General features: G+C 33.8%; 203 protein-coding genes, 8 tRNA genes, 1 other RNA gene and 2 pseudogenes (1 of these 214 running past the window's edge). 109 read left to right on the top strand and 105 right to left on the bottom strand.

Going from position 1 to position 230,686, the window contains the following annotated elements; all coding sequences use genetic code 11:
- Positions 1-897 precede the first annotated feature (897 nt).
- Together AACL20_RS03015 and AACL20_RS03010 are read left to right on the top strand one after the other, a co-directional pair.
- Entirely contained in the window at positions 898-3,093 is a 2,196-nt protein-coding gene (locus AACL20_RS03015; RefSeq protein ID WP_339052584.1) for a type IV secretion system protein, read from the top strand.
- A gap of 646 nt (positions 3,094-3,739) precedes the next feature.
- A complete protein-coding gene (locus AACL20_RS03010) occupies positions 3,740-4,645 on the top strand; it encodes an Rpn family recombination-promoting nuclease/putative transposase (RefSeq protein WP_339052583.1) in 906 nt (301 codons plus the stop codon).
- Between the two features lie 371 nt (positions 4,646-5,016).
- On the opposite strand, the gene AACL20_RS06905 is transcribed toward AACL20_RS03010, so the two are convergent.
- The 5 genes from AACL20_RS06905 to AACL20_RS02990 all read right to left on the bottom strand — a co-directional run bounded on the left by AACL20_RS06905 (position 5,017) and on the right by AACL20_RS02990 (position 7,390).
- Positions 5,017-5,136 carry a transposase gene (locus AACL20_RS06905; protein WP_410519932.1) on the bottom strand — a complete coding sequence of 40 codons (120 nt, stop codon included), beginning with the start codon at positions 5,134-5,136 and terminating at the stop codon, positions 5,017-5,019.
- 96 nt (positions 5,137-5,232) lie between these two features.
- A complete protein-coding gene (locus AACL20_RS03005; RefSeq protein ID WP_339052582.1) occupies positions 5,233-5,379 on the bottom strand; it encodes a hypothetical protein in 147 nt (48 codons plus the stop codon).
- 184 nt (positions 5,380-5,563) lie between these two features.
- Positions 5,564-6,445 carry a UDP-3-O-acyl-N-acetylglucosamine deacetylase gene (gene lpxC / locus AACL20_RS03000; RefSeq protein WP_339052581.1) on the bottom strand — a complete coding sequence of 294 codons (882 nt, stop codon included), beginning with the start codon at positions 6,443-6,445 and terminating at the stop codon, positions 5,564-5,566.
- Positions 6,429-6,989, bottom strand: coding sequence for a 16S rRNA (guanine(966)-N(2))-methyltransferase RsmD (gene rsmD / locus AACL20_RS02995; protein WP_339052580.1), 561 nt, complete (start codon positions 6,987-6,989; stop codon positions 6,429-6,431). Before rsmD ends, lpxC begins: the two co-directional genes overlap by 17 nt.
- A 35-nt stretch (positions 6,990-7,024) precedes the next feature.
- Positions 7,025-7,390, bottom strand: a complete 366-nt coding sequence (locus tag AACL20_RS02990) for an HIT domain-containing protein (protein ID WP_339052579.1) — start codon at positions 7,388-7,390, stop codon at positions 7,025-7,027.
- A 584-nt stretch (positions 7,391-7,974) separates the two neighbouring features.
- Between AACL20_RS02990 and AACL20_RS02985 the strand changes: the two genes are divergently transcribed.
- Positions 7,975-8,958 carry an RluA family pseudouridine synthase gene (locus AACL20_RS02985; protein WP_339052578.1) on the top strand — a complete coding sequence of 328 codons (984 nt, stop codon included), beginning with the start codon at positions 7,975-7,977 and terminating at the stop codon, positions 8,956-8,958.
- Positions 8,959-9,235: 277 nt separating this feature from the next.
- Here AACL20_RS02985 and AACL20_RS02980 read toward each other — a convergent pair whose 3' ends face one another.
- Positions 9,236-11,719 (bottom strand): ankyrin repeat domain-containing protein, encoded by a 2,484-nt coding sequence (locus AACL20_RS02980; protein ID WP_339052577.1) that lies wholly within the window; start codon positions 11,717-11,719, stop codon positions 9,236-9,238.
- 943 nt (positions 11,720-12,662) lie between these two features.
- On the opposite strand from AACL20_RS02980, the gene AACL20_RS02975 reads away from it, so the two are divergent.
- Entirely contained in the window at positions 12,663-13,475 is an 813-nt protein-coding gene (locus AACL20_RS02975) for an ankyrin repeat domain-containing protein (protein WP_339052576.1), read from the top strand.
- A gap of 22 nt (positions 13,476-13,497) precedes the next feature.
- Here AACL20_RS02975 and AACL20_RS02970 read toward each other — a convergent pair whose 3' ends face one another.
- Together AACL20_RS02970 and AACL20_RS02965 are read right to left on the bottom strand one after the other, a co-directional pair.
- Positions 13,498-14,712, bottom strand: coding sequence for an IS256 family transposase (locus AACL20_RS02970; RefSeq protein WP_339051785.1), 1,215 nt, complete (start codon positions 14,710-14,712; stop codon positions 13,498-13,500).
- A gap of 50 nt (positions 14,713-14,762) precedes the next feature.
- Entirely contained in the window at positions 14,763-16,307 is a 1,545-nt protein-coding gene (locus tag AACL20_RS02965; protein WP_339052575.1) for an ankyrin repeat domain-containing protein, read from the bottom strand.
- Positions 16,308-16,374: 67 nt separating this feature from the next.
- Between AACL20_RS02965 and AACL20_RS02960 the strand changes: the two genes are divergently transcribed.
- From AACL20_RS02960 to AACL20_RS02920, 9 genes are all read left to right on the top strand, one after another.
- A complete protein-coding gene (locus tag AACL20_RS02960; protein ID WP_339052233.1) occupies positions 16,375-16,818 on the top strand; it encodes a hypothetical protein in 444 nt (147 codons plus the stop codon).
- Positions 16,722-17,093 carry an IS1 family transposase gene (locus AACL20_RS02955; protein ID WP_339052667.1) on the top strand — a complete coding sequence of 124 codons (372 nt, stop codon included), beginning with the start codon at positions 16,722-16,724 and terminating at the stop codon, positions 17,091-17,093. The genes AACL20_RS02960 and AACL20_RS02955 overlap by 97 nt, the downstream gene beginning before the upstream one ends.
- A 118-nt stretch (positions 17,094-17,211) precedes the next feature.
- A tRNA-Arg gene (locus tag AACL20_RS02950) sits at positions 17,212-17,288 on the top strand.
- 271 nt (positions 17,289-17,559) lie between these two features.
- Positions 17,560-18,768, top strand: coding sequence for a hypothetical protein (locus AACL20_RS02945; RefSeq protein WP_339052574.1), 1,209 nt, complete (start codon positions 17,560-17,562; stop codon positions 18,766-18,768).
- A gap of 95 nt (positions 18,769-18,863) precedes the next feature.
- On the top strand, positions 18,864-19,367 hold the full coding sequence (gene def, locus AACL20_RS02940; protein WP_339052573.1) for a peptide deformylase: 504 nt from the start codon (positions 18,864-18,866) through the stop codon (positions 19,365-19,367).
- Between the two features lie 29 nt (positions 19,368-19,396).
- Positions 19,397-20,217, top strand: a protein-coding gene (locus tag AACL20_RS02935; protein WP_339051669.1) for an IS5 family transposase whose coding sequence is annotated in 2 segments (ribosomal slippage) — positions 19,397-19,784 and positions 19,784-20,217 — 822 coding nt in all. Because the reading frame shifts where the segments join, the coding sequence is not laid out codon by codon here.
- 24 nt (positions 20,218-20,241) lie between these two features.
- Positions 20,242-20,559 carry an ankyrin repeat domain-containing protein gene (locus tag AACL20_RS02930; RefSeq protein ID WP_339052572.1) on the top strand — a complete coding sequence of 106 codons (318 nt, stop codon included), beginning with the start codon at positions 20,242-20,244 and terminating at the stop codon, positions 20,557-20,559.
- A gap of 47 nt (positions 20,560-20,606) precedes the next feature.
- Entirely contained in the window at positions 20,607-21,050 is a 444-nt protein-coding gene (locus AACL20_RS02925; RefSeq protein ID WP_339052233.1) for a hypothetical protein, read from the top strand.
- Positions 20,954-21,325 (top strand): IS1 family transposase, encoded by a 372-nt coding sequence (locus AACL20_RS02920; protein WP_339052667.1) that lies wholly within the window; start codon positions 20,954-20,956, stop codon positions 21,323-21,325. The genes AACL20_RS02925 and AACL20_RS02920 overlap by 97 nt, the downstream gene beginning before the upstream one ends.
- A 73-nt stretch (positions 21,326-21,398) precedes the next feature.
- Here the strand turns inward: AACL20_RS02920 and AACL20_RS02915 are convergent, their stop codons facing one another.
- Positions 21,399-22,613 carry an IS256 family transposase gene (locus tag AACL20_RS02915; RefSeq protein WP_339051785.1) on the bottom strand — a complete coding sequence of 405 codons (1,215 nt, stop codon included), beginning with the start codon at positions 22,611-22,613 and terminating at the stop codon, positions 21,399-21,401.
- Here AACL20_RS02915 and AACL20_RS02910 point away from each other — a divergent pair.
- A complete protein-coding gene (locus AACL20_RS02910) occupies positions 22,572-23,573 on the top strand; it encodes an IS256 family transposase (RefSeq protein WP_339052666.1) in 1,002 nt (333 codons plus the stop codon). The two genes, AACL20_RS02915 and AACL20_RS02910, sit on opposite strands and share 42 nt — an antisense overlap.
- A gap of 69 nt (positions 23,574-23,642) precedes the next feature.
- On the opposite strand, the gene AACL20_RS02905 is transcribed toward AACL20_RS02910, so the two are convergent.
- Together AACL20_RS02905 and AACL20_RS06900 are read right to left on the bottom strand one after the other, a co-directional pair.
- Positions 23,643-26,537: a type IV secretion system protein gene (locus tag AACL20_RS02905; RefSeq protein WP_339052571.1), complete on the bottom strand. Its 2,895-nt coding sequence runs from the start codon at positions 26,535-26,537 to the stop codon at positions 23,643-23,645.
- 848 nt (positions 26,538-27,385) lie between these two features.
- Complete coding sequence (locus AACL20_RS06900; protein ID WP_410519920.1) at positions 27,386-27,589, bottom strand: transposase; 204 nt, start codon at positions 27,587-27,589, stop codon at positions 27,386-27,388.
- A gap of 500 nt (positions 27,590-28,089) precedes the next feature.
- Between AACL20_RS06900 and AACL20_RS02900 the strand changes: the two genes are divergently transcribed.
- A complete protein-coding gene (locus tag AACL20_RS02900; RefSeq protein ID WP_339052570.1) occupies positions 28,090-28,278 on the top strand; it encodes a hypothetical protein in 189 nt (62 codons plus the stop codon).
- Positions 28,279-28,283: 5 nt separating this feature from the next.
- Here AACL20_RS02900 and AACL20_RS02895 read toward each other — a convergent pair.
- Positions 28,284-29,103 (bottom strand): IS5 family transposase gene (locus AACL20_RS02895; RefSeq protein WP_339051669.1). Its coding sequence is split into 2 segments (ribosomal slippage): positions 28,284-28,716 and positions 28,715-29,103, totalling 822 coding nucleotides; the frame shifts between segments, so codons are not numbered across the junction.
- 153 nt (positions 29,104-29,256) lie between these two features.
- Between AACL20_RS02895 and AACL20_RS02890 the strand changes: the two genes are divergently transcribed.
- From AACL20_RS02890 to AACL20_RS02880, 3 genes are all read left to right on the top strand, one after another.
- Positions 29,257-30,465 carry a GTPase gene (locus AACL20_RS02890; RefSeq protein WP_339052569.1) on the top strand — a complete coding sequence of 403 codons (1,209 nt, stop codon included), beginning with the start codon at positions 29,257-29,259 and terminating at the stop codon, positions 30,463-30,465.
- Between the two features lie 29 nt (positions 30,466-30,494).
- Positions 30,495-31,315 (top strand): IS5 family transposase gene (locus tag AACL20_RS02885; RefSeq protein ID WP_339051669.1). Its coding sequence is split into 2 segments (ribosomal slippage): positions 30,495-30,882 and positions 30,882-31,315, totalling 822 coding nucleotides; the frame shifts between segments, so codons are not numbered across the junction.
- A 7-nt stretch (positions 31,316-31,322) separates the two neighbouring features.
- Positions 31,323-31,883: a hypothetical protein gene (locus AACL20_RS02880; protein ID WP_339052568.1), complete on the top strand. Its 561-nt coding sequence runs from the start codon at positions 31,323-31,325 to the stop codon at positions 31,881-31,883.
- Between the two features lie 744 nt (positions 31,884-32,627).
- On the opposite strand, the gene AACL20_RS02875 is transcribed toward AACL20_RS02880, so the two are convergent.
- From AACL20_RS02875 to AACL20_RS02860, 4 genes are all read right to left on the bottom strand, one after another.
- Entirely contained in the window at positions 32,628-34,073 is a 1,446-nt protein-coding gene (locus AACL20_RS02875) for an AarF/UbiB family protein (RefSeq protein ID WP_339052567.1), read from the bottom strand.
- 410 nt (positions 34,074-34,483) lie between these two features.
- The gene (gene gap, locus AACL20_RS02870) at positions 34,484-35,509 is read right to left on the bottom strand and encodes a type I glyceraldehyde-3-phosphate dehydrogenase (protein ID WP_339052566.1); all 1,026 of its coding nucleotides are present in this window, start codon (positions 35,507-35,509) and stop codon (positions 34,484-34,486) included.
- Between the two features lie 12 nt (positions 35,510-35,521).
- Entirely contained in the window at positions 35,522-35,995 is a 474-nt protein-coding gene (locus tag AACL20_RS02865; protein WP_339052565.1) for a hypothetical protein, read from the bottom strand.
- Between the two features lie 241 nt (positions 35,996-36,236).
- Positions 36,237-36,911 carry a hypothetical protein gene (locus AACL20_RS02860; protein WP_339052564.1) on the bottom strand — a complete coding sequence of 225 codons (675 nt, stop codon included), beginning with the start codon at positions 36,909-36,911 and terminating at the stop codon, positions 36,237-36,239.
- A 368-nt stretch (positions 36,912-37,279) separates the two neighbouring features.
- On the opposite strand from AACL20_RS02860, the gene AACL20_RS02855 reads away from it, so the two are divergent.
- From AACL20_RS02855 to AACL20_RS02845, 3 genes are all read left to right on the top strand, one after another.
- A tRNA-Thr gene (locus tag AACL20_RS02855) sits at positions 37,280-37,354 on the top strand.
- Positions 37,355-37,400: 46 nt separating this feature from the next.
- On the top strand, positions 37,401-37,658 hold the full coding sequence (locus AACL20_RS02850) for a carbon storage regulator (RefSeq protein WP_339040423.1): 258 nt from the start codon (positions 37,401-37,403) through the stop codon (positions 37,656-37,658).
- Between the two features lie 499 nt (positions 37,659-38,157).
- On the top strand, positions 38,158-39,423 hold the full coding sequence (locus tag AACL20_RS02845; RefSeq protein ID WP_339052563.1) for an AmpG family muropeptide MFS transporter: 1,266 nt from the start codon (positions 38,158-38,160) through the stop codon (positions 39,421-39,423).
- A 106-nt stretch (positions 39,424-39,529) separates the two neighbouring features.
- Here the strand turns inward: AACL20_RS02845 and AACL20_RS02840 are convergent, their stop codons facing one another.
- Positions 39,530-40,432, bottom strand: coding sequence for an NAD-dependent epimerase/dehydratase family protein (locus AACL20_RS02840; protein WP_339052562.1), 903 nt, complete (start codon positions 40,430-40,432; stop codon positions 39,530-39,532).
- A 233-nt stretch (positions 40,433-40,665) separates the two neighbouring features.
- Between AACL20_RS02840 and AACL20_RS02835 the strand changes: the two genes are divergently transcribed.
- Positions 40,666-41,486 (top strand): IS5 family transposase gene (locus tag AACL20_RS02835; protein ID WP_339051669.1). Its coding sequence is split into 2 segments (ribosomal slippage): positions 40,666-41,053 and positions 41,053-41,486, totalling 822 coding nucleotides; the frame shifts between segments, so codons are not numbered across the junction.
- Positions 41,487-41,710: 224 nt separating this feature from the next.
- Here AACL20_RS02835 and AACL20_RS02830 read toward each other — a convergent pair.
- The 3 genes from AACL20_RS02830 to folK all read right to left on the bottom strand — a co-directional run bounded on the left by AACL20_RS02830 (position 41,711) and on the right by folK (position 43,708).
- Positions 41,711-42,531 (bottom strand): IS5 family transposase gene (locus AACL20_RS02830; protein ID WP_339051669.1). Its coding sequence is split into 2 segments (ribosomal slippage): positions 41,711-42,144 and positions 42,144-42,531, totalling 822 coding nucleotides; the frame shifts between segments, so codons are not numbered across the junction.
- Positions 42,532-42,884: 353 nt separating this feature from the next.
- Positions 42,885-42,961: transfer RNA gene (locus tag AACL20_RS02825), tRNA-Arg, on the bottom strand.
- 231 nt (positions 42,962-43,192) lie between these two features.
- Complete coding sequence (folK, locus tag AACL20_RS02820) at positions 43,193-43,708, bottom strand: 2-amino-4-hydroxy-6-hydroxymethyldihydropteridine diphosphokinase (protein WP_339052561.1); 516 nt, start codon at positions 43,706-43,708, stop codon at positions 43,193-43,195.
- Positions 43,709-44,284: 576 nt separating this feature from the next.
- On the opposite strand from folK, the gene AACL20_RS02815 reads away from it, so the two are divergent.
- The 7 genes from AACL20_RS02815 (at position 44,285) to AACL20_RS02785 (ending at position 52,742) form a co-directional block, all read left to right on the top strand.
- Positions 44,285-45,105, top strand: a protein-coding gene (locus tag AACL20_RS02815) for an IS5 family transposase (RefSeq protein ID WP_339051669.1) whose coding sequence is annotated in 2 segments (ribosomal slippage) — positions 44,285-44,672 and positions 44,672-45,105 — 822 coding nt in all. Because the reading frame shifts where the segments join, the coding sequence is not laid out codon by codon here.
- Positions 45,106-45,393: 288 nt separating this feature from the next.
- Positions 45,394-47,139: a flagellar basal-body MS-ring/collar protein FliF gene (gene fliF / locus AACL20_RS02810; RefSeq protein WP_339052560.1), complete on the top strand. Its 1,746-nt coding sequence runs from the start codon at positions 45,394-45,396 to the stop codon at positions 47,137-47,139.
- Positions 47,140-47,148: 9 nt separating this feature from the next.
- A complete protein-coding gene (gene fliG, locus AACL20_RS02805) occupies positions 47,149-48,150 on the top strand; it encodes a flagellar motor switch protein FliG (protein ID WP_339052559.1) in 1,002 nt (333 codons plus the stop codon).
- Between the two features lie 2 nt (positions 48,151-48,152).
- Positions 48,153-48,887: a hypothetical protein gene (locus AACL20_RS02800; protein WP_339052558.1), complete on the top strand. Its 735-nt coding sequence runs from the start codon at positions 48,153-48,155 to the stop codon at positions 48,885-48,887.
- A 35-nt stretch (positions 48,888-48,922) separates the two neighbouring features.
- Positions 48,923-49,222: a flagellar motor switch protein FliN gene (gene fliN, locus AACL20_RS02795; protein ID WP_339040441.1), complete on the top strand. Its 300-nt coding sequence runs from the start codon at positions 48,923-48,925 to the stop codon at positions 49,220-49,222.
- Positions 49,223-49,633: 411 nt separating this feature from the next.
- Positions 49,634-52,399: a hypothetical protein gene (locus tag AACL20_RS02790; protein WP_339052557.1), complete on the top strand. Its 2,766-nt coding sequence runs from the start codon at positions 49,634-49,636 to the stop codon at positions 52,397-52,399.
- Positions 52,400-52,493: 94 nt separating this feature from the next.
- Positions 52,494-52,742 (top strand): DUF167 domain-containing protein, encoded by a 249-nt coding sequence (locus tag AACL20_RS02785; protein WP_339052556.1) that lies wholly within the window; start codon positions 52,494-52,496, stop codon positions 52,740-52,742.
- A gap of 50 nt (positions 52,743-52,792) precedes the next feature.
- On the opposite strand, the gene lpdA is transcribed toward AACL20_RS02785, so the two are convergent.
- The 7 genes and pseudogenes from lpdA to AACL20_RS06890 form a co-directional block, all read right to left on the bottom strand.
- Positions 52,793-54,187 (bottom strand): dihydrolipoyl dehydrogenase, encoded by a 1,395-nt coding sequence (gene lpdA / locus AACL20_RS02780; RefSeq protein WP_339052555.1) that lies wholly within the window; start codon positions 54,185-54,187, stop codon positions 52,793-52,795.
- Between the two features lie 430 nt (positions 54,188-54,617).
- Positions 54,618-55,616 (bottom strand): Holliday junction branch migration DNA helicase RuvB, encoded by a 999-nt coding sequence (gene ruvB, locus AACL20_RS02775; RefSeq protein ID WP_339052554.1) that lies wholly within the window; start codon positions 55,614-55,616, stop codon positions 54,618-54,620.
- 307 nt (positions 55,617-55,923) lie between these two features.
- Positions 55,924-56,322 (bottom strand): hypothetical protein, encoded by a 399-nt coding sequence (locus AACL20_RS02770; protein ID WP_339052553.1) that lies wholly within the window; start codon positions 56,320-56,322, stop codon positions 55,924-55,926.
- A gap of 784 nt (positions 56,323-57,106) precedes the next feature.
- Entirely contained in the window at positions 57,107-58,021 is a 915-nt protein-coding gene (locus AACL20_RS02765; protein ID WP_339052665.1) for a divergent polysaccharide deacetylase family protein, read from the bottom strand.
- A 975-nt stretch (positions 58,022-58,996) separates the two neighbouring features.
- Entirely contained in the window at positions 58,997-59,923 is a 927-nt protein-coding gene (locus AACL20_RS02760; RefSeq protein ID WP_339052551.1) for a LysM peptidoglycan-binding domain-containing M23 family metallopeptidase, read from the bottom strand.
- A gap of 209 nt (positions 59,924-60,132) precedes the next feature.
- Positions 60,133-61,029, bottom strand: a complete 897-nt coding sequence (gene rimK / locus AACL20_RS06895) for a 30S ribosomal protein S6--L-glutamate ligase (RefSeq protein WP_410519931.1) — start codon at positions 61,027-61,029, stop codon at positions 60,133-60,135.
- Between the two features lie 72 nt (positions 61,030-61,101).
- Positions 61,102-61,539: pseudogene (locus AACL20_RS06890) on the bottom strand (ATP-dependent zinc protease); the annotation flags it as partial.
- Positions 61,540-62,829: 1,290 nt separating this feature from the next.
- Here AACL20_RS06890 and AACL20_RS02750 point away from each other — a divergent pair.
- Together AACL20_RS02750 and AACL20_RS02745 are read left to right on the top strand one after the other, a co-directional pair.
- Positions 62,830-63,650, top strand: a protein-coding gene (locus AACL20_RS02750; RefSeq protein WP_339051669.1) for an IS5 family transposase whose coding sequence is annotated in 2 segments (ribosomal slippage) — positions 62,830-63,217 and positions 63,217-63,650 — 822 coding nt in all. Because the reading frame shifts where the segments join, the coding sequence is not laid out codon by codon here.
- 756 nt (positions 63,651-64,406) lie between these two features.
- Positions 64,407-68,096 (top strand): ankyrin repeat domain-containing protein, encoded by a 3,690-nt coding sequence (locus AACL20_RS02745; RefSeq protein WP_339052549.1) that lies wholly within the window; start codon positions 64,407-64,409, stop codon positions 68,094-68,096.
- 14 nt (positions 68,097-68,110) lie between these two features.
- Here AACL20_RS02745 and AACL20_RS02740 read toward each other — a convergent pair whose 3' ends face one another.
- From AACL20_RS02740 to AACL20_RS02725, 4 genes are all read right to left on the bottom strand, one after another.
- Positions 68,111-69,325 carry an IS256 family transposase gene (locus AACL20_RS02740; RefSeq protein WP_339052548.1) on the bottom strand — a complete coding sequence of 405 codons (1,215 nt, stop codon included), beginning with the start codon at positions 69,323-69,325 and terminating at the stop codon, positions 68,111-68,113.
- A 485-nt stretch (positions 69,326-69,810) separates the two neighbouring features.
- Positions 69,811-71,022: a 2-oxoglutarate dehydrogenase complex dihydrolipoyllysine-residue succinyltransferase gene (gene odhB / locus AACL20_RS02735; RefSeq protein WP_339052547.1), complete on the bottom strand. Its 1,212-nt coding sequence runs from the start codon at positions 71,020-71,022 to the stop codon at positions 69,811-69,813.
- Between the two features lie 275 nt (positions 71,023-71,297).
- Positions 71,298-74,108 carry a 2-oxoglutarate dehydrogenase E1 component gene (locus AACL20_RS02730; RefSeq protein WP_339052546.1) on the bottom strand — a complete coding sequence of 937 codons (2,811 nt, stop codon included), beginning with the start codon at positions 74,106-74,108 and terminating at the stop codon, positions 71,298-71,300.
- Between the two features lie 3 nt (positions 74,109-74,111).
- Positions 74,112-74,663 carry a hypothetical protein gene (locus tag AACL20_RS02725; protein ID WP_339052545.1) on the bottom strand — a complete coding sequence of 184 codons (552 nt, stop codon included), beginning with the start codon at positions 74,661-74,663 and terminating at the stop codon, positions 74,112-74,114.
- Between the two features lie 675 nt (positions 74,664-75,338).
- Between AACL20_RS02725 and AACL20_RS02720 the strand changes: the two genes are divergently transcribed.
- From AACL20_RS02720 to AACL20_RS02705, 4 genes are all read left to right on the top strand, one after another.
- Complete coding sequence (locus tag AACL20_RS02720; protein WP_339052544.1) at positions 75,339-75,740, top strand: phasin family protein; 402 nt, start codon at positions 75,339-75,341, stop codon at positions 75,738-75,740.
- Between the two features lie 141 nt (positions 75,741-75,881).
- On the top strand, positions 75,882-76,220 hold the full coding sequence (locus AACL20_RS02715; RefSeq protein WP_339052543.1) for an isochorismatase family protein: 339 nt from the start codon (positions 75,882-75,884) through the stop codon (positions 76,218-76,220).
- Between the two features lie 55 nt (positions 76,221-76,275).
- Positions 76,276-77,096 (top strand): IS5 family transposase gene (locus AACL20_RS02710; protein WP_339051669.1). Its coding sequence is split into 2 segments (ribosomal slippage): positions 76,276-76,663 and positions 76,663-77,096, totalling 822 coding nucleotides; the frame shifts between segments, so codons are not numbered across the junction.
- Between the two features lie 7 nt (positions 77,097-77,103).
- Complete coding sequence (locus tag AACL20_RS02705) at positions 77,104-77,373, top strand: isochorismatase family protein (RefSeq protein ID WP_339052542.1); 270 nt, start codon at positions 77,104-77,106, stop codon at positions 77,371-77,373.
- A 247-nt stretch (positions 77,374-77,620) separates the two neighbouring features.
- On the opposite strand, the gene AACL20_RS02700 is transcribed toward AACL20_RS02705, so the two are convergent.
- From AACL20_RS02700 to AACL20_RS02685, 5 genes are all read right to left on the bottom strand, one after another.
- Positions 77,621-78,421 carry a transposase gene (locus AACL20_RS02700; RefSeq protein WP_339051716.1) on the bottom strand — a complete coding sequence of 267 codons (801 nt, stop codon included), beginning with the start codon at positions 78,419-78,421 and terminating at the stop codon, positions 77,621-77,623.
- 56 nt (positions 78,422-78,477) lie between these two features.
- A complete protein-coding gene (locus tag AACL20_RS02695) occupies positions 78,478-78,924 on the bottom strand; it encodes a transposase (protein ID WP_339051717.1) in 447 nt (148 codons plus the stop codon).
- A gap of 332 nt (positions 78,925-79,256) precedes the next feature.
- Positions 79,257-80,285, bottom strand: coding sequence for a DNA polymerase III subunit delta (holA, locus tag AACL20_RS02690; RefSeq protein ID WP_339052541.1), 1,029 nt, complete (start codon positions 80,283-80,285; stop codon positions 79,257-79,259).
- A 3-nt stretch (positions 80,286-80,288) separates the two neighbouring features.
- A complete protein-coding gene (ccoS, locus tag AACL20_RS06885; RefSeq protein WP_410519919.1) occupies positions 80,289-80,423 on the bottom strand; it encodes a cbb3-type cytochrome oxidase assembly protein CcoS in 135 nt (44 codons plus the stop codon).
- A 553-nt stretch (positions 80,424-80,976) separates the two neighbouring features.
- Entirely contained in the window at positions 80,977-81,513 is a 537-nt protein-coding gene (locus AACL20_RS02685; protein WP_339052540.1) for an inner membrane-spanning protein YciB, read from the bottom strand.
- Positions 81,514-81,686: 173 nt separating this feature from the next.
- On the opposite strand from AACL20_RS02685, the gene AACL20_RS02680 reads away from it, so the two are divergent.
- The 5 genes from AACL20_RS02680 (at position 81,687) to AACL20_RS02660 (ending at position 86,484) form a co-directional block, all read left to right on the top strand.
- Complete coding sequence (locus tag AACL20_RS02680) at positions 81,687-82,532, top strand: hypothetical protein (RefSeq protein ID WP_339052539.1); 846 nt, start codon at positions 81,687-81,689, stop codon at positions 82,530-82,532.
- Between the two features lie 132 nt (positions 82,533-82,664).
- A complete protein-coding gene (locus tag AACL20_RS02675) occupies positions 82,665-83,312 on the top strand; it encodes a Tim44/TimA family putative adaptor protein (RefSeq protein WP_339052538.1) in 648 nt (215 codons plus the stop codon).
- 34 nt (positions 83,313-83,346) lie between these two features.
- On the top strand, positions 83,347-83,700 hold the full coding sequence (locus tag AACL20_RS02670; RefSeq protein WP_339042442.1) for a DUF2497 domain-containing protein: 354 nt from the start codon (positions 83,347-83,349) through the stop codon (positions 83,698-83,700).
- A gap of 113 nt (positions 83,701-83,813) precedes the next feature.
- Positions 83,814-85,556, top strand: a complete 1,743-nt coding sequence (locus AACL20_RS02665; RefSeq protein ID WP_339052537.1) for an ankyrin repeat domain-containing protein — start codon at positions 83,814-83,816, stop codon at positions 85,554-85,556.
- A gap of 148 nt (positions 85,557-85,704) precedes the next feature.
- Positions 85,705-86,484: an outer membrane protein assembly factor BamD gene (locus tag AACL20_RS02660; RefSeq protein ID WP_339052536.1), complete on the top strand. Its 780-nt coding sequence runs from the start codon at positions 85,705-85,707 to the stop codon at positions 86,482-86,484.
- A 257-nt stretch (positions 86,485-86,741) separates the two neighbouring features.
- On the opposite strand, the gene AACL20_RS02655 is transcribed toward AACL20_RS02660, so the two are convergent.
- Together AACL20_RS02655 and rnpB are read right to left on the bottom strand one after the other, a co-directional pair.
- A complete protein-coding gene (locus AACL20_RS02655) occupies positions 86,742-87,110 on the bottom strand; it encodes an NADH-ubiquinone oxidoreductase subunit NDUFA12 family protein (protein ID WP_339052535.1) in 369 nt (122 codons plus the stop codon).
- Between the two features lie 30 nt (positions 87,111-87,140).
- Positions 87,141-87,535, bottom strand: an RNA gene (rnpB, locus tag AACL20_RS02650) — RNase P RNA component class A.
- A 126-nt stretch (positions 87,536-87,661) separates the two neighbouring features.
- Between rnpB and AACL20_RS02645 the strand changes: the two genes are divergently transcribed.
- Together AACL20_RS02645 and zapE are read left to right on the top strand one after the other, a co-directional pair.
- A protein-coding gene (locus AACL20_RS02645) for an IS5 family transposase (RefSeq protein ID WP_339051669.1) occupies positions 87,662-88,482 on the top strand; the annotation gives its coding sequence in 2 pieces (ribosomal slippage) (positions 87,662-88,049 and positions 88,049-88,482; 822 coding nt in all).
- A 59-nt stretch (positions 88,483-88,541) separates the two neighbouring features.
- A complete protein-coding gene (gene zapE / locus AACL20_RS02640) occupies positions 88,542-89,582 on the top strand; it encodes a cell division protein ZapE (protein ID WP_339052534.1) in 1,041 nt (346 codons plus the stop codon).
- A gap of 178 nt (positions 89,583-89,760) precedes the next feature.
- Here the strand turns inward: zapE and clpX are convergent, their stop codons facing one another.
- The 8 genes from clpX to AACL20_RS02600 all read right to left on the bottom strand — a co-directional run bounded on the left by clpX (position 89,761) and on the right by AACL20_RS02600 (position 98,558).
- Positions 89,761-91,065 carry an ATP-dependent Clp protease ATP-binding subunit ClpX gene (gene clpX, locus AACL20_RS02635; RefSeq protein WP_339042430.1) on the bottom strand — a complete coding sequence of 435 codons (1,305 nt, stop codon included), beginning with the start codon at positions 91,063-91,065 and terminating at the stop codon, positions 89,761-89,763.
- Positions 91,052-91,669, bottom strand: coding sequence for an ATP-dependent Clp endopeptidase proteolytic subunit ClpP (gene clpP / locus AACL20_RS02630; RefSeq protein ID WP_339052664.1), 618 nt, complete (start codon positions 91,667-91,669; stop codon positions 91,052-91,054). The genes clpX and clpP overlap by 14 nt, the downstream gene beginning before the upstream one ends.
- Positions 91,670-92,240: 571 nt before the next feature.
- Positions 92,241-93,563 (bottom strand): trigger factor, encoded by a 1,323-nt coding sequence (tig, locus tag AACL20_RS02625; RefSeq protein ID WP_339052533.1) that lies wholly within the window; start codon positions 93,561-93,563, stop codon positions 92,241-92,243.
- A 296-nt stretch (positions 93,564-93,859) separates the two neighbouring features.
- Positions 93,860-94,840 carry a quinone oxidoreductase gene (locus AACL20_RS02620; protein ID WP_339052532.1) on the bottom strand — a complete coding sequence of 327 codons (981 nt, stop codon included), beginning with the start codon at positions 94,838-94,840 and terminating at the stop codon, positions 93,860-93,862.
- Positions 94,841-95,111: 271 nt separating this feature from the next.
- The gene (locus AACL20_RS02615) at positions 95,112-95,696 is read right to left on the bottom strand and encodes a YqgE/AlgH family protein (RefSeq protein ID WP_339052531.1); all 585 of its coding nucleotides are present in this window, start codon (positions 95,694-95,696) and stop codon (positions 95,112-95,114) included.
- Between the two features lie 5 nt (positions 95,697-95,701).
- Positions 95,702-96,523 carry an oxygen-dependent coproporphyrinogen oxidase gene (hemF, locus tag AACL20_RS02610; RefSeq protein ID WP_339052663.1) on the bottom strand — a complete coding sequence of 274 codons (822 nt, stop codon included), beginning with the start codon at positions 96,521-96,523 and terminating at the stop codon, positions 95,702-95,704.
- A gap of 96 nt (positions 96,524-96,619) precedes the next feature.
- Positions 96,620-97,558 carry a thioredoxin-disulfide reductase gene (trxB, locus tag AACL20_RS02605; RefSeq protein ID WP_339052530.1) on the bottom strand — a complete coding sequence of 313 codons (939 nt, stop codon included), beginning with the start codon at positions 97,556-97,558 and terminating at the stop codon, positions 96,620-96,622.
- Between the two features lie 397 nt (positions 97,559-97,955).
- A complete protein-coding gene (locus AACL20_RS02600) occupies positions 97,956-98,558 on the bottom strand; it encodes a peroxiredoxin (RefSeq protein WP_339042422.1) in 603 nt (200 codons plus the stop codon).
- Positions 98,559-98,768: 210 nt separating this feature from the next.
- On the opposite strand from AACL20_RS02600, the gene AACL20_RS02595 reads away from it, so the two are divergent.
- The 3 genes and pseudogenes from AACL20_RS02595 (at position 98,769) to AACL20_RS02585 (ending at position 102,078) form a co-directional block, all read left to right on the top strand.
- A protein-coding gene (locus AACL20_RS02595; RefSeq protein ID WP_339051669.1) for an IS5 family transposase occupies positions 98,769-99,589 on the top strand; the annotation gives its coding sequence in 2 pieces (ribosomal slippage) (positions 98,769-99,156 and positions 99,156-99,589; 822 coding nt in all).
- A gap of 20 nt (positions 99,590-99,609) precedes the next feature.
- Positions 99,610-99,981: pseudogene (locus AACL20_RS02590) on the top strand (phage portal protein); the annotation flags it as partial.
- Between the two features lie 918 nt (positions 99,982-100,899).
- Positions 100,900-102,078 (top strand): cation:dicarboxylate symporter family transporter, encoded by a 1,179-nt coding sequence (locus AACL20_RS02585; protein WP_339052529.1) that lies wholly within the window; start codon positions 100,900-100,902, stop codon positions 102,076-102,078.
- Between the two features lie 90 nt (positions 102,079-102,168).
- Here the strand turns inward: AACL20_RS02585 and AACL20_RS02580 are convergent, their stop codons facing one another.
- The 13 genes from AACL20_RS02580 to atpD form a co-directional block, all read right to left on the bottom strand.
- Positions 102,169-103,785, bottom strand: coding sequence for a CTP synthase (locus AACL20_RS02580; protein ID WP_410519918.1), 1,617 nt, complete (start codon positions 103,783-103,785; stop codon positions 102,169-102,171).
- Positions 103,786-104,144: 359 nt separating this feature from the next.
- A complete protein-coding gene (locus AACL20_RS02575; protein ID WP_339052527.1) occupies positions 104,145-104,684 on the bottom strand; it encodes a rhodanese-like domain-containing protein in 540 nt (179 codons plus the stop codon).
- Between the two features lie 80 nt (positions 104,685-104,764).
- The gene (locus AACL20_RS02570) at positions 104,765-106,729 is read right to left on the bottom strand and encodes a sensor histidine kinase (protein WP_339052526.1); all 1,965 of its coding nucleotides are present in this window, start codon (positions 106,727-106,729) and stop codon (positions 104,765-104,767) included.
- 120 nt (positions 106,730-106,849) lie between these two features.
- Positions 106,850-106,926: transfer RNA gene (locus AACL20_RS02565), tRNA-His, on the bottom strand.
- A 149-nt stretch (positions 106,927-107,075) separates the two neighbouring features.
- The gene (locus AACL20_RS02560; protein ID WP_339052525.1) at positions 107,076-108,275 is read right to left on the bottom strand and encodes an FAD-dependent monooxygenase; all 1,200 of its coding nucleotides are present in this window, start codon (positions 108,273-108,275) and stop codon (positions 107,076-107,078) included.
- Complete coding sequence (locus tag AACL20_RS02555; RefSeq protein ID WP_339052524.1) at positions 108,272-108,952, bottom strand: 7-carboxy-7-deazaguanine synthase QueE; 681 nt, start codon at positions 108,950-108,952, stop codon at positions 108,272-108,274. Before AACL20_RS02555 ends, AACL20_RS02560 begins: the two co-directional genes overlap by 4 nt.
- A 478-nt stretch (positions 108,953-109,430) precedes the next feature.
- The gene (dut, locus tag AACL20_RS02550; RefSeq protein ID WP_339052523.1) at positions 109,431-109,877 is read right to left on the bottom strand and encodes a dUTP diphosphatase; all 447 of its coding nucleotides are present in this window, start codon (positions 109,875-109,877) and stop codon (positions 109,431-109,433) included.
- Positions 109,878-109,995: 118 nt separating this feature from the next.
- Entirely contained in the window at positions 109,996-110,880 is an 885-nt protein-coding gene (locus AACL20_RS02545) for a cation diffusion facilitator family transporter (protein ID WP_339052522.1), read from the bottom strand.
- Between the two features lie 711 nt (positions 110,881-111,591).
- On the bottom strand, positions 111,592-112,068 hold the full coding sequence (locus AACL20_RS02540) for a hypothetical protein (protein ID WP_339052521.1): 477 nt from the start codon (positions 112,066-112,068) through the stop codon (positions 111,592-111,594).
- Positions 112,069-112,224: 156 nt separating this feature from the next.
- Complete coding sequence (gene gshA, locus AACL20_RS02535) at positions 112,225-113,424, bottom strand: glutamate--cysteine ligase (protein ID WP_339052520.1); 1,200 nt, start codon at positions 113,422-113,424, stop codon at positions 112,225-112,227.
- Positions 113,421-114,176 (bottom strand): RsmE family RNA methyltransferase, encoded by a 756-nt coding sequence (locus AACL20_RS02530; protein ID WP_339052519.1) that lies wholly within the window; start codon positions 114,174-114,176, stop codon positions 113,421-113,423. Before AACL20_RS02530 ends, gshA begins: the two co-directional genes overlap by 4 nt.
- Positions 114,177-114,805: 629 nt before the next feature.
- Positions 114,806-115,240 carry an ATP synthase F1 subunit epsilon gene (gene atpC, locus AACL20_RS02525; protein WP_339042393.1) on the bottom strand — a complete coding sequence of 145 codons (435 nt, stop codon included), beginning with the start codon at positions 115,238-115,240 and terminating at the stop codon, positions 114,806-114,808.
- Complete coding sequence (gene atpD / locus AACL20_RS02520) at positions 115,233-116,660, bottom strand: F0F1 ATP synthase subunit beta (protein ID WP_339052518.1); 1,428 nt, start codon at positions 116,658-116,660, stop codon at positions 115,233-115,235. The genes atpC and atpD overlap by 8 nt, the downstream gene beginning before the upstream one ends.
- A gap of 1,099 nt (positions 116,661-117,759) precedes the next feature.
- On the opposite strand from atpD, the gene AACL20_RS02515 reads away from it, so the two are divergent.
- Positions 117,760-118,419, top strand: a complete 660-nt coding sequence (locus AACL20_RS02515) for an alpha/beta fold hydrolase (RefSeq protein ID WP_339052517.1) — start codon at positions 117,760-117,762, stop codon at positions 118,417-118,419.
- Between the two features lie 30 nt (positions 118,420-118,449).
- Here the strand turns inward: AACL20_RS02515 and rlmB are convergent, their stop codons facing one another.
- The 3 genes from rlmB to AACL20_RS02500 all read right to left on the bottom strand — a co-directional run bounded on the left by rlmB (position 118,450) and on the right by AACL20_RS02500 (position 121,291).
- Positions 118,450-119,208: a 23S rRNA (guanosine(2251)-2'-O)-methyltransferase RlmB gene (gene rlmB / locus AACL20_RS02510; RefSeq protein ID WP_339052516.1), complete on the bottom strand. Its 759-nt coding sequence runs from the start codon at positions 119,206-119,208 to the stop codon at positions 118,450-118,452.
- A 16-nt stretch (positions 119,209-119,224) separates the two neighbouring features.
- Complete coding sequence (gene trxA / locus AACL20_RS02505; protein WP_339042571.1) at positions 119,225-119,545, bottom strand: thioredoxin; 321 nt, start codon at positions 119,543-119,545, stop codon at positions 119,225-119,227.
- Between the two features lie 255 nt (positions 119,546-119,800).
- The gene (locus tag AACL20_RS02500) at positions 119,801-121,291 is read right to left on the bottom strand and encodes a UbiD family decarboxylase (RefSeq protein WP_339052515.1); all 1,491 of its coding nucleotides are present in this window, start codon (positions 121,289-121,291) and stop codon (positions 119,801-119,803) included.
- A gap of 563 nt (positions 121,292-121,854) precedes the next feature.
- Here AACL20_RS02500 and AACL20_RS02495 point away from each other — a divergent pair.
- Both AACL20_RS02495 and AACL20_RS02490 read left to right on the top strand, forming a co-directional pair.
- A complete protein-coding gene (locus tag AACL20_RS02495; protein ID WP_339052514.1) occupies positions 121,855-122,616 on the top strand; it encodes an outer membrane protein in 762 nt (253 codons plus the stop codon).
- Positions 122,617-122,667: 51 nt separating this feature from the next.
- Positions 122,668-124,485, top strand: coding sequence for a hypothetical protein (locus AACL20_RS02490; protein ID WP_339052513.1), 1,818 nt, complete (start codon positions 122,668-122,670; stop codon positions 124,483-124,485).
- 569 nt (positions 124,486-125,054) lie between these two features.
- On the opposite strand, the gene AACL20_RS02485 is transcribed toward AACL20_RS02490, so the two are convergent.
- Positions 125,055-126,482 (bottom strand): DASS family sodium-coupled anion symporter, encoded by a 1,428-nt coding sequence (locus tag AACL20_RS02485; protein WP_339052512.1) that lies wholly within the window; start codon positions 126,480-126,482, stop codon positions 125,055-125,057.
- Between the two features lie 133 nt (positions 126,483-126,615).
- Here AACL20_RS02485 and AACL20_RS02480 point away from each other — a divergent pair, with 133 nt between their 5' ends.
- Both AACL20_RS02480 and AACL20_RS02475 read left to right on the top strand, forming a co-directional pair.
- Positions 126,616-127,452 (top strand): DUF2163 domain-containing protein, encoded by an 837-nt coding sequence (locus AACL20_RS02480; protein ID WP_339052511.1) that lies wholly within the window; start codon positions 126,616-126,618, stop codon positions 127,450-127,452.
- A gap of 237 nt (positions 127,453-127,689) precedes the next feature.
- The gene (locus AACL20_RS02475) at positions 127,690-128,799 is read left to right on the top strand and encodes a mechanosensitive ion channel family protein (RefSeq protein WP_339052510.1); all 1,110 of its coding nucleotides are present in this window, start codon (positions 127,690-127,692) and stop codon (positions 128,797-128,799) included.
- Positions 128,800-128,841: 42 nt separating this feature from the next.
- On the opposite strand, the gene AACL20_RS02470 is transcribed toward AACL20_RS02475, so the two are convergent.
- Entirely contained in the window at positions 128,842-129,855 is a 1,014-nt protein-coding gene (locus tag AACL20_RS02470) for a DMT family transporter (RefSeq protein WP_339052509.1), read from the bottom strand.
- 218 nt (positions 129,856-130,073) lie between these two features.
- On the opposite strand from AACL20_RS02470, the gene AACL20_RS06880 reads away from it, so the two are divergent.
- Positions 130,074-130,211, top strand: coding sequence for a transposase (locus tag AACL20_RS06880; protein ID WP_410519917.1), 138 nt, complete (start codon positions 130,074-130,076; stop codon positions 130,209-130,211).
- Positions 130,212-130,338: 127 nt separating this feature from the next.
- Here the strand turns inward: AACL20_RS06880 and AACL20_RS02465 are convergent, their stop codons facing one another.
- From AACL20_RS02465 to AACL20_RS02455, 3 genes are all read right to left on the bottom strand, one after another.
- Positions 130,339-131,139 carry a DNA alkylation repair protein gene (locus AACL20_RS02465; RefSeq protein WP_339052508.1) on the bottom strand — a complete coding sequence of 267 codons (801 nt, stop codon included), beginning with the start codon at positions 131,137-131,139 and terminating at the stop codon, positions 130,339-130,341.
- Positions 131,039-131,647, bottom strand: a complete 609-nt coding sequence (locus AACL20_RS02460) for a methylated-DNA--[protein]-cysteine S-methyltransferase (RefSeq protein ID WP_410519916.1) — start codon at positions 131,645-131,647, stop codon at positions 131,039-131,041. Before AACL20_RS02460 ends, AACL20_RS02465 begins: the two co-directional genes overlap by 101 nt.
- Positions 131,648-132,338: 691 nt before the next feature.
- Positions 132,339-132,429, bottom strand: a tRNA-Ser gene (locus tag AACL20_RS02455).
- Between the two features lie 166 nt (positions 132,430-132,595).
- On the opposite strand from AACL20_RS02455, the gene AACL20_RS02450 reads away from it, so the two are divergent.
- Together AACL20_RS02450 and ykgO are read left to right on the top strand one after the other, a co-directional pair.
- Positions 132,596-132,814, top strand: coding sequence for a cold shock domain-containing protein (locus AACL20_RS02450; RefSeq protein WP_339042360.1), 219 nt, complete (start codon positions 132,596-132,598; stop codon positions 132,812-132,814).
- A 90-nt stretch (positions 132,815-132,904) separates the two neighbouring features.
- Entirely contained in the window at positions 132,905-133,030 is a 126-nt protein-coding gene (gene ykgO, locus AACL20_RS02445) for a type B 50S ribosomal protein L36 (protein ID WP_339052507.1), read from the top strand.
- Between the two features lie 815 nt (positions 133,031-133,845).
- Here the strand turns inward: ykgO and argH are convergent.
- Positions 133,846-135,297 (bottom strand): argininosuccinate lyase, encoded by a 1,452-nt coding sequence (argH, locus tag AACL20_RS02440; RefSeq protein WP_339042356.1) that lies wholly within the window; start codon positions 135,295-135,297, stop codon positions 133,846-133,848.
- Positions 135,298-135,590: 293 nt separating this feature from the next.
- On the opposite strand from argH, the gene AACL20_RS02435 reads away from it, so the two are divergent.
- From AACL20_RS02435 to AACL20_RS02375, 13 genes are all read left to right on the top strand, one after another.
- A complete protein-coding gene (locus AACL20_RS02435; RefSeq protein WP_339052506.1) occupies positions 135,591-136,322 on the top strand; it encodes a TlpA disulfide reductase family protein in 732 nt (243 codons plus the stop codon).
- 1,192 nt (positions 136,323-137,514) lie between these two features.
- Positions 137,515-137,856, top strand: a complete 342-nt coding sequence (locus AACL20_RS02430) for a hypothetical protein (protein ID WP_339052505.1) — start codon at positions 137,515-137,517, stop codon at positions 137,854-137,856.
- 42 nt (positions 137,857-137,898) lie between these two features.
- On the top strand, positions 137,899-138,297 hold the full coding sequence (locus tag AACL20_RS02425; RefSeq protein WP_339052504.1) for a hypothetical protein: 399 nt from the start codon (positions 137,899-137,901) through the stop codon (positions 138,295-138,297).
- A gap of 10 nt (positions 138,298-138,307) precedes the next feature.
- Entirely contained in the window at positions 138,308-138,607 is a 300-nt protein-coding gene (locus tag AACL20_RS02420; RefSeq protein ID WP_339052503.1) for a hypothetical protein, read from the top strand.
- A gap of 28 nt (positions 138,608-138,635) precedes the next feature.
- Positions 138,636-139,163: a hypothetical protein gene (locus AACL20_RS02415; protein WP_339052502.1), complete on the top strand. Its 528-nt coding sequence runs from the start codon at positions 138,636-138,638 to the stop codon at positions 139,161-139,163.
- Between the two features lie 29 nt (positions 139,164-139,192).
- Positions 139,193-140,013 (top strand): IS5 family transposase gene (locus AACL20_RS02410; protein ID WP_339051669.1). Its coding sequence is split into 2 segments (ribosomal slippage): positions 139,193-139,580 and positions 139,580-140,013, totalling 822 coding nucleotides; the frame shifts between segments, so codons are not numbered across the junction.
- 69 nt (positions 140,014-140,082) lie between these two features.
- Complete coding sequence (locus tag AACL20_RS02405) at positions 140,083-140,829, top strand: hypothetical protein (protein WP_339052501.1); 747 nt, start codon at positions 140,083-140,085, stop codon at positions 140,827-140,829.
- A 99-nt stretch (positions 140,830-140,928) separates the two neighbouring features.
- Positions 140,929-141,192, top strand: a complete 264-nt coding sequence (locus tag AACL20_RS02400; RefSeq protein ID WP_339052500.1) for a hypothetical protein — start codon at positions 140,929-140,931, stop codon at positions 141,190-141,192.
- Between the two features lie 327 nt (positions 141,193-141,519).
- Positions 141,520-141,702, top strand: a complete 183-nt coding sequence (locus tag AACL20_RS02395; RefSeq protein WP_339052499.1) for a hypothetical protein — start codon at positions 141,520-141,522, stop codon at positions 141,700-141,702.
- Positions 141,703-141,860: 158 nt separating this feature from the next.
- Positions 141,861-143,765: a hypothetical protein gene (locus AACL20_RS02390; protein ID WP_339052498.1), complete on the top strand. Its 1,905-nt coding sequence runs from the start codon at positions 141,861-141,863 to the stop codon at positions 143,763-143,765.
- Positions 143,766-144,397: 632 nt separating this feature from the next.
- Positions 144,398-144,745 carry a serine protease gene (locus AACL20_RS02385; RefSeq protein WP_339052497.1) on the top strand — a complete coding sequence of 116 codons (348 nt, stop codon included), beginning with the start codon at positions 144,398-144,400 and terminating at the stop codon, positions 144,743-144,745.
- Positions 144,718-145,794 (top strand): S1C family serine protease, encoded by a 1,077-nt coding sequence (locus tag AACL20_RS02380; RefSeq protein ID WP_339052496.1) that lies wholly within the window; start codon positions 144,718-144,720, stop codon positions 145,792-145,794. Before AACL20_RS02385 ends, AACL20_RS02380 begins: the two co-directional genes overlap by 28 nt.
- Before the next feature lie 97 nt (positions 145,795-145,891).
- Positions 145,892-146,653: an OmpW family outer membrane protein gene (locus AACL20_RS02375; protein WP_339052494.1), complete on the top strand. Its 762-nt coding sequence runs from the start codon at positions 145,892-145,894 to the stop codon at positions 146,651-146,653.
- 640 nt (positions 146,654-147,293) lie between these two features.
- Here AACL20_RS02375 and cutA read toward each other — a convergent pair.
- Entirely contained in the window at positions 147,294-147,614 is a 321-nt protein-coding gene (cutA, locus tag AACL20_RS02370; RefSeq protein WP_339052493.1) for a divalent-cation tolerance protein CutA, read from the bottom strand.
- A 601-nt stretch (positions 147,615-148,215) separates the two neighbouring features.
- Here cutA and rpmH point away from each other — a divergent pair.
- The 4 genes from rpmH to AACL20_RS02350 all read left to right on the top strand — a co-directional run bounded on the left by rpmH (position 148,216) and on the right by AACL20_RS02350 (position 150,488).
- On the top strand, positions 148,216-148,356 hold the full coding sequence (rpmH, locus tag AACL20_RS02365; RefSeq protein WP_339042333.1) for a 50S ribosomal protein L34: 141 nt from the start codon (positions 148,216-148,218) through the stop codon (positions 148,354-148,356).
- Entirely contained in the window at positions 148,349-148,732 is a 384-nt protein-coding gene (locus AACL20_RS02360) for a ribonuclease P protein component (RefSeq protein ID WP_339052492.1), read from the top strand. Before rpmH ends, AACL20_RS02360 begins: the two co-directional genes overlap by 8 nt.
- Before the next feature lie 226 nt (positions 148,733-148,958).
- The gene (locus AACL20_RS02355; protein WP_339052491.1) at positions 148,959-149,342 is read left to right on the top strand and encodes a YraN family protein; all 384 of its coding nucleotides are present in this window, start codon (positions 148,959-148,961) and stop codon (positions 149,340-149,342) included.
- A 501-nt stretch (positions 149,343-149,843) separates the two neighbouring features.
- Entirely contained in the window at positions 149,844-150,488 is a 645-nt protein-coding gene (locus AACL20_RS02350; protein WP_339052490.1) for a hypothetical protein, read from the top strand.
- 245 nt (positions 150,489-150,733) lie between these two features.
- On the opposite strand, the gene AACL20_RS02345 is transcribed toward AACL20_RS02350, so the two are convergent.
- On the bottom strand, positions 150,734-151,234 hold the full coding sequence (locus AACL20_RS02345) for a DNA-3-methyladenine glycosylase (RefSeq protein ID WP_410519915.1): 501 nt from the start codon (positions 151,232-151,234) through the stop codon (positions 150,734-150,736).
- A gap of 253 nt (positions 151,235-151,487) precedes the next feature.
- Positions 151,488-151,640, bottom strand: a complete 153-nt coding sequence (locus tag AACL20_RS02340; RefSeq protein ID WP_339052488.1) for a hypothetical protein — start codon at positions 151,638-151,640, stop codon at positions 151,488-151,490.
- Between AACL20_RS02340 and AACL20_RS02335 the strand changes: the two genes are divergently transcribed.
- The 3 genes from AACL20_RS02335 (at position 151,639) to ralF (ending at position 155,440) form a co-directional block, all read left to right on the top strand.
- Positions 151,639-152,459, top strand: a protein-coding gene (locus tag AACL20_RS02335) for an IS5 family transposase (RefSeq protein ID WP_339051669.1) whose coding sequence is annotated in 2 segments (ribosomal slippage) — positions 151,639-152,026 and positions 152,026-152,459 — 822 coding nt in all. Because the reading frame shifts where the segments join, the coding sequence is not laid out codon by codon here. The two genes, AACL20_RS02340 and AACL20_RS02335, sit on opposite strands and share 2 nt — an antisense overlap.
- Before the next feature lie 65 nt (positions 152,460-152,524).
- Positions 152,525-153,610, top strand: a complete 1,086-nt coding sequence (locus AACL20_RS02330) for an IS481 family transposase (RefSeq protein WP_339051889.1) — start codon at positions 152,525-152,527, stop codon at positions 153,608-153,610.
- Positions 153,611-154,315: 705 nt separating this feature from the next.
- A complete protein-coding gene (ralF, locus tag AACL20_RS02325) occupies positions 154,316-155,440 on the top strand; it encodes a T4SS guanine nucleotide exchange effector RalF (protein ID WP_339052487.1) in 1,125 nt (374 codons plus the stop codon).
- Positions 155,441-155,798: 358 nt separating this feature from the next.
- On the opposite strand, the gene AACL20_RS02320 is transcribed toward ralF, so the two are convergent.
- The 5 genes from AACL20_RS02320 to argS all read right to left on the bottom strand — a co-directional run bounded on the left by AACL20_RS02320 (position 155,799) and on the right by argS (position 160,707).
- A tRNA-Met gene (locus tag AACL20_RS02320) sits at positions 155,799-155,875 on the bottom strand.
- Between the two features lie 352 nt (positions 155,876-156,227).
- Positions 156,228-157,097: a GTPase Era gene (gene era, locus AACL20_RS02315; RefSeq protein WP_339052486.1), complete on the bottom strand. Its 870-nt coding sequence runs from the start codon at positions 157,095-157,097 to the stop codon at positions 156,228-156,230.
- Positions 157,098-157,111: 14 nt separating this feature from the next.
- On the bottom strand, positions 157,112-157,792 hold the full coding sequence (rnc, locus tag AACL20_RS02310; protein ID WP_339052485.1) for a ribonuclease III: 681 nt from the start codon (positions 157,790-157,792) through the stop codon (positions 157,112-157,114).
- Positions 157,773-158,600 (bottom strand): signal peptidase I, encoded by an 828-nt coding sequence (gene lepB / locus AACL20_RS02305; protein ID WP_339052484.1) that lies wholly within the window; start codon positions 158,598-158,600, stop codon positions 157,773-157,775. The genes rnc and lepB overlap by 20 nt, the downstream gene beginning before the upstream one ends.
- 385 nt (positions 158,601-158,985) lie before the next feature.
- The gene (gene argS / locus AACL20_RS02300; protein WP_339052483.1) at positions 158,986-160,707 is read right to left on the bottom strand and encodes an arginine--tRNA ligase; all 1,722 of its coding nucleotides are present in this window, start codon (positions 160,705-160,707) and stop codon (positions 158,986-158,988) included.
- A gap of 258 nt (positions 160,708-160,965) precedes the next feature.
- Between argS and AACL20_RS02295 the strand changes: the two genes are divergently transcribed.
- The 5 genes from AACL20_RS02295 (at position 160,966) to AACL20_RS02275 (ending at position 164,571) form a co-directional block, all read left to right on the top strand.
- Positions 160,966-162,237, top strand: coding sequence for an MFS transporter (locus tag AACL20_RS02295; protein ID WP_339052482.1), 1,272 nt, complete (start codon positions 160,966-160,968; stop codon positions 162,235-162,237).
- Positions 162,238-162,383: 146 nt separating this feature from the next.
- Positions 162,384-162,731 (top strand): 4a-hydroxytetrahydrobiopterin dehydratase, encoded by a 348-nt coding sequence (locus tag AACL20_RS02290; protein ID WP_339052481.1) that lies wholly within the window; start codon positions 162,384-162,386, stop codon positions 162,729-162,731.
- Entirely contained in the window at positions 162,722-163,369 is a 648-nt protein-coding gene (locus AACL20_RS02285; RefSeq protein WP_339052480.1) for a queuosine precursor transporter, read from the top strand. The genes AACL20_RS02290 and AACL20_RS02285 overlap by 10 nt, the downstream gene beginning before the upstream one ends.
- Positions 163,370-163,694: 325 nt before the next feature.
- The gene (locus AACL20_RS02280; RefSeq protein WP_339051860.1) at positions 163,695-164,108 is read left to right on the top strand and encodes an IS630 transposase-related protein; all 414 of its coding nucleotides are present in this window, start codon (positions 163,695-163,697) and stop codon (positions 164,106-164,108) included.
- Positions 164,086-164,571 carry an IS630 family transposase gene (locus AACL20_RS02275; protein WP_339052479.1) on the top strand — a complete coding sequence of 162 codons (486 nt, stop codon included), beginning with the start codon at positions 164,086-164,088 and terminating at the stop codon, positions 164,569-164,571. Before AACL20_RS02280 ends, AACL20_RS02275 begins: the two co-directional genes overlap by 23 nt.
- Before the next feature lie 66 nt (positions 164,572-164,637).
- Here AACL20_RS02275 and AACL20_RS02270 read toward each other — a convergent pair whose 3' ends face one another.
- Genes AACL20_RS02270 through AACL20_RS02260 form a run of 3 tightly spaced genes read right to left on the bottom strand, consistent with a single transcriptional unit; the run spans position 164,638 to position 166,946 of the window.
- Positions 164,638-165,285, bottom strand: coding sequence for an epoxyqueuosine reductase QueH (locus tag AACL20_RS02270; protein WP_339042312.1), 648 nt, complete (start codon positions 165,283-165,285; stop codon positions 164,638-164,640).
- A 15-nt stretch (positions 165,286-165,300) separates the two neighbouring features.
- On the bottom strand, positions 165,301-166,050 hold the full coding sequence (locus tag AACL20_RS02265; RefSeq protein WP_339052478.1) for a TIGR02186 family protein: 750 nt from the start codon (positions 166,048-166,050) through the stop codon (positions 165,301-165,303).
- Positions 166,047-166,946: a sulfite exporter TauE/SafE family protein gene (locus AACL20_RS02260; RefSeq protein ID WP_339042308.1), complete on the bottom strand. Its 900-nt coding sequence runs from the start codon at positions 166,944-166,946 to the stop codon at positions 166,047-166,049. The genes AACL20_RS02265 and AACL20_RS02260 overlap by 4 nt, the downstream gene beginning before the upstream one ends.
- A 585-nt stretch (positions 166,947-167,531) precedes the next feature.
- On the opposite strand from AACL20_RS02260, the gene AACL20_RS02255 reads away from it, so the two are divergent.
- Complete coding sequence (locus tag AACL20_RS02255) at positions 167,532-168,797, top strand: dicarboxylate/amino acid:cation symporter (RefSeq protein WP_339052477.1); 1,266 nt, start codon at positions 167,532-167,534, stop codon at positions 168,795-168,797.
- 497 nt (positions 168,798-169,294) lie between these two features.
- On the opposite strand, the gene AACL20_RS02250 is transcribed toward AACL20_RS02255, so the two are convergent.
- Positions 169,295-170,086: a cytochrome c1 gene (locus AACL20_RS02250; RefSeq protein WP_339052476.1), complete on the bottom strand. Its 792-nt coding sequence runs from the start codon at positions 170,084-170,086 to the stop codon at positions 169,295-169,297.
- 403 nt (positions 170,087-170,489) lie between these two features.
- Complete coding sequence (clpB, locus tag AACL20_RS02245; protein ID WP_339052475.1) at positions 170,490-173,072, bottom strand: ATP-dependent chaperone ClpB; 2,583 nt, start codon at positions 173,070-173,072, stop codon at positions 170,490-170,492.
- Positions 173,073-173,608: 536 nt separating this feature from the next.
- Between clpB and AACL20_RS02240 the strand changes: the two genes are divergently transcribed.
- Entirely contained in the window at positions 173,609-174,253 is a 645-nt protein-coding gene (locus AACL20_RS02240) for an OmpW family outer membrane protein (protein ID WP_339052474.1), read from the top strand.
- A gap of 638 nt (positions 174,254-174,891) precedes the next feature.
- Here the strand turns inward: AACL20_RS02240 and AACL20_RS02235 are convergent.
- On the bottom strand, positions 174,892-176,625 hold the full coding sequence (locus AACL20_RS02235) for a protein-disulfide reductase DsbD family protein (RefSeq protein WP_339052473.1): 1,734 nt from the start codon (positions 176,623-176,625) through the stop codon (positions 174,892-174,894).
- 1,449 nt (positions 176,626-178,074) lie between these two features.
- On the opposite strand from AACL20_RS02235, the gene AACL20_RS02230 reads away from it, so the two are divergent.
- Together AACL20_RS02230 and AACL20_RS02225 are read left to right on the top strand one after the other, a co-directional pair.
- Positions 178,075-178,695, top strand: a complete 621-nt coding sequence (locus AACL20_RS02230; RefSeq protein WP_339052472.1) for an ankyrin repeat domain-containing protein — start codon at positions 178,075-178,077, stop codon at positions 178,693-178,695.
- A gap of 28 nt (positions 178,696-178,723) precedes the next feature.
- Complete coding sequence (locus AACL20_RS02225) at positions 178,724-179,401, top strand: ankyrin repeat domain-containing protein (protein ID WP_339052471.1); 678 nt, start codon at positions 178,724-178,726, stop codon at positions 179,399-179,401.
- Here the strand turns inward: AACL20_RS02225 and AACL20_RS02220 are convergent.
- The 4 genes from AACL20_RS02220 to AACL20_RS02205 form a co-directional block, all read right to left on the bottom strand.
- Positions 179,364-180,184, bottom strand: a protein-coding gene (locus AACL20_RS02220) for an IS5 family transposase (protein ID WP_339051669.1) whose coding sequence is annotated in 2 segments (ribosomal slippage) — positions 179,364-179,797 and positions 179,797-180,184 — 822 coding nt in all. Because the reading frame shifts where the segments join, the coding sequence is not laid out codon by codon here. The two genes, AACL20_RS02225 and AACL20_RS02220, sit on opposite strands and share 38 nt — an antisense overlap.
- 113 nt (positions 180,185-180,297) lie before the next feature.
- Complete coding sequence (locus tag AACL20_RS02215; protein WP_339052470.1) at positions 180,298-181,080, bottom strand: hypothetical protein; 783 nt, start codon at positions 181,078-181,080, stop codon at positions 180,298-180,300.
- Between the two features lie 189 nt (positions 181,081-181,269).
- Positions 181,270-181,680, bottom strand: coding sequence for a type II toxin-antitoxin system VapC family toxin (locus AACL20_RS02210; RefSeq protein WP_339052469.1), 411 nt, complete (start codon positions 181,678-181,680; stop codon positions 181,270-181,272).
- A gap of 6 nt (positions 181,681-181,686) precedes the next feature.
- Positions 181,687-181,917 (bottom strand): AbrB/MazE/SpoVT family DNA-binding domain-containing protein, encoded by a 231-nt coding sequence (locus AACL20_RS02205; protein WP_339052468.1) that lies wholly within the window; start codon positions 181,915-181,917, stop codon positions 181,687-181,689.
- A 292-nt stretch (positions 181,918-182,209) separates the two neighbouring features.
- Here AACL20_RS02205 and AACL20_RS02200 point away from each other — a divergent pair, with 292 nt between their 5' ends.
- Positions 182,210-182,794: a recombinase family protein gene (locus AACL20_RS02200; RefSeq protein WP_339052661.1), complete on the top strand. Its 585-nt coding sequence runs from the start codon at positions 182,210-182,212 to the stop codon at positions 182,792-182,794.
- A 29-nt stretch (positions 182,795-182,823) separates the two neighbouring features.
- A complete protein-coding gene (locus tag AACL20_RS02195) occupies positions 182,824-183,600 on the top strand; it encodes a helix-turn-helix domain-containing protein (protein WP_339052467.1) in 777 nt (258 codons plus the stop codon).
- Positions 183,601-183,605: 5 nt separating this feature from the next.
- Here AACL20_RS02195 and AACL20_RS02190 read toward each other — a convergent pair.
- A protein-coding gene (locus AACL20_RS02190) for an IS5 family transposase (protein WP_339051669.1) occupies positions 183,606-184,426 on the bottom strand; the annotation gives its coding sequence in 2 pieces (ribosomal slippage) (positions 183,606-184,039 and positions 184,039-184,426; 822 coding nt in all).
- A gap of 192 nt (positions 184,427-184,618) precedes the next feature.
- Here AACL20_RS02190 and AACL20_RS02185 point away from each other — a divergent pair.
- On the top strand, positions 184,619-185,194 hold the full coding sequence (locus AACL20_RS02185; RefSeq protein ID WP_339052466.1) for a Mu transposase C-terminal domain-containing protein: 576 nt from the start codon (positions 184,619-184,621) through the stop codon (positions 185,192-185,194).
- On the top strand, positions 185,187-186,023 hold the full coding sequence (locus AACL20_RS02180; RefSeq protein ID WP_339052465.1) for an AAA family ATPase: 837 nt from the start codon (positions 185,187-185,189) through the stop codon (positions 186,021-186,023). The genes AACL20_RS02185 and AACL20_RS02180 overlap by 8 nt, the downstream gene beginning before the upstream one ends.
- 35 nt (positions 186,024-186,058) lie before the next feature.
- Here AACL20_RS02180 and AACL20_RS02175 read toward each other — a convergent pair whose 3' ends face one another.
- From AACL20_RS02175 to AACL20_RS02165, 3 genes are read right to left on the bottom strand one after another with little or no spacing between them, the layout of a single operon-like run.
- The gene (locus AACL20_RS02175; RefSeq protein WP_339052464.1) at positions 186,059-186,457 is read right to left on the bottom strand and encodes a hypothetical protein; all 399 of its coding nucleotides are present in this window, start codon (positions 186,455-186,457) and stop codon (positions 186,059-186,061) included.
- Positions 186,444-187,319: an IS256 family transposase gene (locus tag AACL20_RS02170; RefSeq protein ID WP_339052660.1), complete on the bottom strand. Its 876-nt coding sequence runs from the start codon at positions 187,317-187,319 to the stop codon at positions 186,444-186,446. The genes AACL20_RS02175 and AACL20_RS02170 overlap by 14 nt, the downstream gene beginning before the upstream one ends.
- Before the next feature lie 48 nt (positions 187,320-187,367).
- Positions 187,368-188,582 carry an IS256 family transposase gene (locus tag AACL20_RS02165; RefSeq protein WP_339051785.1) on the bottom strand — a complete coding sequence of 405 codons (1,215 nt, stop codon included), beginning with the start codon at positions 188,580-188,582 and terminating at the stop codon, positions 187,368-187,370.
- Positions 188,583-189,208: 626 nt separating this feature from the next.
- Between AACL20_RS02165 and AACL20_RS02160 the strand changes: the two genes are divergently transcribed.
- Positions 189,209-191,227 carry a S9 family peptidase gene (locus tag AACL20_RS02160; RefSeq protein WP_339052463.1) on the top strand — a complete coding sequence of 673 codons (2,019 nt, stop codon included), beginning with the start codon at positions 189,209-189,211 and terminating at the stop codon, positions 191,225-191,227.
- A gap of 225 nt (positions 191,228-191,452) precedes the next feature.
- Here the strand turns inward: AACL20_RS02160 and cydB are convergent, their stop codons facing one another.
- Entirely contained in the window at positions 191,453-192,475 is a 1,023-nt protein-coding gene (gene cydB, locus AACL20_RS02155) for a cytochrome d ubiquinol oxidase subunit II (protein WP_339052462.1), read from the bottom strand.
- The gene (locus tag AACL20_RS02150; protein WP_339052461.1) at positions 192,468-193,868 is read right to left on the bottom strand and encodes a cytochrome ubiquinol oxidase subunit I; all 1,401 of its coding nucleotides are present in this window, start codon (positions 193,866-193,868) and stop codon (positions 192,468-192,470) included. Before AACL20_RS02150 ends, cydB begins: the two co-directional genes overlap by 8 nt.
- Before the next feature lie 658 nt (positions 193,869-194,526).
- Here AACL20_RS02150 and AACL20_RS02145 point away from each other — a divergent pair.
- The 9 genes from AACL20_RS02145 to AACL20_RS02105 all read left to right on the top strand — a co-directional run bounded on the left by AACL20_RS02145 (position 194,527) and on the right by AACL20_RS02105 (position 204,265).
- A protein-coding gene (locus tag AACL20_RS02145; protein ID WP_339051669.1) for an IS5 family transposase occupies positions 194,527-195,347 on the top strand; the annotation gives its coding sequence in 2 pieces (ribosomal slippage) (positions 194,527-194,914 and positions 194,914-195,347; 822 coding nt in all).
- Between the two features lie 686 nt (positions 195,348-196,033).
- Positions 196,034-196,600 carry a peptide deformylase gene (gene def, locus AACL20_RS02140; RefSeq protein WP_339052460.1) on the top strand — a complete coding sequence of 189 codons (567 nt, stop codon included), beginning with the start codon at positions 196,034-196,036 and terminating at the stop codon, positions 196,598-196,600.
- Positions 196,601-196,642: 42 nt separating this feature from the next.
- A protein-coding gene (locus AACL20_RS02135; protein ID WP_339051669.1) for an IS5 family transposase occupies positions 196,643-197,463 on the top strand; the annotation gives its coding sequence in 2 pieces (ribosomal slippage) (positions 196,643-197,030 and positions 197,030-197,463; 822 coding nt in all).
- Positions 197,464-197,790: 327 nt separating this feature from the next.
- Complete coding sequence (gene tilS, locus AACL20_RS02130; RefSeq protein WP_339052459.1) at positions 197,791-199,116, top strand: tRNA lysidine(34) synthetase TilS; 1,326 nt, start codon at positions 197,791-197,793, stop codon at positions 199,114-199,116.
- Positions 199,117-199,257: 141 nt separating this feature from the next.
- Positions 199,258-199,911 carry a (d)CMP kinase gene (gene cmk / locus AACL20_RS02125; protein ID WP_339052458.1) on the top strand — a complete coding sequence of 218 codons (654 nt, stop codon included), beginning with the start codon at positions 199,258-199,260 and terminating at the stop codon, positions 199,909-199,911.
- Between the two features lie 85 nt (positions 199,912-199,996).
- Positions 199,997-201,709, top strand: coding sequence for a 30S ribosomal protein S1 (locus AACL20_RS02120; protein ID WP_339052457.1), 1,713 nt, complete (start codon positions 199,997-199,999; stop codon positions 201,707-201,709).
- Between the two features lie 830 nt (positions 201,710-202,539).
- Positions 202,540-202,626: transfer RNA gene (locus AACL20_RS02115), tRNA-Leu, on the top strand.
- Positions 202,627-203,504: 878 nt separating this feature from the next.
- Positions 203,505-203,927, top strand: coding sequence for a hypothetical protein (locus tag AACL20_RS02110; protein ID WP_339040504.1), 423 nt, complete (start codon positions 203,505-203,507; stop codon positions 203,925-203,927).
- On the top strand, positions 203,924-204,265 hold the full coding sequence (locus AACL20_RS02105; protein ID WP_339040502.1) for a cell division protein ZapA: 342 nt from the start codon (positions 203,924-203,926) through the stop codon (positions 204,263-204,265). The genes AACL20_RS02110 and AACL20_RS02105 overlap by 4 nt, the downstream gene beginning before the upstream one ends.
- A gap of 522 nt (positions 204,266-204,787) precedes the next feature.
- Here AACL20_RS02105 and AACL20_RS02100 read toward each other — a convergent pair.
- Entirely contained in the window at positions 204,788-205,207 is a 420-nt protein-coding gene (locus tag AACL20_RS02100) for a DUF3576 domain-containing protein (protein ID WP_339052456.1), read from the bottom strand.
- Positions 205,208-205,594: 387 nt separating this feature from the next.
- Between AACL20_RS02100 and AACL20_RS02095 the strand changes: the two genes are divergently transcribed.
- Positions 205,595-205,720: a hypothetical protein gene (locus AACL20_RS02095; RefSeq protein ID WP_339052455.1), complete on the top strand. Its 126-nt coding sequence runs from the start codon at positions 205,595-205,597 to the stop codon at positions 205,718-205,720.
- A 154-nt stretch (positions 205,721-205,874) separates the two neighbouring features.
- Here the strand turns inward: AACL20_RS02095 and yidC are convergent, their stop codons facing one another.
- The 10 genes from yidC to AACL20_RS02045 form a co-directional block, all read right to left on the bottom strand.
- Positions 205,875-207,563, bottom strand: a complete 1,689-nt coding sequence (gene yidC / locus AACL20_RS02090; RefSeq protein WP_339052454.1) for a membrane protein insertase YidC — start codon at positions 207,561-207,563, stop codon at positions 205,875-205,877.
- 126 nt (positions 207,564-207,689) lie between these two features.
- Entirely contained in the window at positions 207,690-208,208 is a 519-nt protein-coding gene (locus AACL20_RS02085; RefSeq protein ID WP_339052453.1) for an ATP synthase F0 subunit B, read from the bottom strand.
- A gap of 684 nt (positions 208,209-208,892) precedes the next feature.
- A complete protein-coding gene (locus tag AACL20_RS02080; RefSeq protein WP_339052452.1) occupies positions 208,893-209,339 on the bottom strand; it encodes a hypothetical protein in 447 nt (148 codons plus the stop codon).
- 23 nt (positions 209,340-209,362) lie between these two features.
- Positions 209,363-209,587 carry a F0F1 ATP synthase subunit C gene (locus tag AACL20_RS02075; protein WP_339052451.1) on the bottom strand — a complete coding sequence of 75 codons (225 nt, stop codon included), beginning with the start codon at positions 209,585-209,587 and terminating at the stop codon, positions 209,363-209,365.
- Between the two features lie 269 nt (positions 209,588-209,856).
- On the bottom strand, positions 209,857-210,579 hold the full coding sequence (locus AACL20_RS02070) for a F0F1 ATP synthase subunit A (RefSeq protein WP_339052450.1): 723 nt from the start codon (positions 210,577-210,579) through the stop codon (positions 209,857-209,859).
- 8 nt (positions 210,580-210,587) lie between these two features.
- Positions 210,588-210,881, bottom strand: coding sequence for an AtpZ/AtpI family protein (locus AACL20_RS02065; RefSeq protein WP_339052449.1), 294 nt, complete (start codon positions 210,879-210,881; stop codon positions 210,588-210,590).
- A gap of 150 nt (positions 210,882-211,031) precedes the next feature.
- Complete coding sequence (gene pgeF, locus AACL20_RS02060) at positions 211,032-211,766, bottom strand: peptidoglycan editing factor PgeF (RefSeq protein ID WP_339052448.1); 735 nt, start codon at positions 211,764-211,766, stop codon at positions 211,032-211,034.
- Between the two features lie 79 nt (positions 211,767-211,845).
- Positions 211,846-212,124, bottom strand: coding sequence for an HU family DNA-binding protein (locus AACL20_RS02055; RefSeq protein ID WP_339052447.1), 279 nt, complete (start codon positions 212,122-212,124; stop codon positions 211,846-211,848).
- A 291-nt stretch (positions 212,125-212,415) separates the two neighbouring features.
- Complete coding sequence (locus tag AACL20_RS02050; protein ID WP_339052659.1) at positions 212,416-212,790, bottom strand: MauE/DoxX family redox-associated membrane protein; 375 nt, start codon at positions 212,788-212,790, stop codon at positions 212,416-212,418.
- 649 nt (positions 212,791-213,439) lie between these two features.
- Entirely contained in the window at positions 213,440-214,021 is a 582-nt protein-coding gene (locus AACL20_RS02045) for a nucleotide exchange factor GrpE (RefSeq protein ID WP_339052446.1), read from the bottom strand.
- A 495-nt stretch (positions 214,022-214,516) separates the two neighbouring features.
- Here AACL20_RS02045 and AACL20_RS02040 point away from each other — a divergent pair.
- From AACL20_RS02040 to AACL20_RS02020, 5 genes are all read left to right on the top strand, one after another.
- Positions 214,517-214,592 (top strand) — tRNA-Thr (locus AACL20_RS02040).
- A 52-nt stretch (positions 214,593-214,644) separates the two neighbouring features.
- Positions 214,645-215,535 (top strand): stomatin-like protein, encoded by an 891-nt coding sequence (locus tag AACL20_RS02035; protein WP_339052445.1) that lies wholly within the window; start codon positions 214,645-214,647, stop codon positions 215,533-215,535.
- Between the two features lie 21 nt (positions 215,536-215,556).
- Positions 215,557-216,771, top strand: a complete 1,215-nt coding sequence (locus AACL20_RS02030) for an IS256 family transposase (RefSeq protein WP_339051785.1) — start codon at positions 215,557-215,559, stop codon at positions 216,769-216,771.
- A gap of 575 nt (positions 216,772-217,346) precedes the next feature.
- Entirely contained in the window at positions 217,347-217,937 is a 591-nt protein-coding gene (gene hpf / locus AACL20_RS02025; protein ID WP_339052444.1) for a ribosome hibernation-promoting factor, HPF/YfiA family, read from the top strand.
- On the top strand, positions 217,934-219,088 hold the full coding sequence (locus tag AACL20_RS02020) for a UDP-N-acetylglucosamine--N-acetylmuramyl-(pentapeptide) pyrophosphoryl-undecaprenol N-acetylglucosamine transferase (RefSeq protein WP_339052443.1): 1,155 nt from the start codon (positions 217,934-217,936) through the stop codon (positions 219,086-219,088). Before hpf ends, AACL20_RS02020 begins: the two co-directional genes overlap by 4 nt.
- 1,375 nt (positions 219,089-220,463) lie before the next feature.
- Here AACL20_RS02020 and AACL20_RS02015 read toward each other — a convergent pair.
- A protein-coding gene (locus AACL20_RS02015; RefSeq protein ID WP_339051669.1) for an IS5 family transposase occupies positions 220,464-221,284 on the bottom strand; the annotation gives its coding sequence in 2 pieces (ribosomal slippage) (positions 220,464-220,897 and positions 220,897-221,284; 822 coding nt in all).
- A 172-nt stretch (positions 221,285-221,456) separates the two neighbouring features.
- Between AACL20_RS02015 and tsaB the strand changes: the two genes are divergently transcribed.
- The 3 genes from tsaB to AACL20_RS02000 all read left to right on the top strand — a co-directional run bounded on the left by tsaB (position 221,457) and on the right by AACL20_RS02000 (position 223,963).
- A complete protein-coding gene (gene tsaB / locus AACL20_RS02010) occupies positions 221,457-222,170 on the top strand; it encodes a tRNA (adenosine(37)-N6)-threonylcarbamoyltransferase complex dimerization subunit type 1 TsaB (protein ID WP_339052442.1) in 714 nt (237 codons plus the stop codon).
- A gap of 266 nt (positions 222,171-222,436) precedes the next feature.
- Positions 222,437-223,402, top strand: coding sequence for a ribonucleotide-diphosphate reductase subunit beta (locus AACL20_RS02005; RefSeq protein WP_339052441.1), 966 nt, complete (start codon positions 222,437-222,439; stop codon positions 223,400-223,402).
- 3 nt (positions 223,403-223,405) lie between these two features.
- On the top strand, positions 223,406-223,963 hold the full coding sequence (locus tag AACL20_RS02000) for a type II toxin-antitoxin system RatA family toxin (protein ID WP_339040469.1): 558 nt from the start codon (positions 223,406-223,408) through the stop codon (positions 223,961-223,963).
- Positions 223,964-223,988: 25 nt separating this feature from the next.
- On the opposite strand, the gene AACL20_RS01995 is transcribed toward AACL20_RS02000, so the two are convergent.
- Positions 223,989-224,690: a hypothetical protein gene (locus AACL20_RS01995; RefSeq protein ID WP_339052439.1), complete on the bottom strand. Its 702-nt coding sequence runs from the start codon at positions 224,688-224,690 to the stop codon at positions 223,989-223,991.
- Positions 224,691-225,074: 384 nt separating this feature from the next.
- On the opposite strand from AACL20_RS01995, the gene ppdK reads away from it, so the two are divergent.
- The 4 genes from ppdK to AACL20_RS01975 form a co-directional block, all read left to right on the top strand.
- Complete coding sequence (ppdK, locus tag AACL20_RS01990) at positions 225,075-227,741, top strand: pyruvate, phosphate dikinase (RefSeq protein ID WP_339052438.1); 2,667 nt, start codon at positions 225,075-225,077, stop codon at positions 227,739-227,741.
- A gap of 774 nt (positions 227,742-228,515) precedes the next feature.
- On the top strand, positions 228,516-228,746 hold the full coding sequence (locus AACL20_RS01985) for a hypothetical protein (RefSeq protein ID WP_339052437.1): 231 nt from the start codon (positions 228,516-228,518) through the stop codon (positions 228,744-228,746).
- Positions 228,724-229,740, top strand: a complete 1,017-nt coding sequence (locus AACL20_RS01980) for a hypothetical protein (protein WP_339052436.1) — start codon at positions 228,724-228,726, stop codon at positions 229,738-229,740. Before AACL20_RS01985 ends, AACL20_RS01980 begins: the two co-directional genes overlap by 23 nt.
- Positions 229,741-230,119: 379 nt before the next feature.
- Positions 230,120-230,686, top strand: the 5' portion of a protein-coding gene (locus tag AACL20_RS01975) for an Rpn family recombination-promoting nuclease/putative transposase (protein ID WP_339052435.1). It continues 369 nt past the right edge of the window; only the first 567 of its 936 coding nucleotides appear in the window; its start codon is at positions 230,120-230,122; the stop codon falls past the right edge of the window.

Below are 230,686 nucleotides of genomic sequence, written 5' to 3'. Positions count from 1 at the left end.
AAATTTTACCATGTAGAAAGATTATCATATTACATTCTTTTCGTCTATATTATGGAGATATTTTAAAGACAGATATATGCTTTATATATTCTTCTTAAGAGAGTATATCACAACTATATGCTTTAAGATATTGCTGTATAGAAATATAGAGCTTTAACAAATTTTGCAAAGAAATACGTTAAATTGCACTATTTATCAAATGCACTAACACACTTTTATCGCAGCTAATTTGAAAATTTTACTATGAATTTCGGAAGCATATAGCAAAAGTGCTAGCTCTGATTTTATCGTCACTGTTAATTAAATATGAGTTAACTTTTAATTGTTGCTTTACGTGTACTATGATTTCACTTAAGTTTTAATAATATAGAGTGGACTTTCCAGCCTAAAGCGATTTTAAAATTTAGCATGTTGCTGTTATGGCGCTTATAATACTGATAACATAAGTGCACGTACGAAGATTTTGATAGCATGATTTTCTAGAGCACAAGTTAATTGCTGCGCCTGATTATTTGCAAAGAAATTAACGAAGTAATATGAAACATTAGGTCAAAAATGTCTTCACAATGATTTGGTTAACAAGACTATAGCAGACTCTTACGCACTTAATTTCTAAAGCTTGTGGTTATTACTTGATATAGATTTTCTATTGGCTTTGTGATCATATAACGCGAATAAGTTAATATTCGTTACAAGTGTAATACTAGAATATAGATGAATATGAGATTGTTTGTTATATATTCGTAGCTTCTAGATACTAAAATACCAATTGAGTCTCTATATCATTCTTAGAGTTACTACAATGTGTCTTTGATAAATGTTCATTTTTTCGTTAATGTTTTAAACTCTAAGTTCATATTTAACAGTTCGTTTTTAATAAGATATATAAATATGCCTGTGAGATTGTTTCCTCGTATAGTAGTGCAACTACTTTTTCTCATTGTTATTTGTTATGCAGAAGCTTTAGCTGATGATTCCAGTGTCTGCATAGCTGCTAATGATTTTGGATTAGGTGGCGTCTTTAAAATACGTGCAAACCCTGATGAAGGGAATTCTGGACCAACCAAATTGCTCAGAACCCAACCAAAAAAAGCTCAAATTGCTCCATGGATCGACACTGAACTTTATGCTTCTGGGAACACATTGGATAATGGTGGCAATTTGCTTGCAGCCATTACTGGATCTTGGAATCCGTGGGGTATTGGAGGAGGTTCTTGTAAATACTTAAACTGCGATCCTGCAAAACCTCATGATGCAGTTTGTCTGCCTAGTGGTGAAATAGTTGATGACAGCATAGAAAATGCACCATGTATTGTAGCTGATGGATATGGATTATATGGTCTTATTGCAATATTAAAAGACGGTGTATATCAAGATCCTAATAAAATTGAGAATGCAACATCTTTGCCACAAACATATTTTAGAACTTTTAATGTCACACCTTTAAAAAAAGGTGACATAAGAAGACCTGACATAGATAGTGGAGCGCCAGAACAGAAAAATAAATACGAATACCATTTTGAAATCTCACAAACTCAATATTGTGACATAAATTCGAATTGCGTGCCTGATACAAATCCAGACGGTAGCCCAGCTGTGCTTGAAGGCCGTCTATTCTTTAAAATCTTAGACAGATATTATCAAGATAATACTGGTTCTTATGAAATCAATATATTGAGCGGTGTTTATAGTGAGCGCGGCTTTATAGAAACAACAATAAAATTTTTCCAAGATACAATTTTGCGTGTTACAGATCGCATATATCAATCCATAACCACTGACAGCAACTTCATAAACATAGTAAGAGCGTTACTGCTATTATATATAATCTCCTCTTCAATTGGGTTTATGCTCGGTGTTTTGAAAATGAATCAATCCGAATTGATAATTAGGATTGTGAAAATAGGCCTTGTTGCCACATTAATATCAGAAGGAAGCTGGGAATTTTTTAACAAGTACCTATTCACGTATTTTACTGAAGGCGCAGAATCTATTGGTATTATGATAATAAAAGCTTCGCTATTTAACGATGAGGGAATTCCTAATTACATTTTGCCTAAAGACGCAACACCTCTTGCAGTATATGACAGCCTTCTTAAAATGCTAACAATGCCGCCAATACATATAAAGATAGCTGCTCTGCTTTTTTATAAATGGCAGCTTTATTGGATACCTTGCATATACATATGCATATTTTTAATCTTGTGGGCCATATTTAAGTCTGTTGTTCTTTATCTGCTTGCCATAATGCAGTTTGCTTTATTGCTAGTTGCAGCTCCCATATTCTTAATTATGATGCTGTTTAAGATTACATCAAGCCTCTTTGATGCATGGCTTAAGAATTGCATAGCTGTAGCTATATTATATTTATTAATCTCAGCCAGTATAGCTATGATGATGGCCCTCATAGTAAATCAAATCACATCTCTTCTTGGATATGAAGTTTGCTGGCAAACCGTTTGGGAACTTAAGTTGTTATGGCTTACGATTTTCGAGTTGAAGTTTTGGTATCCACAATCAGATACTCAGGTTTTGGACTCCATAAATGCTATAAACTTCTTTGCTTTCTTAGTGGTTTGTTTCTTGTTTAAATCTTTTATAGAAAGCCTGCCATCATTTGCTGATATGCTTAGTAATGCTGTCAGAACTCCTCTAATATCAATGTATGACAATATGATTAGGTCATATAATCAATCTCCGCTTGCTGGGCTTGGTGCAAAAGTGCGTGCGTTGAATCCTATAGGGATGTTGCTCGATAGAAAAGGAAGCGTTACTCGCACTGGTATTGATGCTATTAGTGGTATTTATGGAATGGGTGAGTCGATTGTTGACAAGATCGACGACAAACTAGGATATGAAAGAAGAGAATTTGGAAGACGTCCAATTGATGATAGGTTTAATGACAGGGATGATAGCGGCCCAGACAACATGCACCATGCATCGCAGCAAGGTCAGCCGCAAGATAATCAGGATAACGCTAGTAGTAATCAGTCACGAGATGCACAAGGAGCAGCGGAACAAAATTCCAATAATAATAGAGGAAATGCTGGTGGTGACGAGCAAGATAATGACCCTGGAGGTGCAAGAAGATAGAGCACGCTTAAATTTTCTAAAAAGACGAAGTTAGAGTGTTCTGTTATTTAAGGAAGTTGGTATAATATAGAAAATCAGGCCAAATGTGGTCTCTGCAAGTGGCTTTGGTGAGCAGAATAATATTCAGGCAAGGCGCTAAATAATTAGAAACTCATCTAAAATAGTTTGTTATAAAACATAAAGCTTATTATCTGATAATTATCAATATAATAAAATATTTCATCTAAAAAGTTCGTTGCTATCTTACTCTAAATTAAATACCTTAAACATAGACGAATTAGTGAACAAACTCATTACGGTATAGACTTAGAATGACACTACAAATATAGGCTCTATTATATACGCGGAGAACGTTGAAAATGATGCTATATTTAATATTCTGAATATACATAACGCTGGTACATTAACAGCAGGGAATAAAATGTACTTTTTAGGTAAGAGAGTTTATAATGAAGGCTTTATAAGTGCAAAGATGATCTGTATGCCAAATGCCTTATACGCAGGACCTGGCACGCTTGAAGCTGATATAAACTGCACCTTATGCTGCTATTTTTAGTAATGTTTATAGATATTTTCTATGTTTTATATTACAATAAACGATGCATATTGACAATAAATTAAATAAAGCATTGCATAAAAACAAAAGATGTCACTTTCCAAATATCTAGATCCTAAAAATGATGTTGCGTTTAAGAAGATCTTTGGCACTGAAAAGAACAAGGATATTCTGATACATTTCATCAATGATGTTTTGGAAATGAAGGGTAAAAATAAGATCCAGTCAGTGGAGTTCTTAAGTCCTGTTCAGGATCCAGAAATCGCATATCAAAAGCAATCTATTGTTGATGTGCTTTGCAAAGACGCAAGTGGCGTTCAATATATAATAGAAATGCAAATCTCTCCAAGCAAAGGTTTTGAGAAAAGAGCGCAGTATTATGCAGCTAAAGCTTATGGAAGGCAGGCAGCAAGAGGATCTGACGGAATGGGCCTTTATTGCAACTTGAAAAAAATAATCTTCATAGCAATTTTAGATTGCATACTTTTTCCAGATAAAGAAAGTTATAAATCTGACCATATTATTTTAGACAAAGTAACATATGAGAATGACTTAAAAGATTTCTCATTTACGTTTATTGAGCTTCCAAAGTTTAAGAAAAAGCCAGGAGATAAGCTAGATAATATCTTGCAAAAGTGGTGTTATTTCTTTAAGTATGCTGATCAAACATCTGAGTCTGATCTTCAGAAGCTCATAGAAAGTGATCTAATAATTAAAAGAGCGTATGAAGCATTAGACCAGTTTGGTTGGTCAGAACAAGAGTTACTATCATATGAAGAGCAGCAAAAACGTATCTTGGATCACCAATCTATGCTAGACGCGGCTCTGGATAAAGGAATGAGTATAGGCCTTGAGAAAGGTAAGATAGAAGGTAAGATAGAAACTGCTAAGAACTTATTGTTGGAAGGATTTGACATTGATATTATCGAACGTGCGACTGGACTCTCTAGAGCTGATATACTAAGCCTCCAGCATGAAATCAAGACAACAAATTAGAGCTTACTACTTGCCTCGTCTCATCACTTAATGGTCTGATACTAAAGATCGTGCAAGTCGTGTCAAACTTAAGAAGTGCATCCGCCAAAAGTATGCATTTTAGCTTTTTAAATGCCTTGATATAACTTGATATTGTGTGTTTTATTGCTCAGCTGATGGTATCTGTGTCAATTTATTGTGATTTTTATGGCAGAATGAGAAAAATATCTGTAAAGCGTGCCTTTTCCATTAGATGACAATCATGTGGGTGTGTTATATGCTTTGGTTGAACTGTTGTGTTAATAATCATGGCTGCCAAATCTTTTTTTAACTGCGCCAATCCTACAGCCTATTCTGACCAGCTCCCTTAATATCTCACGACAACCAGATTCTCACAGATCTTGACGAAATCTTCTTATGCAACTGTCAGATACAATTATGTCATTTTTGAAATAGTCATATCCACAAAAATACTGCCAATATGCATTTTCCTGAAGGCCACTCCTCGGTATAACAATCAGAGGCGTTTGAAATGGCTTTGCAGCATAAACAACCTTAGCATAACACGACGGTCTTTACGGCTTCTACCATATCGTTTCGCAGAAACTTTACCAAAAATTCGCTCCTAAAAGACCACACCAATCAACTTTCGATCTTAATTTATATAACTTATGTTGTGGATTCAAACTATCAGATAATCTCTCCTCAAATATTCTACTTTGAGTGTTATTAATTTTCACTTCTTCTCCTGGCATATAATACAAATTCGTAAGGTTTTTGGGTCTTTTATAACATTTTCTTACGGATTTAAAATACTATTTTGACACTTTAAACAGCATTTTACACCACTTCTGAGACTTCTGGCGCGCGTACTACTTAGAGTTATGACGCAGTAGAACTACACAATAATTTGGTCCACAATGTATAGCTTGTTGTACTTCAGAATATAGGCGGCAAGACTATTGCGTAATTGTTCTCATTTTCAAATATTGTATGTAAAAGCTTGTTGTTTAACATGTGTCCTGATTTTATAGCTTCTACATAACCAATCAACTCATACCCAGCAAGGTATAAGTCTCCTATACAATCCAAAACCTTATGCCTAACAAACTCATCTTCATAGCGCAATCCCTCATCATTCACAACGCCATTAGCCGATACGCCGACTGCATTCTTAAGAGAAGCACCTTTTGCAAGCCCTCTAGACTGCAGCATCTCGATCTCCTCAATAAAACCAAATGTTCTTGCTTTTGCTACTTCGGCAGCAAAGCTACATTTATTTGAGTCAAAAATATATCTCTGTGTTCCTATACTTGGGTGCAAAAACGATATTGTAAAGTCTATAACAAAACCATCATACGGACGAATTTTAATACTTTTATCGTTTTGCCTCACCTCAACATCCTTTAACATTTTCAATCGTTTTGTAGGAATTTCTTGATTAATATATCCAACACTTTGTATTAAATTCACAAAGCATAAAGCACTACCATCAAGCGCAGGAACCTCAGGCGCATCTATCTCAACTATGACATTGCTGATTCTATATGCAGCCAAAGCAGCCATTAAATGCTCGACAGTCATAACACTCACACCGCACTCATTAGATAATACCGTACAAAATCCAGTATCCGAAACGCTTAAAAATGAAGCTTGCACTTCATTTCCACCATCCACATCTATGCGAATAAATTTAATCCCAGAATTTACAGGTGCAGGTTTTAACGTGAGATTTGCAATCTTTCCAGTGTGAAGTCCTACACCACTGCATGACACGGTGCTTTTGATCGATCTTTGCATCATTTTAATTTGCCAATCCACAAAATACTACTTTAGTATTTCCATATTCTCTACAGTCAAAAACCGTAATATCATTTGGAGTTTTTATAAAATTACGTTTAGCAACTTCAATAACTAACACTCCATCATCAGACAAAAGCTTGTTCCTTACAATAGAGTCTACACTCTCGTATGCAAAAGAGCTATTATAAGGTGGATCTACATATATCAACCCATACTGCCCAGTTACCTTACTCAAATCTCTAGCATCCATACAAAGATATTCCACACTCTCACGTATATTAATGCGATTCACATTACTCTTTAAATGCTGTATGTTATGCGAGCTAATATCAACAAAAGTTACGTGTGAAGCTCCAACAGAAAGTGCTTCTATTCCAAAAGCACCACTACCACAGTATACATCAAGCACACGAACGCCATTAAAATTTGCGGCAGCTCTAAGCACATTGAACACAGCAGCTCTAATTTTTGACTGCGTAGGTCTCAACCCAAACTTCCTGCAGTGTACTACACTTGGCAGCAATATCTTGCGATTTTTATATTTACCAACATTGATACGCATTCACTAGCCTCGAAACATATACCTCAAAAAGAAACTCAGCTAATAAATTTGCCAAGATGTTTTTTCCCAAGCAAGTGGATATGAAAATGATAGACAGTCTGCTCCGCATCATTTCCGTGATTAGCCACAATTCTGTATCCCGATTCTTCCAAGCCAAGAAGCTTAGCAACTTTTTGCACAGAAAGAAAGAAACTACTAACAAATGATGGATCTGCTTTTTGCACAAAGTCATTAAAGGAAATGCATTCAAACTTAGGTATCACAAGAACATGCACAGGTGCAGCAGGCGCTATATCATTAAAAGCTAGAGAGAATGCATCCTCATATATCACATTTGCTTGTATTTCTCTGCGTAATATCTTTGCAAATATATTGTCAGCATTATATATTTTTTCGCTCATTTCATGAACCAATGCACAGATTAATTGATTTTTACAAGGCTGACTTAGCCAGGATACTACGTACAACTTTTTTAGCTATAAGTCAACTTCACACTTACCTGTAACAATCATTGCTAAAACCAACAGAGCAATACTATAAATTATAATAAAAATTCTAGAAGAGAGAAAATTCACACCTTTATCATACGTATTATAAATCAAATGTGCAAATATTGCAAACTTAACATTTACATGCAGACCTTGTTATATCTGACTAATGCTTAAAATACCATGGTTGTCTATTAATAACACGAGTGTATGACAGATTTTTTCAACAATACAAAGAGGTACATATATACAAGTTTTATTACTTTAGTGACTACTACAAGATATATGGCAACTCGCATTATATATATATACGAAGTTAGACTGCAAAAAGAGTTAGGCAAAGTGAGGGTGCATGTTGTATACACTTGAAAAGTATGATTAGTATACATCGTATGACACAATGACACTACTCTACAACTAATCGCATCGTTGATGTTATTATCATTTCATGATAGGTGTCAACGACACGCTATTTTTAAGCACTGAATTTAATAAGAATGATTAAAAATATCAAAATAGGAATGAACATACATAAAATTTTGATCTCGCAACAAGATGCAGGAACTAGGCTCAGCAAACTGATTAATAAATACTTTGCTACCGTACCATTTACAACTATAGCAAAACTCGTACGCACTGGCCAAATTAGAGTCAATGGAAAGCGTTCAACACTAAATGCAAAGCTTGAAAAAGACGATGAAGTTAGAATTCCAATACATGAATCCACAATCATGAAAAATGTGGATAATATTGATAGAAAATTTTCTGAGCTTGAAAAAAAGATAGCAGCAGAGCTAGTAGAAAGTCTAATATATAAAGATGAAAACATATTGGTGTTAAATAAACCTGCAGGACTTGCAGTACAAGGCGGAAGTAAGATTAAAATAAGCATAGACTCATTATCAAGTTTACTGCAGTTTGAAGCTAATGAAAAGCCTAGATTGGTGCACAGACTAGACAAGGAAACCAGTGGAATACTATTATTAGCTAGAAATAAACAAGCTGCTCAAACATTATCGCTTGCACTAAAAGAACAAAATATACAAAAAAGATATATTGCTATTCTTGATGGAATACCAGAAATAACTGAAGATGTGATTAACATTCCTATTAAAAAATCTCGTCTTCAGTGTCGACAATTTGAAAAAGTTCAGGAAGATAGCGAAGGAAAAAATGCTGTTACAGAGTATAGAGTACTTGATTGCATAAATAATAGTAAAATTCGTCTTTCATTAGTAGAATTTTTATTGATTACTGGACGCACTCACCAGATAAGGGTGCATAGCTCATCTATTGGGTGCCCGGTTCTTGGAGATGAAAAATATGTGAAAAATAAAGCAAATAAAAAAAGTCCTTTGTTTTTGCATGCATGGCAAATCCAGCTTTCTTTATTTGGAAAAAATCTAAAGCTCACAGCACAATTGCCTGATTACTTCACTACTAAGCTCAAAAGCTTGAATATGAAACTCTCTTATAAATAATGCTAATTTTCTATTATAAATAGATATATTATTTCTTGATATGCTAAGTAAATGAGATTTTTTAAAAAAATCAATGCAAAGCTATCTTTATAGTCTGTTCATCAAAAATTTATTTACACAGCAAATTAATTTTTGGCGGATAGACTGGATAACACTCTCTTTTTATGCAGCTTCTGAGACTTTTGGCGTGCGTACTACTGAACCCGCCGTGTACGGAAACAAGTATATGCTGTGATGTTGAAGAGACTGTTGTGAAGTCTCTTCCTACCACGATTCATCACTGTTGATCACTAAAACCGAACATTACTTTATCAAACTCATCCATAAACAAAGTTTCATATGATGTATCATTATAGCTAGCTCCGCAAGCAACATGATATTTTGCTACATACGTACATTCTTCCAATCTATCACTCAGCATTGTGTAGGCATTTTTTATTGCTATCACTGCTTCTGTGCGAGTTATGCCATTTTTCTCAGCATAAGAAATTGCTTCGCTATATTTTTTGATGCGCTCAAAGAAGTTATCTATAATCAATTTATTTCTATTTGTGTCAGTTTGTTCATAATATGAGTTTTCTGGATGGAATTGCACTCCAAGCTGACCAGTTTTGGAAGCTACTGCTTGTACCACCCCTTCTTTAGATACAGCTCCAAGTTTAACATCACCAAGTTGTTCTTGTACTCCAGAGTATTTATGCGACCTATGCACTGGAAATATAACATTTGGAAATACACATTTCTCTAATGCTTCATTTTGCTCAGTTTTAGTAAGTGCTGCAAAATGCGGGAAAGTACCTTTAATGAATGTTACACGATGATCAAGTTCATATTTAGCTACAACATCTAATTTTCCTCCTTTGTTTAGAATAAGATGCTGTGCGCCTGAGCATATGCCAAGGTATGGAATCCCAAATTCATTTGAAACATTCAGCACAGATTGATATAATTTCTCGTTCTCTAGCATCGTCTCACCCTGTATATCTTGTAGAGTAAATGGTACATTTGGGAAGCTATCGCCTGCTCCAGGATTAATAAATCCACTAAATTCTTTAAGAAATTCTGTGTCATTTTGCTGAGCTTGAGACAATGGTAGTATATATATACCGTAGTTCGAATGCACAAAGGGTTTTAGTGCTTCAAGGACATCTGATGACCACATACCTAGTATGTTTGAGACTCCAAGTAAAATTCCAGAAATTGGAACATTGTCATGAAATAGTTTTTGTACAAGATCAGTCTTTTGACGTTGCAACGCATCTCTCATGATTGCCTTGTAATCAAAGTCTAACGATATATTGCCTAAAAAACCATTTAAACTTGGTTTTTTCATCATATTGTAGAGTGTATATTCTATACCTTGAGAGCTAGACAAATTACTGAACAATAGCTCAGTTAATTCAGAATTATTATCAAGCGCCGCTTGATACACTGCGGATTCATCTGCTTTAGCGCCATTTTCAAGTAGCAATTTTACCAATTCTATATTTTTATTTGCAACTGCTATGCGCACTGCATCCGCATCTGCTTTAGCGCCATTTTCAAATAGCAATTTGACTAATTCTATATTTTTATCTTGTACCGCTTGATACACTGCGGATTCATCTGCTTTAGCGCCGTTTTCCAGTAGCAATTTAACCAATTCTATGTTTTTATCTTTCACTGCTATGCGCACTGCGAATTCATCTGCTTTAGCGCCGTTTTCAAATAGTAATTTGACCAATTCTATGTTTTTATCTTGAACTGCTATGTGTACTGTATATGGATCTGCTTTAGCGCCATTTTCAAGCAGCAATTTTACCAATTCTATATTATTTTTATCTTGAACTGCTATGCGTACTGTATATGGATCTGCTTTAGCACCATTTTCAAGCAGCAATTTTACCAATTCTATATTTTTATCTCGTACCGCTTGATCCACTACATATGGATCTACTTTAGCACCGTTTTCAAGCAGCAATTTTAGCAACTCTATATTTTTATCTCGTACCGCTTGATTCACTACATATGCATCTACTTTAGCACCGTTTTCAAGCAGCAATTTTAGCATTTCAAAGTGATTAGATTCGATAGCAGAGTAAACGACAGAGTTAATAACAGCATGCATACTGCCTTCTGTAATTTTCCAGCCATTTTCAATAAGCAACTTAAGAATCTTGATATTTCTATATGATAATGCATATTTTGCCGCATATTCGCTAATTTTTTCTTCTTTTTTTATAAGAGAGTCGAGTTCCTTGTATCCATTATGTCGAACAACAGTTCTGACGATATCTTCGTCAACTTTTTCACAGTGTTTTAATAATAGTTTAAGTGCTTTCTTATGATTTTTAATAAGAGCGATTTCTACGAGACCTGCGTCGACATTTCCACCATTTTTGAGCAGCAATTTTAGTATTATGATGTTATTATTAGATACCGCACTTACCATCATATCTCTATTAATATCTCCACCATGCTTCAATAAGAGTGCTACGGTTTCGCTATCATTTTGCGATACTGCAATATTTACAGCATATTCACTAACTTTTACACCATTTGCAAGCAGAGCATTCATGTTCTCCATGTTTTTTTGCTTTACCGCAATATCTAAGGAGGTTGTGTTGCTACTCATGTGACTTTTAACTAGCAACCTTAGCGCACTGCTATCTATTTCCTTAATCGTTGAATTTCCTGCAGGTAGATCAGTAGTTTCTGTAATCATGGTAGGTAGTCTAAAAAGATCCGTAATTGCAGAAATCATTGCTGACAGTCTTGTCATAAAATTAAGCTCCATATATGATAAGTATTATGATTTATTAGTTACAATTTTAAATTACATATCATTGTATACAGCGTGTTATGCTCTGTTGCAATAACATTGATACTGTCTTAAGGGGTCAAGCATTAAATTTATTTTTCTAGTATACCGATATCTTAATGTGAAAATTATATTACCTGCTTTAGCTATAACATGAACCTATCTAGAATCTTTAAATTAATGGAACCAAGAAGATTCACGCAAAAAGCGCTATAAAGCTGTTGCTTAGGTATTTTCTATTTTTCAAAGGCATATTTTCATAAATTCGCAAGCAATCATTCAATAACAATACATTGTTTTTGGAGCGTATTAATTTTTTAGAAGTGTCTCAAAATGAGTGCTGCGATTTTCCACTTTCCGATAAATGCTTTTTTTATTGAGAGTAGCGTAATTTACTACGTTAAGTCGTTATGTATTGCCATTTATAGTTCTACTTTATTTGCGTCATATAATAGCAAAACTGTGATAATTTATCACTATTAGTTAAAATCCACAAATTATGCAGAGATCTTCTTTAAACAATCATAAAATTTCTTGAGCACTACTATTATTATAGCAAGCTTAATCATTACAATATTCTCTGTTCGAAAGTAATGCATTGTGAATACTCTGTCAAATTAATATATTAATACCGTTCTTTACAGCATAAATTAAACAAAAATGTAATATAAATTATCTTATTGGCTATTGACTATTCTTCTTTTTATGAGATGCTGCGCCCATCTGCAAGTTAATAAAGATTTCATATTTGTTTTTGCCGATTCCCTCCAAAAACTTTTGCAATACTTGTGTTTATAGATATCATTCTATATTAGCATTTATTTGCCTCTATAATTTACTAGAAGTATTTGGAGATTTTATGCTTGTTGTGCTTTCAATTTTAAAAATTTACAGGAAGTAGTCTATGAAAGATGGGGATATATCAAGTAACTTAACATATCAAGAACTATGCAATGCTGCGGAAAAAGGGGCAGAGGCGCTAAATGATTTGATAAAAGACTACAAAGGAAAATTAAAAAAGTTGGATAAAGCACCTTTCTCTGGAGACACTATTATGCACTTTGCTGCCAGGTATGCACCAGATTCACTAAAACTCTTGATAGATAAGTTTGGCTATAACGCGCCTGATATACAAAATGCGGATGGCAACACAGCTGCCCACTATGCGGCAAGGTATAATCCAGACTCATTAAAATTGTTGATCAAGACCTTTCCAGGTAAAGCATTTAATAAACAAAATCACTTTGGTAACACAGCGCTGCACTGGGCAGCAAAGCATAACAAGAAGTCACTAGAACACTTCATAAATAATTTTGAACCTAGTTTTGTGCTTAGTGTCGCAAATAAATTTGGCGAAACGCTAGCGCATCTAGCTGCTAAGCGCAACACAGAATCACTCAAGCTCTTGATAGAAAGCTTTGGAGAGAAAGCGCTTAAAGCAACAAATATCTATGGCGAAACAGCGCTGCACATTGCTGTTCAGCATAATACAGATTCACTCGCAGTCTTACTAAGCCGATTTGCTGAGAGAGTTAAGGAGCTGTTTAAAAGTGAACTGTTTAAGGTGGTAGAGCATGACAATTACGAAGTAACTATTAGTACTGGCAGTCTAGAGACATATTCACAAACATTCCTGGCGGATAATGTAAAAACATTGCTTGATTCCGGAGATAACTATTGCAGCCTCGCAATACAATTTGCGGGTCTTTCTCATTGATTGTGTAAATTTTTTAGAGCCATTAAAATCTCCCATCAAATTTGATTATAAAATGAGCCATAGCTTCATTCCAGTTAGAGATAGGCATGGTCCATTTTTTGGTAATATAATCAATCGTTAGGTATAAAACCTTGAATACCGAATCATCATTTGGGAAAACACGCTTATTTCTTGTAACTTTTCTCAACTGACTATTCAGCGATTCTATAGCATTTGTAGTGTAAATTATCTTACGGATACTCTCTGGATATTGCAGAAATATTACAAGATTCTCCCAATTATTATACCAGGATTTTGCTATATGTGGATATCGTTTACTCCATTTCTTATCAAAAGATTCTAGGGCAAGATGCGCTTCATCTTCAGTAGCAGAGCTATAAATAAGCTTTAAATCTGATGCCAATAATTTTCTGTCTTTATATGATACATACTTCAGGCTATTTCTAATTTGATGTACTATACAAAGCTGATGCTCAGTTTTGGGATAACTTGCGCATATAGCTTCAGACATACCAGTCAGGTTATCACTACAGGCAATTAATATATCTTTTAATCCTCGATTCTTCAATTCAGTAAAATTACTAAGCCAGAATTTAGATCCTTCATTCTCACTTATCCATAATCCTAAAATATCTTTCCGGCCCTGTAAATCTATACCCAGCGCAACATATACTGATTTATTAATTATCTGTTTATCTTGCCTTACCTTAACTATTAAACAATCAAAATATACTATAGGATATAATGGTTCAAGAGGTCTACTCTGCCAAATTCTAACCTCATCAATTACATCATCTGTAACCCTACTAATTAAACTCTCACTAACTTCTGCTCCATATAATTCTTGTAATTGGATCTTGATATCAGACAAACTCATCCCCTTGGCATACAGAGATATTATCTTTTGATCTAAACCATCTATTCTTGTTTGATTCTTGGAGACAATTACAGGTGCAAATTTACCTTCTCTATCTCGCGGAATATTTAACTCGATACTGCCATTCTCAGTAATCAAATTCTTATTATAATGACCATTCCTGCAATTCTCAGTTTCAGACCTATCATATTTGTTATAACCTAAGTGTTCAGACATTTCTGCCTGCAAGGCTCTCTCCAAAATACTCTTCGTTAATTCCTTAATCAATCCATCCTGCTTCAGTACTGTCTTTAAATCCGCTCCTCCTTCTATCAGTAAATCTATCGCTTCATTTATTTTCTTATTCTTTTCTGTCTTCATTCTAATTACCTATATTCTTTATTAATTCCAAATATAGGCTCTACTATAATTTACACAATCTTTGATAAAGACTCCATATTGCCTAAAGTAGTTGCGCTTTCAGAAAGTACTGGCATGCTTTTGATTATGTTTGCATATATATTACTATCACCCGTGCTGCTATCGCCTGTGCTTTCATGTGCGCTACTATCATTTGTACTACTATCATCTGTGCTTTCCCCTTTACTAGAATCTTTCAGCAAATGCTCTTCAAATAGAGTGGAATGTTTTGGTATTGCTTTTTCTTGTGAAGTGCGCTTCTTTCCGCTTGCAAATGCAGTTAAATTTTCTATAACTTCAGGGCCGCAGTTGCTGTAGTGTTGTTTTTCTATTTCTGCTATTACTCGCTCCGTAGAATAACCTCTAGATTCTAGCTCTGCTCTAACTTTTGCAAAAAGCGATGCAGGGAGAGGATTTCGTTCAGAATCCATGTAGTGGAGCACAACTCTGTCGCCATGTTTCCTCGCTGCAATTCCAACCAAATGCTTTCCACCTATGTTGAGCGGCATTAGTATTGTCTCTTTGGCAGAAGCTAAGATAAATGATGATAGCTTAGCAGCAATATCATCACTATTATTTTCTCTTAAAGTATAATTTGCCTCAAGCACATCAACTGACTTTAGTGCACCTGGCTTTGCATCCTCAATTCTAAGTTTTAGCAAAAGAGACACTTGATCTTGGTAATAATAAGAAAGTGCTGCAGGAATCTCTGGGATGGAAATTCCGCTTTCTGCGCCGTATATCTTATTACCATCGAGAAAATCATTTATTAACTTAAGCGAGTTAGGATTATTTGCCACTAAATCCATTACTGTTCGACCAAATATATCTTCCTTATGCAGCAAGCTTTTGACCTTCTCTGGGAACTTCTCTATTAATAATTTTAGTGATTCTGGATTATATTCAGCAGCTGAGCTTAGCGCTGTATTTCCACTATTATCTTTTTCATCAAGCACATCAACTCCCAATTTATCGATCAAGAATTCTAGTGACTTTGTGTTATTCTTTGCTGCAAAGTGCGATGCTGTATGGCCAAAGTTGTTTTTTGACAAAAGCATTTTCTCTCCAAATGTATCTACTAAGAGTTTGAGTGAGTTGAGGTTATTTATGGCGGCGACATGCAGTATTGTGTTACCATGGTTATTTTGTACTTGAAGTACTTTCTTTCCAAATTTCTTTATAAAGAAGCTTAGCGAATCTGGATTGTGAGCTGCAGCAAAATGTAGCGCTGTATTGCTACCGTGATTTTTTACTTCAAGCACTTTATCTTTGAATACATCTATTAATAGTTCTAGTGCGCTTGGGTGATTATTAACAGCCCAGTGCAGAGCGGTGTTGCCATGGTTATTTTGTACCTTGAGCACCTGCTCTCCAAATCTCTCTACCAAAAGCTTTAGTGAATCTAAATTATTGATATTAGCAAAGTGAAGTATAGTGTTTCCATTACTATCTTGTATATTCAGCACTTCTTCTCCAAGCAAATCTATCAGGAGTTTTAATGATGCTGGATTCTTAGCAGCAATATGCAATGCTAAATTCCCAATTTGATTTTCCACTTGAGAGTTTTCACAATTAGATAGAGATATGATATGATCACTGTTTTAAGAACTAAATGGTGGTTTTATGGTTTGTTGTAAGGGATGTGGTTCCGATAGCTTTATAAAAAACGGCATTGTGAGGGGTGTACAGCGTTATAAGTGCAGATCATGCCTTCTAAATTTTGTTGAGGGCGATCTGCGCAAAAAGCCTCAAACAGCCGTTAAGAAAGCACTATGTGTTATGCTATATAGCCTTGGCAAGGCCTCTTTTTCTATGTTAGGCAGGATATTAGGACACTCACCGTCCATAATTTATCGCTGGTTAGTAGAGGCGATGAACAAGACTCAGGAGCCAATCATCTCTTCGGATATTATGGAGATGGAATTTGACGAGATGTGGCATTTTATTGGTTCAAAAAAAACAAGCTTTGGATCATCAAGGCGGTTGATCGTAGCACAAGGAGAACTGTTGCATGGGTTACAGGCAATCGTGATACTGCAACATTCCAAAAGCTCTACGACAAAGTGAGTCATCTGAAAGAATGTCATTTTTATACGGATGATTGGAATGCTTTTTCTAAAGTTTTACCAAAAAAGCGTCATACGATTGGCAAGTCTGGCACAGTATCTATCGAGAGAGATAATAGTAACACGCGACATCATTTAGGCAGAATGACACGGCGTACTAAGATCGTTTCAAAGAAGGAGTCAATGGTCTACGGATCCATCAAGCTTTGGTGCGCTCTTACAACACCACAAATATTTACACAATATCAAGAACAAACCTTATCTATCTTTATGTGAAAACTCTCTATTTATAATGAGTATTTTACTTTCTTATGTAGAAAATTCAAAATTTGTTTTGACATGTAGTTTGCTCATCATGTATCTTTAGGCGTCACATGGTTTATTATTTATTTTTGCGCCTGTAGCTCAGCTGGATAGAGCGTTAGACTACGGATCTAAAGGTCAAGGGTTCGAATCCTTTCAGGCGCGCCACTCTTTCATTCAGCTTTTGAGTGTTTATGCCAGTGCATAGGAGAGATGTTTATATTTTAGGTTGCGTTACGTTTCATTTAGTTTAAGTATTTATACTTATTTATTATTTGTTTAGATCTATAGAGCACTGTTTTTTTGAAATAATCGATAGATATATAGATTTTTTAGATAAATCTTTGTAAGATGTGTGCTTCATAGTTTTTATATGTATTTATGGATAGATAGTATGGCAAGAAGAGTACTGATTTTCATGTTCGTTGTTATAGTTGCGTTGTTTGGTGCAAATTATGCAGCAATTTATATTCAAAAAAGAAACATTAAATCTGCCGTTGAGATGGCAAAAGAAAAATTGAAGGAAGTGCATGTAGATTTCAATTATGAGAAAATAGACTTTTCTACAACTACAGCTTTTGATATTAAAGCTGCTATTATAAATCCATCGTTTGAACAAAAAACATCTGTGAGCTCTACAGTCAGAACTCTTGATTCGATTAATATAACTGTAACACCATTTTCCAAAGAGTTATCTTTAACTACTACTAGTAAAATAAGAGAAGTAACCACAACATCTGCAGTTCAGATTTCAGATTTATCCTATTTTTTTAAAGCTCCGCGGGTAGATATTAAGTTTTTAAACTCAATTAGCGATGTATTTAAAAATTCAAGTGCTCAAAAAACAAGTATTATAAGTCGTATTAAAGAAATGCGGTATATTGATGAAGGTCTTACTACTGCAGATGAAATGGTAAATGGACAGTTTGTTGTGCAGTATGACGGTGCTGCATTTAATGTAGTAAATCGCAGAGAAAATGCTTCTACAAAGAATAAGGTAGGAGATACAAAAGATGAACCACATGAGATTATGAATTTTTCAATAGATGGTACTGTTGCAAGCTGTAAATATAACTCTGATCATCCAGATCCGGAGGTAAAACATATGGCAGCAGCTGGAAAGAGTACGGTTTCTCTTGATGTGGATTATATAGTTGGTACTCTTGATCTCTCTAAAGATTCAGAAGGCACCGAAGATAAAAAACTTTGTCAATATGTTGAATTTAAGAAGCTTCATTTAATTAATGATATCTTTTCTGTTAGTATAAGTGGTAGAGCAGGTTTTAATATTTCTGAAAAGAGACCAATGGTTGAAGGCGAGATATCAATAAATGAGATGCCTGCATTTGTTAAGTTTTATTCCAAGTTGTTTAACTTAATTATAGATAGAGAAATTAAAAATGCTAGTGTGGCTGGCGGTGCTTTGAGAGATGATCAAGTTTCTGATGTAATATCGTTGCTTGAAAAATTAGCAGAGTCTACTAGTGTTCCAGGTAAAGCTGAGTTTAGAGTCACAAGTACTTCTGATGATTCACATTATGATATTAGAATTTCGGGTAAGCCTGCTATTGAGGTTTTTAACGAACTGAAAGGAATTTTTATCAGAGATCCAGCAGCTGTTATCGGCGCACCTACAATTGATGAATAGGTAAGTGGGTAGTTAATATATTAATGTATAATATAATGTTTTTGTGTTAGTGTAATAATTATTAAGCATATTATTAATATATCATGGAACAGTTTATGCGAAATAGTACTGTAGATAAGAGTCCGGTGTTGATGGATATAATCCTTGAACCCGATCCACGGTTACATTGCAAATCTGAAGATGTAGAAATTGTTGATGATACTTTGCGTAGCTTTATGGATGATATGTTGTTTACCATGAAGGAGAATAGTGGCGTAGGTCTTGCAGCAGTTCAGGTAGGAGTGCTCAAGAAAGTTATAGTAGTGGATATCACAAGACCAGATGATTCTGTTCCAGTAGATGGAATGCCAATGTTTTTAGTTAACGCGAAGGTGATTAAATACTCTAATGATAAGTCATCGTTTCATGAGGGCTGTTTGTCGTTGCCAGGTATACGTGCAGATGTCCAAAGACCTTCTGATATAGTAGTGGAATATCTTGATTATTATGGTGAAAAACATGTTCTTGAACTACAGCATAGTTTGCTATCAGTTTGTATCCAACATGAAATTGATCATACAAATGGTATAATAGACCTCTTGCATAACCATATAAATTGATTAAAATCCTTGATTTTATCAAGGATAACATGAAGTTTGAAAACATCAAAGATGAATACGCAGAAGAGTTTCGCAGGCTTACTGGCATTAAACGAGGAACGTTTGAAGTTATACTAAGTATATTAAAAGAAGCTGAAGCTATTTTAAAGTCTCAAGGTGGAAAACCCAATAAATTGGCTTTAGAAGATCGATTACTCATGACGCTTGAGTACTTGCGTGAATACAGGACATATTTTCATATTTCCCGCAGTTATGGAATAAGTGAAAGTGCCTGTTATCGTAATATACGTTGGATTGAAGATACTCTAATTAAAGATAAACGATTTTCACTACCTGGACGTAAAGCATTACTAAAAAGCGATTCTGAATACGAACTTGTGTTAATTGATGCTACTGAAACACCGATAGAACGACCTAAAAAAAACAGAAGCACTTTTATTCGGGAAAAAAGAGGCGACATACTCTAAAAACTCAGCTTATTGTGGATAAAAGGAAAAAAGAAATCATTTGCACTAATTTTTCTAATGGCAAGCGTCATGATTTCAGGTTATTTAAAGAATCCGGAGTTCACATCCACCCTGAGATTAAAGTTCTTACAGATACTGGTTATCAAGGCATTGATAAGTTGCATTATAATTCAGAGTTACCAAAGAAAAAGACAAAAAAGCGACCACTAAGCAGGAAAGATAAAAAGAAAAATCGTCAATTGTCTAGTGAACGTGTTTTAAATGAAAACGTCATAGGCATGATCAAACGATTTAAAATTATCGCTGATCGTTATAGGAACAGAAGAAAACGATTCGGTTTAAGGTTTAATTTACTTGCTGGTATCTATAACTTTGAGCTTTAAATAGGTTATGCAAGAGGTCTAGTATTGCACTTTGCTGCAATGCATAACGCAACCTCACTGATGATATTGATAGAGACGTTCAAAGATAAAATAGAAATCTTGCTTGAGTCGAAAAATAACGATGGTGAGACTGCGCTACATTTAGCGGCTATTTATAACCCAGATTCGCTACAATTTTTGGTAAAAATGCTTGGAGAGCGAGTGCTCGAGGTGAAAGATCATGATGGCAGAACTGCTCTGCACTTTGCAGCTCTGTTCAATCCAGATTCACTAGAGCTTTTGATAGCTGCATTTAGAGAGAAAGTGCTTGAGGTGAAAAATAACGAGAGTTTTCACAATTAGATAGAGATATGATATGATCACTGTTTTAAGAACTAAATGGTGGTTTTATGGTTTGTTGTAAGGGATGTGGTTCCGATAGCTTTATAAAAAACGGCATTGTGAGGGGTGTACAGCGTTATAAGTGCAGATCATGCCTTCTAAATTTTGTTGAGGGCGATCTGCGCAAAAAGCCTCAAACAGCCGTTAAGAAAGCACTATGTGTTATGCTATATAGCCTTGGCAAGGCCTCTTTTTCTATGTTAGGCAGGATATTAGGACACTCACCGTCCATAATTTATCGCTGGTTAGTAGAGGCGATGAACAAGACTCAGGAGCCAATCATCTCTTCGGATATTATGGAGATGGAATTTGACGAGATGTGGCATTTTATTGGTTCAAAAAAAACAAGCTTTGGATCATCAAGGCGGTTGATCGTAGCACAAGGAGAACTGTTGCATGGGTTACAGGCAATCGTGATACTGCAACATTCCAAAAGCTCTACGACAAAGTGAGTCATCTGAAAGAATGTCATTTTTATACGGATGATTGGAATGCTTTTTCTAAAGTTTTACCAAAAAAGCGTCATACGATTGGCAAGTCTGGCACAGTATCTATCGAGAGAGATAATAGTAACACGCGACATCATTTAGGCAGAATGACACGGCGTACTAAGATCGTTTCAAAGAAGGAGTCAATGGTCTACGGATCCATCAAGCTTTGGTGCGCTCTTACAACACCACAAATATTTACACAATATCAAGAACAAACCTTATCTATCTTTATGTGAAAACTCTCGCAATTGTATACTTGTTATCTTTTTTAGGGTCTTTCTCATTGATTGTGTAAATTTTTTAGAGCCATTAAAATCTCCCATCAAATTTGATTATAAAATGAGCCATAGCTTCATTCCAGTTAGAGATAGGCATGGTCCATTTTTTGGTAATATAATCAATCGTTAGGTATAAAACCTTGAATACCGAATCATCATTTGGGAAAACACGCTTATTTCTTGTAACTTTTCTCAACTGACTATTCAGCGATTCTATAGCATTTGTAGTGTAAATTATCTTACGGATACTCTCTGGATATTGCAGAAATATTACAAGATTCTCCCAATTATTATACCAGGATTTTGCTATATGTGGATATCGTTTACTCCATTTCTTATCAAAAGATTCTAGGGCAAGATGCGCTTCATCTTCAGTAGCAGAGCTATAAATAAGCTTTAAATCTGATGCCAATAATTTTCTGTCTTTATATGATACATACTTCAGGCTATTTCTAATTTGATGTACTATACAAAGCTGATGCTCAGTTTTGGGATAACTTGCGCATATAGCTTCAGACATACCAGTCAGGTTATCACTACAGGCAATTAATATATCTTTTAATCCTCGATTCTTCAATTCAGTAAAATTACTAAGCCAGAATTTAGATCCTTCATTCTCACTTATCCATAATCCTAAAATATCTTTCCGGCCCTGTAAATCTATACCCAGCGCAACATATACTGATTTATTAATTATCTGTTTATCTTGCCTTACCTTAACTATTAAACAATCAAAATATACTATAGGATATAATGGTTCAAGAGGTCTACTCTGCCAAATTCTAACCTCATCAATTACATCATCTGTAACCCTACTAATTAAACTCTCACTAACTTCTGCTCCATATAATTCTTGTAATTGGATCTTGATATCAGACAAACTCATCCCCTTGGCATACAGAGATATTATCTTTTGATCTAAACCATCTATTCTTGTTTGATTCTTGGAGACAATTACAGGTGCAAATTTACCTTCTCTATCTCGCGGAATATTTAACTCGATACTGCCATTCTCAGTAATCAAATTCTTATTATAATGACCATTCCTGCAATTCTCAGTTTCAGACCTATCATATTTGTTATAACCTAAGTGTTCAGACATTTCTGCCTGCAAGGCTCTCTCCAAAATACTCTTCGTTAATTCCTTAATCAATCCATCCTGCTTCAGTACTGTCTTTAAATCCGCTCCTCCTTCTATCAGTAAATCTATCGCTTCATTTATTTTCTTATTCTTTTCTGTCTTCATTCTAATTACCTATATTCTTTATTAATTCCAAATATAGGCTCTACTATAATTTACACAATCTTTGATAAAGACCCTCAAAAGATAATATCTCTGTATGCCAAGGGGATGAGTTTGTCTGATATCAAGATCCAATTACAAGAATTATATGGAGCAGAAGTTAGTGAGAGTTTAATTAGTAGGGTTACAGATGATGTAATTGATGAGGTTAGAATTTGGCAGAGTAGACCTCTTGAACCATTATATCCTATAGTATATTTTGATTGTTTAATAGTTAAGGTAAGGCAAGATAAACAGATAATTAATAAATCAGTATATGTTGCGCTGGGTATAGATTTACAGGGCCGGAAAGATATTTTAGGATTATGGATAAGTGAGAATGAAGGATCTAAATTCTGGCTTAGTAATTTTACTGAATTGAAGAATCGAGGATTAAAAGATATATTAATTGCCTGTAGTGATAACCTGACTGGTATGTCTGAAGCTATATGCGCAAGTTATCCCAAAACTGAGCATCAGCTTTGTATAGTACATCAAATTAGAAATAGCCTGAAGTATGTATCATATAAAGACAGAAAATTATTGGCATCAGATTTAAAGCTTATTTATAGCTCTGCTACTGAAGATGAAGCGCATCTTGCCCTAGAATCTTTTGATAAGAAATGGAGTAAACGATATCCACATATAGCAAAATCCTGGTATAATAATTGGGAGAATCTTGTAATATTTCTGCAATATCCAGAGAGTATCCGTAAGATAATTTACACTACAAATGCTATAGAATCGCTGAATAGTCAGTTGAGAAAAGTTACAAGAAATAAGCGTGTTTTCCCAAATGATGATTCGGTATTCAAGGTTTTATACCTAACGATTGATTATATTACCAAAAAATGGACCATGCCTATCTCTAACTGGAATGAAGCTATGGCTCATTTTATAATCAAATTTGATGGGAGATTTTAATGGCTCTAAAAAATTTACACAATCAATGAGAAAGACCCTATTACACTGCTGACAGAGTCGTATTAATTATTACTCCTCATCAAGAGAGCCACGTCTACTACCTTCTCTACTATCACTCTTGTTTCTATCATCATAAAACATTTCTACTTGTGGCTTTTTACTTTTATCATCATTTTTCTTATCTTTATATCCAGCAGGATCTTTCTTTCCGTCTTCTCTCTTCACATCTTCTCCTTTTTTATCTCCCCCAGAAGACTTACCCTTTGTTGCAATTGAAACTGCAGCATCTTTTACAAAATCTTTTATATCACTTCCAACATTCATTACTTTCTCAGCTGGTCTAGATATATCAAAACCAAATGGTGAACCTGTAATAATATTCATAGCAAGTCTTGTGATAAAACCACAGAAACCATATGTACCATGAGCTACTAACATAAATGTCAACGCACCAGCAAGTATAGAGAGAGGTATAGAAGACATTGATGAAACACCAACAGGAAGGTGTGAGTTTACTACGAGCGCATAACCAGGAATCCAGCAAGCGGAATAAAGAGGTGACAAATCGATATATAGAATACAGTTAGGACACACTGTAAATCCGAGTGTTGCGTGTAATATAGCAAGTAATAATATATTGAACATCGCTATGGAGCAGAATAACATCACAGGCTGCAACATGAAAGAAAACAGCTGAAAACACCAATTCTTAAATAAAGTTGCAGTTTGCTTAAATAATATCATAGGAATAAAAATTGGACCCATTACAATCAAAAGCGATGTCATGATAACGGAGAATATATACATTACACTTGCCTTTACTATGGTAAGTACATAAAACCACATAGAAAAAAGTATCAAGAAAACTATAAGTAACCCAAGCGGACTTGAAAGAAATAATCCCAAAATCTTCTTCCAAGTGACTGAACTAAACATTTCCTTGAAAGGCCCATCAAATATAGTAAAGATTATTAGTGGATCTTGCATTAGATTATTATGTGTTAACTCTGTACCGCTTAAATCCATCGATGACGATAGTATCAATGCTATCAAAGTTGTAGCACCATCCACAAAAAATGGAACTAGATAACCACCGAAAAATTCCCAACTTGTGCTGGAAATAAGTACTAGTATTAAGCCAACTTTTGCAAGTCTCTTTATCACATCTTGTTGACTTAACTGCACAACACCTATTAATAATCCGACTACAGTGAATGAAATATACGCTACAATTAGAGCATTAATAACATTTTTAAATATACTATCTGCTACAATTGAAGAAAAAATCTTATAGACTGCCCCACTTTGTGTTACTGTTCCAGTTTTTCTATCCTTACCAAGTAATTGTTCCATAATAATCCTAAGCAATTGCGTGATTGGACCATCCTTAACAACTGCAGAAGATTGGCTAATTGACTCAGCTAACATGTAATATTTTCCAAAACGATTCGCTGGATTTTCATATAGATCTTTAAGTGTATCATTTGCGCCAAATGGCAAATCCATGCTCTTAATCCTAAAAAATAGATATCCGGATTTAGAAGTATTGACAACAAGATGAGAGCCCAAAAATACTTCTTTAGGAACATCTTTCCATTCTTCTTCAGGAATTTGTAGAACTCCACTATCCAAACTTACCTTTGCTATTTCAGCCTCTGTCATAACAGCATATTGCATCCTCTGCCCGTCTGTAAATACGCAACCACCCCATTCTATATTGACTTCATAACCTCCCAAATGTTTCTGATCGTTTGCATTTGGATGTTGTATCATTAGTGGTATTCTCTCATCAGATAAACCTTCTAACTTCCCTGAAAATGTATAGCTTGCTGTTCCAGGATTCACAATCCTTATACAATCTGGATCTTGATAACCGCTGCTTTCGGTTTTATCATCAGGCTTTGGACAACCAGGAATCGATGTGTTAGTTTCACTTTTTAGATTGACATCTACTACTGTTCCAGATAGACCATACCACTTTTTAGGAGGATCAGCAGGTTGACTAGAAGGTGGAGTATATAATAAACCGCTTCTTATATCAGTTCGTCTGACATCCTCACCATACAATGGAATATAGGAAGTTCCATTTTGTGCTATGATCCAAAGTGCGCTTTGTTCTCTCCATAAATCTTTGCATTGTTGTACTACACTTGGCTGCAAAGTCTTATTGTACATGCATTCAACTAATGCTTTTCTGTCATATACTACTTGACCAGCTGTTCCAATATCCTTCTGAACTGCATAATTTCCACTCCATTTGATAGTTATTTCATCATCGTTTCTTATATATATCCCTGTATTAGTGAAACTTTTATTACGTGCGCTCCAATTGCAAATATCACTAGTTGGTTTAGAACTTGGAGGCATAGACCAAGGAGGAGAAGACCAAAGCGATTTATTATTTAATGCACTCCACTCAGTATCATTTAAATCAAGCAAGCACCAATGATCTGATCGCTTTTTCCATGCCGTTTGTTTATTACTAATGTTCCAATCTGCAGCCTTAGTAATATCATACAACGGATCTGAAATATTAGGAAAAATTGGAACTAACTTTTTCTCTTTTTTACCACACAGATATACTTTGCTGCTATGTTGATAATCTCCAACTAAACTGATCTTAATTTTGTCTCCTGACTTTACAAAAAATAAAGTTTTAAATGCATTATTTGCAACCCATTCTTTCCCTTCAGTACAAGCAGAAGCTATACTAACTGGTGCTTTCACTTCAACTTCTATGGGATCAGATACATTGACTCTAGTTTTTGCTTCATAATAGTGACTTTTAAATAAAATACCAGATTGGCACTGTGCAACACATTCAGTAATAACGGCAGAATTCAGCTCTATTCCATCATCATTTTTGATGGTAGGATCCTTTATTTTTCTAGAGAAAGCTCCGCATTCAGATTCACAGCGTCTTTGACAAACCAAATTCAGAGGTGAAAGCATAATAGATTGCATGGCATTATCAGAAAATTGATATCCCTTTATGCAATCTGCATAAAAATTAACATTAGCAAATGCAGAAGTATTATAAAACAATAGGAATAAGCAGTAAATCACATATTTTGATATATAACTTTTATGTGAGTCAATATACAAATATTTTAAGAGATACATAGAAAATTCACAGCAACTTCTTAAGCAAAGAAAAATAAGACGCAATGATGCACAAATGGAATACAATATGTTAATACCATATTTTTTCATAATGAATACAAGTGATGACATAGCAAGTACAATCATAATTCACACCTCTTAGGTTGAATATAGCGCATCTTAAAGATGTGAATATGAAAATTTGCTAATATTGACATCGACTATAAAAAGGAATTTTATGCTACCATAAACTGGCAAACAACTTTGAAATCAAGCTCACCACCTACCTGACTGGTAGCGCCATAAGTACAAATGTAGCAAAACAATCTATTTCAAACAATATATAGTTTTTACAAAGGCAGATACCTAGAGTGTATATAGTTAAAAAATGCAGTGTGCACTTAACATTGCAGCAAATTTTTTATTACAGTGAATTGATAAAATCTGCATACTTCACTCAACGATCTCTTATACCAAATCCCACAAATAATAGCATATAGTCGTACAACTTAAAAGATATGGTTTTATAAGGGATTTTTATAAATTTACACAAACTTCGCATTTGCTGTGTTCTGAGCTCTTTATAAATCCAGGGATGAATGCAGTACCTACTATATTAATGTCTCTAGATAAAATGGTAGGACAAAATGTTAAGTTATAGATGATGCAAGATTCTTATTTCGAAACCGTAACATTTTGTAGAAATTAATCTACCTTAAAGCCTTTCTATAATCTTCATTTCCACTACTAAAAGATACTTTTATCAAATAAAGCTTCAGACCGAAAAACCGGCCTTTTGTAGTTTTACTTCGCTTTGCGAATTCTTTAAAAACTTTATGAGAATAAATCCTATAACTTCTGCAGATTCCAATGCTATAGCTAAAGCAGTATAAAACAGGCACGCTAAACTTCATCTTCTTGATAAATATTATCGATATACTTAAAAGATTTAAAATTATAGTCGATAAAGATAGAAATAGGATAAAAAGTTTGGATTAAGATTCAAATTTTGAAAGAGGTCTATTATGAAGATGACATTCACAAACACATAATATGCATTATTTATACATGCTATATTCAATAAAAGAAATATATCTTTAATATTATCATCAAATAAGTGATATTTTTGCCTATATTCGCATCTTAAAAAGTTGCATTTTGGATCAATCGAGTTAATATTGCACTATAGCAATATCTATATACAAACTGCCGAGTCATTTGATATTGTTTTATATCAATTTCAAGCTGTAGAATATATATATGGATAGATTCGCAATGGCTAAGAATGCAATGATCCAGGAATAATAGGAAATATTTAACCTTCTAAGCATTGTTCTAGAATTTTTGCATAAAAAATGTATTTCATAGCGAGTTAAAGCTAATTGAGTTTATCCTTGAAATTCATAATGCCGCAATGAAGAAAAGAATAGATAGAAATGCATCAGCAAATAAAGATTCTTATTATAATACACAGCAAATTGTCAAAGCACTAGATTCTCATGCAAGCAATCAAGGTTTAAAATATTTGATTGATAAAAATCAACAAGCCACACAGTTACTTCAGAGTGGACAAAATCATATGTTCATTAGACCTCTTGCATAACCTATTTAAAGCTCAAAGTTATAGATACCAGCAAGTAAATTAAACCTTAAACCGAATCGTTTTCTTCTGTTCCTATAACGATCAGCGATAATTTTAAATCGTTTGATCATGCCTATGACGTTTTCATTTAAAACACGTTCACTAGACAATTGACGATTTTTCTTTTTATCTTTCCTGCTTAGTGGTCGCTTTTTTGTCTTTTTCTTTGGTAACTCTGAATTATAATGCAACTTATCAATGCCTTGATAACCAGTATCTGTAAGAACTTTAATCTCAGGGTGGATGTGAACTCCGGATTCTTTAAATAACCTGAAATCATGACGCTTGCCATTAGAAAAATTAGTGCAAATGATTTCTTTTTTCCTTTTATCCACAATAAGCTGAGTTTTTAGAGTATGTCGCCTCTTTTTTCCCGAATAAAAGTGCTTCTGTTTTTTTAGGTCGTTCTATCGGTGTTTCAGTAGCATCAATTAACACAAGTTCGTATTCAGAATCGCTTTTTAGTAATGCTTTACGTCCAGGTAGTGAAAATCGTTTATCTTTAATTAGAGTATCTTCAATCCAACGTATATTACGATAACAGGCACTTTCACTTATTCCATAACTGCGGGAAATATGAAAATATGTCCTGTATTCACGCAAGTACTCAAGCGTCATGAGTAATCGATCTTCTAAAGCCAATTTATTGGGTTTTCCACCTTGAGACTTTAAAATAGCTTCAGCTTCTTTTAATATACTTAGTATAACTTCAAACGTTCCTCGTTTAATGCCAGTAAGCCTGCGAAACTCTTCTGCGTATTCATCTTTGATGTTTTCAAACTTCATGTTATCCTTGATAAAATCAAGGATTTTAATCAATTTATATGGTTATGCAAGAGGTCTATTGACGAAGCGGCTGGAATATTGTTTAGAGAATATTGCGGAACATATTTAAATAAATCTGTAAGCAGCACCTCTGTTGATGGCGCAACTAACAGTATGTACTTTACAAAGCCACCTGTAGAATATGGCACCACCACGCATGACTTGGAATTAGCTTTTAGCCAAACTCCAGAGAATAGAGGCAAAATAACTGAATACACAGCAGCATTTCCAAGCGAAATAAATGCCTCGCACTATGTTCCTGCAGAGAGTGATATTATTAGACTGCCAGTTGAGCTTGGAAATGAAAAGATTTCTTATAATAAAGACATAGTATTATTGCTTGGAGATACAGGTGTCGGCAAAAGCACTTTATTATACTATATCACTGGAGCTGAGCTTGATGTTAAAAATGCAAATATTAGTGGAGAAAGAACATCGATATTAAAGTCAAATGGTCATTTCAGTAGATCTAAAATAAGTCATGATACGCCTGCTAAGACGAAATTTCCTAATTTTTATGAACACGAAGGCATTATCTATTTGGATTGCCCAGGGCTTGGAGATACTAACAGATATGAGAAAGATCAGTTATTTGAACTCTCCGAGAATGCAAAAGTTGTTTTATTGTTATCTGAAGAGAATTTATCTGACAAAGGAGAAAAATTCATTGCTTTATTAAGTAAGCTAAAACATTTGCTTGGTAATTTTGATGATGTGAAAGATGCCTTGTCATTTGTAATTACTAAAGCTTCCTTAGGTTATGATATTCAAAATTTCAGAGCGTGGATAAACAATACTGTAATACCACAACAGAATCATACTGGTTTCACCACAGAATTTCACGAGAAGATGCTATCGCATCTTAGCTCCGAAGACAGTAGGATTGGTTTATTCTTAAAGCATGATGAAAGTAGTTTCATAAACGACATAATCAAACTGAATCTCAAGATCATTAAAGAGAATATTAACGCTAGCACAGCAGCTCGAGGCTTAAAGGTGCAATTCGAACTCTCAAACGAGAGCAAGGTTATAGGAAAAGAATTAGTTAAGCATATTGAGACATATTTATCTAAGAGAAGCGATAATTCTATAAATATCACATTAAATACCACAAATACTCCTAAAGACCAACAGGCACATAAAGAATTAAAAATCATAGAAAATTTAAAAAAATATCTGACATTTCGCGAGCAAATCATAAAAAATCAGCAAATGTTTGATACCTTCAGAATATCCGCCTCTGACACAGAATTTTTCGATAAAATTGAGCACCTAAACCACGATTCCGATATAATAGACCTCTTGCATAACCATATAAATTGATTAAAATCCTTGATTTTATCAAGGATAACATGAAGTTTGAAAACATCAAAGATGAATACGCAGAAGAGTTTCGCAGGCTTACTGGCATTAAACGAGGAACGTTTGAAGTTATACTAAGTATATTAAAAGAAGCTGAAGCTATTTTAAAGTCTCAAGGTGGAAAACCCAATAAATTGGCTTTAGAAGATCGATTACTCATGACGCTTGAGTACTTGCGTGAATACAGGACATATTTTCATATTTCCCGCAGTTATGGAATAAGTGAAAGTGCCTGTTATCGTAATATACGTTGGATTGAAGATACTCTAATTAAAGATAAACGATTTTCACTACCTGGACGTAAAGCATTACTAAAAAGCGATTCTGAATACGAACTTGTGTTAATTGATGCTACTGAAACACCGATAGAACGACCTAAAAAAAACAGAAGCACTTTTATTCGGGAAAAAAGAGGCGACATACTCTAAAAACTCAGCTTATTGTGGATAAAAGGAAAAAAGAAATCATTTGCACTAATTTTTCTAATGGCAAGCGTCATGATTTCAGGTTATTTAAAGAATCCGGAGTTCACATCCACCCTGAGATTAAAGTTCTTACAGATACTGGTTATCAAGGCATTGATAAGTTGCATTATAATTCAGAGTTACCAAAGAAAAAGACAAAAAAGCGACCACTAAGCAGGAAAGATAAAAAGAAAAATCGTCAATTGTCTAGTGAACGTGTTTTAAATGAAAACGTCATAGGCATGATCAAACGATTTAAAATTATCGCTGATCGTTATAGGAACAGAAGAAAACGATTCGGTTTAAGGTTTAATTTACTTGCTGGTATCTATAACTTTGAGCTTTAAATAGGTTATGCAAGAGGTCTATTGGATAACTACTGGGAGCAAAACAGTAGATACTGCAGTAGACTTTGCAAGGTTTATTTATATACCTACACGAGATAATACGAAAAAGGCTCTAATAGGCTCAATAAAGCTATATGGTATGTATTTTAGTACTAATCGGCATTTTATTGCTATTAATGCTTTAGATGTTGGGCAACACTTGTATACTGGTCAATATTTCGAAGCAGCGAAGAGTGTTATAATGGCGGCTAGTTTTACTGCAATTCCTTACATCATAGGATTGCTCAATATGCCGTATATTCCATATGCTAATTTAATACTTACTACATATTATGGATACAGTGCTATTTCAAATATGTACTCGCTAAATCTTGAAGTAAATAGCGATGAATGTGCAAAAAAATCTGCTAACGCATATAGCGATCTATCCGAATATTATTCTTATTTTCAGAATTTTTACTGTAACTTAGTAATAAAACTCACATCAATCCTAGATTTTGGAGTTCATGATGAAAGCGTTAAAGAAGTTCTTGTGCAAGAAGCTACAAGCTCAGTAGAAATGATATAGCTGCTCCATACCGCCAGAAATATGCATTTTAGCTTTTGAAATTCCTTGGTACAACTGTGTATTGTGTATTTTATTGCTCAGCTGATGGTATCTGTGTCAATTTGTTGTAATTTTTTATGGACAGAATGAGAAAAATGTCTGTAAGGCGCGCAAAATACTATGTTTTAAGCATGCGCCCTCTATTGCCACTTTGTAGCATTTGATTTTTATATGTTTAAATTCAGGTAATTAGCCAGATAGCGCGCGCTCTATCGCCTTCAGATTCATGCCTATTGCTGATATAAATGGATTTATTATATCTCCTACTTATGCCTCGCAGATAATGAGAATGCAGCATCCGCCAAAAATTGGCCCAGGATTCAATTCTGTGCTAATTTTTGGATATATTAGACCTCTTTCGAAACTAGCTTCTGGCAGAAAAATGGTAGGAGATTTAGGCACAAGGAGGACAAGAGTGTATTTGATAACATTGAGAATCAGAACACGAAATCAACGCACCAGTTCTCACAAAGGAAGTAAAGTTTCGGAAGAAGTCTATTAATTGCTCATGTGCCGCGCGCAAACACTACTTTCATAAAATCCGTAAGGTTTTTGCTTTTACTTATAACATTTTCTTGCGGATTCAAAGCGCTATTTTGGCGCTCCAAGCACCATTTCATGAGCACTTTCGAGACTTTTGGCGCGGGGGGCCTACTAACTAAGAAGTTTTTTAGTGCAGTAATGCTATTAATATACATGTACATACTACGTTGAAGTGAATATTGCCACAGCGAATAAAGACAGCGCCATCAATATAATTAGCAATATATTAGATTTCTTCCTGATTCTTTTGCGATTACTGTGATCTTGTAAAAACAGCTTGCTAGCATTGTTTATATTTTCAATCAATGCTAGATGAGATGAGAAAACATCAGTGAACTTTTGAAATAATTCCTGATTCTTGAGACATAACTTATTAATAATGTTGATATTTATTGTTATCCATTCTTCTAATATTAACCACATATTAACATCTGGAAATGTTGTACGAGCAATGCCCTCAACCATAACCATATTTTTCTGAAGCAAAAGTAAGTCTAGCTGAGTATTCATATTAAACGATTTTGAAATTTCAAAAAGCTGGGTCAACAACGAAGAGATTGATATTTCACTCACATCTTTACCTATTATTGGCTCCCCTATACTTCTACATGCAAGTGAAAAAAGCTCTAAAGACTCAGAAGAAGGAACATAACCTGCATCAAAATGAGCTTTTGCAACTCTATCATAGTCCCTATCTAAGAATCCCTGCAGAATCTCAAGCATCAGTCTTTTATTTTTTAAGCTAAGTCCTCCAGTAATACCAAAATCTAATAATCCTATGATATATTTATAAGCATCATTTTGAATATTTGGATATAAGTTTTGTATCACTACAATGTTACCATGATGCAAATCAGCATGAAAGAATCCATCAACAAATGTTTGGTTAAAAAATACAAATAATAACTGACGTACTATATACAAGCGAGCATTACTATCAATAATACTAGGCAATTTATTTATTTTATAGCCATCTATCCACTCCATAACCAAGACATTTTTAGTAGTGTATTGCCATAATATTTTTGGAATTTTTGCTACATTACTAGAACTTTTTGAAATTTTATCAGCTGCTGCAGCCTCCAGTCTCAAGTCGAGCTCCACCCTTGCAAGATCACTCAAAACACGTATAACTTCTGGTAATTTCAGTCTTTTTGCAGAAGTAAAATGATTATCTATAAATTCTGCGACTAATTTAAATCCTGCTATATTAGATTCAAAACTACGTCTTATATTGGAGCGCAATACCTTCACAGCAACAACCACATTATCTATTGTAACGGCTTTATGTACTTGTGCTATTGAAGCAGCCGCAGCTGCTTTTGGCTCAAAATTAGAGAATGCAACATTTAAAGATGTAATACCTAGCTCTGCTTTGATAACTTTGCTTATAGAGCTGAACTGCTCTTGAGGAACTTCGTCTTGCAACTTACACATATAACCTGCAATCTCATCACTTACTAAATCAGGTCTTGTAGAGAGAAGTTGCCCAAACTTCACAAATGCAGGACCCATTTTTGGTAGTGCATTTACTAATCTTTGTGCAAATAATACACGTGCACCATGATTTAAACGCTTCAAGAAAATAATATTCAATAACTGTAACATCAAATTATAACGCAGTATCAAATAAATACTCTTAAATATATAAAATATAAGCATTGAAGACTTTTATAACCTCAAAGAAATGGATTATCATAGTAATCCTTATATAATGCTGCTTGCCTCTTATATAAAGCACTTAAAAATGATAAGTAAAACAAAAACTGCTCTATATAACACATTTTTATCGAATAATTGTATGCTGCTTTTGCAAGCAAATAAGCTAGATAATGCATTTTATTATAAAAACTTCTTATAGTAATCAACTTCAAAATAATCCTATATCCCTAGTGATTATAAAAAATATTATATTCCTCTCGCTTGCCTATTTGATCTTACATATTGCACTGATAAGAGATGTTCTCTTTTTATCTTGTGTATACACATTCTCACTATTTAACTTTAATAATTTGATTTTAAAAGGTTTTTGCAATTGAATTGCAAATATCAAGCATTCGATTTGAAAATCCCCATTCGTTATCATACCATGCTACAACTCTACAAAAATTACCTCTGATTACTTTTGTTTGTGTTAAATCGAAAATTGCACTACTTGCATTATGATTAAAATCTATTGATACTAGCTCTTTATTATTTACGGTGAGAATTCCACATAGTTCTTTACCTTTTGAAGCATCAATCATTAATTGATTAATCTCTTCAGAACTTGTCTCTTTCGCCGCTGAAAATTTTAAATCTATCATTGAAACATTAGGCGTTGGTACGCGCACAGCTACTCCATCCAATTTTCCCAAAAGTTCTGGTAAAATAGTTCCTATGCTTTTAGCTGCTCCAGTTGAAGTCGGAATCATAGAGAGAGATGCAGCTCTTGCTCTTCTCAGATCTTTATGTCTCGAATCTAAAATATTTTGATCATTGGTGTAAGCATGTATTGTGGTCATAAAACCACTTTCAATTCCTATATTATCATTCAAAATTTTTGCAACTGGAGCAAGACAGTTTGTTGTACAAGAACCAACCGATATTACATCCTCTTTTGTAAGATCTAGCATTGCATTATTAACACCATGTATTAAAGTTGCAGAACCTTCACATGGCGCAGAAACGATAACCTTTTTTGCACCTTTCTCAATATGAATTAAGCTACTTGTGTGTTTATTCATTCGACCTGTACACTCTAGCACAACATCAATCTGATCTTCCAACCAACTTAAATCTAAAGGATCAGTAATACTTACTGTTTTTACACGACCTAATTTGGTCTTTATTGAATCATCTTCTGCCGTAATATCGGGTAAAAATCCATGTGTGGAGTCATATTGCAAAAGGTGCGAATAAGTTGCAGCATCTCCATGTCCTAGATTGATAACAACAAATTCTAAACCATCATCCATCCCTAGAGAAACTCTTTCCAGATGTGCGCGAAATACACATCTACCTATTCTTCCAAAGCCGTTAATAGCTATTCTTAATTTCGTCATATAAGTAAAACTTTATTTCATAGCTTCTAGTTTTGCACGCACCATATCACGATATGAATTAAAGTTCACCTTATTTAGAAATTTACCCATACTGGATGAGTTTAATAATTCATCCAACTCATTCCAACGACAGAGCATAATATGATTTCTAACCAAAAGCTCCGCTGCATTTTCATCCGGAAATAATTCATACATTTTTGAAGCATAAATAAGTGCATTTTCATACTGCTTTTCACTCATCATTAAAATGCAAAGTTCATAGAGAGCAAATTTAGCACTTTCAGAATATTGTAGCATTTCAAGTAGAGCTTCTTTTTTTTCTTCTGGTTTTGATTTTTCACCAAAAATATTTTCAAGCATATATCTAACATAACGCTCAAAATAAGGAGTGCACTGAATACTTTTTAAGTTCCTTAATATCTTCTGAACATTTTGCTTCATACCACTTTGCATAGCAAAAACAAGCAACATCAAATTTTCATTCATCTTTTGTATAGCCTTAGCTTCTCTATTTTTAGACAAGTAATTAGGTATATTAAACACTATAAAGAAGAATTTTATAACGACGTATAGTAGTAAATAGCTAAGCAATAATATGACAATTCCAGCGATTGGCTGTATATGAATTCTAAATCCAAAAGCTTCAACAATAATATCTTGAATATCTTTAGTTAAAAAGAAACCAACTGCAAAAAACCCTAAGAATATTATCAGGTATATAGCAAAACTAATTCGCATCGTTTACTATCTGTTTAATTATTTGTTCAATTAGCGCAACTGAATTCGCTTTCATTTGTAATGACTGCATTATTGGTTCAAGCTCTACGTATTTGTGTGATATTGGCTTTAAGAATTCTATGGCTTGTTTTATATCATTGCCTTGTATTTCTCTTATAGCATATTCCAAATTACGTTTGAATTCTACTTCTTCTACCTCTTGTATTTTTATCATATCTTTAAATAACTTTACTTCTGCAAACTTTTCAGGAATGTCTGTGTTTTCAGCAAGACTCCTTGTATTACCGCTTAAATTTATCATGAAAGATGATAATGTGGTTACTATGTTATGGTTTGATGGAGTATCATGTTTAGCAAGTTTATATAAATCACTTAACATTTCACTAATCACACTTATATTCTCATAATGATTCATTACATCAAGCTCATTGTGAAAATCTTCACCATTCTTTATCTTCTCAATAACATTAAATGCAGCTTTTACTGTCAGCATTTGGTTTGATCTTGATATCAATTCCTTTTCTATAGAGGTCGAAGAGTTTAAATTTCCAACTATAGATATCATCTGGTCTAGATTACCTGCCAACTTATTATGAAATAAATTCATCTCGTCAAGCTGATTTTCTAGTACCTGCAAGGATTTACCAAGTCTTTCAGAAACCATGAAACAATATATTGCAACTGCAGATGTAATAGCAAGTGCTATAATACAATGTATAATACGCCAAAAAAACGCGCTATGCGGTTTACTTTCTATAGCTGTGGTTTTATTATTAATCTCTGGAAGTTTTGGCACTTGATTCATTATGTAAAGACTATATTTTTATTTAACAAAGCATTATTTTCTCTAGTAAAAGCAAGACTAACATGTTATGCTGTCGTGCTGTACAAGTTCCGAGTTTATTGTATGCGATCCTTGTTTTCAAGCTTTAAGCTTGTTTTGCATGTTTTTGGATGTACATCTGTGGCTTTCGCCATGTTTTAGAGGTTGTGTTATTTGCATATTTGACTAACCTTGCTTTGTTTGCTTTGGCCGAATTAGCTCAGTGGTAGAGCAACCGCCTTGTAAGCGGTAGGTCATCTGTTCAAATCAGATATTCGGCACCATCTTTGTTCGCTCATTTTGTTTACCTAAAATCTAAAAACCTTTGCGATGTTATACTTAGTAAGGAAACTCGAAGAGTCTATTATTATAAACAATGATATAGAAATCAAAGTTGTAGAGATTAAGAAGAGTTCTATTAAATTTGGTATTACCTTTCCTAAAAACGTAACAGTACTACGTAAAGAAATGCATGACATGATAGCAAGAGAAAATATCTCCGCACTTTGTCCTGACCTAGAGTCTGTATCTAGAGACATATCAGAAAATCTTGCTTTTGATGATGTAACAGAAGAAAATAACGAATAATATATTAATTTCACCTGGATCCCGCTATATCTTTATTGTTTAGCAAACAATAGGAAAATTTCATGAATATACATTTGCTATCATAAAGATGATAGCTATATAGTCTAGCATTCAGCAATTTAAGATTGTATTAATATCTTTATTTTATCTATACTTTTAATTATTACCAACGTATAGCTGTTGCGCTGTCTTCATAAGTGTATGCGCGAGGATTTTGATGGCATGATTTTTGAGAGTATACATCTGATAAATGAAGAGTTGGTATTTCAGATTTTGATACGAAGCTATATTTAAAAAAGTGCTAGAAAGAACGCAAAGCAATGGGCGGTCTTTCAGAGGCGCCAATTTTTGAAATATAGCAAGCATATTAAATGTAATTTCTGCACATGATACTTTCATATTTACAAAAAAATGAAATAAATAATATGGAGAATCAAGTCAAAAAGGCCTACACAAGGTTTGTTTAGTAGCATCATATTGAATTAATTTAAAGGTAGTAATGTTTGTATATTTTCGTCCTAAAATTCTTACAGTGTTTCTTCTTGGTATATCATCTGGCTTTCCATTTTCACTTACAGCTTCAACATTCTTGTTGTTTCTTACAGATGTCGGAATAGATTTGGTAAGTATAGGAATAATGAGCATAGTTGTACTTCCATATACTCTTAAATATTTATGGGCTCCTATTATAGACAGTGTAAGGATTCCTATTTTAGGTAAACTGATAGGGCATAGAAAATCTTGGCTCTTACTATCTCAGTTAACCCTCTCCGCAATAATTTTTTTGATGTCATTTGTAAGCACAAGCAGCAGTATCTCTTACATAGCAGTGCTTGGCGTTTCTTTAGCATTTTTATCTGCAACACAAGATATTATAATTGATGCATTTCGTATTGAAATGCTAGATGAAGAAGAGCAAGGCGCTGGCGCTGCATTTGCACAGTTTGGCTATAGATTTGGTATGTTGATCACATCAGTAGGTTCTCTGTACATTGCACAACAGTGGAGTTGGAATATAGCATATTGCACTATGGCTGTTTTCCAATTACAAGGAATATGGTTGCTTTTACTTGCGAAAGAGCCAAAAATCAATCGTACTTTTACTCATGATAACATTTTATCATGGGTAAAAGATGCTTTTATAGCGCCATTTGCGGATTTTATGAGTCGCAAGAACTGGATATTAATGTTGGCTCTAGTTCTATCATATAAGATGAGTGATGCTTATATTGGGCCAATGACTGGTCCATTTTTGTTACAAATAGGATTTTCTAAGATAGAAATTGCAAATATAACAAAGATTTATGGGACTGTTGCAACGCTTCTAGGCACGGCATTTGGTGGATATTTAATATCCAAAATTAGTATATATAAAATGCTTTTTTTGGGTGCAGCGCTGCAGGCAATTTCCAATTTAGTATTTGTATGGCAAGCTGTTGTAGGGCATAATATATCAGTGCTTACAGTCTGTATAGGAGCAGATAACCTCGCAGGTGGGATAAGCAGTGCAGCACTTGTAGCATATATCAGTCTTCTAGCAAATAAGCAGTTTACAGCAACTCAGTATGCACTGCTTTCCTCTTTTGCTTCCATTTGCCGTACATCACTCACAGCTTCCTCAGGATATGCTGCTCTAAAACTTGGATGGCATGCATTTTTTGCTTATTCTTCATTACTGTGTATCCCATCTCTCATTTGCTTATATTGCTTAGGAAAAAACAACAGCTCTAATAAGCAAAATATTTTGCTTTCACAAAATCCGTAAGGTTTTTGCGTTTATTATAACATGTTCTTACGAATTTAAAGCGCTATTTTTGCGCTCCAAGCACCATTTCATGCTTTTGTTCCGAGACCTTTGGCGCGCGTACTAACTACAATATTTCATGTATTGGAGTTGGTGATGTGCAAAGCTCATATAAACCATTCTCTCCTTTTGCGAGTATATTATTTGCAGTGAATATTTTAACGTGTTCTGTAGTAATTTTTAATAAGCCAAGCTTCCATAATATAAAGGCTTTTATACTTACAAGCCATGATGGTATGTTTACAGTTACTCTATTAACGCCATTATGCTTTAATACTATATCCACAATTTCCTTTATAGAATATATGTGTGTACCAGCTATTGCTATAGGTCTACCGCAAACACTTTTACTACACTGTAAAGTAAGAGCATTATATATACAAAGTGCAACATCGTGTACATAGATTGGCTGCAATTTAAGCTTATTACCTCCAACGACTGGTATGATTGGCAAAAATTTTGCCAATTTTATAATCATATCTAAAAAACCACTTCCATTATCAAACATCAGAGATGGACGCAATATGATAGCATCATGCAGCTCATTTAATATAGCACTTTCACCTTTTAATTTACTCTTTATATAACCAGACTTAAGCTTTAAATTATCTCCTACTAAAGTAGAAACATGCAAAAATCTTTTTACTTTTGCATGCTTTGCTACTTCTGCTATTTTTCTAGGCACAGAAACATTTGCATATTCTAACTCTTTTTCATTACAAGTGAGAGTACCGATTAAATTCACAACATAGCTAGATCCGGAAACTATATTTTTTAAAACTTCCCTATTATCAGAAAATTTTATTTGGACAATTTGACCAGCTGAGCCATATAAAAGTTTTTCGTTATTCAACAACGCACTGCGTGTTACCAAATTAATCTTTGCACCAGATTTTGCGATCACGCTGATTAGGTGCCTTCCTAAAAATCCACTTGCACAAAAGATAGTGACCGTATCGCGCTCATTCATCAGAATTAATTAAAATCATTACTAGAAACAATGCAACGCGAGACGCAGACTAGGAAAAAACTCTTGTATTAACCAAATTCAAACCACATTGCATAACATTTAGGATTATTACACTGCATTGTAAAAAGCTCAATTATAAATTGATTTTTTGCGCCATTTTACTCTCAATAATCAATAGACCTCTTGCATAACCATATAAATTGATTAAAATCCTTGATTTTATCAAGGATAACATGAAGTTTGAAAACATCAAAGATGAATACGCAGAAGAGTTTCGCAGGCTTACTGGCATTAAACGAGGAACGTTTGAAGTTATACTAAGTATATTAAAAGAAGCTGAAGCTATTTTAAAGTCTCAAGGTGGAAAACCCAATAAATTGGCTTTAGAAGATCGATTACTCATGACGCTTGAGTACTTGCGTGAATACAGGACATATTTTCATATTTCCCGCAGTTATGGAATAAGTGAAAGTGCCTGTTATCGTAATATACGTTGGATTGAAGATACTCTAATTAAAGATAAACGATTTTCACTACCTGGACGTAAAGCATTACTAAAAAGCGATTCTGAATACGAACTTGTGTTAATTGATGCTACTGAAACACCGATAGAACGACCTAAAAAAAACAGAAGCACTTTTATTCGGGAAAAAAGAGGCGACATACTCTAAAAACTCAGCTTATTGTGGATAAAAGGAAAAAAGAAATCATTTGCACTAATTTTTCTAATGGCAAGCGTCATGATTTCAGGTTATTTAAAGAATCCGGAGTTCACATCCACCCTGAGATTAAAGTTCTTACAGATACTGGTTATCAAGGCATTGATAAGTTGCATTATAATTCAGAGTTACCAAAGAAAAAGACAAAAAAGCGACCACTAAGCAGGAAAGATAAAAAGAAAAATCGTCAATTGTCTAGTGAACGTGTTTTAAATGAAAACGTCATAGGCATGATCAAACGATTTAAAATTATCGCTGATCGTTATAGGAACAGAAGAAAACGATTCGGTTTAAGGTTTAATTTACTTGCTGGTATCTATAACTTTGAGCTTTAAATAGGTTATGCAAGAGGTCTAATGTGTAAAGTTAGATCTAATGGTTTTTAAATAACGAAACTACCTTATTCTTGTAATTCTAACTCTTCATTTAGCAAGGCTTTGTAATAGAAGTATGTGAGTCTATTATTAGTTTTAAAGTTTTGTGAACCAACTCTCGCAATTACAAGTTGCATTTTATTAACTTAAACTTTTTGAGACATTAGACCTCTTGCATAACCTATTTAAAGCTCAAAGTTATAGATACCAGCAAGTAAATTAAACCTTAAACCGAATCGTTTTCTTCTGTTCCTATAACGATCAGCGATAATTTTAAATCGTTTGATCATGCCTATGACGTTTTCATTTAAAACACGTTCACTAGACAATTGACGATTTTTCTTTTTATCTTTCCTGCTTAGTGGTCGCTTTTTTGTCTTTTTCTTTGGTAACTCTGAATTATAATGCAACTTATCAATGCCTTGATAACCAGTATCTGTAAGAACTTTAATCTCAGGGTGGATGTGAACTCCGGATTCTTTAAATAACCTGAAATCATGACGCTTGCCATTAGAAAAATTAGTGCAAATGATTTCTTTTTTCCTTTTATCCACAATAAGCTGAGTTTTTAGAGTATGTCGCCTCTTTTTTCCCGAATAAAAGTGCTTCTGTTTTTTTTAGGTCGTTCTATCGGTGTTTCAGTAGCATCAATTAACACAAGTTCGTATTCAGAATCGCTTTTTAGTAATGCTTTACGTCCAGGTAGTGAAAATCGTTTATCTTTAATTAGAGTATCTTCAATCCAACGTATATTACGATAACAGGCACTTTCACTTATTCCATAACTGCGGGAAATATGAAAATATGTCCTGTATTCACGCAAGTACTCAAGCGTCATGAGTAATCGATCTTCTAAAGCCAATTTATTGGGTTTTCCACCTTGAGACTTTAAAATAGCTTCAGCTTCTTTTAATATACTTAGTATAACTTCAAACGTTCCTCGTTTAATGCCAGTAAGCCTGCGAAACTCTTCTGCGTATTCATCTTTGATGTTTTCAAACTTCATGTTATCCTTGATAAAATCAAGGATTTTAATCAATTTATATGGTTATGCAAGAGGTCTATTATTGTAACTCGAGTTGCTGATGAATCATCCGAGCGTATAGCAGATTTTTTTTGGCGATACAAAGAGGAATAGAGTGCAGCTAAATACATAGTTAGTCTATCCGCCAAAAATTGATTTGCCATGCAAATAAATTTTTGGCGAGAAGTTAAATTTAAAGCACTATTTTGACACTCGTGGCACCATTTCATGCTTTTGTTTCGAGACTTTTAGCGCCCGCGTACACTACCTTAGCAGAAAAGCGATTTATCACGTGCACAAAGCATGTTATCCGATAGAAAGCGGCAGTAGCTTTTTGGTGCACCTAGCGGGATTTGAACCCACAACCTTTACCTTCGGAGGGTAATGCTCTATCCAATTGAGCTACAGGTGCAGGCTATAAGGCATTTTTATTAATATTATTACAAAAAGTCAATAACATCATACTTTTATATTACATTCTTATAGACAATATAAAAAAGCAATCAAAGCCTTTATAAGCATTTTATTGCGTATAAACATCTAATTCCATATAAAAATAAAAATTACAACGAATACATAAAAAATATGACATGCTTAGAAGCCAGAAGTAAAAAACTCAACCATTTGGTATTTTTACCATAAATTATGAGCTTTGCAATTGTTTTATTAAAATATTAGAAATTGTTATGCCAAATAGTGGATGTACATAGTCTGGCGCTATATCTGCCACAGGTACAATAAAAAAAGTTCTATTCATAAATTCTTTATGTGGAATAATTAAGAAATTAGAAATCTCATGTGATTCATTTATTACTTCTTGTCCTGCAAATATTATATCTAAGTCAATTACTCGTGGAGCCCATTTTGCAGAGGATTTTCTTCCAATTTCTCTTTCAACAGTTTTAAGAATTAGTAACATATCCTTTGGAGATAGTATAGAATCAAATGTAATAGCAACATTAAGAAATTCTATATCCCAGTCTGCTGGACTTGATTCTGGTAGTAAAGCTTGTGTCTCATATATCCGTGATATTATAATCTTCCCATCATATATGATTGTTGCTAGTGCTCCTATTCTTGAGCTTTTTATATATTGCTCTGTTAATTTTACAACTTCTAAGCATTCTATATCAAAGTTTTGACTTTTCGTTTGACTCACACAATTTACTTTGCATAACTTCTCTATAAGCAGTTCAATTGCTTTTTTTATGTGTAATTTCCTGTCACCTATATTGGAACCAATACCGATTATATATTGCATATTATTTTACCGTTACTTAGCACTATAGATTTTTATGATTGTCATAAACTGGCCAATCTCACACCACAATGTTTTATTACTTTAATAAAGTCACATTTATTTATAAGCGTATTTGTTATCTCTATGTGCATATCTCTAACCAATGAAGAGTTGGTATTTAACATATGAAATGAGATCACATAATCTTTATGCAGATATCAATATCTCATATATTATAATATAATATATTTCACATATTCTAAGATGCCTTGATTTAAGCAAATCCTTCATTATATCAAAGAAAAATCGCCTTAAATCTATATTATCACATAAAAACTTTATTTTATGACTTTTATATATCAAGCCTCCACTCTATATATTCTATTAAACTCTCAGATCACTGCATATTTTGTTCTACTATAGTTCTCACGTTACAATAGACCTCTTGCATAACCATATAAATTGATTAAAATCCTTGATTTTATCAAGGATAACATGAAGTTTGAAAACATCAAAGATGAATACGCAGAAGAGTTTCGCAGGCTTACTGGCATTAAACGAGGAACGTTTGAAGTTATACTAAGTATATTAAAAGAAGCTGAAGCTATTTTAAAGTCTCAAGGTGGAAAACCCAATAAATTGGCTTTAGAAGATCGATTACTCATGACGCTTGAGTACTTGCGTGAATACAGGACATATTTTCATATTTCCCGCAGTTATGGAATAAGTGAAAGTGCCTGTTATCGTAATATACGTTGGATTGAAGATACTCTAATTAAAGATAAACGATTTTCACTACCTGGACGTAAAGCATTACTAAAAAGCGATTCTGAATACGAACTTGTGTTAATTGATGCTACTGAAACACCGATAGAACGACCTAAAAAAAACAGAAGCACTTTTATTCGGGAAAAAAGAGGCGACATACTCTAAAAACTCAGCTTATTGTGGATAAAAGGAAAAAAGAAATCATTTGCACTAATTTTTCTAATGGCAAGCGTCATGATTTCAGGTTATTTAAAGAATCCGGAGTTCACATCCACCCTGAGATTAAAGTTCTTACAGATACTGGTTATCAAGGCATTGATAAGTTGCATTATAATTCAGAGTTACCAAAGAAAAAGACAAAAAAGCGACCACTAAGCAGGAAAGATAAAAAGAAAAATCGTCAATTGTCTAGTGAACGTGTTTTAAATGAAAACGTCATAGGCATGATCAAACGATTTAAAATTATCGCTGATCGTTATAGGAACAGAAGAAAACGATTCGGTTTAAGGTTTAATTTACTTGCTGGTATCTATAACTTTGAGCTTTAAATAGGTTATGCAAGAGGTCTAATATATATTATGCTAATCTCGCTATTAAATTCTATAACCATACCAATAACTTTTACTTGTATAAGACAACTATTTGTATAGTATTTTTATAAGTATATGTTGCTAATAAATTGAGAGTACGGTGGCATCGCATTAAGGATACTAGCATCTTTATGTCCATTGTTTGTGTTAGTAATCCTACTTTACACTCTTTATCTTTTTTCAGAGTGTATCATGTTGGTGCATATTGATTAACTCTAGAAGTAAGTATAAACATATTGTGATTGTATGAATGCATTAATGGATTTTTTCAAAAAACTTGGCGCTGTAAAAGTTGGCGCTTTGTTAAGCGTTGCTTTAGTTATTTTATCACTCATAGTTTGGCTTGTATTTAGCGCATACAAGGTACCTATGTCACCTCTTTATAGTAATTTATCATTAGAGGATAGCAGTATTATAGCATCAAAACTGCAGGCTATGGGTATTCAATATACTGTATCTGCTGATAATGCAGAGATAACAGTTCCTATGGATAGAGTTCACTCACTTAGAATTGGATTCGCTGAAGAAGGTTATCCATCTTCTGGAAACATAGTTGGATATGAAATATTCGATAAGTCTGATGCATTTGGTACTTCACAGTTCGTATATAACATCAACTTGGTTCGCGCGCTTGAAGGAGAGTTATCCAGAACAATCAGTGGTATTGCTTCTATAGAATCTGCAAGAGTACATCTTGTACTTCCGAAAAAAGAGCTATTTTCCAAAGATTCCGTTATTCCGTCTGCTTCTGTCGTCTTGAAAGTTGCAAAAAATAAGCAGATTGGAAAGAATGAAGTAGCTGCAATTACACATTTAGTATCTGCTGCTGTACCTGAACTAAAAGCTGAGAACATCACAATAATAGATAGCAATGGCAAACCTCTCAAGTTGAATTCTGATGATGGCGAAGAATTCGGTGTTTTTGCAACAGGAATGCTAGATTTTAAAGGTAGTGTTGAATCAAAATTGACCCGATCTATAGAAGAAATACTCGAAAGGTCTGTTGGAGTAGGTAAAGTAAAAGCTAGTGTTACAGCTGATATTGATTTTGATAGAGAAGTTATAAATACAGAAACTTATGATCCTGACGGTCAAGTTATTAGATCACATAAAGTAAGTGAAGAAAAAGAATCAGATACAAAACAATCAGATAATGTAAGTGTTGCAACAAATCTTCCTTATCCTGGAGCACAAAAACAACCACCTGCTAATGTTAAAAGCAGATCTAAATCTGATGAGATTACAAATTATGAAATATCAAAAAAAGTTAGTAATAGAATAAGCGAGAGCGGCAAAATAAAAAGCCTTTCTATAGCTGTTTTGGTTGATGGGACTTATACGGTAGATAGATCATCTGGTAACCCTATCTCAAAATATAACCCTAGAACTGATGAAGAATTGCAACAAATAAAAGATCTTGTAATTTCTGCAGTCGGTATTGATGAAAAACGTGGTGATAAACTAAGTATTGTGAATATGCAGTTCAGTACAGGTATTGAAGAAGATGTGGCACCAGAAACACTTATGGACTGGTTAAAGCGTGATATGAGAGGCCTCATACAGACTGCAATAATAGCTATAGTAAGCATACTGTTGATTGTTTTGGTCGTGAAGCCATTTATAGCAAAGATTATAGATGATAGAAGTGGACTTGGGATAGAAGGAGCAAGAGATCTTGAATCTATGATTACTGGTCTTGAAATGAGTCCTCAAGCTGCAGCTGCTGCAATCTCAGAACTTGGTTCAAGTGGCATTGGCTCTGGCTCAGCAGATAATATTAACAGTAATGGTTCAGAAGGCATGGATACTAATGAACAAGGTATTGCTAAGAGCGCAAGTTTAGAAACTGACACAAGTATAGAAGCTTTGCTCTCAAGCGCTTATAGTGATAAAAACCAGAACTTGTTGAGACATTTAAATGATGCAGTAAATCAGCATATTGATGGCACAGTGTCAATTATCAGAAATTGGTTATATAAAGGTGAGGATTAATTAATCTGTATGTCTATAAAAATGACTGGTGTAAATAAGGCGGCTATTCTATTACTATCCTTAGAGCCTGAAGTAGCTTCGCGTGTGTTTCGCGCGCTTGATGAATCTGAGATCAAAGATGTCTCTCAAGCTATGGCAACGCTTGGTAGAGTTGATCCTGAAATTATCAAGAGTGTCATCATTGAGTTTGCACGTGATATGAATACTTCCATGAGTGTAATAGGAAATATTCATAGCACTGAAAGATTTTTGCGTGGAGTACTTGGACATGACAAAGTTAACGTTCTGCTTGAAGATATACGTGGACCAATGGGCCGTAATATATGGGATAAGATTGGCAAAATGAACCCTATGTTACTTGTTTCTTTTTTAAAGAATGAGTACCCGCAAACAATTGCTCTAATACTAACTAAAATGGCTCCATCTCATGCTGCTAAGATTTTGTCACTTTTCAATAAAGAGACAGGATTTGAGATTTTAAAAAGAATGATGTCGATGGACACTGTAAAAAAAGACGTAATAGAAAGTATTGAAAAAACGCTACGTACCGAATTTGTTACTGATTCAGGTAGTATGCAAAAATATGACAATAACCATGTAGTAGCTGAGATATTTAACTACTTTGGTAAGCAAAGTGAAGAGAAGTTTATGGAGATGCTTGTTCAATATGATGAAGATGCAGCAGGCAAGATCAAAAGACTTATGTTTAAATTTAAAGATATACTGCGTATAGATCCCGAGGGAATTCAAGAGTTAATAAAGGTTGTTGATAAAGCTACACTTACTACTGCTCTTAAAGATGCTCCAGATGAAATCTATGAGATATTTATGCAAAATATGTCACAAAGAGCTTATAAGCTCCTTGTGGAGGAAGTTGAGGGCTTAAGAAGCGTTCGCAAAAAAGATATAGATGATGCAAGAAGCAACATAGTGAAAATTGCAAAGGACCTTATAAATAAAGGCGTCATTAAAATGATATACGCTGAAGGTGATGAAGAAGAGGAGTTATAGATATGGCCATTACTAAATTTCCTTTGACAGATTTCGTTTTAGAAATGAATAAATGTCCTTCTGTAAATGCTGAACATATAAAATGTAATGAACAAGAATACAGTGAGGCAAGTGTTCAAGAAGTTGTCACAAGTGTTAAAAACCAAGCTCCTGCCGTCTCGGTAATCAACTCATGTGAATTTGTAAAATATTCAAAAGAAGAAATTGAGGCACTAAAATCTGATGCCATGTCAGAAGGCATGAAAATCGCTAAGATGGAGTATGAAGATGAACAACATAAAGTACAGGAAAAAAATTTTCTGTTATTATCTGCAATCATGAGTAGAATTGATGAGATAGGCGCTGTAGTTACAAATCAATATGATGAAATGATTAAGGATTTTGGTGCTTTATTAAATGTATTTTTGCGTAAGGTAGTTGGTTCAGTAGCTGAGCGTTTTTCTACTGATTCGATTTTGGATTTTTTAAGAAAGAATATGCACAAGGTTTATACTGAACCATCAATAAGCATTAAAGTAAGCACTAAGGATTATGAAGCAATTTTTGACTGTATGAATGAGATAACAAGCATGTGTAATCCTAATACAAAAATTGTTTTATTAGCAAAAGATGATATAGCACAAGGTGATTGTGTGATTGATTTTGATAGAGGCGCTATTTCTAGGAATATTGATATCTTGCTTGAAGACTTGGATTCTGTGCTTGATAGTTATCTTTCAAAAACAGACGATGCTTAATAATTTTTTTAATTGGTATTAAATTAGAGGTATAAATGTTAGACCAACAAAGTAATATATCCAATCAAGCACAACAAAAAGCAGACGTTGGCGGAGAGATAAATCTCCAAGCAGTCTATGATATTCCACTGAAGATATCTGCTATACTAGGTCATGCTGAATTAAAAGTGAACCAGATTCTTAAACTTAATAAAGGTGCTGTTGTTGAATTGGACAAAAAAGTTGGAGATGCAATAGACATCTGTATAAATGATAAGCTAGTTGCACGCGGTGAGATAGTGCTAGTTGATAATAAGATCGGCGTCACTCTGACTGAGATATTTAAATCCGATTAGTATATATTTATTGTTGAGTCTTAGAATCATTAAAGATCTTAATTTGTGCTTTTCTTATCGTCTCCTAGATGAGCAGAGCAAATTTCGAGCTACCGTATTACTAACAATTTTATTCAAGTTTAGATATAATAAAATAAGAGGTTTTAATGATACTCATGTTAGTTACCAGATATGTAATTCAGATGACAGCATAGTTCTATGTAGGTTTTATCCTGTAAACCGTTACTTGAGCGGAATGATGATGCTGTTTATTGCTTGATTCATTAATTTTATGTGTATTGTATGATGAGGTATTTTTTAAATAAAAGCAGCGTGTTAGTTTTTGTTCTGCTGTTATTCGTCTGCAGTACTTTTTTACTGCCTGTAGCGATTTCAGCTGAACCTGATAAGCCGTTGCTATTGCTGAAGAATATGAAAGATGAAGAAAAGGTTGTTAATCAAGCAGACAAACTACAAAAGGTGAATAATAGTAGAGCTGCATCTAAAGTACAGCGTGCAAAAAAGAAGCCTCCTCAAAAAGTTAGCCGCAGGAGTGTAAAAAAGCCAAAGGTTATATCTAGTAATTTAGAAGAGAAAGCAGCAAAACAAAAAGGTGCTCAAAAAATCGGTACTATAGAAAAAAATGATAGCGGTAAAGCTTTACAGCTTCATACAGGTAGCATCGATAAAGGAAGGGTGAATTTGTTTGATAAAGCTGGAATTGAGGTAGAGAAAGAAGTAAAACAATTACTTCCTCAGTCTGAAAGGATTGTTACTCGCTTTGAAAGCAATAGTTCTGGTGCAGTTGTTACATTCTTTTGGAACTCTCCTGTAAAAGCAGCCGCATTTATCAGAAACAACAAACTTTGGATAATATTTGATCAGTACGCAGAATTGGATTTCCAAGATCACAGCCGCAGTTTAGCAGGCAGATCATCAATACTGCCAAATAAACTTAAGTTATATAACCTTGAGCAATATAATATCGATCGCAATGCAACTTATATCACGGCTGATATAGGGCTTACCTTAGGAGATACAAACCTTGGTGTCACCTTTTCTCAGAGTGGCAATAGTTGGATACTTGAGGTTTCAAAACAACATCAGAGATATTATGGAATACCTTTGTTTGTTAGACCAATGGCACTTCCTACTCCTAATATAGAGTTAATGATGGATGGAGAAATAACTTCCATCATTGATTATAGAGACCCAGTAACAGGTAATATGATGTCTGTTATACCTGTTGATACTGAGAATAGAAGAGTTGAGGTGGACTATAAATTTGTTGATCTTAATTTGATTAACACAATTCAAGGTGCTGTTATTGAAAGAATCTCAGATGATATTAAGATATCTTCATTTGATTCTAGTATAATTATCACAAGTGCAAGTGGTTTAAATATTTCATCCACGCTATGGGATTATAGTCTTAAGTCAATAGATGATGCACGCACAAGTAGGCATTCATTATTAAATTTTGAAGATTTGCCTAAGATGCATTTTATGGATGCACAAAAATATTTAAGACATGATGTAATAACAGGAAAAGCATCTTATAGACCAATCGCAAAACTAAATTTAGCCTTATTCTACTTGGGAAATCAGATGTATCCTGAAGCAGTTGCATATGTCAAGATGGCACAAAGCGAAAGCGGTCTTATAAAAATCAGCTATAGAGCTACCTTAATTAATGCTGTTGCTCAATATATGAATCGTCGCTATGAAAAATCTTATGACTTAATTGATTCTATAGATATAGAGAGTGTGCCAATAGTGCACCGCCAAGAGGTTATGTTCTGGAAGGTAATGATAGCATATAAGATGGCAGATTCTTATAAATACTTCGGACGTTCTAATACTATAGCATTGTTTGAAGACTATAAGTCAAATTTTATGCAGAATTATCCTACCTTTCTTCTCTCAAAAATCGGATTTGATATTTTGGGTGATAAGGTAAGCAATGGTTCTGTAGATATGGCTCAAAGGATAATTACTGTATTAAAAACATTCAAATTACCTGAATCAGAACAAAACAGGCTATACTCTGATACTGGAGTACTATACGCAACTCAGCATAAGATTAATAAGTCAATCGAAATGTTTGATAAATGCATAGCTAGTAGAAATGATCCTATACATTATATAAAATGCAGCTGGCTAAAAGCAAAAGTCCTACATAATAATAACAAAATCGCAAGTGACGAATTTACTGATCAACTTGAGCATTTAAGAGTAATATGGCGCGGACCAGGAGTCAACGGCCTCGAGATGAGTATCTTGAAAGATCTATATGCTTCTTATAATAGTCAGGATCAGCTATTGCAGGCACTTAGAATAGGTCAAATGGTTTTGGATGACTATCCAAACACTATAGAAGCATTAAGATTAACAAGTGATATGAGTCAATTGTTCATAAATTATTTCTTGATCAAGGGACAGCGGTATGATGCACCATTAAAGAAGCTGGAGTTATTTTATGAATTTAAACATCTTTTACCTATAGGATATTTAGGAGATGAAGTTATACTTAATATTGCAGATTACTTAATTGAACTTGATCTTTTAAACAAAGCTTCAGATCTTCTGGAACACCAGGTACGTAATAGGCTAGTTGGTATAAAAAAGGAACGTGCTATCAATAAGCTGATGCATATATATATATATAATCAAAAGCCTATTAACGCTCTCAAGATACTTGCTTTTGGTGCTCCTTATCAAAATTTACCAGACTTAATTGCAAAAGAGCGCAGATATATGAGTGCAGAGGCATTATATGCATCTGGAAATAGTGAGGCTGCTATCAATATATTAAAAGGAGATTTATCACAACAAGCAGATGAAATAAAGATGAAGATATTATGGTCGGAAGAAAAGTGGAAAGAATTTAATGATTTTTCTGAACCTTATATATATTCTATCAGGTATAAGGATACTCGTTTGACATCTCATGATGTTATTAGACTATTAAAGCAATCTATAGCTTATATTTTAGTTAATGAAATCAAGCTTTTTGAAGATTTATATGAAGATTTTAAGCTTAGATTCCCGAAAGATAATAAACATGCTAAAATGCTTTCTTTGCTTAGAGATATGCTCAAATACGATAGCAAAGGTGCTATAGAAATGGCGAAGAATATTGGACATACAAAAGAAGTTGCTACAGACTTTGTCAAAATCTCCGGTGATGATGTGTAGCTACATACTATTCTTCAATGAAATATAGCTAAATTAGGCACTGTCTTCATAGCGTTTGCTAAAAAGCATAGTTTTGAAAAATGGATTAATATTTGTGTCTGAAAAGTTTGTGAGTGTAAAAGTGATACCTAATGCTAAGCAAAATAAGATTGAGATTCTTAGTGCTGCTGATGATGAAATATTACATATAAAAGTAAAGGTTACTGCACAAGCTACTGATGGCAAGGCTAATGTTGCACTAATAAAATTGCTTTCTGAATATTTTGATATACCAAAGTCATATATAGAAATTATAAAAGGTGAGTTATCACGTAATAAATTATTAAAGATTTACTCGTGTTGATTAATCTCACTAGCAATATTTTTCCTCATACAGCATAAGCTAGTTATTTACTAAATATGTATAGCTCTTCCATATGCGCTTAAAACAGCCTCATGCATCGCTTCAGAGATTGTAGGATGTGGAAATATATTATGAATTATATCCTCTTCTGTTCCTTCTAATACTTTAACAAGACCAATACTATGTATCATCTCAGTAACTTCATGTCCAATCATATGACAGCCAAGTAATTCTCCTGTTTTTGCATCAAAAATCACTTTAACAATGCCACCTGGTTCTCCAACTGCCAATGCCTTACCGTTTGCAATCATTGGAAACTTTCCAATCTTTACATCAAGTTTGAGATCTCTTGCTTGCTGCTCTGTATATCCTAAACTTGCAATCTGTGGATAACAGTAAGTACAGCCAGGAATTTTATTTCGATCCATGTGTTCTGGCGCAAGGCCTGCAATATGCTCAGCACATATTATCCCTTCATGACTAGCCTTATGTGCAAGCAAAGGAGGAGCTGTAACATCCCCGATTGCGTAAACGTTTGGCTCATCAGTTTCCATATACTTACCTGTTTTAATATAACCTCTCTCTAGCTGAACTTTTGTTTTCTCCAACCCTAAATTTTCCACATTTGCTTGAACACCAACTGCAGATATCACATGTTCAAAATCCTTCTTAAAAACTTTGTCATCTGACTTCCATTCAATAGAAATATGATCTTTATGTCTAACAACATTTGTAATCTTTGAGTTTGTCGATATTGTAATACCTCGTTTCTGGAATGCTGCATGAGCCAGTGTTGCAATCTCTTGATCTTCTGCCATGAGTATTCTCTCTGCCACTTCTATGATGTGAACATCTGTTCCAAGCATGTTATAAAAGCTTGCAAATTCAACACCTATAGCGCCACTTCCAACAACTAAAATTGATTTAGGCAATTTTTTTGGCGTCATAGCTTCTTTATATCCCCAAACCAACTTCCCATCTATCTCCAAATTCGGAAGTACCTTAGGTCTTGCGCCAGTTGCAACTACTATATTCTTTGCTGATACTTCAGTCGCCTTCCCAGATGCATCTTTTACTTCAAGCAGCTTATTAGATAAAAAACGAGCACTGCCTGAAATATGCTTTATTTTATTTTTATGAAGTAAGTGATTAATACCATCTGCTAGCTGTCCTGCTATTTTTCTAGAACGATCAATCAATTTTTGAAAATCTATACTGACATTTCCACACTTAATTCCAAATTCCTCGGAATGCTGAATTGTATGATAAACTTCAGCTGCTCTAAGCATTGCTTTAGTTGGAATACAGCCCCAATTTAAACATATACCACCTAAATTTTCTCTCTCTATAACTGCAGTTTTTAGACCAAGCTGTGCAGCTCTAATTGCAGCGACATAACCACCGGGACCTGCACCTATCACTATAAGATCAAAAACATCAGCCATATACAACCTCCAGCTACAACAAAATTCAAAAATCAACTAAATCTAATAAAAATTCAAATCCCATGCTTGTATAAACAAGCAATCTACTAACTCAGAAAGCCAGAGAATTGGAAGAAATGAATGTTATAGCAGATTATCTTACACATAAAAAGAAAAGTGTTAATATAAAAACATTAAACTTTTTGATAAGCTTTACTTATAATAACAATTGATTTCACTCATTTTATGCAAAAATAATTGCAATTTTTGTGCAAAAAACCTCTTAGTATTAAAGCAAAAACAGCTTATATCTTAAAGAAATATAATCAAAAAACGATAATTTTTTCTGCTTCGCTCTATTGCAAAACAAATAAAGTTTTGACATTAAAATTAACTTTTTGAAGCGAATATAATATTAATTATAGCAAAATAATACATATTCTATCAAAAATCATCCTACGTTCTTTATACCAAAATATTCCATACATTTTGCAGTTATAACCCTTCCTCTTGTAGTACGATTAATAAATCCTATCTGCATTAGATATGGCTCAATTGCATCCTCTATAGTATCACGATCTTCAGATAGCCCAGCAACAATTGTTTCTATTCCAACAGGTCCACCACCATAATAATCTGCTATATATCTGATATATTTATAATCTAAAGCATCAAGACCCAAAACATCAATACCAAGCATATTCAGAGCATTTTTTACTATGTCTGAATTGACTACTGCTTTGTTTTGATATTGTGCAAAGTCCCTAATCCGTTTAAGAATCCTAATTGCTATCCTAGGTGTTCCCCTAGAGCATCTAGCTATTTCTTCTGCAGCCTCTTTTTCAATCTGCACTTCAAATATTTTCGCTCCTCTTAAAATAATCTTTAATAGCTCACCTGCATCATAGAAATCTAGTTTGACAGGAATACCAAATCTATCACGCAGTGGATTCGTTAAAAGACCTAGTCTTGTAGTTGCACCAACCAATGTAAACTTTGGCAAATTTATCTTCACAGATCTCGCAGCCGGGCCAGAGCCTATGACTAAATCTATACAATAATCCTCCATAGCAGGATATAAAAGCTCCTCAACTGATGGATTCAGCCTATGTATTTCGTCTATAAATAATACATCATTATGTTCAAGATTAGTAAGAATTGCAGCTAACTCTCCAGTTTTGCTTAACATAGGCCCAGATGTAACCTTAATACCAACATTTAATTCCTGAGCAATAATTTGCGACAAAGTTGTTTTGCCAAGGCCTGGAGGACCATAAAATAATACATGATCCAAGGCTTCTCCTCTCGATTTTGCAGCTGAAATAAAGATATGCAAATTTTGCTTTAACTTTTCTTGACCTATAAAATCCCTCAGCAGACTTGGTCTAATTACATTCTCATTTTCAGAATCATTTGCTTGTTGCTCTAAGTCCCTTATATGTTCAGACATTTCATTTATCTTGAATGGAAAAGAATTTATGTTTATTGCAGTAATGTTTAACTGAATATTTTAGATATGACAACAGCAGAAAATAAACATTATAGAGAGATTCGTAAAGCAAAAGCTACATTACTCTATAAGTTAAACATGCAATGCTCAAGCGAATATTCTCAGAAAATATTAGACTTCTTCTGAAAAACTTGTTCTAGCAAAGCAAGTTGTAAGAAGCATACAAAAGCACGAGGAAGCGACAAAGCAATTGGCAGCTGAAACAGGCATCCTTCAGAAGAAGTCTATCGAAAGAATAAAGTAGAATCTACGCTTCTTTACTACCATCTGCTATCGTTTTCTTATCACCTTCTGTGCTTTGAACATTTGAAGCTGCATTTCTATTTAAAACACTTTGAGTAAAGCCAGTACTAGTCTTCTTCTCATCAGAATTCGTTCTAGTATATACATTATTTCCTGTATTGTTTTGCTTACTAAGATTTAATACCGCATCATCCTGCATATTTCTGTTAGGAGGGTTCGACATCAAATCAACATTAGAACGAACACCAACACCTCTACTAATCATTGCATTCTCTCTAGGCACCCTTCTCTCTTTAAAATCTTTAGGATCTCCTCCAGTCTTATCTTTTCTGCTTGAAGATTTACTACATCCAAATACAAGAAATGTGCAAATTAATACAGAGACCAGACACTTAAAATGCATATAACTCCTTTAATAATTAAAGTATATCAGCTGTATATTTCAGTAACATTACATAGAGATTTTCTGCTATAGTGCAACATCTAAATCAAAAGATTTATACCATTACAATATAATGAATTTTGAAATTGATTATACAAATACAAAAAATAACTGTTTAAGTTACCTGTATATAAAAAATTACTATCTTAAGACGCTAGAAGCACAACAAATCACATCAGTGATAAACCAACTAGCAATTCCAGTTATACATATTTCTATATGATTTCCAACATCATTGCAATAAACCACTTCTATAATGCTATAAAAGCTGTTAGTAGAATTTATAATTACACTATAACTATACAGAGATACCAGACACGGACGGTTAACATTAGACTTCTTCTTAAAATGCTTAGGCACTGCCCAGCAAAGTCACTTTCGCAGACTCCTTTGGCCTGATTTTCAAGCATTACTTCATTAGACCTCTTGCATAACCTGTTCAAAACTATGATTTTATTGTCACCAATACATAAAAATACTCACGGAGATCATTGTTGCGACGTTTTGCAAAAAATTTCTAGCTCAGAATGAGGTTATGCAAGAGGTCTATTCATTTCTTTGTAAATATATATAATATCTGACTCAGAAATTAACTGAGACTCTAAAAAATCATGCCCTGCAAACCATCAAAGCTTCACTTCATATGTATATAATAGATATATATTAGGAATAAATTGATTTACGCAGCTTTTGACAAGCAGATTAGTTTGGACATTATATGATCGATTTTTAAGCGATAGAGAATTTAGTTCCCACTTGCAATCTTGGACCTCTCTTTCATGAATAATGTAAGCGGTTTAATCTCAATCTGTTTTTCTTTCAGCGTTTCCATCCACTTTTGAAGAATCTCTATATTAGCTTGATATGGACGTATTATACCAACTGCAACTCCTCTTGATTTGGCAATCATCTCAAGATCTGCAATTTTTTCTAATATATCTTCACTACTACCTCCATTATCGAGCGCAATATCTATCAAACATATATTTTCCATAATATTTAATTCAGCAGCAGCTCTAGTAATAGGCTTTTTATCATATTCATCAGAATACAAAAACACTAATGGATTTTTCGAGGCATCAAGCAATATAGCAAAACTTTTCAGTATGTGACGAACATTATCTATATAATCTGTAATAATCTCACCAGGGTTAGTATACACACCAACTATATCGTCAGAGCGAGAAAAAACTATCTGTACTCTAGAGTCGTTTTCATAATCACTTAAATCATCAAGCAAAGTATAAGGACCAAGATCCTCCATTGGATAAGATTTAGTCTGCATTGGAATTTTTATGATTGCTTCAAAACCTAGATCTACTGCTCTTGCAATTAACTCTGTCACATCATCTGGATAAGGTGAAAATCCTAAAGTAACAGAATTAGGTAGTTTAATTATATTCTCAAATGTAGATTTATTTATACCTATGTCATCTATAATGATTGCAATATACATCTTTCTATCCTGAGCAACATTATCTGTTTGTGATGTAGAAGTAGATTCATCTTCTACTGCTATATCACCCTTTTCACTCATAACAGCAGATGTAGTATTACTATCAACAACACTATCATTATCATTAGAAATGTCGCGTAGTGCTATAAACCCGAGCCCCAATAAACAAATTATTAGAGCCACCGCATAAAAAACTCTTTTCATCAAAAATATTTCTCGAGTTATATTTATATTTAATTCTTTAATATAAGCCTAGAACAGCCATGACCTAATATCATTCTGATCACGAACTTTTTATGATTCTTTGTTTTTCACAATATCTTTTATAAAATCGCATCTACAAAAAATACAAGCAAAAAAATATTGAATCATTATAGTAAATTTCCAATTCAATCTTATTACTCTATAAAAAATCCCAATTAATTAAAATTTTAAATGCAATATAAAATATATAATATTTGCAGCATAGTGAAGCATAGAGCAACAAAATAGGCTCTTCAAAATAAAAGAAACTACACAAACGACTAAGCAAATTCCTGATTAGTACCAGGAATATATAAAAAGATTCTAAATATAATTTTTCTAGTTACAAGCGAATTTTTTAACTATAGAGCGTATTGCATTTTTGTAACAACATAAAGAGTGAAGTATTTTTCTAAAATGAGCTATTACTCTCTGTGATTTGCAAAAAAACATTATAGTTAAGGAAGTTAGAGACATTGATATATTGAAAAAAAAATCAGCAACGCGCTGAAGCGTTTGGAATTTGTGAACTGAGGATCTAACTTTAGCTTTGAAATTTCAAGCTATATAGTCGTCATACTTTTCAAAATTTGCGTTCCGCCAAGAGCACTAATTATATATTGATCATTACATGCAAAATGCACTCTTCCTAGGCACTGCGCTCAAGTAAGTGATACGCGCGCGAATTTTGAGGGCATGATTTTTTAGAGTATAAGTTAATTTTGTGAGTGAAATAATTATATATATTTGCAAAAAATTAACGAAATAATACTTGAAAATCATGCCAAAGGAGTCTGCAAAATAACTTTGCGAGTTTCGTATCAAAATCTGAAATACCAACTCTTCTTGTATATCTTGCACTTAATACTCTACAAATAATATTATAAAGCATTACCGAATCGCAAATCACAAAGCGCGAAAAGACTATCAATCACTTTATTCAGTATCAGATTCAGGATTTAAAGTTTTCTTCCCTTTACGCATTGAAAAATGCAATTGCGGTGATTTTACAGAACCAGTCGCACCAACTAGAGCAATTGACTGTCCTTGTTTCACAAATGCACCTTTCTTTACTAAAATTTTCTCATTATGCGCATATGCAGAGAGATAACCGCCATCATGCTTAATGACAATCAAATTACCATATACTTTTGGTTCTCTACCAACATATATAACTTCACCACCTGCAATCGCAAGAACTTTAGTACCTGCAGGCGCAGCTATATTTATTCCCTCATTACTCTTACCTGCAACTTGACTATACCTCGATACTACCCTCCCATGCAGAGGCCAAATAAATTCGTCAGAATTTAAAGGTGTTGAGTATTTAAAGCCACTTTTTGTTTGAGTACTAGCGGAACCTTTTGTAGCAACATTCTTTGAATCTGCATTCACAGCAGCTCTACTATCTGCAATACCGCCTTTATCACCTTTGGTCATTCTAGAATCGTTTTCTAAAGCACTTCCAGCACTAACACCACTTTTCTCTAAACCAACATCATCTTGTTCACCCATTAAAGACCTTACTTCTTCCACATACTCAGGTTCTTTATCACTTGAATCTGGTATAAAAACGACTTCTCCCTCAAGATGCGTACTAAACATTGGGACCCTTACAACCTGCCCGGCATAAAGATAAGCATCTGTGCGCAAACCATTTGCTCTAGCAATCTCAGATACTGGTACACCCTGTACTTCAGCAAACTGTTTTAATGAATAATCTTGTTCAACTGTGACAAATTTTACTACACCACTACGACCGTAATATAACTCTTGCTTGTTTTCTATCAAAGGCTTCTCTTTATTTGATGTACAAGAAGTACATAAAGCCAGCAACCCCAGTAAAACTATAATATTTCTCACAAAACTCTCCATCGATTATATAACCAACTATTTGGCGGATAATAGACTGCTTTAGTAACTCTATTTCAGCTGCTAATTATTTTGCCACTCCTGGTACTAAGAATGCTCATATACCTCACGTATACCATGCTCCTTACACTTGCCTCACTTGTGAAACAAGTTTCACAAGAAATATAATGTAAGAACTTAATATAATTCATTTTATTTTTCTACATCGAAGATATCCCGTATATGTTTTTCTCTATGCATCTTATCATCATAGTTGCTATATCCTTCCCTGTAATTGTCTCTACTCCCTCAAGTCCAGGAGAAGAATTCACCTCTATCACTTTTGGACCATCTTTTGACCTTATAATATCCACTCCCGCAACTTTTAACCCCAAAGTTCTTGAAGCAGATATTGCAATCTTCACCTCTTCTTTTGTAAGTTGTACTTTATATGCTCTTCCTCCCAAATGAAGATTCGATCTAAAATCATCTGGGGCAGAACGTCTTTGCATTGCAGCTACAACCTTATCTTCTATAACAAAGCACCTGATATCTGAACCACCAGCTTCTTTAATATACTCTTGTACAAGAATATTAGCTTTTACACTTTTGAATGCATTAATAACACTAGCTGCAGCCTTTCTAGTCTCTGCAAGTACAACCCCCCTACCTTGCGTTCCTTCCAGCAATTTTATTATAACAGGAGCACCACCAACAGTCTCTATTAAATGTTGAGTAGCATCAGGAGCACTTGCAAAACTAGTAACTGGAAGATTTATACCTTTACCAGCTAAAATCTGAAGGCACCTAAGCTTATCTCTGGAATTTGATATAGAAACTGCATCATTTAAACAAAACGCACCCAAAGAATTAAACTGCCTTGTGAGAGCACATCCATAGAATGTCATAGAAGGTCTCAGTCTTGGAATAACTGCATCAACTTCCTTTAACTCCTTTTTAGTAACTGCATGGTATATAGAATAACCACCATACTGCACGTTAATATAGCAGTCTCCAATATTCACAAATGAAATATTATGATTTCTAGCACGCGCAGCCTCCATAATACGCTTATTTGAGTATAATTCTGGATTTGAAGCAAGCAATATTATATTCAAACCAGATCTGGAAACTACTTTGCTGCTATATAACTGTAGCGCCTTTTTATCAGAAATTTTATGAGTTAAAAATGATGAATCTGGATCTACAAAAACTCTATTTCGCATCCCTTCTCTTCCAAGTATCATTCTATACCCCATAGAGTCTCTATTCGTTAGACTTACATCTATATCCCAAATAGAGTCACCCATTTTGATCTTAGTAGAAATGACAAATCTATGTTCTAGTACATCATTCGAACTTCTTACAACTTTCTTGGATACAACAGGAGCAACACAAGACTTCACTATACGCCTATTATCCTGTATTGGGTGTATATCAAACTTAACATATTCAACACCATTTTCTATATATGGTATTATATTCACCGCATGTAATGCAGAAGTTTTTGCACCAGAATCAATTCTAATTTTGATGATTGGCAGACCTAAAGATGGAAGTGAACACCATTCCTCAGAGCCTATAAGAAATTTTTCGTAGTACGGAGTAGAAGCACCAAAGTTCTGCATTATCACCAGTCATTTACAATTATATAGAATTACAAATTCTTCTTTGGAAAAAATTTGTAAAATAAAAAGGTATAGCAAAACTATCTAAAATTACCATCACAAATAAAGACAAAGATTTATTAAAAAAAGCTACAAACAATAAAAATTACTCTACTTTTTTATATAAGCAAGTAATAATATCGGCAAACAAACCTAAAATCTGCTAGCTTCAGTAACAGATTTTATAACTCACAATAAAGGCTATATTTCATAACATAACTTTTAATATACAAACATTATTGCTATATTTTCTGAATTCCAAACATCATTATGCTGCACGTATAAATACTCACCTTGATACATTACTTCATTAAAGCAATAAAATTTCAGATGAAATTATCATTGTTTACTTCTGCAGTCTATAGCGTCTAATTTGCCACTCGCAAAAACTTAATACGTAATATGCTAAATTGAAGCAACTATACATAATTTAAGCACTGCTTGCAAAATCATTGTTACAAACTTTTTCTGCCTAATTTTCTATATTACTCAGTTAATTTTTTGGCAAATATGTAAAAATTGTTATGCAAAAAAATTAATTAGTCTACCCATCAAAAATCGATTTGCTAAGCAAATAAATTTTTGCGAAAAGTTAAATGTAGTAAAATTAGCTTAGCAACCGCCATGTACCAATTTTCAGCTATAATATTCCTGTACTTGGCAAACACTATTCTCACAAAATCCATAAAATTTTGAGCAATTTTGTCAATTTTTCTGCTGGACTTTTTGTGTATCATAATTACTTGCAGGCAAAGATAAATCACTCTAGCTTCTTAAAGTTATGACGCAGGCGACTAATTATTACTCTAAAAAATCATGCTCTCAAAATCTTCGCTTAGTGCACTTACTTGAGGTAATGTTTAATAAAAATATCACTATAAATGCATTCAATTATTCAAAAATCTGTCAAGCAAAATCCAAATCAAGCTTAGCAAGCAATGTAGTTCCAGGGGCGAATATAAATGCAGCAACATAATAAATCAAGATTTAAAGATGCATATAAAGCAAAGAAATTAACCTAACAAAAGTGCTTATTATTATATTTAACTTCAGTATGAAATATAACAAAAAACAGTCGAGATTATCATATAAAACCTCATGCTTTTTGCTTTATCCGTATTACAAAATATGTTTTAATACTTCACCCTTAAAATCTTTAATTTTTATTTCAACAAATACGTACCAATATACATTAGACCTCTTGCATAACCATATAAATTGATTAAAATCCTTGATTTTATCAAGGATAACATGAAGTTTGAAAACATCAAAGATGAATACGCAGAAGAGTTTCGCAGGCTTACTGGCATTAAACGAGGAACGTTTGAAGTTATACTAAGTATATTAAAAGAAGCTGAAGCTATTTTAAAGTCTCAAGGTGGAAAACCCAATAAATTGGCTTTAGAAGATCGATTACTCATGACGCTTGAGTACTTGCGTGAATACAGGACATATTTTCATATTTCCCGCAGTTATGGAATAAGTGAAAGTGCCTGTTATCGTAATATACGTTGGATTGAAGATACTCTAATTAAAGATAAACGATTTTCACTACCTGGACGTAAAGCATTACTAAAAAGCGATTCTGAATACGAACTTGTGTTAATTGATGCTACTGAAACACCGATAGAACGACCTAAAAAAAACAGAAGCACTTTTATTCGGGAAAAAAGAGGCGACATACTCTAAAAACTCAGCTTATTGTGGATAAAAGGAAAAAAGAAATCATTTGCACTAATTTTTCTAATGGCAAGCGTCATGATTTCAGGTTATTTAAAGAATCCGGAGTTCACATCCACCCTGAGATTAAAGTTCTTACAGATACTGGTTATCAAGGCATTGATAAGTTGCATTATAATTCAGAGTTACCAAAGAAAAAGACAAAAAAGCGACCACTAAGCAGGAAAGATAAAAAGAAAAATCGTCAATTGTCTAGTGAACGTGTTTTAAATGAAAACGTCATAGGCATGATCAAACGATTTAAAATTATCGCTGATCGTTATAGGAACAGAAGAAAACGATTCGGTTTAAGGTTTAATTTACTTGCTGGTATCTATAACTTTGAGCTTTAAATAGGTTATGCAAGAGGTCTATTACCGCAAGGTAAATGAAGAGCTTGCATTTTGGATTTTTGATACAAAGCAGCGCATAGAACTAAACATTAATCAAACGAATCTAAATTACCACTGTGAATTTTGAATCAAACTAAGAATATTGAAATACATATAACACTTGGCATCTCATAAACACAAGGAGATCAGAGCCATACCTATTTATGCAATCCAGCCGCATCTATGCTAAAATAATATGTGATATTTCATGCTATATCATTATTTTCTTACATCTTTCTGTCATTTACCTCATGTATATACTTCTTGTTGCTATCTATTGCAAGTAACCATGGAGAAAACCCTAATATTATCTGCATTATCTGTGTTAAAGCGAAGAATATAGCAAAATTCTATTTTTACTATTGACTCTTCTCTTTATCGAGATATATCCTAATAGTTGAGTATACTCGCTACACTTTTCAAAATTAGCGCCTTTAGAATGATTCTTATGCATTTTATTAACACTTGCATATCATTCTCATAGCTCTTTTTGAAATCTAACTTCATATATGCATAATTTAAATAATAACTCTTCATTTGTTACTACTATCAATGCATTATCCGCCTCTCTTTCAAATAGCCTACTAAAATACTACAATTTATTTCACTTATGGTTGCGTGCTCATTTGCTATAGCTCTTTGTGAGGCTTTGTGATGAGAAATTTCGATTTATTGCTTTTAAGCTTTCAAAATCAGATAAATCATGAGGAGTAATTTATGAAAGGCGTCAGTAACATTAATTACCAAACATTACGTCTCGTCGCTCAAGAAAATCCAGATCAACTAAAAAATTTCATAAAAGAATATCGAAGTAGAGTGGAGAAATTTCTGCTCAAAAAAGATAATCATGGAAATACAGCACTGCACTTCGCCGCTTATAACAGAGACTCGCTGCAAATATTAACAAATGAATTCAGAGAAAAAGTTAAAGACTTAATTGCTATAAAGAATAATAATGGCGATAATGTGCTATATTTTGCAGCACAATTTAACAAAGATTCGTTTAAATTTCTGTTAGATGAATTTCCAGATGTAGCAAAGAGCTTATTAGGTGAGCAAAATAAATATGGAATGACAGCGCTGCATTACACTGCAGCATACAACAAAGATTCTCTGCAAATATTAATAGATAGATTTCAAGAAGAAGTTAAAGCACTACTTCCACTCACAGAGGCACATGGCTATACAGCACTACACATAGCCGCGCAATGTAACAAAGATTCTCTGAAACTTCTCATAGATACGTTTCCAGAGGAAGCGTTTAAGATGAAAGATCAAAATGGCGCTAAAATATTTCATCATGCGGCACAGCTCAATCCAGCATCATTGGAGATTCTAATAGACAAGTTTCAAGAAGATATACTTGATATTGCTGATGAAAATGGCGAAACAGTTTCATATCAAGCGATGCAGCTGAACCTGGATTCACTGAGGCTTCTTATGAATAGATTTCCAAAGCAAATGCTTACAGCAAGAGATAGTTACGGTGATACAGTGCTAAACTATGCAACGCGGCATAATGTCCATGCATTAAAAAGCCTGATACTAAAATTTTCACTAGAAATTAAAAACTTATTAGAGGAGAAGAAGAATGAGCAAGATGCTCAAACAATGCTGCGATATGCAGTAATGTACAATACAGATTCGCTAAAACTTTTAATCAATACATTTCCAAACAAAATTAGAGATCTACTCAGCGTCAAAGAAAAAGATGGCAATACAGCAGTACACCATGCGGCTTTAGATAGCAATTCGCTAAAATTATTAACAGCAAAATTTCCACTTGATGTAGCAAACTTGCTAGAAGAGCAAAATAACTATGGTGAAACCGTATTACACTTTGCCGTTCAAAACTCAGAATCATTAAAATTTCTGCTGGAACAATTTGAAATAATGCGAGCTTTTTTAGAAATCAGAGATGAAGATGGCTATACAGCTTTGCACCATGCAGCTCAACTTAACAAAGATTCGCTAAATCTCCTGATAGATCAGTTTAAGGAAGATATTTTTGAAGTAAAAGATAGCCGTGGCCACACAGTGTTGCATCATGCCGCGCGTTTCAATCCAGACGCGCTCAAGCTGCTAATAGACAAATTTCCAGAAAAAGTAGAGAAATTGCTAGAGATGCCAAATGATTATGATGACACAGTGCTACGCTTTGCAATTCCCAATCCAGAATCATTACATATTTTGATAGATAAGTTCAAAGAACAAGTAGAAAGAATGCTTGAAATACAGAATCATTCTGATGCAATAGCCTTGCACTTTGCTTCTAACTTTCCAGATTCACTGAAACTTTTGATAAGTGCATTTTCAAAAAAAATAGAAAGCTTGCTGGAACTAGAAAATCACTATGGTGAAACAGCACTTCACTTCGCAACTCACACTCCAGAATCGCTGAAACTTTTGATAAGTATATTTCCAAAACAAGTGGAAACTATGCTGGAGTGGCAAAATGGCGATGGCGACACTGTGGTACACTTGGCTGCAAAAATTCCAAATTCACTGCAGCTTTTAGTAGAAAAGTTTCCGCTTACAGTAGATAGCTTGCTGAAAGTGAAAAACAGAGATGGCGATACTGTACTACATTTTGCTGTTCAGTTTCAAGAATCTCTACACCTCTTGATGGATGAATTTTCAAGCACTGTAGAGAATCTGCTAAAAGCACAAAATAAAGATAATGATACTGTACTGCACTTTGCTGTTCAGTTTTCACCCTCTCTGCTGCTATTGATAGAGCAATTTAAAAGCACAATAGATGATCTGTTACATGAACAAAATAAATACGGAAATACTCCACTACACGTTGCCGTTCAGGTTCCAAACTCACTGAAATGTTTATTAGATGAATTTAAGAGAGTAGTGCAAATTATGCTAGATATTCAGCCAAATATTTCTGGTGACACTATACTGCATTCTTCTATCAAAGCTCCGGACTCATTAAAATTCTTGATAAGTGACTTTCCAAAAGAAGTCGAAAGATTTTTAGATATGCAAAATAACCACGGTAAAACTCCGTTGCACTTGGCAACTCTTGAGCCAAATTCGCTAAGGCTTCTGATAACCCGCTTTCCAAAGAAAGTGGAAAGCTTGCTTTGGAAAGAAGATAACAATGGCGAAACTGTTCTGCATTGGGCAGCACAGAATGAAGAGTCACTGGCGATGCTAATAGAGAACTTTAAAGTAAGTAATGGATTATTAGAATTTAGAGATAAAAATGGCTACACAGCTTTCCACCATGCCACTCAAATCTCCAGCAAATCACTTGAGATCTTAATAGAGCAGCACCAAGGAAAAATCTTGCAATTGAAGGATAAATATGGCGATACAATATTACATCACGCCGTTCAATTTAACGATAATTCACTAATACTCTTGATGAATAAATTTCCAGAACAAGTGCTGGAAGTTAGAGCGCGAAATGGCGAGACTGTGGCGCATTATGCCGCTCTACGTAACACAAAAGCATTGGAACTGCTGATTGAAAGATTTAAAGAAAGCATACTGAATACAACTGATCATCGTCGCAATACTCCTCTACATTTAGCGGCAGAATATAACAAAGACTCACTCAAACTTTTAATAGAGAATTTTCCAGAAAAAGTTCAATTATTATTAAAAAGCAAAAATAATTCTGGCGAAACTGTGCTGGATTTAGCTGAGATGAATCGAGGTTCTAAGAAGATAATGAAAAATTTTCTGAAGAGTTTAGGGATGAAAATATACGGCGCAGAAAGCGGAATTTCCATCCCAGAGATTCCTGCAGCGCTTTCTTATTATTACCAAGATCATGTAGCTTTTTTGCTAAAACTGCGGCTTGAGGATGCAAAGCCAGGTGCACTAGACTCAGTTGATGTGCTTGAGGCAAGTTATATTCTTCAAGAAAATAATAGCGATGATGTTGCTGCGAAACTCTCATCATTTATCTTAGCTTCTGCCAAAGAGACAATACTAATGCCATTTAACATAGGTGGAAGCCATTTAGTTGGAATTGCAGCTAGAAAACATGGCGATAAAGTTGTGCTCCACTACATGGATTCTGAATTGAATCCGCTGCCAGAATCGCTTTTTGCAAAAGTTAGAGCAGAGCTAGAATCTAATGGTTATACTACTGCCATTAGAAGAGCGAAAGTAGAAAAACAAAAATACAGCAACTGCGGCCCTGAAGTTATAGAAAATTTAACTGCATTTGCAAGCGGAAAGGCTCGCACTTCACAAGAAAAAGCAATACCAAAACATTCCACTCTATTTGAAGAGTATTTGCTGAAAGATTCTAGCAATGGGAAAAGCGCAAATGATAGTAGAACACATGATATTAGCGCACACGAAAGCACAGGCGATAGTAGAACACATGATATTAGCGCACATGAAAGCACATGCGATGGGTCTATCCAATTGATTGTGTAAATTTTTTAGAGCCATTAAAATCTCCCATCAAATTTGATTATAAAATGAGCCATAGCTTCATTCCATTTAGAGATAGGCATGGTCCATTTTTTGGTAATATAATCAATCGTTAGGTATAAAACCTTGAATACCGAATCATCATTTGGGAAAACACGCTTATTTCTTGTAACTTTTCTCAACTGACTATTCAGCGATTCTATAGCATTTGTAGTGTAAATTATCTTACGGATACTCTCTGGATATTGCAAAAATATTACCAGATTCTCCCAATTATTATACCAGGATTTTGATATATGTGGATATCGTTTACTCCATTTCTTATCAAAAGATTCTAGAGCAAGACGCGCTTCATCTTCAGTAGCAGAGCTATAAATAAGCTTTAAATCTGATGCCAATAATTTTCTGTCTTTATATGATACATACTTCAGGCTATTTCTAATTTGATGTACTATACAAAGCTGATGCTCAGTTTTGGGATAACTTGCGCATATAGCTTCAGACATACCAGTCAGGTTATCACTACAGGCAATTAATATATCTTTTAATCCTCGATTCTTCAATTCAGTAAAATTACTAAGCCAGAATTTAGATCCTTCATTCTCACTTATCCATAATCCTAAAATATCTTTTCGGCCCTGTAAATCTATACCCAGCGCAACATATACTGATTTATTAATTATCTGTTTATCTTGCCTTACCTTAACTATTAAACAATCAAAATATACTATAGGATATAATGGTTCAAGAGGTCTACTCTGCCAAATTCTAACCTCATCAATTACATCATCTGTAACCCTACTAATTAAACTCTCACTAACTTCTGCTCCATATAATTCTTGTAATTGGATCTTGATATCAGACAAACTCATCCCCTTGGCATACAGAGATATTATCTTTTGATCTAAACCATCTATTCTTGTTTGATTCTTGGAGACAATTACAGGTGCAAATTTACCTTCTCTATCTCGCGGAATATTTAACTCGATACTGCCATTCTCAGTAATCAAATTCTTATTATAATGACCATTCCTGCAATTCTCAGTTTCAGACCTATCATATTTGTTATAACCTAAGTGTTCAGACATTTCTGCCTGCAAGGCTCTCTCCAAAATACTCTTCGTTAATTCCTTAATCAATCCATCCTGCTTCAGTACTGTCTTTAAATCCGCTCCTCCTTCTATCAGTAAATCTATCGCTTCATTTATTTTCTTATTCTTTTCTGTCTTCATTCTAATTACCTATATTCTTTATTAATTCCAAATATAGGCTCTACTATAATTTACACAATCTTTGATAAAGACTCAAGCTTTTTGATAAGCTAGAGCAGATAAATCCAAAATTTGCTTCTCACCTCAAAGAAAATGCTGCTATTATTGCTGATTATATAAATGCTGCATCTAAGATTCCAGATTCTATAAAAAGCGCCTATGAAGCATTTTTAGCTGGCACGACCCTTGAAGAGCGGAAATTGTTGCTATTATGCCTAAATTGCTACATGTCGTCTTTTGAGTAATTAAAGATAATAATCAATTTAATCCAACATTTACTGCTTGACTCTTAAGACAGTATCAAAGTTGATTTTGGCAGGTTTTGCTACTTTTTCTGCTGGACTTTCGGTGCGCAATAATTGCTTGCAGGCCAAGATAAATCCTATGTTCCTCAGAGTTATGATGCAGGCGACTAGCTAGTATTTTATGGTACTTAAACATCTACCTTATATATTTAGTAATAATCTTTCTGGGTGTTCTACAAGTTCTTTGATGCGTACCAAAAAGGTTACTGCTTCTTTTCCGTCTACTATTCTATGATCATATGAAAGAGCTACATAAGTCATAGGACGTATCACAACCTGACCTGCCATTGCGATTGGGCGTTCTACTATATTATGCATACCAAGTATTCCAGATTGTGGTGGATTGATTATAGGCGTCGATAAAAGCGAGCCATATATACCACCGTTTGTGATGCTGAAAGTGCCACCTGTCATATCAGACATACTCAACTTTCCATCTCTAGCTTTCTTCCCAAGCTCTGATATTCTGGTTTCTAGTTCTGCAAATGAGAGCTTATCAGCATCTCGTACAATAGGTACAACAAGACCTTGTTCTGTACCAACTGCAACTCCAATGTCATAATAATCTTTATATATTATATCATCTCCTCTTATCTCGGCGTTCATATTTGGAGATTCCTGCAATGCTATTACTACAGCCTTGACAAAAAACGACATGAAACCCAACTTGATAGAATGTTTTTCCTTGAACTTCTCTTGATATGTTTGGCGTAATCTGATTACTTCAAACATATCAATTTCATTGAATGTTGAAAGTATAGCTGCAGTATTTTGAGAATCTTTCAGTCTTTTTGCTATAGTCTTGCGAAGTCTTGTCATCACTACTTTTGTTTCTGTTCTTCCGCCTTGAGCAGAGCTGACTAGGACGTCCTCTTGTGCAGATTTTACAGTAGGTACACTTATAGTAGGAGAATTTTGGCTTTGTATGACATCGCCTTTTGTGATACGGCCGGACCTGCCGCTGCCATCTATAGATGATAGATCTATGTCATTGTCTGCTGCAATCTTGTTTGCAGCTGGCGATGCTATAACTGTATCCTGTTTTGTCTTTGCATCTGAAGAAACTTGGGGTATTGCCTTTGGAGCTGCTATAGCTTGCACACTAGTATCTATAGAACCAAGAAGTGCACCTATATTTACTGTTCCCCCTACATCAATTGCAATTTCGCTTAGTACTCCAGAGTTTGGAGCGCTTACCTCAAGCGCAACTTTTTCTGTTTCCAGTTCCACCAATAATTCGTCTACAGTGACAGCTTCACCAATTTTTTTATGCCACTTTGCCACAGTAGCTTCTGTTACTGATTCCCCAAGTGGAGGGACTATGATCTGAACGCTATTTTTAGAATCTGACATTTGCTAAATGAATATGAATTAAACTTAAATATTACTAATTTTTATACTAATCTCATGCTCTTCTAAGCAATAATATAGTAGATATGAAACAACTATTGCATATTTTTTTAAATTAAAATTCAAAAGTTAGTTGCTTATTTGTCTATGCCCAATATGCAAAAATAAATCAAATTTTTACGACTATTCTATGGTTAATCATTGTATTTGAGAGAATAGCAAGCTTTTAAAGGCATTAAATCTGATGCCTTTGAAAATTTGTAATCATTCATCTGTTTTTATGAGAATGCCTCCTGCATCATTGTACCATGCTCTATGGAGTGCAATTTTCCATAACCAGCAGCGGTTGATGCTGATTCTGGGCGACCTACATAATCAAGTCTTGTATCAAAATGATTTATTTTTTGCAAAACACCTGTTATCAGATCTTTTACAAATCTAAAAGCTCCCATATTTTCGTGTTCTTCTTGACACCATATTACTTTTGCGTTTGTATACCGCAAAAGCTGAGTTTCAAGCTCATTTGTTGGTATCGGATAAATTTGCTCCAACCTTAATATTACTATATCCATAGCATTCTTTTCAGCTCGCATTTCATATAGATCAAAATACACTTTGCCGCTACATATTATTACTTTTCTAATGTTTTTATCTGGCAAGACTCCTTGATCATTTTCCGGTATTAGTGGGTTAAATTGTGTGCCTTGCCCCATGTCGGATATTTTTGATACAGCAAGCTTATGGCGCAGTAGTGATTTTGGAGTCATTAAAATCAAAGGCTTTCTGTAATTTCTATGAACCTGTCTGCGTAAAATATGAAACAATGAAGCAGGAGTTGTGCAATTTGCAACTTGTATATTGTTGTTTGCGCATAACTGAAGGAAACGCTCAAGTCTTGCAGAGCTATGTTCAGGTCCTTGTCCTTCATAACCATGCGGTAATAACAATGTAATACCACTCATACGAAGCCATTTTGCTTCTGCTGATACTATAAACTGATCAATCAAAACTTGCGCGCCATTTGCAAAATCTCCAAATTGTGCTTCCCAAATTACTAGCTTACCAGGAGCTGCAAGGCTATAGCCATATTCAAAACCTAATACTCCAAGTTCTGAAAGATAACTATTGCATATTTCAATCTTAGAAACTTGATCATCACGCAAGTTATTAAGCGGAGTAAACTTTTTTTCATTTGTTTGATCTGTAAGAACAGCATGTCTATGAGAAAATGTTCCACGTTCCACATCCTGTCCGCTCATTCTAACGCATATTCCTTCATCTAAGAGGCTTGCTAAAGCAAGTGCTTCACCCGTGCCCCAATCTATATTTTCACCCATCTCTATTAATTTGCGCTTCGTCAAAAGTTGTCTTTCAATTTTGCTGTTTAAACTAAAATCGCTAGGAACTGTTGTTAATTTTACACCTATTTCTCTTAAACGAACTTCATCAACCCCAGTAGGTGTATTGCTAGCATTTTGGTCAGCAGAAGATACATAACCATTCCATACGCCGTGTAGCCAATCGAACTTATCGTTTTTATGAGTTTTTGATAACTCATATTCTTTATCCAAAAAAAGCTTAAAATTATCATGTATACTGCTTGCTCTCTCTTCTGTGATTATACCCTCTGAGATCAGTTTATCTCTATAAATAATTGGCGGAGTTTTATGATTAGAAATAGCATGATACATGATTGGTTGTGTAAAAAATGGTTCATCACCTTCATTGTGCCCATATCTTCTATATCCTACTATATCAATGAACACATCTTTATGAAATTTAGCTTTATAATCAAGTGCAAGTTGTGTTGCAAAGATTACAGCTTCAATATCATCTCCGTTAACATGTAAAATAGGAGCACCTATAGATTTTGCTATATCAGTACAATATCTAGCAGTTCTTGAGCTGGAGGGCAGGGTAGTAAAGCCAATCTGGTTATTTATTACAATATGTATTACTCCTCCAATATTGTAAGAAGGTAACCCTGATAAAACCATAGTTTCTGCTACAGATCCTTGTCCAACTATTGCAGCATCCCCATGCATCATGATCGCAGCAACTTTACTTCTTTGAACATCCGCTATGTCATCTTGTCTCGCTCTGACTCTACCAACTACCACAGGATTAACAGCCTCTAAATGCGAAGGATTTGGAAGTAAAGATAAATGTACTTTACCTCCTTCTACCTCTCTGTCACAAGAAGCCCCTAAGTGATATTTGACGTCACCCGGGTGGTTTGCAGGAAATGCAAAATTTCCAGTAAACTCCGAAAATAGTGCACTATATGGTTTTTTCAATATTTTTGTTAGAGTATTTAATCTTCCTCTATGCGCCATTCCAAATACAATCTCTTGTAAACCATATTTTGCTGCTTGACTTATAATATATTCAGTTGCAACAACTGCAGACTCGGAACCTTCTATAGAAAATCTTTTTGCTCCAGGAAATTTTATATGCAGATATTCTTCGAGTGCAGTTACCTCAAATAAATCCTGCAATAGTTTGAGTTTTTGTGAGGAACTAAAGTATAAAGTTTTTTCTTTTTCTAAATAATTTACGAACCATTCACGCACCTCTTTTGATTCTATATGCATGAATTCATATCCTATACGCGCAGCATAAATATCGCGCAGTTTCTTAGATATAAAACCAGCATTATTGCTATTTTCATTAATAGCAATAATCTCCTGTGATATATTTTGCTTTGCTATATTCAGAGGATCAAGGTTCACAGCAGTATGTCCGTATGTTCTATATATGTTTGCAATCTTTTCTATTGTTTGCTGGATATCTACTGCTTGTATAGCAGATGTATCTTTTCCGATACTTTTTTCAGTTATAGGTTTTTTTGGAGCTGTATCGCTAAATGCTTCAGATATCTCATTTTGTAGTGGATTAGCAACAGCTTTACTTTTCTCTATACTGTTTAAAAATCCTTCAAGTGCTGAAGGATTATCTCCTAAGCTTTTAAAATATTCTCTCCAAGACTGATCAATAGCCTCAGGAGATTTTATATACATAGCATACATTCCTTCTAAAAACCCAGCACTTGCACCAAAAAGGTAAGTATTGGAATGAAAATCCGACATCTTCTAGTTCCTCTTAAAATTCCATTCTTCAGAAAGAGCATCTAGCTCTTTTTCAACATTATTAATTTTTTGCACTAGTTTAATGTTCTCTGAGGCAACAATATAACTAGGTATTACAAAATACATCACAATACTGATTGCAACTATTGCATATATATAGAACAAAGTATTTGCATCTACAAGCAAACTTATAGTGCCTGCACTAACATCGCCATATTTTAGTAGAAAACAAATATAGGGAGCTGCACCTAAGCAATTAAAACACATGATATTTTTTGTTAATGACTTATACTTTTGAAGATTGGAAAAAGCGGATACAATTGTTGGAAAAAACCACAATATTAGTGCTGTAAGCAATGAAAGAGAAATGTATGAGATAAAAATCACAGAGCACAGCAGTGCTATACATCGGAGTATTTTAGAATCTAAAATATTCCACTTTATATTTCTTTTCTCTTTTTTTATTGAGTCATCATTATATATTTTACCTTTTTCTGCAACTTGATCTTTAGATTCAATCCCTGGTGCAACATCTTGAACTTGTAGAGAGCGCATAAAACATTTTTCCAACTTAATGATTATATATGTAACAGTCGTTTCAAGTACGAAATTTGAACTAATAACAATTATAGTATTAGCATTACAAGACTATGTAAACTGAAAATAGTGCAGGATAATGTTAGATTTATACGGTGCTTCTTATATAATTAATAATCAATTAGTTGAATTTTAGCAATGAATTTTTGCTATATGACGTGATAATATGTGTGTTATCATGATTTTGATATCTTTATATATGTGATAAATTAATTTTTTGGATAAATTCGGATCTTACTTTTTAGTAGAGGCAAATATGGTTCTATTAACTAAGTCATTATGTAAGCCTTTTGAACCTAATAGACTTCTTCTTCAAACTTGTTTTAGCGACCAATTGCTTTGTCACATCCTTAGGCGCTGCCGGCAATCACCTGTACTGACCTTTTTGGCCTGATTTGCCAGTATTACTTCGTTAATTCCTTCGCAAATATAAATCTATACAAGTATTTGACACAGAAATTATCCTTCTCACACAAGCGCTCTACGGGCATTGCATATAGCAAAGAAAAGATAATAATAAAATGTTGCAGCGCAGCATTTTGTGTGTTACACTTCAATCCAGGTTGCTATTGTATATTTCTAAAGCGTATAGCACTTTAGTAACTGCTGTGTTAAAAATTTTTGGAGGAAAAAATGTATAACTTGTTCAATTGGCCATATGCGTGTTACTGGGGAGGCCAAGATGCAAATAATAATTATAAAAATGTTATGCAAAATAGATTAGAATCAGTGTCAAAGGCTGGGCAAATAATAATGCAAAATGCTCAAAATGCGGCAACCAAGAATATTGCTTTTATGCAAAAGCAATCACAAAATGGTGTAGATGCTATGAATGAACATATTAAAGCACCTGAAAAGACACAAGAGAAGGTTGCGTCAGCTTATGGCAGTTTTGTGCAGGATATGTATAACCATCTGAAAGAAATGAATGATATTGCAATGAAATGTGCAAAAGAGCTAATCGACTTAAATCAGGAAGGTGTATCTGCTGTGTGTGAGCTCTCAAAAAGTGCAAAACCAACTGCACAGCGTTAAGCTTTTTACGCTTTTTTAGTGTGGGAGTTTGCACTCTGTTGTTTTTAAAAGCTGTCTTCCTCTGGTAGAAGTGCAGCCTTCCTATTTGAGTGATTTTTTTGCGTTTAAAATTCTAATTTTAATCTTAACTAAATTATCACTATGGAAACTGCTTTTATCGGATTGGATTACATCTTTGATATAGCTTGTGATGGTGGAAAGATGGCAACATCTGCTGAATGCGTCACAAACAATAATGTGATCTCGAAGGCAAATGCTGCTATCGAATTTGCTAGAAATAATGGTTGGATTGTAATACAAGCAAAACTTGGGTTCTCGCCAAGCTATATAGAATGTCCTGAAGGATCTCCAATGCTTTCCGGAGCACGTGGTCTTGACGCATTAGGTCTATATGATTTTGGCACTAACTTTCACAAGGATCTAGACGTAAGGGAAGGGGATATAATAATTGTAAAGCATAGGATAAGTGTTTTTTATTAGACCTCTTGCATAACCATATAAATTGATTAAAATCCTTGATTTTATCAAGGATAACATGAAGTTTGAAAACATCAAAGATGAATACGCAGAAGAGTTTCGCAGGCTTACTGGCATTAAACGAGGAACGTTTGAAGTTATACTAAGTATATTAAAAGAAGCTGAAGCTATTTTAAAGTCTCAAGGTGGAAAACCCAATAAATTGGCTTTAGAAGATCGATTACTCATGACGCTTGAGTACTTGCGTGAATACAGGACATATTTTCATATTTCCCGCAGTTATGGAATAAGTGAAAGTGCCTGTTATCGTAATATACGTTGGATTGAAGATACTCTAATTAAAGATAAACGATTTTCACTACCTGGACGTAAAGCATTACTAAAAAGCGATTCTGAATACGAACTTGTGTTAATTGATGCTACTGAAACACCGATAGAACGACCTAAAAAAAACAGAAGCACTTTTATTCGGGAAAAAAGAGGCGACATACTCTAAAAACTCAGCTTATTGTGGATAAAAGGAAAAAAGAAATCATTTGCACTAATTTTTCTAATGGCAAGCGTCATGATTTCAGGTTATTTAAAGAATCCGGAGTTCACATCCACCCTGAGATTAAAGTTCTTACAGATACTGGTTATCAAGGCATTGATAAGTTGCATTATAATTCAGAGTTACCAAAGAAAAAGACAAAAAAGCGACCACTAAGCAGGAAAGATAAAAAGAAAAATCGTCAATTGTCTAGTGAACGTGTTTTAAATGAAAACGTCATAGGCATGATCAAACGATTTAAAATTATCGCTGATCGTTATAGGAACAGAAGAAAACGATTCGGTTTAAGGTTTAATTTACTTGCTGGTATCTATAACTTTGAGCTTTAAATAGGTTATGCAAGAGGTCTATTGTACTACACTGGAAGCAGTCTTGCGTGCAAATAAGGTTGTACGTCTTGTAATTGCAGGTGTTAGTAGTGCTTGGGCCGTTCAGTCAGCTGCGCGCGATGCACATGACAGAGACTATGATGTTGTTGTGCTAGAGGATGCTTGTGCAGCAGCAGATGAAAATGAGCATGATTATTCTATGCGTTTGCTTAGAAAAATTGCTAACGTGATTAAGGTGTCAGAGTTGCCATCTTTAGAACTATGTGCAGGCGAATAGTGCGCTTTTTTGCTATGGTATTAAGTCCATCCGCCAAAAGTATGGATTTTAGCTTTTGAAATGCCTTGTTACAACTTTATATTGTGTGTTTTGCTGCTCATGTAATGGTACCTGTGTCAATTTATTGTGATTTTTTATGGCAGAACGGGAAAAATGTCTGTAAGGCGTTCAAAATGCTGCGTTTTAAGCATGCGTCCTCTATTGCCACTTTGTAGCATTTGATTTTGATATGTTTAAATTCAGGTGATTAGCCAGATAAGGTGCGCTCTATCGCCTTCAGATTCATGCCTATGGCTGATATGAATGGATTTATTATATCTCCTATTATACCTCGCAGATAATTACGTCCAAGACGACCAAAATGCTTCAAATGTCCGATTATAGGCTCAATTGCACTTCTTCGCTTCATCATCTTTTTATCAGCAAAACTAAGGCTTTTCTTGGTATATGGCGTATATACTTTGCTTTTGGACTTTAAATTATTACCTCGGTAACCAAGGTCCACAAATATCTTTTTGGGATCTTCTGCAACCTTTTTCACCTCATCAACCATCTCAGATAGTGTATGTCCATCGTATGGATTTCCATGAAATGACTTTATTCCAACTATGAAATTACCTCTGCCACTCACCGCTATACCAACCTTGTTGCCGAATTCGTATGGTTTGTGCAATTTGCCTTTGCCTATGCACTCAACAGCAGGTTCATGGAAACTATATAGTACCTTATTTTCTTTTTTGTAATCCTCTTTGGCACGTTTGCAAAGTACAGATTGATTATAGATCATATTAGCTTTTTCTAGAATTGCTGCGGCTTCTGGTGAAATAGTCAATGACAGTTTTGCAATACCACGATGGCAAAATCTTATTAGACGGCCAAGCCTGCTTTTCAGCTTCTTCATCTGATTAATCCGCTTTTTGGACTTGCTATCATCACGATATTTCCAAACCTTCATTATTCCACGCTTGTAGTACTTTGCATATGTATCATTTAGCGATATACCTTGATCCTTGCAAAGCTCAACTATCTGAAAACGCGCCTTTTCCATTAGATGACAATCATGTGGATGTTTTATATGCTTTGGCTGAACTGTCGTATCAATAATCACGGCTGCCAAATCTTTTTTTTAACTGTGCCAATCTTACAGCCTATTCTGACAAGCTCCTTTAATATCTCACGACACCCAGATTCTCCTAAAGCTTGACGAAATCTTCTTATGCAACTTTCAGATACAATTATGTCATTTTTGAAATAGTCATATCCACAAAAATACTGCCAATAGGAATTTTCCTGAAGCTCCTCCTCAGTATAACAATCAGAGGCACTTGAAATGGCTTGCAACATAAACAAACCAAGCATAACACGACGGTCTTTACGGCTTCTACCATATCGTTTCACAGAAACTTTACCAAAAATTCGCTCATCAAGACCACACCAATCAACTATCGATCTTAATTTATATAACTTGTGTTTGGGATTCAAACTATTAGATAATCTCTCCTCAAATATTCTACTTTGAGTATTATTAATTTGCACTTCTTCTGATGGCATATAATACAAATCCGTAAGTTTTTTGGGATATTATAACATTTTCTTACGGATTAAAAACACTATTTTGATACTCTAAACATTATTTTATGCCTCTTCCAAGACTTTTGGTGCGTGTACTATTAAATATTGACAAGTATCGGACAAATGAGAATGCAACCCGCGCCAAAAAATCTCGAAAGTGCGCATGAAATGCTGCCACAAGTGTCAAAATAGCGCTTTAAATTTACGGATTTTGTGAAAATAGTGTTTGCGCGCGGCACTGGAGCAATTAATATATCCAAAAATTAGTACAGGGCAGAATCCTGGGCTAATTTTTGCACATTTAACTTCTATTACAGTTTCAGTTTATTTGATATCATGAAGTTTTCTAGTAAGAGGAACTGCATAGAGTAATTCTGTTTACAGGCTGTTTCAAGATATATGAGCTTCTCAAGCAAGTTTGATATGGCGTTATATGTAAGTTTGTCACATGCTTGTGAAAAAGCTGTTTTATAGCGCCAGAATATAGGAGGTTTCAATTTTGCAATTGCAGTATCTTTGCTAATAGCTTTTTCAATTTCAGATTTCACATATATCGTGCGCATGAGATAGCTTTGCATTAATTTAATGAATAGTATTGGGTTGAAGTTTCTTAGCTTTGCATCAGATATATAAGAAGAAACTTTTTTATAATCATTATTCAAAAAGCTCAAGCATATTTCATCAGCTTGTACGTCTGAATCTTGCATTAATATTGCTAAATCATCGTAAGAAATCTTGATACAAATTCCATTCTCATCCATTTTGTATAGCAGTAACTTGTGTATCTCATAATATGCCCATAAATAATGCTGTGGCAGTATATCAACAAGTGAACGAACTACATTATATTCATATTCAACTTTATGTTTTGCAAAAAGTTTTCGCACGAGTTGTTCTGTAGCATTTCTATCTTGTGTGTAACATGGTATAAATACAGCATTTTTTAAACTCTTGAGGCTGAAAAAAGCTTTAGATGTCTTTTTTATTTCAGGCGCAATAATTAATACGAAGCAGTTAATAGCACTTAAATCACATAAAGTACTAATCAACGCTTTATCTATATTATCTGGAATATTTCTGATAACGATTATATTGTAACCAGTATCAAATAAGGAGAGAGAACGTGCATCATCTTTTAAAACCTCATAGTCTTTTAGTTGTTTATAATCGTGTTCAATAATAGTAGTGCTAAAAGAGTGTAATCTAGTTAATATATAAATGATCTTCTTACATGCTGACAATATCATGCCATCGTCAGAGCCATAAATTACAGCAAATTTTGGAGTTGAACGAAATTCCTGAAAGAACTTCTCAACATTATGGAATTTTATTTCTGTCATTAATTAATCGAATAATATCTTATCGGCTGCATTCTCAATATCGTCATATTGAGATGTTTTAACTGACCATAGCATACCAAGCACACAGAGCAACAAAATCGGCATGGAAAGCAGCATTAAATAGAAAAGTATAGTCATATAACACTCGAATAAATATAAAAATATGACATGTTCCTTTATTATCTTGCAAATATGTAAAAGTATTCGATGTAGCAATTAACTTGTACTCATCACTTCCTCATTTATCAGAGGTATACTTGCGGATTGCACCTATTATAGCAGATTTTTTTGTTGTAGACAGCGCTTATAAAGCAAAATAGTAAAACTAGTATGTGAGAAACATTATACTGTGAACTTAGACTACAAATGTATTACGATCAACTATTAATTGCACGGGTTAATGCGAGATTTCCCAGGCATTGCCTAGATTTGCAGTGAAAGCTATAAAAAAAGTATAATTTTTATGCACATTTTAGTTGAACTAAGAGCATATCTTTGATATAGCTGTCTTAAGGTATGTTTATCAAAAAAATCGCACCATCCCAATGCGAACCTTCCCAAAAAAATGATAAACATGCTCTTTCGTTGTGATCTTCCCGCGGGTTTTAGGTATATGAGTTCTGACATTCACACCAGGCCGCGCGGGTTCACGAGTACTTCAAGGTGTCTAAGATATAAGAAACGCCAGTGCTCATTTTTTTCTCAAATTGCCGCGTAGGCAATATAATTGCAGAGCTGAAATCACAACAAGCAGAATAGGTGTAACAAAAACTTTAAAGTTTATCCAAATATCTTCGCTGAAGTTGCGCCATGTTATTTCATTTGCCACTGCAAGGGCGGTAAATATAACAACCCACTGTATTGTCAATAGTTTTATCTGTTTATGGCTTAAGTCAAGTGCTTGCTTTAAAATATTACCAATAAAATATTTATTGAATAGCGTTCCAATTGCTAAAGATACTGCGAGAGTTCCATATAGTATTGTTGGTTTTATTTTAATAAATCTTGCATCATTTGTTATAAGGCTTAATCCGCCAAATAAAAATAATATGGTTGCAGAAAAGATCATCATCTTGGATGGCTTCACTCTATATCTCAAATATAAGAATAGCATGTTGCATAAAGTACAAGTCATCAATGCAAATGTTGCTGTGATGATACCAAAGAATTTATACACAGCAAAAAATATTACTAGAGAGCTTAGTTCTAATACATTCTGTATTGGCATATATTGTCTACTACTAATAAACTTAAAGGTTGCATAACTATGGGCTATCATATTACTATCCGTATATGCGTCCTACTGGATGCTTTTTAAGAGTGTGACGTACTGATAATAATAAAAGTAAGTCGCAAATAAGAAGAATATGCAGATTTGTATGCGTAATTTGAGGTGGATTTATGTCTAAGCTGTTGATGTATAATTGGTATAAATTACACAACATCGCTGCTACTATATTTTTTACATTTTCAGTGGCAAGTAGTTCGATAGCAGCTGTAGACAATGTATTTTATGTGGAGAACATACATGTTTTTTATGACGCTGGCAATCTAAAAGATTCGAAAAAGATTGCAGTAGAAGATGGGATAATGAGTGGTCTAAAAAAACTATCTCTTGCTATTACAATGCCTGCTGCGCATAAGCGTATAGATAACCTGAAAGTTACAGATTTTAAAAAATTGATCAAAAAGATACAATTTTTAGATGAGCGTATGACATCACATTCATATATGGCTACATTAAATATAGAATTTGATGAAAAAAATGTTCTATCTCTATTGAATAGCTCTGGCATACTATATCAAACAAAAATATTTGACTCATTTGTAATCATACCATTTTTAAAAAATAGTATGAATTGGCTTTGGTTTAATGGTAATTGGAAAGAGGCTTGGGATAGAATTCCAGAACAAATTGGTATGATAAGGCCTGCTGTCATAAGAGGTAATATCCAGGACATAGATAATATTGACCTTTCTAGTTTTATGACTGCAGAATATGTAAGTTTTTCCAACATATTAGAACGTTATAGGGTACGTGAGTTAGTATTAATAGAAGCTTCACAATATGGTTCTTCCATGGAGTTAGTGTTACGTATTCTTAGCAACAAAAATGACTTAAAACAGTCTTTATCATATGAGCAGCAATTAGGAGAAACAGAATTTGATTGGTATACAAGGATTGCTATGGATATTATGAATATAATAGATTCACGCTGGAAAGGTGATATGGGATCATTAAAATAAAATCTAAGATTTTTTTCACGTGATTGATGTTTAATGTCTTGCAATTTGTGCTGTTTATAAATATAGATCTAGGCTATATTATTAACTTATGTTAAGACATTGAAACTATATTATTGTGTACTTGAGTTTAAAATGTTAGATTTAATCTTTTTATTAGGGATAGCAGTAATAATTTTTATCAGGTTATTCAAGATTTTTGGGCATACTGATAACAATTCATCTACCGCTAAAGTTTTTGAGAATTCAGTTGATAATTTTGATAAAGAAGCTCAAAAACCTGCAGATATCGAAATAATTTCAGCCACTGAAGCAGCACTTGCTCCTCATATAAGAGATGTATTTGATAAAATAAGAGAAGTTGAAGGAAATTTTAATGCTGATGTATTTGTATCATGTGCAAAAAAAGCATTCATAACAATAATAAATGCCTTTACAAAATATGATAAACAATCTCTTCAGATGCTGCTGAGTTCAGATGTTTATAAGGTATTTTCTAGAGAAATGGAGAAAAGAATATCTTCTGGATATTTGTACAACAAGACTATTATCGGAGTGAGAGATGTTGAAATAACAGATGCTTATATATCAGATCACTTAGCTTCAATAACATTGAGGATAGTAAGTGACCAGGTTAGCTATGTCAAAGATAAGGCAGGAAACTTGTTAAATGGTAACACAGAAAAAATTGTTATAGTTGAAGATGCTTGGCAATTTGGCAAAAAAATTGGGCAAGATAAGATATGGTTGTTGCTTTCAACATCTGCAGTAACGAGGCAGTAGCTTTGCATCCATTCTTAGATAAAGATGGCAATTTATGAAATCCGATAAAAAAAATGAAATCCAAGAAGCGCTTCACAATATACAAAGCATGATGTCGCGAGACGATTTCAAAAAAATGCAAGATGATATATTAGAACTTACAGAAAGAGAGATAATAGATAGCAAATCTATTAATAAGTCTAGATTTTATAACGATGATTCTATAGAATCCGGTGATATGGCATGTGATGAATTAACTGCTAATGCTCTTGATTCTTGTCTTCAGAAGATTGTGAAGGATTTGTTAAAACCTGAGTTGATCAAGTGGTTAAACACTAATTTACCTGGAATAGTAGAGAAGATAGTAGAGAGAGAAATTAGGATGTTGATGCCTGATAAGGACGATTGAGATTAATATTGGATTTCAAATTGATGGAGGCGCTCAAGTTGAGGTGTGACTATTTACCAAAACTGTTAGACCACAATATGTTACGACGTTCTAATTTTGTGCTGCTTTTTTTTGTGCTAATTTGTGTAACATACGTCACTTTCTTTGAAGGTTTGTGCATAGGTAGTACTAAGGATGAAGATTTTTGGAGTGACGTAAGAAGTTTAGCAGATTCTAATAAAGATATGCCGTGGACTCCTATAAACAGAGGCAATTCAGAGTCGATTGACGTTAGTACGAGTAGCAAGCCTGCAGATAATAAGTTAGAAAAGATAGAAAGTGCATTCAGCAAAAAGCAAGTGTCTGTTGCTCCTCCGCAATCGATTGTAGATGATAATGTGAAAGAAGTGAATACTGCACTTAAGAATAAATCGCAAGATGGAGCTAAATTTTTACCTCCTCCAACACTTGAGTCACTCACTACATTACAACAGAAAAGTCAAAATAGTGACACAACTAAACAGCAGGAAAAAAGTTTAGCATTACCTGAAAAGTTTAGCGATCCAGTTGCCCCAATTGCTCCTGCTCCAAGTGCGAGTAAAGAAATTGCAAGTGATGTTACTATTCCAAGTGTAGTAGATGGTTCTGCTGATAAAATTCAAAGCATTACGCCAGCTGAGCAGATTAACAATGTTTCTAAGATCGATAGTAATCGTAAAGATAAGAATGTGTTAAGCAATAGTAGTAGTATTGCAGTGCCAGATAAAACAAAGAATGCAAAGAATGCTGATGGTTTAAGTAAGAATGCCGAAAGTGAAAACAGTAAGAAAGAAAAAGTAGTAGAAAAAAATGTTGCGTCGAAACCTTTGAAAATCAATAAAATAAGCAATGAATCAGATGCTAAAAAATCACTTCCCAAAAAAGAGAATAGTGGTTCCACAAAAGACATAACAAATGTTGATGATAAAAATAATGGAACAGCGAAAAAAAAACACAGTATCACACATAAGAAAGAATACTTGGTAGTGCCTGGATTCAATGCTAGAGTTCCAGATTTTGATGAAGAGACACATAGTATGGATTTAGACATAAACACGAGACAGCCATATGATTATAGAAAGCAACCTTTACCTCCAAGCATAAGTAAAAAGCAATATAACAGACAAAACCAGCATTTACCCAAAGCATTTTATCAAAGTGAATATTCTTCTCTGCTATTTATTGCTGTACAAAGCTCAGATATAGGTGCAATTCAAGCTTTATTAGCTAAAGGTGCTGATATTAATGCACAGGATGCAAGCAACGGTTATACGCCATTAATGTATGCCATAGTATATAATAAGTTTGATGCATTTAGATATCTAATGATGAGTGGTGCAGATGTTAGCATAACTACACTCGATGGAAGAACTGCGCTACATATAGCAGCAATTTATAACAGAGTAGATATGTTTAAAATGTTGATTTCTATAGGAGCAAATATTTTTGCAATGGATAATGCTGGTTTAACTCCTTATGAGTCATCAGGTGAAATGTATGAGGAAATTGCTATGGTGCTTGCTTCTCAGTATGATGATATAAATCAAGCATTACTAGACTGTACATTTATAGGAGCAAATACTTGTGTTGTACAGATTCTAAAAAAAGGAGCGAATGTGAATTATAGCAGTAGACATGGAGATACAGCACTCACTATTGCAATGAATCGTAAAAATATAGACTTGATTGCAATACTAATAGCAAATGGTGCTGATTTAAATCAAAGAGGTATTGGTGGTCTAACAGCTAAAGATTTAGCGCATGCTATTGGCGATCAGCAGATCATCAATGTGGTAGAAACTGCAATAGTACAAAAAGAGTTAAAAGATATACAATGATAATTATAGAACAATTAAGTATGGATCATTTTCCATAATATACATTATCATGTTTTTGTGCATCAATGTTGTAATTACGTATTGACGTTTGTTTTTTTTAAAGTTATGTAATCTAGGAAATAACTACTAGGTATTTAAGATGTATTACATGCGTTTTCTGATTTTATTTCTTACATTATTTGTTATAGGCTGCGCCAGCAATAATAGTGATAAGGTAATCCCGACGAATCCGGAGGAGCTTTATAGCTCAGGAGTAAAAAACATATCAGAGAAAAGATTTGCAGAAGCAATTAAAGATTTTTCTACCATAGAGAAAGAGCACCCTGCTCATAGATTAGCGCCAAATGCAACAATGCTAAAAATGTATGCATACTTTAAAAGTGATAAGTTTGATGATGCTACATTTGCAGCGGATGATTTTGTAAGAAATTATCCAGCTAATCAGCATGTTGATTATGTATACTATATTAGAGCATTATCACTTATAAATCAGATGATGGATTTTGAGAGAGACCAAAACTTAACAGAAGATAGCCTATTGGCTTTAAATAAATTGATTACAAGATTTCCTCATTCAAAATATAGTGCTGATGCAGAGAAAAAAAGGCAATTTGCATATGATACAATTGCTGCAAAAGAAATGTCGGTAGGAAGGTTTTATCTATTTCAGAAAATGCCATTTTCAGCTGTTCCGAGATTTCAGAATGTTATACGCATTTATCCAAAAACAGCGTTTAGAAGTGAAGCATTATATAGAATGGTAGAAGTATACACTTCAATTGGTATTTTGGATGAAGCAAAATATTATGCGGAAGTGTTATCAAAAGAATTCCCAGATAGCAAATGGAGCAAGAGAGGTCAAGCTCTTGTTTCTAGGAGTGCATTTGCCACAAACGATGATGCAACAACTAAAAACCTTATGGAATAAATCATTTTCTTACGGACTTAAAACACTTTTTGGTCCGTCCGCCAAAAATTGATTTGCGTGCGCAAAAATCAATAAGGTTTTTACGTTTATTATAACATTTTCTTACGGATTTAAAGCGCTACTTTGACACTCGGTGCACTATTTCATGCCGCTTCTGAGACTTTTGTGGGAGTACTCACTCCATAAGGGTTTTGGCAATTTTACCACTTTTTCTGCAGGACTTTCGGTGCATCATAATTTTGGAGTCGTCAAAGATTTCAGAAATCTGGTTCCCAAGCTTCGTAATCTGCACTTACTTTTTCACGTCTATTTGGTGCAACCCCATATCCAGGAGGATAATAAGCATTTTGTGTTCCTGTCAAATTTGGTATGTGCGTTTTTTTGCCTTTACTGCGTTTTACGCCATATTCTTTAAAATCTGGAACAGCATCTCTCTGATGATGTAACCAAGCAAACCAGGCACTAGGTACTTTAGTGGGTTCTACAATTCCACTGTACATAACCCAGCGTTTTTTTCTTCCAAAGAAGTTTTTTTCATCAGAACGCTCATAATATACATTGCCAAACTCGTCACTTCCAACACGAGTACCGAAAAATTTTGTATATAAAACCGTGGCTATGCACATAAAATCAATCATCTACATATATCAATAAAAACTTGCAAGCAGTCTATAAGCCGGATTCTGTAGAGCATAAAAGCTCTTTGTAGCCATTTATCTTGTTGCACAGTTACCAGTGCAATCTATGCGGCTCACCCTTGCGCTGCTAAATATAACGGCCAAAACAAAACCGCAGATCTAATAATCTATCGCGCATCTATATAGCCTTGCTTCTGACGGGGTTTACCATGCGATACACATTGCTGTGGACCCGGTTTGAGCTCTTACCTCACCTTTTCACCCTTACCAGATGATAAAATAACTTCTGGCGGTATATTTTCTGTGGCACTTTCCCTAAGGTTTCCCTCGCCGGGTGTTACCCGACGTCATTGTTTTGTGAAGTCCGGACTTTCCTCTGAAAAATAAATTTCAGCGACTACACAACTGCCTGCAAGTGGAATGTTAACATATTATAAGCTACTATAAAAGCTAATTTACTAATTATGAAAGTAGAAGATAATAGACCTCTTGCATAACCATATAAATTGATTAAAATCCTTGATTTTATCAAGGATAACATGAAGTTTGAAAACATCAAAGATGAATACGCAGAAGAGTTTCGCAGGCTTACTGGCATTAAACGAGGAACGTTTGAAGTTATACTAAGTATATTAAAAGAAGCTGAAGCTATTTTAAAGTCTCAAGGTGGAAAACCCAATAAATTGGCTTTAGAAGATCGATTACTCATGACGCTTGAGTACTTGCGTGAATACAGGACATATTTTCATATTTCCCGCAGTTATGGAATAAGTGAAAGTGCCTGTTATCGTAATATACGTTGGATTGAAGATACTCTAATTAAAGATAAACGATTTTCACTACCTGGACGTAAAGCATTACTAAAAAGCGATTCTGAATACGAACTTGTGTTAATTGATGCTACTGAAACACCGATAGAACGACCTAAAAAAAACAGAAGCACTTTTATTCGGGAAAAAAGAGGCGACATACTCTAAAAACTCAGCTTATTGTGGATAAAAGGAAAAAAGAAATCATTTGCACTAATTTTTCTAATGGCAAGCGTCATGATTTCAGGTTATTTAAAGAATCCGGAGTTCACATCCACCCTGAGATTAAAGTTCTTACAGATACTGGTTATCAAGGCATTGATAAGTTGCATTATAATTCAGAGTTACCAAAGAAAAAGACAAAAAAGCGACCACTAAGCAGGAAAGATAAAAAGAAAAATCGTCAATTGTCTAGTGAACGTGTTTTAAATGAAAACGTCATAGGCATGATCAAACGATTTAAAATTATCGCTGATCGTTATAGGAACAGAAGAAAACGATTCGGTTTAAGGTTTAATTTACTTGCTGGTATCTATAACTTTGAGCTTTAAATAGGTTATGCAAGAGGTCTAAAGAAGGAGTCAATGGTCTACGGATCCATCAAGCTTTGGTGCGCTCTTACAACACCACAAATATTTACACAATATCAAGAACAAACCTTATCTATCTTTATGTGAAAACTCTCGAAAAAATATATAAAAAATTAAATAAACAAAAAGGAAAAAAGCTCGCAATGGGCATATATATATGGGGCGGCACAGGACGCGGAAAGTCCATGCTAATGAAAATATTTTTTGATAATTTAGCAATAAAACAAAAGCAGATTATGCATTTTCATAAGTTTATGCTGGATTTTCACACTAACTTAAATAATTTACAGAAGAGTAAGATTATAGCCTCATCGCTAAAACCTTTGGAAATTGTGGCTGGTGATATAATAAAAGATTGCAAAGTACTATGTTTAGATGAGTTACAGGTGAATAATATAGCAGATGCTATGGTTTTACTCAGGCTGTTTGAATTTATACTATCTAATGGTGTGTTTGTGTTTATCACTTCGAACTTTGAGCCACAAAAACTCTTTGAAGGTGGATTACAACGTCAGCGATTTCTACCGTTTATGGACTTATTAGAGCATTCACTGGATATATTTCATCTTGATAATAACCATGATTATAGAAGTACAAAGGTGAAAGGTATTGAGAAGCTTTATCACTTTCCACTCGACGATACAGCATCAGATTTTATTAAAAATGTGTTAAGTAAATTGATTGGTAGTAATAATATTCTAGCAGCACGTTCTATAGATGTTCATGGGAGTAGAAGTTTAACAGTCAAACGTTCTTTTGAATCTATTGCTTTATTTGACTTCGCAGAGCTTTGTAATGTGCCGCTTGGAGTTAATGATTATATTGCTATCTGCAAAGTTTTTGATGTCATTATTATAGAAAATATACCTAAAATGTGTGAAGAGAATCATAATGAAGCTTTGAGGTTTATTACTTTGATAGATGAGATATATGAAGCAAAAACGAGATTAATTTGTACAGCAGATGTCAGTATAGATAATTTATACTCTGGGAAGAAGCATAAAACAGAATTCGCAAGACTTGTATCAAGACTATATGAAATGCAATCCATAGACTATTAAGTCGCCTTATTTCTTTGGAAGCGTTTTGCTAGTTTGAAGTGAACTTTTGGTGTGTGTACAAGCAAATCGATTTTGACGGACAGACTTCAATAAGCCTATTTCGCACTTATTTCTTGCTGCCAACTAGTAGAATCCTGCAACAATATTTAAGCCATACATTTAAGCACAAAAACTTATATCAATTTGTTTTTTGATTAATCGCTACCTCTGTTTTCTTTTTTACGCCTTCTATTTTTTTAGGTTCTATTATATCAGATATGGTATCATTTACTGTTTCAGGTCTTGCATTATCATCTATAACACTTTTTGTAATGATAACTTCTTTCACATCACTTTGACTAGGAATGTCAAACATTATATCAAGCAGAGAAGACTCAAGTATTGCACGCAAACCTCTAGCACCAGTCTTTCTAGATAAAGTCTTCTTTGCAATGGCACTCAATGCTTCGTCTTCAACAGTTAATTTTACTCCATCTATCTCTAATAACTTTGTGTATTGTTTTAACACTGCATTCTTAGGTTTTGTCATAATCTCAATTAAGGCTTCTTCATTTAAAGGCTCAAGTGTAGCGATAACAGGCAATCTACCAACAAATTCTGGAATCAATCCATATTTTATCAAGTCTTCAGGCTCAACTTCAGATAACAACTCATGTGCATCATGTTGCGTTGAATCTTTTATTTTTGCACCAAACCCTATAGAAGAGTTTTGTTTTCGATTTGCAACTATCTTCTCAATACCTTCGAAAGCACCACTACATATAAATAAAATATTTGTAGTATCAACCTGCAAGAACTCTTGCTGTGGATGTTTTCTTGCACCTTGTGGTGGAACTGAAGCTACAATGCCTTCCATAAGTTTAAGCAATGCTTGCTGCACACCCTCGCCAGATACATCTCTTGTTATAGAAGGACTATCAGCTTTTCTAGAAATTTTATCTATCTCATCTATATATACTATTCCCTTCTGTGCTCTTTCTATATTATAGTCTGCAGCTTGCAATAACTTCAAAATTGTATTTTCTACATCTTCACCCACATATCCTGCTTCTGTCAAAGTCGTTGCATCCGCGATAGCGTAAGGCACATTCAAAATTTTTGCTAATGTCTGTACAAGCAAGGTCTTTCCAGAGCCAGTAGGACCTATTAATAATATATTTGATTTAGATATCTCGACATCACTAATTTTAGTATTCATAAGACGTTTATAGTGATTATGTAGAGCAACTGCCAATATCTTCTTTGCTTTCTCTTGTCCTATGACATACTGTCCAAGAAACTCGTATATATCTTTTGGTTTTGGTAAACTATCGTTAGGAAAAAATGCTCGATTTCCATCTTCTATTGCATCAATACAAAGCTCAACGCACTCATTGCATATATGAGCTGAGGTGCCAGTAATTAATTTCTTTACTTCAGGCTGACTCTTCCCACAAAATGAACAATATAATATATTACCTCTCTCTATATTATCTTTTTCCATGGCTAGGCTGCTCCATAATCACATGTCGTTTTGTTATAACGTTATCTATCAATCCAAAATCTTTGGCTTCTTCGCTACTCATAAATTTATCACGCTCAACGTGTTTTTCGATCACTTTTAGAGAGTTACCTGTATGGTGAACATACAACGTGTTCATTTTATGTTTTATACGTATTATCTCTTTAGCATGAATTTCTATATCCGTAGCTTGCCCCCTATAACCTCCAAGTGGCTGATGTATCATTATTCTTGCGTTTTGCAAAGCACTTCTCTTTCCTGTCGCACCAGCAGTAAGTAGCATGGAGCCCATGGAACTTGCTTGTCCTATACAGATAGTTGCAACATCACACCTTATGTATTGCATAGTATCATAAATTGCCATACCTGATGTAATGACACCACCAGGTGAGTTGATATACATACATATATCCTTCTCTGGATCTTCAGATTCAAGAAATAATAGCTGCGCAACTATAAGTGAAGCCATGGAGTCTTCAATCTCACCATTTACAAAGACAATTCTCTCTTTCAGCAAACGCGAGTAAATATCAAACGCCCTTTCGCCTTTAGATGTTTGTTCCACTACTACTGGAACAAAATTCATAACACTCATATTAATAACCAGCTTTAATTTATGTAAAATCGAAATCTGAGTTTTACTCAATTTACTTGTTAAAATTCATATTGCTAAAAATGCTATTGCATAAAACACTATTCAAAATAACTATGATAACCTGAAATCCCTGTATTATGCTATCTCTATGTAATATTCTTTTTCAAATTCTAAAATAACTATAGCACTAAGTCCTTGCGTTTCATAACCAATATCATTTTAAAAATACTCATTTATATCATAAATTGCTTATCAAAAAGCATTATATCAAATGAGTATTGGAGAAAATATGAAATGATAATGATTATAAAATAGTAGTAAAATAACGAGTATCAGTTAAGAATCAGCATGTCTCAAGGGCACTGCCGGCAAAGTCACTTGCACAGACCTTTTGGGCTTGATTTTTCATACAAGCTATTTATTACTCTTGATGTTCACAAGGTAGATAGTTCAGCAGATGTTCCTTATTATATTCTAAAATGTATCTAATCAAATAGACTAAACAAAGAAAAAGAACACATAAACAGCTGCTTTATAAAGCAAAAAGTACTTAATGTCATTTCTATACATTCGTATCTTTTAGGTACTTATTACTGAATTCATCCATTGATACATAAACTATATTGAGATTGATGCGAGATAATATAAAATCTACAACTTTTTCCTCTAAAAGCGGACCACGTAATTTTTCTAGATTCTCAGAATTTGAAAAAAATTCTAAAATTTCTTTTTTCTGATTTGGCGACGATGCAACTTGAGCATTGATAGCATTTTTCATATCTTCTGTACTCACTGATATGTTATTTTCTTCTGCTATATTTGCTATAATTAGACCTAATTTCACACGCCGTTTAGCTAAAGCATTAAACTTTTCTTCTGCTCCTTCCTCAAACTCTTCTAGCGTGCCTTCTTTCTCAGCACGTTTTTTAGCCTCAGACAAAATTGATTCATAATCAACCTTTACAAGTCCAGTTGGTAATGTGAAATCATACATAGAATCAATTTTGTCAAATAGCTGCTTTTTATTACGCATCTTGCAATATACAGCTACATCTCCAGTGACTCTTTGCTTTATCACTTCTTTCAGCATTCCTAAATCTTTTAATCCTAGCTTATTTGCAAGTTCATCATCAAAGACAACTTCAGGACCAGCTTTCATTATTTTCTCTACTTTAATACTAAACTTTGCTTCTTTTCCTGCTACAGAAGACTCTGGATAATCATCAGGCAGCTTTACTGTGATTTCTTTTTGTTCTCCTGCTTTTACTCCAATTAAATTCTCTTCAATCTCTGGTATGAAAGTATGAGATCCAAGCTGTATTCTAACATCTTGTTGTACGCCCTTTGTAAAATCTTGTCCATCTGCTATCCCAGAGAAATCTATGATAATTATATCATGCTCTTGAGCGGCATATCCCTCTTCACCTTCATTAAACGGTCTTAAGATTTTGGCAAACTGTTGCTCAGCATTCTTTATCTCTTCATCACTAAGCTTAACTTCAATGGATTCAATCTCTATTTTTTTATAGTCCAGCTCTGGAATGTTAGGCATAACATCCATAGAAACATGGAAAGTAAATTCTCCTTCTGCTTCAAAATTTTTTACATCAATTAGCGGTTGCATTGCAGGCTTAACATTTTTGTCAGTAAGTAATGACTGCATAGTTTCTCTGATTACTTCAGAAACTTGTGATGATAGTATATCAGCTCCAATATGTCTTTTGACTATACTGATAGGTACTTTACCTTCTCTAAAGCCAGGGAGTTTAAATGTAGCAGCTTTCTCCAAAATTTTACGATCAACACGAGAAGTAACAACAGTAGAAGGCATAGAGATTTTGTATTCCCTTTCAAGGCCTGAATTTTTTAACTCTTCTATTTTCATAAATTGCAAACGATATTGATTATTTCATAAATGCTATCAACAAGCTCTAAAATCAGCAAACACTCTTAGAGAAAAACAAAAAAGCAAAGGTGTAATTCATTCTCTCTAAGCACTTTCAAAACTCGACATAACAAACCTTAAGCAGAGGTCTCATATTCAATTACCAGAAAATTGTGCTGTGTGAAACACTTTTTTTATAAATTATACAATTTTGTATAGGTAAAGCTGTATATTTAACCAATTGATGGTTAGCACTCCATTGAACAATAAAGGATAACTTGGAATGTACAATTGACTTATGGCTTTAAAATAATTGATCCTCTAGTATTACCAGATTCCAAAAGTTGATGAGCTTTTGCTACATCACTAAGAGAGAAAGCCTGTTCAATCTCTACTTTTAACTTGGAAGATTCTATCATTGAGAATATATCATGCGCACTCAACAATAACTCCATACGATTCGATTTATAGTGAAATATCGATGGTGCTGTGACAAAAATAGATTTATTCCTTACTTTATCCATATCTATATTGCTGACTTGTCCAGTAATATCACCGTAGCTTATCAAAACACCCATCCTCATTAAACACTCAAGTGATTTGTCAAAAACTTCTGCTCCAAGCCCATCATAAACAGCAGTTACGCCAATTCCCTTTGTTAAATCCAAAACGGACGCTACCCAATCTTCAGATTGTGTGTTAAACACTTTGTGACAACCAAACTCGAGTGCAATCTGCTTTTCTTGTTCAGATATAACTGTTCCTATGACGACTGCACCCTTCGAATTAGCAATTTGTGATAAGAGCCTACCAACTCCACCAGCTGCGCCATGTATCAAAACAGCTGTTCCTTCTTTTATTATAAATGCACGTGCTGCAAGGTAATGTGCAGTCAACCCCTTAAAAATACTAGCAGCTGCAATATCTTCTGTAATAGAATCAGGAACGGTAATTAAATACTTATGATGAATACATCGAAAATCTACATATGCACCAACTTGCGCAGTTGCATATGCAACTTTATCTCCTACTTTAAACCCATCAACATTATCACCAAGTTCTTGTATTACACCACTTGCTTCATAACCTAGTACCAAAGGTTGTTTCAATTCACCAAACGTTTTTTGCCCAGACCTCATCTGTAAATCAATACGATTAACACCTATTGCAGAGTGCTTAACAAGCACCTCACCATTCTTTGGGGTACAGGCCTTCACATCCTCTACTTGTAAGACATCTGGAGGACCATATCTATTTAATGTTACGGCTTTCGACACAAAAACTCCCTCTACATAAACAACAAAAGATATCAATACTTTATTCTGATTTCTTTGAGATAAGCTGTCAAGTCTGTACAATAAATTGTAACAATCTTGGTTGCAAGTAATTATAGTGCGTCGAAAATCCTGCAGAAAAAGTAGCAAAATTGCAAAAAATAATGCATTTTGTTAAGTAGTATTGCTAGGTATAGGACAAATTATATATCAGAAATTTTAGTATATTTTACTTTCCGCAAAATTTGACAGACAGAATCAGAGTATATAGCTACTATGCATTGCCGGAATAACAAACTAAATTGTGAAAGCTTTCAACACCAAGATCTCGCATTATAGCGCTCCATTTATCTTTTATACGCTGAGAAAACAAAAAATCCGCGGTAGTTGGAACAAGGAACCACGCATTGGATTCTACCTCAGCTTCAAGCTGCCCAGATTCCCATATAGCAACACCCTTTGCGAACAATAGCTTTTCCTGCAAATGACCTTTTGAATATTCATGTAGAAAATGTTCAAGATCAGTATATAAAGTAACTCCCTGATGTTGTCGTAATATCTTCTCTTTATGCTTATTCATACAAAGCACTACAACTTTATCTGTGTAAACAGGACCGCCGAATAGTACCGGAAACTTCTTATCAATTGAACCTTTAGATTGAATCTTAGCAAACTTTGCAAGTTCTTGTGCAGTAATTGCACCTATCTTATGGTTAATTATCACACCAATTGCACCGTCTTTGTCGTGTGCACATAAGTATACGAGCGACTTTTCAAAACAGTTATCATCTAAATTAGGAGAGGCCACAAGTAATTTACCCTCCATACAGTTAAAACCTTGCTCTGCATTATTTTCCATAAACATCAAATCCATTTTACATTTGGAGGCAAAGACATAAATATAGCATCGACATTTCCACCTGTCATTAACCCAAACCTAGTACCTCTATCATACAAAAAATTGAACTCAACATATCTTCCTCTTTTCAACAATTGCTTCTCCTTTTCTTCTATACTCCATTTTTTATGCATGTGAGATCTTACAATCTTACAAAAAACATCTCTTAATGCTACGCCAACATCTTGTGTGAAACCAAAGTCTGAATCCCAATCTCCAGAGTTTAGATTATCATAGAATATCCCACCAATTCCGCGTGGTTCATTTCTATGCTTTAAGAAAAAATATTCATCACAATACTTACTGAACTCAGGATAATAATTTATATTATATGTATCACATGCTTTTTTAAAGCTATCATGAAATGTCTTTTTATCGTCTTCATTCAGAAATGTTGGTGTTAAATCAGCTCCTCCGCCAAACCATGAACATGTTGTAACTATCATTCTAGTGTTCATGTGAACAGCTGGAACAAACGGTGAATTCATATGTGCAACTAATGAAATACCACTAGCCCAAAATTTTCTATCATCCGCTGCACCTGGGATTTCTTGTGCAAATTTTTCAGAAAATTCTCCAAAAACTGTCGATATATTAACGCCAACCTTCTCAAAAACCTCACCACGCATAATAGAGATTTCACCACCACCACCACCTTCCCTATTCCAAGTATCCATAATAAAGCTTGCAGAAGAACCATTCTCTCTTTCTATAGATTCAAATTGCATGCATATATCATTGCGCAATTCCTTAAACCAGTTAGCTGCTAAACTCTTTTTATCTTCTATATTATTGTATAGTGAGTATTTTTTCACTTATTACTCTCAAAATATATGTAGATGCTCATCTTAAAAAAAGTGAAAGAATTTGAATAATTTGACACTTTATACAATACCTATCTTAGAAAGATATTTAGCTGCATCCAGCGCTGCCATACAACCTGTTCCAGCAGCAGTAACTGCTTGCCTATAAATCTTATCTTGAACATCTCCGGCTGCGAACACTCCAGGAATATTTGTTCTAACACTTCCTTGCTCTGTTTGAATATAACCTTCAGAATCTAGAGTTAACCAATCCTTAAACATTGCTGTGTTTGGACTATGTCCTATTGCTATAAAAATTCCATCTATAGGTTTCTCTTTTATATCACCTGTTTTTAAGTTTTGCAGCACAGCAGAAACAACTCTAGTAGGATTCTCTTCACCCTTCACTTCCATCAGCACTGTATCCCAAACCATCTCCACTTTAGGATTTGATAAAAGACGTTGCTGCAATATATTCTCAGCACGCAAGCTATCTCTTCTATGCACAAGATAAACTCGCTTTGCATGGTTTGTAAGGTATAAAGCTTCCTCCACAGCTGTATTTCCACCGCCAATCACTATCACTTCTTGATTCTTATAAAAGAAGCCATCACAAGTTGCGCAACCAGAAACACCGAAGCCTTTATAACGCTCCTCACTTTCAAGGCCAAGCCATTTAGCATGAGCACCTGTACAAATTATGACAGAATCTGCTGTAAAGTTCTTGCCACTATTACAATAAATCAAAAATGGAGCTTTTGAAAAATTCACAGAAGCGACATGATCATCAACCAAATGTGTTCCTACATGTTTGGCTTGTTCTCTCATCTGCTCCATCAGCCATGGTCCTTGTATTACATCTGCAAAACCAGGATAGTTTTCTACGTCAGTAGTAATAGTTAATTGCCCACCTATTTGATTTCCAGATATTAAAATAGGAGAAAGACCAGCTCTGGCAGCATATATTGCTGCAGAATATCCAGCTGGACCAGAACCTATTATTAGAACTTTAGTATGCATATACTATATACTCCTGTTTATGCGCCAAATTAGCATGTAGTGATAAAAAATTGTTTAAATCAACACTATAAAAATCAATCTTTATGTGTGTTACCTTGAGTATATAGCAACTTTTTATTAGACCATACCTTGCAGCCAGATACTGAAGAGCGAGATATAGAAAAGCATCATTACATCTGTAGCAAAAAAGAATTAGCACTATCCTATAACTAACAGGAATGCTTCCTGATCTAAAACATGCTCTACTTCTAGCAATAGATCATTGTCCACAGAAAAGCGCTCACCATATCTATACGCTTGTATAATATGGACAGTGGATAACAGTCAACTATATAATAGTAATATAAAAGAAAAGCTAAACACAAGGTTTAACACACCACTAGACAGCATTAGAGCTTTAAAGCTGACCAGCATTATCTTTTAGATAATTTGCTATACCATCCTGAGTAGGAGTAATCGCAGGTTTTCCTTTATTCCAATTTGCAGGGCAAACCTCGCCATACTCTGAATGATGTATTAGCGCATCAATCAAACGCAACATTTCTTCTACATTTCTACCAAGTGGAAGATCATTTACTGTTTGGTGCCTTACTATGTGGTTTTCATCTATTAAAAATGTAGCCCTAAACGCAGCGCCTATTCCAGACAGTACATCGTAATCTTTTGCTATTTGTCTTGTAATATCTGCGACAAGCGGATACTTTACTTGACCTATTCCACCATTCTCTATAGGCATATTTTTGTATGCAAAATGCGAAAAATGTGAGTCTATACTAACGCCTACAAGCTTAACACCCCTCTTTTTAAATTCTTCTACCTTTTTATCAAATGCTATTATCTCAGATGGACAAACAAATGTAAAATCTAGCGGATAGAAAAACAGCAAAGATTTAGAACCCTTTGTATACTCCCTGAAACTAAAGAAATTTTCAATGCTATTATCTGACATCACAGCAGCGGCTGTGAAATCTGGTGCCTCCCTACCTACAAGAACTCCCATATTAGATACCTAATAAATTGTTATTTGCTAAAAATACAGCGCCATAAATTATAAAAAATTCTAGGTGCGCTAAATTATATATAGGGAGTGTTAAACAAAATCTCAAGACATAAAACAAGTTCACATCAAACATTAAGTACATGCTTGTATATTAGACCTCTTGCATAACCATATAAATTGATTAAAATCCTTGATTTTATCAAGGATAACATGAAGTTTGAAAACATCAAAGATGAATACGCAGAAGAGTTTCGCAGGCTTACTGGCATTAAACGAGGAACGTTTGAAGTTATACTAAGTATATTAAAAGAAGCTGAAGCTATTTTAAAGTCTCAAGGTGGAAAACCCAATAAATTGGCTTTAGAAGATCGATTACTCATGACGCTTGAGTACTTGCGTGAATACAGGACATATTTTCATATTTCCCGCAGTTATGGAATAAGTGAAAGTGCCTGTTATCGTAATATACGTTGGATTGAAGATACTCTAATTAAAGATAAACGATTTTCACTACCTGGACGTAAAGCATTACTAAAAAGCGATTCTGAATACGAACTTGTGTTAATTGATGCTACTGAAACACCGATAGAACGACCTAAAAAAAACAGAAGCACTTTTATTCGGGAAAAAAGAGGCGACATACTCTAAAAACTCAGCTTATTGTGGATAAAAGGAAAAAAGAAATCATTTGCACTAATTTTTCTAATGGCAAGCGTCATGATTTCAGGTTATTTAAAGAATCCGGAGTTCACATCCACCCTGAGATTAAAGTTCTTACAGATACTGGTTATCAAGGCATTGATAAGTTGCATTATAATTCAGAGTTACCAAAGAAAAAGACAAAAAAGCGACCACTAAGCAGGAAAGATAAAAAGAAAAATCGTCAATTGTCTAGTGAACGTGTTTTAAATGAAAACGTCATAGGCATGATCAAACGATTTAAAATTATCGCTGATCGTTATAGGAACAGAAGAAAACGATTCGGTTTAAGGTTTAATTTACTTGCTGGTATCTATAACTTTGAGCTTTAAATAGGTTATGCAAGAGGTCTATTGAATCAAAACATAGTTCATCCAGAGATATAGCGCTTGCTTTTGGAGTTCCTCCTCAATTACTTGGTATTCCAGGAGATAATACATATAGTAATTTGGTAGAAGCAAGGATAGCGCTCTGGGAACAAAATATAATACCATATGTAGAAAATACAGTAGAGCATTTAAACAGATGGTTCATGCCAATTTTTGGGAACAATTTAAAGCTATGTTATGACATAGATGCTGTAAGTGCTCTCTCAGCAAAGCGTGATGCACTATGGAATAGAATAAATAAAATAGGCTTTATGACTATAAATGAGAAACGTAATATAGTTGGCCTTCCTCCACTAAAGGGCGGAGATTATATCAAGTGTGAAACAAAAAATTAAGTCAATTTCATACTATCTAACTTGAGTGATCGATTAATTTTTCAGCAACACAAATAGATGTGTCGCAAGTAAATGTAGAGTGGATTAAACTTGCGTGCGTACGAAGTTAGACTTCAAAAAGAGTTGATAATAATATATAATGCATATTCTAAATGCGCCAATTTTTGAAATATACTGAGTATACAAGTTAATTTCTGCGCTTAATACTTTTTTACATATTTGCAAAGAAATTAATGAAGTAATATTGAATAGCAGGCTTCTTCGGACACTCCATTTTTTAGCGAGCTGCTTTGTCGATATCGTGCTCAAATTTTCATATGTATTAAATACATTCCGGTTTTGCATTTCTAAATTTCTAAGTTGCTAAATTATAAAATAATCTGTGTGTTGCATTTAGAATGAAAGCTATAGATTGCCTCTAACACTATAATGTTCTGAGAATATGCTGCGATTCTCTTACCTGATCACATTAAGCAGTACACTAACGAATTTCTAAAAACTTCGTTGTTTAAAAGCACGTGCAAGCAAAGACAAGGCTTTTGGGCACATTAAGTTATATGCTTTACATTGTGATCATCAAAACACGCTCATAAAAATACAAAATTTATCTCTTACGTCGAACTATGGTTATCTAGTATTCGTGCTACCTGTAATTGACATGATACTTTTGTTATATTAGTGTGTGTCTGGATAGTGTTAGCAAAAGTGTTGTTGTAATACACTATTGGTTCATTGTTGTCGTGTATTATGTAGATATACCGCAAATAAATGAAAAGTTGGTATTTATTATGTATATACGAAGTTAAACTGATAAAGAAATAGCAACATAAATTACCTAGAAATAGTCGGAATTATATCATTCAACTCGCTTATTTTCATTTTTAATCTCAAAGAAAGGACAAAGCAGTGCTCCGTAAAATGCCATTTGTTTTGGTGATAATCATTATATCCATTATATTTTTAAATCCTTTGATACCGCTATATTATCAACAGTTAATATACTCAGTAAGTTTATCAATAAAATCTATTATAGTATTTCTACTACCATTTATTATTTTTAGTTTATTGTTTAGAGCTGCTGTAAATTTATCGAATAATGCTACTCGTATCATTTTTATCATTTTGATAGCTGTATGCTGTTCAAATTTTTTATCAACTTTTATGAGTAAGATAGTAGGTTCTTTAGTATATCACTTTAACTTATCTATTATTTTACCAGATAATTTTGATGGAATGGTAGCAAAGCCACTCTTTAATATATCGCCGCTAATTGCTAATGACAAAGCGATGCTGCTGGGAGTCAGCTTAGGAATTTTAATAGCTAGATGCAAAGCATTTATGGCACTGATAATTTCTGAAAAATTAGAAAAGATGGTTTCTATTATACTTAAGTTATTTACTTATATGATACCAGTATTTGTTGCAGGATTTATGATAAAACTGCAAGCAGACGGAACAATGAGTACTATAATTCGTGACTATACACTAATTTTTGTCATCATTGCTATTGCCAAGTTTAGCTATATTACCATTGCCTATTATTGGCTGAATAACTTTAAAATCAGTGGTGCTATCTTTAATATTAAAAATATGCTGCCTGCTGCAATAACTGGTTTTAGCACTATGTCTAGTGCAGCTAGCATGCCTCTTGCCATCATTGGTGCTGAAAATAATGCTACTAACAAAGATCTGGCTCGCTCTGTTATTCCTGCAACAGTAAATATTCACTTAGTTGGTGATTGTTTTGCTATACCAATTTTTGCATATGCAATACTAAAGAATTACGGTATTTCGGAACCTAGTTTCACTGCATATTTAATATTTGCTTTCTATTTTATGATAGCAAAATTTTCTGTGGCTGCAATTCCAGGAGGAGGTATTATTGTAATGTTGCCAATTCTTGAAAAGTATCTTGGATTTAATGCTGATATGTTATCATTAATTACAGCTCTATATATCTTGTTTGATCCAGTTATTACTTGTGCAAATGTCTTGGGAAATGGTGCTTTTGCTAAAGGAATTGAAAGATTGATATCAAATAACAATCTAAAAAAATATTATAAACCTATTAGTCAGAGTTACAAAAGCTCTCAGTAGTCATTGCGTAATAACTCTTAAAATATAGGATTTTTCATTTTCCGCAAAAATTTATTTGCGCAGTAAGTCAATTTTTGACGGATAGACAGATCAACGTGCCTTACACGTAGCAATAAAAGATGAAAATAAAGGATGTGGATTGAATGGAGATGATTTAAATTCAGGGTGAAATTGCACACAAACAAACCATTTATGTTCTGGAATTTCTAGTACTTCTGCAAGACTATCAATCTTAGATTTTCCAGTTATTTTCATACCAAATTCCTCGAGCTTATCTATGTATTTTGGATTAATCTCATATCTATGTCTATGACGCTCAGATATCAGACTTTTACCATAAATCTGGTTAGCAATGCTTCCTTTTTCCAAAATACATTCAAATGCTCCGAGACGCATTGTGCCACCGATATTTGAAGTATGACTGCGAGTTTCTTTTCCAAGTTCTGTTTGCCACTCTGTAATCATTCCAACAACATTATTCTTGGTATCTGCAAATTCTGTAGAGTTTGCATCTGATATATTTAGTACATTTCTAGAAAATTCTATAACAGCAACTTGCATACCAACGCATATACCAAAAAGTGGAACATTATTTTCTCGAGCATACCTCACTGAATGAATTTTTCCATCTATGCCTCTTGTGCCAAAACCTCCTGGTACTAAAATACCATCAACATCTCCAAGCATATGTTTGAGATCACTAGTCACTATATTTTCAGCGTCTATCCAGACATAATCTAACTCTACAGAATTCTGAATTGCAGCGTGTTTTAATGCTTCTACAATTGACTTATAAGCATCTTGTGATTTTGTATATTTTGCTATGATTGCAATACGAACTTTGCACGTTGTATGCTTAACCTTTTCTACTAATTCTTCCCATTTTTTTATCTTGGCACCTTCAGCATTTTTTATACCAAAATGCTTTAGAACTTGAACGTCTAACCCAGCTTTATGATAAGCAATCGGGATTTCATATATTAACTTCTGATCTATAGCTTCTATCACATTTTCTTGCTTGATATTACAGAAAAGCCCTATTTTTTGTTTTACATTTTCAGTGAGATTGCGATCTGCTCTACACATTAATATATCTGGTTGAATCCCTATAGCACGAAGTTCCTTTACCGAATGCTGTGTTGGCTTTGTCTTTAATTCCATGGAAGTAGCTATGTAAGGAACAAATGTAACATGTATATAAAGAACTTGTTCTCTGCCGAACTCATATCCAATTTGTCTAGCTGCTTCTAAATATGGCTGCGCTTCTATATCACCTACTGTTCCACCTATTTCTGTAATTATAAAATCAACTGAATCATTCTCTCTCAATACAAACTTTTTTATTAAGTTTGTTACATGAGGAATAACCTGTACTGTATTACCGAGGTACTCTCCCCTTCTCTCTTCCTCAAGTAGCGTGGTGAAGATTTTTCCGCTTGTTATATTGTCATCCTTGGTTGTTATTACTTCAGCAAACCTCTCATAATGGCCAAGATCCAAATCAGTTTCTGCTCCATCATCTGTTACAAAAACCTCACCATGCTGCATGGGGTTCATAGTACCAGGATCAACGTTAAGATATGGATCCAATTTGCGTAGACTCACCGTATAATCAGAAGCTTTTAATAATGTACCAAGAACAGATGATACTATTCCTTTACCAAGTGAAGAAATAACACCGCCAGTGATAAATATGAATTTAGCCATAAACATCTTTTATGTTAGATAAAACAGCAGGTAGCGTTTCTAAAAATGACTTTATATCAAGATTATAATGAATCTATTATATACTTATCATACTTTTCAAAATTGGTGTATGTAGAGCGTTTGTTATGTATTAGTTATACATTGCATTGCACTCTTCATAGCTCTCTAATTTCGTCATGTACATGATAAATAACAACCATTCATTTGTCAGGAGTATAATGCTGATAAGTAGTTTTTAAGTAAGATAAACACATACCCTTTAAACGCTAACTGTAAAACAGCCGCGGCTATACTAACATCTATATTATGATTTATACAGAATTTTTTGCCAGTCTTCGAACGCAAAATTATATAAAATATTATTGCTTGTTCCAAGGCATTTTGTTGAGCAACTTGGAAAGGCCGCAGCATCCTGTAATTCCTGCGTATATTAAGCCAATACCAACTAGCCCTGATAGTATGTAAAAATCTTGGTGAATATATAATCCAAGTATTACTCCTAATAATATGATAGATCCTGTAATAAGCTGAGTTTGCCTATCAACTGGCAATATTTTGCAGCTTTGCTTTTTTGTGGCAAAACCTTCTCCTTTCCACGCTCCAATGCCGCCTTCTAAATAATAAATTTCGCGGTCTTGATCTTGAGCTAATAGCTTTTTACAAGCTTCTATACTTCTTGTACCAGACTCACAATGTAGAACAATAGGCTTGGAATTACTAGGTAATTTTTCAAGTGCTATTTCATCAAGCGCTATAGAACAAGCTCCTTCTATACTCTCTGATTTATTTTCACTTCGTTCTCGCACATCAATCAATAACACCTCATTTTTATCTATCTTTTCTTTTAATTCAGAAGAAGTTATCGATTTTGGTGTAATCTTTTTAGTGCTCTTTTTCATAAATACACTACCGTGTGAAATGTTGTATACATATAAAAGATATATTTGAAAAGAGTTTTGCGCAAGATATTAAAATAATATTAACCATAAGTATTGAAAGGAGTAACATGAAGGTAAAGCTCTGCACATACCCCATTTACAGTGTTACGTATAGAAAATCTTCCGCCATTATCCATAACTAGCCTTTGTACTATAGCAAGACCGAGTCCTGTTCCAGTTGTTTTTGTAGTCACATATGGTTCTGTAATACGATCAATTATTGACTTATCTATTCCAAGGCCATTGTCGCAAATACTGACTATGATGAATTTTCCTGTTTCAGTAAATTCTGCTTCACTTAGTAATATTGTAATCTCACCGCAGAACGATTTCTCTGCAGTAAGCGTCTTTACTTCTATAGACTCTGCAGCATTCTTTAGAAGGTTTGTAAGAATCTGTGATATCTGAGCTCTATCACAATATGCGACCCATTCTTTATCTTTAAAATTCATAATGTATTTAATGCTTCTAAATACATTATTTTGAGAAAATACTATATCTTTGATGATATTTGATAATTCACAGAGTGCAAATTTGGGAGCTGGTGTTCTAGCGAAATTCAAAAATTCACTAAGCATAGTTTCTATATCGCTAACGTGACGAATTATTGTATCTATATATCGTAAAAATGTTTCATTATCGTGTGATATTTGACTGCTATATTTCTTTTTCAAGCGCTCTGCAGCTAATTGTATAGGAGTGAGTGGATTCTTTACTTCGTGTGCTATACGTTTTGCAATCTCTGTCCACGCGGCTGCTTTTTGTGCCACTACGAGCTCTGTTATATCAGCCATTGTAATAATGATACTTTCTAACTTTTCTTTTGAATCTTTTACAATTCCAACTCTCAGCAAAATATTGTTAACATGCCCATATCGCCTTACTACTAAGTGTTCTTCTATATGCCCTGTACTCATGAATTTTTCACTTGATAACATCTTAGAAATTTCAGGGAAAATCTCTTCTATTTTTAGTGATAAAATGCTTTTTTCTTCATTAATTCTTAAAAGTTTATAGACAACATGGTTATAAAGCGTGATGTTATATTCAGGATTTAAGACCAGTACTCCAGATGATAGTTCTATCAATATTGTTTCTATAAAACGTCTTCTTTTATCTATGAGATTATTTGCTCTAATCAATTCAGCACGTTGCATAGAGATCTGCTCTATCATGCTATTAAAAGCTTTTGCTAGAGTTTGAATCTCTTGCAATGTTCTATTTTCTGGCACTCTAGTAGTAAAATTTCCGTCCTTTATAAGCTTAGTTGCATCTACCAATTTAATTAGTGGATTTACTATAAAATTCGAGAGTCGATTTGATATCAAAATTGCAGTTAGGCATAATATAACAGATACAACAATGAATAAAGCGATGAGTTTATTTCTCGTAAATTTAATATTTCCCCAAAGTATCGAGTATTGAGCAGCAGAATCTGAGGTTTCTTTTAGATGATTAATGATTTCAGGATCAATATACTTTCCTATCAAAAGATACGTTCCTTCTATGAAATGTGGCAAGCGCATTATAGCGCGTACTCTATCATCGGTACCACTTTTTAACAGAACAGCTTCCATGCTATCATCTGCTGCTTGTATGTCTTGCATTGGAACTTTTTCAAATATCAGTGAAAAACCTAGAGTATTACGCGCTATTACTTTTTCTCTATTAAAAATGGCAACTTCAGATAAATTTAGTAAGTTACTCTGTTTATCTAGTAGAAGTGGTAATAATGCAGGATTTTCCAATACTATTTGACGATTTTTTTCTAAAATATTGGCTGTAGAGTATATATCTGTCTTGATATTATCTTTATGCTCTTCAAGGTAAAGATGTGCAACATTTACAGTCTCTGATATTGCTTTGCTAACTTTTTCATTAAAAAAAGATTCGACACCTAAATAATAATAGAAAGAGGCAAGTACGGCTACCAGAATCGTAGGAGCAGCAGTCGCAACAATTACGACTATTAATGAGATTTGGCGTTTTAAGGTTAGCTCAATCATCTACTATTCAACGATATTTTACGAGAACCCGCTAGTACAAAGATATTCAAGATTAGCAAGCAAACTGTGAATAAGTTGCTGCTTAATGCTTCTGCAAATGAGTATGAAAACAACAGGGAATGGGGCGAGCAACGGAGATCGAATCCGCGACCTCAAGTACCACAAACTTGCGCTCTAACCAACTGAGCTATGCCCGCCACAAACTAAACATATGATGCGCAAACTTTATACACAAGCTATATCAAGTGGTAGATTATATCAAAATAATTCCTTGGTTTCAAGAGGATACTTTAACGACAGATAGACTTTCAAAAGCATAACGAATATACAAATGTTTCTTCACTGATTAGTTAAGCCCATACGTTGCATATCTTAAAAATACTGACCGTACTAAAGAAATATTATTAACAACGCTCATACAAATTTTTCTAGCCATTTTTAGTGAAGCAATATCATTTGAAAAAATATTATTTAAGAAATCAGTCGCAAACATCATCAAGAATACATCGCTTTTTCTTTCTGCTTCATATCTAGAGAAAGCATCAAATGCTACAGCATCTAGCCCAACTCTAAAATTCTGTAGTATAATATCACAAAGCACCGCAGCATCACGCAAGCCTAGATTCAAGCCTTGCCCAGCAAGTGGGTGTATAGTATGAAGTGCATCTCCAACAAAAACTATATTTCCATCATAGTAATCCTCTGCTTTTTGCAATGATAGTGGAAAAGATTTTATACGCGAATCCAACTTTAATTCTCCAAACTCTGGAACCTTAGCACTTAATAATTCTATTATAGAATTTTTCGACAGCGACAAGACAGCGCTGGCCGCACCTTCAGATAAAGTCCAAACAATAGAAGAGCTGTGCTCGCCAACTTTTGGCAATATGGCAAGTGGACCACTTGAAAAAAACTTCTCAACTGCAATACCACAGTGACTATGCTTATGCAGAATATCAAATACTATAGCTGATTGTTCATACGACTTTCTATGAGTCTTTAGCTTCAGCATTTTTCTAATAGAGGAACACTTTCCATCAGTCGCTATAACACATGACGCACGCAATACACTTTTACTATTATTTCTGATATCATTTAAAGAACAAGAAACAATACCATAATCATCTTCTACAATATCAACCAACTTTGTTGAATCTAATAACAGAACATTCTCAAAAATTCTCACTCTCTTCAATAATGCGCTCATCAAGTCATGTTCCTGCACCATACAGCCGAAATAATCTAACCCTAAGTCACCTGGATTGAACTCAACTTTACTATTACCATCAAAAACCTGTATTCCATTTATGGTCTGTACACAAAGATCTTTTAAATCAATCACATGGAAACGTTTCAGTATCTCAAGTGATCCAAATGAAATAGCAAATAACCTGCCAGTTTCGTCTTCTTCAAGTTTTTTGGAAAACTTATTACTCTCAACAATGCATATCTTTCGACCGCTTGGCGCAAGCATTAAAGCCAAAACTAGCCCTAAATATCCACCACCTATTATTGCAACGTCAAATAAATCATCATAATATCTCATTCCATACCCACAATTTTATGCAACTGCATAGAGAACATTGCATTATTTTTCATAGCAATTTCAATAGCAAGATTTATATTAGAACGATTTTTTTCCTCATCATACTCGTCCATAGGCTGAACATAAACTGGAACTCCTATTTCACTCTGCCCTACTTCTGCTATATTACTATAACCTTCCAATGAGCTTGACACTATAAACTTGATACCAACTGTGTGTCTTAGTACATCGTCTCTTATTTTATAGTAACCATTTCCATTATTCTTTGGAGAGCAAATAACATGCACTTCATTTGGAATCTCATTGTATAAAAGTCCATTAGTTTCAATATGTACTTCAAAGTTTGATTTTATTAAAAGATCACATAGCATACCTATACGCTGTCTAAACGGTTCTCCACCTGTAATGACAATCAACATTCTTTTGTTCAGGTTTCTATTTGATACTCTGCAGACATCACGAACTCTATCTAATATTTGCTCTAACTCAAGGCTCTCATACAAATCAAATTCCGTATCACAAAATGAGCACGCAAGGTTACAACCTGATAACCTTATAAAAACAGCAGGTCTTCCAGAATATGGTCCTTCTCCTTGAATTGTGTAAAAGATTGAATGTACCTTTAACACTTTACCATCGAAAAACTCCGGAGGAAGCTTAGGATTTCTTCCAAACATATCAATAAATTCCTCATATCAAATTTCATCATGAAAAATGTAGGACACCATCATCTAATAACGCATTACAAATGCTTAACAGACGGAATTAAAAATTGCATAAGCCGCTGTATATCATAACACAAATATAACAACTACCTTTAAACTGATCTATATGTATAGCAGAGCATACCAGGTATTTTCTAAACAATTTCAACATGTTTACAATAAAAAAAATTCTAATATTATTTTATATTGATAACAGCAAACCTAGATCTCTCTGAATAAATCAAAAATAAAATTATATATGTATATAATCGCTATATTTTAAAAACTTGCGCTTTTAAAATGCTACTTATGTATTTTATATATACATCGCCACTCTTCCTAACTTTTTTTGAAGTCTAATACTAAACAGCATATATGTGCACAAGCTAAAGACTAACTCTTCATTCGTCAGAAGTATATTCTGTTAAGTGAGTCTTTATTAGCAACTCTACTATTGACCTGTAGAACCAAACCCAGAAACACCACGACCTGTTGTCGGAAGTTCATCGACAATATTCCATGATATATGTTCATATTTAGAAATGATCATCTGCGCAATGCGCATACCGCGTGTTACAACAAAATCTTCTGCACCTAAATTGATCAGGATAACTGCTATCTCACCACGATAATCTGCATCTATAGTTCCTGGTGTATTTAGTACAGTAACACCATGCTTTACTGCAAGCCCTGATCTTGGACGCACCTGAGCCTCATATCCTTCTGGCAACGCAATAGCAATTCCAGTCTTGATCAGCGCTCTTTCCATCGGCTTAATAGTTACTAACTCCTCATTATTAAGCGCAGCCATAAGATCTAAACCAGCACTTTGCAAAGTTGCATATGTAGGCATAGGCAAATCGCCTAAATTATCAAGCTTTTTAATATGTATTCTCATCTTTTTTAAATTTATAAATAATTAATATTCTCAAAATCCTATCCAAACTATAAATAGCCAGTCCTTCAGAATGCAACTCATATATAGCTTAAAATTTATGACAAAAAGAACAGAAGAGTTAACAGCAGCTAGTTTCACAATTATTTTTAAAGCTTTGCAACTCTATCTGTATAGTAACATGCGAAATCGGGAATCTAGTTTTTATTTCCTTTTCAATTTTTCTAACAAAAGTCTCTTGAAATGCTTCCTTAGTCACAACTAAATGAACCGATAATGCTGTTTCTGTCGTACTAATCGGCCAAATATGTAGATCATGAACTCCTATCAATTCTTTATGCTTAGAAATGACAGCATTCAGCTTCTCTAAATCAACTGAAGCCGGTGTTGCAAGCAACATGAGATTAATAGACTCTTTAATCAAACCCCATGAACCAAATGTAATAACAAAAGCAATGATAAAACTTACTACTGTATCAATCCAAAACCATGATTTCCATAAAATGAAAAGACCAGTCACAATTACACCAATAGAAACAAAAGCGTCAAACAACATATGCAAAAACGCCCCACGGATATTAATATCATTGTGGCTATCATGTACAAAAAAATATGCAGTCAAGCCATTGACCACAACCCCAACAAATGCAACCAATATTACTGTAATAGAAGATATAGGTTGATAAACATTAACACGCTGCACTGCTTCCAATACAATTCCAAGAACAGCTAAGAGTAACAGTATAGCGTTAACAAATGCTGCAATTATAGTAGCATTTTTATATCCATAAGTGAATTTCTTTGGCGCTTTTCTATGCGCAATCCAATAACCAAACCATGCTATTAATAAACCAAATACATCTCCTGCATTATGCACAGCGTCTGCAACTAGAGCTAAAGAGTTGGACTGCAAACCATAAAATATTTCTGCAATAATAATGATAGAGTTGAGAAATATAGCAGCAACGAATTTTTTATTAATATTACTATTACAAGCGTGAGCCATATATTGTCACTATAGTATCAATCAAATTTTTACTCCTTATCTAGCAAAAATTACTAATCTTTGAAAAACTTTCTTCTAGTTAATTTGCAATAGATCTATGGCATAAAATAGAGCACAGATTTTCCAAGATAACAATTAGATTATGATAGAGATTACATATTATTAGAAGTTACTCAAAATAACGAACATTAATATCGGATTTAATTTAACTAATATCAGACTAATTATCAAGATTGTAAAACCATTTCTTCTATGCTAAGCAATTTTTGCAGAATTACTGTGCTACGAATAATAGATGTATTGTACTATTTCTCATATATTTCTAACTATGGCACTGTCGGTAAAGTCATTATTGGACCTTTTTTGCCTGATTTTTTAGAGTATAGCTAAAGCAGCATAAAAAATCATGCCAAACTTGATCTTTTTGATAAATCTTAAGTTAGTTTTTCGCCTGAAATAGCGGTTATATTACAGATTACAAACGAATAAAAATTCATTCTAAATACTCGCTTGCCATACTTACTTTATAGTACTTTAGCTATATCACAGGGAAATGAAGAGTTTGTATTTCGGATTTTGATATGAATCTATATTCTTAACCAGAATTATGGATTAGCAATATGGTATGTATTAGTAATATAGGGCTTATATACATAATAAGCAGCCTCTCTGAGAGGTACAAATTTTTAAAAGTATTACAAGTATATATCATCAAGATCTTTTCATACCTTCTCCCTTGCCCTGCTGCTCTTCCTGCAATACTCTTTTCGTATGAACACCTAATTCTTCTCTTTTTGTACCGCTATCTAATTCTTTTTTCCCAACATCCAAGTCTTTTCTTGGCTCAAGTCCAAATAGTTTAAAAATAGCATCCATCAACTTATCAAACCAATTTGGAGAGTTAATATTTTCTTTAGCATCTTCTATAATTTTATCAAGACCAGACTTCAGTCTCTTATCGGTACCAGCATTCAATCTATCTATATCTCTTTGGAACTTTTCCATACCAAGCTCGACTTTGCTTTTGCTTGCTTTGCCTTCAACCTCATCATCTATATCGATAGACATAAATGTTGCATAAACTTCATTTAGAAACTCAGTTCTATCACTAGAAGTTTTTCCCTCCATTTTCTTCCATTGCTCTTCGAATTCTTCAATCCGGTCTCGCACTTTGTTTGCATTTTTCATAAAATTTTTATGAGAATTATTATACTATATTCTCTTATGCAATTTAGAATGAATAAGATATGTATAGATCGTATACATATACAGAGAGATTGCAATATATTTTTAATATGCCGCATTGAAATGCTCTGGTATATTAAACAAACAATACTGCTGCGACTACAAAAACTCATATAAAACTGCTAACACTGCAAGCTTTGCAACAACAGCTTGTACATGATATAGCGGCATCAGATTTTTCAAATCAAATGCATTTTCAAACTTCATACCTGTAGAATTTAGATTTGATAGATTATTCTTCTTCGTATTATATCGAACTATGGTACTAATTATATTACCATTTGCAAAATAGAACATACTTTCAGCAGCAAAGTCTTGAAATGTAAATGCTGTTTTTACACCTTCTTGAAGTAAAACTGCTTCATTTTTTACACCATCCTTTATAACGAACATACTGTTTCGCATTTTTTTGTTAAAGAACAAATCGCTATTTATTTCCTCTGTGTTTGTAATACCCATACCAAATGTACCATTATCTGCTTTAATAAATACATAAGGCTTCTCATCCAGAGATCTATCGTCATAACCTTTGCGTATTTTGTCTAACATTCCAGATATCAATGCACGCAACCTATCAATACTATTCTGATCCTTAAAATTTATATCATTACAATCTGCCACTTCAGTTGTAATTAACCAAGGGTCAAAATTAAAATGTTTACAAAATTCACTTGCAATATTGTAATAACACCTCATATGATGAGACTTACGCCTCAAATACCACCCTCGATTTAATGATGGAACAATGGGTTTTTTAATATCTTTTAATATGTCAGGAATTCCAGAGGTTAAATCATTATTCAAGATAATAACATCTGGAGAATAAGAATCAGACTCTATAAAAATATCTCTATGTTCTTTTACTATCTTCTCTATATGTAAATCAGCATTTTTATATACTATATCACTTGATCCAACCCTTATATCAAATTTTGCTTTTTTAAATATATCAACAAGAACAGAGACGTTTTTAAGATAATGCAAATTCCTATTAAAACCTTCTGGGATTAATAGCAACTTCGAAGATCCCGGAAAATTGGCATCAATAAAATGGCGAAACTTTGTTGCTACATCTGATATTTCACGTTTATCTAATAAATGAAAACCAGCAGGAAATATATTTGTATCTACTGGAGCAATTTTAAAACCTGAGCATCTTATATCAACTGAATTATAAATCTCATACTTTTGCTTTCCTGCTCTTGTCCTTATCCAAGAATCTATGGAAGCAGACTCCAATTTGCAGAATTCGTCAAGCTCAAGTAAAGATTTTGTAATACTGCCAATTTCTTTTATCATGCATTCCACCTTTCTAGTAACGATTGATATATCGCAATACCAGCTATGATAGCAGTTTCAGAGCGCATTATATGCACGCCAAAGGTCGTAGGAATCACACCTGGAAAAGATTCTATATATACCTTTTCTTCACTTGTAAATCCACCTTCAGGACCTATAAGTATGGCATTATTTTTATAAAGTTTTGGCAGATTTAACAAAACATCTTTTATGCTGCGTGCCTCTGAACGCTCACTAAAAAAAATTATTCCATCGTATTTAGGAGAATGGTGTTGAAAAAAAATTGCTAAATCCATCATAGGATGTATAACTGGCAATAAAACACTCTCGGATTGTTCAGCAGCCTCTATTGAGGTTTTAATCATCTTATCTATACTTAATTTACGCACAACACTTCGCGCTGTGAGCACTGGATATATCTCGCTTACTCCCATCTCGGTTGCTTTCTCTACTATAAAGCTAGGCATAACACGTCGTACCGGAGCAAAAACTAGCGCCAGTGGTTGAACAGGTGTCTGATTTAACTTTTTATCTATTAAATTAAGCCAAACAGTATTTTTTGCTTCAATTTTGATATTTGCATTCCATTCTCCATCTCTGCCATTAAACACAGATATACTATCACCACTTCTGCACCTCATAACATTCAATAAATAATGTGACTGCTGAGCTTGCAACAAAATATTTATATCTGATAACAAGTCACAATCAACAAATAATCTAATATTTCTGTTAGAATACCTCTTTGGCACTTTATGCATTGGATCTATTTATCAAAAGTTGATAGCTATGACACTCATTAAGCGCAAAAACATTTATTATACATTTCCTAGCTCTTTTTGAAGTCTAACTTCATATGTGCATAATTCAAAAATAGCAACTCTGCATTTACCTGCGGCATACTACTAGCACTATCACTCAAAGCTTTCATGACAGTCTATTCCAGCGGCCAATTGCTTTGTGACTGTGTTGGATTCATATACACCGGGCTCTTGTATGTTCCTTGCACTTACCTCACTAAGCACTGCCGGCAAAGCCACTTGTGCAGTTTTGCCTGATTTTCAAGTATTACTTTGTTAAATTCCTAGCAAATATATATAATATTTTAATATTTGACTCAGAAATTTACTTGTACTATAAAAATCATGCAATTAAAATCTTCGCGCGTACAATTATACAAGCAGTGTCTAAAATAAGTTTAAAGAATAGATCCATTTACACACACAAGTCAAATGCTAGCATTACTTCTTCTAATAATGCATGTAATCAATTCAACTATAAAAGCATAATTTTTTATCTCGATGATATATTGTCGTAGTAGTATTATTTCTTAGATAATTCCCTATCTATCAACTGAAGTCCATATATCGCAAATTATAATCTATTTTGCCACTGCTCCACACTTATCCACGGCAACAGAATAAAAAGTTTTTCTGTTATTTAAGAACTCCACTTCAGAATCAGTCAATGCACATCTAGATTTAAACAATGAATCTATATTATCTAGCTCTTTTGTTATAACACCTTGCTCAAAGCCATCTACAGCTACCGCATCATCGACACAAAGAGTACAGATATTAGACTGCACATGCAAATGACCATCAGATATATAAAATTTTGAGATTGTAGAGTCTAAATGGTGAATATAAACAGCACCAACTTTTAGTTCTGCTATAAAATTCTCATGCCTTGCCATTACACCAAGCTCTCCATAACGCCCAGGTAAAATAACCATGTGAACCTCTCCCTCGAAAACCGCATGGTCTATACAAAGTATTTTTAGTATAAGATTGTATTGATTGTTATCATCACGCATCCTTTGCCTCAGATTGTAATTTGCTTGCCTTATCAACAGCCTCATCTATACTGCCAACCATGTAAAATGCGGCTTCTGGAAGGTTGTCATACTCTCCGGCAACAAGACCTTTAAAACCGTGTATAGTATCTTCAAGAGAAACTAACTTTCCTGGCGTACCTGTAAAAACTTCCGCAACTTGGAATGGTTGCGATAGAAATCTTTGTATTTTTCTTGCTCTATTCACAGTCAATTTATCTTCTTCTGACAACTCGTCCATACCAAGAATTGCAATTATATCCTGCAGTGACTTATAGGTTTGCAGAATCTTTTGAACATCTCTTGCGACTTTATAATGCTCTTCACCTACAATTTCTGGAGTCATCATCTGAGAAGAACTATCAAGCGGGTCAACTGCTGGATATATTCCAAGCTCTGCAATTTGTCTGTTCAGTACTGTAGTAGCATCCAGGTGTGCAAATGACGCAGCAGGCGCAGGATCTGTTAAGTCGTCCGCTGGGACATATATAGCTTGAACAGAAGTAATTGAGCCCTTTTTAGTAGATGTTATACGCTCCTGAAGAGCACCCATTTCTGTTGCGAGTGTAGGCTGATAACCAACAGCAGAAGGAATCCTTCCAAGTAATGCTGAAACTTCTGAACCAGCCTGTGTAAACCTAAATATGTTATCTATAAAAAATAGAACATCTTGTCCCTCAGCATCTCGAAAATGTTCAGCTATTGTAAGTCCAGAAAGCGCTATTCTCGCTCTTGCACCAGGAGGTTCATTCATCTGACCATAAACAAGAGCAACTTTAGAATTTTCAAGCTTAGCTAAGTCTATCACCTTAGAATCCACCATTTCATGATATAAATCATTGCCCTCTCTGGTACGCTCCCCTACCCCAGCAAAAACTGAAAAACCACCATGGGCCTTTGCTACGTTATTAATTAGCTCCATAATTAGAACTGTTTTTCCAACACCAGCACCACCAAATAACCCTATTTTCCCACCTTTTGCATAAGGCGCCAACAAATCAATTACTTTAATTCCCGTAACTAAGACCTCAGAGGCAGTTGCTTGATCTTCAATACTTGGTGCAGCTCTATGTATAGGCCTTCTTTCCTGAACGTTCAGATCACTAATTCCATCGACTGGCTCACCTATAACATTTAAAATACGTCCCAAGGTCGCTCTGCCAACTGGAACTGAAATCATATCACCTGTATCAACTACAGCAACTCCTCTCTGCAACCCATCAGTACTATCCATTGCTATAGCACGAACAACATTTTCACCCAAATGCTGCGCAACTTCTAAAACGACTTTTCTATCACCGATCATACAAGTTAATGCATTCAGTATTGGAGGTACAAAATCAACAAATTTAATATCTACTACCGCACCTATTACTTGAATTACAGAACCTTGATTTAGCATACTTACCTTTAAATATTTTTAGATTTGCTAGTTTTTTAAGCATTCAACTCTAATTTTGCATGACCACTAATAATTTAAATAAATGGACATTTTTTATACGTCATCTTAACTTACCTTGAACAATAACTCTGTTAACAAAGTCATTGTTCAAACCTTTGTTTCCTAATTTGCCATATTACTTCGTTAATTTTTTCGCAAATATATAAAATATTTAGATGCAGAAATTAACTTATATTCTAAAAGCCTTCACGCGTGCACTTTGCGTGAGATACCAAATACGTAAAAAACAAAAGCGTATAGCTTTAAAGTATACAAATTTTAAACAGTCTGTCTGTCAAAAATCAATTTGCTTCACAAATAAATTTTTGCGGAAAGTTAATATGCAAAAATTAGCTTTTAGAACTGCCCTGCGCTAATTTTTGGCTATATAAAATACTACTTAACAAAATCCATAAGGTTTTGGCAATTTTGCCACTTTTTCTACTGGACTTTCGGTGCAGCATAATTACTTGCAAGCCAAGATAAATCCTCTAGCTTCTTAGAGTTATTACGCATGCGACTAGACAATCCACTAAATAAAGCAGCTCATGGCTTATATTCATAGAAAAATGCCAGGAACAACTATTTATTATCACAACCTGCTATATTTGCAAGCATAACTATATAACTTGCTATTAATTCTTATATTATAATCATGAACTAGGATGTATTGATATATTGAAATACAATACCAATATGCTAATTTGTGAAAGAAATAAGTAAAAAATATAATGTATTAATATACTAGCAAAAATTTATCATTGAGGCTAAATATACTCATCATACTTCAAAAAGAGCTGTGAAACATGCGAGTCGCCGATTATAAAATAATTAGCAACTCGTCTCAATATATGTGAAAATTGAGCAAGTAGCATCTTTTATATAGTTTTCGAAATATAAAACTCAACGATTTTTGCAGGATAGACATGTTGCAAGCCATTATTAAAGTAGCAAAATAGTATTGAACTATTAATCAAGTCATTATGTAAGTCTTGGGTAACAGGATCATATATAAAGATATACCAATTAACTTAAAGAAATTATTACAAAGCACATTTATATGACTGATGGAGTTGTTATTTTACATGGTATTTTTCGCACTGCTTTTAGTATGAATGGATTAGCTAAATTCCTTGTACAATCTGGATTTCAAGTATTAAATTTAAATTATCCATCTACGAAATATCACATAGAATCATTAGCAGATATTACTAATAAAAATATTGACGCTTTTAATGTAAAGAGTATGAATAAACTACATTTTGTAGGATATTCGATGGGTGGATTAGTGATTAGAGCATATATTAAAAAATATAAGCCATCTAACTTAGGTCGAGTTGTAATGATAGGCACTCCAAATCAAGGTAGTGAAGTTGCAGATTTTTTAAAAAATTATTTATTGTATAAAAAATTATATGGTCCAGCAGGCCAACAACTAATCACTGACCAAAGGTCGTTTCATAATATTTTTGCAAAAACAAACTTTGAGCTTGGAATTATAGCAGGAAATAAATCAATCAATCCAATTGCATCATATCTAATTAATAAACCAAATGACGGAACCGTTTCTGTAGATAGCACTAAATTAGATGGCATGAAAGAGCACATCACCTTGCCATGCAACCATTTTTTCTTTCCATATAGCAGAGCAATGTGGAGACATGTATTATCTTTTATCCAATATGGAAATTTTGAGCACCTATTAAGAATCAAGACATAAGAGCGCTCCAAAAAATCAGCGGAATATTTATTATTTATTAGCAGTATCAAATCTTGAGATTTCATATAGCGCTATTGCTGCAGCACAAGATATATTCAAACTCTCCATCTCTGAACTAATTGTTATCTTAGCAAGCAGGTCACAGTTCTCAGATGTCAATCTCCTCATACCACTTCCTTCTGAGCCCAGCACTATCGCAATCTTTCCGTCAAAATACTTTTGAAAACTGCTTAGATCTTCCTTCGCATTGCCAGATAGCCCAATAACCCAATATCCAGAAGATTTCAATTGTTTTATTGCGGACGCAAGATTGACTACATCAATCATAGAAACTTTCTCAAACGCACCAGAAGAAGCTTTAACCAGCGCTGAAGATTCTTTTGCAGCCTGATTTTGTGGCGCAATTATCGCATCTACACTAAAAGCAAGCGCACTTCTAATGATAGCACCAACATTATTTGGATCTGTTACCTGATCAAGTATAACAACACATGAAGTTTTTTTAGTATCCACCCTCTTGAGCAGCTCATCAATTGAAGGTTGACACAAGGTTTCTACAAATAGTGCAATGCCCTGATGAACAGCATCATGCAAGCCTGTTACCTTACATATGGCTTGGTGCGTCATAACTTCAGCACTAACCTTATGTTTAAATTCAGCAGTAGATTTCAGCTCTTCTAGCGCGCTTTTTGTGCCTATCAACCTCTTGCAAACTCTGCTGCTATTTTCTAGAGCAGAGATGACGCTATGTCTTCCATAGAGCCAATAAGCACTATTTCCCTTGCGCATAAATCTCCAAAATCATTCAGGAAATCTCATCCTCTATCCAAGAGAGTATTGAATCCTTTGGCAATGACCCTATTTTTGTTGATAAATGCTTACCAGCTTTAAAAAGCATTAGAGTAGGAATACTGCGCACTCCAAGCTTAGATGGTGTAATAGTATTGCTATCTATATCCATCTTAAAAACTTTCACTCTATCTTTTAGCTCAGAATATATTTCATCTATTATCGGAGAAAGCTGCTTGCAAGGACCACACCAATTTGCCCAAAAATCTATCAGTACATAACCATCAAAATTAGTGACCTCAGATTCAAATAATTCATCTTTTAAAACTTCTGTCATATTCCCCAACAATAAAAATTGTTCATAAAACCTCTTATCCCACACAAATTAACATGTAGTCTACTAAAAAACTAGTTTGAAAGATTATAATCTTTTAAGTGATAATTCACATGCTTTTGCAAAAACAATGAATAGCTTACTATCTATGCTTATAAAAGTAAGCAAAACATACAAATGTATTAAATCAACACGGATGTCTGATAGGTATTTATCACAGGTGATATGTTATGTAAAAAACACTGTAATGTCAATTTATCAAAATCCATACTTATTCCACTTTTGAGTAACAATTTCTTTGATATCGTCACTCATATTTATTAGGCGGCCCCATTCTCTTTTTGTTTCTGGGTAAATTTTATCAGTTGCATCAAAACCCATCTTTCCACCTATTTCCGGCTCTATTGATGCAAAATCAAGATAGTCTATCGGAGTATTCGACACATTTAATACATCTCTTTGAAAATCCATTTTAGTAGATATTGCCCACATGATGTCTGGCCAGCTTCTTGCATTAATATAATGATCAACAACTATTATAAATTTTGTATATGTAAATTGTCGCAAAAAAGACCAAACGCCCATCATCACTCTTTTCGCATGAGCTGGATATGATTTTTTAATTGATACTACTGCTATTCTATAAGAGCAACCTTCAGGAGGGAGCCAAAAATCTACTATTTCTGGAAATTGTTGTCGAATTAGCGGTAAAAAAATTTCATTTAACGCCTCACCAAGAACAGAAGGTTCATCAGGTGGCCGCCCAGTAAACGTTGAGAGATAGATTGGTGATTTACGAGTTGTTATACATGTTACTTCAAAAACTGGGAATTTTTCGACTGAATTATAATACCCAGTGTGGTCTCCATATGGACCTTCATCACCATATTCGTCAAAGCTCACATATCCTTCTATGACAATTTCAGCATGTGCTGGTACTAGAATTGGCACAGTAATGCATTCGGTAAGCTCTAATTTTTTCTTTCGAAATAGTCCTGCAAATTCGTACTCTGAAATTCCGTCCGGAACTGGTGTAACAGCTGCTAGCATTGTAGATGGGTCACACCCTATAACAGCCGCAGCCGGCATTTTTTCAGAGCCAGAAGCAGACCACCTTCTGTGATGTTCTGCACCACCCCTATGTTTTAACCAACGCATCAGTGTTTTATTCTTGGATAACACCTGCATTCTATAGATGCCAACATTATAACAATCATCTTTTTGACCTAAGAACCCTCTAGTAATAACCATTGGCCATGTTATAAGTGGTGCTGGTTCTTGAGGCCAGCAAGTTTGTACCGGTAAAATATTTAAATCTACATCATCTCCTAAATATTGTATTGCCTGACACGGAGGGTTCTTTATCACTTTTGGCTTCATTACAAGCACTTCCTTTAGTATAGGAAGCATTTTAAATGCCTCTTTCAAATCGCTTGGCGGCTCTGGTTGCTTAAGAAATGCTAGTTTTTCACCTATCTTTGATAACTCATTTTCTTTAATGCCAAGAGCCATTGCAATACGCTCCTTTGTACCAAACAAATTTACAAGCACTGGCATAGTACTTTTTCCATTTTCCGATATCACATTTTCAAACAAAACTGCAGGTCCTTTTTTTTCTATCAACCTATGATGAATTTCTGTGATCTCTAAAATAGTACTTACTTCTTCTTTAACCCTAACAAGCAACCCTTCTTTTTCAAGTTTTGCAACAAAATCAGATAAAGATTCATAAACTTTTTCCTTATTCATTTCCTTTAGATTTTCACAAAAAATTTTTTATATGTTACTTCATTTTAGTTATATGACTTCATCATAATCAAATGGCAAGCAATAAAATATGCTTACTTAATATACATTTACGAGCCTCAGCGCAATCTCTCTTATAAAAAACTTGTTCATGCCAAACATTTTTATCCACTAACGCATTATATGTTTTATCAATACTTATTAGCATATTATTTTATAGAAATAACTTATTAACAATATCACAACAATAAAAACATTATATCTCCAAAACATATCGGATACTACAAGATAATTCCATTATATGCGCAATTTTTCAATAAATAATAAAAATTTATATCATAACAAAATTATTATTTAAATATAATATAAGAAAAATTCAATTAACTTTTAGTTGTATATCGTATTTGTAAGTGTTATAAAATCAGTAATAATTGCACACATTCATCATTAAATACTGGCAACTTTTAATTGTATATGATATAGTTGGCACTCTGCTAACTGTAGAATCGTATTTCAGTGAAATCATGCAGTTACTATGTGTATAAAATTAGTTACAGAGGGAAATAATGAAAGTTAAAAATTTATTTATTTCATTAATAGGATTTGCATGCGTTTCAGAAGCATATGCTGCCTCACAACATATAACAAATAACATCAATTATAAAAATTTATATGTATCTGGAGAAACGGGAATCTCTATTCCATCATTCTCTAAAGATGACTCAAATAATGAAGAATATTATAAAGGTGCCAAACCAAAAGTTGGAATCCCATTTGGAGCTGAAGTAGGTTATAGGTTTTCTAATGACTTAAGAGTTGGTCTTAATATATCATATAGATCGCATAAGATTAATCAGGATGTAGAATTTGATTCTAAGGATAAAGAAGGAAAAGATAGCAAAGATAAAGCAAATGTGAATCAGAAATTTAGCAGTACACTATTTATGCTAAATGGCAAATATAGCATTTGTGATTTTTATGGAGTGAAGCCATATGTGATGGCTGGAATTGGCATGAATTATGCTGTTAATGGCGCATATACGAAGAATAGCACTGCAGATGATGGCAGCGTAGTATCAGATAAATACGCTGGTCAAAACAAAATGAAGTTTGCTTGGAATATAGGTGTAGGAATAGAAAAAGAACTTGGAAACAATTTCGTGCTTGGCCTTGGATATCGCTTCATTGATCTTGGTAAAAGAGAAACAAGTGGTGAGAAAACAGTATTAGGAGCAGCAGGATTAATTGAGAAATATGATAACGTCACTCCTATTTCTGCATCTTTAAAAGCGCATGAAATCACACTTGGCATCACTTACAATTTCTAATTATCCAGTAGGTGAAATAAGATAAATTTTAGTTAAATTTGGTATAAAAATATGGCTAATATAAAAACAGAGTTTTATGCAGCTATCGCAAGGCTACAAAAACAATTAGAGAGCAACAGTCTCAGTAAAGATGATAAAGCAGCTACAGAAAAGTATATAAAAGACACATTAAGCACTTTCAGAGAGAAATTATCTTCCAGTGAACAGAAAATGTCTGTGGATGACGTGAAGGCCCTTGCAAAAGAAATTAATAATGCAGATAGAAAGAAAGAGGACCTGGTTGATCAAATTAACACTCCAGTAAAAAAGGAAGAGATTCAGGATGTCGCAACCAATCTTGAGAATTTGAAAAAAGAGTTTGATGATCTTAATACTCAAGTTTCTAATGCTGTTCAAGAAAGACCATCCAAAGCTGATTATGAAGAACTCAAAAATGATCTATCTCAAGCAAAGTCGACTTCTCTTAATGCTGCATTAAAAGATCTTGATGATGAGCTTGACAGAGATATAAAAGATGCGAAAGCTAACAAACAAGATAAAATTTCGCAAGATGTGAGTGACCAGTTTAAAGGGGATGTAAAAAGTAAAAGCGATGATTGTATAGAGAAATTCGGAAAGGTAAGATCCAAAGGTCAAGATTTACTTACCAAAGTAAAGGCAGTTTCTGATCAAATAGCTCCAGTCCAAGATTTACATAATAAATTTTCTGATATCAAAGAGAAAATCAGCATCATGCTTGCAAAAGCCAGCGACGGGAAAATATCTGAGGAAGATAATAATGAATTATCTAAGGTGAATAATGAATTTCAAGCTATAGTTAAAGATGTAACCAGCCTTTTAAAAACAACTCAAGATAATGCACAGCAATATCCTAATCTGGAAGAGCTGAATACATTTACTAGTGCAATAGTAACAGATGAATTTGTCAAAGAAAAATTTGACAATCTGATAAACAAAATGAATGCACCAATTGTACTTGTTGAAAAAGCAGAAGAGGCAAGCGGTGAAGGTGAGAAAGAAGTAAAGGGACAAAATGATGAAGATTTGGAGGAAAGAGAAGCAGAAGACAATAATAATGATAAAAGCTTAATCAAGAAAAGCACAAAAAACGAAGAAGAAATTGAAACACTGGAACAAAGCAGTAATACGGCCGGTACAGATAACACGAAAGAGCCTACTGAGCCAGCTTCTGCTGCAGAGCCAGTAGTACCTGAAGCGCTTCAGAATTTGCAAAGAGAATTTACAGATCTTAAAACTAGTGTCTCTAATGCTATCAGTGCAAAGCCATCTCAGGATGCTTATGAAAACTTTAAAAATGATTTTAGTCAAGCTATATCTACCTACTGTAAGACTCCATGGCAAAGTTTAAAGTCTAAAGCTCAAGAGCTTATACAAGCTGTAAAAGATTTACAGCAAGATAAAATTTCGCAAGATGTGCGTAATCAATTTGTCAATGAGGTCAAAACAAAGAGCAATACTTGTTTAGAGAAATTTAATGAGACTCAACCTAAAGGCAAAAAAATTCTTGGTGAAATGCAGCAAGTTTCTGATCAAGCAGCTCAACTCAAAGCTTTATCCGACAAGCTTGCAGATATTAACACATCTGATGAAAGGGCAGAAAATCAACTGCAAACTTTAATGCATGATGTAACTAATCTTCTAGGCAAGGCTAAAACCGCTGTACAGCAAGATCCTAATGTAGATGAAGCAATTCAATATCTTAGCAAAATTCCAGAAACTAAAGATATTGAAAAACCATTCGACAATCTTATTACAAAAATCGATAAAATGCATACTTCAATAGAAGAAGATAATATTCTATATAATAACCCTTTTGCAGAATTCTTTACTGCTAACGATCATGCTTAAAGTTTTTTGCCTGTAAATATTAGTTTATTTACAGGCAGAAGCGCTTTTATAGTCGCCTGCGTCATAACTCTAAGAAGCTAGAATATTTTTTGGTTGCAAACAATTATGCTGCACTGAAAGTCCAGCAGCAAACATATAGTCGCTGCGTGTATTCTATTATTTGTAGAAATTTGGTATTATATATCAGAAAATTAAATGTACAAAAATTGGCTTTTAGAACTGCCCTGCGCTAATTTTCGGATATATAATTTGTCCTGTAGCTAGCAACCTACTTAACAAAATCCATAAGGTTTTGTAGCAATTTGTCACTTTTTCTGCTGTATTCATGTTTCCTTTAACAAGTTCACCTTGTATTTAGTATTCCTATATTATTTATTCTTGAAATAGCTCAAGTAATGTTTGTGGCTTCCATTGCTTATTTGTATACTTGCTATACTTCAAAAATTGCTACTGGCTATGTATTGATTTATACATTTATCAAAGGTATATCTGTTTAGTGATAGAGTATAGACATCAAACGCATTCTCAAGCATTAGACATTCTTCACGAATAAAAGCAATGGTAACATTCTACTGTAATATCTTTATACCAAGCTTACTCCATAAAAATGCTGCAGAAGCAACCCATATGCTGATATTGATAATACTACTTAATAATCCTATACTTAGCCATTTTCTAACACTCATTCCACTGCCATTAAAAAATATAGGAGCGCTTGTTATACCATAGTGTGTTAAACATGCTGAAACATTTGCAAGAAAAGCTAGAATTAAACACGCTGCAATAGGATATATTCCCAAGTGTATCAATAAAATTGCAAAAGTTGTATACATCACTGTTGCGTATACTGTAATACTTGCAAAGAAATAGTGCATATAGAAAAACACAACCACTATACAAGCAGCAGCAATATATGGATTAAACCCATACACTATAGTTTCAGCATATTCACTGATTCTCTCCATGACACCAGATCCACTTAATGCACTAGATAAAGTTACAAATATCCCAAACCATATAAAAGTATCCCACGCACCCTTCTCTTGAATTATGTCATCTAGCGTAATAACACCACATAATACTAAGATTACACAACCTAATAATGCCGTAGCTGTTGAGTTGATACCAATGTTATAACCAAATATCCAAAGCATTAGTAGTAATACAAAAGTACACAGAACCACGATTTCTCCTTTGGAAATTTTCCCCATTTCCTTTAAAGCATGTTTTGCTGCTTCCACAGCTTCGTCACAAGAATCTATATGTGGTTTTATTATATACATCATTACAAAGGGCAATAATATAAGACTAAGCAGGCCTGGGATGAATGCAGCTTTTGCCCATGTAATCCAATCTAATTCAACACCGATACCATGAGCCAACTTAGCTATAAATGGATTACCAACCATCGCAGTTAAAAACATAGCACTTGTTATAACATTTGATTGGAAACATATCTTCATCAAGAACTGTTTAATTAATTCTGGATTGCTGACATTTTTAGCTTCTGTTGAGTATTGATCAGCTATAGCACGAGCAATTGGAAATATGATTGCACCACCTCTAGCTGTCGCGCTTGGAATAACAGGCGCTATTAATAGTTCTGTTAAAATCAAACTATATGATAAACCAATTGTACTGGAGCCCAACTTTGATATTAAAAAGTATGCTATTCTCTTGCTTAAATTTGACTTGATAATAGCTCTGGATATAAAAAATGCAAACACAACCAACCATACTATATCTTCACCGAACCCCTGCAGAGTATCCCTAACTGACATTGTATGAGTTAGAATACATGCTGTTACTGCAATCATGCTAAGAATGCTCATTGGTGCAGGATTAAATATTACTGCAATAATAGTAGTTAAAAATATTACTAATAAATTCCAAGATTTTTGTTCTAAACCTGCGTGCCATGGCATAAACCATAAACATATACCAAACGCAAATATTAAAAAAAGAGCTTTATGATTGATTATATTTTTCTTTTCCATGGCAAATAGCAAAAATTAATAGTAATAGGAAGATTAAATTATGTGAAATGTCATATAGTGACACCACAAATAGATTATTTGAGCATTCTATCAAGATTTTCTTATATAACAACTAATATTAGAGAACTTGTATATGACAAAATATGATACATTCCTTAAAAACAAAACGATTGATGAAGTTATAACACTGACAACTTGTATTCAACTGAAATTAAAAGATGGGACTATCAAGGGTTTTACTGAACATAATGAAGATATTATAATAGATAATATACTGTATAAAAAAGAAAGCGGATTTTCTCGTAGTGTAATTGCCAGAAATAACAATTTAATACCTGATAACTGTGATATATATGGCATGCTTAGAGATGAATCAATCAAAATAGATGATATTTTGAGAGGAAAATATGATAATGCTGAAGTTTCCATGTTTTTAGTTGATTATAATGATTTGAATGCTGGAAAATTTCAGATAAAAAGAGGATGGATAGGAGAAGTAAGAGCTAACGAAAACAAATTTATAGCAGAAGTGCGGGGCGTAATGCAGGCATTTGCGAGCACAAGCGGACAAATATATTCTGCAATGTGCAGAGCAAGCTTTGGAGATTCAAGATGTAAGATAGATCAAAGGCGCTATATGTTGATGTGTAACGTTATTGCCGTTGAAAACAACTCAACATTTACTTATCACTCCATATCAGATACGACTGAAATACATAAATACGGATATGTTAAATTTATCAACGGTAATAATTTTAGTTTTACATCTGAGATAAAATCACTACATAATAACAAGATTATATTATGTATTCCAGCATATCATCAAATTTCTGTAAAAGATAAGTTTGAACTCTATGCTGGATGTGATAATAGTATTAAAATGTGTCATAAGAGTTATAATAACGTGATTAATTATAGAGGAGAACCTCATGTTCCTACAGTCTCCTCTATCATATCTACAACTCGATAACGAATATACTTGTGCTACATTTCAAAAATTGGTGCTTATTAAAAACTGCTCATTATGTTATTCGCTATATACATACCTTCTTAGCTCTTTTTGAAATATAGTTTAGTATCAAAAATTCGAAATGACAACTTTTCATTTACCTGCGGTATATAAGTAAAAAATATATATCATGATTTTTTGTTTATCATACACTAAACTGTAGCGCTATTATTACACACAGCATAACGGATAATTAACATGATAGAGATAATCACTAATTTTCTTGAGAAAATATCAATAGTATTTCAACAAAATACATATTTTTCCAGCATTGTTATTACTTTATTATGTGGCACTGTTGGATATATTGTCATACTTTACACACAGAAAGGAATAAAGCGCCTGCAAAATGTATTTGCTGCTAGATTAAATAAATCAGAGAAATATTCTTGGTATCATAAAATATTAGTTGCAGCTGAGAGACCTATTCAGTTTGTTATTTTTTTCTTTCTGATTTCTATACTAGTTAGCATATTTAGTCAAAACATCAGTATAAGTGATAATTTTCTGAATTCTATAGGACTAGTGCGTGATATTGCTATTGTTGCTGCAATAACTTGGTTTTTTCTAAATTTTATTACACAGATCGAACACCACTGGCTTTCGCTTAAAGATAAAAAGTCCAATATAGATTTAGCAAGCGCGGATTTAATAGTAAAAATACTGCGTGTTATTGTAGTGATTGCTGCACTTTTAATGCTAATGCAAGTTTTTGGTATAAGTGTAAATGGATTGCTAGCATTTGGTGGAATGAGCGGAATTGCTGTGGGTTTTGCAGCAAAAGATCTTTTAGCTAATTTATTTGGCACTGTGCTAATATACTTTGATAAACCATTTGTCGTTGGAGAAAGCATTAAGGTTATCGGTTCGGATGTAGAAGGCTCTGTTGAAGCGATAGGGTGGCGAGTTACAAAAATCAGAACATATGAAAAGAGACTGGTATATATTCCAAACTCTATATTTTCAACATGCACAGTTGAAAATGCTTCAAAAATGTCGCATAGACGCATTTTAGAAAATATTATAATTCGTCATGAAGATCACGCAGCTATCGAATCCATAGTGAATGATATACGAGAATCTCTCATTATAAATCATGATATAGATCAAAGTTTTGATATAATAGTCAATTTTAGCTCAGCAACATTAAATGGATTAAATATCATGATACAATGCTTGGTTTATGAAACACAGCTTGCAAAATTTTGCATTGTGAGGCAAAGAATTATGACTGATGTATGTAGAATTATAACATCACATGGTGCCTCGCTTGCTGTTTTAAAGAACAATTATGCGTCAATTGATTGACACTATACCTTTCAAAATTGACGCATTTCAAATACTCTTTGGTTATACTATATCATCCAATGCTGCTGTTTTCTCTGAATTCCGCTTCTTATACTCAGAATACAGAACTAAAACTCCAGCAATTATAATCATAAGATATCCAAGATACGATAATAGAAACTTAGGAAATTCTCCAAAAATCACAAAACCTAAGATACCAGTGCATACTAGCTTCAAATACACGAGCGGAGCAACTACAGCCATATCTCCCTTCATAGCATAGAAAAACGCTATACTATGCATTAGATATAACAATGAAGCAGCACAAATCAACGCAAATTCATTGAATCCAATATTATCATCAAATGATGCATTAAAACCACCTGGATATGCAATAGAGAAGCTACCAATAATTAATAAGTGTTTCCATTCAATAAAAGCAACACAATATGAAATTAACGAAGCAAAAAGCATTACATAAAAAAGTTGCGCTTTATTGGAAGCTTTACGATGCCCCAAAAGCTTCACGAGAGAGCTATTTACCACCCAAAAACCCACTGTTAAAAAGACAAAGAAATAACCTTCATTAAAATCAGATACAATTTTTTCATCTGAGAACAAGCTATATAACACTTCCGGCTTAACAACAATAAAGCCACCTAAGAATGCTAATATCACTGCAATTATTTTAATCAAAGTGATGCGCTCATTAAAAAATACAGCACCTATAATGATCCATAATACCTGTTCTATGTGTGTAAGCGCTGTGACGTCTAAGAGTTTTAAAAACTTTAAAGAATACATCATACTAAGCGACCCACCTGCACTAAATACGCTACGTAGCAAATGTATCTTTATGTTTGGTGTCTTAATTACATTCAACCCATCTTTATAGAAAACCCATGGCAGGAGAAAAAGAAAAATAATAGACTTATATAAAAAAGTTGCCTGATTAGAGTTTACTGAGTATGTTATGCATTTCATTACCGCATAAAGAGAACCAAGACTTACAGCATTCACTGCCATAAACAGCATTGCAACCATATTACTATTTTTAGCATTACTATCTGATAGCATAAAACCCTCATTATAAGATAATTAGATAGCATAATACGAAATTTGTTATCACAATTAACTGCAAGCTTCACTATTATTTTTAATCAAGACATCAATTCGGCATACAATGCATAAATAAATATACTAATAATATATTTATGCAAATATTTTTTGATTAATGTTGCATCCAGAATACAAGCTATAGATTACCTCAAACACTATACTATAATATAGATGAAATGCCTGACTATACTACTATGTGTAGAATGATAAAAACTTTAGATCTGCAAGTAAAAAATTATGTAAGAGATAAGACTTCTCCTATGCTTGTTGCTGTGGATAGCACAGGGATTAGCGTTTATAATTTAAGTGATTAGCATGGAAGAATTGCTGCAGATAGAAAATATAAAGGCTTAAAACGCTCCTAGTATACGGCGCTTTGCTGGCAATACAATAGTTCAAAAATTGAGGAAGGCTAAATTTCGTGCATAGATGAGTTTCCAGTTATTTTATAATTGGAACGCGCGTTAGATATAGTTTTCTTTGCTCTTTCGGAAATTTCTCGATAGCATAACGCAGCATTGTTCTCGGCATGGTATTTTTATAATTTTCCAGAAAATTAGTAAGTTGCAATATATCTTTTTTACCTGCTTCACGCAGCATCCATCCTACTGCTTTGTGTATTAGATCGTGAGAATCATTTTGTAAAATTGATGCAATTTTGAACGTCCATTCCAAATCATCTTTACGTATGAAATATAATGTAGATACAATTGCAATTCTGCGTTCCCAAAGAGATTTTGAAGTAGCCAATTTAACAAGATAGCTTTTATCTCTATTCCAAAGATATGCTCCTACAATCAAGTGAGCAGAAGTATCAACAAGATTCCAATTATTTATATTTTTTAAGTTTTTTGTATAAAACTTAAAAAGCTCCTCTTTAAGTTCTGCTGAAGATATCTTATATTTATGAGATAAAATGATGAGCGCAAGCAATCGTTCTTCATTGATAGGTGATTCTAGCAGAATACTTAACTCATCACATGTCAATGACAAAAACTTTTTTGCAATTTTCCGCAAAATTGAAACTCTAACACCAATAAATTGATCATGTTCAGCATAACCACCAGCATATGTTTTGAAAAAAATTGCAGTACTGCCTTTTGTAGAATCAATAGATTCTAGTAAAATTTTCTTGATACAATCAATATTGTGAGACATGTTTTTTCTCGTGATCAATAAGCCATTGTTTACGCGTAACGCCACCAGCATACCCTCCAAGATGACCATTGCTGTTAATAACACGGTGACACGGAATCACGATTGCTATTTGGTTTGCGGCATTAGCACTGGCAACGGCACGGTAAGCTATTGGCTTTTCTATAGCACAGCCCAGTGCAGCATATGTTTGCGTTTTACCATATGGAATACACATCAACTCTTCCCAAACCAATTTTTGAAATTGACTTCCTAGAAGATTAATTGGTGTCTTAAATTTTATAAGTTTACCACTGAAATATGCTTTTAGTTCATCTTTAATTGACAGAATAATGTCAGTAATTCCTGGAATGATGAATGCTTCTAGTTTAAATATAAGCATGCTAATTTTGCGTTCTAATCTACATCTGTCAGTGAATTCTAAGAGACAAATACCTTTATCATCTGAAATGACTAACATATGTCCAAGCTGAGTATCTATAAAAGATATCTTAAGAATATTTGAATGCTTATCAAGTTTCACAGAAACTGTCTCTATATTTTTTAAAATGGTATCTTGAAGACAATGATATGATTTCATAGCTTTTTTACTCATTTCAAATAACTTTATTTATATTTCAAAAGTATATGGTTAGCGCAAGTTGCCAATTAATATTAAGCATCTAAGCTACTAATTACCCGTAATACGGATCAATAGATCTTTCATAAAATCCTGCCACACAGCAAGCAATTAATTAGCAACTCGCGTTAATTAATAGATTGCTACGTATATAAAACTTTATTAAATAAAGTTTTATAGTAGATTTTTACTTTACAAAATATCTCATTTGCATTTGCACTAGTGAACTATTGCAAGCATAAGAAATACAATGCGCTAGTTGCAAATTATTTTATAATTGGTTATTTGTCCTGAATACTGCGCTACAGGCCAAGTCGCTTAAATTAATTAAAAATGGATTGTAACATCTATATTCGCTGGTTTTATTTGCAAATATAGCTAATGCTCAGCAATGTTTTATTGCGAAGGAAAAAGATAAAATTATTCAACAGATAGAAGATTGCGATGTGAGATAGGCATCATGTAGTACCTTTAAAATTCCTATTAGCTTAATAGGTTATGACTCAGGAATTTTTTTGATGCAACTAACCATTCATGGCCTTTCCAAAAAGGTTATTCAGGTTTTCTATATACATGAAAATAAGATCAGACACCAAAGAGTTGGATGAAAAATAGTTGCATTTGATATTTGCAAATATAAACTATGACCTCTATGGTTAAAGAAATCTGGCGGATGGAGTGGGATTCGAACCCACGGTACGCTCTTCACGCACGCCGGTTTTCAAGACCGGTGCCTTAAACCGCTCGGCCATCCATCCAATGATAGCTTTTAACAGAACAATAGCTTCTTATCAAGCATTTTCTAATAAAATAAGTGTATACTTTGCAGTCTTTTTGGGATACAATGAATTGTTGCTCATGGTTATGTCGTTATTGATTATACCATGCTGCTGTGATCGCAATTTTTTTTTACTAAGTAAATACATGAAGTACACTGGCATAGTGAAGTGGTTTAACCACACTAAAGGTTATGGGTTTATAGCTTCCGATTCTGAAGACTGCAATGAGGGTAAGGATGTTTTTATACACAAAACTGCCCTTGAGAGAGCAAGAATTGATTCTCTTAAGGAAGGTGATAGGATTACCTTTGAGATAAAAAAATTTAACGGAAAAGTTTCCGCTGAAAATGTTTCGTTAGCATAGATCTCTGTAAAAGGGAGTTGCTATATACATATAGTTGCTCCTTTTTTTATTTTTATATATTTTTATAGATATAATATTTTAATTAGAGTTATGAAAATTCTGTCATCATTAAAGTCTGCAAAAAAAAGAGATAGAAATTGTAAAATGATTATACGTAAAGGTAGAGTATATATAATCAACAAAACAAATCCTAAATTCAAAGCAAAGCAGGCTTAGTTAGCAAACAAAAGCTAATAACTAATGGCACAATTAATCATATAAGTTGTAGCTACTATTATAGAGACTGAGATATACAAAATAAGATGCATGCTTTATGCATGTCTCTCATAAAAGACTTATATAAATAGTTGAGCCTTTAGCCTTTATAATGATAAAAAATAATATTATATCCAGCCTCACCTAAGACATTCCTAAACAGTCTCTGATATATAAAGCATAGAAACTCCAAGCATTACTCTAATGTTTCTTCGATACCTACAGATTTTCTTCACATTTAGCAAAGATAAAACCAGACGAACACAATCTATTGCATATCTTAAGTCTTTCTTATTTAACTGATAACACAGTGACTGCACGTGCACTGTCTTTGGCTAGATGTTATATTATCTATTGGCATGACGCAAAGGCTAACTGCTTTTTGAAGTCACCTGCGTCATAACTCTAAGAAACGCAGGATTTATTTGGCTTGCAAGCAATGACGATGCCTCAGAATCCAGCAGAAAAAGTTTCAAGTATCGAGCAAATTATATATCCAACAATTAGCACATGGCAGTTCTAAAAGCTAATTTTTGTACGTTTAACTTTCCGAAAAATCGATTTGCTCAGCAAATCGATTTTGACAGACAGACTATATAAATATATATACTCGCTATATTTCAAAAATTTATGCCTTGCAGACCGCTTGTTATGCATTGACTATACACTGCTTTGCGTTCTTTCTAGCTCTTTTTGAAATATAGTTTCGTATCAAACAGAAATACCAGCTCTTCATTTACCAGAGGTACATTATCCGTTATGCTTGAGGCGCGAGACTACATATACTCACGCCTTGCAGCTCTGATAGCTTTTCTGACCTTAACTGGGTTTGTACCCCCTGCACTCCTTCTGCTTATCACAGCTCTTGATGATATAAAAACACTATATATGCCTTCGTTTATCTTCGGATCTATTTCTTGTAATTCACCAAGCTCCAATAAAGAAAGCTTCTTATTTTTTTGCATAGCATGTTTTATGATTTGTCTTGTGACGCAAGCAGCACGTTCATGAGTCATCTCAGCTGAACCTATTAACCAATCCATGAGATCATAAGCTGTGGAATAACCATACTGCGCAGCTTCTTTAAATTCTTTGCGATATACAATGAAATCTGCAGTAAGAGCAGCCATTATATTAATCGAGTTGAATAATGTATCATATGAATCAAAAACAGGCTCTGAAACCTCTTGTAAGTCTTGTGTAATGTCGTTATCAAGCGACTTCATTATCGTCATAATATTGAACATATTGCCGTATACGCGCCCAATCTTCGCTCTAACGACTTCTAATATTTCAGGATAATAACGATTTGGCACAACATGATCTTGAGTTACAAGATCTTTCGAGAAAGATATAAAATTACAATATGGACTTTGCCAATGTATTAAATCTTCTACCATGCGTGTTATATGCATCATAGCAGTAGAAACTGCGGCAGTAAAATCTATAGCAAAGTCTCTATCTGTCACTGCATCTAACGCATTTTGCACAATTCCATCAAAGCCTAAAGCTTTTGATGTCATTTCTCTACTTATATGTAGAGCAGTTCCGACACCCATATACGCACCAAAAGGTGACTTATTAAGCCTTACTCTAGCTTCTCTAAACCTTTGCCTATCTCTCCCAAACATCTCGACATAAGACAACAGCTTATGACCTAATGACACAGGAGGACCAACCTGATTATGAACGTAACTTGGCACGACCATCTTAACGTTTTCTTCAGCTTTATCTATTAATGCTGCTTGCAGATTTTGTAAAACAGAATCAAGCACATCGCAAGCATCACGCATCCAAAGTCTCAGATCTCCTGAATACTGTTCTCCACTTGATCTTGCAATTTTTAGATAGTTTGTAACTTCACCAAGTGTATCATCAAGACATGATTCTAAAAACGCGTATATGTTTCTGGAATCTCCACCTATTACTATCTTTTTTGCTATTATCTCTTTTTTAAGCTTATCCAAAGCTCTGATAATCCTTTTTGCATCATGCTCAGGTACTATATTACGCTTTAGACACATCCGCATCTGAGCTTTCATAGACTCTATTGCAACAGAATACAGTCTGTTATCATATGATATAGAACTCAGTATCTTGCTACTTAATGCATCACGACTACTGGAAAAATAGCCTCCCCACAAAGACTTTGTCACCCCTTCAACTTGAGCAACAGAAGAGACAACATTATCGCGAGTATGCCCTAAATTTATTTTTGCTCCATTCATTTTATGAACAACCACACTAAATCAATTAATATTTAATTATTTAAAAACACATCACAAAACCATATCATAAGCATATTAAGATATGCATAATCCACTATGTAGTTTGAAGCAACTTTTTAATACCTTCACACAATAAATTGTTAATTTTATATGTGCAAGGTAACTTAAGCTAGGTTCATATACTAAACAAAAATGTATAGTTATATGAAAACAGCCTAGAACTACAAACTGTTTATAGTTGGACTATAAACACATACTTTAAAAACTAATGCCTGCAATTAATAGCGATAAAAATGTCCAGATATGTTTATTTTTTTGTAACTTTTCTTTTGTTTTACCCTACGGCATCTTTAGGAATCATAAATAAGCTACCAAATAAAACTGGTCTACTTATAACTGAATCCTATTCCGCTAATAAAATTTTTACTAGAAAGTTTTCAACCATAAATGATTTTCTCTCAACTGGTAAAAATAATAATATTATTATAACGAGTAATACAACCTATTATAAAAATCAACAGTATCTTATACATAGCATTAAGAATACTATGACAACGATGCAAAATGTTGACGAAGTTAAGAATTTATATAGGATGCCAGATGTTACATTTTTTGATGAATCTGACAACCAATATACAACTAAAACTTTTAATCACAGCCTTATAGTAATGTATTTCTGGGCAACTTGGTGCTTAGAATGTACAGAAGAGCTTGTACAACTGAATCAATTACAGAAAAGACTACTATACGAAGACATATACGATATCGTAATATTGCCAATCTCAGTCGATTTTAAAAATATCGATACTATATATGAACTGTATCAAAATAAGAAAATAGACAAAATAGGCTTATTTATAGATAAACAGCGAATGTTGATGAATACATTAAACATACGCTCTCTACCCAGCACTGTCTTAATCAGCAAACAAAACGTAGTGATTGCCAATATCAACAAAAACACACCTTGGAACACTAAAGAAACTTACGAAGCTTTAGTGCAATTAAGGGATTGGGGATTATAGTGCATTTTTAAATATCAGTCAACGCTATCGAATAGAAAGATATAAATTTCTATCAAAGTTTTGCTATATAAAATTCGTATAACGCAATAAAATATACAAAATAAGATCCTATATGTAAAGGTTACATTACAAGATTGTTGTAAAAATATTCTTTCATACAGAATTCCATAGAGTTTTTAGCACTTTAAAAGTACACTATAAATAAGATTTTATTACAGATGATGATCGATATACTTACATAAAGTTGCAGCTCACTAATCCGCATATATATCTGATCACACGATATCTTATGAGCAATAAGAAGAAAAAATATATAAAATATCAAATTCATTACATATGCTTATGCAGCACATATATATGCTATAAATATATATTATATAGCTCAAAATTTATCTATTTCAAGCGCGATATACAAAGCAAACGAGATATAATACAAAAATCGCATCAAAATATCAAAATGATTTTTCTTGCACACTCTATAGAACTAGTACGCAAAATAAGTCATTAATCCAAAGATTTCAACTCCTCTAAGATTTTATAATCTCTATGAATCTTTAATACTAACTACCAAAGTCATAGCATATAGTAGCCACGTATCTTGTTAGAAAATTTAAGATTAGATTTGAGTAAGCTGTGCTAGAGGCGCAGCTGCAAAGAGTACACTTAAATTTTTAAAATTTTAAAAAAGATGCAGCTAAAGCGTTCTATGATTTGTGGAGTTGGAATAAGATCATTATCGCATCAACTCTACAAACAGAAATCTTGATACAAAAGATCGCTTTATCAATGACAAACAAAAAACTTACTATTTTACGTAAGTTACTAATTATTAGACTTCTTCAGAAATCAGATTTTAGTGAAGCAAGGAGTATTCTGAAAGTAGCGTAACAACAAAGTAATCCGCAACCAGAACAAGCATTTGCAAAGAAGTCTATTCTATAAATTCGCGACTCTATCATCAAATATTCGACTCTCTAAGTGACTCCAATCAAGTTCATAGATTTTATCGCATATATCATATTCATGAATCATATTTAACATAATGCTCAATGAAGTGAATATAAAAATTTATCATATATTATTTATTCAAAAATTTTTGTAAAAGCTAGCTTACCAAATAAAGGTTTATTATATATCTTTTTATATAAGCAATTTTATCATATAACTTATATAATGCAGAAGATTAGAATATATGGCTAATAAATCTAGAAATTCGCAAAATGTTTTCCATAACATAGAAATCGACAATACAGCACTTGAAGAGGATATTGAGCTCAATAATACAAGAGCACTTTGGCGAGCAGCTATAATGCAGAAGCTTCTTGATGCAGCTAGCAACTCTAAGAAAAGATCAGCCTATAAAAGCAAGATACAAGCTATACAATGGTTAAAGGGCGACAGTAAAGATTTTACGCTTGTATGCTTTTTAGCTGATATGTCGCCAAGTTATGTAAAATCAAAGGCGGCAGCTGCTATGATGAGAGGCTGCAAATGGAGAGATGATCGGCGTATTGCCAAGCCATTGACGATCTAAAATATAGCATGATAATTTACATGATAAAATTATATCGAGCTCATGTCTGAACAAATATCTAAAAATCTTTCTTATATTTCTGTGCTAATAGACGGAAAAAAGTATGAGTTAAAAAACCTTAAGCTCATAAATTTTCATATAGAGAACAAATTTTTGTATAATAATTCAATTAATGCTTATCAATCTACGTCGATTCAAAGCTCTGAGGGCAAAAATTTTTGCGTGACTTTTGGGGGGATTTTTGCAAAATACACAAGCGAATTAGAAAAAATCGCTAAGATTGCATCATCTAATTCAGGATACGACATAACAATCGCAATAAAAGATTTCCAATCGATAAATGGCATATTTTTTATAAAAAAATATGAATTTTCCGCCTTGGAAACGTCGTTTAATGCATTTAAGATAATATTAGAATCTTCTAAATTTCAATTTTTATAGTATAACCATTATGATTAAAGCAAATATTAATCAAAAGTCAATTTTAGATAATAAAAAATGCAAATCATCTCAATATAAGAATATATATGATCAACAAGATATGCTTAAAGCGCTACTAGAATATTGCGACCAAAAATTCGCTTCAAATGAAGAAATCAAATTGCTTATAACAAATATCACAAATAAAATTGAAATAAAATTAGCTAAACTGCATACAGAATTATTTCGTTGGTTTATCGGTAGTAGTTTAGCGCAAACATCAATCTTAATCTGCAGCATTATAGCTCTTCTTCAGGTTTTTATCAGGTGAATTTGCTCAATATAATATAAAAGCAATAATGCAGCTTTTTTATAAAAAGAAACAAAATCATATTATATCTAAAATATTTTCTAAGTTAATATCTACGGATTTTAAGAGTTTTCTGCGAAAAGTTTTCCTGCAATTAAATCCAGCAGCTAAGTTCTATGACAACTGGCATATAGACTTGATAATTAATTACCTGCTTGCCATAGAAGCAGGTAAGCTTAATAGATTGATTATTAATATGCCTCCCCGCTCCTTAAAATCTGTATCTATTAATGTTGCATGGAGTGCATGGCTGCTTGGTCAAAATCCTGCCTGCAGAATAATTTCTATAAGTTATAGCAAAGCTTTAAGTCAAAAGCATGCTAATGACACAAGAATAATCATGAATTCAGAATGGTATCAAAACGCGTTTCCTTCCACTAAAATCCTTGACGGATGTAATACGCATAGCAAATTTATGACAACGCAAAACGGCTTTAGAATGGCTTGCTCAACTTGTGGAACACTCACTGGTGAAGGAGGAGATATAATAGACCTCTTGCATAACCATATAAATTGATTAAAATCCTTGATTTTATCAAGGATAACATGAAGTTTGAAAACATCAAAGATGAATACGCAGAAGAGTTTCGCAGGCTTACTGGCATTAAACGAGGAACGTTTGAAGTTATACTAAGTATATTAAAAGAAGCTGAAGCTATTTTAAAGTCTCAAGGTGGAAAACCCAATAAATTGGCTTTAGAAGATCGATTACTCATGACGCTTGAGTACTTGCGTGAATACAGGACATATTTTCATATTTCCCGCAGTTATGGAATAAGTGAAAGTGCCTGTTATCGTAATATACGTTGGATTGAAGATACTCTAATTAAAGATAAACGATTTTCACTACCTGGACGTAAAGCATTACTAAAAAGCGATTCTGAATACGAACTTGTGTTAATTGATGCTACTGAAACACCGATAGAACGACCTAAAAAAAACAGAAGCACTTTTATTCGGGAAAAAAGAGGCGACATACTCTAAAAACTCAGCTTATTGTGGATAAAAGGAAAAAAGAAATCATTTGCACTAATTTTTCTAATGGCAAGCGTCATGATTTCAGGTTATTTAAAGAATCCGGAGTTCACATCCACCCTGAGATTAAAGTTCTTACAGATACTGGTTATCAAGGCATTGATAAGTTGCATTATAATTCAGAGTTACCAAAGAAAAAGACAAAAAAGCGACCACTAAGCAGGAAAGATAAAAAGAAAAATCGTCAATTGTCTAGTGAACGTGTTTTAAATGAAAACGTCATAGGCATGATCAAACGATTTAAAATTATCGCTGATCGTTATAGGAACAGAAGAAAACGATTCGGTTTAAGGTTTAATTTACTTGCTGGTATCTATAACTTTGAGCTTTAAATAGGTTATGCAAGAGGTCTAATAATTTTAGATGATCCAGTTAGCCCAATACAAGCAATGAGCGAAAAAATGAGAGAAAAAGCTGCTCACTGGTTTGAAAATACCTTATATTCCAGGTTAAATGATAAAAGATCTGGCGCTATCTTAGTTGTAACACAACGCTTGCATACTAAGGATTTATGTAGTTTTTTACTGAATAGATACTCAAACTGGACGCATTTAAAAATTCCATTCATCGCAGAGGAAACTTCTCTAATAAATTTTGGTGAATTTCAGCATTATAGAAAAAAAGGTGATATTTTATATCCTATTAGAGATGATCATTCTACTGTTGATGAAATGCGCAAAGGAGCAGGGTTATATGCATTTTCTGCGCAATATCAACAAGAGCCAATAAATTTCAGTAATAGTATTATAAAACCTAATTGGATAATAAGGTATAAAACGCCTGTTGAACATCATATGATATATCAAAGCTGGGATTTTGCTATTAAATCTGGAGAGTCAAATGACTATAGTGTGTGCACAACATGGAGCATATTGAATGATTGTTACTACTTAATAGACGTACTGCGGATCAAAGTAGAATATCAGAGTGCGAAAATTATATTCATAGATCATTATAAAAGGTTTAATCCTGAAGTAGCTTTGGTGGAAGATAAAGCATCAGGTCAACAAATTATTCAAGAATTTAAAAACAGTGCATTTAACATCATACCTATAGAGCCAAAATATGATAAAGTTTTGAGGTTACAACTTATATCTTCTTTTTTTGAATCCGGACGGATTTTTTTCCTGAAAATGCAGAATGGCTAACGCAACTTGAACAAGAACTGTTTTTATTTCCAAATGCTAAGCATGATGATCAGGTTGATTCCATTACTCAATTCTTAAATTGGGTACGCAGCACAAGAAATGAAAGCTCAATTTATTATAAAATTGGAAAAATATAATGCAATTTGTCAATTTGGCTTTGATATAGACAGATCATTCTTAATGGGTTTGATCTCTGGAGTGGATGAGAATAGCAATGCCTATAAAGCCGGGCTCAGGAATGGTATGAAGCAGATTTATTTCATGTTGGGTGGTGCAAAAAATGATCTCAAAGATTTTGAAGTGAAGATCGAAATAGAAAATCCAGATCATAGCAAGCAATCTATAAAATATAGCGCTCTGTGAGAAATTATGCCGCCATATTATAAATAAATTTGTAATAAATTTATTATTCTCATAATGAAATTTTAAAGATCCATATAAATCAAAGAAAAACACAAAATAATTAAATTTATCGCTTGTGATGCGCTATTCACACTGCTATAATCGCCGCTAAGAAATAAAAATGCCATGGGCTTGGGGCGAATATATAATTTCAACTAACAAAAGGTAAATTAATATGGGATATGAATCATATGAACTTCAAATTAATGATATTTATGGATTTCAAGATTACGGCGATCAATATGGCATTTTCAGGTAAAGAGTCCTTTTGCTGATAGCTCTGGATATATGGAAACTGCAAAGGTTTGCTATTACACAGAGCAAGGAATTTATACTTGTGTTGGAACGGATGGACAAAGTGGAGAGGTTGGTATATGCGTTGGTGGCTGTCCAAGAGGGCCCATTATTGAAAATCACAATTTTCAAAGAGGCGGCGGTCGTATATATGGCTTCGGCCGTGGCGGATGGTAACGCATATTACCTTAGCAACAGCTAGGTAATTCTTATCCCTACTGTTTAAAAAAGGTGAGTCGAAATCCTGTAAAGTATTTACTCGCCTTTATTGCTTTTATCTACTGATGCATATGAAAAAATTTATCACTAACTTATGAGGTGAAATGCGGTATTTTATGGCTTTAGCGCTGCTTATAGGTGCTACTTGTATATATTTTGCGAGCTTTGCAAATATAGAGGCACTTGCAAAGCAGGCGAATCAGATATCTTTAGAAAAAGAGATGCAGGTTGCTGGTAATAGCAAAACAGACAAATCAAATTTGTCATCTTCCCCAAAAAAGCCTAAAGCTAGTAGTAAGGTTGTTAATTATAAGATATCAACTAAAGATGATCTTAGCGCTTTTTTGATTGATGTAAAATTTCAAGGGCATAGCTCTGGTAAAACTTTGATCTACATTCCAGCGCTTTCTGGCATAGAGTATGAGCAATCCTCATTTAGCGCCATATCTGATAAAAAAAATTTGAAAATTGAGCGTGTGAAAGGGAATAAATGCATGCGCTCTTTCCCTTATCATTGCGAATCATTGTTGATACATCATAAACCTAATGCAGATGTTATAATCTCATACCAGGCTGAACATACAGCCGTTTCATTTGCTTCACAAAATAGCATTATTTTCAGAGGTTCTGGTGTGTTGCTATACCCAGAATTGGATAAAAATCAACCCAGCAAGATTGTCATTGATTCAAAAGCACTTGGCAAAAAAAGTGCAAAGATGATGTCAGGTGCCAGTGCATATGATATGTCAGAAGAAATGCCTACTAAACTGGAAAATCTCTTCTCTAGCTTTTATATATTCACAGATCTTGATATAAACATTAGCCCACATGATAAAGAGGCTGGCGCTCTAATTGTGACAGTAGGACTTCCGAAGGAGGCTCTGAAAGATTCTCAAGATGACGACAGCACCTCACTCTCTCATCAGTATATCACATCTCTTACAAGAAAAATCTTGGGCTTTAATGCAAAGTTTATAGATGGCATCCTTGGCAAGTATAAAACAGATGAAATCAAGGCTGTACTAATAACGCAAGATAGCAGCGCAAGTAGCATATTCATGGGAAGTGACGGAGTGAATACAGGAGATGCTATTTTTATCAGTAATCTTGAAAATTTGAAAACTTTGATCTCTCATGAAAGTATACACTCACTATTCAGAAATAGAGGGTTTTTTGCAGAATTTGGTCCTAATATGCAGTTTAATCATTTATGGTTTGCTGAAGGGTTTACTGATTATTATACATCATTACTAAACTATAGGAACGGTATTATCACAGAGCAGGAGTATATTGATAATATCAACAAATCGATTGAAGAATATTATAAGCGGGATAGAATCTTTCAAAAAATAGTTAGCGCACCTTATTCTAAAAAGACACGCATAGTTGAGCAAATACTCTTAGGCAGTGGATATACAGCAAGGGCTTTTTATAATTCTGGACAACTCGTAGCAATGGATGATGCTGGCAGGCTCATCGCCATGAACATGGATTATATGATAAGGACGAAGAGTAGTGGAAAATTTAGCTTAGATGATTTTTTGCGGAATTTAGTTAAATCGCACTGTAAGGGCGCTTCTTGCAATGTGAGCAGAGAGCAGTTTTATAGTGAATTTGCAAAGCTTCTTGGGCAAGAATTTGAGGATAAGGAAAGAAAAGATGGATTATATAGCTATATGGATCGCTATATAATTGATTTTGCGCCTATCTCACCTCCAGATACTATTCCTGAGCTAAACAGAGCTTTGTCTTATAAAAGAATCGATAATGCAATTTGTCAATTTGGCTTTGATATAGACAGATCATTTTTAATGGGTTTGATCTCTGGAGTGGATGAGAATAGCAATGCCTATAAAGCCGGGCTCAGGAATGGTATGAAGCGGATTTATTTCATGTTGGGTGGTGCAAAAAATGATCTCAAAGATTTTGAAGTGAAGATCGAAATAGAAAATCCAGATCATAGCAAGCAATCTATAAAATATAGCGCTCTGGGAGAAATTATGCTGCCATATTATAAATAAATTTGTAATAAATTTATTATTCTCATAATGAAATTTTAAAGATCCATATAAATCAAAGAAAAACACAAAATAATTAAATTTATTGCTTGTGAGGCGCTGTTAACGCTGCTATAGTCGCCGCTAAGAAATAAAAATGCCATGAGCTTGGGGCAAATATATAATTTCAACTAATAAAGAGTAAATTAATATGTGATACGAATTATATGAACTTCAAATTAATGACATTTATGGATTTCAAGATTACGGCGATCAATATGGCATTCAGGTAAAGAGTCCTTTTGCTGACGAGTCCAGTTATGTTGAAACTCTTTGTAAACGTATCAATAACGGACCGGAGTTTTGTGTAGATGCAGATCTAGAAACCGTAAAAGAAATTGCTAAAGGAACTGCTAAAGCTGCTGAAGAAGCTATTAAAGAATTTGGTGAATTTGTAGGGGAAGTGATTGTAGATACTACTCATATTATTGGAGAAGTAGGTGAGGCTGTTGGAGAAATTGTTGTAGATGTTGCTGCACTTCCGCTAGGTATCCTTGGTGCTATCTTTGGGTAAGTTATATTAGCATTTGCTGAGGAAGTTATAAGGCTTTGGGATGATTTACAAATGGTAGAAAAACATTGAAGCGCAATTCACAATGGAGCATTTAAACAAAGCTATCGTTACTATAAGAAGCATATTACATGGTTCTATATATGGAGCGCAGAGTGCAATTGCAACAGCCAAGGGATTCATATTGGATAAGAAGAATGGATTATTGCTCACAAATAAGCATATAGCGAATAAAACATTAATACAGGATTTATATGTAACATTCTTCAACAATCATCATGTAGCAAGCAGCCTTTTGTATAACGATCCTGAGCATGATTTTGCAATAATTCAGGTTGCAGCTTATGAAGTCCCAGAGGCTTGCATGCAACTGCGTTTAAGTGAAGTGCTGGTGAAGCGGTTTATATGCTGCTATATAATGAAGACGGAGTGAATAATTTCAGGTATGGGGTCGTGCTGGATCCTCATGTTTCTATGGGTTACTTCTCAACGCATGTAATACTGACAAATCTGCGTGCAGGATATGGAGATAGCGGCTCTCCAATTTGTAACAAAGATGGGGAAGTGGTAGGGATTCAGTTTGCGGCTGCAAGTGGCAAGGCTGTGGCAATATATGCTAAGTATATTGCTGATGCTATGGAATACTTGATGAAAAGCGAAATTCCTCCGCGTTATAGCTTAGGCGTAACATTAGGTTATTGCAAATTAGGAGATTTATTGAAGTTCGCTTCTTTTCCGCAAGCTGACGCAATACAACATATGCAAAATTATAGCATGTGTTCTGGTAAGATGTTATGTGTAAAATCGTCTCTAAGCATTCCGAATTTACAAAACAACCTTACTTCACTGGATGTTGTGCTGGAAGCAAGCGGCGAATGGGTCGGTTGCAATCTCTATAAATTTCAACAAATCGTGAACACTGCAAGTTATGGAATAGAGCTTGTGATATTCAGAAACGGTGTGATGAAAATCTTTAGTGCACAAAAGTACAGCCTTTATAGATATGAGGTTAGTAAAGCTATCTATATTAATGGCGCAACGTTATACGAGGCGGATGAATTTACGCATATCACTACAGGCGCTCCTATAGGTAGCGTATTTGTGCAGAACGTTCCTAAAGATTCAATGCTGCATAGCATAGATATGTCGGAAATAAAGCAATTTGCTGCGATTCCAATTTCGAATATAGATGAAATGCTAAGCGCCGCATATTTTTGTATACACAAAGAGCACTTCGTACTTTACAGCGTGAGCTATAAATCTAGTTTGTATTTTAATAATGCGTTTATAAATAATCGTACAATTATTGCAAATTATATTTCTTTGCCTAAGAACACCGCAGAAATAGCGTTGTTACAGTATAGCGATAATGCGTGGCATAGAACTTCACTTCTGGATGAGACATCTAAGCATGGCATGTGTGTTAATTATGGCATGTCTGATTTTTTTGAGACTATGCCGCACGAAGAATATATACAATAAGCGCTTTCTAGCTTTGCTGCATCAATCACGTATGGATATGCAATAAAGTGCACAGAGCGCTTTAATTTTTGCTAATCAATTTCAAATAGAGAATAATATGAGACAGAATTTTGGGATAATTTTTTATATAACATTTGCAACTACACTTTATGCTTATTCGGCGAATGCTGAAAATAAAAATACAGGTCTGGCAGGCTCCAAATATGTGAAAGGGAGTGCTGGATATGCTACTGCTAGGTATAGCGGTATACAAGAGAAACAAGATCTTAGTGCTTTAGGCCTCAGCAAGGAAACAAGCTTTGTTGGCACTGTGCCACTTCGAAGCTTTACACCAGAGATTGCTTTTTGTTATTACTTGACAGATAGTATAAGAACCGAACTTGCGGTTAGTACGTCTCTTTTAAAAGGTGAAAATTCAGAAAATTTGCCAAGTGTAGGAAACGATGTGGTAGGCATACAAAACGTAAAAATACGTGAATCGGATATATTTTTAAACGGATATTATGACTTTAATACTAGTGGTAGTGTTAGGCCGTATGTGAAACTAGGTGTCGGTTATATGTTTATGAAAAAGACAAGCACTATATCGAATGCAAATGTAGACTTTGCTAATATGGAACGTAAGTTTAATAATCTCGCTGCAGCTGCTGGGATTGGCATATTATACAATGTATCTGATAAATTTTTCTTAGATATTGGATATACGGCAAAATTTGCATTCAAGACAAATGAGACATATTCGATTACACGCTCTGAAGAGAATACAAAAAAATTAAGTGATATACCTAGTATAAAAGGAGAGTGCTTAGCTAAAAACTCTTTTGGTACCCTCTCCATTGCAGTTGGTTTTCGTTTCTAGATTCTTTTGAAATTCTAAACTAGTCCATTCCGAAGAATCTGTATGGCGCAAGTTGTAAATTAAAAATTAAGCATTTATTTGCTACGCAAATCAATTTTTGGCGGATGGACTAGAAAATTTTATGTCTTACAGTTTCTGGTGCGCTAAGTATTGGCATGTTTCCAGAGAAAGATTTGGAAAGTTCGATTCAGCATGCGGAAAAAATTACTGGGCAGGTGCACCAAAAATCTCAGAAGCGGCATAAAATGATGTTTAGAGTGTCAAAATAGCGCTTTAAATTTGTAAGAAAATGTTATAATAAACGCAAAAACCTTACGGATTTTGTGAAAGCAGTGTTTGCGGGGCACATGAGTAATAAATATATACAAAAAATTAGCGTAGGGCCGATCTAAAAGCTAATTTTTGTATATTTAATTTTCTGTAAAAGTTTATTTTTGACAGATAGACTAATTAATATGGGCCTTCTCATTTTCTTTTGGCTGCTTAATATGAACGGCTCGACTCATTCCTTAAATTTACAATCGCTCATAGGATATTTTCTTATATGCAACATAAGTTTCACAAGACTCCTTATACTACATGACGACATTCTAGAATATTAAAATTATTTTATTAACAGTGCAATGATGTATAATTTTATTCAAGAGAGAATGCGCGCAACATATTTATAAAAATCATTCGAGGTTGCTGCATGCCACAGCAGTAACGCTGGGGTTTTATATGTATGTTCTTTTAAAATAAACTCAGAAAGCTCAGCAGATTTTTCACATGTTGTTTTAAATATAACATAAACCTCTGTTTCAGATTTTAACTCTCCTTCCCATATGTAATAAGACTTCCCATTTTCTATTACGTTTGCACAAGCCGCTAATTTGTTTTCCATTACAATGTTGATGAGAAATTCCGCTTCTTCCAGTGATGAAATAGTGGTATAAACAATACATAATTCATTTTTAGTCATGTTATTATTACAAACCTCAATAATGCGAGTTGCTAATTATAAAATAATTGGCAACTATTCTCAATAGATACTGCTTTCCACAATTTTTAAACGTAAAGTTCAACAATTTTTGCTGATGAGATGTATGGCACGCTACCATTAATTAAAGCGGCAAAATAATATATATATACTCGTGATACTTTTCAAAATTTGCGTCTTAAAGATCGCTTGTTATGTATTGATTATACACATGCCTCCTTACTTCTTACTAGCTTTTTGAAGTATAATTTCATATTAATTAAATACAAACTCTTTATTTACCTATTGTATATAGCATTTTTGCTCTAATCTGTAGAAGATTTTATAGCAATTTGATTCTTAGAAAACGCGATAATCTATCTAAAAAGCAATATATTTATAGAATAAATATAATATTTATTTGATGTGCTGTGCTTTTATATCAATGCATTCAATAGTATTATTATGGATAATAGCGCTTCTTTCAGTATACTATTTGTTAGTATTAGCACGCAATTTTCTTAGGATCCTTGTTGACTCTTACAAAACATCTGTTATGATTTCCATTTTCTAGAAAATAAACTAGTTAATTAATCGTCTCAAAATGGCAACAAAAAGAACTTATCAGCCTAGTAAATTAGTAAGAAAACGTAGACACGGTTTTCGTACAAGAATGGCGACTCCTAGTGGTAGGAAGATAATAAATAACAGAAGAGCTCAAGGTAGAAAGGTTTTGAGTGCATGACTATAATAAAGTCTACGCTTGCCAAGGTCTTTTTAGAATTGTTCGAGCTTCTGACTTTGCTATACTTAAGAAAAATGGCAGCAAAATTGTCTCGAAAAGTTTCGTGCTACTTTACAGTGTTTATAGCTCTGAAGGATTTTGCATAAGGTTTGCACCGATAGCAAGTAAGAAAATCGGAGGAGCTGTGATTCGTAATAAAGCAAAGAGGGTCATTAGATCAATGATGCTTGAAGTCTTCAGATGCTCTTATAATAGATTTAATGGGATGTTAAGTCTTTTGATCATAGCGCGCCCTGCTCTACTTTCTAGAAATCATGCTACTTTAATTAAAGAGGCAAAGTATTGTATCAATAAAATTACGAGTGAAGCTCTTTAGGTCATTATGTGGTAGTTGCATTATCACTCTCAAGGTATAGGGTTTATATTTGTTGTAAACAATTATGATGCATCAAAATCCATGAGAAAAAGTGGCAAAATTGCAAAAAACCTTATGGATTCATGTTAAGTAGTATTTACTAGGTACAGTACAATTATATACCCGAAAATTAGCGCAAGACCGCGTATTTGTGACGGATAGACTTTATTATATTTCTGCATTGCTAATGAGTATAGACAAAAAGAAGGCATCTTCCTCTTATTTATACGGATTAACTTCCGAGGTGCTGGTAGCAGAATATTTAGTTGCAAATAGCTATGCTGTATTAGAAAATAGATATAGGACTCCGTATGGTGAACTTGATCTCATCGCCACTAAGAAAGGTATATTAATATTCTGCGAAGTAAAGGCAAGAAAGAAAGCAAATGTTTTCTGCTTAATATCTGAAAGACAAAAACTCAGAAACACTAATGCTGCATTATTTTTTCTATCGCAGTCTCAAGAATACGTACATTATGAAGCGCGCTTTGACTTTTTTCTAGTACTGCAAGACAGGATTGAGATGCACATAGAAAACGCGTGGGAGTGTCATATTGATCTTGCTGTCTAATAATACCTATATGGCTAAAGCAGTATAAAAGAGTCATGCTAAACTTTGTCTTTCTGATAAATTTTAAGTCAACCTCTAGCTTCAAGTAGAGTTATATTGCGATTTTAAGCGAATAAAAATTTATTCTAAATACTCGCCTGCTACGCCTATTTTATAGCATTTTAGCTATACATCAATTTAAAATAATCATTCCAGTTCTACTTTTATTATATATTAAACTCTGCAGATGTTGACGTCTAGATAATGTATCTTAATACCTCTGCAATATATTGGTGTAATATTTTAGTATATATGTTACAATCAAGTTGTATTGATTATGTATATATGACGATAATATTTCACTTAATAACATATTGAGAGCTTGCTTCATTGTCTTAGTAAAATTGTTAAGCGGTCAACATATGTGAAGTGTGTGTTATATAAACTAAAGGTTATAGCTATTGTTGATGTACTTATTCAATTGAATATTAGTAACAAAGCACAATTTTCGAAGGTTATAAAATGATATATAAGTTACGTGATAAAATAGAACGCTGCATAACAAATTCAACAAAACTTGATGAATTGGATGTATATTGCGTGTTCTATGGTAGAAAACTTTCATCATTAAAAAGCGCAGCGTTTTTTAATGCTGTCTCTGAACAAGTCATAGATGATGCGGAATTTATATCAGCTCTAAATAGTGTAGTGCAAAAACAAATAAAAGAAGCTTCAAAAATTGATTCATGGCGTGATACTTTAAGTATTTATGCTGAAAATTTTCGTATAATTAAAAAATGTGTAAATGAACAACATAATATAATAGATAAATACCTTACTTTGAATGAAACAAAAGCAGAACATTCTACTGATGATAGCCTATGTACACTGATCCCAAATTTTAACATCAGTAAGTTATCAGATCTTGGAAAGATATTGCCTTATTTAGATTTTGAATTACAAACTTCAGCATTACATGTATTTGGAGATTGGGTTGTGCGGCAAGCTATAAAGTCTGGAAGAGAAGAAGAGTATAATTACATTGTTGGTAAACTAAACTATACAGATCATTATGCTTTTACGAGTTCATGCTTAATGAATACTTATGGAGATTATTCCTGGTGTGTTACACAAGCAAACGAACACATGTTCTTACAAGCTGAATAAATTGCAGTTTGATACGTTATTCAGTGCTATTTCTTAGAAAGTAACTTATATATAATAACACAAGTAAAAGTATATTCTCACCTATTAATAAGCATCACAGACTCTGTTTTTTGATTTACCCAGTAGAAGAGTACGCTCCAAATGTATAGTTTTGAGTCAAAATACTAATGTTTTCTTATAAATCTTTACAATGTATTTCTCATATTAATTTATATAAATCCTGAAATAGTAGGATTTATATGTAATTACTGCACTAAAAAACGCCATAATTTATCTGTGCCTACCTTTATACCAATACGCGTAGTAGCAATAAATTTTGGTTTATAGTTATGATCTGTTAAGAACAAATTTTTTGAATCTAATACGCTTAGACCATTATGTTTCATATCAATTCCTAGATATTTACATAATTTTCCTGGTCCTTGTATAGTGATATCAGTAGGAGAAATTAACTTGAGACCTCTGATCAGTACACCAGCAGGAAAATCTCTAGCTTCAGTAATAATATTAAAACAATAATACATTCCATATATTAAGTATACATAACAATGTCCACCTTCTTCAAACATTATGGATGTTCTTTTTGTTTTACCTTTTGATGCATGACAAGCAGGATCATCTTGCCCTATATACGCTTCTGTTTCTGTAATAATGCCTTGATAATTATCAAAATTTAATATTTTTCCAAGCAATAACTCTGCTACTTGTAATGTTGGTTGTAAAAAAAACTCTTTTGTTAATCTCATTGACATATAATAAAGGTAAACTTTGTTTATTGATTTGATAAAATAGCTCAATCAAAATATTTCTTTGCAGTATATTCACTATATTTCAAAAATTTGCGCTTTGTGAGACCGGTTATTATGTATTTATTAATATATAATATTTGATTAAGAAATTAACTGGTACTATAAAAAATCATACCTTTAAATACTCACGCGTGCACTGATAAAGGCAGTGCAATAAATCAGTTAATCTCTATTCTTGATATGGTTTAGTTCATAAATTAGAAGACTGCGTTATAAAAAGATGAATACATGTCTTAGAAACAGTGTGTAAAGATGCTTTAAAACGAATGGAATCAATTGATAATAGACCTCTTGCATAACCATATAAATTGATTAAAATCCTTGATTTTATCAAGGATAACATGAAGTTTGAAAACATCAAAGATGAATACGCAGAAGAGTTTCGCAGGCTTACTGGCATTAAACGAGGAACGTTTGAAGTTATACTAAGTATATTAAAAGAAGCTGAAGCTATTTTAAAGTCTCAAGGTGGAAAACCCAATAAATTGGCTTTAGAAGATCGATTACTCATGACGCTTGAGTACTTGCGTGAATACAGGACATATTTTCATATTTCCCGCAGTTATGGAATAAGTGAAAGTGCCTGTTATCGTAATATACGTTGGATTGAAGATACTCTAATTAAAGATAAACGATTTTCACTACCTGGACGTAAAGCATTACTAAAAAGCGATTCTGAATACGAACTTGTGTTAATTGATGCTACTGAAACACCGATAGAACGACCTAAAAAAAACAGAAGCACTTTTATTCGGGAAAAAAGAGGCGACATACTCTAAAAACTCAGCTTATTGTGGATAAAAGGAAAAAAGAAATCATTTGCACTAATTTTTCTAATGGCAAGCGTCATGATTTCAGGTTATTTAAAGAATCCGGAGTTCACATCCACCCTGAGATTAAAGTTCTTACAGATACTGGTTATCAAGGCATTGATAAGTTGCATTATAATTCAGAGTTACCAAAGAAAAAGACAAAAAAGCGACCACTAAGCAGGAAAGATAAAAAGAAAAATCGTCAATTGTCTAGTGAACGTGTTTTAAATGAAAACGTCATAGGCATGATCAAACGATTTAAAATTATCGCTGATCGTTATAGGAACAGAAGAAAACGATTCGGTTTAAGGTTTAATTTACTTGCTGGTATCTATAACTTTGAGCTTTAAATGTATTAGTCGATATTTTATCTTACATTTGGTAAACTAAATTAGTTATTAAATGGAGATAAGCAATGAACTTAAATCAAAAAATAATCAAACCTAAAATTGGTTTACTTGAATTGGCCAAAAGCCTTGGTAGTATATCATCTGCATGTAAGGCAATGGGTTATAGTAGAGATAGCTATTACAGATTTAAAGAACTATATGAAACAGGAGGAGAAGAAGCGCTATACGAAATAAGTCGTAAGAAGCCAATAATGGCTAATAGAGTAGATCCTAATGTAGAAAAAGCAGTAATTGATATGGCGATAGAGTACCCAGCATATGGACAACTTAGAGTATCAAATGAGCTGAAGAAGAGTGGTATACTTGTCTCACCTGGTGGAGTCAGGTCAATTTGGTTACGTAATGATTTAAATAATATCAATAAAAGATTGAAAGCATTAGAAGCTAAGATGGCCCAAGATGGTATTATTTTGACTGAAGCACAGCTGCAAGTACTAGAGAAACGTAGTAATGAAAAAGAAGCACATGGAGAAATTGAGACACAACATCCAGGTTATCTAGGTTGCCAAGATACATATTATGTAGGAAATTTCAAAGGGATAGGAAAGGTTTATGCTCAGGTGTTTATTGATAGCTACAGTAGATTTGCTGATGCTAAACTGTATACTGAAAGAACTGCAATTACTGCAGCTGATATGCTAAATGATCGAGTGTTACCATGGTATGAGAGTCAAGGGATACCAATGCTTCGTATTCTTACAGATCGTGGAGGAGAATATAAAGGGAATATAGAGCACCATGCTTTTGAGTTATTTCTCAGTATAGAAGGTATAGAGCATACTACAACTAAAGCATATTCACCTCAGACTAATGGTATGTGTGAACGTTTTAATAAAACTATGAAACAAGAATTCTTTGATACAGCTATGCGTAAAAAGATTTATACAGCATTAGATGATTTGCAATTAGATCTTGATATTTGGTTAGAACATTTCAACAATGCAAGACCTCATTCTGGTAAATATTGTTATGGAAAAACTCCTATGCAAACTTTTTTGGATAGTAAAAAGTTTGCTGTGGAAAAGAATAATGAAATCTTGTATCTCAGTTACATATCTGACAGTCAAAACTTAACTGACAAGCAGATATAAAATTTATAACTGTCTGTAAGATCAAATATTGACTTCTACACTTTAAATAGGTTATGCAAGAGGTCTAATATATAATCCTCATCATGGAATTGCGACAATTATCATACTACATACTTAGAGTCAATTTTAAGTTGTTTTTAATTAAATTATACCTTGATAAATATATCATAAAAATTACATTTTTTGATTTGATAAAATTTCCAATGTTGCTATCATTTATACACATTGTCTACAACCATAAGGTTAAAGAGTAGTTCTATATCTATCTTTTAATCAAAACAAATGACAGTTAATGCATGTATTTAAGAGTCTATTGATAAAGAGCGAGTAAGAAAAATGATGTGAAGAAGTGCGATGGCATGAGATAAGAAGCATGGTCAGACCAACCTACTGTAGCTAAATTAGATGAATAGCTAGAGGTATGATGCGCTTGAAATAACATATGAACTTAATTTGATGACCTTATAAAACAAGCAATAATAAGTGTAGCTATGTTAGAAATCGGAAAGTTTTTTTAACATAAAATCTTTCGCAATAATTATGATTTTTTGATCTAACAATAAGCATATAAGTCTATGACAAAACGCATTACAAAATCTTTTGATATTGAAGAAAGCATATCTATAGCATGATACTTGATTTCATACTTTATTTCACTGCTATAGACATTATGAAAATTAATATTTTGAAACTATAAGTAATAATATGCACGAGAAATTTTCTGCTGAAATAAGATCTCAAATTGCTAAGGTTTTTAATGCTAAGCCAAAGAATGGGATCGCACAAATTAAAGATATTTGTAATACATTACAAATAGATAAAGAAAAACAAATTGCAGCTTTCTTTACAACAGAAAAACAAAATCTAGATTTATCTGAAATTGGAGATTATCTAGGCACCAAAGCAACAGAAAATCAAAGTGTACTAAAACATTTTGTTGCAAGTATGGAATTTAAAGATAAACCATTTGGTGATGCATTACGTGATTATTTAAAGAGTTATAAGTTGCCTGGAGAAGCACAAAAAATAGACAGACTAGTTCAAGAATTTAGCGAAGCTTATGTGCAACAAAACCAATGTCAAGATTTTAATCACCCTGATGCGGTATATCTATTAGCATTTGCAACTATCATGCTGAATACTGACTTGCATAATCCATCTATTCGAAACCATATGAGTTTTATACAATTTCAAAACAATTTAAAAAATGTAAATCAAGATAAAGACTTTGATCATGAATTCTTGCAACATCTATATCAAGATATCAAGAATAATCCTATTGAAATGAACTTTGTAAAGGTGCCTATGGGCATGCAAATAAATTCCTTAGCACTTCAATATGATAAAACTTTTACTATGTTATCTACATACATAGCTAATATGAATGTATCACGTATACAAGATGTGTTTCCTGTATTAAATGGTAGAGATTTAAAAATTGAAGTACATGCTCCAGAGTCGTGGTTTAGCATACTCATGGGATATCAAGGGACTATTACAGTAACTGATAAGAATACTGCTGATCAAGTCACCATACAAACATACAAACCATCTATCATTTCTAGACTCTTTTTTAATGATAAGCCTAGTCTCATTATACAACCAATATCTATCAGTAATGAAACGCAACTTGGCTCTTTGCAGCTTGCAGCTCAATGTGCAGCTAGCTTTAAACCTGAAATTAATACTTTCAAGTCTACATATGAATATGAAAGACTTGAGCTAGAGCAGGCGTACCGTGAAGCGAAAAATATACAAACTAAAACATTGAGCCATCAGCAACGTCTAGCAGAAAATAACTTAACTACTGAGAATAGTATGTATAAATGATTTTTTTTATTATATGTGTCTATCAATCAATAAGTAAAATTTTTTTTGAATTGAGGCATAGTACGCGCACCAAAAGCCTCGGAAGCAACATAAAATGATGTTTAGAGCGTAAAAATAGTGGTTTACATCCGTAAGAAAATGTTATAATAAACGCAAAAACCTTACGGATCTTGTGAAAGTAGTGTTTACTAAACACAGGAACAATTAATATATCCTAAAATTAGCGCAGCAAATCAATTTTTGGCGGATGGACTGCAAAATTTATGTTGTCAAAAAATTATAGTATATCAGAATCGATCTAGATTTTTGAGCATATACTATAATTTAGAGCTTACAGCTTTTTATAACACATAAACTGTGGTAGCGAAGGAGGGATTTGAACCCCCGACAAACGGATTATGATTCCGCTGCTCTGACCAACTGAGCTACTTCGCCATAATAAATATTACTTTGTATAACATAGCTATAGTAATCTAAAAGATCTTGGTATGAAAGACACAACTATAACTATATTTTCAAAAACACAAAGCTATAAAAACAATTACCCTAACATAAAAATAATAACGCCTAAGTGAAACATAAATTTATGATTCACATAAGATATAAGAGAGGTAAAGACCAATCTTGTCTACCAATTCTGAAGCCATATGTCAACTTTTAAAAGGTATAACAATAAAATTAATGTATATAGCTGGTAAATAAAGAGTTGATATTTCGGATTTTGATATAACGCTATATTTCAAAAAAAGCTTGAATTGTAGCATTCCTTGCAAAATGCAATAAAATGCTAGAGAAGGCATTGTTTTTCTATCCAATCTTCTTTCACTTTTACGTATAAGAATAAATGTATAGGTCTATCTAGTATATTTGAGATCTTTACTCTACTCTTTGATCCTACTTCTTTTATCTTCGCTCCTTGTTTGCCAACTATAATGTTTTTTTGAGATTCTTTTAAAACATGTATCACTTGATGAATCTTTGCACTGCCATCATCAAGCTCTTCCCACTTTTCAGTTTTTACCTCTATAGAATATGGCAATTCCTCTGCAAGCGTCATGTATAGAGTCTCTCTTGTAACTTCCTCTGCAATTTCACGCTCTGTTTTATCAGTTACCTCATCTTCCTTGAAAAGCCATGGCATTTCCTTTGCATTTTGTGTAATAAATGACAAAAGATTGTCAATTCCATTTCCACGCAGCGCAGAGATCATAAAGATAGAATGAAAAATGCTGAGTTGATTTAGAGACTCCATAATTGGCAATAGAGTCTTTTTATCACGTAATTTATCTATCTTATTTATTACTGCAATACAGATTTGATTGTTATTTTTCACTCTCTCTTTAATTGTTAATAAATATTCAAGAAAATCTGAATTTGGATCGATCAAAAAGCATATTATATCAGCTTCGTTTATTCCATCCCATGCCGACCTTACTATTTGTTTTTCAAGAGGCTTTTTAGGTTTAAAAAGCCCAGGAGTATCTATAAAAATTATTTGTGTTTCTCTTAAATTTACTATTCCTCTTGTATTAAATCTTGTTGTCTGCACCTTTGGTGTAACTATGGAAATCTTTTGTCCTACCAACAGGTTAGTTAACGTAGATTTTCCAGCGTTTGGCATTCCTGCCAATGCTACTATAGATAATTTTTTAGACATTCTTTTTAATTATATTAACCACTTACATGTGTTATTTTTTCTAGCATCATACCAGCAGCCTTTTGTTCCGCTTCTTTTTTAGAACGCCCAGTTGCAATTACTTTTCCTATCTTATGAATTTCAACCGAAATACTAAATATTGGAGAGTGAGGATCACCTTCCTCATTTTCTAAAACATAGATTGGATTTGTCTTATAATGTTTCTGCATCCACTCTTGTAATTTAGTCTTCTGATTTTTGTTTTCGATTTCTGGATTGCCTAAAACATCACGCCAAAGCTCCTTTATAAAAGACTTTACTGTTTCATAATCACTATCTAGAAAAACTGCTCCTATTAATGCCTCCATTGCATTCTCAAGATTTCTTGGATTACTCCGCCCACCTATGATCTCTTCTCCGTGATCCATCATGATAGCTTCATTTAGATTAATACTTAATGCAACCTTCGCAAGGCTTGTTGTATTCACAGCATTTGCATGTATTATTGATAGCGGTCCTTCAAGAAGATCCGAATACTCATGGTAGATTATATCTGCAATGACCATGGAAAGCACACTATCTCCAAGAAACTCTAGCCTTTCATATCCATTCTTTGGCGCATTGCTTATTTTATTCTTACCAAGACTTGGATGAGTTAATGCAAGCCTTAATATGTCTGGATTATTGAATTTATAATTAATGAGTAACTGTGTCACTTAAACCTCCAAACATTCTACCAATATCCATGCTTGAAAAAAATTTTTTAAAAGAAAAATCACCAGGCCAGATTATTACATCAGCCCTGCCCATTAATTTATCTTCTGAAACATAGCTTATGCCACTTGAATATCTACTATCTGCAGAATGATTTCTATTATCACCAAGAAAAAAGTAATGACCCTTTGGTACTCTATATATTGGTGTATTATCCTCATCAAATCCATTATTTGAATCAGAGTTGCTTTTGCGTTGATGAATCTTGTATACAACATCATTTGGAAGAATTTCTTCATATACATCATATATAATACTCTCTCCACGCTCACCAATTTGAGTTGACGCACCTATTCTTTTTCTTTGTACTGAAACATCATTAATATACAAAATTCCATCTTGAATTTGTATCTTATCACCAGGAAGCCCTATTAGTCTTTTTATATAATTAATCTTATCACATGGAAGTCCTATGAGTTTTTTTATACACCAACTTTCCTCATCTGGCGCTTTAAAAACTATTACATCGCCTCTTTCCGGTGGAGTGAAAAATACTCTACCTTTAAAACTCTCTGGCGAAATAGGAAAACTAAATCTTGAATATCCATAAGCATATTTAGAGACAATGAGCCGATCGTCAATCATAATTGTAGGCACCATAGAAGATGTAGGTACCTTAAACTGCTCAAAAAATAAAGACCTAAACAATAAAGCGATAATCACAGCCCATATAATAGTCTTTGTATACTCAATGAACTTTTCTCTACTTATACCAAAACTCTTTCCATGCTCAGATGTACTTACTTTCATATATCTTTTAATTCATTCAAACTTTTTATAAGTAACGCGTTATATATCATCCATTGCTAGAGATATTACGTCACTAGTTAAACAACTGTTATTGTTAAAAACACACTAGACTTCTTCAAACGCTTATTCCAGCGACAAATTGCTTTGTCGCATCCTTTTAAAGCCTGGAGATGCTAATGTATTTTATATACACTGTGTTCCCCAGCGTTCCGTATGCTACTTTTATTTGCCCCACTGAAACAAATTTTTAAAGAAGTCTAGTGTGTAGCATACAATAAAGAAAGCAACATTACAATTTTGCTTGAGGCGTATTGAAAACAACATATACACTACTGACTAATGGTTTCTTGAAAGAAAGATGAAACTACTATCAATTCGAACACTGCTACATACTCTCTACTGCTTTTATTCCTATAATATCTAAACCAGACTCTATTGTATTAATAAACGTTTGTATTAAAATCAACCTTGCAGCTGTTAGCTCTCTATCGTTTTCTACTATAAACCTAAATTGAGCATTATGAGTTCCATATCCCCAAATTTGATGAAATGTTGTTGCAAGGTCATATAGATAGTATGGAATCCTAAAAATTTCGTAAGACTTTGCAGCACTTTCAACAACCTTTGGAAAGATAGCTATTTTCTTTATCAATGTCATATCTTGTTCAGAAACAAGTCTTTCTAAATTAGCACACTCTATATCTTGTGTAATCCCAAGTTCTTTAGCTTTTAATAAAACTGAATGTGCTCTTGCGCTTGCGTATTGTATATAAAAAATATGATTATCTTTAGATTGTTCTTTCATCTTCGTGAAATCAAGGTCTATCACTGTATCATTTTTTCTGCTAAGCATTCCAAATCTTATTAAATCCTTGTCGAGTTCAGATAAAATATCTTGTACTGTTAAAAAATTTCCAGCTCTCTTTGACATTTTAAATGGCTTTCCGTCTTTCATTAGATTGACTAATTGATTAATGATGACATGAATTTCAGCTTCATTGTTGCTAAGTGCACTAACGATAGCTTTGATTCTTTTTGTATAGCCACCATGATCTGCACCGAGCAATAGTAACATATTAGAAAATCCTCTGTTCAGCTTATCTAAGTGATAAGCTGCATCTAAAGCAAAATATGTGTAACTTCCATCTGAACGCACAATCGGTCTATCAGCATCATCACCAAATTTCGTTGCTCTAAATATTGTTTGCTCTGTAGATTCCCAGTCATCACTAGTCTTAGATTTAGGCGCTTCTAAAACTCCACTATATATTAAATCAGCATCTTGAAGTCGTTTTAAAGTTTCTTCAACTAATCCTTTTTCAAGAATATCACATTTTTCAGACGTAAATTTATCATGAATCACGCCAAGATCCATCATATCTTTGCATATTATCTTCATGATCTGATCAACAGCAAATTTTTTCAATATCAAGTCACGTTCTGCATCTACAATGTTTAAAAGCTTATTTCCATGTAATACTACTAATGTTTTTGCTATGTCGATCAGATATTCACCTGGGTATGAGTTTTGTGCAAGTGTTGCATCTATTCCAAGCTCTTGTTTATATCTTATGAATAATGAGTGAATCAGAGTATCTATCTGCTTTCCAGCATCATTTATATAGTATTCTCTAGTAACTTTAAATCCACATTTAGAAAGTAATTTTGCAAGTGCATCGCCATAAATTGCACTGCGTGCATGTCCAACATGCATAGGCCCAGTTGGATTAGCAGAAACAAATTCTATATTAATCTCTTGATTTTTTCCAATTTTACTATCACCATACTCTTTCTTTGATAAATAGGTTTCGCGCAAGAAGTGTTGCCAAAAGCTATTGGTAAGTTTTATATTGACGAAGCCAGGACCTGCTACTTCTGAGGACAGTACATAATCAGACTTTGATAGCTCTGTTGCTATCGATTCTGCTACTCTCTTCTGAGATTGTCCTGTATGATTTGCAAAAATCATTGCAGCATTAGTTGCTAAATCCCCATTTTTAGGGTTATTTGGCACTTCTACCGTGAATATAAAATTAGAGTTTTGTTCATGCTCAAATTGCAGCAATATATTTGTTATATTTTCGTAAAATATAGAGAAGATATTCATAAAATAGATGGTCTTGTATATTAGATAATAAATGGATTTGGAATTTTTGTGTAATATGATGTCTTTTCAGCATGCTATGCATGTTTATATGCTACATCAAAACAATAGATGCTATAAAAATAACAAACTTCAGTTTTATGCTAACTACCTACACAATTAATTAGTCGGGTTCTTCGGCCTATTTATCCTTCAAAATGACCAAGATAGAAAGGGTGTAAGGTGTTTTACATAAACTACCAAGAGAGGTAATGAAAAAACATGTCAGACATGATTAATAACATAATAAAATCAAGAAGTGTATACTTTGCTTGGCTTACTGCTGCACTTTTCTTTTTTTATCAGTATGTACTGAGAGTTTCACCAGGTGTAATGCACCATGAACTTAGAACTGAGTTCTTGCTCACAGCACAGCAATTTGCATCACTTGGTTCTATTTACCTCTTGGCATATTCTATATTGCAAATACCGCTCGGTGTGTTGATGGATAAATATGGAGCAAAAATTGTAATTCTTGTTTCTATACTACTTTGCAGTATTGGGTCTATAATGTTTTTCTATGCAAATACGCTTAGTACCATGCAGCTTGCTAGGTTTTTAATAGGTGCTGGTTCTGCTGCTGCTTTTATGAGTGCACTTAAAATAGTTGCAGATAACATGCCACCTGGGAATAGAGCTGTGCTTTTAGGTTTGACACTAACAATAGGGGTTATGGGCGCATTATTTAGTGGTACTATAATAAGTAGCATCCTCACAGTTATATCTTGGAGAGAAATCTATAAGTATATGGCATTTTTTGGCTTTTTAATGTTTGTATTTTCTTTCTTTAGCATTAAAAAAAGCATTACTCAGGGACCTATAGTACGCGCAAATATGTCATCTTTTAGTATATCAAGTATGCTTCTTGAAATCTCAATAGTGCTGAAGAATCCTGTGATAGTGATGTATGCAATACTATCAGTTGGACTATATACTCCTCTTTCTGTTCTTGCAGATTTAATGGGAGTTGCTTTTATAGAGCAGAAATTACTTGTGAATAATGTTATAAGCGCACGTACCACAATGCAACTATATCTCGGGCTTGCAGTGGGTAGTATCATGATTCCATATTTATGTGAAAGATATAATATTATCAATCGTGGAATACAAGTATGTGCAACTGGAATATTAATAAGCTTTTGTACACTGCTATATTTCCCTGATCTCTCTTTAGAAGGCGTCTCTTTTATACTATTTATAATAGGTGTCTTATGTGGATCTGAGATGTTATGTTTTACAGGTGCGCTTAGAGTTTCTGATCATCAAAATTCTGGTGTGATAATAGGTACAATTAATACCCTTAATATGCTTGGCTGCGCTATACTAGACCAGTTTACTGGTTATCTACTCGATCTTCAGTGGAATCACATATATGATATAAATAATGTAAGAGTTTACTCAGTACAGAATTTTGTTATTACATTTTCGTCTTTGGTAGTTGTTATCTTTATTGCAGTTATTATTTCAATGTTTCTAAGAAGACATGGCAGATAATAATGAGTTTATTGAGAGGAATAGTGGAATAGACGGATTATTTAAAATAGTTATTAGTATATAGGTAGCATAGTATCGTATAAACTTAATTTAAAAATCACTTTTGTCAAATTAGGAAATATTTATATTATTTTACTAGGTAAGCTATGACCAATATTCATTTACTAGCAGATAAGCAATGTTTGCCATATCAAAATGATATAATGCCGCTTAATAAGCATGAGATACATAAATTATTAGATCAATTACAAAATCATTGGAAAGTAAATAGTTCTGGACATGTATATAAACGCTATGAGTTTAATAATTTTATAGATGCTATGGAATTTGCAAATAAGGTAGCAATTATTGCTGAGAGAGAGAAGCATCATCCAAATTTAAGTATTGAATGGGGAGCTTGCTTAATAGAGATTTGGACGCATAAAGTAAATGGACTAACTGAGAGTGATTTTATACTCGCAGCTAAGATTGAGGATATAACTTCATGCCTATAGCTGAAAAAGTTTATGCTAGCCTTTGTATATTATTCTCCGGTCTGATAATATTAGGAAACTTAGTTTATCAAAAATTCGTTATTTTACATGTACCATCGATTTATACATTCGAGTTATCTGCTGGTGCTATTTTATACCCCCTCACCTTTTCGATTACTGATTTAATCACAGAATTTTATGGGAAAGCAAGAGCCAATTTTTGTGTGCGTTTTGCAATACTCACTAACATAGTAATAGCAACAATCATAGCACTTATAGATTATTTACCTGCCACAAGTTGGTCAAAAGTTGATAATCTAACTTTCCACAAAGTATTTGGTTTTTATAGTGTTGCTTTTATAGGTTCTATGATCGCATGTTATGTATCACAAGCAGTTGATATTGTGATGTACCTATGGATATATAAGCTTACGAAAGGAAAGCATCTATGGTTAAGAAATAATGGTAGTACATGTATATCACTTTTTATTGATACTACTATTGTTATAGTATTTTTGACAATGTTTAAGGTTTTGCCAGCTGAGCAAATGCTAACACTTATTTTTAATAGTTATGTATGGAAGCTATTTTTCACTATATGTAGCACTCCTATGTTCTACATATACGTGCGCATAATAAAGCTCATATTAAAAAATTGAGTAGCTTGTACGTTGCGCCAAAAGTCTTGAAAGTGCGCATGAAATGGTGCTTGGAGCGCAAAAATAGCGCTTTAAATCCGTAAGAAATCCATCCGCCAAAAATGAAAATTTTTTAAATTGATGTATAATATTAGCTTATAGAAAGACCTTTTGCTAAAGCTAAAGGCTTCAACATGCCTAAGCAGAATTACGAATTTTATTAAAGAAAATTCGCACTTAAGGTTTCAAGTAGAACACTTTTGCAGAGGTGAATTTTTAAAATCCATAAGGTTTTTTACAAGTATCGGACAAATTATATAGCAAAAGCGTTATAAAAGGAGTATGAGTGAAGGATTTGCTATGCTATGCTATCAAAGGTATAACTATAGAGAAAAAAATGACCTATCCGCTCTCATTCAGAAAAAAGATATTAAAGATCAAGGCAAAAGAAGAGTTATCATTTTCTGAGGTTGCGAAGAAATTTGGAATATCCAAAGCTGCAATATTTCGTTGGAGTCAAAATATTGAACCACAAAAGTATAGGCATAAGAAATGGAGCAAAATAGACGTTGTAGCACTCAAGAAGGATATAGAAGAGTATCCAGATAGCTATTGCTATGAAAGGGCAGCACGCCTGTGTGCTAGTACAACCGGGATAAGAGATGCGCAATATCGCTTAGGTGTTAGCTATAAAAAAAACTCTAAATCATCCAAAAGCGGATCCAGAAAAAAGATCTATGTTTTGCCAAAGGATTGCTGATTTGGAAAATGAAGGGAAGCAAATTGTTTATATTGATGAAAGCGGCTTTGCTCACGATATGCCTAGAACACATGGTTATTCGATTAAGGGACGGCGTTGCTATGGCAAGCATGATTGGGGTGCCAAAGACAGAACGAATGCTATTGGGGCTTTGATGGGAAGCACTTTAGTTGCTATTGGGTTGCTAACAGGATCGGTTGATACATCAGTGTTTACATGTTGGGTGGAAAACATTTTATTACCCAATATTCCCCCAAATTGCGTGATTGTAATGGATAATGCAACTTTTCATAAAGGTGTTGATATGCAGCAATTGATTGGAAATTCTTGCCACACATTGCTTTATTTGCCTCCATATTCTCCAGATTTAAATCCTATTGAGAAAAAATGGGCCCAAGCTAAACAAATTCGACGTAATACCAACTGTACGCTTGATGAACTCTTTACAAACTATTTGTCATAATCTTTTTATGACGCTTTAGCTATATATCCGAAAATTAGCGCAGCAAATAAATTTTTGATGGATAGACTAATAAAGCTTTTCTTTATAAAACTGTTCACATATTTTTATTTCATTTTTACCGTTTTTTATCCTCCAAGAGTTCGTATCACGCAATGAATATATACAGCCGCAGTATTCTTGCTTATAAAAATTCTCTCGCTTTGCTATTTCATACATCCTTGCACTACCACCATTTTTACGCCAATTATAAGTCCAATATTGAACACCGTCATAATGTGAAGCAGCTCTCTCTCCGCATTCATTAATTTGTTCCATATTTTTCCATCTTGATATTCCCAGAGAGCTTGTAAAAATCGGAAAGCCATTTTCTTTTGCATATAGAGCTGTACGCAAAAATCTCATATCAAAACACATTGTACATCTAATCCCTCTTTCCGGCTCATTTTCCATACCTTTAGCCCTGGCAAACCAATTCTGCACGTCGTAATCAGCATCAACAAATGATATTCCAAAACGCTCAGCATATCTTATATTTTCACTTTTTCTCATCTCATACTCTTTCAAAGGATGAATATTAGGGTTATAGAAAAAGATAGTAAAATCTATCTCAGATGCTAGCATTGCTTCCATAACTTCACCAGCGCAAGGTGCACAACAAGAATGTAGTAAAACTTTTCCGCTACATGGGGGAATTAATTTTTCTCTAGATAGCATATCAATATATTAAATTCATAAAAAATTCTTAAATAATAATCCAACGAGCAAACTTATAAAAATACTCACAAATACGGCTGCGCCAGCATATAGCAATGGGTTTTGTGTAGCAAGATTATCTAACTTTAAATACAATTTATCTTTATGAACAGAAAATGTTAAGTACTTAATTTCTATAATCTTATTATCTTTAACAGCATAAACTTTTACAGTATATTTTCCTGTAATTGCACTCGCAGGAAGATGTATATCATATACAAACATTTTATCTTTTTTATCTATTTGTGAAACATTTCTAATAAAAAATCCATTCTTAGATTGAATTTTTTGAAACACTCTCTGAGTATCTGCAACATCAAATTTCTTTGCATGATGTGTTATTATCTCATTTAAATACCGTATAAAGTTCGCATTTATTGATTCAGTTAACGATTTTATTGTTTTGTTATTTTTATTGGTGGCTGCAATAGAGTAATATGAGTATACAGAAGGTATTACAATATTTATACTATTCACCCAAAACACTATTTTCTTTTCTTTTTTCCAGATCCTATACGTTGCAAGTGGCCCATAAACCTCAACGATAATATCAATATTATCATCAGATATTTTACCAGATACAGACAAAACCTCCTGCTTGAAGTTATATCCTTTTACAATATTCTTCTGAGACAGTTTTGCAGTGATATTAGATCTTCCTGTAGCATTCTCTGCAAGAGAAGTCATCAATATTAGTGATGCAAGAATGATTCTTATGTTTCTCATTGATTTAAGAATTCAATATGATACAAATCTTTTGGCATCACGAATAGATTTATAGCTACTCTTAAGCAAAGCATTATTATAAGAAATCCAAGAAGTACCTTAAAGGTTTCTTGATTAAACCTAGCGCTTATTCTTGCACCTATATGCGTACCAAAAACTGAGCCGATTATCAATGCAAACGATAATACAATATCGAGACTTTGAGAGGTCATAGCATGCAAAATAGTTGCAAAAATTGCAGAAAAAATTACATGAAACTGAATTGTTCCAACGGTATAACTTGGCATTGTCCCAAGTATATGCAGTGCCATTGGAAGCATCAAAATACTTCCACCTATACCAACAAATGATAGCGTAAAACCTCCAACCATACCAACTAATAATGGCAATATCACGCTAATTTTAGCTCTAATACTTGGAAAATAGACGCACAAAATACGAATATGTTTAGCAATATTTGATATTTGTGATTCAGGCAATTTTATTTTCTTATATTTGTAATATATTATTCTTGCTGCATCTTTTGCAGCAAGAAAGCCTGCTATACTTAGAGTTAGAACTAGACCAATTGATACAAAAAGATCCACATGACCCAAGAACGATAAGAGAGAAAATAGCCATATCCCAGTCAGAACACCTATAATGCTACCGCAAAGCATAACTAAGGAAAGTTTATAATCAACTAAAGCACGTCTTGCATATACAAGATATCCAGAAAAAGATGAGGCAATCATTTGATTAGTTGCAGTCACTATTGCAACCTGCGGCGGAATCCCTATAAAAACCAATACAGGAACACAAATCATACTTCCACCTATGCTAAACATGCCAGATAGGAGACCAACTCCGAGCCCCAGAGCAATGAGTACAAGAACGTTAATACTTGTCCCAGCCACTGGCAAATATATCTGATATATGTCCTGCAAGGCTTCCTCCTTCCTCTTTTGCTAAACTACTTTCAATATAAAATCTTTCTAATAGTTAAACACAGCAACAAACCACTTGTATATATTCTAAAATTTGTACTGTGACAAAGCATTATTTTTTATATTATTCTAAAATGATTTTACAGTTATCATACACTAAGCAATAATGGCATACTATAGGTTGAATATTAGAACAGTACTAAAAGGTTGTTTGTGATACTTACAAGCAATATACTACCATTTTGCTGTAAAACTGCTTTGTATTAAAAATGCTCCACTATTCATGTTAAATTGTAAACTATTAAAATAACTAAAATAAAAAAAATAGGATTATAAGAGCTAAAGTAGTGCGCGATGATAATAAAATAAGAACACTTTGTAATTTATTAATTATAATAAAACTACTATTTAATAAATATATAAGCTAAAAATGCTTAGTATAAAGTAAAAATTGACTATTGCATTCTATATGTTGCAATTTAGTTAGTCTTATGATAGTTATCATGTGTTTTTAAGTGTTGTTTTACTATAACTAAACGTGATTGAGGACGTTACATGCGATTTGCAATATTTAGGTTATCATCTTGGCAACAAGTTTTGATAGGACTTGTTCTTGGTATTGTAGTAGGTGTTGTATTCAAACATAACGCTTCTGTTTTAGGCTATTTAGGAAGTATATTTCTGAATCTAATCAAGATGATTACAATTCCAATGATATTCTTTGCAATATTATTTGGAATTACAAGCGTCGAAACCTCAATTGGATTATACAGAATTAGCATGAAAGCATTTGCCGCTTTCTTTATTACCTCTGTTTGCGCTGTTGCAATCGGAATAGGAGCTGCGGCTATTTTAAAGCCTGGTTCTAATGTCTCTCCTTCGATATTAGACGCATATAGAACCGCTACACCACAATCGTTTCAACCTCAATCAGATTCGACGATTATGGATATGTTAATCAATATAATACCAACCAATGTTTTTGAGGCAATGGCAAGTGGTAATATACTGCAGGTTATACTTTTTGCATTTTTTGTAGGAGTTACACTCAATATAAAGCATAATGAATGTGCTAACTTAATTAAGATTTGTCATGAAATAGCAAAGATGCTTTTTCAAGCTGTACAAATGATTATGAAAATTGCTCCGATAGGAGTGTTTGGCTATATGGCATCAATGGTTGGAGAAGAGGGAATAGGCATAATATTCTCGCTTGGTGAACTTATGATCACTATCTTTTTAGGATGTTTAGCACAATATATATTTTTTGGTATTTTAATAATCGTCTGGGGAAAACTTTCTCCTATACCATTTTATAAGAAAGTATTTGGTTGTCAAATGATCGCTTTCTCCACAAGTAGTTCAAAAGCGACTCTTGTTCCTTTGATGCAAGTTGCAGAAAAAAATCTCGGAGTTTCTAGACAAAATAGTAGATTTCTATTACCACTTTCAGCAGCTCTCAACATGGATGGTGGTGCGATATATCAAGGAGCGTGTGCAATCTTCTTCGCTCAAATGATGGGTGTAGATCTTTCTTTTGCGAACTATATGACGCTATTTTTTATGTGCACTTTTGCATCAATTGGTGGGGCTGGTATCCCAGGTGGAGTACTACTATTTTTAGGAATGGTACTGCATTCTGTAGGACTACCAGTAGAGGGTGTATTACTTATTGCAAGTGTCGATAGAATATTAGATATGGCTACAACACTTTTAAATATTACTGGATGTGCGTGTGTGACGCTTCTTGTTGATAAATCTGAAAAAACACTCAATATAAAATTATACAATTCCAAATCTAAACCAAATACGCAAAATTGATGATAATGACTTCATATAATTGCGTGAATTAATTTGTATACTATAGCCAACTAACTATAAAATAATTATAGAGAACAGTTCATCAATTGAGCAATTTTTAGACGAAAATCTAATGAATACGACATCTTTTTAACATTTCCTTTTTCCTTCTTTTATAACTATTTTATAGTTAGTTGGCTATAGTACGCGCACCAAAAGTCTCAAAACAAGCATGAAATAGCACCCCGAGTGTCAAAATAGCGCTTTAAATCCGTAAGAAAATGTTATAATAAACGCAAAAATCTTACGGATTTTGTGAAAGCAGTGTTTTTGCGCGCGGCACAGGACAAATTAATATATCCAAAAATTAGCACATTGCCGAATCCTGAGCTAATTTTTGCACATTTCACTTCTCCATAAAAATTTATTTGCTTGCGCAAATCAATTTTTGGCGGATGGACAAAATAACATCTTATACTTAGTCATCTAATATCATTCGTTTCAATTGCTATAGGCACTCAATCTTTTTTATGAAGTCTGGACCATATACGCCTCTTCGCAAGATACATGATAAGAGTAAATATTATTGTAAAGATAATCACTCTCACACCAAGAGATTTACGCTGTTCCATCTCAGGTTCAGCAACCCACTGCAAAAAATTTACAACATCCCGGGCCATTTGATCAATCGTTGGATTTGTTCCATCTGTATAGTAAACCTGTCCGTCAGATAAAAGTGGAGGAGGCATTGCGATTTGCTCTGACTGAAAGTAAGGATTGTAATGCATACCATCTCCAAGCACAATTGAAGGTGGAACATCTTTTTTATATCCAGTCAGTATGGAATAAACATAATCTGCATCCCCTTCCCTTGCTTTAATAATCAGCGATAAATCTGGAGGGTATGCACCATTATTCGCAGCTCTTGCAGCCTTCTCATTTTCGAAAGGACCAGGCAGGTGATCAAAAATTTTAGCTGGTCTTTGAAACATCGCGCCTGAATCATCTGGCCCATCTTCAACAGTATAATCTGATGCTATCGAATCAGCTTCTTCTTTGGAAAAACCGATTTCCATTAGATTTCTAAATGATAGTCTGCTTACCGCATGACAAGCAGAACAAACTTCCCTATATACTTTCAAACCCCTTTGAATTGCCTGTCTATCAAATGTTCCAAATGGCCCATCGAATTTCCATTTCTCCTTCTTCAATTCTATATGTTCACTTGCCAGTGATATACTAAATGCACAACAAGCAATAAAAAAGAAGCAGAACAAAGCTCTGACACTTATAGAAAACAAGTTCAGCATATACATATTATATTTACATAATAAACACACGTACCAACTGGCCCAGAGTTTATGCTTGCTGCGTTTACAACAAAAGCACAAATAATTATTACCACTATAACAAAATGATAAGTAGACAAACTAAAAAGCAAGCGAGTAAGTCAAAACTGAAGCTAACACAGTATTTCTAAAATGGAAAAAAGTAGTTTAGCATCATCAAAAACTTATATATAGAGAAAAGCTCAGTGCTTATAAAATGTCAAGCTTGTCTCTCACTATTACAAATAGAAGTATCAAGGTATAAACTCGACATTATAATACTCAAGAAAGTACCACGACACTAAGCATTTGTACACTGCATACAGATAAAAAATCGAAAATTTTTCACAACTTAAACAGCAACCAAGAGTACAATATAAACATGCTAGTTATTCTTAATATCTACCAAACTCTCATCATTCATATATACATTTATACTACTGTTTTCTTTAATTTCTCCTGATAAAATCTTTTCTGCTAATTTATTTTGCAGATACTGCTGTATCACCCTCTTTAGTGGCCTTGCACCAAAAGTTGGATCATAACCCCTATCTGCAAGCCATTTTTTTAAGTTGTCATCAAATGTTACGCTTATATTCTGCTGCATTAATAGCGCAGAAAGTTTGGCGAGCTGTATATCAACTATTGCGCTCATATCTGACTGCTTCAGTCTGTTAAATAGTATTATCTCATCTAACCTATTTATGAACTCTGGCTTAAAAGACCTCTTTACAGCCTCCATTACTCCAGTCTTTGCCATCTCTATGGACTCATTTTCCTGTAGTCCTGCGATAATTTCCGCTCCAAGGTTAGAAGTAAGAATAATAAGAGTATTTCTAAAATCAACAGTGCGACCTTTACTATCTGTAAGTCTACCCTCATCTAGCATTTGCAGTAGTATATTAAACACCTCAGGATGTGCTTTTTCAACCTCATCAAATAAAATAACTTGATATGGCCTTCTTCGCACTGCTTCAGTCAAAACACCACCTTCTTCATAGCCAACATATCCAGGAGGTGCTCCTATTAACCTAGCAACAGCATGTTTTTCCATATATTCTGACATATCTATTCTGACGATTGCTTTTTTATCGTCAAACAAAAAGATGGCAAGCGCTTTTGTAAGTTCAGTTTTGCCAACACCAGTTGGCCCCAAAAACAAGAATGAACCAATTGGCTTCTCTTGATCTGCAATTCCAGATCTTGCACGTTTCACTGCGTTACTAACAGATTCCACAGCAGCATGCTGCCCAACAACATATTTCTCCAAATATTGCTCCATATTAAGGAGTTTATCCCGCTCTGAGGTCAACATCTTATCTACTGGAATACCTGTCCATCTTGATACGATCGATGCAATTTCAGCATCAGATATGGATTCTTGCAACATGATATTTTTCTTTGCTTCAGAAGATTCTTTTATTTTTTGCTCGAGTTCAGGAATAACTCCATACATTATTTCTCCAGCTTTATTTAAGTCACCTGAACGTTGAGCAGACTCAAGCGACATTCTAGCGGAATCCAGTTTCTCTTTTAGAGCTTTCAGCTCATTGATTTTTAATTTCTCGCTTTGCCACTTGCTAGTCAGATCCATAGATTCGGATTCCATCTTTTGAAGCTCACTTCTAAGATTTTTTAGTCTCTCTTTTGAAACTTCATCCTCCTCCTTAGAAAGCGCCATTTCTTCTATTTTGAGCTGTATAATTTTTCGATCGAGTTCATCTATTTTCTCTGGTTTACTATCAACTTGCATTCTTAAACGGCTTGCAGCTTCATCTATCAAGTCTATAGCTTTGTCTGGAAGGAATCTATCTGTTATGTATCTGCTTGCAAGAGTAGCAGCAGCAATTATTGCGCTATCATTAATTCGTATTCCATGATGCACTTCATATTTTTCCTTGAGTCCTCTAAGTATTGAAATTGTATCTGCAACAGTTGGCTCACTAACATAGACAGGTTGAAATCTTCTTGCAAGAGCTGCATCTTTTTCTATATATTTCTTATATTCGCCAAGGGTGGTTGCGCCAACACAGTGCAGATCTCCCCTGGCTAGAGCAGGTTTCAGTAAGTTTGATGCGTCCATAGAGCCTTCTGCAGCTCCAGCACCGACAAGAGTATGCATTTCATCTATAAACAAGACTATCTCGCCACTAGCTTGTGTAATTTCATTTAGCACAGCCTTGAGCCTTTCCTCAAACTCACCGCGGAATTTTGCTCCAGCTATCAGCGCGCCAAGATCTAGCGCCATCAATTTTACATTCTTTAAACTTTCAGGGACATCTCCCATTATAATTCTCTGTGCAAGACCTTCTATAATTGCTGTCTTTCCTACTCCTGGTTCACCTATAAGTATAGGATTATTTTTTGTTCTACGAGAAAGCACTTGAATGGTACGTCTAATCTCTTCATCTCTTCCTATGACAGGGTCTAGCTTACCTGATGCAGCAAGTGCTGTAACATCTTTTGCATATTTCCTTATTGCATCGAAAGTTTGCTCAGCATTTGGAGAATCTGCCACTCTACCGCGCCTCAAGTTGTTTATTGCAGATTCAAGTTTTTTGCTGTTTAAGCCAGAGGAATCTAAGATGTTTTGTATATTACTTCCCTTCTCTTCTGCCATAGCTTGCAGTAAGCGCTCAGTTGTTATGAATGAATCGCCATGAGTTGATGCTAGTTCTTCAGCTTTTTTCAGCACTTTTGCCATATCTTGCGATATAAAAACCTGACCGCTTGCACCGCTTCCGCTGATCTTTGGGAGCTTACCTAGCGCTTCACTGATTTTAGATTGAATAAGTTCTGGAGATATAGAACAAACAGAAAGCAACTGCAACACAACGGAATCTCCAGATTTTAGCAATGCTTCCATTAGATGTTCTGGCGTAAGCTGCTGATTTCCCATTGAAACAGCTGAGACATGCGCTTGTTGAATAGCAGCTTTACTATTATCTGTAAATTTTTCTAAATCCATAACTCAAAACCAAAAAATTTGTTAAGACTTCGTGCTTTTATAATTAATATAGGACTCAAGTCTTTTTATTACAAGTATCTGATGTCTAATCATTTGCCATTAATACTTTTAGATTATATTCATCATATTTTTCAAAATTGGTCATCATCAGAATGCTACTTCTTTATGAGACTATTCTAAAAAAATTATTATGCCTGATTTTACAGGCAGTGCCTACTGTTGCATTGCTATAACGCATAAATTTTCTCTGAACAAGATTTTAATATATGCAATATACTATATTTATATCAGCAGCAGTGGCATTAAAATACTGCGAATTTATTAAGAATCTCCAAATTAAACAGATATAACAATAATATATTAGCTAAAAATTTTATATTATGTGATTTATAAGCAACATATGCAAAAATTTTATGCGGAATATATGCATATTCATTTGAAAAAGCGATTCATTCGCATTATCATGCGTTTCCATGTGCGAAACATTGCTAATTTCTTCTTATTCAGAATGTTTCAATTTACAATATATAAATAATATGGAAGGTTATATGAAAAATCTTGGGATGATCTCATATGCAGCTCTTGCGGCAACTATTCTTGCTGGAACTGCTTTAGCTGATGGCGATAAAACTAACAAATTTAAGCCGTTTTATGTAAAAGCAAGCGCAGGTTATGAAATTCTTAGTAGAAAAACGTCAGTCAACTCAGTAAGTGATAGCGCATCAATAAATGGGCCTGCAACTAAATTTTCTATTGGATACCACTTCGCTCAGAGCTTTGCTACGGAGCTTGATCTTGGTGTATTTTACAGAAAAGAAAACGATTCGCACACTGTTAAGTATAATGCCTTTGTAAACTGCCAATATAACTTCACCCCAACTTCTCAGTTTTCTCCTTATATTAAAGCAGGTCTTGGTTATCATGGTATTATGTCGCAGAAGATAAATTTGCCTGCCGCTGCAGTTGGAGTTGGAATAATATATAATGCCTCAAATAATATATTTCTTGATATTGGCTATACCTTCTCTATGTCTATAAAATCTAAAGTAGAAGAACAAACAGTGCAAGAGCTAACGGGAGATATAAAGGTAGGCAATCTCAATCTAAAAGATGTAAATGTAAAATTTAACACCTCTCTCACTGCGCATAATATAGCCATAGGTGTAGGATTCCGCTTCTAATCGCTTCATTTTTTCAAACTCTTCAGCTTTCAATCAAAACAAAGCTGAAGGGGTTTTGACGGATAGGCTGACTTAAAATTTATCACAAAGACAAAATAGTCTGTCCATCATAACTCTAAAGGACATATGATTTATCTTGACTGCAAGCAATTATAAGCAACTATGATGCACCAAAAATCCAGCAGAAAGAGTGGCAAAATTGCCAAAGACCTTATAGATTTTATTGGCAGCACTTAAAGTAGCATTTGCTAAGTATAGGATAAATTTTCCATCCGCCAAAAATTGATTTGCTAGGCAAATAAATTTTTGTGGAGAAGTGAAATGTATAAAAATTAGCCTAAAGCTGCGGCTCTATGCTAATTTTCTGATATATTAGCTCACTATGCTTAAGCAGATGCTACTTTCACAAAATCCGTAAGTTTTTTGAGTCTTTTATAACATTTTCTTACGGATTTAAAGCGCTATTTTGACACTTATGGCAGCATTTCATACCTCTTCTGAGGCTTTTGGCGCACGACTAAAAAAATTAACAGCGCAAGCGCCAGGAAGTCCATCCACTCATAAAGATCTTGAGATGAGCTTCCTAGCTTATATCTACTGATCCTACGCATGTATTATCTCACATAACGACAAGCAAACTATTGAACTGATGCAATTCCTTCAAACAATATATCCCGTGTCAACACAATTGGTAATTTTAGTCCAGTAAGATTTTTAGGGCCATATATTACATTTAGCGGAATTCCATGCTGTGAATGAGTTACAAGAAACTTTGATATCTCGTGATTACTATGCGTGTAATCTGCTCTCATTAATAAAACATTTTTCTTTTTAAGCATGTTTATTACATCCTTATTATCCAAAATCATTATCTTATTTACCTTACAAGTAACACACCAGCTAGCAGTTACATCAATCAAAACAGTTTGTCCGTTATTTACATAGCGCTGTAACTTATCAGCGTCAAAATTTTCCCATATTGCATCGATATTTTGATCATCTTTTGCGTTATCGTTGACACAATATGATAAAAGCGAAAAAGCTAATATCACAGAAGTTAGAACAACATAGCGTATAGCGGCTTTAAAATAGTGAGATTTGATCAACACTACTCGAAATACAAACAATCCAAAACATAATGCAATTATGGATTGCAAATTAAAATGATAAGATAATATATAAACAAGCCACAAAATAGTTAGCAAAACAAAGCAAGCCATAATTTTTTTTGTATGCTCCATCCAATTACCAGGTTTTGGTAGCTTGGAAAGTAGTGCTGGCTTCATTGATAGCGCTGCATAAGGTATAGCCATACCAAGCCCTATACAAAGATAGGTCAGTAGGATCATCAAAAAATTCTGACTCAGTGCAAAAGCAAGAGATGTTGCCAAAAATGGAGCTGTGCATGGGGTTGCAAGTATTGTAGCAAGAACACCTGAAAAAACGCTGCCTAAATACTCATTATTAATTTCTATGAGACCAAATTTATTATTTATAAAACTCGGTAATTTCACTTCAAAATCACCCCATAAATTACTTGCAACTAGCGCCATAATGATAATGAGTACAATTAAGAAGATTGGTGACTGAAAATGTATTCCCCACCCAATCAGCTTTCCTCCTGATTTAAATAATATAGTAATTATTGCCATTATAAGAAATGTTAATATAATACCAATAGCATTACATAAAAGGTTCATCGTAATAACTTTATGCTCTTTTTTGCTATGTTTAATAATGCCAAATAGTTTTATGGAAAGAACTGGAAATACACATGGCATAAAATTGAGTATAAAGCCGCCAAGCATTGCTCCAAACATGATTAAACATATTTCAAGAACATCAATTTTACCTGCAGCTTGAGTATTTGCATGATTAGAAGGAAGCGCCACATCTATTTTATGTTCAAAGACAGCGCAAATTACATTACAAGCAGCATATTTTACTATAATTGATAGATCTTGAGTTGCTGTATATTCTTCCTTCCCTATTTTTACTATTATACTGAAATCCTTATCATAAACATATGACGTTACCACTTCACCCGAAACATCTTCTTCATATTTATTAGCTTGAGGCCAAATAACTTCATTTATAAAAACTTTATCCATCTTGTTTTTACGAAGTAATTCTATAGAAGGAGGCATGCCTGTATCGCCAGGATGTGTACTATAAATTTTCCATTCATTGTTCAAATGGAAATTCACTATTATTACATATTGATTGTCTAATAGTATCGTACTTGCTGAAACATCTGCTGCTTGTTTGATATGTGCATGAACATTTCTTGAACTATAAGTGCAAAAGAGCAATATTATAATTGCTAATAAATGACTTATGCGCTTAAAGCTAACATTTAACAAATATATCATGTTTTTATATGGATAAAATAAGTGAGTTGCCTTAGATCTTAGTGTTTTTATTTTGTATAGTTCAAGGTTTTTATAAGAAATTTGTTTTAGGATTCTTTGAACAACGTGCTGTGCAAGCTATTATGACAAAACAAACTATTAATATATAACACAATCGCCATGACACTCCCTTAATAAGTGCACGCGCGAAGATTTGCAATGCATGATTTTTTAGAGTGCAGGTTAATTTCTGCGCATGATACTTTTATATATTTGCGAAGAAATTGGCCAGCACAATTACTTGGTTAACAGAGCCATGCCTTTACCTTGCGCGACATATCAAGGTAATGTTAAGAAGATAAAGCTAGTTACACTGAAACCTTTGTGTTTACAAGTTTATAGAAGCCAGTTATATATTTTGCTTGATTTTGAAATACAAAAGTTGCAGCAATCTATAGTTGCCATTTAAAAGCATATAACTCGTAAAATTTCCTCGTACAAATATCTCATTCATATCAAAACTTTGCAAGGATTTTACGCGTAGTAAAAGGTAAATCTATATCACATCATACATGAATATTTTTTAATCACGTATTGCTATATTCTATAACCTTAGTGTATGGCAGACTTTTTCATCAATATAAAGAAGTGTATACCACAGGTAAATTATGTAGACGCTGCCTTAAGTAAGTGCATACATAAGAAGTTAGACTTCAAAAAGAGCTAAGAAGTCTGTCCGTCAAAAGTCTATTTGATATGCAAATAAATTGTTCGGAAAGTTGAGTGTACAAAAATTAGCTTTTAGGCGCAGCTCTGCGCTCAGTTGCGGATATATAATTTGTGCTGTACCTAGCAAATACTACTTAATAAAACACATAAGATTTTTGATAATTTGCTACTTTTTTCATCAGATCTCAATAGCACGCTCTAAAAAGCGCAAATTTTAAAAGATATGGCGAGTATATGTATTATTTTATCACTTTAGTAACAGCCGCAGCATATTTATTCTACAAAAATTGTTGAATTTTGTCTTTCAAAAACTTTAGGAAAGCTGCTCTGAACTCAATTTTAGCGTATATTCAGAGAAGTTGTGAATGATAAAATAATTGGCAAACAGTGCCCTATAAGCTTTTAAAAACCTAAGATTATAACATAGCTTTATGAGATACTAAGTATCTATAGCAATAAAATAATATTATATTTCATCTATTATTTTCTTTTGCGGCAAACATCTTCAAAACATCTCAATAACTCTCAAATTATCTCTACATAATATAGCAAGATTTATGTTTTGGACCACATTCAACAACATAAAATTATATAATACTTTTGATATCTTCTTATTAAAATAAATTAGATGCAAGGCTCTACACTGATGTTGAACTTGATCCAATAATTTATTGAATATACTAATAAATCTCGCGGTTATTGTTTTAAACTTAAAATTATGCAGATTGCAGGAAGTAATTTATGAAAAGCGAAGATATATCGAGCAATTTAACATATCACGAATTACATTACGCAGTTAAGAAAGATATAAAACTTCTAGAAAATTTGATAAAAAAATCTAAAGAACAAGTAGGTGAGTTGTTAAATGTGCAAAACTGTTCTGGCAATACTGTGCTACATATTGCAGCAGAGCATAACTCAAATTCAATCCAACTCTTAATAGAAGTATTTAAAGAAGAAGTTGAAAAGCTAATTTATGTAAAAAATAATTACGGCAATACTGCTCTGCATTGGGCTGCTCGATATAGTCAAGACTCATTAAAACTTCTGATAGATGCATTTGAGGAAAAGGTACTTTATATAGAAAATAATTATGGCAACACTGCTCTGCATTGGGCCGCTCGATACAATCCAGACTCGCTACAACTCTTTATAGAAAAGTTTGGAGAGAAAGTAGCAGAAATGCAAAATATCGATGGTGAATCAGTATTTCACTTAGCTGCTGAGAATCCAGCGTCACTTGCTCTCTTAATAAAGAGATTTGGAAAGAAAGCAATAGAAGTGAAAAATAGTAATGGAAATACAGCAGCGCATCTAGCTGCTTGCTTAAACCCAGTCTCATTTAAACCCAGTCTCATTTAAACTACTGATAGATACATTTGGAAAAGAAGTGATCGAGGTAGTAAATAATGATGAAAGTACAGCCTTATACTGGGCTACAAAGTATACGCCAGAATCACTAAAACTACTAATAGAAGCATTTGAAGAGAGATTATTTGAGATAAAGGATAATGACTTAAATACAGTTTTGCACTGGGCTGCTGAGTATAATGTAAATTCATTCAAACTCTTGATAGAGAAGTTTGGCAGGAAAGTGTTTGAGATAGTAAATAAATATAACCAAACAGCTTTGCAATTTGCTATACAATATAAACCAGACTCCCTAAAACTCCTTATAGATGTATTTGGAGAAGAAATTCTTCTATTACAAGATACACTTGATAACACAATATTACACTACGCTGCTCAGCGCAACTTCGATTCACTGAAACTATTGATAGATACATTTGGTGAAAGATTGCTTGCGGTGAAAAATATTTATGGATACACAGTGCTACATACTGCCGCTCAAGCAAGACCAGATTCTCTAAAATTCTTAGTAGCTGCATTCCCGGAAGAAGTCGAAAGATTGTTAGATGAAAAAAATAAATTTGGCGTGACTGTAATACATTTAGCTAATGCAAGAGATTTATCTCACTTAATAGATATAGATTTATTAGAAGCTACAATAGACCTCTTGCATAACCTATTTAAAGCTCAAAGTTATAGATACCAGCAAGTAAATTAAACCTTAAACCGAATCGTTTTCTTCTGTTCCTATAACGATCAGCGATAATTTTAAATCGTTTGATCATGCCTATGACGTTTTCATTTAAAACACGTTCACTAGACAATTGACGATTTTTCTTTTTATCTTTCCTGCTTAGTGGTCGCTTTTTTGTCTTTTTCTTTGGTAACTCTGAATTATAATGCAACTTATCAATGCCTTGATAACCAGTATCTGTAAGAACTTTAATCTCAGGGTGGATGTGAACTCCGGATTCTTTAAATAACCTGAAATCATGACGCTTGCCATTAGAAAAATTAGTGCAAATGATTTCTTTTTTCCTTTTATCCACAATAAGCTGAGTTTTTAGAGTATGTCGCCTCTTTTTTCCCGAATAAAAGTGCTTCTGTTTTTTTTAGGTCGTTCTATCGGTGTTTCAGTAGCATCAATTAACACAAGTTCGTATTCAGAATCGCTTTTTAGTAATGCTTTACGTCCAGGTAGTGAAAATCGTTTATCTTTAATTAGAGTATCTTCAATCCAACGTATATTACGATAACAGGCACTTTCACTTATTCCATAACTGCGGGAAATATGAAAATATGTCCTGTATTCACGCAAGTACTCAAGCGTCATGAGTAATCGATCTTCTAAAGCCAATTTATTGGGTTTTCCACCTTGAGACTTTAAAATAGCTTCAGCTTCTTTTAATATACTTAGTATAACTTCAAACGTTCCTCGTTTAATGCCAGTAAGCCTGCGAAACTCTTCTGCGTATTCATCTTTGATGTTTTCAAACTTCATGTTATCCTTGATAAAATCAAGGATTTTAATCAATTTATATGGTTATGCAAGAGGTCTAATATCAAATAATTGATAAACTCGCGTTTGTTGAATTACATATTAGAGTCTAAAAACTAGCAGTCACAGCATTTAGAACACCAAGGACTATTACCTATTGCTTCAAATGTTATCTCATGAGAAATCGTAAAATCAGGTAAAGTATTCATCACATAGTGCTCTGCTTGCAAGTCATCATTTTGCTTCTCATCCGTTTCTGAATTAGATTCTTGCTCTTTGTGATGTAAAGTATTCATCGCATAATGCTCTGGTTGCAAGTCATCATTTTGCTTCTCATCCGTTTCTGAATTAGATTCTTGCTCTTTGTGATGTAAAGTATTCATCGCATAATGCTCTGGTTGCAAGTCATCATTTTGCTTCTCATCCGTTTCTGAATTAGATTCTTGCTCTTTGTGATGTAAAGTATTCATCGAATAATGCTCTGGTTGCAAGTCATCATTTTGCTTCTCATCCGTTTCTGAATTAGATTCTTGCCCTTTGTGAGGTAAAGTATTCATCGAATAATGCTCTGGTTGCAAGTCATCATTTTGCTTCTCATCAAGTTTGGTATTTTCAAAATTGTTTAAATCAATTGTACCACTTTGAGTAGATTGTAAGTTATTAGATCTTATTTGATCAGTCTTACTTGCTTTATTTACTAAACTTGTAGGCTTTTTAATATTTCTTTCTGCTTCAACTAAACTCTCAGCTTCCGCCCTAGCGCTCCGACTCGCTCCAGTTAAAGAATTAATCGAAATCCTATTAATACTGCCTTCTTCCGCCCCAACTATGAAAATATCATCTTCTGTTTTATCTATACCACTTGCTCTAGTTATGAAGCTAGTCGAAAGCTTCTTCACATTTCCTTCCTCTTCATTAGTTACATAATCAGCTTCTGGCTCCTCAAATAAATCTTCTGACAGAACATCAGGTTTCTTACACTTATCTTCTGATTCATCATCTTTATGTAACGTGCAGCAATAAATGGCACTATTTGTGCATAATTATTTGGCACTTTAAAGTTATATGAGTTAGTTTCTTGAAAGAGATTAGTGATTAATGGCTGTGGCCAATACAAAATTATTATCTTTCACTGCTGTTTGATCAAATGTTAAAGTTTTTGAACAACCAAATTCTTTATTGATTTCGCCGATTAGTGCATCAGAGAAGTCTAATCTATTTTGGATGTATTGATTTAAAGCAAGCCATAGTAACTTCTGATTCTCGAAAGCGAATTCTTCCGTTGATAATATTTGTTTTATGACCTTACCAATTTCCTCTTTGTTATATTTATAGCCTTTTTCTAGCACCCAAATTAATTCACACATCACTATGTTGTTAATGAATAGTGAATTATGAGAAGCGGCATAACTATCAAAGATTTGTCCAGAAATTTGAGCTTGTTCCGTATCATCCTGAGTAAGATAGCGAACCAAAATATTAGTATCTATACCAATCATATCCGCCTATGTGCTTACATTTTTTATAATTTCATTTATTTCTTGACAAGTAAGAGGGATGTTAGGTTTTGCTAATATGCCTTTTAAGCTTCTGAGAGATTTATTAATTGGCAGTATTAGTATGCAACCATCCTCTAAAAGAAATTCTAACCTATGACCAGTACTTAGATGCAATTTCTCTCTTATTTCGGCGGGTATAGTAATTTGACCTCTGCTTGTCATTGTAGACTGCAACATAATATAATTTGCTCATATAAATGATATTTGCTTTATAATACACTATAGCATGATAATTCATAAATAACAATGTGCCAGCAGAATAAAGACGATATTAGATATAAAATAAGAGAGATCTGCAATAAGCGGTAATAAATTATTATTTCGGGTGCACGAAAAACACTTGTTTTACGACGCTAAAATAATAGAAAGTAAAATATCTTGTAAACAAGTCAAAAACTGGCTAAAACCATACGGAAAACATTGTCGGGATAATTGTATGTCCGAAAATAACTCTAATGAGGTTTTTCGTATGAAAGTGGGGTACATGAGAGTATCGTCAGAAAGTGAACGCCAAACAACAGACCTGCAAAAGGATGCTTTAATTCAAATCGGTGTTGATCCAAGAAATATTTTTGAAGATAGAGCTAGTGGAGCTAAGGATAACAGGCTAGGGTTAGAAAAAGCACTAGCATTTCTTCAGCCAGGAGATTGTCTAATTGTCTGGAAACTAGATCGTTTAGGACGCTCTATATCACATTTACTCAGTATCGTTAACGACTTAAATAAACAAGGCATCGCTTTTAGATCTTTAACTGAGCATATAGATACAACAACAGCTAATGGAGAGCTACTATTTAATATTTTCGCATCACTTGCACAATATGAAAGAGCTTTGATAAAAGAAAGAGTTATTGCAGGACTGGCTGCAGCTAAAAAAAGGGGTCGCAAAGGTGGCAGGCCACGCTTAATTGATCAAGAAAAAATGGACATTATACTTGAATCTTTAAAAGCAGGCACGAGTAAGGCATCTATATGCAGGACTTTTTCTATTAAACGCTCAACTTTATATGATGCTTTAAATAAACATGTTATATCTGCTCAAGATATATCTTAAGGGTATGGTTTTTAAGTATATTAAAACAAATGGATACTGGCAAAAATACAAATAACTTAAGCAAATATTCAGAAACTCAAAGAAATGAAGCTTTAAGAAGATATAAATTGATTGAGTCATTCTTGTGTAAAAAAGAAGCTTTAGCAGTTATTTGCAGCAGACACAAATTAGCTCTAAGGACAGCTAGAAGATGGATAGCTGATTATAAAAAACAAGGTTTAGAAGGCCTCATTAGACAAAAACGTAATGATATTGCTAAAAGACGCTCCATATCAAATGAAATCCAACAAATCGCAGAAGGAATATATTTACAAAATGCTCATTTGAGCATCAGCAGTATTTATCGTAAGGTGAAAGAATATGCCACTGGGCAAGATCAAAAATGTCCTAGTTACCGTACAATATGTAATTTAATCAAGAAATTACCTACACCTATGGTTACATTAGCGCATCATGGTGATAAAGCATACAAGCAAAAATATGACATACTTTATAGACATCAAGCTGATTATGCAAATCAGGTTTGGCAAGCTGACCATGTATTATTAGATATTTTTATAGTTATAGATGATAAACAAAAATCTGCAAGACCTTGGTTAACAGTAATTATTGATGATTATAGTCGCGCTATTGCAGGTTATGAATTATCATTTCTTGCACCTTCAGCTATTAAAACTTCACTTTGTTTGCGTCAGAGTATTTGGTGCAAGAAAGAATCATCATGGTCTATATGCGGCATTCCAAATGTGTTATACACAGATCATGGCTCTGATTTTACTTCAAATCATATTAGACCTCTTGCATAACCTATTTAAAGCTCAAAGTTATAGATACCAGCAAGTAAATTAAACCTTAAACCGAATCGTTTTCTTCTGTTCCTATAACGATCAGCGATAATTTTAAATCGTTTGATCATGCCTATGACGTTTTCATTTAAAACACGTTCACTAGACAATTGACGATTTTTCTTTTTATCTTTCCTGCTTAGTGGTCGCTTTTTTGTCTTTTTCTTTGGTAACTCTGAATTATAATGCAACTTATCAATGCCTTGATAACCAGTATCTGTAAGAACTTTAATCTCAGGGTGGATGTGAACTCCGGATTCTTTAAATAACCTGAAATCATGACGCTTGCCATTAGAAAAATTAGTGCAAATGATTTCTTTTTTCCTTTTATCCACAATAAGCTGAGTTTTTAGAGTATGTCGCCTCTTTTTTCCCGAATAAAAGTGCTTCTGTTTTTTTTAGGTCGTTCTATCGGTGTTTCAGTAGCATCAATTAACACAAGTTCGTATTCAGAATCGCTTTTTAGTAATGCTTTACGTCCAGGTAGTGAAAATCGTTTATCTTTAATTAGAGTATCTTCAATCCAACGTATATTACGATAACAGGCACTTTCACTTATTCCATAACTGCGGGAAATATGAAAATATGTCCTGTATTCACGCAAGTACTCAAGCGTCATGAGTAATCGATCTTCTAAAGCCAATTTATTGGGTTTTCCACCTTGAGACTTTAAAATAGCTTCAGCTTCTTTTAATATACTTAGTATAACTTCAAACGTTCCTCGTTTAATGCCAGTAAGCCTGCGAAACTCTTCTGCGTATTCATCTTTGATGTTTTCAAACTTCATGTTATCCTTGATAAAATCAAGGATTTTAATCAATTTATATGGTTATGCAAGAGGTCTATTGAACAAGTTTGCATTGATTTAAAAATACAGCTTATATTTTCTAATATCGGAGAGCCGAGAGGAAGAGGAAAGATTGAGCGTTTTTTTCGTACATTGAATCAACTGCTACTTTCTGAATTAGACGGTTATATTATGAGTAAGAATCCTGTTGCGAAACTCAATTTAGCTGAGCTAGATAAATTAATTTGCGCTTTCATAATAATGTATAATCAACGCACACATCCAGAAATACAAACAACTCCAGCAGTACGCTGGGAAGAACATGGATTTCTACCTAGAATGCCCGAATCTCTTGAACAATTAGATCTATTGCTAATGGAGTCTGTTAAACAAAGAAATGTTCGACGTGATGGTATAAGATTTCAGGGATTGCGTTATCTAGATTCTATATTAGCAAGTTATGTAGGGGAATGGGTCGTTATTCGCTATAATCCTTCAGATATCACTAGCATAAGAGTATTTCATAAAAATAAATATCTTTGCCAACCAGTATGCCAAGCACTAGATCAAGAATCTGTAAGCTTAAAAGAAATACAAGTAGCAAGAAATGAGCATCGTCGGAATTTAAAAAAACAAATAGCACAACGTTTATCAATAGTTGACGCAATTTTAGCATCTAAACAACAAACAGAGTCATTCATAGAAATTCCTAAAAAAACAATCAACAAAAAACCTGGATTAAAGCTTTATATGGTTGATAATGAATGATTTTATACTAACAAAAGAATATAAACGCTTTGTTGAGTTTTGTAATACTTGCAAAAAAGAAAAATATATTGGACTTTGTCACGGGCATGCAGGAGTAGGCAAGAGTATGTCTGCTGTTTATTATGCAAATTGGCACAAGGTAGAAGCACAGCTTATCGCTGCATCAGCATATGATCAAGGATTTCATCGTTATAATCCAATTATAGATATGAAGCCATATAACACAATAATCTACACTCCTGAAGTCATCAATTCAGCAAAGCTCATAGTTAATGATATTAAACAGTTGATACATCATTTTAGTCGTTTAAAAGAGCGTAGTATTTATGGTGAATTTATTCCACCCGAAAGAGAAGTAAGACTTAAAAAGTATGTTGAATTGCTTATTATTGATGAAGCAGAACGTTTGCAATCAAAAAGTTTAGAGCAAATCAGAGATATTTATGATCGTCAAAATTATGAATATGATGGTTTAAATCAAATAGCAGTTATCTTTATAGGTATGCCAGGCATTGAAAAACGGTTGATTCGTTTCCCACAATTATATTCAAGAATTGGTTTCACTCATACTTTTAACCCACTTTCATCTGAAGAAATATCTTTTATAATTGAGCAGCATCTGAAGACATTAGGTATAGCGTTTAAAGAAAATAATTTTATGGATCATGAAGCAACAGCTGCTGTTGCCCGCATAACTAATGGAAATTTCAGACTTATTAATCGCCTTTTAAAACAAGCAATTAGGATTATTGAAGTAAATCAACTTTCTTTTATATCAAAAGAAGTAATTAATTCAGCTAGAGAATGTTTAGTAATTGGAAATAGTTAATAGAGTGCCAAATAATTATGCACAATTAGTGCCATTTATTGTTGCACGTTACACTTATCTTCTGATTCATCATTTTTAAACTTCACTGCAGCACTTGTTTCAAAAACATCTTCTGGCAGAACATCTTCCAGCAGAACATCAGGTTTCTTACACTTATCTTCTGATTCAGTATCTTTAAACACTACTAAAGCAAGCTGCGATTCAGTAACAATCTCATAGTTTTGCTGGTGAGAGACAAGTAATTCTTGAACAGTTCTATTATCTGTATTCACTCCTACAGATATTAAATTATCTAAATTATTAGTCTTATTCGCATTAGCTTGTAAGTTATTATCCACATAAACTATTAAATTCTCTCTACTTGATAGTTCAGTCAAAAGCCGGGTCTTTCTCATTGATTGTGTAAATTTTTTAGAGCCATTAAAATCTCCCATCAAATTTGATTATAAAATGAGCCATAGCTTCATTCCAGTTAGAGATAGGCATGGTCCATTTTTTGGTAATATAATCAATCGTTAGGTATAAAACCTTGAATACCGAATCATCATTTGGGAAAACACGCTTATTTCTTGTAACTTTTCTCAACTGACTATTCAGCGATTCTATAGCATTTGTAGTGTAAATTATCTTACGGATACTCTCTGGATATTGCAGAAATATTACAAGATTCTCCCAATTATTATACCAGGATTTTGCTATATGTGGATATCGTTTACTCCATTTCTTATCAAAAGATTCTAGGGCAAGATGCGCTTCATCTTCAGTAGCAGAGCTATAAATAAGCTTTAAATCTGATGCCAATAATTTTCTGTCTTTATATGATACATACTTCAGGCTATTTCTAATTTGATGTACTATACAAAGCTGATGCTCAGTTTTGGGATAACTTGCGCATATAGCTTCAGACATACCAGTCAGGTTATCACTACAGGCAATTAATATATCTTTTAATCCTCGATTCTTCAATTCAGTAAAATTACTAAGCCAGAATTTAGATCCTTCATTCTCACTTATCCATAATCCTAAAATATCTTTCCGGCCCTGTAAATCTATACCCAGCGCAACATATACTGATTTATTAATTATCTGTTTATCTTGCCTTACCTTAACTATTAAACAATCAAAATATACTATAGGATATAATGGTTCAAGAGGTCTACTCTGCCAAATTCTAACCTCATCAATTACATCATCTGTAACCCTACTAATTAAACTCTCACTAACTTCTGCTCCATATAATTCTTGTAATTGGATCTTGATATCAGACAAACTCATCCCCTTGGCATACAGAGATATTATCTTTTGAGGGTCTTTCTCATTGATTGTGTAAATTTTTTAGAGCCATTAAAATCTCCCATCAAATTTGATTATAAAATGAGCCATAGCTTCATTCCAGTTAGAGATAGGCATGGTCCATTTTTTGGTAATATAATCAATCGTTAGGTATAAAACCTTGAATACCGAATCATCATTTGGGAAAACACGCTTATTTCTTGTAACTTTTCTCAACTGACTATTCAGCGATTCTATAGCATTTGTAGTGTAAATTATCTTACGGATACTCTCTGGATATTGCAGAAATATTACAAGATTCTCCCAATTATTATACCAGGATTTTGCTATATGTGGATATCGTTTACTCCATTTCTTATCAAAAGATTCTAGGGCAAGATGCGCTTCATCTTCAGTAGCAGAGCTATAAATAAGCTTTAAATCTGATGCCAATAATTTTCTGTCTTTATATGATACATACTTCAGGCTATTTCTAATTTGATGTACTATACAAAGCTGATGCTCAGTTTTGGGATAACTTGCGCATATAGCTTCAGACATACCAGTCAGGTTATCACTACAGGCAATTAATATATCTTTTAATCCTCGATTCTTCAATTCAGTAAAATTACTAAGCCAGAATTTAGATCCTTCATTCTCACTTATCCATAATCCTAAAATATCTTTCCGGCCCTGTAAATCTATACCCAGCGCAACATATACTGATTTATTAATTATCTGTTTATCTTGCCTTACCTTAACTATTAAACAATCAAAATATACTATAGGATATAATGGTTCAAGAGGTCTACTCTGCCAAATTCTAACCTCATCAATTACATCATCTGTAACCCTACTAATTAAACTCTCACTAACTTCTGCTCCATATAATTCTTGTAATTGGATCTTGATATCAGACAAACTCATCCCCTTGGCATACAGAGATATTATCTTTTGATCTAAACCATCTATTCTTGTTTGATTCTTGGAGACAATTACAGGTGCAAATTTACCTTCTCTATCTCGCGGAATATTTAACTCGATACTGCCATTCTCAGTAATCAAATTCTTATTATAATGACCATTCCTGCAATTCTCAGTTTCAGACCTATCATATTTGTTATAACCTAAGTGTTCAGACATTTCTGCCTGCAAGGCTCTCTCCAAAATACTCTTCGTTAATTCCTTAATCAATCCATCCTGCTTCAGTACTGTCTTTAAATCCGCTCCTCCTTCTATCAGTAAATCTATCGCTTCATTTATTTTCTTATTCTTTTCTGTCTTCATTCTAATTACCTATATTCTTTATTAATTCCAAATATAGGCTCTACTATAATTTACACAATCTTTGATAAAGACTCGATCTTGAACAAGTAGCTGCTAGTGCTACTACGCAAGATATACCTGTTGCTGCTCATTCTAATAATGCTGAGGTAGACTCAATAGATAATGTTTCGCTGGATATTACATCAAGCACGGTATATACAGATGATATAGCGTCTGAATGTGATACAAATGTGAGTACACTAAGTACACCAAACGCAGAACTTTAAGAGTTCTATTTATTTCATGCTTTTGGAATGCAATATATTCATGTATATCATGTATAGTATATAGATAATTTAGCGCCCTTATGTTTCTTAGGGCGTTTTTCTATGATGCTTTTTTAGTTTCTGCATGTTTATATCGGCTTGTATAGTAAGATACAAGTTTCAGCATTTATATAGCTGGGCTTTTGTACTAAATAGTATATAGTAGTTTTCCTTTACCTTTAATTGCATGAGCTTTAGTTTGACTAGCTTGCGTAGCTTATTCATAAATTACTATTCAATTTTCTTTTCATTTTTAATATGTTATTCAGATTCTATCACAAAACCAGGCTTATAAACGTTATACATGTATGCCAAGTATTTTTGTTATCAATAATAACCCCAAATTACTCCATCGCTATGCAGACAAAACATGATTCGCTAATACCAAGAACTGTACTTTTTGGAAATCCAGATAAAACTGCAGCTCGCATTAGTCCAAACGGCAAATACATAGGTTATATTGCACCTAAGGATGGAGTGCTCAACGTTTATGTTGCAGATGCGGACAATATAAAAAATGCGAAATGTATTACAAATGACAAGGTAAGAGGGATTCGTTCTTATTTTTTTGCATATGACAATAAGCATGTAATGTATATGCAAGATGAGGCTGGCGATGAGAATTGGGCGGTCTATAGTGTTAATATTGAGACTTTAGAAGAAAAAAGGCTGACTGCAAGTGGTGTACGCGCAATGATACATAAAGTGAGCCAAAAATTTGAAGATGAAATTCTTGTTCAAATGAATAGCCGTGATCCGCGTTGGCATGATGTTTATAGATTAAACATTAAGAGCGGAGAAACTAAGCTTGTATACGAAAACAATGAGTTTGTGGATTTAATAAGTGATGATGATTTGAATTTGCGGTTTGCTGTCAAACAAAAGCAAAGTGGGGATGTATATGTATATAAATTTGATAAAGAACTAAAAGCTGAAGAGTTCTACGTCATTCCACAGGAGGACTATTATACAACTGGCATAATAGGTTTCAATAAAGCTAATGATAAGATTTATACAATAGATTCAAGAGATAGAGATACTGGGGCTCTTTTCGAAGTTGATATAGAGAGCAAGTCTGGCAAATTAATATATAGTAATGATAAAGTTGATGTTTCTGGCTTGACTCTTCATCCAACAGAGAAGAATATTTGGATTGTCAACTACAATTACTTGAGAGATGAGATTGTAGTTATAGATGATGCTATTAAAGAAGATATAAAATATCTGAAATCCATAATAAAAGGAGATATGGAAATAATCAGCATGTCATTGGATGGAAAGCATTGGATAGTTGCAGACTCACAGGATAATGGCCCTGTAATGTATTATAAATATAACAGAGCAGAAAAAGGCGCTGGATTTGCTGAGTTTTTATTTGCTAATAGGGATGATTTAAATAAGTATAAACTGGTACATATGCATCCAGTTGTGATCAAATCTAGAGATGGTCTTGACCTCATTAGTTATCTTAGCCTTCCAAGTGGGAGTCAGAAAGATGATGGATTAACAACGAAATCTCCGCTTCCTATGGTACTTTATGTGCATGGTGGTCCAACTGCGAGAGACGATTGGGGCTTTAACTCTGCTCATCAATGGTTAACCAATAGAGGGTATGCTGTCTTAAGCGTGAATTATCGTGGATCAACTGGATTTGGGAAGAGCTTTATAAATGCAGGCAATGCTCAATGGGCTGGAAAAATGCATGATGATCTAATAGATGCAGTAGATTGGGCTGTGCAAAATAAAATAGCTGATAAAGAGAAAGTTGCTATCATGGGTGGAAGTTATGGTGGATACGCTGCCCTAGTTGGGCTAACATTTACTCCAGATGTATTTGCATGTGCAGTAGATATAGTAGGTCCTTCTAGCTTAGAGACTCTGTTCAATACAATGCCTCCTTACTGGGTGCCTGCGCTTAAGTCGATGCAGATTAAGATTGGAGCAGATCACACTACAGAAGAAGGAAAGGAATTTTTAGCATCTAGATCTCCAATTACATATGTTGATAGAATTAATAAGCCTCTTCTAATAGGGCATGGAGCAAATGACCCTAGGGTTAAGCAATCTGAATCTGACCAAATTGTTGATGTGATGAAGCAGAAGAATATTCCTGTCACATATGTTCTCTATCCAGATGAAGGTCATGGATTTGCAAGGCCAGAGAATCGCATATCATTTTTTGCTATCGCTGAGAGGTTTTTGTCTCATTATTTAGGGGGAAGATTCGAAGATGTCGGCTGTGATTTGAAAGATTCTTCTATTGAAATTAAGCACGGTGAAGAGTTCTTGCCTAAGATTAATAATAAGTGTGATGAGCAGACGGAGAAAAATCAACTATGAAAATGTTGTAAAGCTTCATCAAAGAGAGGGGGCTGCAGATGCAGCTTCCTTATGGAGTGAAAGTGGTTGTTCTTTAACGGATAGACTAGCTATAACAAACTCTTAATTAGGTATTTAATGAGATATGTTGCAGACAAGATAATAAGCATTCCTCCCAGCCATAAAATGACAAACCACATCCATTCTTTCACTCTTTTATGAGTATTTAACCAAACACAAGAGTTTTTAATACATCGCCTCATGGCTGCTTTTTTCACGAAAAACATAATAGCAATAACTTGTATAGCCTAAAATAAGTGGTAGTAACGGTACAACTCCGCATAACATCAGAGATAAGCTTGGTCCATAAGCTGCGGCGTCCCAAATTGTGTAATGATATGGAATCAACCATGGAAATATACTCAGACCTAATCCCAAGTATCCCATGAGAAATATACCAATACTGCAAAAAAACGGGCGGCGTTCATATTGAGCTTTACGCAAATCGCAAAAGAGTAAAAGAAACAAGACAGCTGTAAAGAACGGAATAACTGAAAGATAATATAAGTTTGGTATACTGAACCAAAAATTCTTGATTCGCTCGTTTATAAATGGCACAACAATGCTTACTAATATCATAAAAATTCCAACAAAACAAAGAACATAAGATGCCACGCGATGAGACCATTTTTGAGTTATATCTTCAGTCTTCATGATCAGCCAAGTAGAGCCTAAAAGTGCGTAACCAAATATAACTGCTATTCCAGTCATGATAGAAAAAGCCGTAGCCCAGTCAAATGGTCCACCTGCAAAGTTGCGTCCATTGACTTGCACACCTTGGATGAACCCACCAAGAATAGTTCCTTGACAGAAAGCAGCTCCAAGTGAACCAAAGTGGAATACATAATCCCATAGTCTGCGAGAATTTTTCCCTGCTTTAAAACGAAACTCAAATGCTACACCACGCATAATAAGCCCCAGTAACATCAATATAATCGGCATATAAAACGCAGGCATTAATATTGAGTAAGCTAGCGGAAAAGCAGCAAAAAGCCCACCACCTCCAAGCACTAACCACGTTTCATTTCCATCCCAGAATGGTGCAATAGAGTTCATCATTTTATCGCGGCATTGATCAGAAGGTGCAAACGGAAAAAGTATTCCAATGCCTAGATCAAAGCCGTCTAAAAGCACATACAGAAATATAGCAATTGCTATTATGATTGCCCAAATGAGCTGTAGATCTATTATATGAGAAAAATCAAACATGCGGCCCTCCCTTCGTGGCAATCGATTCAATCACAGAAGCTTCAATTCCATGTTTATAATATTGTTCGCCGCTTTCAGTAACAGGAATACCATTTCTTATTAATTTAACGATATAATATATGCCTGCACTAAATATCAGCGTATACATCACAATAAATGCAGCCAATGACCATGCAACCTGCGCTCCAAGAATAGCTGGAGAAACTGATTGTGCTGTTCGTATGATACCATATGCAGTCCAGGGTTGCCTGCCAATTTCTGTGACAAACCATCCAGCTAAAATCGCAATAAAACCACTAGGTATCATTAATATCCACCATATATGCAGCCATTTGCTTTGAAATAATTTGCCTCGAAAAGACTGCAGAGTGCTTACAATACCTATTCCAATCATTAACATGCCAATGCCGACCATTACACGAAAGCTCCAAAAAACCCATACTACTGGCGGTCTATTTTCTTTTGGTATATCTTTCAATGCTGGAATTTTGCCATTTACATCACCAGTTAAAATCCAGCTGGCACCACCTGGAATAGTAATGCCATACTCTGTAGTCTCTTTTTCCTGATTTGGCCACCCAAATAGAAAAAGCGGTGCATTTTCTTTATGATTCCAATTACCTTCCATTGCTGCAACTTTTGCTGGTTGATAGTGCATAGTGTTTTCACCATGCATATGACCAACAAATAATTGTATAGGAGATACTATAACAACCATAATCACAGCCATTGCCAGCATAATACGTGCTTGTGACATATCGCGTTTTTTTAAAAGATAAAATGCAGCAATACCGCCGACAAAGAAAGAAGTCGCTAAATATGCGGCTATTGTCATATGTATGAAGCGATAAGGAAAGGATGGGTTAAAAATAATCTCAATCCAATTAGTAGGAATTAACCTACCATCTGTTGTTATTGTAAAACCTTGTGGGGTTTGCATCCAACTATTAGCAGATAAAATCCAAAAAGCAGAAATTAAAGTGCCAGTTGCCACAATACATGTGGCGAAAAAGTGCATCCTATGACTGACGCGTCCCCACCCAAAAAGCATAATGCCAAGAAATGATGCTTCTAAAAAGAAGGCGGTCAATACTTCAAAACTCAATAAAGGACCTAAAACATTTGCTACACGATCAGAAAACACTGACCAGTTAGTCCCAAATTCATAAGACATTACAACACCAGATACAACACCCATGCCAAATGTCACAGCGAAAATTTTGACAAATAACCTATAAATATCCAGAAATCTTTGATCTTTGGTGGCAAGCCAGCGCCACTCCACAACCGCAAGAAAACTAGCGAGTCCTATGCTGATTGCGGGAAAGATGATGTGAAAACTTATAGTAAACGCAAATTGGATGCGGGCAAGTAAGATAGGATCAAATTCCATATACAACTCCCAATATTTATTCCATAGCAAAATTTACTATATAAACTATTTTTTTGTAAAGAAAACTTAATTTATCTCAAAACTGATTGTCTCAAAGAATGATATTGTAATAGGCACAGATAAAAATCAGTCTATATAAAAGACTTTGCATAACCAAGAATTTGCATCAATTCTATTATTGATTATTTCTTTTTATAAAGAAACACTTATATCTACAAATTAACAAGGGTTTAATATTTATTTTCGTTTATTTCTCTCAAAACTTTTGTGGCACTTATGCTTTTAGATATAATTCTATAATAGCATTTATTTGCCTCTATAGTTTATCAGTCAAAAATTAGCTCACGTGCGGACATGCGCTAAATTTTTGGCGATATAAAATATTACTTAACAAAATCCATAAGTTTTTTTGTAATTTTGCCACTTTTCCTGCTGGACTTTATGTGCAGTATAATTGCTTACTACCAAGATCAATCTTATAGCTCCTTAGAATTATGACGCAAGCGTTACCATAAGTATTTTGAGATTTCATACTTGTTGTGGTTCAATTTTTAAAATTTACAGGAAGTAATTTATGCAAAGTAAGTTTATTAGAAGTAATAGACCTCTTGCATAACCATATAAATTGATTAAAATCCTTGATTTTATCAAGGATAACATGAAGTTTGAAAACATCAAAGATGAATACGCAGAAGAGTTTCGCAGGCTTACTGGCATTAAACGAGGAACGTTTGAAGTTATACTAAGTATATTAAAAGAAGCTGAAGCTATTTTAAAGTCTCAAGGTGGAAAACCCAATAAATTGGCTTTAGAAGATCGATTACTCATGACGCTTGAGTACTTGCGTGAATACAGGACATATTTTCATATTTCCCGCAGTTATGGAATAAGTGAAAGTGCCTGTTATCGTAATATACGTTGGATTGAAGATACTCTAATTAAAGATAAACGATTTTCACTACCTGGACGTAAAGCATTACTAAAAAGCGATTCTGAATACGAACTTGTGTTAATTGATGCTACTGAAACACCGATAGAACGACCTAAAAAAAACAGAAGCACTTTTATTCGGGAAAAAAGAGGCGACATACTCTAAAAACTCAGCTTATTGTGGATAAAAGGAAAAAAGAAATCATTTGCACTAATTTTTCTAATGGCAAGCGTCATGATTTCAGGTTATTTAAAGAATCCGGAGTTCACATCCACCCTGAGATTAAAGTTCTTACAGATACTGGTTATCAAGGCATTGATAAGTTGCATTATAATTCAGAGTTACCAAAGAAAAAGACAAAAAAGCGACCACTAAGCAGGAAAGATAAAAAGAAAAATCGTCAATTGTCTAGTGAACGTGTTTTAAATGAAAACGTCATAGGCATGATCAAACGATTTAAAATTATCGCTGATCGTTATAGGAACAGAAGAAAACGATTCGGTTTAAGGTTTAATTTACTTGCTGGTATCTATAACTTTGAGCTTTAAATAGGTTATGCAAGAGGTCTAATGTTTACAGATCACATATCAAATTCAGAACTATAGTATTGATATTAAGTGAAGTTTTTTTAAGCTTCATGATAAGTATTAATAGATATATCTTTACAATATATGTATTGTATGATGTTTTGCACTTAAATTAGGTTGTGTAGAAGTGCTCTGTCATAATACCATTGTTAGTATAGGAATTGTTATGCTAGGAAGAGTGTGAGGCAGTGATAATCAATACACAACGAGCGATCTTTTTTTTAAGGCGCCAATTTTGAAAAGTATGACGAGTATAAAGCTTAAAATCTTAGTTACTAGATAAGACTCTTTAATTCACAGATTCAAGATGCTTCAGCACGTCACTCGATCTTGCTTTCATAATATACTTCTTCGGAAATTCTTGTTCCAGCTGTTAATTATTTTGTCGCTCCGTGGCTTGTTAGATGCTACTTGCACTTGCTCAACTGGAACAAGTTCCATAAGAAGTCTAATTAGGTACTGCCTTCATAAGTGCACGCTTTGAGGATCTTAATGGCTAAAGTACCAGTTATTGCAGATCAGGCAAAAAAGGTCTGCGAAAGTGATTTTGCCGGCAGTACCTAATATCTTCAATTTTCTTGACTATAACGTTTTTATGTTGGTGTGATAATTCTTGAGTATATTATTAGTATGTTATGGCACAGTTTATGCGAGATAATATTGTAGATAGAAGTCAAGTATTGATGAATATAATCCTTGAACCAGATCCACGGTTACATTGCAAATCTGAGGATGTAGAAATTGTTGATGATGCCTTACGTAGTTTCATGGATGATATGTTGTTTACCATGAAGGAAAATAATGGTATAGGCCTTGCAGCAGTTCAGGTAGGAGTGCTTAAGAAAGTTATAGTAGTGGATATCACAAGGTCAGATGATTCTGTTCCAGTAGATGGAATGCCAATGTTTTTAGTTAATGCGAAGGTTATCAAATGTTCTAATGATAAGTCATCATTTCATGAGGGTTGTTTGTCATTGCCGGATATATATGCAGATGTCCAAAGACCTTCTGATATAGTAGTGGAGTATCTTGATTATTATGGTGATAAACATGTTCTTGAACTACAGCATGGTTTACTATCAGTTTGCATTCAACATGAAATTGATCATACAAATGGTATAATATTTACAGATCATATATCAAAAATAAAGCGCGATATGCTAGTAAAAAAAATGCTGAAAGCGAGGAAAAAATCTAATAGACCTCTTGCATAACCATATAAATTGATTAAAATCCTTGATTTTATCAAGGATAACATGAAGTTTGAAAACATCAAAGATGAATACGCAGAAGAGTTTCGCAGGCTTACTGGCATTAAACGAGGAACGTTTGAAGTTATACTAAGTATATTAAAAGAAGCTGAAGCTATTTTAAAGTCTCAAGGTGGAAAACCCAATAAATTGGCTTTAGAAGATCGATTACTCATGACGCTTGAGTACTTGCGTGAATACAGGACATATTTTCATATTTCCCGCAGTTATGGAATAAGTGAAAGTGCCTGTTATCGTAATATACGTTGGATTGAAGATACTCTAATTAAAGATAAACGATTTTCACTACCTGGACGTAAAGCATTACTAAAAAGCGATTCTGAATACGAACTTGTGTTAATTGATGCTACTGAAACACCGATAGAACGACCTAAAAAAAACAGAAGCACTTTTATTCGGGAAAAAAGAGGCGACATACTCTAAAAACTCAGCTTATTGTGGATAAAAGGAAAAAAGAAATCATTTGCACTAATTTTTCTAATGGCAAGCGTCATGATTTCAGGTTATTTAAAGAATCCGGAGTTCACATCCACCCTGAGATTAAAGTTCTTACAGATACTGGTTATCAAGGCATTGATAAGTTGCATTATAATTCAGAGTTACCAAAGAAAAAGACAAAAAAGCGACCACTAAGCAGGAAAGATAAAAAGAAAAATCGTCAATTGTCTAGTGAACGTGTTTTAAATGAAAACGTCATAGGCATGATCAAACGATTTAAAATTATCGCTGATCGTTATAGGAACAGAAGAAAACGATTCGGTTTAAGGTTTAATTTACTTGCTGGTATCTATAACTTTGAGCTTTAAATAGGTTATGCAAGAGGTCTATTGATTGAAGCAATTTTGAAAATGCAAAACTTGATGAGAAGCAAAATGATGACTTATAAGCAGAGCAAGATAAGACAGAAATTAGCAACTCGTCTAAATATATTGCGAAAATCGAGTCAAGAGCAGCCTATCCAAAGTTTTCTGAAGATAAATTTTAATAGTTTTTGCAGAGTAAAATATACAGCAGGTAGGCATTTTGCCAGCAGTGCCTAAATGAAGAGTTGGTGTTAGACTGCAAAAAGAGCTATAAAAAAACTTGGGGAATTTGGTATAATTTATTAATATTGGAGAGCTGTATAATAATCAATGAGCACTAAGACATTATTTACTGGAGCTATCCAGGCGTTAATAGCGCGTTATTCTTTAAAAAAAGTTTTTGTAGCTGTTTCAGGTGGTATAGACAGCATGTGTCTCATTGCTTGTCTAAATGAGTTGAAACATAACCTTATAAACTGCGCACCTTTCGATTTTTCTGCTGTAACGATTGATCACTCACTTAGAGATGAATCGCAGGAAGAAGCGTATAAAACATCTATGTACCTTAAATCTAAAGGTATAGATTCAGTAGTAATAAAGTGGGATCATAAGCAAGACTCCAAACTTATAAAAAATATGCATCAAAAAGCAAGAGATGCAAGATATAGTTTATTAATTGAATACTGCAGGAAGAAAAATGTTGATTGTCTTCTTACTGCACACAACAAAGATGACCAAGCAGAAACAGTTATAATGCGCATTATGCGTGGAAGTGGAGTAGATGGAATCGCTGGTATTCCAAGTATCTGCAAGCGAAGCGAGGTGAAAATAATACGTCCTTTTTTAGAATTTTCCAGAGCGCAGATAGAAAGTGTGTATAAAGAAATTGGTTGGGATTATTTTGTGAAAGACCCATCAAATGAGAATCCCAAATATACGCGAGCATCAATTAGAGCACAACTAAAGAAACACCTTGATGATAATAAGTATATCGAATTAATAAACAGGCTAGAATTGCTCGCGGAAAATGCAAAACGAGCAAAGGATTTTTTGCATAATGTGACAGTAGATACCTTCTCTGCAATTTGTAAGACAAGTGAGCTGGGCGTTATTAGTATGAATATACAGAAATTCATTCATTTGCATGAGGAAATCAGGCTTCGTTTACTTGTTCATATCCTTCGTAGTGTAAGTGGCATACAACATCCACCTAGATTGAATAGTATTAAACTATTAGATACTCAAATTTGTAGTATAGAATGCTTAAGTGATCGTACTTTAGCTGGATGTCAGATAGTACAGCATCTTGAAGTTTTAGTGTTTTTTCGAGAGAAAAGCAAAATAACGCAAGATAAGCAACACCTTATGCTTGGTGACAATATATGGGATAAGCGTTTTCTTATTCACGTAAACCAAAAAATAGGTGATAATCTTATTAAAGAACTATATGTGAAGTGCATAACGTCAGAAATGCTAAAAGATGAGGAAATAAATTGGAACTTATTTGAGCCTAAAAAATATTGCAAAGTTATATTGCATTCTACTCCTGGTGTTTTTTACAAAGGGAAATTAGTTTCTCACATTAGCGTAACAAATAAAAATTTAGATCATGAATGTAATTTTATTGCAGAAAATATTTTAGTGCGGTACCTGTGATTACATGCGCTAATGAATACTTTCTATTGTTTCTTATAGATGTGATATAAGTACTAATGCTAGCATTTCAGTTGCGGCAAAAAACTAATTCATATAGTCTGATATCCTTGATTTTTTGCAAATAACAGAATAAAAAATGTCATGCGAAATGAGGGGTGTATAATAATTGCTATAGATGGTCCTGCTGCTTCTGGAAAGGGTAGCATTGCAAGATTACTTGCTAAAATTCTTAATTTTGATTATCTAGACACAGGAATTCTTTATAGAACAGTTGCAGCAAGAATGCTTGAAGCTAAAATAGGGTTAGGTGATATCGAAGAGATAAAAAAGCTGATTAGTAAAACAGACTTTAACGATAATTCGAAACTAGATTTACATGGAACTTTAGTGAGTAAGTTTACTCCACCTGTTGCTGCTATTCCAGAAGTTAGGAATGCATTACTTGATGTGCAGCGTAACTTTCCTTGTGGGAAACTTGGTGTTGTCATTGAGGGCCGCGATATAGGAACAGTGATTTTTCCAAAAGCAGATGTAAAAGTGTTTATAACAGCAGATTTAGAAGTTAGAGCTGAAAGAAGATTTAAACAGTTGCAAAATGCTGGTGAAAATATTATACATGACCAAGTATTGTGTGATTTGAGAGAGCGGGATTTAAAGGACAGCAGCAGAGAGCTTGCACCACTTAAGTTGGGAGCGCCTTATAATGTTATTGATACTACTCACATTACGCTTGGCGAGTCTGTTGAGAAAATTTTGGAGTTGATTCCTGAGGTATATTTCAAAAAATCTAAATAGCTGCCTAGTGCATGATGTGTTATCCCACTTTGTTAAATTTTTTTATCAACTATAAAAAAAGTAGGTCCCAGGTTTAAAGATGAATATGAGTCAAAACAGTATAGAACAACAGAACGATGGTGGTGCTGAGTCCTTTGCTCAGCTGTTTGAAGAGTATGTGCGTTCTGAGAAAAGAGAGGGACAAATTGTTTCTGGTACGGTTACGGCTGTTGAGAGGGACGTTGCTGTGGTTGATGTTGGGCTCAAGAGTGAAGGACGTATCTTTTTGAATGAGTTCACAATAGACGGAGTAGCCCAAGAAATACGTGTTGGCGACACTGTTGATGTTTTTATAGAGAAGTTAGAAGGAAAAGGCGGGAGATTAGTTCTTAGTAGAGAAAAAGCCATTCGAGATGCTGCTTGGATGAATTTTGAGCGTACTTATACTCAAGACCAAAATATAGAAGGTATAATTTTAGGGCGTGTCAAAGGTGGTTTTGCTGTAAATATAGGTGGCGTTGTTGCATTTTTACCTGGAAGTCAGGTTGATATAAGACCTGTTAAAGATTTAGCTGGACTTATGGGTGTTTCTCAAACTTTCAAGATTTTGAAGATCGACAAAGAGCATGGGAATGTTGTAGTTTCACGTAAAGCAATACTTGAAGAGTTGCGTCAAGAGAGTAGAAAGCAGCAGCTTGCTACTATTTCAGAAGGTACAGTGCTAAAAGGTGTAATTAAGAATATTGCAGACTATGGTGTGTTTGTAGATCTTGGATTTATGGATGGCCTTGTGCATATCACTGACATTTCTTGGAATAAAATATCTCACCCTTCTGAAGTATTGAAGTTACAACAACAAGTTGATGTAGTAGTGACAAAATATAATCTTGAACTACAAAGAGTTTCGCTTGGGATAAAGCAGCTTCTCCCTAACCCTTGGGATGGTTTAATCGTGCAATACCCAGTTGGGAAGGTATTTAAAGGTGTTGTTACAACTGTTGTTGATTACGGCGCTTTTGTAGAGCTAAAGCCTGGTATTGAAGGGCTTGTACACCATAGTGAGATGGCTTGGCAAATCAAAAATACACACCCTCGTAAACTTGTTAAGCAAGGTGATGAGGTAGATGTTATGATTCTTGAGATAGACGTTGCTAAGCATAGGATAAGTCTCAGCATGAAGCAATGTAAGGAAAATCCTTGGGAACATTTTGCAAAACATTATCCAGTTGGTACGAAAGTAAAAGGAATTGTGAAGACTGTAGTAGATTTTGGTCTTTTTGTTTCCATGCAAGAAGAGGGTGTTGCTTCTACAATTGATATTCTTATTCCTGCAGTTGAAATCAGCTGGGATAAACCTGCAGAAGAAGCAGTACAAGAGTATCAGAAAGGTGATATTGTTGAAGCAGTGATTCTAAATATAGATCTTGAGAGAGAGCGTATCACAGCTGGAATCAAACAAACTGTAGTTGATAGTGTAGCTCAGGCAGTTGCAAATCTAGCTGATGTAGATTCTGTAACTTGTAATGTAACTGGTGTGCAGAAAGATGGTATCGATGTTGAATTGCCTGGTGGAGTGCGTGCATTTATAAAGAAAGCTGAGCTTTCTAGGCATAAAAGTGAGCAAAAGCCTGAAAGATTTGCTGTTGGTGATAAGGTGGACGCAAAGGTGTTATCATTTGATTCTGGGAGCAGAAACGTTGCGCTTTCTATAAAAGCTTTGGAAATTGCTGAGGAGAAGAAAGCAATGGCTGAGTTTGGCTCTACAGAGAGTGGTGCAAGCTTAGGTGATATATTAGGCGCTGCATTGAAGAAAGAGTAATGCATAAATATAGCAGGTTTTACTATACTTGTTTTTGCTCAAGTTATTTCCTCTGTTTTGAGTTGTTTTGCAGTTTGCTGTGTTCTTTTTAAAGTTATGCAGCAAACAACGTAAGCATATGTTTTTGCGTTTACTATAACATTTTCTTACGGATTTAAAGCACTATTTTGACACTTCGTAGCAGAATTTCATGCGCACTTTTGAGACTTTGGTATGGCAGGCAAGGACAAATTATATATCACAAAATTAGCGCAGAGTAGTACCTAAAAGCTAATTTTCGTATATTTAATTTTCCGCAAAAATTTATTTGCTAGTAAATAAATTTTTGACAGATAGTGGGGTATGTAGTCACGATCTCAGTATATTAAAATCTTAAAGGTAGCATTGTTATATATCGTTAGTAACTTTACGTTACTATAATACCTGCATATCTATCGGTTTACTTTGGTAATTAAGTAAAGCTTATGCTATATTAATGTTACTTTAGGTTCAGCAGGTTAATTTTTGCTATTAAGCTGATAATTATTTAGCTAATACTCCTATAAAATACATTAGAATTAGATAGTTTTATGTTATTATTGAGTGTTTCTTTTGTGTGATATTAGAAGACATCTCGTAGTTTCTAAAATGAGAATAGTAAGTAAATACATCTCTTTTCATGATTTAAAGTAAAATTATAATATCTAATTTTTGAGCTGAATAAGTTGGTATTATGTTGATACTTTCAAAAATAAGTGCCAGCATATTTTTAAAAATGTTATGTATTTCATGATCGCTGATTGTTTAGCAGTGCATATTATGAAATTTCATTATAGTTTCACATATTTTTTGCCCATGTGGTGGAATTGGTAGACACGCTAGCTTCAGGTGCTAGTGACCTTTTGGTCATGGAAGTTCGAGTCTTCTCATGGGCACCATGTTTTTATATGACATATGCTGCCATAGGACTGCTTTCTAAATGATATGTTGTATAGCATAGCATATCAGATGCAGTGCATTTCATGTTAATGAGTTTTATAGCTAGAGCTCTATCAAGTAGATATGGCAAGCGTGGTATTTAGAATAAATTTTTATTTGTTTGAAATCTGCAATATAACTGTTATTTCAAGCAAAAAGCTGACTTAAAATTTATCAAAAAGACAAAGTTTAGCATGACTTTTTTATGCTGTTTTAGCTATATTTTAACATTTGCAGCAGTATTACCATTGCAATTTATAAACATAGAGCATTAGAAATATGTTTTAGAATTCATATATAATGATATTAATATATGAGAAAGCATGTAATGTTTAGCTTCTTGTGATGTATCAGTATTAACTGTACTCATTATAGTAGATTAGATGATTGAGATAGGATTAATTGCTGGCATATCAATTCTATGCTTATATGATAATAATTGACTAGTTTGAAAAATAAGCAGTGTATTATTTCTGTTAGCAGGCATTTTTATAGTACTTTGTGAATAGTACCATATATTATCGTGTATATACCTATAAAAAACTTATATATATGCACTAATTCCCCTAGCTCTTTTTTAAGCCTAACTTCATATATATAAGTAAATACCCACTCTTTGTTATACAGAAGTTTAATTGTTAAGATGAAATTATTTTTGCGTTATAAGTTTATAAAATCCATAATTTTGGTATAATAAAAGATGGGTTTTTATTTGCATTTTTAAGTGCTTTATAAAATTAGTGGTAGTACTTGTATAAATGTTTTAGTATTGCCAATAAAAAATCTTATCTTTGTTTTTATTGTGGCATACTTGTAATGCTCAACAAGGTTGATAAACATGATGATCGAAGAACGTATAGAAAAAGCCAAAAAACGTATTGCTAAAGCTCTGCACAATATCAAATATGCTGCTGATGCTTTATTGAAGCAGAATGCAAAGCTTGAAAAAGAATGCTTAGACCTAAACAACGTACAAAATCATATGAAATCTAGTATAGCTTCACTTGAAGCTGAAAATGCAGCAATCTCAGAAAAGTTAGAAGAGATAAGATCAAAGATTGATAATAAAAGCCAAGTACTGCAAACTGGACTAGCAATAGAAGTTAAGTCTGAACAACAAAGTCAAAGTAGCAGCACAGTTAATGCTGAGCCAGAGCTGCGCACATTACCTGATACGCTAGTTGACAAGAGTACTTCTGAATATATTGATGTATCTATTAATCAATTAAAACGTTTATTAAAACAAAAAATAAATAAATGAGTAAAGTAACCGTTCAGTTTGGTTCTGGAGTACTTGACGTACATTGTGAAGATCCAAATAGGGTAAAATATCTTGCTAATAAAATTAACGAAAGAATCGCAGCACTCAAGTCAGATATCAAAAATGTCAATGATAGTAGAGCGTTGTTTTTAGCAGCTTTAATTATGCAAGATGAAATCGAAACTCTAAAATCTGGAGAAGAAAATGCACAGAGTCTTATGTCTGAGAAAGGCGATTTAGCTAGTTATAATGAACATTTGTTAGAGATTATAGATGATATAGCAAATTATCTTGAAGAGATCGCAAATAATATTCAAACAAATTCAAGAAATAGCTGAATTATAAAAATCTATATTGATTATGGAATATTAGATTTATAGTCGTCTGTGTCATAACTATAAGGAACATAGGATTTATCTTGTCCATCCGCTAGAAATATGCATTATAGCTTTTGAAATGCCTTGGTACAACTTTATATTGTGCATTTTATTGCTTAGCTAATGGTATCTGTGTCAATTTGTTGTGATTTTTTATAGCAGAATCGGAAAAATGTTTGTAGTACGCGCGCCAGAAATCTATTTACGTAGCAAATAAATTTCTGTGGAGAAGTGAAATGTGCAACAAAGCCGAACTGCCATACGCTAATTTTCGGATATATTAATTCTCCTATACCTAGCAAATACTACATTCACACAATCCGTAAGGTTTTTGCGTTTATTATAACATTTCCTTACGGATTTAAAGCGCTATTTTTGCGCTCCAAGCACCATTTCATGCTTGTTTTGAGACTTTGTAGTATGCCCCTCTTTGTATAGCCAAAAAATCTGCTATACACTTGGATTATGAATAGGTAACTTGAGTTAGTTATTGGTGCAAACAAAATTAATTCTGTTCATGATAAGATTTTGCAGTTTAGATGCAGCTTCCGAGTCTGTTTCGTCATTGCTCCAAGCAGATTTGAAGAATGATTGTTTTAAAGCTGTAACATTTACTGAATAATTATCATTTGAATCTTGCAATAAAAGGATACGATATTTTTTTCTCTCTTGTTTGTTATTTGAATACTGCCAATGTGTAACTGCAGTGCCAGACTCTTTGTCAGTAAAAGCTATTTGAATATCTGATAGAGAATCAAGCATAGTATTCCATACTAGGTTTTGACTGCAGTTTGAGGTTTGTTTCTTTGGTTTTGCAGTAAAATGAGAGTTATCTGTTGAACTATATATTGTAAAACCACTAGTTTCACCTCCAAGCAAGCTTCCAACTCTTTTATTCTCCACTTCTTCTTTGGAAGGTGGGAAAACAGGGTTTTTCTGGCTTACATTAGTACAAGCAGGCAGAAGTAATAGTGAGCAAGATAAACAAAAGATTTAGTCTGTATTGTCTATTCATAAATTTCATTGCTAATTGTTGTAATATCCTTAATTTATATGTCCATCAAAAAATCGATTTGCCGCGCAAATAAATTTTTGCGGAAAATTAAATGTACAAAAGTTATTGTCAGCAGCCCTGTACTAACTTGTCCTGTACCCTAGCAATACTACTTAGGTACTTGCGGGCAACACTACTTGCAGAAACCTTTATTGCTTGATTTTCAAGTATTACTTCACTAATTTATTCGCAAATATATATAATTATTTGACCCAAAAATTAACGCATATGAATTTATGAAGACAGTACATAACAAAATCCATAAGGTTGCCACTTTTCCTGCTGGACTTTCTGCGCATCATAATTGCTTGCAGGCCAACATAAATCCTCAGCTTTTTAGAGTTATGATGCAGGCGACTTAATACATTCTCTCTACTCTAGTAATTATCTTTTTATACTGCTTTGAGCTATATAAAAAGCAAAAATTTGAATATAAAACTATCTTTGATAATCTTCAATATTGCACTACCGGCAGTGCTATATATAAAATGGTAGCTATTTCTTTTGTAGCAATGGTTAATTAGAATGTAATTTCTTGATTACAGCTTGTTGCAATATAGACAATATATTACTCCAAGCCCAATATAACACTAATCCAGAAGGGAAAGAGGCAAACATGAACAGGAATATTAAAGGCAACATCTTCATAACCTTAGCTTGAGTTGGGTCAGACGGCTCTGGGTTTAGTTTTTGTTGTATATGCATGGTTAGAGCCATGATGATAGGTAGTACACCAATCATCAAAAATCCTGGAGGATCCCAAGGAATCAGACCAAACATATTAAATAGGCTTGTAGGATCAAGGGCGGATAAATCGTGGATCCAAAGCATGAATGGTGCATGTCTCATCTCTATCGTAACATATAGAACTTTATAAAGAGCGAAAAAGATAGGCATCTGTACTATAATTGGCAAGCAACCAGACATAGGGTTAGCATTTTCCTTTTTATAGAGCTCCATCATTGCTTTATGCATGCCTTGCATATCATCTTTAAATTTTTCCTTAATTTTTGCCATTTGCGGCTGCAGAGCTTTTAGCTTATTCATACTTAGGAAACTCTTATATGAAAGTGGAAAAAGGAGTAACTTTATTACGATTGTTAAAAGAATAATTGCGTAACCAAAATTACCTAAAATCTGATAAAAATAGCTCAGCAACATAAAGATAGGCTTGGTAATAAAGTATAGTATTCCAAAGTCAACCGCTCTATCAAATAGTTCTATATTATAAACTTTCTCATAGCTCTCTAGAAGTTTAAGCTGTTTAGGTCCAATAAATAGATTATAGCTTTTATCTATGGAGTTGTTAGGCAGTATAAGTTGTGCTTCCAATATCCCATCTATCTGAAATCTATCTCTATCACTTACCTTAAAAGAAGAAATTTTTGCATTAAATTGACTGCCTTTCTGAGGAATAATAGCTGTGAGCCAATATTTGTCTACCCAGCCAAGCCAGCCACTTTGAGACTTATAAGTTAAATTTTTATCATCTTTGATATCACCAAACGTTACTTCATGTAATTTGCTATTTAACACACCAATTGCTCCTTCATGCATCAGCATGTTAGTGTTCTTACTTTCAGTAAACGTACGATTAACAGCAAAATATGGATGGAGCGAAACAGCGGAACCACTATTATTTTGTACAGACTGCTTGATGTTTAACATATATTTCTCATCAAGTGAGAATTGCAGTTTGAACGTAATACCAGTACTATTTTTCCAATACATATTTATTGAATTCATTGGAGATAAATTACTCCCGCTATGTTGCCAAACTGAGTTTTTAGTAGGAAGCTCTACTTTTTGTCCGGATGAATCAAGCCAACCAAATTCTACAAAAAATACCTCATTAGTATTTCCTGGAGAGAGTAACACAACGTTTTGTGAGTTTGGATCTGCAGTTTCTGTGTATTTCTTTAAAATGACATCATCCAGCCTTCCACCGATTAGGCTTAGCGATCCTTTCATTGTATCGCTTTCTAAGAGTATTCTCTTCCTCTCTGAGAATCCATGTTGTATTACATGTTCTCTAGGTAAAATTTCAATTGGTTTCTTTATATATTCTAATGTTGTAATATCTCCGCTTGTATTATTTTCTGTAACTTTTGTGTTCGTTTCAGGCGTTATAATGAAGTTTTGCCACACTGTTAAGATAATTAGAGATATTATAAGTGCTATTAAAAGTCTTTGATTTTGTGTCATCTTCTAGAATAAATATTTTACAGATACCCTACTTACGAGTTCAAGGGGTGTTTTACTGCTTTACTACTATGTTTGCAAGTTCATTTTTATTTTAAGGGAATATAAATATAAAATCTTAACGACACATTATAGTTGTTGATTTGAAGTATTTTGAGTATTAAAAAGTTGAGAAAGAAGTGAAGAGAGTGCTTCATCAAGCACAGATTCTGAGTGTTTTTCATCACACATCTTATTTTTCATGACTGCCGATGCAATCTCTATGCTTATTTGTAAAATTTCAGATTTTAATTTGACGATTAAGTTATCCATGTTACGTGCTGCAAGGTTATGAGCGCTTTGTATATCACGTTTCATATCTGATTGGATCTTAGAATTTATATTTTCAAGTAGATGTTTTACTTTCTTTTCTGACTGTTTGGCTATGAGATCCTTTTGTTCCACTGCTTTTGTATATTCTAACTTAGCCTCCTCTAGCATTTTCATAGCTTCTGCTCGTATTTTTGTTGCTTCTTCTATATTAGCGCTAATCATCTTTATTTTATTATCCAAGATTGACGCAATAGCCTTTCTACCTTTTGGGAAAACTGCAGCAACAAAAATGAAAAAACAAATGGAAACAAAAAACTCCTCGTTAAACTCAAACATACTTAGAAATACCATCAAAAATAATTTTATGCATAAGCTCTAAGCTTATCAGTTTTTACACATCAAAGGATTTATACATTCGTCATACTTTAAAGATTAGCGTCTTGAAAATTCTCCTTATATACTTTGTATGCAACCTAAGCTGCCGATTAATAACACAAGTATATAGTAGATTTTTTCTGCAATACAAAGAAGTGCATACATGACACTTTAGTAGTGGCTTGCAACATACCTACTCACTACAACATCGTTGAATTTTATATTTCGAAAACTTTAGAAAAGCTACTTCTTGACTCAATTTTCGAAACATTGAGACGAGTTGCTAATTATCAAATAATTGGGAACTCGCGTCTTCTAACCTTTACTCAGTTTAACTTCGTATGTACATAAATACCAACTCTTCATTTACCCGAGCTATAGGTACATATACCATAAGCTATAGCTAAAGCACTATAAAATAGGCACAGCAAACGAGTATTTAGAACAAATTTTTATTCACTTGAAATCTGCAATATAACTCTATTTCAGACGAGAGGCTGACTTAAAATTTATCAAAAAGACAAAGTTTAGCATAACTCTTTTATACTGCCTCAGATATATCATGACACAAAAGCTAGATAATAACAACGCATACAAATATCGTAATACAACAAAGTACGGAATAAGATATTGCAAGCGATATCATTACGAAATCTTATTCTTCTGCTGAAAGAAATGCAAAATTTCATTCTTTACATCATCTGCAACAGACGGCACTTGCGCGCGTATTTCCTGTTCGAGGTCTGCTAACTTTTTAGATTCTGCTGCTAAAAATGCTTCAACTTTATCATTAGATATAGCAACAGCTTCTTCCATCATTACTCTAGCTTTAGCATCTGCTTCTTTTTGTAGTAATACAGAATGCTCTCTGGCTTGATGCATAATTTGAGCAATCTCAGATTTCAATTTTTGGCATTCTAAAACAAGAGCCTCTGACTTTACTATCGCATCATCCACAATAGCGTTGCGCAGCGCTATTTTTTTAGACATTCTAGGGAAGAAAAAATATCTAACGAAACAGTATAGAGCAGAAAAAACTAATATTAGCCAAGCAATCTGCATCAAATATGTGGAAATGTCTAGTTGTGGCATGGGCAAACAGTATCAAATCATTATTAACTAAAATATATAAGTAGAGTCATCAAGAACGCAAATATACCCATAGCTTCTGCAAGGCCAGCGCCTATATATGCATATTTGCTAAGCTGGGACTCAGCTGAAGGATTGCGCGCTATGCTTTTTATCAGTGCAGCAAAAATATTACCCACTCCAATTGCAGCGCCTAGCATTCCGAGAGTTGCAAGACCTACTCCAACATATTTTAGTGACAACAATTCCATAAAAAACATTCCTCAATTATTAGTAAATATAAAACAAAGCAAAAATTTATCACAATAGCAAATATCACCTAAGTATCGTTTTAAATCAATAACTTAATTATACAAGCAGTATAAATTTTTAAATGATTATGTCACAACATTTCCTTAAAAGCGAATTTAGAACCACACTAGGTTACTTTAAAATAGATAAATGTCTCAATAAGATAAAGTAACAAAAGAAGTTATTGGAATGATTACAAGAGACGAGAATAGCATAGAGATAGATAAAATTAGTGTAAATTTAAAGCATCATTTAGATATACACATGTTAAAATAGAAAAAATATAAGCCTGTAAAACTGCAACAAATATCTCAAATCCTGTAAGTAGCGTCAGTAACATAAGTGGAAAAATACCAAAAAATCCTGCCATAATCGCCATAGATGCTAAAACTTTAAGCACAACATGCCCTGCTATCATATTTGCAGCAAGACGTATAGAAAGGCTAACAGGCCTTGCAAGATATGCTATCAATTCTATCACAAAAAGCATAGGAGCCATTAAGATAGGTGTGCCAGACGGAACTAGCAATGAGAAGTAGTGCATTCCATGCTTGCAAAAGCCTATAACTGTGACGCAGACAAAGATGAATGCTGCAAATGCCATAGTGACTGCTATATGACTTGTTACGGTAAATGCATATGGAAGCATACTAAATAGATTGCAGAATAATATAAAAATGAACAGAGAAAAAATGAATGGGAAATATTTACGAGCCTCACTACCGGCTGTACTTTTTACCATATTTTCTATCATATCATACAATACCTCAACAGCGGCTTCTAGCCTATTTGGCACAGCCTTGCTAGAGCGAGTTCCCAAAAAGAGAAATAGAGCAGTGATGAGAAGCACAATCAACATCATGAGTGAAGAGTTGCTAAATGAAACATCAAGTCCTGCTACCTTAATAGGAAGCAAAACTTTTATATTAAATTGCTCTAGAGGGCTATGCATAAGATGTTCTAATATCTACTTATGTTATAAATTCCAGCGAACAAGCCTAATATTGTAAAAATAAACAAAAAAGCAGGCATTGTACCAAAGTATAGATCAACATAATAACCTACAAAAACACCTATTGCAATCCCAGCAAGTATGTCAGCAAGTATGTTTATTCCACTACCACTTTTATTTGTTGATTTTTTTTTATAATTGGCATTAAAAATACTGCCATGTTTTGCTTGCATGCGTTCTTGGTAGCATGTTTTAGATTTTAAATCATCTATCCTAGATTTGATGCTATCTTTATTTGACATTATAAAATTAGTGGATTTTAAGAAGATTGTGCGGTTTGAAAGGTAGTTATGCAAGATTTAATACAACTCAAATGCTAGAGCAAAATGCTGAATACAGTGAATTTTGACCCACTCATGCGCAGCTGAATTTGTAAAAAGATAATACAGATATCAAGCAAAGCGAATTAGAGAAAGTTGTCCGAAGCCAGAACGAGCTTGAGTATTAGAGCGATTAATCTTCCTATAGCTGTATAAAATATCAGAATTTGTATAGGTATCTATGCATAGATCTTCTATTTCAACACCCATCTCAGATAATACTGATCTGCAGTATCCAGGTAAATCAAACAGATACTTTTCTCCGTTATTTTTAAAGAAAGTGCTGTTACTTTTAGATTGTTTTATAAATCTGTCATGTAAGTCATATGATACCTCATAGCTATATTGTCTAATTGATGGGCCAAGACACGCCGCAATACTACTGACATTTGCACCTAAGGATTCCATAGCGAGCACAGTGTTTTGTAAGATGCCACTGAATGCACCGCGCCAACCCGCATGGGCGGCTCCCGATATTTTATTTTTTTCATCGTATAAGAGTATAGGTACACAATCAGCAGTCTTAACGCCAATCACAGCCCCTGGAATATCTGTTACTATAGAGTCAGCTGGCATATCGCTACTAAACATAGCCGCGTCCTTGCGCGACAATACCAGCACCTTATCTGTATGTTCTTGTTTAGGCATTGCAATTATGTCACCATCGCAAATCTCAAAAACATCGCTTATATACTTAGCTCTGGAGCGTTTTTCTACCAACTCTGCAAAATCTACATGCTTCAAAAAAAAATAACCATACGCACCGCGAGCACTCAAAAGCCCGGATTTTATATAATGCTTTAGCATATATATTCCGATGTTGTTACATTATTGTACGAGTATATAAAACGTATTTTTAGCAAAAACTGTGACATAATTACTACCTTTACTTGCGATTTACCGCCTCTTTCAAGTCTTTTCCAGGAATAAACTTTGGTCTTTTGCAAGCTGGGACATTGATCTTTTGTCCGTTTTGTGGATTGCGTACAACCTTAGCTCTTACATCTGCTACTTTAAATGCTCCAAAACCAACTATCCTGATCTCATCGCCATTTTCTAGCGCTTTTTGTATAGTGGATAATACAGCCGAAACAGCATCCGCAGCTTTAGTTTTAGAAACACTCATAGCACCAGCAACAGCTTCAATAAATTCAGTTTTATTCATTTATGATCCTCAATTATGATTATTTTAAGATGATAATTATCTCGACAGAGTATTTCAGACGCAAAAACATATCAAGATAATTTTAGGCTAGGCCGTGAAAATCTTATAAATTTTGTGCTTTTGTTTACCCTTAATGGCAATTTGGCTAGATTATACGCCTTAAGATTGTTAATAAAGTTATAGTATATGCGAAACTAATTCTTTAATGGCATAAGGTTTTACTACATAGATTATGTGAGATTGCTTAAAGAGATTAAATATATATTTATTATGCATATCATAATGAAAAATTTATAAAAATATGATATTATATGCCGCAAGAAATCCCATGCCAAAATTTTCAATTGCACTTATTACGCCAAGTGGAATATTTAGAGCACTTCCTAAACAGGCGCACTTTATTTTTTGACCTGATAATAAGCTTTTTACTACACCTATTCCGCTGATTGTCATTACTGTAAAAGTGACGATATTCATAAAAAGCGGCAGAAATGCGCATAGATACGATATTCCAATGCTGAATTCGACGAATGGATAGCAATATCCATAAAATCGAAACTTTTGCGCCAAAAGATCATATGCCGCAAATGCTTTGACAAATCCATTTATATCGAGAAACTTGAAAAGTGAAAGAAATATGAAGAAGTATGCCATAAAATATTGCATTAGTGTACCACCATTAGCATTGTGCATGGCAATCATCATTACACAAGATAGGGCAAAACAAAATATCAGAATAATAAAAAGAGAGGTGTATTTTGATAAGTAATCAGTTATTTTTTGCATAATTCCTCCATATAATGACATGATAGCACCTCGCTTTATAGATGATATATTTTTAGAAAGAGCAGGAAGTCTTAATACTTTTGGAGCTATAAGTTCATCATATAAACTAGAAGGTGAATCATAATTTGTTAAATTGTTGTTATTTTGCTAAAATTAGTGATGCTTTATAATTGAAAAGCAATGTTAGTCAAATTAAACATTTTACTAATTTATTTTTTTTGTGAAGATTATTTTTATATTATCGTCTGCTTTGATCAATCATTAATTTTTGATGAAGGCGTATTAAGATCTTCAAGATCTATTATAATCAAAAGCAAGATAGGTTTGCTGATGCGAAAGTTGATTTGTGTGGTAGTGGAAAAATAGTGCAGTGATATTTCACGTTTTGGCATGCCCTTGTTAATCAAGTCAATTTAGGCGAGTTGCTTAATTATAAAATAATTAGCAACCCGCATTGCATAAAGAGCATTTTGACTATGTCAATTTTTGAAATATTTATTTTTAGATTTCAGTTCGCTGATGTCTTGCTTTATCCAACAACTATAACTAGTGCTGGGCGTAACAAACGCGAGTCTATAATATATCCTGCTTGTACAACCTGAGCTATTGTATTTTTCTTCTTTGTTGCGTCTTCTTGCTGGCTCAGTGCTTCATGATACCTGTGATCAAACTCGCTTTCTATCTCTGGGTAAATTCTTTGAATACCATGTTTTTCGAATGCACTGAGCAATATTTTCTGCGTCATTAAAACACCATCACTCATGCTTTGCATTTCCGGCGTAATTTCAGCGTTATCTGAGATGTTTTCTGTTACTCTATACAAGTTTTCTAGAACCTCAACTAGTTCTTTTGCAAAGTTTGCAATGGCATACTTTTTTGCATCCTCGAGCTCACGCGCGAAGCGTTTTCTGAGATTATCATTCTCTGCAATCTCTAAGAGTAGCTTATTGTTCAACTCTTTCACAAGACTCTGCAGTTCTGCTACTTGATTTTTCTGCTCATTTTCTTTTTCTTCCACAACTAGTTTTGAATCTTCAGTAGTTACGTCCTGATTCGCATTTTGTTGTAATGTAGCATTATGCTCTTTTTCAGAATGGTTTTCTTGCTGCATTTTATTTTCCTGAAGCTTATCTGTTTGCATGATTAATACGTTTTAAAAAAGTATTTTGACAAATTCTCAGTATTAGATAGTATACCACTGAGACGATTTCAAGGCAAAAAACGGCTTTGGCGAAATATTGAGTTTGAATCGTTACATAACTGTTTTAAAATCGCAGCTACTATGTAACACGAGTTAAAGTATTTCGATATGAATTCACCTTTATTGAAAAAAGTTTTGAGAGTAGCAAATCGCTTGCGTATTTCATTTGAAATGAATATGGTTAGTTTTTCAAGTTATTATATATTGCTATCGAGCGAAAATATAAAAGAAATTTCACTATTTCTAGAATAAACTAAATACTGATTTTTATTTAACTTCGGGCAGACTAGCTATGCTCTATGTTAATTATATACAAGCTTAAAAAGATAGTGATGAATATACTTTCGGCAAGTGAAAAAAGTTGCTATTTTTTATAGCACTGTTAACAATACTGCATACCAAAACGCCGTTGTAGCTCAGTTGGTAGAGCAACGCATTCGTAATGCGTGGGTCTGGGGTTCGACTCCCTTCAACGGCACCAAAAATCGGGTTTTATTAGTAATTTACTTTAGTTTTAGGTAAAGGAGTGATACATGGAGCTTTTATTTTCTTTGGCTGTTATTATTTTTATTTTAGCGTTTTCTGCTATCAAAATTGTTCCGCAGCAAGAAGCTTGGATAGTTGAGAGATTTGGTAAATATCACCAATCCATGGTTGCTGGTCTGAATTTTATTATTCCATTCATCGATAGGGTCGCATACAAGCATACTCTAAAAGAAAGACCGATAGATGTTCTTGAACAAGCTGCTATTACAAAGGATAATGTAACTTTATTGCTTGATGGAGTTCTTTATGTTCGTATAGTAAATCCTGTTGATGCATCATACGGCGTTGAGAATCCTTATTATGCTGTTACACAGCTTGCACAAACATCAATGCGTTCTGCTATAGGAAAAATTTCTATGGATAATACATTCGAAGAGCGCGAATTGTTGAATGTGCAAATTGTAAATGCGATAAATGAAGCTGCCACTACCTGGGGCATACAATGTATGCGCTATGAAATACGAGATATTAAGCCACCAGTTGGTGTTGTGAAGGCAATGGAGACGCAGGTTGCAGCAGAGAGGCAGAAGCGTGCTGTTATACTTGAGTCTGAGGGACAGAAGCAAGCAACTATTAACTCTGCAGAGGCTAGAAAGTGTGAAGTTGTACTAAGTTCTGAAGCTATTATGACAGAGCAAGTGAACAGAGCAAAGGGTGAAGCTGAAGCAATAGAGATGATTGCAAATGCGACTGCAGCAAGCATAGTAAGGGTTGCTGCTGCTATCCAGAATAATGGTGGATATGATGCCGCAGCCCTTAGAGTTGCAGAACAATACATAGAGGCATTTAAACTTCTTGCTAAGGAGAATAATACTCTTATCATTCGAGTCTTTATCAAAGATTGTGTAAATTATAGTAGAGCCTATATTTGGAATTAATAAAGAATATAGGTAATTAGAATGAAGACAGAAAAGAATAAGAAAATAAATGAAGCGATAGATTTACTGATAGAAGGAGGAGCGGATTTAAAGACAGTACTGAAGCAGGATGGATTGATTAAGGAATTAACGAAGAGTATTTTGGAGAGAGCCTTGCAGGCAGAAATGTCTGAACACTTAGGTTATAACAAATATGATAGGTCTGAAACTGAGAATTGCAGGAATGGTCATTATAATAAGAATTTGATTACTGAGAATGGCAGTATCGAGTTAAATATTCCGCGAGATAGAGAAGGTAAATTTGCACCTGTAATTGTCTCCAAGAATCAAACAAGAATAGATGGTTTAGATCAAAAGATAATATCTCTGTATGCCAAGGGGATGAGTTTGTCTGATATCAAGATCCAATTACAAGAATTATATGGAGCAGAAGTTAGTGAGAGTTTAATTAGTAGGGTTACAGATGATGTAATTGATGAGGTTAGAATTTGGCAGAGTAGACCTCTTGAACCATTATATCCTATAGTATATTTTGATTGTTTAATAGTTAAGGTAAGGCAAGATAAACAGATAATTAATAAATCAGTATATGTTGCGCTGGGTATAGATTTACAGGGCCGGAAAGATATTTTAGGATTATGGATAAGTGAGAATGAAGGATCTAAATTCTGGCTTAGTAATTTTACTGAATTGAAGAATCGAGGATTAAAAGATATATTAATTGCCTGTAGTGATAACCTGACTGGTATGTCTGAAGCTATATGCGCAAGTTATCCCAAAACTGAGCATCAGCTTTGTATAGTACATCAAATTAGAAATAGCCTGAAGTATGTATCATATAAAGACAGAAAATTATTGGCATCAGATTTAAAGCTTATTTATAGCTCTGCTACTGAAGATGAAGCGCATCTTGCCCTAGAATCTTTTGATAAGAAATGGAGTAAACGATATCCACATATAGCAAAATCCTGGTATAATAATTGGGAGAATCTTGTAATATTTCTGCAATATCCAGAGAGTATCCGTAAGATAATTTACACTACAAATGCTATAGAATCGCTGAATAGTCAGTTGAGAAAAGTTACAAGAAATAAGCGTGTTTTCCCAAATGATGATTCGGTATTCAAGGTTTTATACCTAACGATTGATTATATTACCAAAAAATGGACCATGCCTATCTCTAACTGGAATGAAGCTATGGCTCATTTTATAATCAAATTTGATGGGAGATTTTAATGGCTCTAAAAAATTTACACAATCAATGGGATAAACCCTATCATTCCTTCTAATACAGGAGATGCAAGTGCTATGGTTGCGCAAGCTCTTGGCATCTTCAAAGGAATGAAGTCTTAAGATAAGGTTTGAATAAAGCTTGCTTTACTAAAAATGCTAAAAAGTGTTATTTTTTATCAATGCATTTTGATTTAGAGAGTATATATCTGATTTATATTTAAACTTAGATTTTAAAAAGAGCTAAGAAACGCGAGTTGTTAATTATAAAATAATTGGCAACTCCTCTAGATGTGTGCGAAAATTGAGTCAGGAGTGACCTTCCTAAAATTTTCAAAATGTATAAATTCAACGATCTTTGTATGGCAGATATGTTGTAAGTCATTACTAAAGTGACAAAACTTGTATATATGCATCTCTTTGTGCTATCGAAAAATCTGCCATACACTTTTAGTTATTAATCAGTAATTTGTGTTGTATACAAAATACATAAGGAGCATTTTAAAGACGCTAATTTTGAAAAGTATGACAAATATATACTACTTGTGATCAAAGATTTTTAATGTTTGGAGAAAATACAGATGGAAGTCATAATAACCGGAAAACATATTAGTATAGGTGATTCCTTGCGTGTTCATGTAGAAGAAAACCTGAAGTCCAGAGTTAAGAGATACTTTGAGAACGCAATTAGTGCTCATGTTACAATTTCTAAAAATAACAGTATGTTTCACTCGAACGTTATAGTGAACGATGGTACTGGGCGTGGCGTTGTAATAAAAAGTAATAACGAAGATGCAGATCCGTATAATAGTGTAGATGGCGCTATACAGAAAGCAGAGAGGCAATTGCAAAAATACAAAGAGCGTTTCAAGGATAAGCATAAAGTGCGCAGTGTTAGAGATCCTGAAGTGCTTGATGAACTAATGGCAACTAAATATGTGCTTGCAGCAAGTGATCATGAAGTTTTGGATGAATGTCCAATCGTTGTAGCAGAGAGACAATCTCCATTACTCAGAATGACTGTGAGTGATGCTGTTATGCATATGGATTTAATGGATTTAACTACGTTGTTATTCATTAACTTAGAAAGTGGAATGATAAGTGTTGTATACCGTAGAAAAGACGGCAAAATAGCTTGGATAGAAACACAAATTCCTTATATGGTAAAATGAAAGCTGATAAAAGAAATACGGTAGTAATCGCAACAGGTGGAACTGGTGGTCACGTATATCCTGCTGAAGCTCTTTCGCGCCATATAGAAAAGAAGTTTAATGTAGTATTTACAATAGATGATCGAGGATTTAATTTTATAAAAGATATTGTGGATGTATCGAAAGTTTTTAAGATCTTTAGTGTAAGTTCGGCAACTTTATTGTCTTCATACATAAAGATTTTACTTTTATTTGTGAATTGCTTGAGATTGGTCCATTTGTTTGTTGCCATAAAGCCTAGGTGCGTTGTATGTTTTGGTGGATATGCGTCTCTTGCTCCTGCTTTTGCTGCTTTTTTAATGAGGATTCCAGTTGTAGTACATGAACAAAATTCTGTCCTTGGAAAGTCTAATAAGATAATTTCATACTTTTGCAGGAGTTTAGCTGTCTCCTTTCCAGATACTGTTGGATTGCCAAGTACTGTATTAAATAAAGTTGTTGTAACTGGTTTGCCGATGCGGCCTGAGCTGCTTGACATAGCAAGAAGTACACAATATAAGGCAGAGTCAACTCCAACTCTTGTTGCGGGTGATGAAGTTGAAAACAGTGCCATATTAGGAAAAACAGAAAGTGATGCTGATCACTCCATTCTTTCTATTTTAGTAATAGGTGGAAGTCAGGGAGCAAAGGTATTTTCTGATATTTTTCCAAGTGCTATTAGTTTGCTACCGCTTGATAAGCAAAAACAGATTGCAGTGACTCAGCAGGTTAGGCAAGAGGATATGGAAAATGTTAATGAATTTTATAGCAAAACAAGCGCAAGAGTTGAGTTAAGCACTTTCTTTAAAGATATTGGGAGGAAAATTGCGACACATGACTTGATAATTTCAAGAGCTGGAGCAGCAACAGTATTTGAGTTAATTTTGTTTCAAAAGCAATCGATACTTGTGCCATTTCCAAGTGCAGCTGATAATCATCAATTCCATAATGCGATATTTATTCGTGATAATTTGGGGGCCATCTTGATTCCTCAAGATGAGTTTAGTAGTGCAAAGCTATGTGATATAATTCTTAGATTTTTAAGTAATAGGAGTGAATTGAAAACGTCTAGTAAAATAAATCGTAGATTTTTTTGTGAGAGTGCTGCGAAGAATCTTGCTGAATTACTTTAGGAGTTTTGAAGGTGAGTTATTTTCGACTGAAAATGTTATATACTGCAGGTAAAGTAAAGAGTTGGTATTTAACTTGCATGCACCACTTGAGTTGCTGATTAATAGCTTAAATATATGGGAGATTTTTTCAGCAAGAAAAAGATGTGTATATACAAGTTTTGCCACTTTAGTGTAAGTCTGCAACATGTATAACCTGCAGAAATAGTTGAATTGATTTTATATTTCGAAAAACTTTAGGTAAGTCGCTCCTGGTTCAATTTTCGTATATCGTGCTGTTAACAGCATCATATTTAGACGAGTTACTAATTATAAAATAGTTGGTAATTCGCGTTAGTATAATTAGTTCATTCTGAAGAATTAGTGCAGATTAGAAATGATGTGAAAAATTTAAGGATGAAAGTATATAAAGATTTGCAAAGTAATATTTATTTAACGTTAAGAATTTTGCAAAAAATGTATCCTAAAAAATAGATAATCGTTAGAATACAATTTTTGAAAGTCGCCTGAGTTGGTTTTACTGTCAGAGAAGATATAATGAAAGTTGACTTGAGGATGAAATTTCTGAAGTTTATCTTGGAAATGAAAATAGACCTCTTTCGAAACTAGCTTCTGGCAAAAAAGTGGTAGAAGATTTAGATACGGCAAGACAAGAGTATATATGAGGAGCTGCGAACACAAAATCGACGCACAAATTCTTGTCATAAGTAGAGTCCGCGAAAGATGTCTAATATTTTAATCTCAATTCTCTAACACGAAATATTATATTTATTGCATTCTTCAGAATAGAAGAATTAGATTGAAAAAGTTTAATAGACTTCTTCTTCAAACTTGTGTTAGTGCAGCAAGTGCAAGGAGTATACGGAGCTTATGGGAAGCACCGAAGTTGTACAAAGAAGTACATAAGCATCTCTCATGAAGGCTTAGGATACGACAAAGCAATTGTTCGCTGAAACAAGCGTTTGAAGAATCAGCCTAATGAAAGGTGAAAACTTATCTGTCAATTTATATAACGCGAGTTGCCAATTAATTGATTGCCGTGTGGTAGATTTTTAGCACTCTATATGTTGCTGATGGTTTTGAAAATAAACAAAAATAACATATGAAAAAGGTTTTTGCATCAAGGTACTGTTTTTTGATGATTTTATGAAAGATCTATTTATCCACATTGCCGGTAATTAGTAGCTTAGATGCTTCATATTAATTGGCAACTCGCGCTATATAGTAGAGTAATTTATCATGGCTTGGTAGAAATTGGCAATATTTGCGAATGTAATGTTTTGATCAAGTACAGATAACAGTTTTGATATTAGCTAAATACAAAAAAGTTCGTTGGTTTTTGAATTCTAGCGTATATTAGACCTCTTGCATAACCTATTTAAAGCTCAAAGTTATAGATACCAGCAAGTAAATTAAACCTTAAACCGAATCGTTTTCTTCTGTTCCTATAACGATCAGCGATAATTTTAAATCGTTTGATCATGCCTATGACGTTTTCATTTAAAACACGTTCACTAGACAATTGACGATTTTTCTTTTTATCTTTCCTGCTTAGTGGTCGCTTTTTTGTCTTTTTCTTTGGTAACTCTGAATTATAATGCAACTTATCAATGCCTTGATAACCAGTATCTGTAAGAACTTTAATCTCAGGGTGGATGTGAACTCCGGATTCTTTAAATAACCTGAAATCATGACGCTTGCCATTAGAAAAATTAGTGCAAATGATTTCTTTTTTCCTTTTATCCACAATAAGCTGAGTTTTTAGAGTATGTCGCCTCTTTTTTCCCGAATAAAAGTGCTTCTGTTTTTTTTAGGTCGTTCTATCGGTGTTTCAGTAGCATCAATTAACACAAGTTCGTATTCAGAATCGCTTTTTAGTAATGCTTTACGTCCAGGTAGTGAAAATCGTTTATCTTTAATTAGAGTATCTTCAATCCAACGTATATTACGATAACAGGCACTTTCACTTATTCCATAACTGCGGGAAATATGAAAATATGTCCTGTATTCACGCAAGTACTCAAGCGTCATGAGTAATCGATCTTCTAAAGCCAATTTATTGGGTTTTCCACCTTGAGACTTTAAAATAGCTTCAGCTTCTTTTAATATACTTAGTATAACTTCAAACGTTCCTCGTTTAATGCCAGTAAGCCTGCGAAACTCTTCTGCGTATTCATCTTTGATGTTTTCAAACTTCATGTTATCCTTGATAAAATCAAGGATTTTAATCAATTTATATGGTTATGCAAGAGGTCTATTTTTCCAGCAGTTCCTGTGTTCATATGATGAAGTCGGTCATTTGTAAGCATCCTATAACATATTTGTATATTGTATTTTTACATATAACACTTTTCAAATTGAGTTGGTTATTATGAAAATTTTAGCATTAGATACATGTTTTGGTACTTGCTCAGTGACGTTGTTGATAGACGGAAGTGTACATATAACAAAGCTTGAAGAACGTTATTCAATGCAAGCAGAAAGGCTTTTACTAATGATTGAGGAATTATTGAGCGAAGCAAACTTAATATATAGTGATTTAGATTATATATCTGTTACTATTGGGCCAGGTGGCTTTACAGGAGTGAGGATAGGTCTTGCTGCTGCATATGGAATATGTATAGTCTCTAAAATACCATTGATATATTTTAGTACACTTGAGGTTGTTGCTTTTGAGTCAGAATATAATACAAAGAAGTTTCCACTCAAGGTCATTGCTTTAAACGCAAGTTTTGACAAGTTTTATTGTCAGTCCTTTATAAGTTCCAGTATTAAAAATACGATTGATTTAGAAGATCAATTTAAGTCAATTATGGAGCCATGTATTGTAGATATAGATTTCTTAAATGAAGTTGCGCAGCGCTATGAAGTATTTGGTAATTACTCACTACACAATAGATCGTTATATAATAGTGAGCCAGAGAAGTACGGGTTAAAAAAAGTTATTATGCCAACAGCAAATGGCTTAGCGTTATTGTCATATGAAAAAATTATAAATGATAATGTGGGTTCGAACATGATAGATTTTGCAAATCGTGGCGATATCAAGTTTATTGAGCCTATATACTTGCGTTCATTCATTTAGGAGTAAAATTATTACTGTTTTTGTTTGCAGCGGAAATATAGTAGGAGTATAATTGCCTAAACAATTTGGTGAGAATGAAAAAAAGAAATCGAATTTTACAGTGTGTCTTTATATTATTTGAAGCATGGCATATGCTTAGCTCATGCATTTGATGTTTATCATACATAGAATATGCAACTATACTTAGTGTTTCAAGTTTTCTCTCCTATATTTTATTGTTTTATAATTTGCATTATTTCATTAACTAAAAAATTTACTTGTATCACATGTCACTTTTATCATCAGCTCCTATATATAAGCCATTTAAATATCCATGGGCGTATGACGCTTGGAAACTGCAGCAGCAATTGCACTGGCTACCAGAGGAAGTCCCAATGGCAGATGATGTTCAGGATTGGAAGCATGAGCTGACTGAGAATGAAAGACATCTGCTTACTCAAATTTTTAGATTTTTTACCCAGGCTGACATTGAGGTGAATAATTGCTATATGAAGCATTATGCCAGAGTTTTCCAGCCAACAGAGGTGCAGATGATGTTGGCTGCATTCTCTAATATGGAGACAATACATATAGATGGTTATTCTCAGTTGCTCGATACTATAGGGATGCCGGATGTTGAATACCAGGCCTTCATGAAATATAAGGAAATGAAGGATAAGTATGATTATATGCAAAATTTTAATGTCGATTCTAAGCTTGAGATAGCCAAGACCTTAGCTGTATTTGGTGCTTTTACAGAAGGACTGCAACTTTTTGCTTCATTTGCTATGCTGCTTAACTTCCAGAGATTTGGCAAGATGAAAGGTATGGGGCAGATAATTACTTGGTCTGTGCGAGATGAGACTTTGCATACAGACTCTATAATTAAGCTTTTCAGGACTTTTGTACATGAAAATCCAGAAGTTTTTGTACCTGAGCTTCATGAATTTTTATACGAAGCGTGCAGAACTATAGTTCATCATGAAGATGCATTTATAGATCTGGCATTTGGCTTTGATGGCGCAATAGAAGGTATGTCATCTGGTGATATTAAGTTATATATCAGATATATAGCTGATCGTAGATTAAAACAGCTTGGGATGACTCAAATATATAATGTTGAGAAAAATCCGTTACCTTGGCTTGACGAAATGCTTAATTCTCCAGAACATACTAATTTTTTTGAAAATAGGGTGACTGAGTATACAAGAGCTGCAACCACTGGAACATGGGAAGAAGCATTTGCGAAGTAGTGATTGTTACTGCATTGTTTAGTAAAAATTTTTAGTCAATTTGCAATAAAATGTTTAATGCATACTTTTCAAAAAACAATAAGCTTAGATAGTGATATAGAAAGTGTATATCGCTTGATATCAGATATTCAAAAGTACCATGAGTTTATTCCTTGGTGTTCTGCGAGTAAAATAATATCTCGAGAGGTAATAGAGCGTAATGAGAAGTCTGATGCTGTTATTCTGGAAAAATTAGTTGCTGATCTTAATATTGGTTTTGGTTTTATAACGCAGAAATATTCCTCATTAGTTCTTTTGTCTCCACCAAGAGTAATTGAGGATGATCAGCATGGTATGGTGAAATATAGTGTTGCATCTGTGATTGCTGAGGTGCTTGAATCTGCCACTATTCAATTTTTAAAAACTTCTTGGAAGTTGAGGGAAGTGTCGGAGAATAACACGGAGGTAGATTTTCATATTGAAATTGAGCTTGCCTCAAAAACGTTTTCTGTGATGCTTTCTAAGTTATTTCCTGGATTATGTGATAAGATGGTAGAAGCATTTTCCAAGAGATTGTTTTAGAATTCAAGGGATAGACTATTTACTTTTATAACTCATCATCTATCCAATGATCTGTGTGATTTGTAACTAATATATCTTGGTATAAAATACCTTGATCCTCAAATTTGTTTTTTACAAATTGTAACGGCATGTTGTAATAGTCTGCTGCAAACAAAAAATCATCCCAAACTGATGCAAGTGTTTCAGCATATTCACAAGCAGCAGGCTCTCCTTTAAATAATACATTATAATACGGCATCAATATAGCTTCAACCATATGCATAACTGTGTGAGGCTTCTCATATATTTCGTCATAATAAGGTTGCATAAAATCTGGCGGTCCTAAGTTGAAATATTCCACAGATTCAAATGGAGAAGTAGAGAAAAATTCTAATACCCTATGTAACGGCACTCTTTCAAGAAAAGCATTTGGTAATACGCTTATTACAGCCTTAGCCGATGTGTGTATCATCAAGCCAATTCCAACTTCATATGCATGGTGCTCTAAATAATCAGAAAGCGAATATTCTTCATGCTTTTCACACTGCACAGTGTTTGCAGGAAAATTATTCCCTTTATAACTATTTACGATAGATCTACCAGTTACGATATCATTTAATAAATCCGCAATGAATATATTAGCTGACCTTATCGCACCAAATATTATACTCTCGCATAATTTATCCGTAATCAATCCAAGCGCAAAAAACCTAGTAGTTTGCATGAGACCTAAGTTTCGTATTAACATCCACACCCCTTTCAGTATTTCACAAGCGTCATGGACTTATATTAAAAATATTTGCAATAGTCAAATGATATGTGTATACAAGTGCTAGGAGTTTGGTACTTTATATCTGGTACGCTAAATGTACACGATTGTTTAAATAGCTAGATTTTTCATACTGAGATCTAAGAGATTATATCGTATACCGCAGGTAAATGAAGAATTGGTGTTTATTATGGTACTGCCTTCATAAGTGCTAGCGTGAGGATTTTTTGTGGTCCAACGTATATGTGTGAAACATGAAAAAGTTAAATTAAGCAACTAGAGAGCTGTAGTTTATCCTAATTATAAGTATCGGCTATAATCCCAACTTAACTTATTAATCAATCTAAGACGAAGAATAATTGGATGAAACCAGAAACTGTTCAATACGTCTATAAATTTAGTCAAAATCATATTGACGGAGATTGCTCAATGAAGTCTCTGCTTGGTTCTAAAGGTGCAAATCTTGCAGAAATGCTTAAGATTGATATACCAGTACCACCTGGTTTTACTATTTCTACAGCTGCTTGTTTCGAATATTATCAGAACTCCAGATCTTTGTTGGATGTAATAAAGAGTCAAGTCGTTGAAGGAATTATTCATCTAGAAAATACTCTTGGAAAAAGGTTTGGTGGACCAAATAGTAACTTACTTGTTTCTGTAAGGTCTGGTGCTGCAATCTCAATGCCTGGTATGATGGATACAATATTGAACTTGGGGCTAAACGATAGTTCAGTTAAGTTACTTGCTACAAGCTCAAAGAACGAAAGATTTGCGTATGATAGTTATAGAAGATTTATTCAAATGTATTCTTCTGTAGTACTTGGCATAGATTTATATGAATTTGAAAAAATCTTTAATAATCATAAAAGAAGGGAAAACATCTCTCAAGACCAAGATATTGATTCAACATTAATGAATAAGATCATAGATGAATATAAAGATCTAATAATAAAAAGAACAGGAAGAGAATTTCCAGAAGACCCATGGGAACAACTTTGGGGTGCTGTGTGTGCAGTTTTTGACTCTTGGCATAGTAACAGAGCAAAGAAATATAGAGCTATTCATTCAATATCAGATGATATATGGACAGCTGCGAATGTACAGGCAATGGTATTTGGTAACTTTGGTGACAACAGTGCAACTGGTGTAATGTTTACGCGCTGCCCATCAAATGGAGAGAACAGAATATTTGGTGAGTTTTTGCCTAATGCTCAAGGAGAGGATATAGTATCTGGTACCTATACCCCATTGCCAATTTCCATTAGTTGCAAACCTGAGTTTGGAGGTAGTGATATAGAATCACTTGAGGAGAAAATGCCTCAAATTTTTTCTAACCTAATTGAAATAGCTGAGAAACTTGAGAACCACTACAAAGAAATGCAAGATATAGAATTCACAATTGAGGATGGAAAATTGTGGATTTTACAAACTAGAACTGGAAAAAGAAGTGCTCAAGCCAATATCAAAATTGCTTTAGATATGCTTGATGATAGAATTTTATCAGATAAAGAAGCTCTTATGAAAGTTAGTGCAAAAAACATAGAGCAGTTGATACACCCAGTAATAGATCCAAATGAAACAAGCAAAGTGATTGCAAGAGGGCTTCCTGCTTCTCCTGGGGCTGCTAGCGGACAGATTGTTTTTTCATCACAAGCCGCAGAAGATATGTCACGAAGTAGAAGTGTGATACTAGTGAGGCATGAAACTAGCCCAGAAGATATTGCTGGTATGAACGCATCTTGCGGAATACTAACTGCACGTGGTGGCATGACTTCTCATGCAGCTGTTGTTGCAAGAAGTATGGGAAAGCCGTGTGTATGTGGAGCATCTAGCATAACAATAGATGTAGAGAAGAGGACGCTGAAGATCGGCACTACGATCCTTAAAGAAGGTGATTGGATCACGATAAATGGAATGAATGGAGATATAATTGCAGGTAAAGTAGCAACAGTCTTACAAGGCGTTTCTAATGAATATAGAAGAATAACAAAAATTGCAGACAGCTTTGCTAAAATGTCAGTGATGGCAAATGCTGAGACTAAGCAAGATGCTAAAATAGCTTTAGAATTTGGTGCGCTTGGAATAGGGCTATGTAGAACGGAACATATGTTTTTTCAGTCTGAGAGAATATTTTGGATGCGCAAAATGATTCTTTCGAAAGAAAAAGAAGAAAGAGTAAAAGCGCTTAACATGTTATTGCCGTATCAGCAGCAGGATTTTCTTGATCTTTTTGAAATTATGCTGGAAAAGCCTATTGTAATTAGATTGCTTGATCCACCGTTGCATGAATTTCTCCCACTGACAAATGAGGAAATAGAGAGATTTGCAGGGGCTAGTGGCAATAGTGTAGATTATGTTGCAACTGAGATTGCAAGATTAAAAGAAGTAAATCCAATGCTTGGGCATAGAGGTTCTAGGCTTGCTGTTACGTATCCGGAGATCTACTCAATGCAAGTGAAGGCTATTCTACTTGCTGCGAGGCAATTTGCACAGCAAGCCGGTATCTATATTATTCCTGAAATAATGGTGCCGCTTATTATGAACGCAGCTGAGCTGCAAATAGTTAAAAAAATTGTTTGTGAAACTGCTTTGGAATTAAAGGCTCAGTTCGACTTTGAAGCTAAATTTTTGTTCGGAACTATGATAGAGCTACCAAAACTTGCTCTTGAAGCAGATAAAATAGCTCCACTCGTTGATTTTTGTAGCTTTGGTACAAATGACCTAACACAAATGGTCATGGGTATCTCTCGAGATGACTGTGCCAAGTTTTTACCAACATATCTAGAACAAAAGATTTTTCAGAAAGATCCGTTTGTTTCGATAGATACAAACGGAGTTGGCCAACTTATCAGACTTTCCGTGCAAAAAGCCAAATCAACAAACCCAAACATTAAGTTAGGTGTTTGTGGAGAGCATGGAGGGGATCCAGAATCAATAAAATTTTTTCACGATTCAGGTCTAGATTATGTTTCATGTTCGCCATACAGAGTTTCTATAGCAAGGCTCGCAGCTGGGCAATCTGCATTGTAATATTGATTTTGGTAAATATAGTGAATAATTTTAGTATATTTTCATTTATTACACTAGCGCGAGTTGTTAATAATCTGAGTATACAAGTTTCGTAACTTTAATAGCGTCTGCAACATATAATACTTCTTTGCAAAAATCGTTGAATTTTATCTTTCACAAACTTTAGAAAGGTTGTTCATGACTAAAGTTTCGAAACATATTCATTAAGTTTTTTTGAACACTTGATTTCAGTTAAGGCAAGTGCAAGGAACATACGGAGTCACACAAGTCGCATGCGGCACGAAGTATATGAGCATTCCATTAAGCTAAGGATACGACAAAGCAATTGGCTGCTAAAGCAAACGTTTGAAGAAGTTTAATCATTAGATTCTCTCATGTTAATCATCTGATATTTACACAAAGTTCTTTGCTGAGGCTATATACTAGTAATATTTTCAAAACTGACGCCTTTTTATCAGACCGTTTGTTGTTATTGATTTTACACACATGCACCCTTAGTTCTTCCTAATTCTTTTTGAGATATAACTTCATATATGTATAAGTTTTAAATGCCAACTCTTCATTTACCAGGGGTTATACAACTAATACGATATAACTAAACTTTTAGTTGTTGCTAAAGAGCACTGCTTCCTTTATAATTCGCAGATCAAACTTCAGGGTATTTTTATTGTGAGTATATAAGAGATTTTTTGTAAATGAGATTGATACTACATCAAAGGTTTGTTTTCTAGGTTACTCAGTATATTAAAAAAACTATAAACACGGAGAAAGATTATGAATTGGAGCATATACCCGACATTCGCAAGCTTCCTTGTGCAACCAGGGCCAACTACAGTGAGTCAGTTAGATGAATTGCATGGAGCTGACTTAAGTGTTGCTCTAGAAGGAGCATCACCTTTGCAAAGAGAAATGATGTTAGCAGCTATTCAATTTCATTTACGTACTCCTAGTGCAGATGGTGAGCGTTATTTGAGGGAAGTAGATGGTTGTATATACCACTCGTGACGAAAGTATAGTAGAAGAACGCACAATAGAAGAACAACGCGCGACATTTGAAGCATTAAGATTAACTGGAGTTACATTTGAAGAAGTAATGACAGCTCCTCGTTTAATATTAAATACCTTGGGGAGTACCATGTGCAACATATTTCATCATGCATTTCTCGATGCACTATTTCTTGGACGTATGTCTTTTATTTATGATACAGCACATGAAGCACGCAATTACTTGCTAAGTTCAGTAACTAGTACAGGAGAGTTCTATCTACCACAGCAAGCGCGTGCTTTTTTAGCAACAGTACTGCTGAATGAGCCAGAACTAATATTGAATATAAGACACGAAAGACGAGAAGATAGCAATCATATTTTTCAAGAAATCACTCAAGAGCATATCACAGCAGCGCTTAATACAGTAGTACACAACCCATGGGCTGCAGTATATTTTCTCACTCACATAGAGCAAATACAAAATACTGCAAGAAACATAAATGCAAGTGTGATTGCTGGTATACTCAATGCTCAAAATGACCAACATATCATGCAAGCATTTCATACAATAATGCAAGATCCGCAAACAATGTCGTTTTTGTCGCAAAATCTAGATGTTGTTGCTTTCATGCTATTTAGAGAGTATATGAATGCTGAAGGGTTACGTGATGCCATCCATCATGAAGCAATTACTCATGCCATAGGAATAAATGATATTGCTTTAGAATTAGCTATTGAAGTAGTACGTGCACATAACTCACGCTTAATTACTGACCCTATACATATTGGAGCAATGGGTGGTGAGGTTCTACATAATGACATGGCAGAATTAATATTCAATCATCTTAATGCACATGAAATTCTGCAGGTGATCAGAGCAGAAGAAGAGTACTTTGACGCTAGAGATCAATTTGACTTCGAGCAGCAAGAGCAAGATGCGCAAATTGCTCTTGCGATGGATTTATCGCCTGAGCCTAATTTTTTCAGCATGGATATACTGTTGAATAGTTAGAAGAGATATAGGTTTTTGTTTGTCGCATTTAAGGAACTTTGTTGCATAAATAAGCATGTGCATTAGATAGTGCACCCTAGCTAATTTTTGCACATTTCACTTCTCCAAAAAAATTGATTTGCTTGCGCAAATCAATTTTTGGCGGATGAGCTAGATAGTACGCGCGCTAAAAGTCTCAGAAGAGGTATGAAATGCTGCCCGTGTGGTGTCAAAATAATTTAAGAAAGCATGAGTGCTATGATTCGCAAGAAAGCCTACATGCAAACTCAACATCATTTAATCAGCATTTTCAGAATAATTCCTAGATATTCCCTGCATTTCAAGCTAGAATATGCAGTATGCGTTTATCATAATCAAACATTGCATAAAAAAGTAAAAAATGTCACTTTCCAAATATCTAGATCCTAAAAATGATGTTGCGTTTAAGAAGATCTTTGGCACTGAAAAGAACAAAGATATTCTGATACATTTCATCAATGATGTTTTGGAAATGAGAGGACTAAATGAGATTCAATCTGTGGAGTTCTTAAGTCCTGTTCAGGATCCAGAAATCGCATATCAAAAGCAGTCTATTGTTGATGTGCTTTGCAAAGACGCAAGTGGCGTTCAATACATAATAGAGATGCAGATCTCTCCAAGCAAAGGTTTTGAGAAAAGAGCGCAGTATTATGCAGCTAAAGCTTATGGAAGACAGGCAGCAAGAGGGTCTGATGGAATGGGCCTTTATTGCAATTTAAAGAAAATAATCTTTATAGCAATCCTAGATTGCGTGCTCTTTCCAGAGAAGGAAAGTTATAAATCAGATCATATTATTCTAGACAAAGTTACTTACGAAAATGACTTAAAAGATTTCTCATTTACGTTTATTGAACTGCCAAAATTTAAGAAGAAGCCAGGAGATAAGCTAGATAACATCTTGCAAAAGTGGTGTTATTTCTTTAAGTAT

Source organism: Candidatus Lariskella endosymbiont of Epinotia ramella, from assembly GCF_964019805.1.
Classification (GTDB): Bacteria; Pseudomonadota; Alphaproteobacteria; order Rickettsiales; family Midichloriaceae; genus Lariskella.
The sequence above is the reverse complement of the archived record's forward strand: the minus strand, read 5'-3'. Positions and strand labels throughout refer to the sequence as shown.

Excerpts from the sequence above, each read along its gene's own strand:
- rsmD (WP_339052580.1), bottom strand. The coding sequence starts at position 6,989 with ATGCGTATCAATGTTGGTAAATATAAAAATCGCAAGATATTGCTGCCA.
- AACL20_RS02670 (WP_339042442.1), top strand. The coding sequence starts at position 83,347 with ATGAAATCCGATAAAAAAAATGAAATCCAAGAAGCGCTTCACAATATA.
- AACL20_RS02395 (WP_339052499.1), top strand. The coding sequence starts at position 141,520 with ATGGAAACTGCAAAGGTTTGCTATTACACAGAGCAAGGAATTTATACT.
- fliF (WP_339052560.1), top strand. The coding sequence starts at position 45,394 with ATGAATGCATTAATGGATTTTTTCAAAAAACTTGGCGCTGTAAAAGTT.
- AACL20_RS02430 (WP_339052505.1), top strand. The coding sequence starts at position 137,515 with ATGGCTAATAAATCTAGAAATTCGCAAAATGTTTTCCATAACATAGAA.
- cutA (WP_339052493.1), bottom strand. The coding sequence starts at position 147,614 with ATGACTAAAAATGAATTATGTATTGTTTATACCACTATTTCATCACTG.
- AACL20_RS02050 (WP_339052659.1), bottom strand. The coding sequence starts at position 212,790 with ATGCAATATTTTATGGCATACTTCTTCATATTTCTTTCACTTTTCAAG.
- AACL20_RS02475 (WP_339052510.1), top strand. The coding sequence starts at position 127,690 with ATGATAGAGATAATCACTAATTTTCTTGAGAAAATATCAATAGTATTT.
- AACL20_RS02600 (WP_339042422.1), bottom strand. The coding sequence starts at position 98,558 with ATGGGAGTTCTTGTAGGTAGGGAGGCACCAGATTTCACAGCCGCTGCT.
- tig (WP_339052533.1), bottom strand. The coding sequence starts at position 93,563 with ATGAAAATAGAAGAGTTAAAAAATTCAGGCCTTGAAAGGGAATACAAA.
- tilS (WP_339052459.1), top strand. The coding sequence starts at position 197,791 with ATGAGCACTAAGACATTATTTACTGGAGCTATCCAGGCGTTAATAGCG.
- dut (WP_339052523.1), bottom strand. The coding sequence starts at position 109,877 with ATGAGAATACATATTAAAAAGCTTGATAATTTAGGCGATTTGCCTATG.
- argS (WP_339052483.1), bottom strand. The coding sequence starts at position 160,707 with ATGAATATCTTCTCTATATTTTACGAAAATATAACAAATATATTGCTG.
- AACL20_RS02740 (WP_339052548.1), bottom strand. The coding sequence starts at position 69,325 with ATGAAGACAGAAAAGAATAAGAAAATAAATGAAGCGATAGATTTACTG.
- AACL20_RS02495 (WP_339052514.1), top strand. The coding sequence starts at position 121,855 with ATGAAAGTTAAAAATTTATTTATTTCATTAATAGGATTTGCATGCGTT.
- AACL20_RS02970 (WP_339051785.1), bottom strand. The coding sequence starts at position 14,712 with ATGAAGACAGAAAAGAATAAGAAAATAAATGAAGCGATAGATTTACTG.
- clpP (WP_339052664.1), bottom strand. The coding sequence starts at position 91,669 with ATGAATTTTGTTCCAGTAGTAGTGGAACAAACATCTAAAGGCGAAAGG.
- AACL20_RS02005 (WP_339052441.1), top strand. The coding sequence starts at position 222,437 with ATGTCACTTTTATCATCAGCTCCTATATATAAGCCATTTAAATATCCA.
- AACL20_RS02085 (WP_339052453.1), bottom strand. The coding sequence starts at position 208,208 with ATGTTTGAGTTTAACGAGGAGTTTTTTGTTTCCATTTGTTTTTTCATT.
- AACL20_RS02195 (WP_339052467.1), top strand. The coding sequence starts at position 182,824 with ATGGATACTGGCAAAAATACAAATAACTTAAGCAAATATTCAGAAACT.
- cmk (WP_339052458.1), top strand. The coding sequence starts at position 199,258 with ATGCGAAATGAGGGGTGTATAATAATTGCTATAGATGGTCCTGCTGCT.
- AACL20_RS02800 (WP_339052558.1), top strand. The coding sequence starts at position 48,153 with ATGGCCATTACTAAATTTCCTTTGACAGATTTCGTTTTAGAAATGAAT.
- def (WP_339052573.1), top strand. The coding sequence starts at position 18,864 with ATGCGAAATAGTACTGTAGATAAGAGTCCGGTGTTGATGGATATAATC.
- AACL20_RS02685 (WP_339052540.1), bottom strand. The coding sequence starts at position 81,513 with ATGCCAATACAGAATGTATTAGAACTAAGCTCTCTAGTAATATTTTTT.
- AACL20_RS02660 (WP_339052536.1), top strand. The coding sequence starts at position 85,705 with ATGCGTTTTCTGATTTTATTTCTTACATTATTTGTTATAGGCTGCGCC.
- AACL20_RS02890 (WP_339052569.1), top strand. The coding sequence starts at position 29,257 with ATGTACTTTACAAAGCCACCTGTAGAATATGGCACCACCACGCATGAC.
- AACL20_RS02980 (WP_339052577.1), bottom strand. The coding sequence starts at position 11,719 with ATGACAAGACTGTCAGCAATGATTTCTGCAATTACGGATCTTTTTAGA.
- AACL20_RS02490 (WP_339052513.1), top strand. The coding sequence starts at position 122,668 with ATGGCTAATATAAAAACAGAGTTTTATGCAGCTATCGCAAGGCTACAA.
- AACL20_RS02185 (WP_339052466.1), top strand. The coding sequence starts at position 184,619 with ATGAGTAAGAATCCTGTTGCGAAACTCAATTTAGCTGAGCTAGATAAA.
- ccoS (WP_410519919.1), bottom strand. The coding sequence starts at position 80,423 with ATGACTATACTTTTCTATTTAATGCTGCTTTCCATGCCGATTTTGTTG.
- AACL20_RS02345 (WP_410519915.1), bottom strand. The coding sequence starts at position 151,234 with ATGAGATTAACAAAAGAGTTTTTTTTACAACCAACATTACAAGTAGCA.
- AACL20_RS02770 (WP_339052553.1), bottom strand. The coding sequence starts at position 56,322 with ATGCATTTTAAGTGTCTGGTCTCTGTATTAATTTGCACATTTCTTGTA.
- ruvB (WP_339052554.1), bottom strand. The coding sequence starts at position 55,616 with ATGTCTGAACATATAAGGGACTTAGAGCAACAAGCAAATGATTCTGAA.
- rlmB (WP_339052516.1), bottom strand. The coding sequence starts at position 119,208 with ATGCGCAAGGGAAATAGTGCTTATTGGCTCTATGGAAGACATAGCGTC.
- AACL20_RS02230 (WP_339052472.1), top strand. The coding sequence starts at position 178,075 with ATGAAAAGCGAAGATATATCGAGCAATTTAACATATCACGAATTACAT.
- AACL20_RS02725 (WP_339052545.1), bottom strand. The coding sequence starts at position 74,663 with ATGCGCTCTCTACAAGTTCAAGATGTTGCACCAGGGATTGAATCTAAA.
- AACL20_RS02290 (WP_339052481.1), top strand. The coding sequence starts at position 162,384 with ATGACCAATATTCATTTACTAGCAGATAAGCAATGTTTGCCATATCAA.
- AACL20_RS02560 (WP_339052525.1), bottom strand. The coding sequence starts at position 108,275 with ATGAGATATTATGATGATTTATTTGACGTTGCAATAATAGGTGGTGGA.
- AACL20_RS02765 (WP_339052665.1), bottom strand. The coding sequence starts at position 58,021 with ATGAAAAGAGTTTTTTATGCGGTGGCTCTAATAATTTGTTTATTGGGG.
- AACL20_RS02055 (WP_339052447.1), bottom strand. The coding sequence starts at position 212,124 with ATGAATAAAACTGAATTTATTGAAGCTGTTGCTGGTGCTATGAGTGTT.
- fliG (WP_339052559.1), top strand. The coding sequence starts at position 47,149 with ATGTCTATAAAAATGACTGGTGTAAATAAGGCGGCTATTCTATTACTA.
- AACL20_RS02235 (WP_339052473.1), bottom strand. The coding sequence starts at position 176,625 with ATGATATATTTGTTAAATGTTAGCTTTAAGCGCATAAGTCATTTATTA.
- AACL20_RS02355 (WP_339052491.1), top strand. The coding sequence starts at position 148,959 with ATGAGTATAGACAAAAAGAAGGCATCTTCCTCTTATTTATACGGATTA.
- trxB (WP_339052530.1), bottom strand. The coding sequence starts at position 97,558 with ATGCATACTAAAGTTCTAATAATAGGTTCTGGTCCAGCTGGATATTCT.
- AACL20_RS02405 (WP_339052501.1), top strand. The coding sequence starts at position 140,083 with ATGAGAGAAAAAGCTGCTCACTGGTTTGAAAATACCTTATATTCCAGG.
- AACL20_RS02385 (WP_339052497.1), top strand. The coding sequence starts at position 144,398 with ATGGAGCATTTAAACAAAGCTATCGTTACTATAAGAAGCATATTACAT.
- AACL20_RS02330 (WP_339051889.1), top strand. The coding sequence starts at position 152,525 with ATGAACTTAAATCAAAAAATAATCAAACCTAAAATTGGTTTACTTGAA.
- AACL20_RS02400 (WP_339052500.1), top strand. The coding sequence starts at position 140,929 with ATGAAAGCTCAATTTATTATAAAATTGGAAAAATATAATGCAATTTGT.
- fliN (WP_339040441.1), top strand. The coding sequence starts at position 48,923 with ATGTTAGACCAACAAAGTAATATATCCAATCAAGCACAACAAAAAGCA.
- atpD (WP_339052518.1), bottom strand. The coding sequence starts at position 116,660 with ATGCTAAATCAAGGTTCTGTAATTCAAGTAATAGGTGCGGTAGTAGAT.
- clpX (WP_339042430.1), bottom strand. The coding sequence starts at position 91,065 with ATGGAAAAAGATAATATAGAGAGAGGTAATATATTATATTGTTCATTT.
- AACL20_RS02255 (WP_339052477.1), top strand. The coding sequence starts at position 167,532 with ATGCGATTTGCAATATTTAGGTTATCATCTTGGCAACAAGTTTTGATA.
- def (WP_339052460.1), top strand. The coding sequence starts at position 196,034 with ATGCGAGATAATATTGTAGATAGAAGTCAAGTATTGATGAATATAATC.
- AACL20_RS02915 (WP_339051785.1), bottom strand. The coding sequence starts at position 22,613 with ATGAAGACAGAAAAGAATAAGAAAATAAATGAAGCGATAGATTTACTG.
- AACL20_RS02035 (WP_339052445.1), top strand. The coding sequence starts at position 214,645 with ATGGAGCTTTTATTTTCTTTGGCTGTTATTATTTTTATTTTAGCGTTT.
- AACL20_RS02570 (WP_339052526.1), bottom strand. The coding sequence starts at position 106,729 with ATGATTGAGCTAACCTTAAAACGCCAAATCTCATTAATAGTCGTAATT.
- ralF (WP_339052487.1), top strand. The coding sequence starts at position 154,316 with ATGCACGAGAAATTTTCTGCTGAAATAAGATCTCAAATTGCTAAGGTT.
- AACL20_RS03010 (WP_339052583.1), top strand. The coding sequence starts at position 3,740 with ATGTCACTTTCCAAATATCTAGATCCTAAAAATGATGTTGCGTTTAAG.
- AACL20_RS02720 (WP_339052544.1), top strand. The coding sequence starts at position 75,339 with ATGTATAACTTGTTCAATTGGCCATATGCGTGTTACTGGGGAGGCCAA.
- AACL20_RS02585 (WP_339052529.1), top strand. The coding sequence starts at position 100,900 with ATGCCATTTGTTTTGGTGATAATCATTATATCCATTATATTTTTAAAT.
- AACL20_RS02695 (WP_339051717.1), bottom strand. The coding sequence starts at position 78,924 with ATGCCATCAGAAGAAGTGCAAATTAATAATACTCAAAGTAGAATATTT.
- AACL20_RS02270 (WP_339042312.1), bottom strand. The coding sequence starts at position 165,285 with ATGCTATCTAGAGAAAAATTAATTCCCCCATGTAGCGGAAAAGTTTTA.
- AACL20_RS02985 (WP_339052578.1), top strand. The coding sequence starts at position 7,975 with ATGATTAAAAATATCAAAATAGGAATGAACATACATAAAATTTTGATC.
- AACL20_RS02865 (WP_339052565.1), bottom strand. The coding sequence starts at position 35,995 with ATGAATGAAAATTTGATGTTGCTTGTTTTTGCTATGCAAAGTGGTATG.
- tsaB (WP_339052442.1), top strand. The coding sequence starts at position 221,457 with ATGAAAATTTTAGCATTAGATACATGTTTTGGTACTTGCTCAGTGACG.
- AACL20_RS02425 (WP_339052504.1), top strand. The coding sequence starts at position 137,899 with ATGTCTGAACAAATATCTAAAAATCTTTCTTATATTTCTGTGCTAATA.
- AACL20_RS02975 (WP_339052576.1), top strand. The coding sequence starts at position 12,663 with ATGAAAGATGGGGATATATCAAGTAACTTAACATATCAAGAACTATGC.
- AACL20_RS02205 (WP_339052468.1), bottom strand. The coding sequence starts at position 181,917 with ATGTTGCAGTCTACAATGACAAGCAGAGGTCAAATTACTATACCCGCC.
- AACL20_RS02575 (WP_339052527.1), bottom strand. The coding sequence starts at position 104,684 with ATGAAAAAGAGCACTAAAAAGATTACACCAAAATCGATAACTTCTTCT.
- pgeF (WP_339052448.1), bottom strand. The coding sequence starts at position 211,766 with ATGCTAAAGCATTATATAAAATCCGGGCTTTTGAGTGCTCGCGGTGCG.
- AACL20_RS01985 (WP_339052437.1), top strand. The coding sequence starts at position 228,516 with ATGAATTGGAGCATATACCCGACATTCGCAAGCTTCCTTGTGCAACCA.
- AACL20_RS02925 (WP_339052233.1), top strand. The coding sequence starts at position 20,607 with ATGGTTTGTTGTAAGGGATGTGGTTCCGATAGCTTTATAAAAAACGGC.
- AACL20_RS02675 (WP_339052538.1), top strand. The coding sequence starts at position 82,665 with ATGTTAGATTTAATCTTTTTATTAGGGATAGCAGTAATAATTTTTATC.
- AACL20_RS02200 (WP_339052661.1), top strand. The coding sequence starts at position 182,210 with ATGAAAGTGGGGTACATGAGAGTATCGTCAGAAAGTGAACGCCAAACA.
- AACL20_RS02285 (WP_339052480.1), top strand. The coding sequence starts at position 162,722 with ATGCCTATAGCTGAAAAAGTTTATGCTAGCCTTTGTATATTATTCTCC.
- AACL20_RS02070 (WP_339052450.1), bottom strand. The coding sequence starts at position 210,579 with ATGCATAGCCCTCTAGAGCAATTTAATATAAAAGTTTTGCTTCCTATT.
- AACL20_RS02435 (WP_339052506.1), top strand. The coding sequence starts at position 135,591 with ATGTCCAGATATGTTTATTTTTTTGTAACTTTTCTTTTGTTTTACCCT.
- AACL20_RS01995 (WP_339052439.1), bottom strand. The coding sequence starts at position 224,690 with ATGTTAATACGAAACTTAGGTCTCATGCAAACTACTAGGTTTTTTGCG.
- AACL20_RS02375 (WP_339052494.1), top strand. The coding sequence starts at position 145,892 with ATGAGACAGAATTTTGGGATAATTTTTTATATAACATTTGCAACTACA.
- AACL20_RS02350 (WP_339052490.1), top strand. The coding sequence starts at position 149,844 with ATGATATATAAGTTACGTGATAAAATAGAACGCTGCATAACAAATTCA.
- AACL20_RS02295 (WP_339052482.1), top strand. The coding sequence starts at position 160,966 with ATGTCAGACATGATTAATAACATAATAAAATCAAGAAGTGTATACTTT.
- AACL20_RS02680 (WP_339052539.1), top strand. The coding sequence starts at position 81,687 with ATGTCTAAGCTGTTGATGTATAATTGGTATAAATTACACAACATCGCT.
- era (WP_339052486.1), bottom strand. The coding sequence starts at position 157,097 with ATGTCTAAAAAATTATCTATAGTAGCATTGGCAGGAATGCCAAACGCT.
- ykgO (WP_339052507.1), top strand. The coding sequence starts at position 132,905 with ATGAAAATTCTGTCATCATTAAAGTCTGCAAAAAAAAGAGATAGAAAT.
- yidC (WP_339052454.1), bottom strand. The coding sequence starts at position 207,563 with ATGACACAAAATCAAAGACTTTTAATAGCACTTATAATATCTCTAATT.
- clpB (WP_339052475.1), bottom strand. The coding sequence starts at position 173,072 with ATGGATTTAGAAAAATTTACAGATAATAGTAAAGCTGCTATTCAACAA.
- AACL20_RS02415 (WP_339052502.1), top strand. The coding sequence starts at position 138,636 with ATGCAGCTTTTTTATAAAAAGAAACAAAATCATATTATATCTAAAATA.
- AACL20_RS02275 (WP_339052479.1), top strand. The coding sequence starts at position 164,086 with ATGTTTTGCCAAAGGATTGCTGATTTGGAAAATGAAGGGAAGCAAATT.
- AACL20_RS02450 (WP_339042360.1), top strand. The coding sequence starts at position 132,596 with ATGAAGTACACTGGCATAGTGAAGTGGTTTAACCACACTAAAGGTTAT.
- AACL20_RS02120 (WP_339052457.1), top strand. The coding sequence starts at position 199,997 with ATGAGTCAAAACAGTATAGAACAACAGAACGATGGTGGTGCTGAGTCC.
- AACL20_RS02730 (WP_339052546.1), bottom strand. The coding sequence starts at position 74,108 with ATGTCGGATTTTCATTCCAATACTTACCTTTTTGGTGCAAGTGCTGGG.
- AACL20_RS02545 (WP_339052522.1), bottom strand. The coding sequence starts at position 110,880 with ATGGCTCACGCTTGTAATAGTAATATTAATAAAAAATTCGTTGCTGCT.
- AACL20_RS02615 (WP_339052531.1), bottom strand. The coding sequence starts at position 95,696 with ATGGAAAATAATGCAGAGCAAGGTTTTAACTGTATGGAGGGTAAATTA.
- trxA (WP_339042571.1), bottom strand. The coding sequence starts at position 119,545 with ATGACAGAAGTTTTAAAAGATGAATTATTTGAATCTGAGGTCACTAAT.
- AACL20_RS02880 (WP_339052568.1), top strand. The coding sequence starts at position 31,323 with ATGCAAGAGGTCTATTGGATAACTACTGGGAGCAAAACAGTAGATACT.
- AACL20_RS02555 (WP_339052524.1), bottom strand. The coding sequence starts at position 108,952 with ATGTTTGGAAGAAATCCTAAGCTTCCTCCGGAGTTTTTCGATGGTAAA.
- holA (WP_339052541.1), bottom strand. The coding sequence starts at position 80,285 with ATGACAGAAATAAAATTCCATAATGTTGAGAAGTTCTTTCAGGAATTT.
- lpdA (WP_339052555.1), bottom strand. The coding sequence starts at position 54,187 with ATGGCTGATGTTTTTGATCTTATAGTGATAGGTGCAGGTCCCGGTGGT.
- AACL20_RS02180 (WP_339052465.1), top strand. The coding sequence starts at position 185,187 with ATGAATGATTTTATACTAACAAAAGAATATAAACGCTTTGTTGAGTTT.
- AACL20_RS02105 (WP_339040502.1), top strand. The coding sequence starts at position 203,924 with ATGAGTAAAGTAACCGTTCAGTTTGGTTCTGGAGTACTTGACGTACAT.
- AACL20_RS02080 (WP_339052452.1), bottom strand. The coding sequence starts at position 209,339 with ATGCCACAACTAGACATTTCCACATATTTGATGCAGATTGCTTGGCTA.
- AACL20_RS06900 (WP_410519920.1), bottom strand. The coding sequence starts at position 27,589 with ATGAAGTTTAGCGTGCCTGTTTTATACTGCTTTAGCTATAGCATTGGA.
- AACL20_RS02715 (WP_339052543.1), top strand. The coding sequence starts at position 75,882 with ATGGAAACTGCTTTTATCGGATTGGATTACATCTTTGATATAGCTTGT.
- AACL20_RS02210 (WP_339052469.1), bottom strand. The coding sequence starts at position 181,680 with ATGATTGGTATAGATACTAATATTTTGGTTCGCTATCTTACTCAGGAT.
- AACL20_RS02390 (WP_339052498.1), top strand. The coding sequence starts at position 141,861 with ATGGCTTTAGCGCTGCTTATAGGTGCTACTTGTATATATTTTGCGAGC.
- AACL20_RS02110 (WP_339040504.1), top strand. The coding sequence starts at position 203,505 with ATGATGATCGAAGAACGTATAGAAAAAGCCAAAAAACGTATTGCTAAA.
- AACL20_RS02075 (WP_339052451.1), bottom strand. The coding sequence starts at position 209,587 with ATGGAATTGTTGTCACTAAAATATGTTGGAGTAGGTCTTGCAACTCTC.
- AACL20_RS02845 (WP_339052563.1), top strand. The coding sequence starts at position 38,158 with ATGTTTGTATATTTTCGTCCTAAAATTCTTACAGTGTTTCTTCTTGGT.
- AACL20_RS02705 (WP_339052542.1), top strand. The coding sequence starts at position 77,104 with ATGCAAGAGGTCTATTGTACTACACTGGAAGCAGTCTTGCGTGCAAAT.
- AACL20_RS02655 (WP_339052535.1), bottom strand. The coding sequence starts at position 87,110 with ATGTGCATAGCCACGGTTTTATATACAAAATTTTTCGGTACTCGTGTT.
- AACL20_RS02460 (WP_410519916.1), bottom strand. The coding sequence starts at position 131,647 with ATGAGTAAAAAAGCTATGAAATCATATCATTGTCTTCAAGATACCATT.
- AACL20_RS02990 (WP_339052579.1), bottom strand. The coding sequence starts at position 7,390 with ATGAGCGAAAAAATATATAATGCTGACAATATATTTGCAAAGATATTA.
- argH (WP_339042356.1), bottom strand. The coding sequence starts at position 135,297 with ATGAATGGAGCAAAAATAAATTTAGGGCATACTCGCGATAATGTTGTC.
- AACL20_RS02380 (WP_339052496.1), top strand. The coding sequence starts at position 144,718 with ATGCTGCTATATAATGAAGACGGAGTGAATAATTTCAGGTATGGGGTC.
- AACL20_RS01980 (WP_339052436.1), top strand. The coding sequence starts at position 228,724 with ATGGTTGTATATACCACTCGTGACGAAAGTATAGTAGAAGAACGCACA.
- AACL20_RS02790 (WP_339052557.1), top strand. The coding sequence starts at position 49,634 with ATGAAAGATGAAGAAAAGGTTGTTAATCAAGCAGACAAACTACAAAAG.
- AACL20_RS02250 (WP_339052476.1), bottom strand. The coding sequence starts at position 170,086 with ATGCTGAACTTGTTTTCTATAAGTGTCAGAGCTTTGTTCTGCTTCTTT.
- cydB (WP_339052462.1), bottom strand. The coding sequence starts at position 192,475 with ATGTTTGATTTTTCTCATATAATAGATCTACAGCTCATTTGGGCAATC.
- AACL20_RS02745 (WP_339052549.1), top strand. The coding sequence starts at position 64,407 with ATGAAAGGCGTCAGTAACATTAATTACCAAACATTACGTCTCGTCGCT.
- AACL20_RS02030 (WP_339051785.1), top strand. The coding sequence starts at position 215,557 with ATGAAGACAGAAAAGAATAAGAAAATAAATGAAGCGATAGATTTACTG.
- AACL20_RS02065 (WP_339052449.1), bottom strand. The coding sequence starts at position 210,881 with ATGTCAAATAAAGATAGCATCAAATCTAGGATAGATGATTTAAAATCT.
- lepB (WP_339052484.1), bottom strand. The coding sequence starts at position 158,600 with ATGAAAGTAAGTACATCTGAGCATGGAAAGAGTTTTGGTATAAGTAGA.
- AACL20_RS06880 (WP_410519917.1), top strand. The coding sequence starts at position 130,074 with ATGCCTGACTATACTACTATGTGTAGAATGATAAAAACTTTAGATCTG.
- ppdK (WP_339052438.1), top strand. The coding sequence starts at position 225,075 with ATGAAACCAGAAACTGTTCAATACGTCTATAAATTTAGTCAAAATCAT.
- AACL20_RS02470 (WP_339052509.1), bottom strand. The coding sequence starts at position 129,855 with ATGCTATCAGATAGTAATGCTAAAAATAGTAATATGGTTGCAATGCTG.
- AACL20_RS02165 (WP_339051785.1), bottom strand. The coding sequence starts at position 188,582 with ATGAAGACAGAAAAGAATAAGAAAATAAATGAAGCGATAGATTTACTG.
- AACL20_RS02020 (WP_339052443.1), top strand. The coding sequence starts at position 217,934 with ATGAAAGCTGATAAAAGAAATACGGTAGTAATCGCAACAGGTGGAACT.
- AACL20_RS02175 (WP_339052464.1), bottom strand. The coding sequence starts at position 186,457 with ATGGGAGATTTTAATGGCTCTAAAAAATTTACACAATCAATGAGAAAG.
- AACL20_RS02700 (WP_339051716.1), bottom strand. The coding sequence starts at position 78,421 with ATGGAAAAGGCGCGTTTTCAGATAGTTGAGCTTTGCAAGGATCAAGGT.
- AACL20_RS02485 (WP_339052512.1), bottom strand. The coding sequence starts at position 126,482 with ATGGAAAAGAAAAATATAATCAATCATAAAGCTCTTTTTTTAATATTT.
- gshA (WP_339052520.1), bottom strand. The coding sequence starts at position 113,424 with ATGATAAAAGAAATTGGCAGTATTACAAAATCTTTACTTGAGCTTGAC.
- AACL20_RS02840 (WP_339052562.1), bottom strand. The coding sequence starts at position 40,432 with ATGAATGAGCGCGATACGGTCACTATCTTTTGTGCAAGTGGATTTTTA.
- hpf (WP_339052444.1), top strand. The coding sequence starts at position 217,347 with ATGGAAGTCATAATAACCGGAAAACATATTAGTATAGGTGATTCCTTG.
- AACL20_RS02515 (WP_339052517.1), top strand. The coding sequence starts at position 117,760 with ATGACTGATGGAGTTGTTATTTTACATGGTATTTTTCGCACTGCTTTT.
- rpmH (WP_339042333.1), top strand. The coding sequence starts at position 148,216 with ATGGCAACAAAAAGAACTTATCAGCCTAGTAAATTAGTAAGAAAACGT.
- AACL20_RS02420 (WP_339052503.1), top strand. The coding sequence starts at position 138,308 with ATGATTAAAGCAAATATTAATCAAAAGTCAATTTTAGATAATAAAAAA.
- AACL20_RS02905 (WP_339052571.1), bottom strand. The coding sequence starts at position 26,537 with ATGCAATCTATTATGCTTTCACCTCTGAATTTGGTTTGTCAAAGACGC.
- AACL20_RS02860 (WP_339052564.1), bottom strand. The coding sequence starts at position 36,911 with ATGGTTTCTGAAAGACTTGGTAAATCCTTGCAGGTACTAGAAAATCAG.
- atpC (WP_339042393.1), bottom strand. The coding sequence starts at position 115,240 with ATGCGTGATGATAACAATCAATACAATCTTATACTAAAAATACTTTGT.
- AACL20_RS03005 (WP_339052582.1), bottom strand. The coding sequence starts at position 5,379 with ATGCCAGGAGAAGAAGTGAAAATTAATAACACTCAAAGTAGAATATTT.
- odhB (WP_339052547.1), bottom strand. The coding sequence starts at position 71,022 with ATGTCAGATTCTAAAAATAGCGTTCAGATCATAGTCCCTCCACTTGGG.
- AACL20_RS02580 (WP_410519918.1), bottom strand. The coding sequence starts at position 103,785 with ATGGCTAAATTCATATTTATCACTGGCGGTGTTATTTCTTCACTTGGT.
- AACL20_RS02540 (WP_339052521.1), bottom strand. The coding sequence starts at position 112,068 with ATGAAAAATGCAAACAAAGTGCGAGACCGGATTGAAGAATTCGAAGAG.
- AACL20_RS02240 (WP_339052474.1), top strand. The coding sequence starts at position 173,609 with ATGGAAGGTTATATGAAAAATCTTGGGATGATCTCATATGCAGCTCTT.
- AACL20_RS02150 (WP_339052461.1), bottom strand. The coding sequence starts at position 193,868 with ATGGAATTTGATCCTATCTTACTTGCCCGCATCCAATTTGCGTTTACT.
- AACL20_RS02480 (WP_339052511.1), top strand. The coding sequence starts at position 126,616 with ATGACAAAATATGATACATTCCTTAAAAACAAAACGATTGATGAAGTT.
- AACL20_RS02875 (WP_339052567.1), bottom strand. The coding sequence starts at position 34,073 with ATGTTACAGTTATTGAATATTATTTTCTTGAAGCGTTTAAATCATGGT.
- AACL20_RS02960 (WP_339052233.1), top strand. The coding sequence starts at position 16,375 with ATGGTTTGTTGTAAGGGATGTGGTTCCGATAGCTTTATAAAAAACGGC.
- AACL20_RS02900 (WP_339052570.1), top strand. The coding sequence starts at position 28,090 with ATGAAGAAAAGAATAGATAGAAATGCATCAGCAAATAAAGATTCTTAT.
- AACL20_RS02850 (WP_339040423.1), top strand. The coding sequence starts at position 37,401 with ATGTTATACTTAGTAAGGAAACTCGAAGAGTCTATTATTATAAACAAT.
- AACL20_RS02265 (WP_339052478.1), bottom strand. The coding sequence starts at position 166,050 with ATGAGAAACATAAGAATCATTCTTGCATCACTAATATTGATGACTTCT.
- AACL20_RS02095 (WP_339052455.1), top strand. The coding sequence starts at position 205,595 with ATGAAGACAGTACATAACAAAATCCATAAGGTTGCCACTTTTCCTGCT.
- gap (WP_339052566.1), bottom strand. The coding sequence starts at position 35,509 with ATGACGAAATTAAGAATAGCTATTAACGGCTTTGGAAGAATAGGTAGA.
- AACL20_RS02045 (WP_339052446.1), bottom strand. The coding sequence starts at position 214,021 with ATGCAGCAAGAAAACCATTCTGAAAAAGAGCATAATGCTACATTACAA.
- AACL20_RS02500 (WP_339052515.1), bottom strand. The coding sequence starts at position 121,291 with ATGAATAAGGAAAAAGTTTATGAATCTTTATCTGATTTTGTTGCAAAA.
- AACL20_RS02340 (WP_339052488.1), bottom strand. The coding sequence starts at position 151,640 with ATGTTATCCTTGATAAAATCAAGGATTTTAATCAATTTATATGGTTAT.